This window comes from Stenotrophomonas sp. TWI587 (assembly GCF_039674145.1).
Classification (GTDB): Bacteria; Pseudomonadota; Gammaproteobacteria; order Xanthomonadales; family Xanthomonadaceae; genus Stenotrophomonas; species Stenotrophomonas maltophilia_AY.
The window spans coordinates 1-175,806 of the sequence record NZ_JBDJMW010000009.1 but is presented as its reverse complement, the minus strand read 5'-3'; the positions used below and the strand labels follow the sequence as shown (position 1 = coordinate 175,806).

Below are 175,806 nucleotides of genomic sequence, written 5' to 3'. Positions count from 1 at the left end.
CGCCTGGACACGACGCGGAGCCGGCCAGCGGCCGGCACTACCGGACCCCGTATAATCGGCGGGAGTCCAACCCAGGTTGCTGCCTTTGTCCGCCACGCACGAACCCGTCGTTTCCGAGCTGATCGACCTGCTCTCGCTCGAACGCCTGGAAGACAATCTGTTCCGCGGCCAGAGCCGCGATATCGGCACCAAGTACGTCTTTGGCGGCCAGGTGCTGGGCCAGGCGCTGTCGGCCGCCCAGAAGACGGTCGAGAACGGCCGTCACGTGCATTCGCTGCACGCCTACTTCCTGCGCGCCGGTAACATCGACCATCCCATCGTCTATGACGTGGATCGCACCCGCGATGGCGGCAGCTTCTCCGTGCGCCGGGTCACCGCGATCCAGCACGGCAAAGTGATCTTCTTCTGCGCCGCTTCGTTCCAGCAGGCCGAGACGGGCGCCGAACACCAGCACAAGATGCCGGAAGTGCCGCAGCCCGAAGACATCGAGCCGAACCAGCCGTTGCCGCAGGCCGTCCTGGATCGCCTGCCGATCAAGGTGCAGCGCTGGCTCTCACGCGGCGGCCCGTTCGAGTTCCGCCATGTGTACCCGCGTGACGAACTCAATCCTCCCAAGCGCCCGCCGTACCACCAGGTCTGGCTGCGCCTGAACGAGACCGTCGGCGATGCGCCCGAGCTGCATCAGGCGCTGCTCGCCTACGCCTCGGATTTCCACCTGCTCGGCACCGCGACCTTCCCGCACGGCATCAGCTACTACCAGCCGCATGTGCAGATGGCCTCGCTGGACCATGCGATCTGGTTCCACCGCCCGTTCCGCGCAGACGACTGGCTGCTGTACTCGCTGGACAGCCCCAGCGCGCAGGATTCGCGCGGCCTGGCGCGTGGCCAGTTCTTCACCCGCAACGGCATCCTGGTCGCCAGCACCGCGCAGGAAGGCCTGATCCGCGTGGTCGATGACAGTGCCGCAGCCGCCGCCGTGCCGGCCAAGGACTGACATGAGACAGATTTTCAACAGTCAGCGCGTCGAGACCGTGGAAGGCGTGGCCCAGCTGCTGCGCGACGCCGGCATCGAAGTGCGCATCACCAACGGGCGCTCGTACCACAGCAAGCGCGGCAGCCAGTTCAGCTATCTGGACAAGGAAAAGGCCACCACACACCCGACCCTGTGGGTGGTGCACGCCGACGACCAGCCGCGCGCCCGCGAGATCCTGCGCGATGCGCGCCTGCTGGAAACCACCCGGCGCGATCACCCGACCGCGCAGTTCGCGTTCCGCGATGAGGTCGCCCAGAACGATGCACCGCGCAACTGGGCCTGGCGCATCCGCATCGGCCTGCTGCTGGTGATTGCCGCCGTGGCGATGGTGGTGGTCATGCGCCACCGCGGCGCCCCCACCGTGGCGCCAGCGACGGCCCCGGCGGTACAGCCGGCCGCGTCGCCGGCCGCACCGGCGGCCACCCCACCGGAAGAAGAGGAAGTGCGGGTCCGGATCCAGCCCACCGAGTAATGGATAGTGCCGGCCGCTGGCCGGCTACCCGGTCACATTCCGGTTGAGGCATCGTCATACTCGGATCACCGCCGGGGAACGTGCCATGACGCATCCGCTGACCACTACGCTTGATCGCGAGCTGCCCGCAGCTGCGGGCGGCTGCCAGCGGTCCTACGGGCGCATCGTGCTGGCCTGCCAGAACACGGTCACTGCGATCGCGCTGGCGATCACCCGTGACGTGCACGCCAGCGAGGACATCGCACAGGAAGCTTTCATCAAGGCCTGGCAGCAGCTCAATCAGCTGCACAACCACGCCAGCTTCCTGCCCTGGCTGCGCCAGATCACCCGCAACCTCGCCCGTGACTGGCTGCGTGCCAACCGTGGCCGGCCGCTCTCCGGCGAAGCGGCGGAGATCGCGATCAACATGGCGGCCGATCCCAGCCCGAGTGCGCCCGATCATCTGCAGCGGGTGGAAGAAGAACTGGCCGCCGAAGACATCATCTCGGCGCTGCCGGAAGACAGTCGCGAAACCCTGCTGCTTTATTACCGCGAAGGCCAGAGCTCGCAGCAGGTCGCCGATCTGCTTGGCCTCAGTGATGCCGCGGTGCGCAAGCGCCTGTCGCGTGCCCGCGCCACCGTGCGCGAGGAGATGCTGCGTCGCTTCGGTGATTTCGCACGCAGCAGCGCGCCGAGCGCGGCATTTGCCACGACCGTCGTCTCGATGGTGCTGGTCGCCTCCCCGGGCACGGCCAGTGCTGCAATCCTGCTGGGCACTGGGCTGGGCACCGGCAAGCTCGGTCTGGGTGGTGCCAGTGTCTCCGGCGGTGCCGCAATGGGGTCATTGACGGCCGCGGCCAGCCAGACAAACGTGTTGCCGCCGGATCTCGCCTGGGGCGCGATCATCGGCAGCATGGTCGGCGGCGTGCTGGGCAGCTACCTGGGCGGCCGTTATCTGCTCTCGTATGCCGAGAACGAAAGCGAGCGCGCCGCCATCCGCAGGTTCGTCCACTACAGCACCTTCACTGCGATGCTGGTCTGCATGGGCGTGTTCGCGCTGGGCCTGCTGCCCCTTGTCTGGTACTGGCCAGTCGTGGCGCTGGCGATCGGGCTGGGTGTCGTCAACTATCAGTGCATGGTTCCGCTGCAGCGGATCATGGCGCCGATGGTCGCACGCGATGCAGCCCGCCACGGGCGCACCGGGGCGAACTGGAAATATCAGTCGTTGTACGGCCCCAAAGCACTGTGGGTCATGAATCTGCTGGTGGTCGGCACCATCGTCTGGGCGATGTACAAGAACGGCCGCATCTGACGCAGAAAAGCGCCGGTCGATGACCGGCGCTTTCGTTGTGCAATGCCTGCGTACCGCTTACTTCGCGGCCGGTGCCTTCGGCGGCATCGGCGGCTTGCCGTCGCGATGCTTGCCATCGCGATGATCGCCACGCGGGCCACCGAACGGCCCCTTGGCAGCATCGAACTCGGCCTTGCTCAGCTGGCCATCCTTGTTGGTATCGGCCGCGGCAAACCAGGCATCACGATGCTGCTTCATGCGCAGCTCGCGGTCGGCCTTGTCCAGATAGCCATCCTTGTTGACGTCCATCTCATCGAAGCGCGCGGCCAGGCGCGGGTCGGCCTTGGCCTCCTCGCGGCTGATGCGGCCGTCCTTGTTGGTGTCCAGCTTGGTCATCCAGTCGCCATGCCCACCCGGGCCACGGCCATGGCGCTTGCCGTGCCAGCGCGGCAGTTCCTCACGGGACAGCTTGCCGTCCTTGTTGGCATCCAGCGTGTCGAACTGCGCAGCCAGACGCGGCGACTTGGCCGCTTCGGTGCGGTCGATGAAGCCGTCGCCATTGGTGTCCAGCTTGGCGCGGGCAGGCTTGTCGGCGGCGGCGGGGGTATCGGCGGCGACCGCCAGGCCGGCAGCACCGGTGGACAGCAGCAGGGCCAGCAGCAGGAGGGATTTGCGGTTGCGCATGGGTAACTCCGGTTCGTAAGGGAAACTGCGTGCGGTGCGTGGCACCCACACCGGTAACAACGCGTGGACGCGGGAGGCGTTGACAGCCCGGCCGGCCATGTTCATGTGGCAGACAGTCGCGGCGGCTGCGACGGCACGGGGCTATGCTGTAGGCATGGCAATACACGGCGACCGCGACGACGAGCTGCGACTGTTCCAGACCGGCGACCACCCCTGTGGCTACTGGCCGGAGCGGGCCGCGCGCGATCTGGTGCTCGATCCCAACGATCCGCGCCTGGGCACGCTGTACCCGATGGCACTGGGCTGGGGCTTCCGCCGCTCCGGCGATCTGGTCTACCGCCCGCACTGCGCCGACTGCCACGCCTGCGTGGCCGTGCGCATCCCCGTGGCCCGCTTCGCACCGGACCGCAGCCAGCGCCGCTGCCTGGCCCGCAATGCGGATCTGGAAGTGCGCATCGTTGCCGCCGAACAGACCGAAGAGCAGTTCGCGCTGTATCACCGTTACCTGACCCATCGCCACGCGCAGGGCGGCATGGACGAACACGGCCCGCACGAGTTCGACCAGTTCCTGATCGGGCGCTGGTCGCAGGGCCGTTTCATCGAACTGCGCGGCCCGACAGTGGACGGCCATCGCGGCCCACTGCTCGGGGTGGCCGTGACCGATGTCACCCCGCAGGGACTCTCGGCGGTCTACACCTTCTTCGACCCGGAGCAGGCCCATCGCGGGCTGGGCACCTTCGCGATCCTGCAGCAGATCGCCTGGGCCCAGCGCGAACAGCTGCCGCACCTGTACCTGGGCTACTGGATCCGCGACCACCGCAAGATGGACTACAAGCGCCGGTTCCGCCCGCTGGAGGCCTACGATGGCCGCCGCTGGCATGCCTTCGATGACGAATTGGACGGCCGCTGACGCATCACTGACACCGTGACGGGTGCAAAATAGGCGGATGAAAGCCCATCCCCTTATCCTTGTCCTGGCTCTGCTCTGCGGCGCCTGCGCACAGAGCCCTGCCAAGACCGCCGCCATGCCGGATCCCGCTTCCGCACCGCTGCGGATCGCCACCTACAACACCTCCCTGTACAGCGACGAGACCGGCGGCCTGATCGCCGAGCTCGAAGGCGACAGCGAACACGCGCGCAAGATCGCCGCCGTCCTGCAGCAGGTCCGCCCGGATCTGGTCCTGCTCAACGAGTTCGATTACGACGACGCCCACCGCGCCGCCGACCTGTTCCAGAAGCGCTACCTGGAAGCCGCCCAGCCGGGCGGCGGTGAGCCGCTGCACTACGCCTATCGCTACCTCGCCCCGGTCAACACCGGCGTGCAGAGCGGCCTGGACCTGGACAACAACGGCGAGATCGGCGGCGAAGGCCGCGCCCGTGGCAACGATGCCTGGGGCTACGGCCTGCACCCGGGCCAGTACGGCATGCTGGTGCTGTCGCGCTACCCGATCGATGAAGCCAAGGTCCGCAGCTTCCAGCTGCTGAAGTGGAGCACGATGCCGGGCGCCCTGCGCCCGATCGACCCGCGCACCGGGAAATCCTTCTACAACGACCACGTGTGGTCGCAGCTGCGCCTGTCCTCCAAATCGCATTGGGACGTGCCGGTGACCACCCCGAACGGCACCGTGCACGCCCTGGTCTCGCACCCGACCCCGCCGGTCTTCGACGGCCCGGAAAAGCGCAACGCCGCCCGCAACCACGACGAACTGCGCCTGTGGCAGGACTACCTCAAGGACCGCGACACCGCGTGGCTGTGCGATGACCGCGGCCAGTGCGGCGGCCTCGCGCAGGACGCACGCTTCGTCATCCTCGGCGACCTCAACAACGACCCGGTCGACGGCGACGGCCGCCATGAGGCCATCCTCGAACTGATCGAAAACCCCCGCGTCCTGCGCTACCCCACCCCACGCAGCGTCGGCGCCGAGCAGACCAGCCTGGCCTACGCCGAAAAGGGCATCGTCCGCAAAGGCGCCCCCTTCCACGCCACCGGCGACTTCGGCCCCAAATCCGGCACCATGCGCCTGGACTACGTCCTGCCCTCGGTCGGCTTCAACTACATCGGCAGCGGTGTGTTCTGGCCATCCAAAGACCTTCCCGAAGCAAACATCGCCGACGGCAGCGACCACCACCTCGTATGGGTCGACCTGAAGTAAGGCCCGCGTCGCTCTCAACGAAAAAACGGCGAGCCAAGGCTCGCCGTTTTTCGTTTGCTCCGCTGTTCGAACCGCGCACCCGACCTTCCGCGAAGAGGTGATCGGGCAGCCCGATGAAGGACCGTGTGCGGCATGGATGCCGCACTACGAGCCCCCAGGGATGGGTTTACGGCGTGTCCTGCATCGGGCTGCCCGATCGCCTCAGACCGAGAGCAACCAAGGCGCCACCTTCGGCTTAGGCTTGGGCCTCAAACCCACCTCAAGACCGCAACTCGATCCCAATAGCCTCAGCCGCCTCACGCGCAATCTTCCGCGCCTCATCGACATCCGCCCCCCGCGCCAACGTCACCCCCACCCGGCGATGCCCGTGCACACTCGGCTTGCCGAACAGACGCAGCGCCGAATCCGGATGCACCAGCGCCGCCGCCACATTGCTGAAGAACGGCACGCCCTCGCCATGCGCCAACAGCGCGCACGACGCCGACGGACCACTCTGACGGATCACCGGAATCGGCAGCCCCAGGATGGCGCGCGCATGCAGCGCGAATTCACTCAACTCCTGCGATGCCAAGGTTACCAGACCCGTGTCATGCGGCCGCGGCGACACCTCGCTGAACCACACCTCATCGCCCTTCACGAACAACTCGACCCCGAACAGCCCCCAACCGCCCAGCTCATCGGTGATCGCCTGCGAAATCTCCTCCGCCCGCGCCAGCGCACGTGGCGACATCGGCTGCGGCTGCCAGCTCTCGCGGTAATCCCCATCCTTCTGCCAGTGCCCGATCGGCGCACAGAACGAGGTCCCGCCCGCATGACGCACGGTCAGTAGGGTGATCTCGTATTCGAAGTCGATGAAGCCCTCCACGATGCAGCGCCCGGCGCCGGCGCGGCCACCGGTCTGCGCGTACTCCCAGGCCGGCGCGATGTCCGCGTCCTGGCGCAGCGTGCTCTGGCCCTTGCCCGAGGAGGACATCACCGGCTTGACCACGCACGGCAGCCCGATCGCCGCCACGGCTGCACGGTACTCGGCGTCCGTATCGACGAAACGGTAGGGCGAGGTCGGCAGGCCCAGCGTCTCGGCGGCGAGCCGGCGGATGCCCTCGCGGTCCATGGTCAGCCGTGCCGCACGCGCAGTGGGCACCACGCGCAGGCCCTGCTCCTGTTCCAGCTGGACCAGCGTCTCGGTATGGATCGCCTCGATCTCCGGCACCACCAGATGCGGCTTTTCCAGTGCGATCAGCGCGCGCAGCGCCATGGCGTCGAGCATGTCGATCACGTGCGAACGGTGCGCCACCTGCATGGCCGGCGCGTCGGCATAGCGGTCGGCGGCAATCACCTCCACGCCCAGCCGCTGCAGTTCGATGGCGACCTCCTTGCCAAGTTCACCGGACCCCAGCAGCAGCACACGGGTGGCGGAAGGAGACAGCGGCGTACCGAGCGTGGACATGGCGGTGTTCCGGGCAACAGGGGCGGGAGGGCATTTTAGCCGGTGCGCCCCCTCCATGACCGGCCCGCCCGGCACTTGCGGACTGATATCAATTTGATATCGTCCACTCAACTACCCAAGGACGCCCCGCCATGAAAGAGAAGTCGATCCGCTCGCTGTCCGGCCTGCCCTTCCTGCTGCTGGTGCTGGCTCTGACCGCGGTGGCCGTGTGGATGTTCGTGGTCGGGGTGGACAAGGGCAACCGCAACCCGGCGCTGATCATCGGCAGCCTCCTGCTCGCCACCACCGCCCTGCTCAGCCTGGTCGGCCTGTATACGGTGCAGCCCAACCAGGCGGTGGTCGTCAGCCTGTTCGGCAAGTACGTCGGCACCGTCAAGGAGAACGGCCTGCGCTGGAACAACCCGTTCTTCACCAAGGTCAAGGTGAGCCAGCGCGTGCGCAACTTCGAAAGTGGCAAGCTCAAGGTCAATGAGCTGGACGGCAGCCCGATCGAGATCGCCGCGGTGATCGTGTGGCAGGTGGTGGATGCTTCCGAGGCTGTCTACAACGTGGATGACTACGAGAGCTTTGTGCACATCCAGTCCGAGTCGGCGCTGCGCGCGATGGCGACCAGCTATCCGTATGACCAGCACGAAGAAGGCCAGCTCTCGCTGCGCAGCCATGCTGCGGAGATTTCCCAGCACCTCAAGGACGAGCTGGCCGAGCGCCTGGCCGATGCCGGCGTGCAGGTGATCGATGCGCGCATCAGCCACCTCGCCTATGCGCCGGAAATCGCCCAGGCGATGCTGCAGCGCCAGCAGGCGAACGCCGTCATCGCCGCGCGTACGCGGATCGTCGCTGGTGCGGTCGGCATGGTCGAAATGGCCCTGGCCGAACTGCAGAAGAACGGCGTGGTCCAGCTCGATGAAGAGCGCAAGGCGCACATGGTGAGCAACCTGCTGACTGTGCTGTGCTCGGACCGTGGCACCCAGCCGGTGGTCAACGCCGGTTCGCTGTATTGATGCACCAGCGTGCCGGCCCTTGGTCGGCACCTGCCAACGCAACCCGGCGCCGAGGGGACGGCACGGGGTGTAGATAAAGGACCCCCGCATGACCGAAAAGAAAGCGTACCCGCTGCGTATCAATGCCGACGTTCTGGCGGCGGCGCAGCGCTGGGCCGACGACGACCTGCGCAGCCTCAACGCGCAGATCGAGTATGTGCTGCGTGATGCACTGCGCAAGGCCGGACGCCTTCCCAGGCCCACCACCGACAAGGAGAGCAAATCATGAGCAGGCGCTGGAGCTACCTGACCGTTGAAGTGAAGCCGGGCATGATGGGCATTGTGAAACCCAAAGACATACAGGACGAACTGACCCGGCATGGCAACCTGGGCTGGGAACTGGTCAACCTTGTCTTCGCACCGCCCCTCAATACGGCGCTGCTGATCTTCAAGAAGGAGGATTGAGATGCCTGCAGCTCAATCCTTCGAGGTTGCCCCATCGCCGGTCTGGCGACTGCTGTGGCTGTGGATTCCGCTACTGCTCGTCGCTGGCCTGATGGTCGGCACCGCGCTGGACGCACCGGAGCGTTCGCACACCGAGCTGATGATCACGTTGCCTTTCCTGGCCGTACTGGCAGCCGTACTGACCTGGGCCTACAGCCGGCGTCGCATCGTGCTGCATGAGGACACCCTGGAGGTGTTGTCGACCTTCTACCGCAAGCGCGTGGCGGTCAGCGCGATGCGGCTGGACGAGGCGCGTATCGTCGACTTCGCCGAGCATGGCCGGTACAAGCCCTCGATCAAGACCAACGGCTACGGCGTACCGGGATTCCAGTCCGGGCACTACCGCATGGCCGATCGCAGCAAGGCGTTCTGCCTGATCACCGACAGCAGCCGCGTGCTGTACGTGCCGCTGCGCGATGGCAGCGCCCTGGTGATCAGCCCGGACCGCCCACGTGCACTGCTCGATGCCCTGCAGGCGCTGGCCGGACCGCCGCGCGCGCACTAAGCTGGTGACATGCGCCGATCCCCTGCCCTGCTGATCAACACCGCCGAGATCGAACTGTGGCCCGGCGGCCTGCTGCGTGCGCGCAGCTCCGCCGACGCACGCGCGCTGGCCCGTGCGCGGTGGGTCCTGCGGCGCAAACGCGATGGGCGCTACCTCGCCGTGGCCACCGCGCACGGCATGTTGCCGCTGGTACCGCGCCTGATGCGCGAGCCGGGCATCGAGGAGGCACTGGATGCGCTGGACCGCCAGCTGCTGGATCGCCGCCGTGGCAGCGCGCCCGATGCGGTGCTGCCCCTGAGTGGACTGCAGCATCGCCTCGAAACCCTCGGGATTGGTGCCGATGCTTACGAGGCCGCGACCGGTCTGGCGCTGGAAGCCGAACCGGCTCAGCTGCACCTGGCCGGCTTCGACCGCTACCGGCGGCCACTCTGGCTGCAGCGTGACGCCGCCCGCAGCTGGCAACGCCTGCGCGCGCGGGCCGCTGCCGATGGCATCGCGCTGGATGCGATCTCCGGTTACCGCAGCCACGACTATCAGCTGGGCATCTTCGCGCGCAAACGCAGCCGCGGACTGAGTGTGGAGGACATCCTGAAGGTCAACGCCGCGCCCGGTTACAGCGAGCATCACAGCGGCCTTGCGCTGGACATCGGCACGCCGGGCGAACCGCCGGCTGAAGAATCGTTTGAGTCGACGGCCGCGTTCGCGTGGCTGGCCGAGCATGCGGGCCGCTTTGGCTTCCAGCTGAGCTACCCGCGCGACAACCCGCACGGAATTGTCTACGAACCGTGGCATTGGTGCTGGCGCCAGGCTACGGCCTGAGCAGCGCTAGCAAGCAGGAACATGTTCATGGACGATCAGAATCCCTATCAAGCCGGCGCGGTCATCCCTACCGCGATCTCACCACCCCATTGGGAACAGGTGCCCAGCCGGATCACCGCGCCGATCACGCAGCTTGCCCTGATGGGCTTGTCACTGGCCCTGTTCGCATTCGGATTGGGCGGCTGGCGGCTGATCAGCAGCGGATCGCTGTTTTTCGCCATCGATGCTGTTGGCGCGGGGGTTGGTGGTTGCATCTACTTATCCCTGGCTTTCGGTGTCTACCGGCGCAGCAGAGTCGTGGTCTGCCTCGCAGGGGCTATCTGGGTGACCGTCGTTACGGGGCGCTTGCTGCGCGACGATCCCGGATTCGTAGACCGCCCATTCCAGACTGCCGTGATTCTCGTCGTCGGCGTGCTCATCGTCCGCGCCACCATCGCCACGTTCCGCTACCACCGCCACCTCGCCACACAGAAGCGCCAGCCGCCACGGGCACGCATCAGTGACGACCCCATCTTCGCGCCGAGGCCGCCAGCCGCGTAGGCCTCACCCCTGCGAGCGGTTGGTCTCAGCCTTCGGATCCACCATGAAATCGGCGATCCGCCACAGGTACAGGCTGGCGTAGGTCCGGAACGGGCCCCATTTCTCGCCGCGGGCGAGCAGTTCCTTCGGGGTCGGCATCCGCTCGGCCTTGTCCACGCGCTGCGCGCCCTTGCGGACACCGAGGTCGTCCACCGGCAGGATATCCGGGCGGCCGAGCCGGAACATCAGCATCATTTCCACCGTCCAGCGGCCGATGCCGCGGATCGGCACCAGGGCGTCGATGATCGCGCCGTGGTCCATCACCGACATCCGGCGCAGGTCGGGAATCTCGCCGGCCGCCTCGCGGCGCGCCAGGTCGCGCAGGGCCAGCGCCTTGTTGCCCGAGACGCCGCACACCCGCAGCGCCGCATCGTCGATGAGCGACAGCGTATCGGCATGCAGCCGGCTGCTCCCGATCGCGGTTTCCACCCGCCCGACAATGGTCGAGGCGGCCTTGCCGCTGAGCTGCTGGAACAGGATCGCCCGTGCCAGCGCATCGACCGGGTCGAAGGTCTTGGCCCAGCCCGGCTGCGCCTGGATGGGGCCAAGCCGCTTCATCCACGTGCCCAGCCGCCGGTCGCGTCGGCTCAGCCAGTCATGCGCCTGATCGACATCGAAGCCACGGCGGTAACGGGGCATGTCAGCGCTTCAGCGCGTTCAGCCCGTAGGCCAGCCACCCCACCATCAGGGCCGTGCCGCCGATCGGTGCCAGCTGGGTGCTGAGCTTCCACAGCGCGCCCGCCACCAGGCTGCCGGAGAACAGCAGCGTGCCGATCAGCAGGACGTACAGGGCCAGCCGGCCCAGCGTGTTCTGCTGGGTCGGACCAAGGACGGCCAAGGCCACACCGTGCCCGAACGCGTACAGCGCCGCGGTGGTCACATGCGACTGCGCCAGCGGGTCGGCGATGCCATGGGAGGCGTAAGCCGACAGGCCCACCGCCGTGGCCGCGAGCAGGCCGCCCAGGCCGGCCAGCAGGGAGGGTTTGCGCGTGCGTCGTTCCAGGTTGAGCATGCTTGCGTCCTTCAGACAGTGCCCCGTGGCCGGAGCCAAAAAAAAACGCGCCGCAGGAAGCGGCGCGTTTCAGGTCGTGCGTTACATCACGGCAACCGTCGGATTACTTGACGGCCCAGTAGATGTCGTACGTGCCTTCCGGAGTGAACGACTTGTCCACGCCGTCCTTCCAGGACTCGTACGGACGATCGATCACTTCGTTGCCGCCGGTCACCGACCACGCACGCAGTGCGTTACGGGCGATGTCCAGGCCGGCCATGTGGCCGGTGTAGGCCGCGTGGGCCGAACGATGCGGAGCCACATGCACGTACTTGACCGGTGCGCCATCGTCGATCTTCACCGTCAGGGCTTCGGCCGTCGCGGCCTCGGCACCCTTCTTCTTGACCGGCTGGGCCACGTCGAAGGCGTACTTCTCGGCGCCGAAATCGGTGGTGATGATGCGGAACGGACCGGCGGCTTCGAGGTTGTTGGCCTCCATGACGCGCTTGATCCACTCCTGGTTGTCCTTGATGGACTTGGTGATGGTCTCCTGGCCGCGGTCCACGTTGCCGGCGGTGACGACCAGCAGGTCCTCGGCCGGGACGTCCACGATGGCCAGATCGGTCAGCGGGGCTTCGGCAGTGCGGTAGTCCACGTTCGGCACGGTGGCCAGCATGTTGGCCATGCGCGACAGACCCAGCTTCAGGTCGTCACCCGCGTGACGGCTGACGTACAGGCCAGCGTAGCGACCGAACAGGTTGAACCCGTACTTGACGCTGTAGTCCTGCGTGATCTTGACGTTGCGGCCACCCTTGCCGGTCGGCTCCAGGGTGAAGTTGGTCACCTTGTCGTGGCCCTTGGTCTGGTCCTCGATGGCGATGGCAACGTGCTTGTTCTGCTCGGACTCGGTGATCACCCAGCTACCCTGGCCCAAGGAACCTTCCTTGGAGGAGTATTCCAGGCGTGCGCCGACACCGGCAGCCGGGCCGGAGTGCTTCAGTTCAACGGCGGGATCGCGCAGCAAGAGCGGGTTCCAGTCCTTGAAGCGGCGCAGGCTGTTGACCGTGTCGTACACGATCGTCATCTTGCGGTTGGTCTCGATGCTTTCGGAAATATGGCGCTCGCCCGGCAGACATACGCCAATGATGACGAACAGGCCAGCCACGATCCCCAAGGCGATCAGGAACTCGATAATACGGGTCATTCAGGAGTCTCCGGGGCCGATCCCACGGCCGGGTTGATTGAAGCGAAGCGCCAATCCTAGCAGGCTTCGCCGGTGTTGTTGATCAGGGTTGGCACACCGGTTTCCATGTCGGCAGCGGTTTTGCATAGACAAGGAGCGGAAAGATAACGCATCGCGCGTGTCAGCACGTAGCGTATGGGCAATATTTCTTTGCCGGATTCGGCCGCCAGGGCCGAAAATTCCCTTGCATCGCTTGCGCTGCAAGGGTTTCGAAGGATTCAGAAATTACCTGTGAACCCGTGGCCGTCCGAGGGCCGCCGCCGGGCGCGCGGGCTCACACCAGCTGCAGTTCGAAGGCCTTGAGCACCGCCCGGGTGCGGTCGCGCACCCCCAGCTTGGACAGGATGTTGGACACATGGTTCTTGATCGTGCCCTCGGCTACGCCCAATGAATTGGCGATCTCCTTGTTGGAGAAGCCGCTGGCCATCAGGCGCAGGATCTCGGTCTCGCGGTCGGTCAACGGGTCCGGCCGGTCCAGGCTCACAAACTCGTTGCGCATGTGCTCCAGGCCGGAGAGCAGCCGCTGGGTGACCGCCGGCTGCACCAGCGACCCGCCATCGGCCACGGTGCGGATCGCACCCACGAGCTGGTCCAGGGTCACGTCCTTGAGCAGGTAGCCCTTCGCCCCAGCCTTCAGCCCGGCCAGCACCAGCTGGTCGTCATCGAAGGTAGTCAGGATGATGGTCGGCGGCAGCTGGTTCAGACGCGACAGCATCTGCAGTGCCTCCAGCCCGGACATCACCGGCATGCGCATGTCCATCAGGACCACGTCCGGGCGGACCTGCGGAACCACCTCGACTGCCTGGCGGCCATCGGCGGCCTCGGCGACCACCTCGATGCCGTCATCGAGTGCCAGCAGCGAGCGGATCCCCTGCCGCACCAGGGTTTGGTCGTCGACCAGGCAGACGCGAATCATCAACGCACTCCTTCAATGACAGCGGACAGCATCAATACTGGCACGCCGGGTACCGAGGCGCGCAGGCGGAAGCCCTGACCCCGGCGGGTTTCGATCTGCAGCTCACCACCGCATTGTTGCAGCCGCTCGCGCATCCCGCGCAATCCGTTGCCGACCACGATGCCGTCCGCGCCGACCCCATCATCATGCGCCTCCAGCACCACGACGCCCGGCGGCTCGCGCCGGACCTTGATCCACAGGTTGCGCGCGCCGGCGTGCCGTACCGCATTGGTGATGATTTCCTGAGTGCAGCGCAGCAGCACGTGGGCCCGTTCGGGGTCCTCCACGCTCAGCGGCTCGTCGATGTCCAGGTGGATGTCCAGCGAGGGCACCTGCTCGGTCAGCGGGCGCAGGGCTGCGGCCAGATCGATGGCACCACTGTCGCGCAGCTGGCTGACCGCCTCGCGCACGTCGGTCAACAGCAGCTTGGCCAGGGTATGGGCCTGATGCACATGTTCCTGGGCCTGGCCCTCGGTGATGTGGCCTGCCACCTCCAGGTTGAGGCTGAGCGCGGTCAGGTGGTGGCCCAGCAGGTCGTGCAGCTCGCGGGAGATGCGGGTGCGCTCGTTGACCCGGGCGCTCTCGGCCAGCAGCACGCGGGTGGCGCGCAGCTCGGTATTGAGCCGTCGCTGTTCTTCCCGGGCATCGGTCTGCTGCCGTGCAACCAAGCTGGTCACGAAGATGAACATGGAGAAGCCGCCGTACAGCAGCGACTGCATCACCGCCTCGAACAGCGAGAAATTCAGGATCAGGTAGTAGACCGGAAGCACCGCCAGCTGACTCAGCAGCAGCCAGATCACGCCACCGCGCACGGGGAGCATCCACGGAATGACGCCGGCAGCGACCATCATCAGGATGCTGCCCAGCCCGGACCCGCTCAGGTAGCTCACGCCCAGCGCCGAGGCGGTGAGCAGCACCAGCATGACGCGGTCGTACCAGCGCGAGTGGCCGCCGTTGCGCAGCCCGCGCGTCAGCCAGAAATAGCCCGCACCGAAGGCCAGGTACGCAGCGAACAGCCACAGCGCCCAGGCATCGACGCCACCGCCGCGCCGCAGCAGCGCTTCGTACTGTGAGTAGACCAGAGGGAGTCCGACCATGACCCAGGTGAACAGGCCGGCCAGTCGCAGTACTCGAGTGTGGCTGAGGTATACCAACATGGACGCATAGTAGGCTGAACCCGTGCCCCTGCACTCCCACAGAAGTCATGCCTGTCGGCTCGCGGGGGAAGGCCACCCATGCAATAATCGGACCGAACGGCCCCTCGATGGGCCAACCGCGTTACCCCACGGAGTCACAATGTCGATTGTCATCCGCGACGTGCGCGAGCACGAGCTCGATTCCGTCCTGGCCCTGAACAACAATGCCGGCCTGGCCATCCTGCCGTTGGATGCCGCCCGCCTGCGTCTGTTCTATGAAAGCGCTGAGTATTTCCGCGTCGCCGAGCGCGACGGCAACCTGGCCGGTTTCCTGATCGGCTTCGGCAGCGACAGCCAGCACGACAGCAGCAACTTCGCCTGGTTCAAGCAGCAGCTGGGCAGCAAATTCTTCTATATCGACCGCATCGTGGTCGCCAGCCGCCGTCGCGGCGGTGGCGTCGGCCGTGCGTTCTATGCCGATGCGCAGAGCTACGCCGAGCTGCGCTACCCGCAGCTGACCTGCGAAGTGTTCCTGGACCACGGCGCCGATGCCGCCCTGCTCTTCCACGGCAGCTTCGGCTTCCGCGAAGTCGGGCAGAACACCATGGCCCACGTTGACGTGCGCGCCAGCATGCTGCTCAAGGACCTGTGCAGTTACCAGTGGGTGCACGACACCTACGGCGACCAGTTGCCGGATGTGCCCTGGGTGGGCCATCGCCGCGAGCCGCTGCGCGTCCAGCAGCAGACGGGGACCTGATCGGTGGCAGCGAACATGGATTTTGAACAGGCCGGTGAGCTGAAGATCGGCCAGGTGGGCATCGCCAATCTGCGTATCCGCACCCTCGACGTCGACCGCCTCACCCGTGAAATGCAGGAACGTGTCGCGCGTGCCCCCAAGCTGTTCGGGCGTGCCGCGGTCATCCTGGATTTCGGCGGACTCAGCAGGATCCCGGACGTGGCCACCGCCAAGGCGCTGCTGGACGGCCTGCGCAAGGCCGGCGTGCTGCCGGTGGCGCTGGCCTACGGCACCACCGAAACCGACCTGCTGTCCCAGCAGCTCGGCTTGCCGCTGCTGGCCAAGTTCCGCGCCCAGTACGAGCGCGCCGAGGCCGAGCCGGCCCCTGCGCCCCTGCCGGTCGCCGAACCGCCGCCGCGCCGTGCGCGTGCCGCCGCTGCCGTGCCTGCGGCGCCGGCGCCCAGCGCTGTGGCCACCGGTGGCGCGCCCAAGCCGGGCCGCATGCAGACCGCCAACGTCCGCTCGGGCCAGCAGCTGTATGCGGAAAACTGCGACCTGACCGTCATGGCCACCGTCGGCGCGGGCGCCGAAGTGATCGCCGACGGCAGCATCCACATCTACGGTACGCTGCGGGGCCGTGCCCTGGCAGGTGCCCAAGGCAACACCACGGCGCGCATTTTCTGCCGTGAATTCCACGCTGAACTGGTCGCCATCGCCGGCCATTACAAGGTACTGGACGATGTCCCGGACTCCCTGCGCGGCAAGGCCGTGCAGGTGTGGCTGGAACAGGACCAGATCAAGATCGCTGCGCTGGACTGACGCAGCCCCCAAACAGAAGAATCAGGAGAAATCCTTTGGCTGAAATCATCGTAGTCACCTCCGGCAAGGGCGGCGTCGGCAAGACCACCAGCAGCGCCAGCCTGGCCTGCGGGTTGGCACGTCGTGGCAAAAAGGTGGCGGTGATCGACTTCGACGTCGGCCTGCGCAACCTGGACCTGATCATGGGCTGCGAGCGCCGCGTGGTGTACGACTTCGTCAATGTCGTGCACGGCGAAGCGACCCTCAAGCAGGCCCTGATCAAGGACAAGCGCTTCGACAACCTGTACGTGCTGGCTGCCTCGCAGACCCGCGACAAGGATGCGCTGACCCAGGAAGGCGTGCGCAAGGTGCTCGACGACCTCATCGCCGACGGCTTCGAATACGTCATCTGCGACTCCCCGGCCGGCATCGAGAAGGGTGCGTTCCTGGCGATGTACTACGCCGACCGTGCGGTCGTGGTGGTGAACCCGGAAGTGTCCTCGGTGCGCGACTCGGACCGCATCATCGGTCTGCTCGATTCGAAGACCCACAAGGCCGAATCCGGCAAGAACGTGCCGGCTTTCCTGCTGCTCACGCGCTACAGCCCGGTACGGGTGGAAAGTGGCGAGATGCTCAGCATCACCGACGTGGAAGAAGTGTTGGGCCTGAAGGCCATTGGCGTGGTGCCCGAATCGGGCGACGTGCTCAATGCGTCCAACAAGGGTGAGCCGGTCATTCTGGACCCCGAATCGGCGGCGGGCCAGGCATACGAAGATGCGGTGGGCCGCATCCTTGGCGAAGAGCGTCCGATGCGCTTCACCACCGTGGAGAAGAAAGGCTTCTTCAGCAAGCTGTTCGGAGGGTAAGCATGGGACTGTTCGATTTCCTGAACCGAAAGAAGACCACTGCCGAAACGGCCAAGAACCGCCTGCAGATCATCATCGCGCAGGAACGCAGCCACCGCGGCGGCCCGGACTACCTGCCCCTGCTGCAGCGCGAGCTGCTGGAAGTGATCAAGAAGTACGTCAACATCGACGCTGATGCGGTCAAGGTCGATCTGGTCAAGGACGGGGAGCACGATGTGCTCGATATCTCCGTCGCCTTGCCGGAAGGCCCGCAGCAGCCCTGATCGACATCGCCCCTTCCGCGTTGGAAGGGGCGGTTGAGCGGTAACCCATGAACGACGCTGCCCCCACCGCCGAACCGCAGGTCACCTGTGTCGGCGATATCCGTTTCGACGATGCCCTCGCCCTGCTCGCCACCCACGATCTGCACCTGCATCGTGTGGCCGACGGCGCGCCGATTCCGGGCAGCTATTGGGGTGAACCCGAAGCCGGCATCATCGGCAGCGACGTATATGTCCGCGATGACACCCCCGTGCACTCGATGCTGCACGAAGCCTGCCACCTGATCGTGCTGCCGCCGGAGCGGCGTGCGCTGGTGCATACCGATGCCACCGATTCGGTGCCCGAAGAAGACGCCACCTGTTACCTGCAGATCGTGCTGGCCGGCAGATTGCTTGGTGTGGGCAGCGCGCAGTTGATGGCCGACATGGATGCGTGGGGGTATACGTATCGGTTGGGGTCGACGAGGGCGTGGTTCGAGCAGGATGCGGAAGATGCAAAAGCCTGGCTGGTCGAACGCGGCCTTCTTACCGCGTAAATCTGCACGTGCGGTAACTCCCGGGCTTCCTGATTTCCGGTAGTGCCGGCCGCTGGCCGGCAACCTCCTGGACACCTGACGCATCGCCTGGTTGCCGGCCAAGGGCCGACATTGCCCGGATCAGCCCTGCCCTGCCATCGCGCGGAGTGTAATGCCCACGATGTACGCCAGATACGTGCCCGTCGCGTAGCCCATCGTGCCCAGCAGCACGCCGACCGGCGCCAGCGAGGGATGGAACGCCGCTGCGACCACGGGCGCGGAGGCCGGCCCGCCGATGTTGGACTGCGAGCCGATCGCGAAGTAGAAGAACGGCACCTTCAGCGCGCGTGCCAGCGCCCACAGCAGCACGATGTGCACCGCGATCCAGATCAGCCCCAGCGCGAACAGCCACGGGCGGTCCAGCAACGCGAGCAGGTCCATCTGCATGCCGATGCAGGCAATCAGGAAGTACAGCAGCAGCGAGCCGAGCTTGGAAGCACCGGCGCCTTCCAGGTTGCGCGCACGAGTGAAGCTCAGCGCCAGGCCGCAGGTGGTGGAGATCACCACGACCCACACGAACGGCGCGTCCAGACTGAACTGCGAGGCCCAGGCGACATGGCCCTTGAACCATGCCGAGACCGGCCCGGCGATCGCATGCGACAGGCCCACCACGCCGAAGGCAACGGCGACGATCAGCATCAGGTCGGTCAGGCTGGCCACACGCTCATGCTTGGCCTGGAAGGCCTCGATGCGCAACTTGAGTTGGTCGATGCCCGAGGTGTCGGCGCCGCTGCGCGCATCGATCTTCGCCGCGCGCCCGGCCATGAAGATCAGCACGGCCATCCACACATATCCCACGCCGACATCGACCACCGCGAACTGCCCGAAGGTGGTCGCGTTGACATCGAACACTTCGCGCATGGCCAGCATGTTGGCGCCGCCACCGATCCAGCTTCCCGCGAGTGCGGCCATACCCGCCCAGGTATCGCCGGCGACGGTTGCCGGATGCAGCCACTTCATCAACTGGAACGCGACCACCGCGCCGATCATGATGCTGAGCGAGGCGCCCAGGTACATCACGATCAGTTTCGGGCCCAGCCGCAGGATGCCTTTGATGTCCACGGCCAGGGTGAGCAGCACCAGGGCAGCGGGCAGCAGGATGTCACGGGCGACCGGGTTGTAGAGCTGTGTGTTCTGGCCGTCGATCAGACCGACCGTGTTGTACACACCGGGAATCATGTAGCAGAGCAGCAACGCGGGCACGTAGGTGTAGAAGCGCTTCCACAGCCCCTGCTCGCGCGAGGCGGTCCAGAACACGGCACCAAGGGTGGCGGCGATCAGGCCGAAGACGACGATGTCGTTCTGGATCAGGGCGGGTGCTTTCACGGGGATGGGGTGCCTGGGTCGTGCCGGCTGCGGGCCGGCAACCTCATGAATACTGAAAGCGCGGTGCAGATGCCGACCGGCGGCCGGCACTACCGATGTAAAAGCGCCGCCCCTCGGGGCGGCGCCTCAAACCGGCTTATTCGCCGATGTGCTGCTTCAACCAGCCGTTGACGGTGTCGTGCCACTGCACGCTGTTCTGCGGCTTGAGCACCCAGTGGTTCTCATCCGGGAAGTACAGGAACTTCGACTCGATGCCCTGGCGCTGCGCAGCAGTGAACGCGGCCAGGCCCTGCTCCACCGGAATGCGGTAGTCGAGCTGGCCGTGCACGATCAGGATCGGCTTCTTCCAGTCGGCCACGTGGTTGACCGGGTTGAACTTCTCGTAGTTGGCGGCCTTCTCGTACGGCGTGCCACCCTGCTCCCACTCGGTGAACCACAGCTCTTCGGTGGCGTAGCCCATCATGCGCTGATCGAACACGCCGTCATGGTTGACCAGGCACTTCCACGGCTCGTTCCAGTTGCCGGCGATCCAGTTGACCATGAAGCCGCCATAGCTGGCGCCCAGGGCACACGCCTTGTCGCCGTTGAGGAACGGGTACTGCTTCTGTGCCGCGGCCCAGCCCTTCTGCAGATCTTCGAGCGGGCGGTCGCCCCAGTGCTGGCTGATCGCATCGGTGAAGGCCTGGCCGTAGCCAGTGGAGCCGTGGAAGTCGATCATGACCACCGCGTAGCCCTGGCCGGCGTAGGTCTGCGGATTCCAGCGGTAGCTCCAGCCGTTGCCGAAGCTGCCCTGCGGGCCACCGTGGATCAGGAACGCGACCGGGTAGCTCTTGCCTTCCTGGTAGTTGTACGGCTTGACCACGTAACCGTGCACGGTCTCGTTGTTCCAGCCCTTGAACTGGAACTGCTCGTAATCGCCGAAGGCGACGTCGGGCAGCATTTCACCGGCGCTCGGGGTGATCTCACGCGGGTTGGCGCCGTCGAAGGCGGCCACGATGATCTGATCGCCGCTCTTCAGACTGTTCTTCGTATACGCCAGGGTGGTGCCGGCGATCACCGGCGAGCCGATGCTGCCGCCGTCGGCGACCACTTCGGCGGTGCCGGTGGCGATATCGACGCCGAACAGGCGGTGCTCGCCCATGTCGTCGGCGCTGGTGTAGATCAGCGTGCCGTCACCGGACAGCACGATCTCGCCGGCCGAACGATCCCACTTGGGTGCGATCTCGCGGGTCTTGCCGGTGGCCACGTCCATGGCCATCAGGCCGAAGCGATCCGCTTCGAAGCCCGGGCGCTTCATGGCGCGGTAGTACAGGGTCTTGCCGTCGGCGCTGAACACCGGGCCGGCATCCCAGGCCGGGTTGGCCGCGGTCAGGTTGACCGGGGCCTGCTTGCCCTCGGCATCCAGACGGTACAGATCGAAATTGGTCGACCACGGCTCCTGCTTGCCGGCCACGCGGATCGCGGCGACCACGCTCTTGCCATCCGGCGACCAGGTGAAGTCGTCATTGCCGCCGAACGGCTTGGACGGCGCATCGCCGGCCAGCGTCGCGCTGATCGCCGAAGCACCCTTCACCGCGGCGGCCTTGCCTGCCGGCAGCGGCGCCACGAACAGCGTATTGCGGCGGCCATCGGCCCAGGTATCCCAATGGCGCACGAACAGGTTATCGAACACCTCACCGGTGTTCTTGCGCGCCTTGTGCGCGTCCAGCTTCTTGCTGGTGCACGCCAGGTCCGAACCGCAGTCCTGGAACACGCCGCTGCTGAAGGCCACGCGGTCGCCCTGCGGGGAGACGTGGAAGCTGTCCACATCGACGGGGAAGTCGGTCAGCTGGCGCGGCGTGCCGCCGGTGGTCGGCTGCGCGTAGAGCTGCTGGCTGCCGTTCTTGGCGCTCAGGAAGTACACCGTCTGGCCATCGGCCGACAGCGCTGCGGAATTGACGTTCCAACCGGCCGGAGTCAGCGGCTTGGGCGGGGCCAGGTCACGCGTGCGCAGGTTGCGGATGTACAGGCCGGTGCTGGCCTTGCTGTCGGTACCGACCACGCGCTTGGCGAAGATCACGTTGCCGCCATCGGCGGTGAGCAGCGGGCTGGAGACCCGATCCAGCGCGATCATGTCGCGCACATCCAGGCCACGCGTGGCCGCCAGCGAGGGCATCGCGGTCAGCAGGCACAACGGCAGCAGGGCGTAACGAAGTTTCATCGGGGTCTCCGCGGAACGGCAAAACGCCGATGGTAGGGCCGAGGGGTGGCCCATGCAAAGGCCATCGGTCATGCCGTGCCCTGGGCGCTCCAGAAACGACAAACCCCGCCGGAGCGGGGTTTGTCGTGACGCACACCGGGGTCGCTGGTTAGACCGAACCCACCGCGCGCTTGCCGGTGCGGTAGATCAGCCAACCAACCAGGAACAGCACGGCCAGCCCGATCCACTGCGCGCCCGGCAGGTGGAACGGCAGCGCCAGCACGTCGGCGCGGCTGCTGATCACGATCGGCACTGCGATCGCGATACCCATCAGGGCTTCACCGGTGATCAGGCCGGCAGCGAACAGCACGCCCGGCTTGTGCACGCGGTCGCGGCCTTCTTCGTCATCGGCGCGGATCTTGTGGAAGCGCTCCACCAGATAGGCGATCAGACCGCCCAGGAAGATCGGCACCATCAGCTCCAGCGGCAGATAGATGCCGATCGCGGCGGCCAGCACCGGCACGCGGAAGCGGGCGTTGCGCGACTTCAACCAGTTGTCGAAGGCAATGATCGCCGCGCCGACCACGGCACCGATGCCAATGAAGGTCCACGGCAGCTCGCCGCCGAACAGGCCCTTGGCCACGGAGGCCATGAGGTTGGCCTGCGGTGCGGCCAGCGCATTGGGATGCAGCTCGGACTTCACGCCGATGCCATACGCGGTCGCCAGCAGGTTCAGCACCGGGGCCATGATCAGCGCACACGAGAACGCACCGATGCCCAGCATCAGCTGCTGCTTCCACGGGGTGGCGCCGACGATGTAGCCGGCCTTGAGATCCTGCAGGTTGTCACCGCCGACCGCGGCCGCGCAGCACACCACCGCACCGATCATGATCGCGGCCACCGCACCCAGCGGTGCCCCGCCAACGCCCACCGGCTTCAGACCGTCGGCGCCGAGCAGCACCACCAGCACCGCCGAGGCGAACAGGATGGTGGAGATGGTGATGCCCGAGACCGGGTTGTTGGAGGAGCCGATCAGGCCGGCCAGGTAGGCCGACACCGAGACGAACAGGAAGCCGGCGACGATCATGATGAGCGTCATCGGGATCGAGACGTGCCACTGGCCCACGATGGCCTGGTACAGCGCCAGCAGCGGCAGGGTGAACACCACCAGGGCCACCAGCATCCACTTCATCGGCAGGTCGCGCTCGGTGTGCGCCAGCGCCGGGCCACCGCTCTTGCGGGCCGCGGCAAAGCCACTCTTGACGCCATTGAGCAGCGACTTGCGCAGCGAGATCAGGGTCCAGACGCCGCCGATCAGCATCGCGCCCACACCCAGGTAACGCATCTTCGCGCCCCAGATGGCGAACGCCGCCTCGGTGGAGGTGGCCGTGGCGATCGAGGCGGCCAGGGCCGGATCGGTGTTCATGAAGAACGACTGGTACAGCGGAATGGCGATATGCCAGGTCAGGATCGAGCCGGACACCACCACGATGCCGACATTCAGGCCGACGATGTAGCCCACACCCAGCAGCGCCGGGGACAGGTTGGTGCCGATGAAGGCGGTGATCTTCGAGCTGCCCACGTAGGCCGAGGTGGCCCAGGCATCCGGAATCAGGCGCAGGCCGCTTTCGGCGGCCAGCTTCACGAAGGCGCCGATCACCGCCGACACAGCCAGGATCTTCAGGCCCGGGCCGGGGTTTTCACCGGCCTTGAGCACTTCGGCGGCCGCCTTGCCTTCCGGGAACGGCAGCGGATCTTCGACGATCATCGAACGGCGCAGCGGCACCGAGAACAGCACGCCCAGCAGGCCACCCAGACCGGCGATGCCCAGCACCCACCAGTACTTGAAGTCCGGCCAGTACCCCATGATCACCAGCGCGGGGATGGTGAAGATCACGCCGGCGGCGATCGACGAGCCGGCCGAAGCACCGGTCTGGACGATGTTGTTTTCCAGGATGGTGCCACCGCCGAGCAGGCGCAGCACGCCCATGGAGATGACGGCCGCGGGAATCGCGGTGGCGATGGTCAGGCCTGCGAACAGACCGAGGTAGGCGTTGGCGGCCGACAGAATCACCGCCAGCACGATGGCAAGCACCACCGCGCGGAAAGTGAGCTGGCGTGGCGCAGCGTCGTTGTTCATGGAAGCCCCTGCTGGCAAAAAATCCCTGCCACGCTAGCGTTCATGTACGGGCAAGTCCAGTAGTGCCGGCCGCCGGCCGGCAACCCCGCACCACCTGATCGAGGCCCCTGTTGACCTACGCGGGCCGCCGCCGCTGCGACACGCCGGACTCGGCAACGTCCAAGGCCGGGCCCATCCACTTTAGTTATGTTATATCCTATCGCACCGAGCAACCGGCGCTGCTGTGACGCATTCCCCCACCTCCCGCCTGACCTCCATCGACCAGCTGCGCGGCACCGTCATTGTGCTGATGCTGCTCGACCACGTGCGCGAAACCTTCTACATGCACCAGCAGGTCGGCGACCCCATGGTGGTGGACCAGGTCGAGCCGGCGCTGTTCGTCAGCCGGCTGCTGGCGCATCTGTGTGCCCCGGTGTTCGTGCTGCTGACCGGCCTGTCGGCCTGGTTGTACGCCAGTGGCAAGCCGGATGGGCGCCGGGCCGCGTCGGCTTTCCTGCTCAAGCGCGGCCTGTTCCTGGTGGTGCTGGAGCTGCTGGTGGTCAACTTCGCGTGGACGCTGCAGTTCCCGCCCAGCGTGATGTACCTGCAGGTGATCTGGGCGATCGGCATCAGCATGATCGCGCTGGCCGGGCTGTTGTGGCTGCCACGCGGCGCACTGGCGGTGCTGGCGCTGGCCGTGATCGCCGGGCACAACCTGCTCGATGGCGTCCGCGTGCAGGGCGACGGGGTGCTGGCCGTGCTGTGGAAGGTGCTGCACCAGCGCGACTGGATCGCCGTGACCGATGGGCTGCGCCTGCGCACCTCGTATCCGGTGCTGCCGTGGATCGGCGTCATCGCGCTGGGCTGGGTGATCGGCCCGTGGTTCGCGCGCGGTGGTGACACGCTGCTGCGTCAGCGCCGCCTGTGGATGGCCGGTGCTGGTGCGCTGCTGGCCTTCGTGGCGCTGCGGGCGGTCAACGTCTACGGCGACAGCCCGTGGCAGTCCTTTGCCACGCTGGGCAGCACGCTGATGAGCGTCTTCAACGTGACCAAGTACCCGCCCTCGCTGCTGTTCCTGCTGTTGACCCTGGGCATCGGCCTGCTGGTGCTGCGCCTGTACGAACAGCCGCGCGTGGCCCGGGCGCTGGCGCCATTGGCCGACATCGGCGCGGCACCGATGTTCTTCTACCTGCTGCACCTGTATGTGCTGAAGCTGCTGTACGTGCTGGCCGACGCACGCTGGGGCCAGACCCACGGCAGCTACTTCGCGGTGGACCACGTGGCGAGCCTGTGGGTGATCACCGCCGTGCTGGCACTGGCGCTGTATTGGCCGACACGGGCATTCGCCCGGTTCAAGGCACGGCGGCGGGATCTGGCCTGGCTTCGCTATCTGTAAGCGAGCGATGCCGGGCTGCTGAGGCTGCCGGCCGGCGGCCGGCACTACGACAGCGGAGCGGCCAGACCCGGCACGGCTGACCCTTCGCCCCGGGCCTATACTCGCCCCCTTGTCCGCCCTGCCCGATCCCTCGATGACCGCAGCCGCCCTGCCCGCCTCCGCTACCTCCACCGCTACCGACGACTTCCTCGGCCATCCCAAGGGCGTCTACATCTGCTTCTTCACCGAGATGTGGGAGCGGTTCTCGTTCTACGGGATGAAGGCGCTGCTGCTGCTGTATCTCACCAAGTACCACCTGTTCGGCGACAAGGCCGGCCTGGATCTGCTCGGTGCCTACGGTGGCCTGGTCTACTGCATCCCGGTGTTCGGCGGCCTGCTCGCCGATCGCTGGCTGGGCATGCGCAAGGCGGTGGTGTTCGGTGGCGTGCTGCTGGTGCTCGGGCATCTGGGCATGGCGTTCGAAGGGCATGCCGCCGTCCGCATCGATGGCGCGATCGTGCGCGATGACGCGGCCCTGGGCATCACCTACCTTTCGCTGGCCCTGATCATCATGGGCGTGGGCTTCCTCAAGCCGAACATCTCCACCATCGTCGGCAAGCTCTACCCGGAAAACGATCCGCGCCGCGATTCGGGCTTCTCGCTGTTCTACGCCGGCATCAATCTGGGCGCGCTGTTCGCCTCGCTGGTGTGCGGCTTCCTCGGCGAAGCTTATGGCTGGAAGTACGGCTTCGGCGCGGCCGGCATCGGCATGGTGATCGGCCTGGGCATGTTCCTGTGGGGCCAGAAGTATCTGCAGGGCCACGCCGAACCGTCCGATCTGCCGGCCCTGCGCCAGCGCGTGCTGGGCATCCGCCGCGAGTGGCTGATCTATGCGGTGGCCGTGCTCGGCGTGATCCCCGTCGCTGCCCTGATGTGGGCCGCGGCCAATGGCGCGTTCGCACTCGGCGGTGAAATCAGCCTGGCCCTGATGCTGATGATCGTCGTGCTCGGCGGCGTGCTGGTCTGGTTCGCGTGGTTTACCGGTACCCGCTGCACGCCGGTGCAGCGCCAGCAGATGATCGCGCTGATGGCGCTGATCTTCATGGCGCTGGTGTTCTTCACCCTGTACGAGCAGACCTACGGCTCGTGGGTCACCTTTACCGATCGCCTGCTGACCAAGGATCTGGTGCCGTCGCTGGTGATCCAGGGTGGTACCCCGCTGCCCTGGTCGATCGCGTCGCTGCTGCTGGCGCCGTTGGGCTTCGTGGTGGCTGCACGCCTGTCGGAGCGGAACCCTGGCTCGTCTGCGCCCCGCAACCTGTTCATCGCCATCGTCGCGGCGATGCTGGTGATGCTGATCCGCGACTGCCTGGTGATTCCGCAAACGGCCGGCTCGCTGACTTACCTCGGCGGCCTGTTCCTGGTGGTACTCGCGCCACTGTTCGCGATGCTGTGGGCGTGGTTGGACCGTCGCCGCATGGACCCGTCCAAGCCGGTCAAATCCTCAATCGGGCTGATCTTCGCCGCACTGTCGTTCGTGCCCTTGGCCCTGGCCGCCCAGCACGTCGGCGCGACCGGACAGATGGCCAGTGTGTGGTGGCTGGTGCTGGCCTACCTGATCCTGGAGATCGGCGAGATGTGCCTGTCGCCGGTCGGCCTGTCGGCGGTCACCCAGCTGGCCGCACCGCGCGTGGTCAGTCTGATGATGGGCACCTGGTTCCTGGCCACCGCGTTCTCTGAAACGCTGGCGGCGCTGTTCGGCAAGCTCGCCGCGATCGAGGTACCGGAAGGCCAGACCATGGATATCGCCGGCGCCGCCGCCAGTTACGAACACCTGTTCTGGCTGCTGATGTGGATCGGCCTGGGTTGCGCGGTGGTAGCGCTGATCTGTTCGCCGCTGCTGAAGCGGATGATGCACGGGGTGAAGTAACTGCTGGGCGACGGCCACACGGCCGTCGCCCATCGATCACGGTGCGTTGTCCTTGCCGGCCACGGTGCTGGCCGATGCGGTTTTGCCTCCCAGGCTGCGTGACAGGAACGCCAGCAGCCTGGTGTAGTACTCACGCTGGTGCGCCTGCGTGTAGAAACCATGGCCTTCGGTAGGGTAGTACAGGCTTTCCACCGGCGTACCCGCTCGCTTGAGCGCGGCTTCCATCTTCTTCGTGTGCAGGATCGGCGCGCGCTAGTCTTCGCCACCGGCCGCCAGGAACACCGGCACACGGACCTGATCGGCCAAGTTGACCGGTGAACGTGCCGCCAGTGCATCGGGCGCGCCAAGCCACTCACGCAGGTACGTGCGGCCGGACCTGGCGTCGCGGATATCTCCACGCGCATGCATCATCGGCAGGTCGTAGACACCCACGTAGCCGGCGGCGCACTGGTACAGGCCGGGCTCGCGGATCGTCCCCATCAGCGCCGCGTAGGCGCCATAGCTGGCACCGTAGATGCAGATGCGGCTCTTGTCGGCCACCCCCTGCGCGATCGCCCAGCGGGTGGCATCGGTGACATCGTCCTGCATTGCCGCGCCCCACTGCTGCCGGCCCGCCTGGGTGTGCGCACGACCATAATTGGCAGAACCGCGGAAATTGACCTGCAGCACCGCATACCCCGCCGCCGCGAGCAGCTGCGTCTCGCGGTCATAGCTGCCGTCATCGAACACACCGATCGGGCCGCCATGCGGGAGCACCACCATCGGCAGATCCTTACCCGTGCTTCCGTGTGGAATCGTGAGGAAGCCGTGCAGGGGCAACCCGTCGCGCGCGGTCAGCGCCACAGGACGCACGTCTGCACTCTCCCTCGGATCGATCCACTGGCTGCGGCTGGTCAGGTGCTTGGCCACTTTTCCAACCGTGTCATACAGGTAGAAGTCGCCCGGATTACGGCCCGACCACGTTTCCACCAGCACGGTGCGTGCGTCGCGGGTGCTGGAGGTCACGTACACCGGACCATCGAAGGCCGCCTGCAGGCTGCGGTACAAGCGCGCGGTGCTCGATGCAGGATCAAAAAAACGCGTCGTCGGCACATCGCCCAGATACAGCGCGCCCACCGGCACGCGCGACCCCGGCTGGTAGATCACCCGGGCAGGATCGACCACATCATCACGTAGAAGCGTCTTCCGCTCGCGGGTCTGCGGGTTCCAGCTGACGATCGCATCGGGTCCCTTGGGCTGCTCGATCCACAGATAGGCCAGGCTGCCATCGGCGGAGAAGCCCAAGGGAATCTCCACGCGCTGGTTGACGGCCTCATCGTTGAGCATTTCCCAATCGGTCCCGCCGCGGGTGCGGTAGTACAGCTTCTTGACGTTGTCCGAACCGGCACCCAGCGCGAACCGGACCTCGCCAGCATTGTCAGTGACGAAGTCGGCGCGCTGCACAGGCGATCGCGCCACGACGATACGTCGCCCGGTGACTACATCCAGGCGTTCGATCCGGGTGTGTGGATTCTCGGTAAAAGGCCAGACCGCAATCAGCGCGTTGCGATCATCGTCCACCAGTTCATCGGTGAGGAATGCCGCAACCGATCCCTGGTTGTAGCCCTGGACGCGATACCCGACCAACAGCTCGCCGCCCTTGCCATCGGCATTGATGCCATACAGCTCGCCCGTGGCCTGCGGCTCATCCAACCGGCCGGATTTCTGCGCCAGGCCGATCACGAGCCGCTCATTGCTGACCCAATCGAAGCTGCCGGCATGGTTGTTGCGCGGTGGCCGGAACGACCCGATCAACGTCATGTCCGCCGCACGCAGGATGGCAACGGCGGTGGCATCCTCAAGCGGAATCGTCGCCGCGACATACTCCCCGCCCGGCGAAATCTTGATGCTGTTGAACGCGTCCTCACGCAGAAAACGGTCCAGCTCCACCGCGCCGCCCCCCGCCGACAGCCACGCACCTCCCACGCCCAACAGCGCGGCCAACCATTGCTTGCGCATCCTTCCCCCGGTCCCGAACACCCTGTCCAGCTGGCCGATTCTAGGCAGAACGTCGCTCTCTCGACCAGTGACCTGCCAGGACCGTAAAAACAGCATCGGCACCCGAAGGTGCCGTTGCCGTTTCAGCACACTGCGCTGGCCGGGATTACGGCTGCGCCGCCGCTGCCGCCGTGGCGGCGGTCTCACCACCCAGACTGTTGGACAGGAACGCCAGCAACTTCGTGTAGTACTCGCGGCGATGCGGATCGGTGTAGAAACCGTGCCCTTCGGTGGGGTAGTACAGCGCCTCCACCGGCACGCCCGCCTTCTTCAGTGCCGCCTCCATCCGCTTGGTGTGCTGGATCGGTGCGCGCTGGTCTTCTCCGCCCGCCGCCAGGAACACCGGCACCTTGATCCGGTCGGCCAGGTTCACCGGCGATACCGCGGCAAGCTGCGAGCGGTCACCGATCCATTCCTTCAGATAGGTTTCGCCCGAGCCACGGCGCTGGATGTCGCCGGTGGTGAACATCATCGGCAGGTCGTAGACGCCCACATAGCCCGCTGCACATTTGTACAGCGTCGGCTCTTTGGCCACGCCCATCAGCGCCGCGTAGCCACCGTAGCTCGCACCGTACATGCAGATCTTCGATCCATCGGCAATCCCCTCGGCCACCGCCCAGCGTGTGGCATCAGTGAGGTCGTCCTGCATCGTACCGCCCCACTCCCGGCCACCGGCGTGGGCGTGCGCCCGACCGTAATTGGACGAGCCGCGGAAGTTGACCTGCAGCACCGCGTAACCGGCCGCCGCCAGCAGTTGGCTTTCCATGTCGTAGGCACCGTCGTCATGGACGAAGAACGGCCCGCCATGCGGCATCACCACCATCGGCAGCCGCTTGCCCTCACTGCCCCTGGCCCGGGTGACGAACCCATGCAACGGCAGACCGTCACGGGCTTTCAGCGCGATCGGTTGGACCACCGCCGATTGGGCCGGGTCCACCCACTGGCTGCGGCTGACCACCAGATCGGCCTTCTTGGTCTGCGTATCGAAGACATAGAAATCGCCGGGATTGCTGCCGGACCAGACCCGCACCATCGCCAGCTTGCCGTCGCGCGAGGACGAGGTCACGAACACGGCCTCTCCCGGGAAGGCCTGCTCGAGACTGCGCTGCAGGCGCGCATCGGCCGAGGCTTCATCGAAGAAGCGGGTACGCGGCTTTTCCCCTTGGTATAGCGCACCGATCGGCACGGAGGTACCGCGTTTGTAAATTACCCTGGCCGGATCGACCACCTCATCGCGCAGCAGCTCACGGCGCTCGTCGGTCACCGGGTTCCAGGACACGATCGCATCCGGACCACGCGGCTTCTCCACCAGCAGGTAGGCCACGCTGCCATCTTCCGAAAAGCCGAGAGGCTGCTCGATCCGCTTGCTGACATTCTGGTCGTTGATCATCTTCCAGGGCGCGCCCGCACCCTCGCGGTAGTACAGTTTGTTGACGTTGTCCGAACCCGCACCGCGGGCGAATCGCACCTCGCCCTTGCCATCGGCGACGAAGTCGGCGCGCTGCACCGGCGCGCGCGCCACGGTGTTGCGCTGGCCGCTGATCACGTCCAGCCGTTCGGCCGTGGTGAACGGATCGTCGGAAAACGGCATCACCTTGACCAGCACACGGCGGTCATGATCCGGCAGCGCATCGATCACGAACGCGGCAACCGCTTCGACCTTTTTCGGCTGGATGCGGGTACCCAGGCCACGACCCTGCACACGGTAGCCGATCAGCAGGTCGCCCCCGCGACCATCGGCATTGATGCCGAACAACTCACCGGTCAGCTGTGGCTGATCCAGCGATCCGAACTTCTCGGCCAGGCCGATCAGCACGCGCTGGTCGTTGACCCAGTCGAAGTCATTGGCATGATTGTTCTTGGGCGGTACGAACGACCCCACCAGCTGGCTGTCGGCGCGGCGCATGATCGCCAGGCCGGTGCGGTCCTCCATCGGAATGGTGGCCGCATAGAACTCGCCCGTGGGCGAAATCTTGATATCCGTAAAGGCATCGCGGCGCAGATAGTGCTCCAGATCCACCGCACTGGCCTGGCCGGCCACCAGCAATACACACAGTCCCCAAACGCATCCCCGCTTCATCCTTCCCCCATGCTCCGTTGGACGTCATGTCCGGAACGTGGATTCTAGGCAAAAAAATGGCACCGCGAACGGTGCCATTTCCCGGACCTGCATCGAGGAGAGAGTTCAATGCATGCCGCGGAACGCGAGGCTGAGCGCCAGGATCGACAGGATCACCGCGATGGTGCCGTCCAGGATGCGCCAGGTCTTGGGCTTGGTGAACAACGGGGCCAGCAGGCGTGCGCCCAGGCCCTGGGCGGTCAGCCACATGCAGCTGGCGGTGAACACGCCGGCCGCGAAGGCCATGCGTGCGTTGCCGAAGTTCTCGGCGATGCCGCCGATGACCATCATGTCCAGCCAGAAGTGCGGGTTGATCAGCGAGAAGCCGACCGCCGACATCAGCACCGCGCGGCGTGAGCTGCTGTCGCCATCGTCCACGTGCATGCCGCCGCCACCGGCCAGCGCGCGGCGCGCCGACTGCCAGGCATACCAGGCCAGGAAGGCGACACCGCCCCACAGCACCACGGTGGTCAGCCACGGCAGCGCCTGGGTGAGCGTGCGCAGGCCGGCCACGCTGGCGAAGATGAAGATGCCATCGATGGCGGCGCAGGTCGCCACCACGGGCACGATGTGCTTGCGCAGAATGCCCTGGCGCAGGATGAACGCGCTCTGCGCGCCGACCACCGCGAACAGGCCGATGCCGGTTGCGGCACCGCTGAGCCACGCGCTGAGACCGGCACCGCCGGCAATGATCGAAAACATGGGATACCACCTGTGTATTACTGGGGGGCGGTGCCTCGCCAAGGCGTACAGCACCGGATGGCGCGTATTGTCGCGCCGCAACATTAAAAAGTAGAGCTAAACTTACTTAACCATCTTTAGCGGAACTTAAGATCATGCGCATCGACCATGCCCAGCTCCGCGCCTTGGCGGCGGTGATCCGCGAAGGCAGCTTCGAACGGGCGGCGCAGTCGCTCAATGTCACCGCCTCGGCGGTCTCCCAGCGGGTCAAGGCGCTGGAGGACCGGGTCGGGCGCCTGCTGGTCAAGCGCTCCTCCCCGGCGGTGGCCACCACTGAAGGCCAGGTGCTGGTGCAGCTGGCCGAGCAGACCGCCCTGCTCGAGCACGACGCGCTGCACCGGATGGGCATCGCCGATGAGGACCTGCCCCACGCCAGCATCCCGGTGGCGGTCAACCACGACAGCCTGGAAACCTGGTTCCCCGAGGCCGCCCTGCAGTTCGCGCGGCAGACCGGCACCACGCTGGACCTGCGCTCGGAAGACCAGGACCACACCGTGGCCCTGCTCCGGCAAGGGGCCGTGCTGGGCGCGGTGACCACCCTGGATGAGCCGGTGCAGGGCTGCCAGATCCACGCGCTGGGCAGCATCCGCTATGCCGCCACCTGCACCCCGGCCTTCCATGAGCAGCACTTCGCCAAGGGCGTCAACGCGCAGTCGCTGGCCCAGGCCCCGGTGCTGGTGTTCAACCGAAAGGACGACATGCAGGCCCGTTTCGCCCGCCGCTTGGCCGGCAACGACCTGCCGCTGACCGCACCAACCTGGTGGATCCCCTCCACCCGCGCGTTCGTGCAGGCCAATCTAGGCGGGCTGGGCTGGACCATGAACCCGCTGCCGCTGGTCAAACGCCACCTGGACGCCGGCCGGCTGGTGCACATGAAGCAGCGCGCGTGGGAAGACGTGCCGCTGTACTGGCAGCACTGGAAGGGCGATGTGCAGACCATGGCGCTGCTGACCCGGGCAGTGCTGGCGGCCTCGGCGACCCTGGTGCGCAAGAAGCGATAAACCCGACCGGTAGAGCCGACCGTTGGTCGGCTGTCGTACCGGGGCCGCATGCAGCCCTACACGACCCGACGACCCGCCCCGTTGCAGCATCGGTGCATTCCAGCCGCGGGCACGTCGATGGACACCGATCCGGTCTACCTGCACATCCGCGTGGTGCTGAGCATCATCCTCGGCCTGAGCATCACCACCCTGCTGCGCGGGCTAGCGGGCATCATCGAGCACCCCCAGCGCCGCGGCTGGTCATGGATCCACCTGTGCTGGGTGGTCTGGGCGCTGATCTCGGTGGTGACCTTCTGGTGGTGGGAGTTCCGGCTGGGCGAGGTCCGGCAGTGGACCTTCGAGTTGTATCTGTTCGTGATCGCCTACTGCGCCGCGTGGTACCTGCTGTGCGTGCTGCTGTTTCCGGACGATGTGCGCGAGTACGGCAGCTATGAGAATTACCTGCTGCAGCGGCGCGGTGGCTTCTTCGGGATGCTGGCGCTGGTCACCCTGCTGGATCTGGTCGACACCGCCATCAAGGGCCACAGCCGCTGGCAGATGCTCGGCGATGCCTACTGGGTCCACACCGTGATGATGCTGGTCATTGCCGGGCTGGGCTTCGCTCTTCGTCAGCGCCGCGCGCATCTGGCTCTGGCCCTGCTGGCACTGGCCTATCAAGCCGGCTATTTCCTCCTTGAATACTTCACCTTGGCCAGTGACTGACCCGGTCGGGCACACCCACCGGATGCTGCGTTGCACCAAATCCGTACCGGAAAGGGCTAAAATAGCGATCAAGGTACCGCTGTGACGCCCGTCTTCACGGGCGTTCCCGGCAGCGGCGGCATCCTTCCCATGTCTCCCTACCTGAGATCCCCATGAAAAAACTAGCGAAGGTCGTCCTCGGCCTGTTCGTGGTGTTGCTGTTGGCAGCGGCACTGTTCCTGTACTGGCCGCTGCATCAGCGCTCGGTCCCGGCCGCCGGCAACGACAAGCCGGTCGACGTCGTCCTGGTCGGCGGCGGCATCATGAGCATCACGCTCGCCACCTTCCTGCAGGAGCTGCAGCCAGACTGGAACATCCAGGTCTATGAGCGCCTGGACGGGGTTGCACTGGAAAGTTCGGACGGCTGGAACAACGCCGGCACCGGCCATTCCGCGTTCGCCGAGCTGAACTACACCCCGGAGCTGCCCGATGGCAGCATCGAGACCAAGCGGGCGGTCGGCATCGCCGAGCAGTTCGAGATCTCGCGCCAGTTCTGGTCGCACCAGATCCGCGAAGGCCGCCTGAGCCAGCCCAGCGATTTCATCAACCCGACCCCGCACATGAGCTTCGTCTGGGGCGATGAGAACATCGCCTACCTGCACAAGCGCCAGCAGGCACTGGTCAAGAACCCGCTGTTCTACGGCATGCAGTATTCCGAGGATCCTGCCCAGATCACGCAGTGGGCACCGCTGTTGATGGAAGGCCGCGACCCGAAGCAGAAGGTCGCCGCCACGTGGATGCCGCTGGGCACCGACGTGAACTTCGGCGTGATCACCCGCCAGCTCACCGCTGGCCTGGAACGCAGCCCGAACTTCAAACTTCATCTCAACCATGAAGTGCGTGCCCTTCGCCAGAACGATGACAAGAGCTGGAACGTGACCGTCAAGGATCTGAAGTCCGACAACGAGACCACGGTCAAGTCGCGCTTCGTGTTCATCGGTGCCGGTGGCGCCGCGCTCAAGCTGCTGCAGCTGTCGGGCATTCCGGAATCGAAGAACTACGCCGGCTTCCCGGTCGGTGGCCAGTTCCTGGCCTTCCAGGACCCGGCGATCGCCAACCGTCATTCGGTCAAAGCCTACGGCATGGCCGAAACCGGCTCGCCGCCGATGTCGGTTCCGCATCTGGATGCGCGCAAGCTGGATGGCAAGCCGGTCGTACTGTTCGGGCCGTTCGCGCTGTACAGCACCAAGTTCCTCAAGCACGGCTCGTGGTTCGATCTGTATTCCTCGGTCAACCACAACAACGTGGCCGGGATGATCGACGTAGGTCTGGAGAACCTGGACCTGGTGAAGTACCTGATGGGCCAGGCGCGTCTGAACGATGACGACCGCCAGGCCGAGCTGGTCAAGTACTTCCCCCACGCCAAGCGCGAGGACTGGAAACTGGTCACCGCCGGCCAGCGCGTGCAGATCATCAAGAAGGACCCGGAAAAGGGCTCGATCCTGCAGTTCGGTACCGAGATCGTGACCGACCAGGACCACACCCTGGCCGCCCTGCTAGGCGCCTCGCCGGGTGCCTCCACCTCGCCGCCGATCATGCTGGACCTGCTCAAGAAGGCGTTCCCCGAGCAGATGGCGGCCGGCTGGGAAGCGCGCCTGAAGGAAATCGTGCCGTCGTATGGCCGCAAGCTCAACGACAGCCCCGCGCTGACCAATGAGATCCGCCGCCTGACCAGCGAAACCCTCAAGCTGCCGTACCTGGATGTGCCGGTCGAGACCAGCCCGGCGGTAATGCTGACCCCGCCGCCGGCCGCCAAGCCGGCCGAGGCCAAGCGCAACGCCAACGAAGAACTGCAGGCCCTGTAAGCCTGCACAGGCACGGGGCTTCCGTCCCTTGCCATTGTTCCCCCCCTCCGGCCACCCTCGCGGTGGCCGGATGCGTTGCGGGATCTGGTGACGCTGAATGTTCATCATTTGTAAAGCGAATGAGAACGCTTTACATTTGCACCCCGCCGGGCTTGGGGCCCGGCCACGTCCCCCAGATCATCACGAGACCCGCATGTACGCCTGCGCTGCTTCGCTTCGCCTCCCCCGCCGTGCCCCGCTGGGCTTGGCCCTGCTTTCCGTGCTGGTGCTGAGCGCGCCGCAGGCCTTCGCCGATGCGCCGGCAGACGCCAGCAGCAACGCCGATGCCAAGACCCTGGACAAGGTCAGCGTGGTCGGTGCGCGGGCGATGCCGTCGAGCACCACGCGCCTGCCCATCAGCCTGCAGGAAACCCCGCAGTCGGCCTCCTCGATCGGCCTGCAGCGGCTGCAGGACGAATCGCTGTTCAGCATCAACGATGTGATGCGCAACGTCACCGGCGTCAGCGTCTCCTTCTATGACACCCAGCGCCCGCTGTACTACGCACGCGGCTTTGCCATCACCGATTTCCAGGTGGACGGCATCCCCACCTACAGCGGCTCGACCAACCAGGAATACGACACCGCCTTCTACGATCGCGTCGAAGTGATCCGCGGTGCCAACGGCCTGCTGAGCGGTGCCGGCGTGCCGTCGGCCACGGTCAACCTGCTGCGCAAGCGCCCGGGCAAGGAATTCGATGCCTCCTTCGCGGTGAGCGCCGGCAGCTGGGACTACCAGCGCATGGAAGCCGACGTGACCGCGCCGCTGACCGCAGATGGCCGGTTCCGCAGCCGCGTGGTCGCCGCCTACACCGACCGTGACCTGTATTACGACCGGTACCACGAGAACAAGATGGCCGGCATGGCCGTGCTGGAAGGCGACCTGACCGACAGCACCACCTTGACCGTGGGTTACCAGACCCAGGACAACAACCCGGTGGGTTCGACCTGGGGCACGGTGCCGTTCTTCAACAGCCAGGGCGACTTCGCGCACTTGCCGCGCTCGACCAACGTGGCGCCGAAGTGGAGCTACTGGCAGCGCGAGACCAGCACCGCGTTCGCGAACCTGGAACAGCGCTTCGGTGAGAACTGGCTGCTGAAGATCAATACCGCCTACACCCAGGGCAACGTGCAGAACGTGCGCGTGTACGGCAGCGGCTACCCCGATCCGGCCACCGGTGCGGGCATTTTCCTGCGCACCGCCGCCGGCGATTCGGAAGACACCCGCCGCAACGTCGATGCCTATCTGAGCGGCACATTCTCCCTGTTCGGCCGCGAGCACGACCTGACCGTGGGTGGGCAGTGGGCGGATCTGGAAGGCACCACCAACACCATCGCGCTGCGCTACCCCACCGATTGGGCGCGTTGCGGGACCGAGCGCTGCTATTACATTCCGGATATCCGCGCCTGGGATGGCGACATTTCCGAAGTGACCTACGCGCGTACCGGCGCACGCCGCGTCGCCAAGACCACGCAGAGCGGCGTCTACGTGGCTGCCCGCCTGCGCCTGGCCGATCCGCTGGCGCTGATCGCCGGTGCACGCATGAGCCGCTGGGAAACGCGGACCCGTGCCTACAACGCGGCCGGTGCGTATACGGGTACGAGCGGCGCTTACAAAGTGACGGATGAAGTCACGCCTTACGTGGGCCTGGTGTACGACATCACCCCGCAGGTGGCGGCGTATGCCAGCTACACCGAAATCTTCAACCCGCAGAACTTCAAGGACCGCAACGAAAATCTGCTGGCACCGGTTGAAGGCTCCAATCTGGAGGCGGGCATCAAGTCGCAGTGGTTCGATGGTCGCCTGACTGCCAATGCTGCGGTGTTCGAGGCCAAGCAGGACAACTATGCGGTGCTCGACACGAGCGTGCCGGAGCGTTCGCTCAGCGATGGCAGCTCGGCCTACATCGGTATCAACGGCACCAAGGCACGCGGCTGGGAAGTGGACGTCAACGGCGAGATCCTGCCGGGCTGGACGGTCAATGCCGGCTTCACCCATGTCAAGGTGACCCGTGCCGCCACCGATCTGCTGTACGCCAACCCGGCCGAAGATCTGCTGCAGCTCAACACCCAAGTGCGGCTGCGCGGCGCACTGGAGCGCCTGAGCGTGGGTGCCGGCGTGCAGTGGCAGAGCAAGGTGCAGGGTTACAACATCCCCTATCCGCTCGGCGGCACGGTGACGGTGAACCAGCCCGCGTATGCGCTCGTGCAGTTCAACGCCAACTACCGCATCAGCGACAGCTGGACGGCGACCTTGAGCGTGCGCAACGCGCTGGACAAGACCTACTGGGCCAACCTGGACTACAACAATTACGGCGAGCCGCGCTTCGTCGCGTTGAGCCTGCGCTGGAAGTACTGAGGACATCCGGTGGTGCCGGCCAGCGGCCGGCACTACCTGGGGCGCGTTTCGCGCAGGGTCCACATCACCGGCAGCACCAGTATCGCCACCACCGCAATCATCGCGCCAGGCGCCGACGACCAGCCGGTATGCCGCACCAGCAGTTCGGCCAGCAACGGCGTGGCACCACCAAAGAACGCAGTGGCCATGGTGACGCCCAGTGCCAGCCCGCTGAGCCGCCCTTCGCCGGGAAACTGCTCGGCCGTGGCCGGTGCCGCCACCGCACTCACTCCACCGGCCAGACACGCCAGCACCACCGCCGCCAGACCGATGGCCACGGTGCTGCCGCCGGCCATCACCGAGAACATCGTCAACGGCAGCAGCGCCGACAGCGCGGCCAACGCGATCAGCACCGGGCGACGCCCGACCCGATCGGACAACGCACCGGCCAATGGCGTCACCACGATCACCGCCACCGCCGCGACCGTGGACAGCCACAGCGCCTCCGATTCGCTCACCTGGCCGACCGAACCAAGAAACGCAGGTACATAGGTAATGCCGACGTAATAGGTGATCGAGCCGAGCGCGGAGATCGCGAAGGTGCGCGCAATCGCAGCCTTGTGGTGGCGCCAGGTATCGCGGATCGGCGATTCCGGCACGGTGCCCTCGGCCTGCTGTCGCTCGAACTCGGGCGACTCGTGCATGGTCGAGCGCGCCAGCAGAATCGCACCGGCCAGCGCAGCGCCGATGAAGAACGGAATCCGCCAGCCCCAGCCATCCAGCTGCGCCGTGCTGAGCAGGGCGACCGTCAGCGCTGACAACGCCACCGCCAACAGGGCGCCCACCTCGCTGGCAGCCGAGGCCAATGAGGTCACCAGCCCGCGCCTGCGCACGGGCGCGGTCTCCAGCAGATACGCCACCACCCCGGTGTATTCGCCGCCGACGGAGAAGGCCATCAGGCAACGCAGCAGCAACAGCAGCACGCCGGCGGCCGCACCGATGCTCTCGAAGGTGGGCAGCAGCGCGGTGGCAAGCATTGCCACCGTCATCAGCAACATCGAGGCCAGCAGCATGTAGCGCCGGCCGAAGCGGTCGCCAAGATGGCCGAAGACCAGTGCCCCCAACGGGCGCATCAGATACGAGACCGCAAAGCCGGCCAAGGTGGCCAGCAGCGCGTTCTCACCACCACCGAAGAACACCCGCGACAGCACCGTGGCCAGATACAGATAGAGGGTGAAGTCATACCACTCCACCACCGTGGAGAGGCCGGCGATGATCATCGAGCGCGTCTGCGGGCGCGCCGCGGGCGCCGTGACGGCCGCGCTCAAGCGTGCATCCTGGAAACACACGGGCCATCGCGGCGCGGCAGGGGACGAGATCGCATCGAGATACTCCCGGCCGCCTCGGCCGCAACTGGACGGCGACAGCCTACGTCAGTCGATCTGCACGCCGCGTCACGGGACGACGCGCCGGTAGCTCAGCAGACGGCCGTTGCCGGGCGCATTGCCTTCGTCTTCGAACAACCCCAGCTCTTCGGTCACATCGAAGCCCTGCAGCGCCATGCCACGTGAAAACGAGCCCACGTTGCCGCGACCAGGATCGGTGATGAGCAGTTCGGCATCGGGCTTGGCGTGCCGCTGCATCATGGCCGCGATCTGGTGGGCGTGGCCCCGCTCGTACAGGATGTCACTGCCGATGATGAGATCGAACCGCCCCAGCGAGCCATCGGGGACTTCCCAGGGCAGGTCCCGGTAGGTCACCGCGGGCAGGTCATTGAGTCCGGCGTTGTAGGCCAGGAAGGATTCGGCCAGCGGATGGTGGTCGGTCGCCACGACATCCGCGCCGCGATGCGCCAGCACCAGGCTGGACAGGCCCAGACCGCAGCCCAGTTCCAGGATGCGCTTACCGGCCACGTCGAAGTGACTCATGGTGTCGGCCAGCGCGCGGCCGGCCGGCCAGATCTGGCCGAACAGGCTCCACAGCGAGGAATGGATGCCGGCGCGCTCGGCGCGGCCGGTGGGGTCGGAGAACTGCTGCAGATCGCTGAGCGCGCGGATACGGAAGTCGTGGCCGCCGACCGGGATGGTGAGGATGCGGGTGGTATAGCCCGGCATGAGCGCTCCGTGGGACACGGGAGCCTTCATCCCGATCACGGCATGAAGGACTCGAAAGAAGGAGCGAGGGCGACCGGACGTCGATCGCGCAGGACGCGCGTAACTGCGTGTGACGCCCCATCCTACGCCATGCGCGTGGATCTGGCTGAACGCCTCGGAGCGGCCTTTCGCGTGGTCGCGGCAGCCTTGCGGGCAGGGGGCGCATCACCGTAACGCAGCTGGCAGACCGGGCAGAAGAACGCGCGCCGCCGGGTAGTGCCCGGGTAGGTCTTGCTGATCGGCCCGCCGCAATGCGGGCAGGTGCGCTTGGTGTGCACGAGCCACTGCTGGCGCAGCACGCCTTGCCGCTTCCAGTCCAGGAAATCGAAGCTGTATTGCCGCGCCTGTTTGATGATCTCGCCCAGCTTGCGCGGCGGCAGCGCACCGACCGTGGATTCGGGATGCACGCGGGTGCGGAACAGCACTTCGTTCTTGATGATGTTGCCCACCCCGGCAAAGAGGTCCTGGTCCAGCAGCGCGTCGCAGATCAACGTTTCCGGCTGCTGCTTGAGTTTCCTGCGCGCCAGCCTGGGATCCCAGGCCGGGTCCATCACGTCGCCGCGCCAGTCGTAGGTGTCGTCCAGCGCACCCTCGATGTACTTCACCGACGAGGCATAGATGTTGAGCTCACCGTTGTCGAACTGCAGCGATACCCGCGGTGGGGATGGCTTGCGCTCGTCGATGCGGTAGCTGCCGAACATCAGCATGTGCACACGCAGGCTGAAACCGCGGAATTCGATCAGGAAGTGTTTGCCCCAGCTGCGCAGGGCGACCACACGCCGCCCTTCCATGCGGGTCAGATCAAGCGAGCTGTTGCCGGTGGCCAGACGCACGGTCTTGCCGCGGAACTTGGCAGCGGCCTCGCGCAGGATGACGATGGAGGGACCTTCAGGCATGTCCGGGCTCCTGGAGGGCAGCGCCGCTCAGGATGTCCTGCAGCCGGGCAGCGTTGGCGATGGCGAACCCATGGGCGGTGTTGTCGAAGATCACCCAGCGCGCACCTCCCTTCCGCGCGGCGACCGTCTTCGCGACCGCATGCAGCGCCGCGTCGTCATACGCGCTGTAGTACGTGCGTGGCGCGCCATGCCATCGCCAGTAGCGCCATGCGTTGTCACCGCCCGGCTGCGCGGCCTCGGGCACACGCGCAGGGTCCGCCCCCACTCGCCCGATCCCATGGCGCTGCAGCAGCGCGTCGGCCTGCGGCGTGAACCAGCTGGCGTGGCGTGGCTCGCAGACCACGTGCACAGGGGTGCGACGGCGCAGCATGCCGAAGAAGGCGGCCGCCACGCGCGCATCGAAGACATGGCTCGGCGGCAGCTGCAACAGCAACCCGCCTAGGGTGCAGCCCAGACCGCCTACCGCGTCCAGAAAGCTGTCCAACGCGGGGCCGCACCCACGGAGTCCCGCCTCATGCGAGATCGCCTTGGGCACCTTCACAGAGAACCGGAACGCGGTCGGCACGCTCGCCGCCCAGCGTTCGTAGGTGCGCTGCTGGTGCGGCCGGTAGAAAGACGAGTTGATCTCCACTATCGGGAACCGCGTGGCGTAGCGCGCCAGCATGCTCTCGCCCTGCCCGGCCAATGCGGCGTAACGGCCGGGAATGGACCAGCCTGCACATCCGATCCTGATCGATTGGGCGGGCATTGCTTACAGGCGGATCTCGCCGTCGTCCTCGCCCGACCAGTAGTGGATGCGGGTCGCCTTGACCTGGATCAGCACGATCCCCGGCGTGTCCACACCCTGCTTGAACCAGCGCTCCAGGTCCTCCACCCAGTGTGCCTGCAGCGTCGCGCGGTCACGGCTGAGGGTGGCATGGCCTTCCACTGCCACGAACAGCGGCGGCTTGCCGAGCAGCGATTTGCTGCCGGTGAAGGACAGCGCCACTTTGGGATCGCGTTCGATCTCGGCCACCATGTCGGCACTGTCGAAGGCGAAGAAGTAGCTGTCGCCGTTGTAGTCGACGTCGCCGTTGTTGCTCATTGGCCGGCCGGCGATCTCCCCGCTGGCGGTGTGGGTCTGCAGCATGGCGAAATCGATGCCGGCCATCTTCTTGGCCAGTTCGGGCAGGGTCAGGGTGGTCATGGAATCTCCGGGGGTCAGGGCTCGTGCGCCCAGCCTCCGCGCAGCCCGGTGACCGAGGCGTGCACACCCACTTGCGGAAATTTCACATGGTCCTGGCCGTGGTCCCGCTGGGGAACAGCGCCAGCAGCGCGCGGGTGAGCATCGCCGGGTAGACCGTCAGGTGGTCCTCGTCCGGGACGACCCGCGTCTCCAACTGCAATCCCCGATAGCCGCGCCCGCGCAGCCGGTCGGCGAAGCGCAGGGTGTGGGCGACCATGTCGTTGCGCGCGGCGAACGGCGCATCGGACGCCGGAGTTTCATGTGCACCAATCGACATCCACACGCGCGCGTGCATATCCGCATGTGCCGCTGCGTAATCCGCCTCGATACGGTCAATCACATGCTGATCGAACCACAGCGAGGGGCTGGACAGGATGTACCGCTGGAACATCGCCGGGCAGGTCAGCAGCACGTACATGCCGAACAGCCCGCCATAGGAGTGCCCGGCAAAGGCACGTTGCGCTGGATCGGCCCGGTAGCGCGCCTCGACCTGCGGCAGCACATGCTGCGCCAGGAAATCGCGGTAGTGCGCCGCGCCGCCGTAGGCGATGCCATCGGTGTAGTCGTCGCCCGCACGGCGGACCGGCTCGGTCGGTGTGTAATCGCGTGAGCGGCTCTGCTGCGAGCTCAGGCCCTGCTGCGGCGGCAGCCCGACCAGGATGAAGGGCGCCAGGTGCGCGCCCCCCTGCCCGACCATGTTGCGCACGCTGCGCGCGAGCGGAAAGCTGTACAGCGCATCGGTGACATACAGCACCGGATAGCGCAGGTGCGCATCCCGCTCATACCCGGCGGGCAGCGCCACCCACACCGGATCGTCCCGGCCGGTGGGATCGCGCACCATCCACGCTTCGGTATCCGGCAGCACGACGCCGGGCATGACGCATCCACACTCCATCAGCGCGGCCGCAGCGTGATGAGGGTGATCTCCGAGGGCACGCCGATCCGTGCGGCAAAGCCGGGCCACAAGCCGGCACCGTTGCTGACATACAAGGTCATGCCATCCACCTCATAGCGGCCGGACACAAAGCCGCCATTGGCGCGCTTGACCAGCTGGTCCATGCCGATGATGTGACCGCCATGAGTGTGGCCGGAGAGCTGCAGCGCCACGCCCTTCGCGGCATTGGCGCGTGCCTCCACCGGGCGATGGTCGAGCAGGATCACCGGCGCCTGCGGATCCGCACCGGCCAGCGCCGCGCCCAGGTCCGGCATGGGCAGGCCATAACGCGCCGCCACCGGATCGGTGACGCCGGCGATGGTCAGGGTGCCGCCTTGGCGCTGCACCTGGGTGTGGCTGTTCTCCAGCACCTGCATGCCCTGCCCACGGAAGGCCTGCATCCAGTCGGCGTACTGCGCGTAGTACTCGTGATTCCCAGTGATGGCGATGACGCCATCGGGCGCGCGCAGTCTGGCCAGCGGCGCGAAGTCGTTGGCGCGGGCGCTGACCGTGCCGTCAATCAGATCGCCGGTGATGACCACCAGGTCAGGATGCAGCGCGTTGCTCTCGGCTACCACCTTCTCCACCCAGGCACCGGTGAGCAGGCGGCTGGCGTGAATATCGGTGAGCTGCAGCACGCGGTAGCCGTCGAATGCGGTGGGCAGCCCGTCGATCGCCACCTCGATCTGGCGCGGCTTGGGCACCGCCATGCCCTGCCAGATGCCATAGGCGGACAGCAGCAGCGCCAGCGTCCCCGCTGCCGGTCGCAGCCACGCCGCCCGTAGTAGCGGCAGCACGCGCTGCGCGCGGACCAGGCGTGCGATCAGCAGCAGCGCATCCAGCGCCAGCACGAATACGGCACTGAGCAGCAACGTGGTGAACCCGGTCGCGAGCACCGCGATCACCGCCTTGGGAATCTCGGGCGAGGCCATGGTCCCGGCGAACTGGGCCACGATCCGGTGGTGCAGCGCCAGCGCCACCACCAGCAAGCCCAGCACGATCCTGACCGGACGCGACACTCGCAGCGGCCAGATCAGCCGCCACACCAGATACAACGCAAGCAAACAGCCGATCACACTCAGCACAGGCAGATCCTGGAAACGTGGGGGAACAAACCCCGCCATCGTTCCTGATTCAGGCCGCGCATTCCAGTGCGGGCGTTCGGGATGATTCAGGCAGAGCGCGGCGGCGATGTGTGCCGCCCCGACGGCTGTGGGAAAATGTCGTCCGTTGTACCCGCCGTTGATACGCTGCACCTGCACGCTGCCCGGTCTTGCGAGTGCACGCCGGCACTCCCAGGACAAGGAATACAAGGATGGCGTCATTGCGCGGCCCGTTGCTGGGCATCTTCTTCATAAGCGGCATCAGCGGTATCAGCGCTGCCGCTGCACCACCCAGCAGACCGGTGGAAGCGGTGTATGTCATCCGCCAGCAGGTCAGCGTGGACGGCAGCGAGATGCCCGCGCTACGCAAGCGCATGTTGAGCGGCGTGACGCTGGAGCCTGGGCGCAGTCTTCGCACACGCCTGCTCTGGTCCGCACCGATCGGCAGCGGCGCTGGCCAAAGCGCGCTGGCGCTGGATCCGGACAATCCCGATGCGCAGGCGCTACTGGAGGTCATGGCCGCCGGCATCGACATGCGTCTGGACGACCAGGGCGGTGTCACCGAGGTGCGTTCAGTGGCGCCACAGGCATGGCAGACACTCACTGCCCGGCAGCCTTACCTCGCGCAGGTGCTGACCTCCTCGGAGCAGTCGCTTGGCCTGCGGCCACGGCGGCTGCCCGCATCGCTTGCAGTAGGCCAGCACATCGTGCAGCACGATGCCACGCAGGGACTTGGCGCGATTGTGTGGCGCATGCAGGTCCGCGCGGTGACGGCCGATGCCGTGGTGCTGGACACCACCGTGGAGGGTGACACCCTGCGCGGCACCGGGCGCCAGGCATTGCGCCGTACCGACGGCATGCCGTTGGAAGCGCGCTTCGAATTCCACGTGGCCGCCGGGAAGAGCGGCACGCCCGCCAGCACGCACCGTCTGCACCTGGCGGACCTTGCCGAGATCGCCACGCTGGACGTGCTCTCGGATGAGGACAGTCCGTCTGTCCATGACGCTACCGACGAAGCCCTGCGACATCCCCCCTTCTCGGCACCATCGCGTGATCCGGCAGATTACGTTGTGGATGCGCAGGTCGATGGCGAACTGGAGCCCTGGATGCTCGATGCGGCCGCACTGCCCGACATCGAAAGCAGCCTGCTGTTCGGGCTCAGGCGTGACGCCCGCGCATCGCGCCCCCTGCTCCGCCTGGGGGGTGAGATGCGCTCGGCGCGCGACATTGCGGGTAACGACGAGACGGCGCCGCCCCGGGTGGTGTCGGTGCGGCTGCGCGGGGTTGAGCTGCTCGACCGTACCGGGCAGGCGCTCCCCCGCCTGCGGGCGGTGCCGGTGCCACACACGTGGATGCTGATGGAGAACTACCAGATCGGCGAGAACGACCTTGAGTTTCCGTTGCGGCTGCCGCTCGATACGCGCGCCGCGGAACTGGACGCGCTCGATACCCTTCGCGCGACAGTCGATGTGGAAACCTACCAGTGGGACGGCAGTGAGGCACTTGCTCAGGGGCAACCGTCGCAACGCAATGCCCACGCGCGGATCGTCTGGACCTCGGCCCAACGCGTCACCCTGTTGCAGGACCTGCCGCCGCCCGCGCAGACCCGCGGTGTCTGGACGACAGCGGTCCCGGTGGATTCGGCCGGCCGCCCGATCGCCGCCGCAACGCAGATCGTGGGGCGCGCCGCTGGCACGGGCACAGTGAAGGGCAGCGAGCGGCCATTGAGCTGGGAGCTGGATCGCCTGCCGCTGCGGCTTGAGATCGCCACGGCCCAGCCGATCGCCGCCCTGAAGCTGCGGCATTACCGTTGGGAGACCGTGTCGCGGCAGTGGGTCTTCCAGAACGCGAGCACGCTGACCGGCGCAGCTCCGCACTGACATCCCACGCTTGTGCCCGCTCGAGCGCAGGCCTTTTCTGCAACTTGGACAGGGGGGATCCGTCGGGCTGCCGCATTCCCCAGCGCGGCCCTCACCGGACGGATGACCGCACCCAATGCAATGTTATATTATTTCTTTTTAACAACACGCCCGGAAAGGCACGACCCGATGAGAACCAAGGCAATGGTGTCCGCCGTATTGGCGACCCTGTGCGCAGGCGAAGCGCGCGCACAGTCCGGCGATGCGGCGATCACACTGGGCAGCGTGCACGTGCGCGAAGGCTCGCACCGCCCCTTGGCCGCCAGCCGTGTGCTGACCTCCGTGGATGTGATGGGCGGCGACCAGGTACACGAGAAGAACGTGTCCAACAGCTGGGAGCTGCTCGGCCAGATGCCGGGTATGCAGCTCACCGAAACCCGCCAGGGCGCGGAATCCGGCAAGGCCACCTTCCGGGCGTTCAATGGCGAGGGTTACCTCAACGGCATCAAGATCCTGATCGACGGCATCCCCAGCAACGTCAACAGCGGCAACCAGCGCTTCATCGACATGGTGTTCCCGCTGGACATCGACTACATCGAGGTCGTGCGCGGTACCAACGACCCGCGCTACGGTCTGCACAACATCGGCGGCAACATCAACCTCGGCACCCGCCAGGGCGGCAACTACACCGATGCGCGGCTCACCTACGGCAGCTACAACACCCGCGAAGCGCAGGTCGCGATTGGTCGTGAAGCGAACGGTCTCGCCCAGAACTACTTCCTGGCCTCGCAGGCTTCCGATGGCTACCGCGACCATGACCGGTCGAAGAAGTACTCCCTCGGCGGCAAGTGGTTCTACAGCGGCGACGATGAGCTGTTCAATATTGGCCTTATCGCACGCGTGTACCACCACGAGGCGGATGAGCCCGGCTTCATGACCGCCGATGAGTTGGCCACCGACCGTCGCGGATCCGCGCTCAAGAATGCCAACGATGTCGACGACCGCGACATGCGCCATCTGAGCACCCATCTGGACCTGCAGCTGAGCGACACCGTGCATGTCAGCAACAATCTGTACTACAACCGCTACGAGGACGATCGGCAGGTGACCTTCACCAGTTACGTTCCCGGCAACGCGCCGCGCCAGCGCCGCCAGTGGGATGAGAAACAGACCGGCCTGGTCAGTACGCTGACCTGGGCGGCCACGCCTGCGCTGACGGTCGAGGGCGGTCTCAACGCCGAGCACCAGGACAACACGTATCGCCGCCTGCGCTACAACCACGCCGTTCCGACCGACTTCTCGACCCCGGCGCGTATCCAGAACGACGACCGTTACACCTTGGACAACCTCGGTGCTTACGTGCAGGCCGTGTATCAGCCCACCTCCGCGTTGAAGATCGTGCCGGCCTACCGCGTGGATCGCTTCTCCGGCAGCACCCGCCTGCCCGGTGGCGTCACCGCCCCGCTGCAGCACTACGGCACGATCGAGCAGCCCAAGCTGAGCGTGGTCTATGCCATCACCCCGGCCCTCAATGTGTATGCCAACTGGGGCCGGACGTTCCAGGTGCTGACCGGTTCCACCGCACCGGCCTACCTCACCGCCGGCCAGGCGACCTTCCGGCCTTCGATCAATACCGGCAAGGAGGTGGGCATCAAGTTCAGCCCGGCCGTCGGCACCGACGCGCGCATCGCGGTGTGGCGCCAGGATGCGACCGATGAAGTCGCCAACATGCCCGCCACCGGCACCTCGGTCGGCCTGGGCCAGACCCGTCGCGAAGGTGTCGATCTGCAGCTCACCGCACGCCTGGGCGACCACTGGACGCTGTGGGGCTCGCACGCCATCCAACAGGCCAAGGTGGTCAGCGCCTTCACTACCGACGGTACCGCCCTGGCCGGCAACGAAGTCATCGCCACACCGCGCTACATCAGCAACATCGGCGTGGACTACCGTACCAACGAGCGCTGGACCTTCGGCCTGCAGGGCCGGATGCAGGGTGACTACTACATTGAAGAGCGCAACACGCAAGGCAAGTTCGGTGCCTTCGCGGTGCTCGATGCCAGCGCGTCGTATCGGCTGTCCGAGCGGCTGAGCGTGGACGTGCAGGTGAAGAACCTGACCGGCCGTGATTACGCGTATGCGTGGTACGACAACTTCTTCTGGGGCGGTGCTGACCAGCCGATGTTCTCACCGGCACCGGGGCGCTCGGCGTATGTGTCGTTGAACCTGAAGCTCTAGGGCGGCCCGGCCCTCAGATCCAGCGCTGATCCAGCAGTTCGCGCTTGATGTAGGCGTAGAACACCGGCGCCGCGACCAGTCCCGGCAGCCCGAACGCAGCTTCCATCACCAGCATCGCCAGCAGCAGTTCCCACGCGCGTGCCTGGATCTCCCCTCCGACGATGCGCGCGTTGAGGAAGTACTCCAGCTTGTGGATCACCACCAGATACAGCAGCGCGACCACGGCCACGTAGAACGACACCGACAACGCAACGATGGTGATGACGGTATTGGAGATGATGTTGCCCACCACCGGCAGCAGGCCGGCGAGGAAAGTGATCAGCACGAGGGTTTTCGCCAGCGGCAGATGCACCCCGAACAGCGGCAGCACGCCCAGCAGGAAGATGGCGGTGAACAGCGTGTTGAGCAGGGAGATCTTCACCTGTGCGAACACCACCTGCCGGAACGCCGTGGCCATGCGGCTGGTGCGGCCGATCAGCTCCTGGGCCAGCGGCCCCATCTTCGGCAAGGGCAGCTCGTCGTAGAGCGCGATCATCGCGCCCAGCACCATGCCGATCAGGATCCGCACGCTGATCTGCACCGCCGAGGTGCCGGCGATGCCGAGCTGCTGGCGGTGGGTTGCCGCCCAGTCGTTCATGGCCGTTCGCAGCGCCTCCAGGTCTTCCGGGATATAGGGCTGCAGCAGATCCGGCACCTGGTGGCGGGAGGTGTTGAGGATGTCCATCAGGCGCATCAGCAGCGCGTCGGGGCCACCGGTCTCGTTGCGGAAGAACGAGGCGATGCCGATCGCTGCCAGGGTCAACGCGCCGATGATCAGGGCTGACAGCACGATCACCGAGTAGGCCCGTGCGCGCCCCGGCGGCAGCTTGCCTTCGACGGTGGAGGCCAGCAGATGGGTCAGGTGGAACACCAACAGGCCGGACAGCAGTGTCACGACCAGCCCGAGTTTGAGCGCCAGCCACATGCCCAGCAGCATCAGCAACCACGCCGCGATGCGGGCAGTGGGCGGTTTGGGCAACGCGGGGATCACTGTGGACATGCGGGCGCATCCTGACGGGTGGCCCATGGTAGTGGATGCAATGCGGGCGCTGCAGTCGAGCCTCGCACCATCAAACTGAAATCCAGCGTCTGCTGAAGCGGCACATCGACACGTTCGATGATGGCGAGCAGCAGATGGACCGCGCGGGCACCGATCTCCCGCATCGGTTGCTGGATCGTCGTCAGCGGAGGCGTGAGATACCGCGAGGATGCCAGGTCGTCGAAGCCGACGACAGACAGACCATCGGGCACACCGATGCCCAGATCCCGACAGGCCGCCAGGACGCCCAGCGCCATCTGGTCGCTGAAGCAGAACACCGCGGTCGGCACCGACGCGCGGGCCAGCAGTTCCATCCCGGCCGCATGGCCGGATTGCACCGAGAAGTCACCCGGGACAATGCTCAGCTGACGCAGGCGACCGCGCGCCTTGCCGGCAGCACGAACCCCTTCAAGCCGTTGCTGGTGCAGGGGATTGTCCGGCGGCCCACCGACCACGGCGATGCGCTCGTGTCCCAGGCCATACAAGTGGTCCATCACGGCGCGCGCGGCGGCCGCGTTGTCGATGTGGACGCTGGGAATACCCAGCGCAGGATCGAACTCGCAGCCGTTGACCACCGGCGCGGCACTGCCCTGCTGCTGGACGATGTCACGTGCCGTAGGCGGGAGGCGATGCCCCAGCACGATCAGACCATCGGCCTCGTTGCGCCGGAGCATCTGCGCATAGCGCTCCTCGCGCTCGGGCAGGTTCTGGGTATCGCCCAGCAGGACGGCATAACCCACGGCCTGCGCCGCGTCCTCGGCGCCCTGCAGGATCTGGGCGAAGAACGGGTTGGCGATGTCCGGCACGGTGACCAGGATCTTGCCGCTGCGCTGGGTCTTGAGGGTTCTGGCCACCGTGTTGGGGACATAGCCCAGCGCGGCGGCCGCCTGCTCGATGCGCGCGCGCGTGGCCGGCAGCACTTTCTCCGGCCGGGACAGCGCCCGCGACACCGTGCCGGCCGAGACGCCGACGTGCTTTGCGATGTCGTAGATGGTGGCCATGAGGTTACTTCTTCCTTCCGCTGTGCAGTGCACAACGGATCTTTCGAATGCCCCTGCTAGGATAATGCAATCGATTGCATGGAGGGCGAATCCTCTTGAAAACGCTCAAGGGTCCAGCACTGTTCCTGGCGCAGTTCATTGGCGACACACCTCCGTTCGATCGGCTGGACACGCTGGCCGGCTGGGCCGCGGGGCTGGGGTATTCTGGCGTACAAGTGCCTACCAGCGCTCCCGCGCTGTTCGATCTGGCCGAAGCTGCGCGCAGCCAGACGTACTGCGACGATGTGGCCGGCATGCTGGAGGCACACGGCCTGCAGATCACTGAGCTGTCCACCCACCTGCAGGGGCAACTGGTTGCCGTCCACCCCGCCTACGACAGCTTGTTCGACGGATTCGCACCGCCGGACAAACGGGGTGATCCCGCGGCCCGCCAGGCCTGGGCGGTGGAGCAGCTGCTGCTGGCCGCCAAGGCCAGCCAGCGCCTGGGCCTGACGGCGCATGCCACGTTCTCCGGCGCGCTGGCCTGGCCCTACTTCTATCCCTGGCCGCAACGCCCGCCCGGGCTGGTGGACGAAGCGTTCGCCGAACTTGGTCGCCGCTGGCGTCCGATCCTGGATGCGTTCGACACCTGCGGCGTGGATCTGTGTTTCGAGATCCATCCGGGTGAGGACCTGCATGACGGCGCGACGTTCGAGCGCTTCCTGGACGTGGTGGGCCATCACCCCCGCGCAAAGATCCTGTACGACCCCAGCCATCTGCTGCTGCAGCAGATGGATTACCTCGGCTTCATCGACCGCTACCACGCGCGCATCGGCATCTTCCACGTCAAGGACGCGGAGTATCACCCCAGCGCGCGCAGTGGCGTGTATGGCGGTTACCAGGACTGGATAGATCGTCCGGGCCGGTTCCGCTCGCTCGGCGATGGGCAGATCGACTTCAAGGCGATCTTCTCGAAATTCGCGCAGTACGACTTTCCCGGATGGGCGGTGCTGGAGTGGGAGTGCTGCCTGAAGCACCCGGAAGACGGCGCGCGCGAAGGGGCCGCCTTCATCCGCGACCACATCATCCGCGTGACCGGGCGCGCCTTCGACGACTTTGCCGACAGCGGCACCGATTCTGGATCACTGCGCCGCATGCTGGGGATCTGAGCCATCACTGCCTGGGAGGGCAAGCCATGACGCACACCATGTCGCGCTTGGGCGCGATGATGTTTCTGCAGTTCTTCATCTGGGGGGCATGGTTCGTCACCCTGGGGACCTACCTGGTGCAGGGGCCGTTGCAGGCCAGCGCGAGCCAGGTCGCGACGGCGTTCCTCAGCCAATCGATCGGCGCCATCGTCGCGCCCTTCCTGGTCGGCCTGATCGCGGATCGCTACTTCGCAGCGCAGCGCATCCTCGCGGTGCTCCACCTCGCTGGCGCGGCGCTGATGTGGCTGGCGTCCACGGCGACGGACTTCAGCACCTTCTCCGTCTATGTCATGGGATACATGCTGCTGTTCATGCCAACGCTGGCACTGGCCAACAGCGTGGCGATGCGGCACATGCAATCGCCCGAGAAACAGTTCCCGTTGGTGCGGGTGGCCGGCAGCGTCGGCTGGATCGTGGCCGGCGTGCTGATCGGCTGGCTGGGCTGGGAACAGGCGCATCGGCTCGAGCTGACGTTCCGGATGGCGGCGATGGCGTCGCTGGCGCTGGGCCTGTATGCGTTCACGCTGCCGCACACGCCGCCGCTGGCGCAACAGCGCGACGCCGGGCTGGGACAGATCCTGGGGCTGGATTCGCTGCGGCTTCTGAAGTCGCGCGCCTACCTGGTGTTCTTCCTGGCCTCCATCGCCATCTGCATCCCGCTGGCGTTCTACTACAACTTCACCAACCCGTACCTCAACGATCTGGGCGTGCGCGGCGCGGCCGGCCTGCAATCGCTGGGCCAGGTCTCCGAAGTGCTGCTGATGCTGGCCATGCCGTTGCTGTTCGTGCGGCTGGGAGTGAAGACGATGCTGGCGGTGGGCATGGCGGCGTGGGTAGTGCGCTATGCGATGTTCGCCTTCGGCGATGCAGGCAGCGGCTTCTCTCTGCTGGTTATCGGCATCGTGCTGCACGGCATCTGCTACGACTTCTTCTTCGTCACCGGCCAGATCTACACCGATGCGCATGCCGGCCCCGCCGCGCGCAGCAGCGCGCAGGGGTTCATCACCCTGGCCACGTACGGCGTGGGCATGTTGATCGGCACGTTCCTGTCCGGCGCGGTGGTGGAGCACTACACCACGGCAGCTGGCCCGGACTGGCAGCAGATCTGGCTGTTCCCGGCGGGCGTCGCGCTGGTCGTGCTGATCGCCTTCCTGTTGCTGTTCCGCGACCGGCCAGTGGTGACGGCCGCACCGTCCACACCTTGAGGACCGCACCCGATGCCAACGCTTGGAATCGCCATCATCGGCACCGGCATGATCGGCGCGGTGCATCGTCGCGCAGCGCTGCTGGCGGGAGCAGATATCCGGGGCGTGGCCGCCTCGTCACCGCAACGCGCACGCGACGTGGCGCAGGCATGGAATGTCCCGCGCGCCTATCGTGACATCGAAGAGGTGGTCACCGATCCGCAGGTACAGGTGGTGCACGTCTGCACGCCCAACCATCTGCACCGCGCCATGGCGCAGGCGGCGCTGGAAGCCGGCAAGCATGTGGTCTGCGAGAAACCGCTGGCCACCACACGGGAGGACGCCCAGGCGCTGGCCGCCTTGGCCGCCTCGACCGGGCTGGTCGCCACGGTGCCGTTCGTCTACCGCTACCACCCGGTGGTGCGTGAGGCGCGCGCACGCATCGCGCAGGGCGAGCTGGGCCCGCTGCACCTGATCCACGGCAGCTACCTGCAGGACTGGCTGCTGGACCCGGCCAGCAACAACTGGCGCGTGGACCCGGCATTGGGCGGCGCATCGCGCGTGTTCGCCGACATCGGCTCGCACTGGTGCGACCTGGTGGAATGGGTCACTGGCGAGCGCTTCGTCGACGTCAGTGCGGCGTTCGCCACCGTGCTCGCCGAGCGCGGCGCCCTCACCGGCCAGAGCTTCACCACGCCGGCGGCGGGTGGCGCGATGCAGGCCGTATCCAGCGAAGATGTGGCTGCGGCGATGTTCAAGACCGGCGCAGGCACGCTGGCGTCATTGACGGTCAGCCAGGTGTCGGCCGGACGCCACAATCGCCTCTGGTTCGAGATCGACGGCGCCCGGGCCAGCGTGGCGTTCAACCAGGAGGACGCCGAACGGCTGTGGATCGGCCGGCCCGACCAGCGCGAGGAAACCTTCGTGCGTGGGCCGGGTGCCGGCAGTGCCGAACAACGGCGGCTGTCGGTGCTGCCGCCCGGCCATGCGCAGGGCTACGGCCACTGCTTCGAGGCGTTCGTCGCCGACACCTATCACGCCATCGACGGCGAGCGGCCGCAGGGTCTGCCCACCTTCGAGGACGGCCTGCGTTCGGCGTTGATCGTCGACCGCGTGATTGCATCGGCCAGGTCACGCGCCTGGACCACCATCGGTTGAATCCCGGGAGGATGTGTTGATGAACATCGCTACGCGCAGGTCCACTACCCTCGCACTGCTGCTGCTCGTTGCCCTGCCCGCCTTCGCAGGCGACCCCGCCGGTTCACAGCCGCCCATCGCAGTGCAGATGTACACGCTGCGCGACGCCGGCACGCTCGACCAGCAGTTGAAGATCGTTCATGACGCGGGCGTCGGCGCGGTGGAGACCGTCGGTACCCAGAACGTCAGCGCCGCCGAACTCAAGCAACTGCTGGAGCGCTACTCGATCAAGGTCATTTCCTCCCACGTGCAACTGGCCGATCTACGCAGCGACCTGGACGGGGTGGTGGCCTTCAACCGCTCGATAGGTAACACCACCCTGGTGGTGCCGTACCTGGACAAAAAAGATCGGCCGACCGATGCCGCAGGCTGGACTGCACTGGGCCAGGAACTGGGCCGCATCGCGGTGCTGGCAAAAGCCCAGGGGATGCGCCTGGCGTACCACAACCATGACTTCGAGCTGATCGACGTCAACGGCAAAACCGGCCTGGAACTGCTGTTCGCTGCAGCTGGGCCCGACCTGCAGACCGAACTGGACCTGGCCTGGGTGGCCCGTGCGGGCCACGACCCGGTGGTGATGCTGGGCAAATTCCGTGGCCACGTGTTCGCGGTACACGCCAAGGACAACGCACCCAGAGGCCAGGCCGACGACGAGGGCGGCTTCGCCGCCGTTGGCCAGGGCGTGCTGGACTGGAACGCGATCCTGCATGCCGCCGCGGCGGCAGGCGTGCAGTGGTACATCGTCGAGCACGACCACCCCCGTGATCCGGCCAAGGTCATCAAGACGGGCACGGACTACCTGCGTCAGCGACTCACCACCACGCTGCCCGCCAGCGCCCCGCGCTAACCCGCCAAGGAGCCTCTCGTGAACAAGATCCTGATACTGGCCCTGACGCTCTGCGGCACGGTGCTGCCCCCCGCAGCGTGGTCCAAGGACGACCCGGCCGCTGGCGCCCAACTCTATGCCGTGCACTGCACGGCCTGCCACGGCGCGAATCGGGCCGGTATTCCCCCGACGTTCCCCGCACTCACCGATGTCGCCAAGCGGTTGCAGCCGGCGCAGATCAAGGAAAAGATCAGCAAGGGCGGCGGCTTGATGCCGCCGTTTTCCCAGCTGTCGCCACAGGAAATCGACAATCTCGCCAGTTACCTGGCGAAATAAGCGGCCGGCGACCACGCCGGCCGTGTGCCCCTACAGCTCCCGCACCCAGATATTGCGGTAGCTGACCGTTGAATCGTGTTCCTGCAGGTACAGCGGCGCACACCCATGCGGCGAATACGAGGGCGCGCCGATGTACTCGGTCTTGCCCGCCAGCACGGTGTCGTCCTGCACCAGAACGCCGTTGTGCAGCACGGTGATGCGCGCCGGTGAAGTGAGCCCGCCCCCCGGCGAGAAGCGCGGCGCCTTCCAGAGGATGTCGTAGGCCTGCCACTCACCCGGCGCGCGCGCGGCGTTCACCAGTGGCATGGCCTGCTTGTAGATCGATCCGGCCTGGCCGTTGGCATAGGTCGGGTTGTTGTAACTGTCGAGCACCTGCAGCTCGTAGCGTTCCTGCAGGAAGACGCCACTGTTGCCGCGGTCCTGGCCCTCGAAGCCCTTGGTCTCGACAGGCGTGCGCCACTCGACATGCAGCTGGATGTCGCAGAAGTGCTGCCTGGTGCGGATGCCCTTGCTGCCCGGAACCACCGTCAGTGCGCCATCGGCGACGCGCCAGGGCACGCGCCCGCCCTGCTCCGACTCCCAGGCGGAAACATCGTTGCCATTGAACAGCACGATCGCGTCGGAGGGTGCCTTTCCTGGGGGCGTGGCCACGCTCGCGGGCACCGGCGTCCAGACCTCGGTCTTCTTCGGATCGCGCGCAGGGTCGGCACCGGCCTGCGCGAGCGCAGGTATGGCAACCAGCACTGCAGCGGCGATCAGCCCGGGCGTGATCATTCTGTTGCGCTCCATCAGCTGGTCCCCCATGCAGGCGTGCCAGGAACATAGGCCAGGTCGCCATCGTAGCGCCCCGGCACCGCGACGTACTGCAGCACCTCGGTCGCGCCCACCTTCGAAGTGAAGAAACCGAAGATGGCCAGCTGCTTGAACATCGTGAAGTAATGCGGCATCGCTTCGCCTTCCTCGGCCGTGCCGGTCTCGGTCACCTCGACCGCGTGCTTCCTGGCCTCTGCATCCAGCGCGCGCAGCAGCTCGGCGCGGGCCTGCGGTGCGAGCGAATCAAAGCGGCCGCCGGCGCGTTTGTTGATGTCGACCAGCCCGGCACGGAACGTCGCCTGCTGCCGGGCGGTGTAGCAGTCGCTGACGAACGTCGCCATGAACAAGCCGGCGCCTGCGTCTTTCGCCCCCGGCGTCTTCGTCCGCGGCAGGATGGTCTCGGCAATCTCATCCAGCGTGCCGACATCCGCGTCGGAGAAGCGCGACTTCGCCCCTGCGGCAGGAGCCTGTGCCTGACCGAGTGCGGGCAGACCGATCATGGCCGCACCGGTGGCGGCGACGATCATCTTCAGCAGTTCGCGGCGGTCCATCAGAGATTCCCCGCTTTCAGTTCGCGCACGGCATGGTCGGCAGCGCGTGCCGTCAGCGCCATGTAGGTCAATGAAGGATTCACGCACGCGCTGGAGGTCATGCACGCCCCGTCGGTCACATAGACGTTGGGCGCATCCCAGACCTGGTTGTGCTGGTTCAGCACGGAGGTGCTGCGGTCACGGCCCATGCGCGCAGTCCCCATTTCGTGGATGCCCTTGCCCGGGGCGTAGTCATTGTCATGCATCTCCACGTCCTTGACGCCGGCGGCCTCGAGCATCTCGGCGGCATCGGCGGCCATGTCCTTGCGCATGGCCAGTTCGTTGGCGCGCATGGAGACATCCATCGCCAGCACCGGCAGTCCCCACTTGTCCTTGCGGTCGCTGTCCAGGCGGATCGTGTTGTCGTGGTGCGGCAGCATCTCGCCGAAGCCCGTCATGCCGATGCGCCAGTCACCGGGCACGGTCAGCGCCTCTTTCAGGTCGGCACCGATATTCAGCTCGGCGATCTCGCGCGACCATCCCATGCGGCTGGCACCGCCCTGGTAGCCGAAGCCACGCAGGTAGCGGCGCTTGTCCGCAGCCACGTTGCGGAAGCGGGGAATGTAGAAGCCGCAGGGACGACGGCCGAAGTAGTACTTGTCTTCATACCCTTCGACCCGGCCGGAGGCGCCCGCACCGAAATGATGGTCCATCACGTTGTGGCCAAGCTCGCCCGACGATGCGCCCAGCCCGCCCTCCCACACATCGGTAGCCGAGTTCATCAGCAGCCAGGTCGAGTTGAAGGAGGACGCGTTGAGGAAGATGACCTTGGCCGTGTACTCATAGGTCTGCCCCGTCTCGGCATCGATGACCTCCACCCCGCGCGCACGCTTGCGGTCCTTGTCGTAGAGCACTTCCTTGACGATCGAGAACGGCCGCAACGTCAGGTTGCCGGTTTTCATGGCCGCCGGCAGCGTCGCCGCCTGTGTCGAGAAATACGCGCCGAAGGGACAGCCGAGGATGCACTTGTTGCGGTACTGGCAGTTGACCCGACCCTGCTCGGGCAATGGCTGGGTGATGTTGGCAGTGCGCGAGTGGATCATGTGCCGCGTTCCGCCGAAGGCCTTCCTGATCCGCGCGGCCACGTCCTTCTCGACGATATTGAGCGGGATCGGCGGCAGGAACTGGCCGTCCGGCAGCACGTCCAGCCCTTCGCGGGTGCCGGCGATGCCGGCGAACTTCTCCACATGGTCGTACCAGGGTGCGATGTCGGCGTACCGGATCGGCCAGTCGGTGGCGAGGCCGTCCTTGAGGTTCGCCTCAAAATCCAGGTCGGAGAAGCGATAGCTCTGCCGGCCCCACATGAGCGAACGCCCGCCGACGTGGTAGCCGCGGAACCAGTCGAAGCGTTTGGTCTCGATGTAGGGCGATTCCTGTTCGTCGGCCCACATGCCCTGGAGGTTCTCGGCCAGCGCGTAGTCGCGCATCAGCACCGGAAAAGCGGCCTTCATCGCCTGGGTTGGCCGGTTGCGGTGCGGGAAGTCCCACGGCTCCTTCATCGCATTGACGTAGTCCTTCACGTGCTCGATGTTGCGGCCACGTTCCAGCATCAGCACCTTGAGGCCCTTCTCGGTCAGTTCCTTCGCCGCCCAACCGCCACTGATTCCCGAGCCAACGACGATCGCGTCGTAATGATTGTCTGCCATGGATTTCTCACCTGGTGGATATCGTTTCAGACGTCGCAGAGGCCGATGGCCTCGCGCAGCGAGCCGACGGGATCTGGTGCCGCAGGCATGAATTCCTGCGCCAGATACCCATCGAAACCGGTGTCGCGGATCGCGCGACAGATGGCGGGGTAGTTGAGTTCCTGCTGGTCTCCGATCTCGTGTCGGCCAGGCACCCCCGCGGTGTGGTAATGCTTGAAGCAGTCGTGATGCCTGCCAATGGTGGCGATGATGTCGCCCTCCATGATCTGCATGTGATAGATGTCGTAGAGCAGGCCGAAGTGGTCCGAGCCGAGCCGCTGGCACAGCGCCACGCCCCAGGCGGAGGTGTCACAGAGGTAGTCGGGGTGATCGACCCTGGAGTTCAGCAGTTCCATCACCAACACGACGTTGCGTTTCTCGGCGTGCCGGAGGATGCGCTTGAGCCCCGCTTCGGCATGGGCCAGGCCTTCCTCGGGGTCCATGCCGTTGCGATTGCCGGAGAAGCAGATGAGGTTGCGGTAGCCGGCATCGGCGACCAGATCGATGTGCTGCGTGTAGCGCTCGACCAATTGGTCGTGGAACTCGCGGCCGGCAAAGCCCTTGGTCAAGCCCAGCTCCGCACCGTTGCACATCGAGCTGTCCACGCCATGGGCCTTCAGCGTGGGCCAGTCTTCCGGGCCGACCAGATCGATGGCGGCGAACCCGATGTCTTTCACCGTTCTGCACAGTTGCGCAACCGACTGCTGCGGAAAGGTCCAGCGGGCGACGGAGTGCTTCAGGTTGCCCTTGAGCGGCGCGGCCGCGGCAAACGCCGGTAGCACGCCCGCAGCACCCAGCCCAAGGCTCGCGGCGGCCGCCAGGCGCAGTGCATCGCGCCGCGTGAGCCCCGGTGCCGATGCCGGCGCCGGTCTGATCGAATGGATGGACATCCGTCTTCCGGCCTCCCAACCGGTATCAAACGCTGACGATCCGCTGCAATGCAATCGATTGCACCATAGAGGAGGACATCATTTTTTTGCAAGACGCGGTGCACGAAAACGCATGCTGCAGGGCACCACGCGCGTGATGGCTGTCGCCCGCAGGCACCCGCTCATCGCCGGCGATGCATCGCTTGCCGCAGCTGCTCGCGCGCCTCCGGGTCGGCGTCGATCATGCGGCGCAACGAGTGATAGACGTACGCGCGGCAGAGTCCGGCCAGGCGACCAGCAGGTAGACCGCGCCGGCGATCAGCCACGCATTCGGTGCCTGCTTCATCAGGCCGGTGTAACCGCCGGTCGCGGCCACTGCCAGGATGACCAGCAGGACCCAGCGGAACCAGCGCCAGAACCGCATTCCCCACTCGACGTTGAGCACATGCTTGAGTTCCTGGTCCGTCAGCAGCATGCCGTCACTCCTTCCTTGAGTCGAGACCCATCGTGCACGACCAAGAGCAGAAGACCGGCGCCAGACCAGCGGAAATAGAGCTTCCCGCGCAAAAAAGAAAAACCCCAGCAAGCACAGTGGCTTACTGGGGTTTCATTTACATCCGTAAAAATCAGAAATCAGAACGGTTGTGCCTACCAAAAAGGTAAACAACTGCCACATGCGCTGGCATGCAATGCATCCAGCGTACTACTGCCTCGCGAGTGTCAACAACTTCGCGTACCAGATAAACGTGTTGGCATCCTTGCCCCCTATCCACTGGAAGCCAGATCGCACCCTTCCCTTCTGCTGGCATACGACCCAACGGGACGCGTTCGACGCCACCTTGTGAACTCTGAACGGGACGGTCGGATTGACTCAATCATCTGGATCGTCGTGCAGCGGCCGGAACGTTTTGGGATCGCTGGGGATTCTGCCTGCCGACGCGTTTCCTGTTGTTCAACGACTCGACTGCGCTCCGCTTCGGTGCGCGCCAACCTTCCGATCCAGAAACTCCCGGATCACCGGAATGATCTCGTCCGCATGCGTCTCCAGCGCGAAGTGCCCGGTATCGAAAAAGTGGATTTCGGCATCGGGAATGTCGCGCTTCCACGCCTCCGCACCGGCGGGCAGGAAGTACGGATCGTTTCGCCCCCACACGGCAAGCAGCGGCGGTTGATGCGTCCGGAAGTAGGCCTGGAAGGCGGGGTATAGCCGCACATTGGAGGCGTAGTCCAGCAGCAGGTCCAGCTGGATATCCGCGTTGCCGGGCCTGGATACATGCAGCCCCTCAAGGGTGTAGCCATCCGGCGCCACCAGGCTGGGGTCGCGCACGCCTTCCAGATACTGCCATTTGATCGCAGCGGCCGTGGGGAACTCGGCCAGGGCAGCGCGGTTCTGCGCACTGGGATCGTTCCAGTAGGCGCGGATCGGATCCCACCCCTTCGCCAGGCCGTCCTCGTAAGCGTTGCCGTTCTGCGAGATCAGGGCGGTGATCCGCTCTGGATGCGCGCTGGCGAGACGCCATCCCACCGGGGCGCCGTAGTCGTGCACCACCAGCGCGTAGCGCTCCAGCTTCAACCGCTCGGTGAAGCGCTGCAGGGTCGCGGCCAGGGTGTCGAAGGTGTAGTCATACGCGCCACGCGCAGGTGCCTCGGTGTAACCGAAGGAGGGCAGGTCCGGGGCGATGACGTGGTATCTGTCCGACAGCGCCTCGATGACGTCCCGGTACATGTACGACGACGCCGCGAACCCATGCAGCAGGAGCACGGTGGGGCCCGAACGGGGGCCGGCCTCCCGATAGAACACCTTGACCTCGCCCACCTGTTCGTAGCGGTACTGGACCTGGGCGTGCGCGGTGGCGGTGGCGGCGAGCAGGGCAGCCGTCGCGCCGAATCGGGCGAGCGTATTCGAAGTAGTCATGAGCGTTTTATGTAACCACATTGGAGTTGATTTGAAGGTTACGTGCGGCGGTGGTAACCTGTCAACAACATTTACAGGGGTTACGCATGATCGACTCAGCTCCATCCCCCGCATTGTTCGTGGCCAATGATCTGGCGCTCGACTTCATCAACTCGGCCTACGGCCCCAGTACGGCCCCGGTGGACGTGCTTCAGGGCGACCAGGCGGCAATCGACTGGCTGGCCGCGGCGGGCGTCCTGGACGCAGGCGCGGTCCCCATCCCGAACGGCGTGGCGGAGCTGGCCGCCGCCTTGCGCGACGAAGCACGCGAACTGCTGACGGCTGCACGGGCAGGGCGCCCGTTCCAGGCACCGATAGTGAACAAGGTGCTGGAGGCTGGCCGACCGATCGTTCAACTGCAGTCGTCCACTGACGGTGCAGGCCCTTGCGTGGTCGAACGCCGCCGCGATGACAGCGCAGAAAGCCTGCTGGAGCCCATCGCAGTGGCGCTGAGCCGGCTCCTCGCCGGTGGCGACCTGCAGCACGTACGCGAGTGTGAAGCGCATGACTGCACACTGCTGTTCCATGACACGACCAAGTCGCGAAAGCGCCGTTGGTGCAGCATGGCGCTCTGCGGGAACCGGATGAAAGTGGCGGCGTTCCGGTCTCGCAAACTGAATCCCCCCGGGTTCGGTGGAGGCAAGTAGGGTTACGTCAGGCCGCCACCGCGGCGGCTTGACTGGCTAGTTGCCGATAGTAGTTTGCCTCAGCTTCGGCAGGCGGGATCGACGTCCCCCCGAGATTGAGTAGCGAAGCGGTTTGGAGTCCAATTCTCAATGACAAGGAGATTGGACGTGAAGAAGCGCTTTTCCGAAGAGCAGATCATCGGCTTCCTACGCGAAGCTGAGGCCGGCATGCCCATCAAGGACCTCTGCCGCCAGCATGGCTTTAGCGAGGCCTCGTACTACCTGTAGCGCAGCAAGTTCGGCGGCATGAGCGTGCCCGACGCCAAGCGGCTCAAGGACCTAGATACGCTGCAACGGCCTCGTCAGGATGAACCAAACAAAGTGGCCCCTGTGCATTTGAGAAGGTCTCAATGCCAATGTCGTCTCGCCGGCGGCGCTTGACCTGCGCCAAGTTCCCGTCAGCTGTGCACAGCCAGAGGAACTCGAGCAAAGCTCTCGCGTGAACAAAGCCAGCCTCGATCATAGGATTGGCGATGGTGGCGACATTTCCTCTAAGGATGCTCTGAGCAGATCACCCGCGATGTTGGATTCATGAGCCGAACGCGTCCCGCGCCCACCTGCTGCGGTTTATTTCGCTGGAAATAGGGTTTTGAGGCCCCGTTGGGCGCCTCCAGACGGATTTATCCTTGGGCCGGCACGAACTGCCAGCGGGTCATCCACAGATTGGACAGCGCAAACAGGGTCAGCACCTCCGAGCTGTTCTTTGCCAGCCCGCGATAGCGCACCTTGGTGTAACCAAACTGGCGCTTGATCACCCGGAAGGAGTGTCCACCTTCGCGCGCATGCTGGCTTTGCAACGCTCCCAGCGCTCGTGCTGCCGACGGTCGCGCGCGTTCTTGATCGCCTTCACTTTGCCCCGCTTCCTGGCGGTTAAGAACGCCGCCTTGGCGTCCTGTAGCTCTGGCCGCGAGTCCGCCCCGGTATAGCCACTGTCGCCCAGCACGCAATCCTCGTTACCGTGCAGAAGTTCGTGCGTGACTGTGACATCGCCTACATTGGCAGCGATGCATGTCACATGGTGCACAAGGCCCGAAAACTGATCCACACCGATGTGCGCCTTCATGCCGAAGTACCACTGATTGCCCTTCCTGGTCTGGTGCATTTCCGGATCAGGCCTTCGGCACCACCGAATGTCAGCTGCATGGAGGGTCCTTCAACGTGGTCTGATGGACCTCAAGCTTGCCGGCCAGCGGCCGGCACTACCATCGGATTTCGCGCAGATTTGTTCAGACCATCCCTAGCAGTGATGCCAGTTCACTTTCCTCTGCACGCCCATCACCTGCTTGGCGGCTGCATGAACTCGATTGTGATGTGATCGGGGCCGGAGACGTAGGCCGCTAGTGTCCCCTTGCGTGGACCGCCTGGAATTGGTTGTGGACTGCCCTTCGCCTTCCATCCCGCAGCCTCTACACGGGCGATGGCGGAGTGAATATCCTCCACGGTCAAAGCCAGGTGTGCAGCTCCGATCGCGCCGGCACTCTCCGGCGCGGCTCCATGCTGGCGACCTCCAGAGTACTGCAGCAGCTCAACCATGAACCCATTCGGCGCCAAGACGATTGCCGTGCGCACGTTCGGATCATCAACGCCTGTAACCTGATACAGGAAATCGCCACCCATCTCCGATTGGCGTTGCAGCTCGAAACCCAGTGCCTGGGTCCAAAAGTGGATGGATTCGTCCAAGGAGGAAACCGTAAAGCCGGCGTGATCAACGCCAACGAGGTGCGTCGTCTTAGTCATGGCTGCATGATCATAGGGGCCGACTCGGCATGTAGGCCGTCTTTGGGGTTACGGCGAGATAGTTGGTTTCATCAGGAAATCTAGGTGGCGCGGCTTGTTCGGTCAAGTGAATGCGCAAAGGCGGCCTCGGCACCTTCACCATCATCACCGGCGACAGCAGCGGCGTGTCAGCCGATATCCACGACCGGATGCCGGCGTGGCTGCAGCCTGGCCAGGTCGACGACTGGATGGCCGCCGAGCCCGACGACGCCGTGGCGATTCTGCTGGCCAGCGAGCCCCCCACTTCAATCGCACGCAGCACGTTGCTGATCGTGTTAGTTGAAAGATTCCTACCCCGAACCTGAGTAAGCGCAAACACGGTGGGGCGAAAGAGCGGGCACCCATGCTCATCCAGCAGTACCGGAAAGCGTCGCCAGAGGCGAACAAGACGATCCGAACGCGAAATGCCGGCCTCATCGTTTACATCCTCTACTAGTAGAAGATTGGCCTCAGACTAGCAGGATGCAGAAATCCATGCGTAAACAAGAAAACCCCAGTAAGTACAATGACTTACTGGGGCTTTTTTTGTATGAAGGAAGTGCTAAAAATTAGAACGGGATGTCGTCATCGGCGAAGTCGTCCATCGGCGGCGCCGACTGCTGCGGCGCCTGCTGCTGCGGGCGCTGCTGACCGTAGCCACCGCCGCCGCCGCGCTGACCACCACCGCCACCACCACCACCACCGCCGTACTCCTGGCGCGGGGCCTGCTGGCGCTGCGGACGTTCGCCGCCGCCACCGCCACCGCCACCGCCGCCTTCACGGCCGCCGAGCATCTGCATCTCATCGGCGATGATGTCGGTGGAGTACTTCTCCACGCCATCCTGACCGGTGTACTTGTCGTAACGCAGGCTGCCTTCGACGTAGACCGAGCTGCCCTTGCGCAGGTATTCACCGGCGATTTCGCCGAGCTTGCCGAAGAACACCACGCGGTGCCATTCAGTACGCTCCTGCTGGTTGCCATCCTTGTCCTTGCGGACGCTGGTGGTGGCCAGGCTGATGCGGGTGATCGCCATACCGCCCTGGGTGTACTTCACGTCCGGGTCGTTGCCGAGGTTGCCGACCAGGATGACTTTATTGATGCCGCGCGCCATAGGGTTGCTCTTCCGTTGTCCGAGGGCAGGCCCCAGTCATATCACAGCCCCGAGCGGGGTGCAGATCTGCCGGGCCGCCCTTGGGAAAATTGGGGGGATCCAGATTGCACCATCTTATCATCGCCGCCGTCCCCGACCCTGTCGGAATTCCGGCCGGAAACGACCGGAAACCTGCTCGAGCCATATGCCGCAACGGTGACGGCGGTTCCGTCCAAGGGCTGCAGGCCACTGGCCGCCCGCCCAGCGCCCGACCCGGCCCCGCCCCGGCGGCGCATGGCATGATGTCCCTTCACTGCCTCACCCCCTGTTGAAATGACCATCCGCGGCAAAGCCACCTCCCTCGATATCGCCCACCTGGCCGGCGTCTCCCAGCCCACGGTGTCGCGGGCGCTGCGCGGCAGCCCGATGGTCAACGCCGAGACCCGGGAGCGGATCCTGGCCATTGCCCGGGAGCTGAACTACAAGGTCGACAAGAACGCCTCCAGCCTGCGCCTGCGCAATGCCGGCACGCTGGCCCTGCTGTTCTTCGAAGACCCCACCAATGACGACTCGCTGATCAACCCGTTCTTCCACGCCATGCTCGGCTCGATCACCCGCGCCTGCGCGCTGCGCGGTTACGACCTGCTGGTCTCCTTCCAGCAGCTCTCCACCGACTGGCAGGCCGATTACGAGGACAGCAACAAGGCCGACGGCATCATCCTGCTGGGCTATGGCGACTACCACGAGTCGCGCGAGCGGCTGCAGCGGCTGGTCGAACAAGGCACCCACTTCGTGCGCTGGGGCGCTTCCCTGCCCGACCAGCCCGGCGTCTCGATCGGCAGCGACAATTTCCAGGGCGGCTTCGACATCACTGCGCACCTGCTCGACCAGGGCTGCCGCCGGATCGCCTTCGTCGGCCATGCCTCCAGCCACTATCCCGAGTTCGAACAGCGCTACCGCGGCCACGTCGAGGCGATGCAGGCGCGTGGCCTCACCGCCGAGCCGTCCCTGCAGCACGATGCGATCACCACCGAGCAGTCCGGTTTCGATGCCTGCCAGGCGCTGCTGGCGCGCGGCGAGCGCATTGACGGGCTGTGCGCGGCCAGCGACCTGATCGCGATCGGTGCGATGCGCGCCCTGCGCGAGCATGGCCTGCGCGTGCCCGAGGACGTGGCGGTCACTGGCTTCGATGACATCCCGCTGGCCGCCTCTGTCTCTCCGCCGCTGTCCACCGTGCAGCAGGACACCAAGCAGGCCGGGCACCTGCTGGTGGAAAAGCTGCTGGCACTGATCGAGGGTCAGCCGGTGGAAGGCCAGAGCATCGCGGTGAAACAGGTGCTGCGGGACTCCTCGCTGCGCGGCTGAGCGACGCGCGCGCGGCCTTACTTCAGGCGACGATCCAGCACGAAGTACACCACGTTGCCCAGCCCGGTCGCACCGAGCAGCAGGGCGATCGCGCCAGGCGTGACCCGGTCGATACCGAGCAGATCGACCAGGCCGAATGCCAGCGCCAGGGTCAGCAACACGCAGCCCCAATGCAGCGAGGCCAGCCGCCGCTTGGTGGTATCGCCGGCCAGCAGCGAGCGCACCAGCTCTTCCGAGCCACGGGCTTCAACGATCCGACGGCGCGTGTGGCCATCGACCACGCTCTTGATGGCATACACGATGCCGAGAATCAGGACGACAGGCAGAATCAGGTTGTAATCCATGGTGCGTTCGTTCCGTTGAGGGGCTTGTCCACTGAGATACGGCCAGGGCGGGATCGGTTGCACGGCGCCTGGTTGCAACCAAGGGCGCACTCGACGTATCCCTATGGTGATGCATACGTCGCCGCCCTCCCCTGCTGACTGTCTGGACGCCGACCGTGCCTTGGTCGCTGCCATTCTGTCGCAGCAGCCCGGTGCGTTCGAGCAGCTGGTGCGCGAGTACCAGGGTCTGTGCTGGCGTGTGGTCGACCGCATGGTCCGCCACCCCGACGACACTCGCGAGCTGTGCCAGGAAGCCTTCCTGCGCATCCATCAGACGCTGCATCAGTACCGCGGCGAAAGCGCGTTGAAATCCTGGGTGGCACAGGTCGCCTATTCCATCGCCAAGCGCCACCTGGAACGGTGCCGCATTCCGCTGGTGGAGAACACCATGGGTGAGGACGGCACCGCATTGATCGAACAGATCGGCGATGGCATCGATCTGGAAGCACGTACCAGCGAGCAGGACATCAACGCGCACCTGCATGCGGCGATCGACGCCCTGCCGCCGCTGCAGCGCACCCTGCTCACGCTTTATCACCTGGAGGAGATCTCCATCGCCGAGATCGCCACCCTGACCGAGCTGGCCGAAGGCACCATCAAGAGCCATCTGTTCCGCAGCCGCAAGCGGTTGCGCGAGTTGCTTGAATCCCGCATTGGAGTCCCCGCATGAGCAGCGCAGAGGATCCCCGCATCGATCCGGAGGAATGGCAGGCCCAGGAGGCTGCGCTGCGCGCCGCTCTCAGCGGCCAGCGCGCTGCGCCGGACGCGGCCGACTACCTGCGCATCGCCCAGGCGATCGCTTCGGCCCCGCAGAGTGGGCCGCCGATGCGCTTCGCCCGTGAGGTCACGCTGCGCATTGCCCGGCATGACGCCGGTATCGAGCGTTGGGTGTCGCGCGTCCTGCTTGCCTTGTTGGCACTCGCCGTACTGGCCATCGGGGCGATGTTCGGCCCGGCGTGGTGGGGCGCGATCAAGCAGAGCGCCGGGCCGACCGCATCCGGCTGGCTGCTGCTGGTGGCAGGCTGCATGGGCGTGTCATGGCTGGCCGGTCACTGGCGCACACGTGTCCAGAAGCACCCAAGGGCTTCCAGCAACCGCCCTACACCACCTCCACCGAACTGCTCGCCTACATCCGCGCCGAAACGCCGGCCGACCGCCAGCAGCTGGTGACGGAGCTGTTCGAGAAAATCAGCTTCTACGACAACCGCGTCCTGACCGCGAGCGCGCAGAAGCGTGCCGATGGAACGTACGACGCCACTTTAACGCAGCGTCAGCGCGGGCCGTCGGCGAAGTCCTTGAGGATTTCGCCGACGCCGGACGGCGAGATCTCAAAGCCCAGCGAGGTGCCCGGATTGATCACCACGCCGTAGCCGCCGGGGACGCGCTTGAGCACCTCCCGCATCAGCATGCGGATCGTGTGCGGGGCCTGCTGGCTGTGGAAGCCGACGCGGCTCATGTCAGTGAACACCGACACGTGCAGCACGCCCTGCTTGTCGAACAGCAGCGGATCGAAACCGCTGCCATCCGGCGTCACCAGGCTGCCGGTGAGCAACACCACCTCGGACGCGACGAAGGCTTTCATGAACAGGCCGATCGGCAGCTGACCGTCCATCGCGGTCTTGAGCAGCGTTTCAATCGGGGTCTGGGGGGCGGCGTCGTTCATGGAATGCAGGGGTATGGGTGGGGGCCGCTAGTGTACCGCCGGGGTGTCACGAGCCGGCCGGCGGCCGGCACTACAGGCTGGGTGGACCGCCGATCAGGTAGAGGTGGAACCGCGGGTCGTCATCGGCCAGCGCGACATGCGGCAGACCAAGACGAGGCAGGGTCCGCAGCCAGTGGGCATGCGCAGCCACGTCGCCGCGGAACACTGCGAGCAACCATTGCCCCTCGCCGGGGCGCACCAGTGCGTTGACCACGTAAGCCGCCAGGCCTTGCCGCCGGTACTTGGGAAGCACGAAAAGATCGGCCAGTTCAGGATAGTGGTGCCCGTCCCGTTCCACCCGGTCCACCAGCACGAAGCCGGCGAGTGCTTCGTCGACGAACAACAACCGCGCCCACTGCGGCGCGTTGCGCACGGAGGCCTCGACATCGCTCCGATCACAGTCGAACAGGCCGTCGGAGCGTACTTCTTCTCCGCTCCAGGCCGACGCCTCGAAGTAGTAAAACTGCATCAGATGGAACAGGCGTTCGGCGTCGTCGGGCGTCGCAGGGCGCAGGGACAGGCGTGACATGGAAAGCGTACTCGGAAGGACCGCAGTGCGCGATCGCGAGCCCGATTGTAGTGCCCGGCCCACCGCGAACGGCAGACCGGGCATTCCCCGGCTACTTCGCCAGGCGTTTCGTGCGGGCCTGCTGGTCCTCCATCGCCGCCTTCAACTGTTGCTGCAGCGCGACCTGGTCGACCTGCGCATCCAGCACGAACACGCGCACACCATGCGCAGGCACCTCGGCCTTCAGTGATCCGTTGACCGTCTGGCTGGCGCCGCCCAGCGCGTCGCGCCAGGTGCCGGCCTGCAGGTAACGACGGACCTCGAGGGTCCGGGCCGCATCACCCTTGTTGAGCAGGACCAGCGCGGTCTGCGCGGTATCGCCCTGCTGCAGCACGCGGAAGAACACCGCTTCATCGCCGTGCAGGCGCTCATTGACCTGCAGCCCGCGCTGCAGGGCCGGTGTGGCCTCACGCAGTTTGGCGATCCGCTGCAGCGGCGCATAGATCGGGCTCTTCGGCGCATCATTCACGCGCGCCTGGCCGAAGTAGGCGCGGTTGCCGGCGTGCTCGGCACGGCTGCGCATGAAGCCGGTTTCCGAACCGTAATAGATCACCGGAATGCCGCGCGCGGTGAACAGCCAGTTGTGGGCGTCGATGAACCCGGCATCGGTTGCGTCCAAGCGCGCCATGTCGTGGTTGTCGTAGAAGCTCATCAGCTCGTACGGATTCGCATACGGCCCGTCGAGCAGGTGCAGCGGTTCGGCCAGGGTCTCAAAGCCCTTCTGTTCCTTGCCGAACACGGACGACAGTGCGCCGCGCAGCGGGAAGTCCAGCACGCTGACATTCGCGTTGGCCGGCCAGGTGTGCTCGGCGATCTTGCTGGCGTCGTAGTCGAACGCTTCGCCGAACATGAACATGCCGGGATGCTCGGCACGGATGCGGTTGACGAAGGCATGCCACCACGGGTGCGGCAGCCAGCCGATGGTGTCGATGCGCAGCGCATCCACGCCCTGCGCGGTCCATTGCAGGTACGCACCCACCAGGTAATCCATCACCGCCGGATTGTGCTCGTTGAAGTCGGACAGCTCGGCCAGGTTGCCGTCGAAGATCGAGCCTTGCTTGCCGTCGACGGGGCCGATGTTGTTGTAGAAGGCATGCAGCGGGTTATGCACCGGGTCCAGCTGCTGCGGGGGCAGGTTCTGGTGATCGGCGATCAATCGGCCGTCCCTGTCGAAAATCTGGCCGAACTGTGGCTGCGCCACCGGCATCGTCCACGCGGGCGAGCCATGGTTGCCGACGATATCCAGCACCACCTTCAGATCCGCAGCATGCAGGCCGCGGGTGAACGCGGCGAAGTCCAGGTCCTTGCTCGGCAGATGCTCGTCGAGCGTATAGAAGTTGACGCCCCAGTAGCCGTGGTAGCCGGTCTTGCCGCGGTCGGTCAGCGTGCTGGTGCAGCTGATCGGCTTGCTGCCGGTGAAGGCCTGGTCCGGGTTGTCGATGATCGGGGTGATCCACACTGCGCCGAAGCCCAGGTTGCGGATGTACCCGGCATTGTCGAGCACGCCCTTGAAGTCACCGCCGAGGTAGCCGATGTTGCCATCCACCTTGTCCGGGCAGGGCACCGGGATATCGAAGGTGGGATGCGCACCGCCCTGGTCGCGGTGATCGTTGGACGGATCGCCGTTGACGAAGCGGTCGGTGACCACGAAGTAGACCGCCTGACTGGCGAACGGCTCACGCGTGCCGACATAGTCCGGCCGCTCGATGGCCAGGACGGGACTGGCGGAGAGCGCGAATGACAGGGCCAGCGACAACGACGAATACCGGGACATCAGACAACCTCCTGTTGGGTTGGCACGTACAGCACGCATAGACCGGCCAGCAGCAGGCTGCCGCCTCCGAGGGCGAGCACGTGCATCGGATCGCCGCCCAGCCAGGTGCGCAGCAGGAAGCCGAGCGCACTGGCCGCGACCAGCTGCGGAATCACGATGAAGAAATTGAACAGGCCCATGTAGATGCCCATCTTGGCCGCCGGCACGCTGTCGGACAGCAGCGCATACGGCAGCGACAGGATCGAGGCCCAGGCGAAGCCGACGCCGACCATCGACAGCAGCAGCCAGTGCGGATCACGGATGAACAGCATCGAGATCAACCCCAGTCCGCCCAGCCACAGGTTGACCAGGTGACTCCAGCGCAGGCCGAGCGCGCGCACCATCAACGGGATCAGCAACGCCGCCAGTGCGGCGAAGCCGTTGTAGGCACCGAACAGCACACCGACCCAGTTGGCGCCCTCGTTGTAGGCGGCCGAGGCGGTATCGGTCGAGCCGAAGTGGGTGCCGGCGACGGCGGCGGTGGTGTAGATCCACATCGCGAACAGCGCGAACCACGAGAAGAACTGCACCCAGGCCAGCCGACGCATGGTGCGCGGCATCGCACGCAGGTCGCCGACGATGGTGGCCAGCATGTTCGCCTCCGGCACACAGCGCGCCACACCCAGCAGCACGCCATAGGCGATGCACAGGCCGGCCAGCACATACAGCATGCGGTCGCCCTGCCGCGCCGCGATGGCGGCGGCCAACACGATGCCCACCGCCACCCAGCCGCCGATCTGCGCCCACGGCGGCGGTCCTGCCACGCGCGCACTCTGGTGCACCGCGGACGGCTCGGCATCATCGAAGCTGGCCAGCTCGGCCGGCGAGTATTCCCGGGTGCTGATCACCGTCCAGGTGATCGCCGCGAGCAGCACCGCCGCGCCGAAGTAGAACGCGTAGCGCACGGTATCGGGCACCTGCCCGGCGGCCGCCGTGTTGGCGACGCCGAAGTGGGCCAGGATGAAAGGCAGGAAGCTGGCGACAATCGCACCGATGCCGATGAAGAAGCTCTGCATCGCAAAGCCGGTCGGCCGTTGCCTTGGGGCCAACTGATCGCCGACGAACGCGCGGAACGGCTCCATCGATACGTTGATCGAGGCATCCAGCACCCACAGCGTGCCAGCGGCGATCCACAGCGTCGGCGAGTTCGGCATCACCAGCAGGGCGAGCGTGGTCAGCACCGCACCGATCATGAAGAACGGACGGCGGCGTCCCCAGCGCGTCCACGTGCGGTCGGACAGGTAGCCGATCACCGGCTGCACCAGCAGACCGGTCAATGGCGCGGCGATCCACAGCCCAGGCACCGCGTCCATCGGCGCGCCGAGCGTTTCGAAGATGCGGCTGGCATTGGCGTTCTGCAGGGCAAAGCCGAACTGGATGCCGAGGAAGCCGAAACACATGTTCCAGATCTGCCAGAACGACAGTGTCGGTTTGGGCGACCGGCTCATCGGCGCGGCTCCGTCGAGGCCGCGACCGGCATCAGGGTCAGCGCGGACACGCGGGCCCGATTGAGCACGCCCTCACTGCCGCCCTTGCCGCCGTTGTACTGCGCGAAGTGGGTCAGCGCACTCATGTTGAAGCCCTCGTCCAACGTGATGCGGCAGGCGCGTGTCGGCAGCTCGAATTCAACCGCCGTGGAGTCCTGTTCGCCCACGCTGTGCGGCATCACGATGGGGCGGCGCTGCTCCGGTTGCCCCCCGCATTGCAGCACCAGCGTCTTCACCGCCGCGGTCACACCGGTGTTGATCGGGCCGTTCGGGTTGTCGTAGCGCAGGCGTGCACGCCAGCGGCCGGCGGTCGGTGCGGTCCACTGCCAGTGCCTGTCGCCAGCCAGGACCTGCTGCGGGCCGATGCAGGTCATCGGGCTGTGCAGCGATTCCAGCGTGCCCTCCCGCCGGGTCAGGCTCAGGCAGTGACTGGCACCGTCCCTGGCAATCGTGGCGACACCCCGTGTGGGCGTCAGCGTCTGGCCGTCGCGCCACAGCACGTGCCCGGCGGGCACCGTGATCTGCCAGCCGGCCTTCGTTTCGCGCGGCACCGGTGCGGCGGGGGTGGCTGGGGCGAAGACGGTCGAAGGACGCAGGATGGCCGTTGATGGCGTCGCGGCGCGACCACGCAACGGCACCAGCTGCACCGTCGTGGTGCTGCCATCGCGCTGGATGTCCCCGGCCACCAGCAGCTCGCCAGCGAGCTCCTTCGGCCGCACCAGCACGTAATGCTGTTTGCCGTCGTCCAGGCGGATGCGGTCATGCGCACCGAACAGCGTCGGCACCAGGGACACCGGCAGCTTTGGCGCGATGCGGCCGTCGTCTTCCACGCCGAACACCCCTTCCAGCACCATCGAGAGGTACCCGGCCACCGACCACAGCTGACGCGGCGAATTGACCACGGGCCCGCTGAGGGCGCCTTCATCGACATGCACCGCCAGCGTGCGCATCTCGTAGTTTTCCATGTTGGAGCCGGCCAGCGCGGTGCCGCGCATCAGCGATTCGATCTCCATCGCAATGCGCGGGGCATCGTCCAAGCGGCGTGCCGCGCGCAGCGAGTACGCGCTGACGAATGGCCAAATGCCGCGGTTGTGGTAGATCGGCTGCTGCGCTTCCTGCGGCCAGACGACCGGGCTACCACCGGCCACCGCCGGGTAGTTCGCCAGCGCGCGCCGCGCGCGATCGGCCGGGAACAAATCGGCCAACACCCCCAGCGAGAGCGCGAGCAGGTCGTACTTGGCGTATGGCACGGGGTGGGCCGCCTCGCCGATGTAGCTCATGTACTGGCCGGCCTCCTCGCGCCAGAAGCGTGCGTCGATCTGGCGGGCCAGTGCATCGGCCCATTGTCCATAGGTGGTGGCGCGCGCGTCGCCACGCTGCCGCGCCAGCTGCTCGGCCAGCCGCAGCGCCTCGTAATGCAGCACGTTGGTGGACAGCGCGAAGGACTCCCCGATGAAGCGCACATCCTCGCGGGTCCAGTCCGGGTAGGTCTGTTCGCGCCAATCCAGGAACGAGGTCTCGCCGCGATACAGGCCGATCCGCGCATCGAACACCGCCTCACGGTCCTGCGCCAGGGTGGCCTGCAGCGTCTGCCAGACCTGGTCGGCAAAGGCCGCGTCATCCAGCAGCCCACGTGCGGCCAGGAACCACACCACGCGATCACTGCTGATCGGCCAGCTGCCGCCGGAGCCGGTGTCCTGTGCCACGAACAGACCGGGGGTGTGGCCGTCGCGCGCGGTGGAGAGTTTGAACTGCAGCGACTGGCGCGTGCGCACCGGGTCCAGACGCGACAGCGCCAGATCGGCGGCGAAGCTCACATCGCGCGTCCACACATAGGGCCAGCGCTCGCCGGTCTGGAAGCACGCGCAGGCCACGGGCTTGCCGTGATTGAAGGCCGGGTCGCGGATCGCGTCCACGCGGTCGGCATCCATTTCCTGCTGGGCGAGCCCGAACAGCGCATCGAACAGCACATTGCCGGTCTCGCTGCGCATCGGCTGCGCGCTGACACGCACCTCGCCCTGCGGCGCATGCAGGCGGTAGCCACCTTCAGCGGCGGTCTCGGCGCGCGCATGGCGGCCATCGAAATCCAGGTCGGCCGCACGGGCGGTGGACCCCATCGCTGCCCCGAGGGCAACGGTCAGGCAGATCATCTTCAGCATCGAAGTGGCGAACCGGCTCGCGCCCGTTGCCTCCCTCCCCTTTGCTCGCGTTGTAGGTCCGCACCGCCTCGCGGCAATGCGCTCGCGGCCCCCTCCCAGGGTGCCTTGGCCCATGGTAGACGGCGCGCTGCAGCCTGCATCGACCTGCATACGTATTCATGGCCACGGCGGTCGGCAAGCGTGACCGCGTCGCTATAGTCCGGGGGGTGTTTTCGGCCGCCTTGGGAGGGGAAATGCCGTCACTGTCGCATCCAACGGACGGGCATCACGCACGTCGTCGCCTGCCCCTGCTGGGCTGGATCTTCTGCGCATTCAGCGCCACCGGCTTTGCCGAGCCGGTCACCGTGGCCAGCGTCGACTCGCCCGGCAAGGTGCTGCGCGTGTCACTGCAACTGGACGGCGGGAACCCCAGCTACCGGGTGGACCGTTTCGGCGAGACCGTGGTGGACACCTCCAAGCTCGGCTTCCAACTGCGCGATGGCCGGCTGGACCGTGATCTTGCCGTGGTCGGTCAGCAGTCGAAAAGCGTCGATGAAACCTGGGAGCAACCGTGGGGCGAGCGTCGTCTCACCCGCAATCACTTCAACGAAGTGGTCGTACAACTGGCCGAACGCAGCGGCGCCAAACGGCGCATCGACGTGGTGTTCCGGGTCTATGACGACGGACTGGGCTTCCGCTATCACTTCCCCGAACAGCCGGGCATGCGCGAGGCGATCATCGATGATGAGCTGACCGAGTTCGCGATCGCCCCGACCTCCACCGCGTGGTGGATTCCCGCCGGTGAGCCGATCCACTACGAGTATCTCTATCAGCGCACGCCGCTGGACCAGGTGCCGCTGGCACATACGCCGATGACGCTGCGCAGCCGCGATGGTCTGCACATCGCCATCCACGAAGCCGCGCTGGTGGACTATGCCGGCATGTGGCTGCGCCGCACCGAGGGCCAGCGCCTGCGGGCGCAGCTGTCGCCCTCGGCCGAGGGCTGGAAGGTGCGGCGGAGCCTGCCCTTCGATACGCCGTGGCGCACGCTGCAGATCAGCGACACCGCTGGCGGACTGGTTGAATCCAGCCTGATCCTCAACCTCAACGAGCCCAACGTCCTCGGCGATGTCAGCTGGGTGAAGCCCTCCAAGTACCTGGGCGTGTGGTGGTCGATGCATCTGGACGAGGAGAGCTGGGCCACCGGCCCACGGCATGCCGCGACCACCGCAAAGACCAAACGCGTGATCGACTTCGCCGCCAGCCATGGTTTCCGCGGCGTGCTGGTGGAAGGCTGGAACCCGGGCTGGAACGGTGATTGGGTCGGTAACGGCTACGCTTTCGACTTCACCCGGCCCACGGCCGATTTCGACATCGAGGCCCTGTCTGCCTACGGCGCGAAGCAGGGCGTGCACCTGATCGGCCACCATGAAACCGGCTGCGCCATCGAACACTACGAAGATCAGCTCGGCGCGGCGCTGGAGCTGTATGCGCGGCTGGGCGTGGATTCCTTCAAGAGCGGCTACGTCTGCGATGACGGACAGGTCGACCGCCGCAACCCGGCCGGTGGCCCGTTGTGGCGTGAGTGGCACGACGGCCAGTTCATGGCCCGCCATCACCTGAAGGTGGTGCAGGAAGCGGCCAAGCGGCACATTGCGGTGAATCCGCACGAGCCGATCAGGGACACCGGCCTGCGCCGCACCTATCCAAACTGGATTACCCGCGAAGGCGCGCGTGGCATGGAGTACAACGCTTGGGGCCAGCCACCGAATCCGCCCGAGCACGAGGTCAACCTGGTGTTCACCCGCATGCTGTCCGGGCCGATGGACTACACGCCCGGCATCCTGAGCCTGAAGGGCCGCGGCGGTCAGGCGATCCCCAGCACGCTGGCCCGCCAACTCGCGCTGTACGTGACGCTCTACAGCCCGATCCAGATGGCGGCCGACCTGCCCGAGCACTACGAACAGCACCGTGAGGCGTTCCGTTTCATCGAAGACGTGGCGGTGGACTGGGACGACACCCGCGTGCTCAACGGCGAGGTGGGCGACTACGTGACGATCGTGCGCAAGAACCGCCACAGCCGCGACTGGTACCTGGGCAGCATCACCGATGAACACGGCCGCGTGCTCCCGGTCTCGCTGGGCTTCCTGGCGCCGGGCGTGCGCTACCGCGCGGAGATTTACCGCGATGGCGACGGCGCCGATTTCCGCAGCAATCCCTTCGCCTTCGTACGCGAAACGCGCGAGGTCACCAGCGCCGACGCGCTGACGCTGGTGCTTGCGCCCGGTGGCGGCCAGGCGATCCGCTTTACCCCGTTGTAAGTGTCCCGCGACTGCGATAACGCACCTGTAATCGCTTCCAATGCTGCAAACGTCATTGAATACGTATGCAGGGTGATTCCCGTAGCAGGCGCGCTGCCTACCATAGCCACGCAGTCAACGGCCACCGCGCCATGACGCTCCCGGGTCCTCCGGGCAACCACAAAATCGATTGGCAACATTGCCTGGGAGGGGAAAATGTTGAACCGCAAGCGCAGCGCGCTGAGTCTCGCGCTGGCCGTCGCCCTGACGCCGTTGATGGCGTCGGCGCAGACCGCCGAACCCAGTACCACCACCGCACCGACCGGCACCGCGGCGACCAATCTGGACACCGTCCAGGTCACCGGCATCCGCCGCGGCATCGAGAACGCGATCGCGATCAAGCAGGACGCCACGTCGGTGGTCGAGGCGATCTCGGCCGAGGACATCGGCAAACTGCCCGACGTGAGCATCGCCGAATCGCTCGGCCGCCTGCCCGGTCTGGCCGCCCAGCGCGTGGCCGGCCGTGCCCAGGTGATCAGCGTGCGCGGCCTGTCGCCGGATTTCGCCACTACGCTGCTCAACGGGCGCGAAGTGGTCAGCACCGGTGACAACCGCAGCGTCGAGTTCGATCAGTACCCCTCGGAACTGGTCAACGGCGTGACCGTGTACAAGACCCCGGATGCGGCGCTGGTTGGCCAGGGCCTGTCGGGCACCATCGACATGCAGACCGTGCGCCCGCTGAGCTTCGCCGAGCGCGTGATCGCCATCAGTGGCCGCTACCAGAAGAGCTCGCTGGGCAAGGCCGCCAACGTCGATCCGTACGGCAATCGCTTCAGCGCCAGCTACATCGACCAGTTCCTCGACAACACCCTGGGCATCTCGATCGGCTACGCGCACAGCGACATGCCCATCCAGGAAAACCAGGTGGGCCTGTACGAGCCGTGGACCACCGAGCAGACCGACCAGGGCAACCGCCCCGGCCTGGCTCCGGGCACCGTGTTCTCCGATGGCATCAAGGCGCTGCGCCGCACCGGCAACAACGAGCGCGACGGCGTGATGGCCACCGTGCAGTTCCGTCCGTCGAACGTGTGGACCAGCACCCTGGACGCGTTCCACACCGAAGCCGAGCAGATCGATACCGCCAACCAGTTCGAGGTCAACCTCAGCAACTACAACGGCGGCTACACCCCGGGCCTGCTGATCACCAACCCGCAGATCAACGCCGATGGCACCTTCGCCGGCGGCGTGGCGACCGGCGTGTACCCGCTGGTGCGCGGCATGTACAACAAGCGCAAGGACAAGATCGACGCGTTCGGCTGGAACAACGAGTTCAACTTCGAGCGCGTGAAGGTTGTCGCCGACGTGAACTACTCCAAGGCCACGCGCAACGAACTGAATCTGGAAAACAACCTGCAGCTGACCCCGATGCCGCAGCTGGATTCGGTCGGCGTGGTGGTCAAGCCGGACGGGTTCTCGCAGATCAGCCCGGGGCTGGACTATTCCAACCCCGACGCGCTGTTCCTGACCAACACCATCTACGGCTCCGGCTACGGCAAGGTGCCGATGGTCGAAGACCGCCTGAAGGGTGCGCGCCTGCAGGCCACCTTCGCGATGCCCGAGTCACTGCCGTGGTTCTCCGATGTGGACGTGGGCGTGAACTACGCCGACCGCCGCAAGGACAAGACCCAGGCCGAGGGCAACATCCTGCTGGGCGACCAGGGCGATGCCAACATCGCCGGTGACCTGCAGTACGCGCCGGTCAATCTGGGCTTCGCCGGTATCGGCTACATCCCGGCCTGGAACGTCCCGGCCGCCGTGGACCGCTACATGGTCTTCAACCCGGTCACCAACCTGGACTATCTGATTCCCAAGGCCTGGACGGTGCAGGAAAAGACCAGCACCGCCTGGATCCGCGCCAACATCAACACCGACCTGGGCGAGGTGGGCCTGCGCGGCAACATCGGCGTACAGATGGTGCGTACCGACCAGAGCTCGCAGTCCAACTACTTCGACCGCTCGCGTCCGGACGGCCAGAACATCCTGCCGATCGATGACGGCAAGACCTACACCGATTGGCTGCCCAGCTTGAACCTGGCCTTCATGTTCCCGCACCAGCAGACGCTGCGCTTCGCCGTGGCCAAGCAGGTCGCACGCCCGCGCGTGGACCAGATGCGTGCCGGCCTGGAGTTCGGCGTGGACACCGCCACCGGCAAGCCGGGCGGCAGCGGCGGCAACCCGCTGCTGGATCCGTGGCGTGCCAATGCGATCGATCTGTCGTACGAGAAGTACTTCGGTGAGAAGGCCTACGTGGCCGCGGCAGTGTTCTTCAAGGACCTGAAGTCCTACGTCTACACGCAGTCGCGCGATGATTACGACTTCAGCGACCTGCTGGCCAGTTACGTACCGCCGCCGGGCATGATCGTTCCGGTCCTGCCGACCGGCAGCTTCTCGGCGCCGCAGAATGGCCAGGGCGGCAAGCTGAAGGGCCTGGAGCTGACCGCCTCGTTCCCACTGGAGATGGTGACTGAGAGCCTGCGCGGTTTCGGTGTGCAGGCCAGTGCGACGTTCAATGACAGTGACATCAAGATCCTGGATCCGGAAAGCGCGTCCAGCGTGGGCAGCGATCCGATCAGCCTGCCGGGCCTGTCCGAGCGTGTGTACAACTTCACGGCGTACTACGAGCGCAGTGGGTTCGAGGCACGCGTGAGCCAGCGCCGCCGTTCGGATTTCATCGGTGAGATCGGCAATTTCAACGGCAACCGGACGTTGCGTTATGTGGTCGGTGAGAACGTGACGGATGCGCAGGTCAGCTACACCTTCGCCGACAGCAGCAGTCTGCATGGGCTGACGCTGTTGCTGCAGGGAAGCAATCTGACCAACGAGCCGTATCGCACTTACGCTGGTACGAAGGATCGTCCGCTGGAATACGTGGAGTGGGGCCGCACGTACATGCTGGGCGTGAACTACAAGTTCTGATTTGGCCTGTGTCAGTGACTTGGTGACAACATCGAGAACCCGCTGCTTGTGCAGCGGGTTTTTTGTTGGTCTACCCCGCCCTCTCAAAAGCGTTAGTGCCGGCTGTCCGTAGCCTGGTCGGGGGTGTGTGGGTTCGCGGGACGCGCCGTAAACCCATCCATGGGGGCTCGTGAGCCGCATCCATGCGGCACAACGGTCCCGCCAACCCACACACCCCCGCCCTTCGACAGTTGGTTGGTGGCCATGGGAGTGCAGTGCAGTGCAAAGGAGGATCGAACGAAATATCTGCGGTTCGGACCAGCGCGACAGCTCAAGCCTCTCGGATTCCGGTCAACATCAGCCTCGCGGGTGCCATGACGTGCCCGCCCAGCATCGCTTTTTCCTTCCGCACCGGCACGTTGTCAAAGGGTGGGCAGAGGTGGGTTGGCGGGACCGTATGCCGCCATGGATGGCGGCATACGAGCTTACATGGACGTACTTGCAGCGGGTCCCGCTGACCCACCCCTGCCCGCCCAGACCAGCACAAGCGCAGCCCTAACCGCTGTTGCTGTAGCTGTTGCTGTAGCTGTAGCTGTAGCTGTTGACGTGCCCCAACGCACGAACGCAGGACAAAAAAAGGGCGAGGCACCCGGCCCCGCCCTCTCAATACCACCGGAAATCGAATCAGCCGCGTCGCGCGCAATACATCGACTGCGCCGGCAACACCAGCTCACTACCAACAACCCCGCCCGCATCCGGACCAGGCACCTGCACCGCCTGCCACTCCCCCACCGGCAGCCCAACACGGACAGTCTCAGCCGACAGATTGAACGCCAACAGCAACGTCTCCTCCCCGTGCACCCGCTCGAACATCAACACCGGCTCGGCGCACGCAAGAAAACGGATATCGCCCACCAACAGCGTCGGCATCGTCCGCCGCCATGCCAGGAACTGACGGAACGCGTTCAACACCGAATGCGGATCGTGTTCCTGCGACGCCACCGACGCGGCCTGATGCTCCGCCGGAATCGGCAACCACGGCTCACCCGTCGTGAAGCCCGCGTTCGGCGCATCCAGCCATGGCATCGGCGTACGGCAGCCGTCGCGGCCCTTGAAGTTCGGCCAGAACGTGATGCCGTACGGGTCCTGCAGCGCCTCGAACGGCACGTCCGCCTCGCCCAGCCCCAGCTCCTCGCCCTGATACAGGCAGATCGACCCGCGCAGCGAGCACAGCATCGCCACCAGCATGCGCGCCAGGCGCGGCTGTGCCGGATGACCGCCCCAGCGCGTTACCGCGCGCTCCACATCGTGGTTGGAGATCGCCCAGCACGGCCAGCCTTCGGTCATCGTCGCTTCCAGCCGCGACACGGTGTCGCGGATGTAACCGGCGCTGAAATCCTTCACCAGCAGCTCGAAGCTGTAGCCCATGTGCAGGCGGCCCGGCGCGGTGTATTCGGCCGTGGTTGCCAGCGAGTCTTCCGCGGAAATTTCCCCCAGGCTGACCGATCCCGGGTACGCGTCCAGCAGAACGCGCAACTGCTCGATGAAGCCGATGTTCTCCGGCTGCGTGTTGTTGTAGTAGTGGTACTGGTAGGCGTACGGATTGTCCGCGCTGAAGCCACGACCGAGGCGCTTTTCCAGCGGCTTGGCTGGATTGTCACGCAGCTGTGCATCGTGGAAACAGAAGTTGATGGAATCCAGGCGGAAACCATCCACACCACGGTCGAGCCAGAACCGCACGTAATCCAAGGTGGCCTGCTGCACTGCCGGGTTGTGGAAGTTCAGGTCGGGCTGGTCGGCCAGGAAGTTGTGCAGGAAATACTGCTCTCGCCGCGGCTCCCACTGCCAGGCCACGCCCCCGAAGATCGACATCCAGTTGTTGGGCGGGGTGCCGTCCTCGCGCGGATCGGCCCACACGTACCAGTCCGCCTTGGGATTGGTGCGGTCCTGCCGGCTCTCCTGGAACCAGGCATGGTCGATCGAGGTATGGCTGAACACCTGGTCGATCATGACCTTCAGACCCAGCGCATGCGCCTTGGCCAGCAGCTGGTCGAAATCGGCCAGCGTGCCGAACAGCGGGTCGACGTCGCGGTGGTCGGCGATGTCATAGCCGAAGTCGGCCATCGGCGATTTGAAGAATGGCGACACCCAGATCGCGTCCACGCCGAGTGCGGCCACATAGTCCAGGCGCTCGATGATGCCGGGCAGGTCGCCCACGCCATCGCCGTTGGCGTCCAGGAAACTGCGCGGGTAGATCTGATAGATGACGGCACCGCGCCACCATGGAGACTGCGACATTGGGGCCCCCCTTCGGGCTTCCACGGCACCCGCGAGGGGGCCAGAAACGAACCCGACAAGCTTAGCTGGGCGCCTCCAGCGGTGGGGTTGCATGCATACGTATTCACGCCGGATGGCGGCGCCTCCCCCAAGCCGGACACCCCATCGTGCCGGGCAATACCCGCCACGCGCCCGGGCGCGAGGGTCGAGGTCGCCGTGATCATCTCCCCTGTCCCCATGCCTGTCGCCCCCTTGCCCACGCGACAGCGGCGTCTTCGCGGGCGGAATACGACGGCACCGCCTATAATTCCGCCCAAGCCTGAAAGTCAGACCGCATGACCATCACCGAAGACACCCGCCCCGCGCTGGGCCTGCCCCAGATCCAGACGCTCGCCGCGCCCGACATGGACGCCGTCGATGCGCTGATTCGTCGCCGACTGTCCTCGGATGTCGTGCTGATCAACCAGATCGCCGACCACATCATCTCGGCCGGCGGCAAGCGCCTGCGGCCGATGCTGGTGATGCTGGCCGGCCACGCGGTCGGCCAGGCCGGCCCGGAACACCACCAGCTGGCAGCGATCATCGAGTTCATCCATACCTCGACCCTGCTGCACGACGACGTGGTGGACGAATCCAGCCTGCGCCGCGGCCGCAGCACCGCCAATGCGCTGTGGGGCAATGCCCCGAGCGTCCTGGTCGGCGATTTCCTGTACTCGCGCAGCTTCCAGCTGATGGTTGAACTGGACCGCATGCCGGTCATGCGAATCCTCGCCGACACCACCAACCGGATCGCCGAGGGTGAGGTGCTGCAGTTGCTGCATGTCCACAACCCGGACACGGACGAGGCCGCGTACCTGCGCGTGATCGAGCGCAAGACCGCGGTGCTGTTCGCGGCTGGCACCCGTCTGGGCGCGCTGGCCAGCGGCGTGGACGAAGCCACCCAGCAGGCGCTGTACGACTACGGCATGGCGTTGGGCTACGCGTTCCAGATCGCCGACGACGTGCTGGACTACTCGGCCAATGCCGAAGAGCTGGGCAAAAACCTGGGCGATGACCTCGCCGAGGGCAAGGCCACGCTGCCGCTGATCCACGCGATGGCGCATTCCAATGCCACCACCCGCGAGCGCCTGCGCGAGATCGTGCAGAACGGCGACGCCGAGGCGATGCCCGAGGTGCTGGCGGCCATCCACGCCACCGGCGGGCTGGAATACAGCCGCGCCCGTGCCGAGGAGTATGCCGATGCCGCCGAGCGTGCGCTCGACGGCCTGGCCGACAACGATGCCGTGGCCGCCCTGCGCGGGCTGGCCCGTTACGCGGTGCAGCGCTCGCATTGATTGGAGGCGTGCCGACCCACGGTCGGCAGCTACCGCGATGTGTAGGTACCGACCGTTGGTCGGTACCCCGAACGCTCAGCGCGTCTCGAACCGTTCGTCGAAGAACTCGTCCAGCGCCTTCCACGCGCGCTTGGCCGCGCGTTCGTTGTACTGGCATCCCGGCGGACTGTTCGCGTCCGACTCGGCAAAGCAGTGCACCGCGCCGCTGTAGTTGGTGAACTCCCAGTCGACCTTGGCCGCGTTCATCTCCTGCTCGAAGCTGGCGATGTCGTCCTTGCTGACGCTCTTGTCGTCGGCGCCATTGAGCACCAGTACGGCCGGATGCGCCCCACCGGCCTTGGCCGGCAGCGGCGAGCTCAGCCCACCGTGCAGACTGACAACACCGGCCAGCGCCGCACCAGCGCGGGCCATCTCCAGCACCGTGGTGCCGCCGAAGCAGAACCCCACCGCGCCGATCCGGCTCGCATCCAGTGGTGCCTTGCCAGCCTGCGCCTTGAGCACCTCGATCGCCTTGAGCGCACGCGCCCGCAGCACGGGGCGGTCATTGCGCAGCTTGGTCGCCACCGGCCCGGCCTCGGCATCGGTCTTCGGGCGCACACCCTTGCCGTACACATCGGCCACCAGCACCACGTAGTCATCGCCGGCCAGCTGCTTGGCCTTGGCGATGGCCGAGTCGTTGACCCCCTTCCAGTTGGGCACCATCACCAGGCCCGGGCGTTTGTCGTTGTCACTGTCGTCGTAGACCAGCACCCCGCTGAAGGTCGTGCCCTCCTGGGTCCACTCCACCGGCTTGGCCTGCATCGCCGCCAGCGCGGGCAGCGCCGTCATGCCCAACAGCACCGCCGCACCCCACCGCCATTGCCTGTTCATGCGTCTGCTCCCGACAGAAAGAGCCCTGAGTGTATGACGGCCGGTTGACGGGACCGTGTAGAAACACCGAGTCGACGCGGCCCCCCATAACCTGGCAGGCCGGCCGCGCCCGACCTCATCTGGATTAACTACCTCCGTCCCTGTTATGGCAGGCTGGCCGCCCCCAATGTATGGAACAGCGCATGAGCCTTGTCGACCGCTTCCTGTCCGGCCTGGTGCCGCGCCTGCCCGATGACGATGCGCGGATGTGGGCCTGGGTCGAAGGGGCGAGTGCGGGCGATCTGGCCCGCCTGCGCGAGCGCTGGCCACAGGTGCCCGAGAGCCTGCTCGCGCTGCTTGCGCGGGTGGATGGCACGCATTTCCGCACGTATCCCAGTGGCGATGTCGTGGTGCTGATGCTGGGCTCGGATGTCGAGGAGGGGCATTACCCCTACTACCTGCGTTCAGTGGAACAGGCCTTCGAAGACAGCGCGCAGTGGGATGACAGCATCCGCTCGATCTACGAGGAATGGCTGGAGGAAGACCCCGAGATCCTCGGCGAGGGCATCGATGCGGATCTGCCGATGGGCAAGCGCCTGTGCTTCTCGCACTGCATGAACAATGGCGGCACCTCGATGCTGTATCTGGATTTCGATCCCGCACCCGGTGGCACGGTCGGCCAGGTGGTGCGCTACCTGCACGACCCGGACAGCTACCGGGTGATCGCGCCCAGTTTCGATGCGTACCTGCAGCAGCTCATCGACGGGGATTACGCGTTCATCGATGAAGAAGAAGCCTGATGCCTGCATCACCGGCGTCACCAGGGTGGATGAAGTACCCCGCCTCGCCCCGCGGTAGCCACGCCATGCGTGGCTGCAGCATCGATGCCAACAGCAGCCACGCATTGCGTGGCGCTACATCGACAGATCAGGCAATCCCGATGCCCGGAATCGCGGTGATCTGGTCCGGATCAAAGCCGGCCAGTTCGGCGAAGTGGCGGCCACGGGCGACATAGTCGCGGTACACGCCATAGCTCGGCGCCCCGGGCGAGAGCAGCAGCACCCCGCCCTGCCCGCCGAGCGCGGCCTGCGCCAGCCGCATGGCCTCGGGCAGGTCGGCAGCGGCATGCAGACCGAAGCGGCCGGCATCGGCCAGCGGCTGCAGCAGCGCGTGGATGCGCGGGCCGTTGGCGCCCATGGTGACGATCTCCACCGGCGGCACGTCGTGGGCCATGTGCGCGACGAAGTCGTGCCAGTCCAGGCCACGATCATGGCCGCCCACCAGCAGCGCGATGCGGCGACCGGCGAAGCATTCCAGCGCCGCCAGGCTTGCGTGCGGCGTGGTGCTGATCGAATCGTTGACGAAGGTGATGCCCTCGCGCACACCGATGGTCTGCAGGCGGTTGGGCAGCGGGCGGAAGGCCTGCACCGCCGGGGCCAGGGCCACCGCGTCCAGGCCCAGCGCCTCGATCGCCGCCAGCACCGCGCACAGGTTGCCGCGGTTGTGTCGGCCGGGCAGCGGCGTGTGTGAGGTGTCGAACACGGCCTGCTCGCCGCGATGCACGACATCGCCGCGCATATGCCAGCCCAGCGGCTGGTTGAACCAGATGACCTCGCTCTCCGGCAGCGACAACGCTGCCAGGTGCGGGTCGGCCGCATTGAGCACCGCGATCCGCGGCGCGGCCCCGGTGACCAGCTGCAGCTTGTCGTCGATGTAGCGTGCTTCGCTGCCGTGCCAATCCAGGTGCTCGGGGAACAGGTTCAGCACGATGGCGACCTGCGGGTGCGCGCCACTGCGCGCGACCTCGCCGGTCTGATAGCTGGACAGTTCCACCGCCCAGTACTGCGGCGCCGGGTGCGGGGCCAGCACTTCCAGCAGCGGCAGGCCGATGTTGCCGATCAGCCCGGTGCGCGCACCCGAGGCGCGCAACAGATGCGCCAGCAGCGCCGTGGTGGTGCTCTTGCCCTTGGTGCCGGTCACGCACACCGTGTCGTGCACGATGCCGTCGGCAGCGGCGTGCTCGGCGAACCACAGCGAGGTGCCGCCAATGAACTGCGTGCCCTGCGTGGTGGCGTGCAACGCAGCGTCCCCATATGGGCTGATGCCCGGCGACTTGATCACCACCTCGAACGCGGCCAGGGCCTCGCCGGTGACATCCGAACGGACCGTCAGCGCCCCCTGGGTTTCCTCACGGGCGCCAGCGGCCTCGGCCTCCGGGCAGAACAGGGTCAGCGGCAGCGACGGCAGCCGCTGCTGCAGGACGCGAAACGCGGCGCGCCCCTCGCGTCCCCATCCCCATAACGCAACGCGCTTGCCTTCAAGCTGCGAAATTCGCACGCAGACGCTCCCAGATCGCCGGCGGAATGCGGTGTTCGCCTTCCAGTGCCAGCAGCGGTTCAATCTGCAGTTCGTTGGCATCCAGCTGCGGGCGGATGTCGTGGGTGAAACGCTTCACCAGCGCATCTTCGTTCCACTCCGGGCGCGCGGCCAGGGTCGCCATCGCCGCGCGCGATTCGCGGCCTTCGCCCACGCACTCGAACGGCTTGTGGTCCTGGAATTCCAGCAGCGCATCGAAGCCCGGCGCCTGCTCGATATCGTCGAGCAGGTTGCGGCCGAAGATGCCGACCAGGCGCATCTTGGGCATGAACGGGGCCAGCGCGAGGAACACGAAGTGGCACTTCGGGCAGACGCCGCACCAGCGGTTTACCGGGCGCTCGCCCAGGATATGGAAGTTGCGGTTGCAGCTGGAGAAATGCGCGTCGTAGAAGTCGCTCTTGGCAAACTGTCGCGCCACCGCCAGCTCCGAGAGCGGACGCAGCAGCGAGTAATAGTGCAGGTCCGCCGCGACGTGCTGCTCCAGATGCTCGCCGAAGGCCTGTTCGAACGCCCAGCCCTTCGACCACTGGTGGTTGACCTCGCCGGTGCCCGGAATCTGGCTGCCATAGCTGGCCGAGCGTTCGTTGGAGAACACCACCTGGTCCACGCCCTGCAGCAGCGCGGCCAGCACCATGATCGCCGAGTTCACCGCGGTGACCGGAATATGGCCGTTCCAGGCGCCCTGGCGGTTGAGTTCGAACAGCTCCGGGGCCAGCGTGCGGCCGATGTTGAGGATCGGCAGGCCGGTGCGCTCGGCGCAGGCACGGATCAGCTGCGAACCCCCAATCCACGTGACCGTTTCGGCAATACCCAGGCTGCGCAGCGCTTCAATGCTGACCAGCGAATCCTTGCCGCCGCCGATGGCGACCAGCGCGTGTTCGCGCAGGCCCAGCGCCGGTGCGGCGAAGGCCTCGCCTTCCACAGGGAGACGGAAGCGGCCACGCAGGTTCAGGCCATTTCGGTAGGCGAATTCGCCCAGGCCGTTGAGGTAGACCGTCTCCACCAGCGCGGCGGTGGCCGCATCGATCGAATAGTTGTCGATGCGCACCTGCTCGGGCACGCCGGCCTTGTAGTAGCTCACGCCGGCGATCAGGTGCAGCAGGCGCAGGGCGCGCTGGACTGCCTCGGCGCGGTCACCCTCGAGCACGAACGGCGCGCCCGGGATGGTCACCGTCTCGATCAGCTCCGGGCCGTCATCGAAGGCGTAGACCAGCTGCGCCACGCCGGTGTCCGCGGCGAAGTCGCAGCGGACGAAGCGGAAAACGGCAACCTGGTGTTTATCAAAAGCAGTCATGGTGTATCCGGTTTGAAAGGCGGCAGCAGCGGTCAAGGACCATCATCGATGACGTCCTCGCGCGGCAGCTCGCGCTGGTTGTAGGTGTTGGCCATGACGTAGCCATACGCGCCCGCGTCGGCGATCAGCATCACATCGTCCGGCGCGGTCGAGGCCGGCAGGCGGCGGCGCTTGCCGAACACATCGCTGGATTCGCAGATCGGCCCGACCACATCGAACATCACTTCGGAATAGCCACTCAGGCGGCTGAGGTTCTCGATGTCGTGCCAGGCGTCGTACAGCGCCGGGCGCATCAGCGTGTTCATGCCCGCATCCAGACCGACCCGGCGGATGCCGTCCTTCTCCACCACCTGGGTGGCACGCGCCAGCAATACGCCGGACTCGGCCACCAGGTAACGACCCGGCTCGATCGCCAGGCGGAATGCCGGGTGCACGGCCTTCACTTCGGCCAGGCCGACGGCCCAGGCCTCCAGATCGAACGGCTCGTCGTCGGCGCTGTAGGGAATGGGCAGGCCACCACCGATGTCGATGGTTTCAATGCTGCCGATGCGGCGAGCAAACCCGGCCAGTTCATCGCACATCAGGCGCCAGTGCTGCGCGGTTTCCACGCCGCTGCCCAGGTGCGCATGCAGGCCGACCACGCGGGTGCCCAACTCACCGGCGATGCGGACGAACTCATCCACGCGCGCGATCGGTAGGCCGAACTTGGAGTCCTTGCCACCGGTGCGGACCTTGGCATGGTGGCCTTCGCCACGGCCCAGATCCACGCGCAGCCACAGCTCGCGGTTGCTGAACAGTTCCGGCCAGCGCTGCAGGGCTTCCACATTGTCCAGCGTGACCGTGACGCCCAGCGCGAACGCGGCATCGTACTCGGCATGCGGTGCAAAGCTGGGGGTGAACAGCACGCGCTTGGGCGACAGCGTCGGCAACGTGTTGAACACGTGCTTGAGCTCGCCGTGCGAGACGCACTCCAGGCCGAAACCTTCCTGCTCCAGTACTTCCAGGATGGCCGGGTGCGAGTTGGCCTTGATCGCGTAGTAGCGCTGGTCGATCGCCTTGATCGCGGTCAGCGCGCGCGCACGCGCCCGCACCGTCGGCAGGTTGTACACGTAACGCGGCGTACCGGCCTGGGCGAGCGTCAGCAGATGCTCGCGCTGGCCCCGCCACCAGGCGGTTTCGCGCGGGCGGATGGTGCCGGCGATTTCACGCCAGCGCGGGCCGAACACCTCGCCCTCTTCCACCGGCATCGCACCGCTGTCGATCAGCTCGGCGTGCAGGATCGGCAGCAGGCCGTCCGCGTCCGCCTCGTCGATGACGAAGGTCAGGTTCAAGTCGTTGGACGACTGCGAAATCATGTGCACGCGTTCGCGGCCGAAGGTGGCCCACACGTCCGAGAGCTTGTGCAGCAGCGAGCGCATGCCGCGGCCGACCAGAGTGATCGCGGCGCACGGCACGATGATCTTGACCTTGCAGATCTGCGACAGATCGGCCGACAGCGCGGCCAGCACATCGGTGCTGACCAGGTTTTCGGACGGGTCCAGCGAGACGGTCACGTTGGTTTCGGCCGAACCGATCAGATCGACGGAGAGGCCATGCTTCTTGAACAGCCCGAACACGTCGGCCAGGAAGCCGACCTGCTGCCACATGCCGATGCCTTCCATCGAGACCAGCACGATGCCGTTGCGGCGGCTGATCGCCTTCACGCCCGGCACCGCCGCGGCATTGCCATCGATGCTGGTGCCCGGCAGCTCGGGGCGCTCGGTATCCAGGATCGCCATCGGCACGCCGGCATCGCGGCACGGCTTGATCGAACGCGGGTGCAGCACCTTGGCGCCGGTCGTCGCGATTTCCTGCGCCTCGTAATAGTCCAGGCGGGTCAGCAGGCGCGCGTCCGGTACGTCCTTCGGGTTGGCGCTGAACATGCCCGGCACATCGGTCCAGATCTCCACGCGGCTGGCACCCAGCAGCGCACCGAAGTACGCCGCCGAGGTATCCGAACCACCCCGGCCCAGGATCGCGGTACCGCCATCGGCATGACGCGAGATGAAGCCCTGGGTGATCAGCATGCGGGTCGGCTGGGCGCGGAAACGTGCCGCCCAGTCGGCCTCGGCACGCCACTGGCAGTTCACCGACAGGCGCTGCGACCACTCGCTCTGGCTGGGCTGCGGCGGCAGTGCATCCAGCCACTCGCGCGCATCCATCCAGCCGAAATCCAGGCCGCTGGCGCGCAGGTAGGCCGCACCGACGGTCGAGGACAATAGTTCGCCCTGGCCCAGCACCTCGGCCTGCCACTCCAGCGGCCGACCGGCGGCACGCGGATCGTCCAGCAGCCCGGTCAGCGCGTCCAGACGGACGTCCAGCGCGGTGGCGTCCAGCTCCAGCTCGGTCAGGAACGTGCGGTGCCGCGCGACCAGGGCAGCGACACGGTCGCGGCTGTCGGCGGCGCCATCGGCGATCGCGGTGAGTTCATTGGTCACCCCGGACAGCGCCGATACCACCACCAGCACGCGCGAGCCCGTTTCTTCCGCCCGTTTTTTCGCCAGCTTGCCGATGGTATCCCAGCGGTGACGACGCGACACGGAGGTGCCGCCGAACTTCAGTACGATCCAGCGATCGACAAGGGGGGAAGCTGACATGGAGGTGGAGGTTTGGGTAGTGAGGGGAATCGCCCGGCACGCCGGGCCGAACCCCCGATTCTATGCCAAGCCTGCCCATTGCAGGGGCCGGGCCCGCAATGCGGCCCCGGTTGGTAAGCTGCCCGCCCGTTTTTCGTTGAGCGCATCGCCATGACCTCCCGTCGTTTCCTGCAGCTGGATGTGTTCTCGCCCTACCCCGGCGCCGGCAACCCATTGGCCGTGGTGCTCGATGCACAGGGCCTGGACGAGACGGCGATGCAGGCCATCGCCCGCTGGACCCGGCTGCCGGAGACCACCTTCGTGTTTCCCCCGCAGACGCCCGGTGCCAGCTACGGGATCCGCATGTTCAGCCCGCAGAAGGAAGTCCCGTTCGCTGGCCATCCCAGCGTGGGCACCGCCCATGCCGTGCTGGAGCTGGGCGTGGCCGCGCCGGTCGAGGGCATGCTGGTCCAGGACGGCATTGCCGGCGCCCTGCCGCTGCGCGTGGACGGCAGAGGAGACGCCCGCACCATTGCGATCCGTACTCCGCGCGCCGCCGAGGCCGAAGTGACCCGCGCCGACGACCCGCGCCTGCAGGCCGCGCTGGTGGGCTGGCCGCTGGGCAGCCTGCCACCGGCGCGCATGGCCGGTGGCCGCAGTTGGTGGGTGGTCGAGCTGGCCGATGAAGCCGCGCTGCGCGCACTCACCCCGGACTGGGAGGCCGTGGCAACGCTGGCCGAATCCACCGACAGCATGGGCGTGTTCGCTTATGCACGCAGCCAGGGCCAGGCCTGGGACCTGGCCGTGCGCGCCTTCGTCGGCAACGGCCGTCGCTTTGAAGATGCCGCTTCCGGGGCGGCCAACGCCGTGCTGGCCGCCTGGCTGGACAGCCGCGACGCGCTGCCCGGCAACGCGGGCAGCTACGTCGTCAGCCAGGGCCGCGAAGTGGGCCACGATGCGCGCCTGACCCTGCGCATCGATGACCATGGCGATGTCTGGTCTGGCGGCCAGGTGCAGACCGTCATCCGCGGCACGCTGGACTGGTGATCCCGGCGCGGCATGTCAACGTGCCGCGTCGTATACCGGTGCGCCATCGACCCAGGTCGAGCGCACCTGCAGATCGGCCAGCCCGGCCGGCGCGACGCTGAGCGGATCGCGGTCGAGCACCACGAAATCCGCGCGCAGCCCGGGCTGTAACCGGCCAACCTGGGCCTCGTCATGGCCCGCCCATGCTGCATCGGCGGTGAACCCCCGCAGTGCTTCAGCCGCCGTCAGGCGCTGATCGGGCTGCCAGCCACCCGGCGGCTGGCCGCCACGGTCCTGGCGGGTGACCGCGGCATACAGGCCCAGGCGGGGATCCACCTGCTCCACCGGGAAGTCCGAGCCGAGCGCAAGCCGGGCACCGGAGCCGAGCATCCGCCGCCACGCATACGCACCGAGGATGCGCTCGGGGCCGACCCGATCCTGCGCCCAGCCCATGTCCGAGGTGGCGTGGGTGGGTTGCATCGAGGCGATCACGCCGAGGTGGGCGAAGCGCGGAATGTCCTCCAGCGCGACCACCTGCGCATGTTCGATCCGCCAGCGATGATCGCTGCGGCGACGCTCGCCCAGCACCTTGGCATAGGTGTCCAGCGCGATCCGGTTGCCGCGATCGCCGATCGCGTGGGTGGCGACCTGGACATGACAGGTATCGGCCTTGCGCACCGCCGTTTCAAAATCGGCCGGCGACGTCACCAGCAAGCCGCGGTTGTGCGGGTCGTCGCTGTAGTCGGCCAGCAGCGCGGCGCCGCGGCTGCCCAGCGCGCCATCCATGAACAGCTTGACCCCACGCATTTCAAGGCGGCCACCGGCATGCTGGTACGCGCCCTGTGCACACAGATCGGCCAGGGCATCGCCATTGCCATCGGCGTACGCATCGATACGCAGCGGCAGCTTGCCGGCATCGGCGAAGCGACGCATCAGGGCCAGATCGGCGCGTGATACGCCCATGTCGTGCACACCGGTCAGGCCTTGGCTGACCGCTTTATCCAGCGCGCGGGCCAGCATCTGCTCGCGTGCAGCATCACTCGGCACCGGGATGGCGGCCTGCACGAGGGTCATCGCTTCATCGACGAACACCCCGCTCGGCTGTCCCTTGGCATCGCGCACGATGCGCCCGCCCGCCGGCTGCCAGCTGCCCTTCAACGCGCGTTGGCCGGGCTGCCGTGCGACCGCGCGCAGTGCCGCGCTGTTGCCCCAGCCGGCATGACCATCGATGCGGCCCAGCCAGACCGGTCGGTCCGGGAACGCCGCGTCGAGGTCGGCCACGGTCGGAAATTGCTTGTCCGGCCAGCGATTCTGGTCCCAGCCGCTGCCGAGCAGCCAGCCCTCGGGATTGTCGGCCGCAAAGCGCTGCAGTCGCGCCACGATGTCCTGGGGGCCGGTTGCACCGGTGAGATCGGCCTGCATCAAGGTGCCGCCGAGGAACATCAGATGTGCATGGGCGTCGATCAGGCCCGGAATGACGGTCGCCTCACCGACGTCGGTCAGCGCCGCCAGTGGATACAGCGCCAGCATCGCCTGCCTGTCGCCCACGGCAAGCACGCGCCCGGTGTCGGTATCCCAGGCCAGCGCGGTAGCGGCAGGTGCTTCGGGGTCGCCCGTGTGGATGGTCGCTGCGGTCAGCAGGCGGACATCGGCCTGTGCGGTGCCGGCCAGCAGACAGGCCATCAGGGCGGCAAGAGCGGTCGGACGCATGCAGATACCCCACAACAGGAAAGCGGCGACTATGCAGCCGCCGCTTTCCCATCACAATCTGCTGTGCACCAATCGCGGGCGCGGATCAGCCGGCCAGCTCAGCCTCGAGCGTGATCGGTACCGCACTGAGCGCCTTGGACACCGGGCAGTTCTGCTTGGCGTCATCGGCGATGGCGCGGAACTGGGTGGCCTCGATGTTCGGCACCACCGCCTTCACCTTCAACGTGATCTGCGACAGCTGCGGCCCACCTTCCATCGAGAGATCGACCTTGGCTTCGGTATCCAGCGAGGTCGGCACGAAACCGGCTTCGGTGAGCTTGGCCGACAGCGCCATGGTGAAGCAGCCGGCGTGTGCGGCAGCGATCAGTTCTTCGGGGTTGGTGCCCTTCTCATCGCCGAAGCGGCTGCTGAAGGCATAGCGGGTTTTGTCCATCAAGCCGCTCTGGGGCGTGCTCAATTGTCCCTTGCCTGTCTTGAGGTCACCTTCCCAATGCGCGGTGGCATGACGCGAAATACCCATCGTGGATCTCCTGCGGCGTGAATGACCAGGCCAGCCTAGACGGCGCCGCGTTAGCACCGTGTCTGGCTGCCGTCAGCTCAGTGGCAGGTGATGCTCCCAGCTGAATCGGCCATCAAGATGGATGCTGTTTTCAAGTGGTTTTCGTGCGACAGTCGGGGTGCGACGGTCCATGACCGATGGCCTCCGCCGCGAGGGCGGACCCTGTTTTTTGGCTATGACCTGATGCACTGCGGTAACGAGGGGCGTGGAAATCACGAATTTTTATGCGTTTGCCTATTGGCGGCGCCCCATAGTTGCCCTACATTTCGCTTGCCGACGGGGTTCGGCGCGACCAAACAACCAACCGTTCACGGAACAGGAAACCATGGCAAAGACCGCTAAGAAGGCTGCCCCGAAGAAGGCAGTAAAGAAAGTCGCTACGAAGGCAGCCGCGAAGCCGGCCGCTCCCAAGCCGATCAAGGAAGTGCTGAGCAAGTCTGGTCTGGTTGCACACATCGTTGAAGCGTCCGGCGTTGTCGCCAAGGACGTGCGCGCCGTGCTCGCCTCGCTGGAAGGCGCCGTCGCCGCTTCGGTGCACAAGAAGGGCGCTGGCAGCTTCACCCTGCCGGGCCTGCTGAAGATCTCCACCGTCAGCGTGCCGGCCAAGCCGAAGCGCAAGGGCATCAATCCGTTCACGAAGGAAGAGCAGTGGTTCGCCGCCAAGCCGGCGTCCACCAAGCTGAAGGTGCGTCCGCTCAAGAAGCTCAAGGACGCCGCGCTCTAATCTGCGCGCTTCCTGCAGCACCTGAACGGGACGGCTCATGCCGTCCCGTTTTTTTTGTTCTCGTTCCATCTGCGTGCCAAGCACACGATGCGCTCCGGACCTTTGCACGGGCGACGGTGGGTGGTTCGGGCGCTGGGCGAAACACAGCGTTGCCAAAGACGGGGTGGAGGCGCGATAGCCGTGCAGATGCCTGTCCTGCCGCGATCCGCGACACAGTGGAACCGACCGGAACGCACAGGGTGGAACACTGCGTGCGACCGCGCCTGTCGTCGCCGTAGGGATCGCGCCCTATGGTGGCTTTGTCCCCCACCGTGCAGGCAGCCATGGCCAGTTCTTCTTCCCAGCGTTACCGCATCACCGTCACTCCGATCGAAAAGGACGGCCTGCAGTGCAGTGGGCGCTGCACCATCGAACTGGAACACCGCGCGCAGCAGGACTGGATGCGCCTGCTGGAAATCGCACGGCGCAACAGCGGGCTGAGCGGCGACGAGCGTGCCGCCGCGATCGTCGCCACGCAGCTGCTGCGCGATCTCGCCCAGCGCCATGCCGATGCGCCCAGCCATCCGCTCACGGTGCTGCAACCGCAGCTGGATGAGGTACTTGCCGCGTTGGAGTCGATCCAGGGCGCGCCCTGAGCTGCGCGGCCGGCGTGGCGTTACACTCGGCGCTCTCCGGGGAGAGTCCTGCATGCGCCGCGCCGTCCTGTTACTGCCGTTGCTGATCCTGCACGGGTGCTCCTGCCAGCAGCGCACACCCGCGTCCGATCCCTCCGCGTCTCGCGGGAGCACCGGGGCGGACGCAGCACCGGCGTCTGGCGATGACACGGCGCTGACGCCGGCGCCCTCCCCACCCGTACTTGCTGCGCTCAGCGCGGTGGCGGCCGACGCACCCGATGAGCCGATGGTGGTCCACCGCTATGTCACTGCCGTGGCGCAGGGCGACCTTGCCACCGCCGACGCACAGTGGACCGGCGGCAGCCCGGGCGGACATCCCGATGACGCCGCTCTGCGGGCACTGCCTGATTTCCGCGGGCTACGCATCAAGACCGGCGCGCCGATCGCCCTCGACACCAGCACCCCCTCCAGGCTGCGCGAAGTGCCGGTCCAGATCCGGGTCAGCACGGCGACGGGCACATTGCATTTCCAAGGGTGGTATCGGCTGCAGCCACGCGTGGATGGCAGCAGCTGGGAAATCCACGGTGCGTCGATCCAGCCGGTACTGAACTGATCCTGCCGAGGCACGCACCTCACTGCTGGCGATGACACGTCAAAGCTGGATTCAGCCGCGCGCGCTATTGTTGGCGTCTCATTCCCCAGGCATGCCGCCATGAACGCTCGCCCGCTGTTGTCCCGCCTTGCCGCCTGCACCGTGCTGCTCGCCGCCGCCATCGGTGCACAGGCCGCTCCCAGCGTCTCTGGCCGCCAATTGTCCGTGGGCGCCACCGATGTGCAGCAGTATCTCGATGGCAGCTTCCCGCGCACGCAGGACGCGTTGGGCGGCCTGATCGCGATGACCATGAGCCACCCCAAGCTCAGCCTGCCGCAGGGCAACCGGCTGGATCTGGGCTTCGATATCGCCATGGCCACGGCCGGCGGCAGCCCGGCACCACTGGGCAAGGTGAAGCTCAGCAGCGGCCTGCGCTATGACGCGCAGACGCAGGGCTTCCATCTGCAGGAGCCGACGGTCGATGATTTCACCCCGGCCAACAATGGCGGCAAGCTCGATTCGCGTACCCGTGGGCTGCTCAATGCCTGGCTGGTCGATTACGCCCGCCGCGAGCCGATCTACAAGATCGACCCGACGGTGGGCGCGGTGCTGGGCACACTGCAGGTGCAGTCGGCACAGGTGGAAAACGGCAAGCTGGTCGTTACCTTCAACCAGGATCTCGGTTCGCTGGTCCCGGCAGGGCTGCTGGGCCGGTAAGCACCCACCGTTGGTGGGTGCGCTGATCTGATCCCTGCCCGCAGGATTACCCCGCCAACGCCTTGGCTACTGCATCGGCGAAGGCGGGAATGTCGCCCGGCTTGCGGCTGGTGATCAGGCCACCATCGACCACCACCTCGGCGTCGGTCCACTCGGCGCCTGCATTGCCCAGATCGGTTTTCAGCGACGGCCACGAGGTGACCTTGCGGCCTTTGGCCAGGCCAGACTCGACCAGCAGCCACGGGCCATGGCAGATCGCTGCGACCGGCTTGCCTGCCGCGCCAAATCCCTTGATCAACGCAATCGCATCGGTATCAATGCGCAGTTTGTCTGGATTGATCACGCCACCGGGCAGCACCAGCGCGTCGTAATCGTCGGCCTTCGCGCCCTTGAGCGGGGCATCGACGTTCACGTTTTCGCCCCAGTCCTTGTCTTTCCAGCCACGGATCTGGCTGGCATCCCCCGGCGCAATCACTTTGACCGAGGCGCCCCAGGATTCCAGCAGACGCTTGGGTTCCTGCAGCTCGGACTGTTCAAAACCATCGGTGGCGAGAATCGCGATGTGCTTGCCGTTGAGTGCATGTGCCATGGATCGGCTCCAGTAAGTGGGAGCGATCAGTGTGGCCACGGGCGCATTGGGCGACGGTGACCACAATGTGCACAGCGTGTCGGCGCAGCCACCGACCCACACGGTCGATGGCTGCCGATGGGGATCAGCGCTTGGGCTGCAGCATGGTGCCGGTGCACTTCTTCGCGCCGCAGCGGCATTCCCAGATCTTCTTCAGGCGCGCGGTGTGGCGCTCGGCCAGGGTGATGCCGTAGTTGTAGGTCAGCTCGTCGCCCGGCTTGATGTCCTTGATCGACTCGATGAACACCTTGTCCTCGCGGCGGTTGTCGCCCTCGGCTTCTTCGATCACCGCTTCGCAGTTCGGATCGCAGCTGTGGTTGAGCCAGCGCGCGTCATTGCCCTTGTAGTTCGCATCGATGACGTAGTCGTCATTGAGGGTGAACAGGAAGGTATGACCGCTCTCCACATCCCCGGTGTCGTCGGCGTCCACATCGGCGTGGCTGCGCAGCAGACCCTTGTACTGGATGACCCGCTCGCCCTTCTTGATCGGCGCCAGCGCGAACACGCCATTGCCATGGATGGTGGACTTGCGGGCCTGGATCTTCTTGGGCATCTGGCTGACCGTTGCGGTGGGAAGCCCCGATTCTCGCTTAATCTTTGTGATTGCCAAAGCGATGCGGTTCAATACGCACCCAAGGCCGCCCTGCGGGCGCCTGAACGGGCGGGTTGGATGCCGGCGGAGAAAAGCGTACAATTTCAGTCCGCTTTATGGTTCTGCCCCCACCATGCTCCGCGTCACCAAGCTTACCGATTACGCCACCGTCGTGCTGACCGTACTCGCCGCCCGCCCGGGTGAGGTGCTCAGTGCCACCGAACTGGCCGAGTTCGCCCGTCTGGAACCGCCGACCGTCAGCAAGCTGCTCAAGCCGCTGGCCCAGGCCGGGCTGGTCGAAGGCCTGCGCGGCGTCCGCGGCGGCTACCGGCTGACCCGCGCCGCAGATCAGATCACGCTGTTCGAGATCGTGGAAGCCATGGAAGGGCCGTTGGGCCTGACCGAGTGCGCCCACGACCACAGCCAGTGCGGCCGCGAGCTGCAGTGCGGCGCGCGCAGCAGCTGGCGGATGATCAACGACGTGGTGTCCGAAGCGCTGCGCGCGGTCACCCTGGCGCAGATCCTGCCCCCTCTTCCCCTTGTTGACGCCCACCGCCGCGCGATCGCGGCGGATGTCGTCTCCTGATCAGGCAGCCCCCATGGCCACCGATACCCTCGACACCGTCGCCACCGGCGATACCCCCAACCGCGAGATCCATGAGCAGCTCGGCCGCAAGTATTCGGCGGGCTTCATCACGGACATCGAATCGGACTCGTTGCCGCCCGGCCTGGACGAGGACACCATCCGTGCCCTGTCGGCCAAGAAGGACGAGCCGGAGTGGATGACGCAGTGGCGCCTGGACGCCTACCGACACTTCCTGACCATGCCGATGCCGGACTGGGCCAAGCTGCAGATCGCGCAGATCGACCTGCAGGCGTTGAGCTACTACTCCGCGCCCAAGGGCCCGAAGTACGCCTCGCTGGACGATGTGCCCAAGGAACTGCTGGACACCTACGACAAGCTCGGCGTGCCGTTGCACGAGCGCGCCAAGCTGGCCGGCGTCGCCGTGGATGCGGTGTTCGATTCGGTCTCGGTCGGCACCACGTTCCGCAAGGAACTGGCCGAGAAGGGCGTGATTTTCTGCTCCATGTCCGAAGCGATCAAAGAGCACCCGGAGCTGGTCAAGCAGTACCTGGGGACCGTGGTGCCGGTCGGCGACAACTACTTCGCCGCGCTCAACTCGGCGGTGTTCTCCGACGGCAGCTTCGTGTTCATCCCCAAGGGCGTGCGTTGCCCGATGGAGCTGAGCACCTACTTCCGCATCAACGCCGGCCACACCGGCCAGTTCGAGCGCACGCTGATCATCTGCGAAGACAAGGCGTACGTGTCCTACCTGGAAGGCTGCACCGCGCCGATGCGCGATGAGAACCAGCTGCACGCCGCGGTGGTCGAGCTGGTCGCGTTGGAAGATGCCGAGATCAAGTACTCCACGGTGCAGAACTGGTACCCGGGCGATGAGAACGGCGTGGGCGGCATCTACAACTTCGTCACCAAGCGTGCCGAATGCCGTGGTGCGCGCAGCAAGGTCACCTGGACCCAGGTCGAGACCGGCTCGGCGATCACCTGGAAGTATCCGTCCTGCGTGCTGCTCGGCGACGACTCGGTCGGCGAGTTCCACTCGGTCGCGCTGACCCACCATCGTCAGCAGGCCGACACCGGCACCAAGATGATCCACATCGGCAAGCGCACCAAGAGCAAGATCGTCAGCAAGGGCATCAGCGCCGGCCACGGCCAGAACACCTACCGTGGCCTGGTGAAGATCGATCGCGGCGCCGAGGGCGCGCGCAACTACACCCAGTGCGATTCGCTGCTGATCGGCAAGAAGTCCGGCGCGCATACCTTCCCCTACATCGAGGTGAAGAACCCCAGCGCGACGGTCGAGCACGAAGCGACCACCTCCAAGATCTCCGACGACCAGCTGTTCTATTGCCGCGCCCGCGGCATCGACCAGGAAAACGCGGTCTCGATGATCGTCGACGGCTTCTGCAAGCAGGTCTTCCGCGAGCTGCCGATGGAGTTCGCGGTGGAAGCCAAGAAGCTGCTGGAAGTCAGCCTGGAAGGCTCGGTCGGATGATCCGCACCCTGATCAGCCTGGGTCTGCTGCTGGGCGCGGTGGCGCCGGTGGCCGCGCAGGACGTGCAATGCGATCCGGGTGGCAACCAGCTCGAGCTCAATGCCTGCGCTGACGGCGAGTTCAAGCAGGCCGATGCCGAACTGAACGCGGTGTACCGTCAGATCGTGGCCAAGCTGGCCGGCGAGCCGGTCGCACTGGCAAAGATGAAAGCAGCGCAGCGCCTGTGGGTCCAGCTGCGCGACGCCGATCTGGACGCGCGCTACCCGGTGGGCGATGACGAGAACCCTCGCCTGCTGTACGGCTCGATGTACCCGATGCTGTATTCCGGCGCCAAGGCGGCCTTGACCACCGCGCGGGTCACTTACCTGCGCAACGAATTCCTCGAGCGCAGCGAATACGACCTCTGAGTCGCGCTGCCTCCAGTTCCCCTATCTGACAAGACGATTATCGACATGTTGAAGATCGACAACCTCCACGCACGCATCGGCGACAAAGACATCCTCAAGGGCCTCTCGCTCGACGTGAAGCCCGGCCAGGTGCACGCCATCATGGGCCCCAACGGCGCCGGCAAGTCCACCTTGGGCAACGTCCTGGCCGGCCGCGACGGCTATGACGTGAGCGAAGGCAGCGTGCAGTTCGAAGGCCGTGATCTGCTCGAGCTGGCGCCGGAAGAACGCGCCGCCGCCGGCCTGTTCCTGGCCTTCCAGTACCCGGTGGAAATCCCCGGCGTGAACAACACCTACTTCCTGCGCGCCGCGCTCAACGCCCAACGCAAGGCGCGTGGCGAGGAAGAACTGGACTCGATGCAGTTCCTCAAGCTGGTCCGCCAGAAGCTGGCCGTGCTGCACCTGAAGGACGAGCTGCTGCACCGTGGCGTCAACGAAGGCTTCTCCGGTGGCGAGAAGAAGCGCAACGAGATCTTCCAGCTGGCCGTGCTCGAGCCGAAGCTGGCGATCCTGGATGAAACCGACTCCGGCCTGGACATCGACGCGCTCAAGAGCGTGGCCGACGGCGTCAACGCGCTGCGTTCGCCGGACCGTTCCTTCATCGTGATCACCCATTACCAGCGCCTGCTCGATTACATCAAGCCGGACGTGGTGCATGTGCTGGCCGATGGCAAGATCGTGCAGAGCGGCGGCCCGGAACTGGCCCTGGAACTGGAAGCCCATGGCTACCACTTCCTGAAGGACCGTGTGGTGCCGGAGGCAGCGGTCTGATGAGCGCCCTGCTCGATTCCCTCGCCAGCGGCTTCTGCGGCAGCGATGCACGTCGCGCCGAGCTGGATGCCGCCCTGCAGGCCGGCCTGCCCGGCCCGCGTACCGAAGCCTGGAAATACACCTCCCTGCGCCAGCTGGAGCGTCGCAGCTTCCAGCCGGCCCCGCTCGCCCTGCCCGTGGTCGATGCCGCCCTGCTGGCCGACATCCCGTCGCCGCGGCTGGTGTTCGTCAATGGCCGCCCGTCCGGCGCGCTGAGCGATGTCGCTGCAGTGCCGGCCGGTGTGCAGCTGGCCACCCTGTCCTCGGCGCTGGCTGCGGGCGATGAAGCTGCTCGTTTCCTCGGCCGCCGCTTCGAGCGCAGCGAGGAAGTGTTCGCGCGCCTCAACGCCGCGCTCGCCGATGAAGGCGTGCTGCTGCGCGTGGAAGAAGGCGTGCAGGTCGAGGCACCGCTGCAGCTGGTCTTCATCAGCGTGGCCGGCGAGACCGATCTGTCCTGGCACCACCGCCACCTGATCGAACTGCGCAGCGGTGCCGCGCTGGGCGTGGTCGAGCATCACCTGCATGTCGGCGATGCCGCGCACCTGGACAACACCCTGGTGCACGTCCACCTGGCGCAGAATGCCGTGCTCTCGCACGCCCGCGTGCAGGCCGATGCTACCCGCGCCACCTCGCTGCTGCGCACCGACGCCGTGCTGGCCCGCAACGCGCAGTACCGCCGCGTCGATCTGGAACTGGGTGCCGCGCTGAGCCGCCATGAGCTCAACGTGCGCCTGGAAGGCGACAACGCCCAGCTGACCGCCAACGGCGTGCTGCTTGGCAACGGCCGCCGCCATGTCGACACCCGCCTGGGCATCGAGCACATCGCACGCGATACCGCCTCGGAAATGGTCTGGCGTGGCGTGGCGGCCAACCGCAGCCGCGTGGTCTTCCACGGTGGCATCCACATCCGCGAAGGCGCCGATGGCACCGACGCCAACCTGTCCAACAAGAACCTGCTGCTCTCCGCCGATGCCGAGATCGATACGCAGCCCACGCTGGTGATCGATGCCGACGAAGTGAAGGCCGCCCACGGCGCCACGGTCGGCCAGCTCGATGCCAATGCGCTGTTCTACCTGCGCTCGCGCGGCCTGCCGGCCGATCGCGCGCAGCAGCTGCTGAGCGCGGCGTTCTGCCATGAACCGCTGAACGCGCTCGACGCACGCCTGACCGAGCAGCTCACCGCCCAGCTCGACCGTGCGCTGGCCCTGGCGGGCGTAGCATGAACCTGTCCACGCCGCGCCCTGTCGCCGATACCGGCGCCGCACCCGACTGGGACCGCGTGCGCCTGGACTTCCCGCTGTTGATGCGCGAAGTGCACGGCAAACCGCTGGTGTACTTCGACAACGCCAACACCGGCCAGAAGCCGGTGCAGGTGATCGGCGCGGTGGACGAGTTCTACCGCCGCTACAACGCCAACGTCAGCCGTGCGGTACATGCGCTCGGCACCGAGGCGACCGATGCTTACGAAGGCGCACGCAACAAGCTGGCACGCTTCATCAATGTGCGCGCCAGCGAGCTGGTGCTGTGCAGCGGCACCACCTTCGCGATCAACCTGGTCGCGTATTCGTGGGCACTGCCGCGATTGAAGGCCGGTGATGTGATCCTGGTCTCGCGCATGGAACACCACGCCAACATCGTGCCGTGGCAGCTGGTCGCCCAGCGCACCGGCGCGACGATCCGCGTGGCCGAGATCACCCCGGATGGCGCCCTGGATCTGGACGCACTGCGCAAGGCCATGACCCCCGAGGTCAAGCTGCTCGCCGTTGCCCACGTCTCCAACGTGCTGGGCACGGTCAACCCGGTCCGCGAGATCTGCCGTGAGGCCCGCAAGCGCGGCATCATCACCGTGGTGGACGGCTCGCAGGCCGCACCGCACCGCAGGATCGACATCCCGGCGATCGGCTGCGACTTCTATGCCATCACCGGCCACAAGATGTGCGGCCCCACCGGCACCGGTGCCCTGTGGGCCCGGCGCGAACACCTTGATGCCATGCCGCCGTTCCTGGGTGGGGGCGAGATGATCAAGGAAGTCAGCTTCGACGGCACCGTGTTCAACGACGCCCCGCACAAGTTCGAAGCCGGCACCCCGAACATCGCCGGCTTCATCGGCCTGGGCGTGGCGGTGGACTACCTCGAGTCGCTGGGTCTGGAGCACGTGGAAGCGCGCGAAGGCGAACTGCTGGCGCATTTCACCGAAGAACTGAACAAGATCGACGGTCTGCGCATCTTCGGCACCACGCCGGACAAGGCAGCGGTGGTCTCCTTCCTGGTGGAGGGCGCGCACTCGCACGACCTGGCCACCCTGCTGGATCTGGAAGGGGTCGCGGTCCGCTCGGGCCAGCATTGCGCGCACCCGCTGCTGCAGTACTACGGCGTCGCCGCCACCTGCCGCGCCTCGCTGGCGTTCTACAACACGCATGACGAGATCGAGCGCTTCATCGTGGCGCTGAACAAGGTGCGCAAGCTGCTGGGCTGATCCCGCCCCGCTTTCGCCCCACCGGAACGCCGTGGCCTGCCACGGCGTTTTTCGTTGTCCGGGCCGGTCGTTTCCGTACCGGCCCCGGCCAGCCTAAAATGGCGCCATGAGCACCTTCACCTACCGCGCCGCCACGCTGGCCGACATCCCCGCCCTCGTCACCCTTGTCACCTCCGCCTACCGGGGCGACGCCAGCCGCGCCGGCTGGACCACCGAGGCCGACATCCTGGATGGCGCCCGCATCGACCCGCAGGGCTTGCAGGCCGACATCGAGCGCCCGCGCAGCACCATCCTGCTCGCCGAGCGCGACGGCCAACTGCTGGCCTGCGCGCACGTGGCCGATGACCAGGGCAAGGGCTATTTCGGCATGTTCTCGGTGGATCCGGCCCAGCAGGGCGGCGGCATCGGCAAGCAGGTGATGCTGGCGGCCGAAGCCCACGCCGCGCGCGAATGGGGCGTACGGGTGATGCAGATGACGGTGATCGACATCCGCGAGGAGCTGATCGCCTTCTACGAGCGCCGCGGCTACCAGCGCACCGGCATCAAGAAGCCGTTCCCGTATGGCGATGAACGCTTCGGCATCCCCAAGCGCGATGATCTGCGCTTTGAGATCCTGGAAAAGCCGCTGGCGGTGCCGGCGTGAGCGAGACCTGGACCTTCGTCTGCGCCAGCGCCGAGCTGCTGCCGGGCGAGATGAAGAGCACCTTCGATGAGGTGACCGGCACGCCCATCGTGGTGTTCAACCTGGACGGCGAGCTGTACGCGCTGGAGGACCAGTGCACCCACGATGAGTTCGAGCTGTCCTCGGGCACCTTCGATACCGCCGAGGCCAGCATCGAGTGCGTCCTGCACGGGGCCCGCTTCGATATCCGCGACGGTGCCGCGCTGTGCGCCCCTGCCTACTCGCCGGTCGCGAAGTTCCCGGTCAAGCGGGAACATGACGCGGTCTGGGCCCGCGACGACCGCGACTGATCCGGGCTGAACACCGGCGCTTTGAAAACGCGAATTGTTCCTATTACCATAGGCATTGCGGCCACCTGGCCGCTCCTGCCCGGTAAGCCGTGTCCGCCAACCGCTCCGCCCTTGGTATCGCCGCCCTGTGGGCCACGCTCTGCGTGGTGCTGCTGGCATGCGGCTGGCTGAGCGCAGGCGCCACCGGTAGCACCACCTTCAACCCGGCGGCGGGTCATTCCCCTGCCTCGCTGGACGCAGTCAGCGCGCGCCAGGCCTCCGCGCCTTCCGCGCCTGCGCCGGAACTGCCGGGCGCCGAGCCCAGCCTGACAACCGAGCCTGGCCCAGACCCCGAGGCCAGCCACACGGCAGTGCTGCCTCGCCTGCGCCGCACGCCCTGGGTCGCGGTGGTGCCACTGTGGCGCTCCGACGCGCTGCGTTGGCAGCGGCTGGAACCCTCGCTGCGGCTCAACCCCGGCCACGCGCCTCCCTACGCCTGATCCCGGCATCGACGCTGCTGCGCGTCGATGCCCGCCACGCCTGCGCCACCGCGCCGCCGTCGGCCGCCTGCCCGTTTTCCCCACCTGCCTCCGCTCCGCCGTGACCGCCGCGTGCCGTCCGGCCTTCGTCCGTCTTCCCAGGAATCACCATGACCGTCCGCCCGACTCCGTTGTCGTCCGCCCTGCTGCTGGCCATCGCTGCCCCCGCCATCGCCCATGCCGAGACCGAGGCTGCCGCCGATCCGCAGCGCGCCACCGAACTGGACGGCGTCGATGTCCACGGCGAGCGCGTACGCGCGCAGTCTTCCAAGTTCACCGCACCGCTGCTGGACACCCCCAAGTCGGTCAGCGTGATCTCCCAGCAGGTGATCGAGCAGACCGCCGCGACCACCCTGCTCGATGCGCTGCGCACCGTGCCGGGCATCACCTTCGGCGCCGGCGAAGGCGGCAACCCGACCGGTGACCGTCCCTTCATCCGTGGCTTCGATTCGGCCTCGGACATCTACGTTGATGGCATCCGCGATGCCGGCAGCCAGACCCGTGAAGTGTTCGCGATCGAGCAGATCGACGTGGTCAAGGGCCCGAGCTCGGCCTACTCCGGCCGCGGCTCGGCCGGCGGCACCATCAGCCTGGTCAGCAAGACGCCCAAGCTGGAGGACTTTGTGTCCGGCAGCCTCGCCGCCGGTACCGACAGCTATCGCCGCGGCACGCTGGATGCCAACCAGGTGATCGGCGACGGCATCGCCGCCCGTTTGAACATCATGAAGCACGATGCCGACGTGGCCGGCCGCGATGAAGTGAACAGCAGTCGCTGGGGCATCGCGCCGTCGCTGGCGTTCGGTCTGAACGGCCCGACCCAGGCGGTGATCAGCCATTACCACATGGAAACCGACGACCTGCCCGATGCCGGCGGCTTCCCGTACAACAACCCGTTCACCAGCGGCCCGAACGTGGCGCTCAATGGCGACGGCAGCCCGATCGTGACCAACCGCGATGCGTTCTATGGCCTGGTCGACCGTGACTTCCAGAAGACCAAGGCGGACATCACCACCTTGAACCTGTCGCACGATTTCGGCGGCATCGTCCTGCGCAACATCACCCGCTACGGCGATACGAGCAACGATTACCTGTGGACCCAGCCGGACGACAGCAAGGGCAACCCCAACCTGTTCGGCACCGTCTGGCGCCGTACCAACGCACGCGCCACCCAGACCGACAGCTTCGTCAACCAGACCAGCGTGACCGGTGAACTGGAGACCGGCCCGCTGCGCCACAGCTTCAACGCCGGCGTGGAATACAGCAGCGAAAAGACCGTGCGCGGCACCTACGCGATCGCCGAGGTGCGTCGCCCCAATGGGCAGACCACCGCAGGCACCAACAACCCACTGACCGGCAACCAGAGCTGCCCGACCACCGGCGCGGCCACCGGCTACAACTGCACCGACCTGACCAACCCGAATCCGAATGATCCGTGGTCGGCCACGCACACCGTCACCCGCAGCGATCCGGCCCGCGACGTGCGCCAGACCACCCGCACCAAGTCGGCCTATGTGTTCGACACCATCAGCTTCAGCGAGCAGTGGATGCTGAACCTCGGTGCGCGCTTCGACGACTACAACACCCATCAGTTCAACCCGGCCGCCGCCGCGAACGTGCAGCATCTGCGCAACGACACCTCGTTCTGGAACGGCCAGGCGGGCCTGGTGTTCAAGCCGGTGGAAAACGGCAGCATCTACGTCTCCTGGGGCACCTCCTCGACCCCGGTCGGCGTGGACGGCGGCGACGGCGCCGACGGCATCAGTGCCACCATCCAGGACCTCAAGCCGCAGCGCAGCCGCAACCTTGAGCTCGGCACCAAGTGGGACCTGTTCGATGCGCGCCTGTCGTTGACCGGTGCGATCTTCCAGACTGAAATGAGCAACGCGCGGGTGACCAGCGATGCGGGCACCACGCAGAACGCTGGCACCAAGAAGGTCAAGGGCGCCGAGCTGGGCTTCAGCGGCACGATCGTCGAGGGCTGGCAGGTCTTCGGTGGTTACACCTACCTGGATGCCGTGGTCGAGGACAACGGCTTTGCGCTGGTCAACGGCGTCTACGTGCCCTCGCCGTTCAACGGCAACGCGTTCCCCAACACCGCCAAGCACAGCGCCAGCCTGTGGACCACCTGGGCGCCGTCGTTCGTGCCGGGCCTGAGCGTGGGCGCCGGTGCCAACTACGTGGACAAGGTCTACGGCAACGTCAACAACACCAAGTGGGTGCCGTCCTACACCCGTTGGGATGCGATGGTCGGTTACGCCTTCAGCGAGCGCTACAACCTGCAGTTGAACGTGCAGAACCTGACCAACAAAACCTACTTCACCAAGGCGTACGCTTCGCACTACGCCGCCATCGCGCCGGGTCGTTCGGCAACGCTGGCCTTCAATTTCAAGTTCTAAGCGATACGCCCCCTCCCGCGCGCCCGTGCGGGAGGGGCTGGAGCCCGCCATGCTGCTGCACATCCCCGACGTCCTCACCGCCGAGCAGGTCACCCAGGCCCGCCAGCAGCTGGCCACGGCCGGCTGGACCGACGGCCGCCTGACGGCGGGCTACCAGTCCGCGCAGGCCAAGCACAACCTGCAGTTGCCCGAGTCCGATCCGGCCGCGTGTGCGGTCGGCTCGGCCATCCTCGATGCACTGGGCCGCAACAGCAGCTTCTTCTCGGCCGCGCTGCCACGTCGCATCTTCCCGCCGCTGTTCAACTGCTATCAGCCGGGGCAGACCTTCGGGTTCCATGTCGACAACGCGGTGCGCTACGACTACACCGTTCCGGGACAACCGCAGCCGATCCGTACCGACCTGTCAGCCACGTTGTTCCTGAGCGATCCGGACGAATACGAGGGCGGCGAGCTGGTGATCGAAGACACCTACGGCAACCAGCGGGTCAAACTGCCGGCCGGCCACATGGTGCTGTACCCCGGCACCAGCCTGCACCAGGTCACCCCTGTCACCGCGGGCACGCGGCTGGCCTCGTTCTTCTGGATCCAGAGCATGCTGCGCGATGACGGCCAGCGGCGCCTGATGTGGGATCTGGATGTGTCGATCCGCCGGCTCACCCATGACCACCCCGAACACCCTGCGCTGGTGAACCTCACCGGCGTGTATCACAACCTGCTGCGGCAGTGGGCCGATGTCTGAGGCCGCCTCCCCTGCACTGGACGTGGCGGCAATGGCCGACCAGCTGCGGCACGATCCGGCCGCCGCGCTCGCCACGCTGGAGACCACCGCCCAGCGCGGCGATCCACAGGCGCAGTTCCTGCTCGGCCAGGCCCGCATGGAAGGCCGCGGTATCGCGGCTGATGCGGCCGCGGCCGTGCTCTGGTTCGAGCGCGCCGCCAACGGTGGCCTGGCCATCGCGATGAACATGCTCGGCCGTTGCCACGAACTCGGCACCGGCACCCCGATCAACCCGGCGCTGGCGGCGGTCTGGTACCGCAAGGCGGCCCATGCCGAGCTGGACTGGGGTCTGTACAACCTGGCCAACCTGCTGGCTACCGGGCGAGGCGTGGCCCGCGACGAAGAGGCCGCGTTCGCGTTGTACCTGCGCGCCGCACGGCTTGGCCATGCCAAATCGATGAATCTGGTCGGCCGTTGTCTGGAGGACGGTATCGGGGTCGACGCCGATCCGGCAGCGGCACCGGCCTGGTACCTGCGTTCGGCCGAGGCCGGCGACTTCCGTGGCCAGGCGAGCCACGCCTCCCTGTTGCTCGCCGCCGGCGACGTAGACGGTGCGGCGCAGTGGCTGCGCCGCGCACTCGCCCAAGGCAGCCCGTCGTTTCTGGCCCACGTGCGGCCCACATTGGCGGCCTCGCCACATCCCACGATCCGGGCGCTGGTCGCCTGATACCGGGCTCTGCCTCCTCTCGCGGCGGCAACCATTAATCATTCTCATTTGCGTCCGCTAACGAATCTCACCTACAATCCCGCCGCGTTGCCGGTCGGCTGATCGACTGGCCGCTTCACAGGGGCTCGTCTTGCGCCATCCACACCGCCATCGCAGCTTTGCTCCCGCCATGCGCGGGCGTCAGCACGCGTTGTCGACCGTGCTGGCGTGGCTGGGCCTGCTGTCGCTGCTGCTGGCCGGCCTGCCGGTACTGGAGCGCGTTGCCCCGGGCAGCACCGTGATGGTCCTGCAGATGCCGATGGACGAGCGTCCTGCCGGCGGCGGTGAGACCACCGCGCAGGAAGAAGCCCCGGCCAAGCCGCGCCGTGTCGCCAGCGCGCGCCCTGCCCCGACGCCACCGACGCAGCCGTCGCTGCCACCGGTCGTGGAATCGTTGGACTCGCTGATGGCCACGTTGGTGGCACAGCCGCCGCGGGTGCTGCCGGCCATTGATTCGGCACCGGCCACGCCGCTGCCCGCTGCACCCGGTCTGCGCGTCCAGCGCGGCCAGGCCCCACCGCAGGGCTGAATCCGGCCGCCGGCGGCGCCATCGCGCCTGCCCCGTTTGTGTGTGTTCTGCCCGTTCCGGGCCTTCCTGATGCCTGCGCGTGCTGCCGCCCTGCGGCCTGCCACGTCGCCTCCGTTTTCTCCTTGCCGAGGTTACCCCCATGGCCCAGCGCCATCGTCGTCGCATGTCCCTGTCCCGCTGCACCCTGTCCATCGCCCTGCTCGGTGCGCTGAGCACCCCGGCCTTCGCCAACGGCGAGGCCGCCGGTCCGACCACGCTGGACAAGGTGGTCGTCACCGCCGCCGGCTTCGAGCAGAAGATCGCCGATGCCCCGGCCAGCATCAGCGTGATCAGCCGCGAAGAGCTGAGCAAGCGCCCGTACACCAGCTTGGTGGATGCGCTGCGCGACGTGGAAGGCATCGATGTGGGCATGGAGCCGACCGACAAGAACGGCCGCGCCACCATCTCCATGCGGGGCATGCCCTCGGATTACACCCTGGTGCTGATCGACGGTCGCCGCCAGAGCAATGCCGGCAACCTGTACCCGAACAACTTCGGTGGTGGCCAGTTCTCGTACATGCCGCCGCTGGACGCGATCGAACGCATCGAGGTGGTGCGCGGCCCGATGTCCACGCTGTACGGCTCCGATGCGATGGGTGGGGTGATCAACATCATCACCCGCCGCAACCAGACCGAATGGCATGGCGCGGTCACCCAGGGCTTCACCCTGCAGCAGGACGATCAGTTCGGTGATGCACGCAGCACCGATGTCTACCTCAGCGGCCCCCTGATCAAGGACCGCCTGGGCCTGTCGGTGCGCGGCAGCTATTACGACGCCAAAGCCTCCAACCCGGAATGGGATGACCTCCAGCTGCCGGACGGCACGATGTGGTCGCGCAGCATCGGCTTCGGTGGCGGCGGCAAGGCCGTGGCCAACACCAACTGGAACACCGGCCTGCGCCTGAACTTCATCGTCAATGACGACCACGAGCTGTGGCTGGACTACGACGTGTCGCGCCAGAAGTACGACAACAGCGAAGGCCAGACCGGCACCCTGGACAGCCTGGCCAGCCTGTGGCGCGTGGGCAATGCGACGATCCGCAACCCGAACGGTCCGGGCAACATCACCCGCCGCGTGGTGCAGCCGCGCGTGGGCTACACCGCCTACCAGCGCTATGAGCGCGACCAGCTGGCGCTGACCCACCAGGGCCGCTATGAGTTCGGCACCTGGCAGACCACGCTGACCCACATCACCAGCAACAACCTCGGCCGCTCGCTGCCGCTGACGCTGGATGAGCGCGCCGATCTGCAGGGCCTGTGGAACGACGTCTGCCGCCGCACCGGCGCCGCCGCCAACTGCGCGGCGGGTGCACGCAACGGGCTGGGCGCGCTCAACGCCGCCGAACTGGCGCGCCTGCAGGCCTTCCTGCCGCGCCCGCTGCGCACGATGGAGCTGGAGGGCAACGTGCTGGACACCATGCTCGATCTCGCCTTCGGCGCGCACAAGCTCACCGTGGGCGGCCAGTACAACGACACCGACATGGTCGATGGCGTGTTCGGCATGGACGGCAACGGCTACAAGAACAACGTCAAGCAGCAGCACCGCATGTGGGCGCTGTTCGCCGAGGACAACTGGTCGCTGACCGATACCCTGACCGCCACGGTCGGCGTGCGCTATGACGATCACAACATCTTCGGCAGTCACGTCAGCCCGCGCGCCTACCTGGTGTGGAATGCCAACGATGCCTGGACCGTCAAGGGCGGCATCAGCACCGGCTACAAGACGCCGCGTCCGGACCAGCTGTTCCCCGGCATCGTCGGCTTCGGCGGCCAAGGCGTCACCCCGCTGGTCGGCTCGCCCAACCTCAAGCCGGAAACCAGCACCAACTATGAGATCGCCACGTATTACCAAGGCGATCGCTGGGGCTTCAACCTCACCGGCTTCCTCAACAAGTTCGACGACAAGATCGCCAGCGGCGGCACCTTCGCCAACTGCGAAGTCGCCCCGAACGATGGCAGCTACTGCGTGGACATCGGCCCGGGCTGGGCCGAGCTGGGCTACAGCACCTTCGGCCAGAGTGTGAACATCGACAAGGCCGAAACCCGCGGCGTGGAAGCGGCGGCCCAGGTGGATCTGCTGGACAACCTGCAGCTGCGCGGCAACTACACCTGGACCAAGAGCGAGCAGACCAGCGGCACCGGCAAGGGCCTGCCGATCACCGGCAACCCGGCCAAGCACATGGCCAATGCGAGCCTGAACTGGCAGATCAGCGAGGCGGTCAGCCTGTCGCTGATCGGCGAAGGCCGCTACGACCGCTACCGCGACACGCTGGTCAGCAACGTCGGCGGCGTGAGCAGCTCGCAGACCCGCTACTACGAGGACTACACGATCTTCCACCTCGGCGGCAGCTGGGACATCAACAAATGGCTGACCGTCAACGCGCGGGTCAACAACCTGTTCGACAAGGACTTCGTCTCGCAGTCCTGCGTGCTGATCAGCGACAGCGAGTTCAGCTGCGTGGACGATTACTCCACCAAGGACCAGCGTCGCAGCTACTGGATCTCATTGAACGCCAAGTTCTGAGGCACACCGCGGCGACGTCCTGAGTGACGTCGCCGCTGGCCTTGACCTCGGGCAGCGCGCCGGCGACGGAACGCTGCCTTCTTTTTTCACAAATTGCGAACCATTCTCATCAATGGTGTAATTCGCCCCTCAGTACTCTCTCTCCCGACCGTGGCCACCAGCGCTCCTTCTTCCAGCGTGCAACAACAACGCCGCGGCTTCTGGCTGCGCACGCTGCACCAGTGGCACTGGATCAGCTCGGCGGTGTGCCTGATCGGCATGCTGCTGTTCGCCGCGACCGGCATCACCTTGAACCACGCCTCCAGGATCGAAGCCACGCCGGAGGTGGTCAGCCGCCAGCTGGAGCTGCCTGCCGACCTGCTCGGCAAGCTTGGCGACCGCGCCGATGGCAAGGCACCGATCCCGCGCGTGGCCAGCCGCTGGCTGGATGCGCAGCTCGGCATCTCGATCGGGCGCCGCCCGGCCGAATGGTCCGATGGCGAAATCTATCTCTCCATGCCCAGCCCGGGCGCGGATGCCTGGCTGAGCATCGACCGCGCTTCGGGCGCCGTGGAGTACGAATCCACCGCGCGCGGTTGGGTGTCCTATTTCAATGATCTGCACAAAGGGCGCAATGCCGGGCCAGCCTGGGGCTGGTTCCTGGATATCTTCGCCGTGGCCTGCCTGGTGTTCTGCATCACCGGCCTGTTCCTGCTGCACCTGCATGCCCGCCAGCGCCGCATGACCTGGCCGCTGGTCGGCCTGGGCCTGCTGATCCCGCTGCTGATCGCCCTGATCCTCATCCACTGACCTTTCTTTCCGGAGCCGCACCATGCGCGTCACCCTGACCATCGCCCTGAGCGGCCTGCTGGCCACCTCGCCGGCCTATGCCACCACCCTGGACATCAACGTCGAGGTGCCCAAGCTCAACGTGGCCGAGTACCACCGCCCGTATGTGGCCGTGTGGCTGGAAGGGGCCGACCAGAAGGTCGCCGCCAACCTGTCGGTCTGGTACCAGCAGACCGGCAACAGTGAGGGCCATGGCACCAAGTGGCTGCCTGACCTGCGCCAGTGGTGGCGCAAGAGCGGCCGCACCCTGGAGGTGCCGGTGGACGGCGTGACCGGCCCGACCCGCCCGGTCGGCAAGCACGCGCTCTCCTTCAGCGACAAGCAGCCGGCGCTCAAGGCACTCGCCCCGGGCAACTACACCCTCGTGGTGGAAGCGGTGCGCGAAGTCGGCGGCCGCGAACTGCTCAAGATCCCCTTCACCTGGCCGGTCACGTCCGCACAGTCGGGCAAGGCCCAGGGCGCGACCGAACTCGGCCTGGTCACCCTGACCGCCAAGCCCTGATCCCCTATCCACCTGGAGTTTTTCGATGAAGCGCACGCTCGTCCTCGCCGCCGCCATGGCCGCCGCACTTCCGTTCTCCGCCCTGGCCCACAAGGCCTGGCTGCAGCCCTCGCAGACCGTGATCGCGGGCACCAACCCGTGGATCACCGTCGACGCGGCGGTCTCCAACGACCTGTTCTATTTCAACCATGTGCCGCTGCGCCTGGACAGCCTGGTCATCACTGCGCCGGACGGCACCACCGTGCAGCCGCAGAACACGGCGACCGGCAAGTTCCGCAGCGTGTTCGATGTCGAGCTGACCCAGCAGGGCACCTACCGCCTGGCCACGGTCAACAACGGCCTGTCGGCCAGCTGGGAAGAAGACGGCAAGCCCAAGCGCTGGCGCGGTACCCCGGCCACCTTCGCCACCGAAGTGCCGAAGAACGCCAGGAACCTGCAGGTGTCGCAGTCGGTGGGTCGCGTGGAAACCTTCGTCACCAACGGCACCCCGAACGACACCGCGCTCAAGCCGACCAACCAGGGCATCGAGATGATCGCGCTGGCCCACCCGAACGATCTGGTCGCCGGTGAAGCCGCGCGCTTCCGCGTGCTGGTCGACGGCAAGCCAACCGCCGGCCTGGACTTCGAGATCACCCGTGGCGGTACGCGTTACCGCAACGCGCAGGAAGAGATCAAGGTCAGCACCGATGCCAAGGGCGAGTTCGCCGTCACCTGGCCCGAAGCGGGCATGTACTGGCTGGAGACCGGCACCGAGGACAGCAAGACGTCGATCAAGGAAGCCAAGAAGCGTCGCCTGAGCTACGTGGCCACGCTGGAAGTGCTGCCGGAGTAACCCCGTTCGACGTGCATTGCGCCGTCCACCCCACCGCGCCCCCGTCGGACACGACAGGGGGCTTTTCACCTGACGCAGTCCGGCCATCGGGCTTACTGGTCCCGACGTGCCCACCCCATGAACAACCCGGATGTCGACATCGCCAGCCTCGGCGGCCACACCATGGGCACCACCTGGCAGGTAAAACTGGTCGTGGCGCGCAGCCGTGACCTGCACCCGTTGCATGCCGGCATCCAGGCACAGCTCGACGCAGTGGTCGCGCAGATGAGTACGTGGGAAGTCGACAGCGGTATCTCACGCTTCAATCGTGCAGCAGCCGGTGAATGGCAGACGCTGCCACCGTTGTTCGACACGGTGATGCAGTGCGCACTGGATATCGCGCAGCGCAGCGGCGGTGCCTTCGATCCCACCGTGGGCCCGTTGGTGGCGCTGTGGGGATTCGGTGCACAGGCACAGGCACAGCGCATTCCCGACGCTGCCACCCTCGCCGCGACCCGCGCGCGGTGTGGCTGGGAACGGCTGCGTTGGCAGCCCGGTCGCCTGCTGCAACCTGGCGGGCTGGCGTTGGACCTGTCGGCGATCGCGAAGGGCTTTGGTGTCGATCAGGTCAGCGCGTGGCTGCGCCAGAACGGCGTGCACGCAGCGCTGGTGGACGTCGGTGGCGAGCTGCATGGGTTTGGTCGCAAGCCGGATGATCAACCCTGGCGCGTGCTGGTGGAATCCTCGCCGGAAGACGATGCACAGTCAGACCATCCGCCGCGCGTGCTGGCGCTGACCGAGCGCGCCGCGGCCACTTCCGGCGATCGTTGGCACCACTTCGAACACGGCGGCGAGCAGTTCAGCCACACGCTGGATCCGCGCATCGGTGCACCGGTCACGCGCGCGGCGGCGGCGGTCACCGTGGTCGCCGGGAGCGCCATGCAGGCCGACGCCTGGGCCACTGCGTTGACGGTGATGGGCCGGGACGACGGCATCGCATTTGCACGTACCCATGCACTGGCCGCACGCTTTGTCAGCCGTGGTGCGCACGGCATCGAGGAACACATGAGCCCCGCATTCGAACAACTGCTCGCCGACGACCGCGCAGGCGCCGCATGACGCCGCGTCCTTCGCGTTCGTGGCTGGGCAACCTGGCGGCGATGCTGTTGCTGGCCGTCATTGGCTGGGCCCTGTTGCGCCTGCATCTGGGCGACGCGTGGTGGCAGAGCGCACCGCTGGCCTGGCAGTGGCGCTGGGCAGCGGGCAGCCTGGTGGGCTATGCGGCGTTCTGCACGCTGATCTGGTGGCGTGGACGCCCGCGAGAGGAGCGCGTGGCCGACAACGAAGCCGCCCCGATCCTGCTGGTCTGGGCGAGCCAGACCGGCTTCGCGCAGCAGCTGTGCGAACGCAGTGCGCAGGCGCTGCGCGCTGCCGGCCTGCCGGTCCGCATCCGCGCACTGCATGCGGTGACCGCCGCGCTTCTGCAGCGCAGCGGGCAGGTGCTGTTCGTGGTCAGTACCACCGGCGAAGGCGATGCGCCGGATCATGCGCTGCCCTTCCTGCGCAAGGTCATGCCGCAGGCGCTGGCACTGCCACACCTGCAGTACGGCGTGCTGGCGCTGGGGGATCGCAGCTACGGGCACTTCTGCGCGTTTGGCCACCAGCTCGATGCGTGGCTGCGCCAGCACGGTGCGCACCCGCTGTTTGATACGGTCGAGGTGGACAACGCCGATCCCGGCGCGCTGCGCCACTGGCAACAACTGCTGGGCCAGCTCGGGGGTGAAGCCACCGAGCTGCCCGACTGGGCGCCGGCCGAGTACCTGCCGTGGCAACTGCAGGCGCGGCACCTCGAAAACCCGGGCAGCCCGGGCGCGCCGACGTACCGCGTCACGCTGGTGCCTGCTGATGGCGTGCTGCCGGCGTGGCAGGCCGGTGACGTGGTCGAAATCGGGCCACAGCATGCGCCGGCCGAGGTCGAGGCCTGGCTGCGCGATACGCCTTGGGAGGGCGATACGGAGATCGCTGGACAGCCGCTGCGGGCGCATCTCGCGCGGGCGCATCTGCCCAGCAGCGACGAGACGGCCGCCTTTGCCGACGCCGCCGCACTGGTGGCCGCGCTACGCCCGCTGCCGCACCGCGAGTACTCCATCGCCAGCCTGCCCGCCGAAGGCCAGGTACAGCTGCTGCTGCGCCGGCAACTGCGTCCTGATGGCACTCCCGGCCTGGGCAGTGGGTGGCTGTGCGATCACGCCGCGCTGGACGGCCGCATCGATCTGCGCTTCCGCAGCAACCCGAACTTCCATGGGGTCCCGGCGGCAACCCCACTGATCCTGATCGGCAACGGCACCGGCATCGCCGGCCTGCGCGCGCACCTGCGCGAGCGCATCAGCGCCGGCGCGCGCCGCAACTGGCTGCTGTTCGGCGAACGCACCGCCGCGCACGATTTCTTCTTCGGCGACGACCTGCGCGCCTGGCAGCGTGACGGCTGGATCGCCCATCTGGATACCGTGTTCAGTCGCGACGGTGGCGAACATCACTACGTGCAGGACCGGCTGCAGGCGCGTATCCGGGAACTGCAGTCGTGGGTAAACGATGGCGCCACGATTCTGGTCTGCGGCAGCCTGCAGGGCATGGCCCCGGCGGTGGATGCGGTGATCGAGCAGGCGCTGGGCCGCGACGGGAAAGAAGCGCTGATCGTCGCCGGTCGCTATCGGCGCGACGTGTACTGAGGGTCGCCTGCAGCACCTCAGGCGCTGTTGCCACCCGCACTCACACGGATCGCCAACAATTCGCCGCCGCCGCGCAATGCGAACCGGCGGCGTTCACCCGCGGCCAGCCAGGCGGTATCACCGGCGGTCAACGGTGCCAGCAACGGCTCGCCTTCAAATTCGGCCTGGCCGGCGAGCAGATGAATCGCCCATGCCACGCCGGGTTCGGTGAAGAAAAACATGCTGCCCACCAGCGGCCGGTGCAGCAGCTCGGCCTGCACGGCATCGCGCCGCCACATCAGATTGAAATCGTGGGTCACCCCGTCGATCAGTTCACCGGTCAGCTGCGCCTCGCCGGCAAACCGCAGGCGGTCGTGCGGCGGCATCAGCGTGTGCAGCGCGCCATCGGCGAAACGCAGCCGCAGTCCTTCACCACGCAGCAGCACCAGTTCGCGATCGATGCCGGGAAACGCGGAGAACGCGGCGTCCTGTTCGATCTCGGCGATCGACAGGCGCACCTGCCAGTCCTCGCTGTCGGGTACGCGCAGGATCTCGCGGGTCCAGCCTTGGCCATTGCGCCAGCGTTCGCGGCGGTATTCGAAGGATGGAATGACGCGGCTGGCCGCGCTCAGGACGGGATCGGTCGACATGCGGCTAGTGTGCCTCAGCCAACGCACCGCAGTCCTGTCAGGACACGCCGCCGCAATCGGGTTCCAGCAGGCGCGAACGCGCCAGCCAGTCTTTGTCCGGGTAATACGCGAACACCATCGTGCCGCCGCGCAGGCTGTCGATCAGCGGCCGCGCCACGGACAGCCGCACCGCCGGGCACCCCAGGCTGCGACCCAGGCGGCCCTGCAGGCGCGCGATCGCAGGATTCACGTACGGCGCGCCGTGGATGACGATCGCGCGGTCGCGGGCATGGTCGTTGAAGCCCGGCTCCAGCCCGTCCAGGCGCAACGAATAGCCGTTGCCGCCCATGTAGGTTTCCTTGGCGGTGAACGCGCCCAGGCTGGACATGAAGCTGCCGTCTTTGTTGGAGAAATGCTGGGTGCGGTTGTCGCCACTGTTGCGCCCGTGCGCGACCCACTCTTCAAACAGCAGCCGCTGGCGGCTGAGATCGAAAATCCACATGCGCGGCTCTGTCGATGGCCGTGAGTAATCGATCACGCTCAACTTGCCCGGATCGACCCCCAGTTCCGGGCGACGCAGGGCACAGTGCATCGCGCGTGCCGCCAACTGCAATACGTGCTTGTCCGCCGCCGGCGCCGCCCTGGCCAGCATCTCGGCCATCTGCACCGGGTTACCGCCAGGCGCCGGCGCAGGGCTGGCCGCGCCTGCCGTGGCGGACGCAATCAGGCCGCAGAACGCGGCGGGCAGCAATTTCACTACACGCATGGGCAGCACACCAACCGGAGGCAACCCTTACAAAGTGGACCCACCGGCATCGGATTCCAAGACAGGCTGCAGGTTCTGTTCATCGGCCACCGGGCGTACTGCTGGCAGGCTGGTCACCAGCAACGTGGTGCCAGGCACCAGCACGCTGTACAGCTGCTCGGCGAATTCCGGCGGCAGGGCCATCGGCAGACTCGGGGTGGCGAGCAGGTCCGGGGTGGCATTGGCGGCGGTCTGGCCCAGCAGTGGATAGGCGGTCCAGCGGTGCAGCGGGCGGTGCGGGTCCAGCGGGCTGGGGTTGTCCTGGTAGCCCTGCCCCATCACGAACAGCGTGGTGCCCTCAAACGCCGGCAACGCCTTTGCTTCCAGCCGCGATTCGCCGATCAGCACACCATCGCGCAGCACGTACAGGCGCTGATCGTGCAGGCTGACCAGGATGCCAACCTGCCCTGCCGGCGCGGCCGCATCGTTCCAGTAGTGCGCGGGCGCGTCGGTGCTCTCCACCAGCGGCGTGCCGGTGCTGCTGACCGGCGCCAGCACGGCAGGATAGGCCAGCGTCATCGGCGCGCTTTTGGCATCGGCCACCACCACGGTGTCGCCGCGATGGGTTTCGCCGAACAGTTTCTGCGCGAACGCCTGCGGCAACCGCACGCAGCCGTGCGAGGCCGGGTGCCCGGGCAGGCTGCCGCCGTGCAGCGCGATGCCGTCCCAGGTCAGGCGCTGCATGTAGGGCATCGGCGCGCTGTTGTAGAGGTTGGACTTGTGGTCCTTGTCCTTCTGCAGGATCGTGAACACACCGGTCGGGGTTTCATGCCCGGTCTTGCCCGAGCTGATCGTGCTCATGCCGATCGCGATGCCGTTGCGGTACACGTAGGCGCGCTGCTCATCGAGGCTGACCACCAGCACGATCGGGCCGGCCGGGGAGATTTCCGGATGCCAGAGGAATTCGCCGGGCTTGAGATCGGTCGGCCCGCGCGGGGCCTGCGTGGTCGTGGCTGCCGTCGGCGCCGCGTTGGCGGCCGTGGCGGGAAGCATCCCGGTCGCCAGAAGCGTCCCGAGCGCCAGACTCAACAGCGTGCTGCGTACTGCCATGTCATGCATCCATTCAAAGAGATGCGGTCACGCTACACGAACGGCCGGCACGCGATCGCGAAACCCCGCGATCCGTTTCAGCCGCCCCAAAAAGCATTGCCCGGCCACACCTCCTGTGCGAACCGGGCAATCGATACATCCTTGTCGGCATCCCGCCTTCCCCCTGTGCATCCTGCCCAGTCTGGGTGCCGGCCATGCGTCCTGCACTCGGCCGTATATGCTTCCGCCATCTCAGCCCTTCCCGGGGTCTGGATGCCACCGTCCTGGTGGGTCCGCGCCAATCCTTCCGCGCCGCCTCCCTGCGTGCCGCCTCCCTGCAGCTGTCGGTGCCGCCGCGGCATCCTGCCGTGGCGACCAGTGACCGGCGTCCTGCCTGTCCCGACCTGTCCTGTTTTTCAGCGCCTTGGTACGGAGGCCGGCGCTGCCCTCCTGGGCGGTGCCTCGGCCGGCGCCTGCCTGGCCCCGGTCGTCATCCGTTGTCGATTCCGTTCGACGGTAGCTGTCCCTATCCCCTTCACCCGCGCCAGATCCTCGACGTGTTCGAAGGGGCCGTGCTGTCGCCGGTACGCGACGATCGCCTCGGCCTTCATCGGGCCCACGTTCGCCAATCCCTGCTGCAGCGTCGACGCATCCGCCGTATTGATGTTGATCCGATCGGCCGCGAAGGCCATTCCGCTCAACAGCAGTCCCAGCAACAGCGCCCTGCACGAAAACCAAGGTCCCACTGTGCAACTCCTTGTGGCTCGGAACCGGCCCCTGCCGGCAATCCTGTCGAAGGTTCCAGCGTCCCTCGCCACATACACACAGCCTATCGTCCACAGCACCTTCACACAGCAGGCCTAACACCCGACGTGATGTAGGGAAATACCTACCCCACCGCAGGCGTAGAATGGCGGCACTTGTCAAAAGCACTCCGGAGTTCAGATGGACAGCGCCAAGCTCGGCCAATTCGTCAGTGAAAAGTGGGACAACGAAATCGTCCCGCAATTGGTCGATTACATCCGTATCCCCAACAAATCGCCGATGTTCGACGCCGATTGGGTCGCCAACGGCTACATGGAACAGGCCGTCACCCTGATGGAAACCTGGGCCCGCGCCCAGAACCTGCCCGGCCTGACCGTGGAGGTCGTGCGCCTGGAAGGCCGCACCCCGCTGCTGCTGCTGGAAATCCCGGCGTCCGGCGCCGAGACCGGCGACGACACCATCCTGCTCTACGGCCACCTGGACAAGCAGCCGGAAATGACCGGTTGGGACGACGACCTGGGCCCGTGGATTCCGGTGCTGCGGGGCGACAAGCTGTACGGCCGCGGCGGCGCCGATGACGGCTACGCGATGTTCGGTTCGCTGGCGGCCGTGCTGGCGCTGCAGGAACAGGGCCTGCCGCACGCGCGCTGCGTGATCCTGATCGAAGCCTGCGAAGAATCCGGCAGCTACGACCTGCCTGCCTATGTCGATCACCTGGCCGACCGCATCGGCAAGCCGTCGCTGGTGGTGTGCCTGGATTCGGGCTGCGCCAACTACGACCAGCTGTGGTGCACCACCTCGCTGCGCGGGCTGACCGGCGGCAATTTCTCGGTCAAGGTGCTCAACGAAGGCGTGCATTCCGGCGATGCCTCCGGCGTGATCCCGTCCAGCTTCCGCCTGCTGCGCCAGCTGATCTCGCGCATCGAGGACGAGAACACCGGCCGCATCCTGATCGACGGCATGAATGTCGAGATCCCGGCCGAGCGCCAGGAGCAGGCCAAGCGTGCCGCTGAAGTGGTGGACACCGCGATCTTCGAGAAATTCCCGATGGTCGACGGCCTGCGCCCGATGAACGATGACCTGGCCGAACTGGTGCTCAACCGCACCTGGCGCCCGGCGCTGTCGGTCACCGGTGTGGACGGCCTGCCGCCGCTGGCGTCGGCCGGCAACGTGCTGCGCCCGCATACCGCGGTGAAGCTGTCGCTGCGCCTGCCCCCGACCGCCGACGGCAAAGCCTGCGGCGAGCTGCTCAAGGAGGCCCTGCTGCGCGATCCGCCGAACGGTGCGGAAGTGAAGCTGGACCTGGAGAAGGCCTCCAGCGGCTGGAACGCCCCGGCGATGGCGCCGTGGCTGACCCAGGCGATCGACGATGCCAGCCAGACCTTCTTCGGCAAGCCGGCGATGTACATGGGCGAAGGCGGCTCGATCCCGTTCATGGGCATGCTCGGCGAGAAGTTCCCGGGTGCGCAGTTCATGATCACCGGCGTGCTCGGCCCGCATTCCAATGCGCACGGCCCGAACGAGTTCCTGCACATCCCGATGGGCAAGCGCGTGACCTCGTGCGTGTCCAAAGTGATCAGCGAGCATTACGCGGCCAGCCTGCGTGGCGAGACCAGCGGTTCGCCGGTCGCTGCCGACAGCGGCACCCGTCACGGCGGCCACGGCTGCTGCTGACGTTGGCGGACGCAGCCTGGCCTTGCTAGGCTGCGTCCACCTTCTACTGACGTCTTTGGCATGAACGGACTGTTTGGCAGCACCAGCTGGCTCTACATCATCCTGGTCGGCTTCGTCGTCGGTCTGCTCGGGCGCTTCTTCATGCCCGGCAACAACCGCATGGGTTGCCTGCTGACCATCGTGCTCGGCATCGTCGGCGCCCTGCTGGCCGGCTGGTTCGGCCAGTACATGGGCTGGTATGCCCGTGGCGAGCCTGCCGGGTTCATCGGCGCGATCCTCGGTGCGGTCGCGGTGCTGGCCGTGCTCCGGCTGTTCAGCAGCAAGCGCTGACCGTCCCCCTCTCTTCTTTCCCGCGCGCCATCCGGCGCCGCTTCGACGTACCCGTCCATGAACGATCCTGCTTCCGATCCGCTGCGCGCCGACCTTCGCCGGCAGTGGACCTGCGCCGCCCTTGGCGATCCGGCCACCGCCCTCGACCGTGCCTCGGTCGATGCCGGTTTCCGCAGCTACTGGCGCGCCACCAGCGCGCGCGGCAGCCACATCGTGATGGACTCCCCGCCCGGGCTGGAGGATGTGCGGCCGTGGCTGCGCATGCACGACCTGCTCGAGCCCAACGGCGTGCGCGTGCCGCAGGTGCTGGCCCGCGATGAGGACAACGGCTTCCTGCTGCTGGAAGACCTGGGTGGCCCGACCCTGGCCCGCCATATCGACAACGACAATGCCGATGCCTGGTTCGATGCCGCCTTCGCGCAGTTGATCCGGCTGCAGTCGATCCCGGTGCCCGAGGGCATGGGCAGCTTCGGCGAGGCGCTGCTGCAGCGTGACGCCGGGCTGTTCGACGAATGGTTCCTGCAGCGCCACCTCGGCCTTGCACTGGACTGTGGCGAGATCGAGAACCTGCAGCGCATGCACCGCCTGCTGATGGACAACGCGCTGCAGCAGCCGCAGGTGCTGACCCACCGCGATTTCATGCCGCGCAACCTGATGCCCATCGAGGGTGGCCCGGCGGTGCTGGATTTCCAGGACCTGGTACGCGGGCCGATCGCTTACGACCCGGTCAGCCTGTTCAAGGATGCGTTCCTGAGCTGGCCGATCGAACGTGTGGACGCGTGGCTGGCGCGCTATCACGCGCTCGCCCTGGCCGCCGGTCTGCCGATGCGGCCGTGGCCGCAGTTCCTGCGCGACGCCGACTGGATGGGCGTGCAGCGCCACCTGAAAATCCTCGGCCTGTTTGTGCGCCTGCGCGATCGCGATGGCAAGGGACACTACTTCGAGGATGCACCGCGCTTCATCCGCTATTTGGACGAAGTGCTGCCGCGCCATCCCGAACTCGCGCCACTGCACGATCTGTTCGAGCTGCGCATCAAACCGGCCCTGGCGCGTATCGCAGAACCGGTCCTGGCCCGCCCATGAAGGCGATGATCTTCTCGGCCGGTAAAGGCGAGCGCATGCGCCCGCTGACCCTGCACACGCCCAAGCCACTGCTGGTGGCCGGGGGCAAACCGCTGATCGTGTGGCATCTGGAGCGGCTCGCGGCCGCCGGCATCGAAGAGGTGGTGATCAACACCGCCTGGCTCGGCGATCAGTTCGCGCCCGCACTCGGCGACGGTGCGCGCTGGGGCCTGCGTCTGCAGTTCCTCCATGAAGGCGCTGTGCCGCTGGAAACCGGCGGCGGCATTCTCAACGCACTGCCGGTCCTCGGCGATGCACCGTTCCTGGTGATCAACGGCGATGTGTGGACGGATGTCGATCTCGCCACGCTACCGCGCACACCCTCGGGCAATGCGCATCTGGTGCTGGTCGACAATCCCGCGCAGCACCCGCGCGGCGATTTCATCCTGCACGCCGATGGTCGCGTCGGCGATGACGGCGACAGCGCCCGGCTCACCTATGCAGGTGTGGGCGTGTACCGCCCCGCGATCATCGATGGATGGCGCGCGGTGATCGGCGCTACGGCCGGTGCCAGCGCGAACCCGCCCCAGTTCGGCCTCACCCCGCTGCTGCGGCATGCGATGGCGCAGGGCCGCGTGACCGGCCAGCATCACGCGGGTAGATGGACCGATGTGGGCACGCCGGAGCGGCTGGCGCAGCTGGACGCGGAACTGGACGCCTGATCCGGCCAGGGTATCGCCACGCCATGCGTGGCTGAGGCAGTCGCGCTGCCCGCACCAGATACATCCACGCATGGCGTGGATCTACGCGCCGTTCCCCGACCGTTACATCAGGTGCGGGCCGTCTTCCAGCACCTGGCGCAGGAACGGCACGGTGATGCGGCGCTGGGCCGCCAGCGATTCGCGGTCCAGCCAGTCCAGCAGGCTGACCAGGCTGCCCAGCTCACGGCCGGTACGGGTCAGCAACCATTCGATCGCCGCTTCATCGATCGCCAGCCCACGGCGTGCCGCGCGCTCGCGCAGCACCGCCGCGCGGCCTTCGTCATCCAGCGGCTGCAGCATCACGCGCACGCACTGCTGCAGGCGTGAGCGCAGGTCAGGCAACACCAGTCCGAGCTGGTCCGGGGCGTGCTGTGCGGTGTACAGCAGGGTGATGCCCGCTGCGCGCGCGCGGTTGTGGAAATCGAACAGCGCCACTTCGTCTTCGCGCTGCCCGGCCACCGCATCCAGCCCGTCCAGCGCGACCAGGTCGCGGCCTTCCAGCGATTCCAGCGCGGCGCGCGTGCGCCCCACCACCGCCTTCAGCGGCAGATAGGTCGGCTGGCGGCCGGCCTGCTCGGCCAGCGAGCACATCGCCAGCGCCTGATGCGTCTTGCCGGTGCCCGGCGCGCCTTCCAGATACACCCAGTCATGCGCGGCGCCCACGGCAATGGCGCGCAGCTGCGCCAGCGCGCCGTCCGGCGCACCGATGAACGTCTCCAACCGCTCGTCCTGCGGGTAGCGCAGGGCAAGTGGCAACTGCGGAACGACACTCACTGCGCGTCCGGCCCCTTCGGGGTGCCCACGATGACGATCTCGGGCTTGTCCACATAGGCATCGAGCACGATCGCCGATTTCTCACCGGCGTACAGATCGCTCTGGCGATAGCGCTGATGTGCATAACGCAGCAGCACGTTGCTGACTGCCGCCACCGGCAGCGCCAGCAGCATGCCGAGGAAACCGAACAGCTGGCCACCGGCCATCACCGCGAAGATCACCGCCACCGGGTGCAGGCCGATCTTGTCGCCGACGATGCGCGGGGTCAGCACGTAGCTTTCCAGCAGCTGGCCCACCGTGAACACCACGCCGACCAGGATCAGCAGCTTCAGATCGAAGCCCTGCGCCTGGACCAGTGCCGCCACGACGGCCATCACGATGCCGGTGGTCGCGCCCAGGTACGGAATGAAGCTGATCAGGCCAGCCACCAGGCCGATCAACAGGCCCAGCTTCAGGCCGACCAGCGACAGGCCGGCGGCGTACACCACGCCCAGCGCGATCATCACCAGGAACTGGCCGCGGATGAACGCACCGAGCACTTCATCCGATTCACGCGCCAGGTTGGTGATGGTGCCGACATGGTTGCGCGGAATCATCGAAGCCACGCGCTCGACCAGCTTGTCCCAGTCGCGCAGGAAGTAGAACGCCAGGATCGGCAGCAGCAGGATGTTGACCACCCACGTCACCATGGTGAAGCCCGAGCGCTGCACGTAGCCGAAGAAGGTCTTGGCAAAGCCGCCGGCCTGCTGCCAGTGGCTGCGCACCCATTCGATCAGCCGGTCCGGGTCCATCCACTGCATGACCTCCAGCCCGGTCTTCTGCTCGAACCACGGGATGCCCTTTTCCATCAGCCACTGCTGTGCCTGCGGGATCGCCGCCACCAGCGTGGCGACCTGGCGCTCGATCATCGGCACCAGGATCAGCAGCGCGGCGGTGATCAGCAGGATCATCGCCACGAACACCAGCACGACGCCGGTGTTGCGCGAGCGGCCGGTGGCCTCGATCCGGTCGACCAGCGGGTCACCCAGCCAGGCCAGGGCCAAGGCCAACACGAACGGGGTGAGGATCGGCCCGAGCAGCCAGATCACCCAGCCGGCGGCGAGCGCCACCAGCACATATTTCAACCGCCTGAGGAACTGTGCGATTTCCGCTTCGGGGGTGAGGATCATCGCAGGCGGTACTCGTTGCTGGCAGGCGGCGGCAGGGCCGAGGGGGTGGTTTCATCGATCGGCACCGGCAGCGGCGCGGTCGGCGCGATCACGCCGTTGTCGCCCAGCATGCGGTTCAGGCCGGCCAGGCCGGTGGTCATCTCCAGCGACAGCTCCAGGCGATCGCCCGAGGCGCGCACCGGGGTGACGTTGCGGACCACGGCGGTCTCACGCAGGCCGGCGGCCAGACGCATGTAGTCCTCGGCACTGTTCAGGCCCAGCACGACGATGGTGTACGTGCCGGCAGCACCGGTGGCGGCACCGGCCTTGGCATAGCGGCGGACCAGCGCGTCGGCGGCGCCGTCGGCACCCCCGGCCATGGCGCGGCGGGCATCACTGTCCTTGGTGGTCCATTTGTTCAGTTCCTTGCCGCCATCGACGAACACCCAGTCGGCCACCCATCCGCTGCCCTGGCGGTACAGCTTGCCGATCAGCTGCATCGGCGGGGCATAGCGTGCGGAGGCACGGGCCACGGAGGCCGTGTCCTGGCGCCAGATCGCGCCGACCAGCGCCTGCTCGGCCGCGCTGCCCGTGGGCAGGCCCAGCTTGTAGCCGCGCTCGATGGCACGGTTGAGCAGCGGGCGGGCCGCATTGGCCTGCTGGACGGTCACCAGACGCGGGCCGGAGCCATCATCGATGGCCAGCCAGATCACCGGCTTCGGGCGCGGCTGCGGCCACAGCGGCAGGCCGAGGGCGGAGATCAGGCTGTCGACGTCATCCTCGCGGAAGCGGGCCACCAGGATGGTGCGGTAGCTCGGTGCGCCGCCGGCCGAGGTGCTCTGGTCCTGGCGGTAGTCATAGCTGGCCACGTAATCCTTGGCATTGCGCAGGGCCTGCATCACCCCGGGGCGGCTCATCACGCTGCGGTCGCCCGAGAGCTTGGCCAGCACATTGCCCAGCGCCCGGGACAGGGCACCGTTGCGGTCCGAATCGGCCTGGCTGTTGACCGGGACCTCGGCCTCGTAAGCGCCACTGGCACTGGCCACATCGCCTTCGGTGCGCAGGCCGCTCTGGGCCATCGAGGCCACTGGCAGGCACAACGCGAGGAACATCATGAAAAAGAGGCTGCGGCGCATCAGGACTTCCATTGAGCGTATCCGGGGGGAATTGTTGCCCGAATAGGGCCTGCGCGCCAACGTGGCCTGTTAAAATCGCGCTTTCACCCCAGCGCAGCGCCGACGCCCGTGACCAATTCCCCGTCCAACCCCTCTCCCCTGACCTACCGCGACGCCGGTGTCGATATCGACGCGGGCAATGAGCTGGTCGAGCGCATCAAGCCGCTGGTGAAGCGCAGTTTCCGCCCGGAAGTCATGGGCGGGCTGGGTGGCTTCGGCGCCCTGTTCGACCTCTCCAACAAGTACCGCGAGCCGGTCCTGGTCTCGGGCACGGACGGCGTGGGCACCAAGCTGAAGCTCGCACAACAGCTGGGCCGCCATGACACGATCGGCATCGATCTGGTCGCGATGTGCGTGAACGACGTGCTGGTCCAGGGCGCCGAGCCGCTGTTCTTCCTGGATTATTTCGCCACCGGCAAGCTCGACATCGACACCGCTGCGGCGGTCGTGGGCGGCATCGCCAATGGCTGCACCGAAGCCGGTTGCGCGCTGATCGGCGGTGAAACCGCTGAAATGCCGGACATGTATGCCCCGGGCGAGTACGACCTGGCCGGCTTCACCGTCGCTGGCGTGGAGAAGAGCGAACTGAAGGACGGCGCCAGCGTGGCCGCCGGCGATGTGCTGATCGGCATCGCCTCCTCCGGTCCACACTCCAACGGCTACTCGCTGGTGCGCCGCATCTACGACCGCGCCGGGCAGCCGGCTGATCTGGAGCTGGACGGCGGCGTAAAGCTGGTCGATGCGCTGATGGCGCCGACCCGCCTGTACGTCAAGCCGATCCTGGCGCTGCTCAAGACCCACGGCGCGGCGATCCACGGCATGGCCCACATCACCGGTGGTGGCCTGACCGAGAACATCATCCGCGTGGTGCCCGATGGCCTGGGCCTGGACATCAAGGCCGACGCCTGGACCCTGCCGCCGGTGTTCCAGTGGCTGCAGAAGGAAGGCGCCGTGGCGGACAGCGAGATGTGGCGCACCTTCAACTGCGGCATCGGTTTCGTGCTGATCGTGGCCGCCGACCAGGTCGGCTCGGTCGGCGCTGCGATGGCCGCACAGGGCCTGGAGCACTGGACCATTGGCGCGGTCACCGTCGCCGACGGTACCGAGCGCGTCAAGATCGGCTGATCGCGCCCATGGAGCCCCGCATGGAGGCCATCGCTCCACCACCGCTGCCGCCCCGGTTGCCGGCGGCACCGCCGCGTGGCGGCCAGGACGAGGCGGCGCAGTTGCGCCTGTTGTCGGTACTGCACTACGTGATGGCCGGTTTTACCGCGCTGTTTTCCCTGTTCCCGGTGATCTACCTGGTGCTGGGCATCGCAGTGCTCAGCGGGGCCATGCCGATGGACGGCAGCACGGCCTCATCGCCAGGCGAGGTCCAGCTGATGGGCTGGATGTTCACCGGCCTGGGCGCGGTGTTCTTCCTGGGCATGCTCGCCACGGCCGGCCTGATCGGCTACGCCGGGCGCTGCCTGGCGCGTAGCCAGCGCCATACCCTGTGCATGGTCGCCGCCGGCGTGTGCTGCATGTTCATGCCGCTAGGCACCCTCCTCGGCGTGTTCACCCTGGTCACCCTGACCCGCACCCCGGTGCGTGAGCGCTTCGCGCACGGCGCCACCCCGCCCCCTTCAACGCCCTGACCTGCCGGCTGACGCGCATGAACCACCGTGGCCGCAGTGCCCGTCCGTTTTCGATGGCCAAGAAGCTCGCCCTTGTCGCCGTGCTGGCGATCTTCGCCGCCAGCTGGATCCAGCCGCTGTGGCCGCTTGAGCAGACCCTGCACAGCTCGCTGACCGTGATCGGTCTGGTGGCGTTGTGGTGGGTAGACCGCCGCTGGGGGCTGGGCAACGGCGCGTTCGCCGCCATCTGCGGCTTCATCGCCATCCACTGCATCGCCGCGCGCTGGCTGTATTCCAACGTGCCTTACGACGCCTGGCTGCAAGCCGCGCTGCAGTGGTCGCCGGACGCCGCCTTCGGCTGGCAGCGCAACCACTTCGACCGCCTCATTCATTTCCTGTACGGCGTCTGTTTCACCCCGGCGCTGCTGCAACTGGCGCGGCATACGTGGCCTGCGCTGCGCATCGGCCAGGCCTTCACCCTGGCGGTGATGGCGGTGATGTGCTCCAGCCTGGCCTACGAATGGCTGGAATGGGGCATTGCGCTGCTGCTGTCGCCCGAGGCGGCCGAGGCCTACAACGGTCAGCAGGGGGATGTGTGGGATGCGCACGCCGACATGCTTCTGGCCACGCTGGGCAGCCTGCTGGTCTGGCCGATGGCACGGCGGAGCACGCGATGAGCGCACCGGCACGCCTGGCAGTGCTCGCATCCGGGCGCGGCAGCAACCTGCAGGCGATCACTGCGGCCATCGCGGCCGGCCAGCTCGACGCGCAGGTCGTGGCGGTGCTGTCGGACAAGCCCGATGCGCCCGCCCTCCTGCACGTCGCTGCCGAGCAGCGCTGGGCACGTTCACCCAAGGACTTCGTCGACCGCGCCGCCTTCGATGCCGCGCTGGGCGATGCACTGGCCGGGTTTGCCCCGGACTGGGTGGTCTGCGCCGGTTACATGCGCATCCTCGGCGCTGATTTCGTCGCGCGCTTCAATGGCCGCCTGGTCAACATCCATCCCTCGCTGCTGCCGCTCTACAAGGGCCTGCACACGCATGCGCGTGCGCTGGAGGCCGGTGACGCTGAGCACGGCGCCAGCGTGCACTTCGTGGTACCCGAACTCGATGCCGGCACGGTGCTGGCCCAGGCGCGCGTGCCGGTCCAGACCGGCGACACGGCCGAAACGCTGGCCCAGCGTGTGCTGGCCGTGGAGCATCCGCTGCTGATCGCCAGCCTGGCGCTGCTGGTCAGTGGTCGTGTAACTGAACAGGCAGGTCAGCTCCAGCTCGACGGTCACCCTCTGTTTAGCCCGCTGCGCCTAGATTGCGCCGGACAGCTGAACCGATAAGCGGCGCGCACACACGCTGCTGATCCCGGCGCTGGCATCCTCTCCTCCCCCTCCCCCGACCGGCCCGCATGAGAACGCCTTTGTTCAAGCCCGTGCTGCTGATGGCATCCCTGCTGTGCACCGCCGCCCTTGCCCACGCGCAGGATGCAGCGACACCACCGCTGCCCGCCCTGCCCGCCATGGACTGGGAAGCACCGCCGCTGCAGCCGTTCACCGCCACCTACCAGGCCCTGTACAAGGGCAAGCAGGCCGGCGATGCCACCATGCGTGTCACCCACACCGGTGGCCAGCAGTGGCGCGTGGACATGCAGGTGGTCGGCCGCAGCGGCTTCGCCAGCGTGCTCGGCCTGAACCTGGAGCAGAGCACGGTGTTCGAGAACCGCAACGGCACTTATGTACCGTTGAGCCAGAGCACCGTCCGCAAGGGCCTGTTCCTGGGCAAGAAGGTCACCGGCACCTACGACTGGCAGGCTGGCACCGCGCAGTGGCTGGGCGATCTGAAAAAAGAGCGCCGCCAGCCGATCCCGCTGCAGCCGGGCGACCAGAGCGCGCTGCTGCTGAACCTGGCGATCATGCGCGACGCGCGTCCGGGCGGGCAGATGCACTACCGCTATGTGGACGTGGGCCGCGTTCGCCAGCATGACTACCAGGCCGCGCCGGACACCGAGAACGTGCCGGTTGGCGATCTGTCCTACAACGCGCTGCGGGTGTATCGCACCAACGGCGGCAATGACGAAACCATCCTCTGGATCGCCAACGGTGTTCCCACGCCGGTGCGCATCCTGCAACGCGAAGATGGCGAAGATCGGATTGATCTGCGCCTGATCGAATACCAAGGAGTCTGAGCATGACCACATTGAATCGTCCGCTGACCTGGATCGCCGCTGGCGCCTTGGCCGTGGTGAGCCTGCCCGCCATGGCGCTGCAGCCGTTCAAGGCCGACTACCAGGCCAGCTACATGGGCATGCAGGCCAATGGCACCATGACGCTGACCAGCGAAGGCGCCAACAAGTGGCGTTACAGCCTCAACGTCAAGAACCAGCTGGCCGACCTCAGCCAGAACACCGTGTTCGAGGAAGCCAACGGCCGCCTGCGCCCGCTCAGCAGCAATGACCGCTCGGTGCTGCTGGTCAAGAAGCGCAACGTGGACGCCACCTACAACTGGAGCAGCAACCAGGCCACCTGGACCGGCGACGTCAAGCCGGACCGCCGTGGTCCGGTCGCGCTCAAGGCCGGTGACATGGATGCCCTGCTGATCAACCTGGCGATCGCGCGCGATCTGGCGGCCGGCAAACCGCTGAACTACCGCATGGTCGACGAAGGCCGGATCAAGCCGATGTCCTACAAGGTGGTCGGCAAGGAGAAGATCACCGTGGCCGGCAAGTCCTACGACGCCACCAAGGTGTCGCGGACCGATGGCAACAAGGAACTGATCGCCTGGATCGTGCCGGAGTTCCCGGTGCCGGCGCGTCTGCTGCAGCGTGAGAGCGGCAAGGATGCACTGGATCTGACGATCAAAGGCATGAACTGACCAGGAAAAACGCCCGCTTTCGCGGGCGTTTTTTTCATTCCGGCTTGGCCTCGCCGAACACCGTCTTGCAGTCCACCCGGATCTGCTGGCGCGTGTCGCGCCAGTAATAGGTGCTGCAATGGCGGTTGCCGTCGACGCTCTTGTCCACGCCAACCGCATAGAACGACTGGAACACTTCGGTACGGCTGACCGTGCCATCCGCATTCCAGTCCATGTCTTCCTGCTGGATGCCCTGGGTGATGGCGATACCGGCGTACCAGGCGTAGCCCAGCCACGCCAGCACGATCAGTACCAGCACCAGCAGCGCCTTGCGGCGGCGGGTGAACCGGCCGCGCAGGATCATGCCGCGATACGCCGGATGGTGGCGCCCAGCGAGGACAGCTTCTCTTCGATGTTCTCGTAGCCGCGGTCCAGGTGGTAGATGCGGTCGATGGTGGTATCACCTTCGGCCATCAGACCGGCCAGGATCAGCGAGGCCGACGCACGCAGATCGGTCGCCATCACCGGCGCGCCGCTGAGCTGCTCGGCACCGCGCACGATGGCGGTGTGGCCTTCCACCTGGATATCCGCGCCCAGGCGCAGCAGTTCGTTGACGTGCATGAAACGGTTTTCGAAGATCGTCTCGTTGATCACGCCCACACCGTCGGCCACGCAGTTGAGCGCCATGAACTGCGCCTGCATGTCGGTCGGGAAGGCCGGGTACGGCGCGGTGGTCAGGTTGACCGCACGCGGGCGCTTGCCTTCCATGTCCAGGGTGATGCTGTCGTCGGTGGTCTCGATCTTCGCACCGGCTTCGACCAGCTTGGCCAGCACCGCGTCCATGGTGTTCGGGCGGGCACGGTTGACCGTGACCTTGCCACCGGTCATCGCCGCGGCGACCAGGAAGGTGCCGGTTTCGATGCGGTCGGGCAGCACTTCATGACGGCCACCGGACAGCTTCTCCACGCCTTCGATCACCAAGCGGGCGGTGCCCAGGCCTTCGATCTTCGCGCCGAGCGCGATCAGGCAGTGCGCCAGATCGGTGACTTCCGGCTCCATCGCCGCGTTGTCCAGCACGGTAGTGCCTTCGGCCAGCACAGCGGCCATCAGCACGTTCTCGGTGCCGGTGACGCTGACCATGTCGAAGGTGAAGTGCGCACCCTTCAGACGCTTGGCCTGGGCCTTGATGAAGCCGTTCTCGACGGTGATCTCCGCCCCCAGGGCCTGCAGGCCCTTGATGTGCTGGTCCACCGGACGCGAGCCGATCGCGCAGCCGCCCGGCAGCGAGACTTCGGCCGCACCGAAGCGGGCCAGCAGCGGACCGAGCACCAGGATCGAGGCGCGCATGGTCTTGACCAGCTCGTACGGCGCCACGTGCTGATTGACCGAGCGCGGGTCGACCACGATCGCGCTGCCGCGCGAGAGGGTGCCCTGGTCGATGGTGACCTTGGCGCCCAGCTCACCGAGCAGCTTCACGGTGGTGACCACGTCGTGCAGGTGCGGCACGTTGGTGATTTCCACCGGCGCGTCGGCCAGCAGGGTCGCGCACAGGATGGGGAGGACAGCGTTCTTGGCGCCGGAAATATTCACTTCACCATGCAGCGGCTTGCCGCCGGTCACTACGATCTTGGCCATGGAATCTACTTGGAATGAGGTAGAGCCGACCGGTGGTCGGCTGATGTAATCGGTGAGGTAGAGCCAACCATCATTCGGCTGACTAACCCGCTTCGGCCGGGGTGACGGTCTTCAGCGCCAGCGCGTGGATCGCCCCGCCCATCAGATCGCCCAGGGTCGCATAGACCATGCGGTGGCGCGCCAGCGGCATTTTGCCGGCAAAGGCGTCGCAGACCACAGTGGCCTCGAAGTGCACGCCGTCGTCACCCTGCACGTCCGCGCGGGCGCCAGGCAGGCCGGTTTCGATCAGATTGCGGATGGTCTCGGCGTCCAACGGGCTTTCCTAATAAAATGAGCGCTCATTCTACTCTTCCACGTGGCGCTCGCATGGCTGTCTCGCCCCAACTCCCCCATCCGGCCGACGCTGCGGCACTGGTCGCCAGCGGCCGCCGCGTGTTCGAGATCGAGCGCGATGCGCTGGGCGCGGTCGCCGAGCGGCTGGGCGATGCGTTCAGCCAGGCGTGCCAGCTGGTCCTGCAGAGCAAGGGCCGCGTGGTCGCCACCGGGATGGGCAAGTCCGGCCATGTGGCCCGCAAGATCGCCGCCACGCTGGCCTCGACCGGCACCCCGGCCTTCTACGTGCACCCCGGTGAAGCCGGGCATGGTGACCTGGGCATGATCACCGAGGCCGATGTGGTGCTGGCGCTGTCCTATTCGGGCGAGTCCGATGAGCTGCTGATGCTGTTGCCGGTGCTCAAGCGCCAGGGCAACCGCCTGATCGCCATGACCGGCCGCCCGCAGTCCAGCCTGGCCAGCGCCGCCGACGTTCATCTGGATGTCAGCGTGCCGGCCGAGGCCTGCCCACTGGCGCTGGCCCCGACCTCCAGCACCACCGCCTCGCTGGCGATGGGCGATGCGCTGGCCGTGGCCCTGCTCGATGCCCGTGGCTTCACCGCCGACGATTTCGCCCGCTCGCACCCGGCCGGCAGCCTCGGCCGCCGCCTGCTGCTGCACATCACCGATGTCATGCACAGCGGCGATGAGCTGCCGCGCGTGGACGTCGGCGCCAGCCTCAGCGAGGCCCTGGTGGAGATGAGCCGCAAGCGCCTGGGCATGACCGCCGTGGTGGATGCCGACAATCACCTGATCGGCCTGTTCACCGACGGCGACCTGCGCCGCGCGCTGGATACCGACCTGGACGTGCGCAGCGCGCGGATCGCCGATGTGATGACCCGTGGCCCGCGCACCATCGGTGCCGATCAGCTGGCAGCCGAGGCGGCGCAGCTGATGGAAGCCCACAAGATCAATGGCTTGATGGTGGTCGATGGCGACGGTCATCTGGTCGGCGCGCTCAACATTCATGACCTGTTGCGGGCCCGGGTGGTTTAAACCACAGTTGCCTTCCTCCATTCAGCTGAGCTGCCCCCAGACGATGCCCTACTCCCCGTTGCCCGGTTTCCCGTCCCACCTGCATGCCGCTGCCGGCCGTATCCGGCTGGCCTGCTTCGACGTGGACGGCACGCTCACCGACGGTCGGCTTTACTACGACAAGGACGGCAACGAGAGCAAGGCGTATTACGTGCAGGACGGACTCGGCCTGAAACTGCTGCAACACCACGGTATCCACCCGGTGCTGATCACCGCGCGCAACAGCCAATCCGCGCTCAAGCGTGGCGCGGACCTGGGCATCGATACCCAGATCGCGGTTGGCGACAAGCTGGCCAGCGTCAAGGCGCTGTGCGAGCAGCACGGGATCGGCCTGGACCAGGTGGCCTTCATGGGTGACGACCTCCCCGATCTCGGTCCCCTGTGTGCGGTCGGCCTGGCCGTCGCCCCGGCCAATGCCCACCCATGGATCGCCGAGCGCGTGCATTGGCAGACCCGCAGCGATGGCGGCCAGGGCGCGGCGCGTGAGCTGTGCGACGTGCTGTTGGCCGCGCAGGGTCACGTGGATGCGGTGCTGGCGAGGTTCGGCGCATGAACCTGCGTACCTCTCTCGGCATCGGTCTGCTGGTGGCGGCCGTCTTCACTGGCTGGCTGGCGCTGCACGATCGCGACAAGGGCGCGGCCGAGGCAGGCGACGATGCCACCAAGGATTACGTCCTGCATGATTTCCAGATCGTGGCGCTGGACGAACAGGGCAAGGAATCCACCACCCTGCGCGCCCCGCTGCTGGAGCGCACGCGCAGCGATGAAACCATGAACATCACCACGCCCTTGTTCCTGCTGCCCGACCAGGACGGCAACCACTGGGAGCTGCGCAGCGATACGGGCTGGGTCAGCGCCAAGGGCGATCAACTCAAGCTGATCGGCAACGTCAGCGGCGACAGCCCGAAGATCGCCAGCGTGCCGCCCACCACGTTCCGTACCGATCACCTGGATGTCTTCCCGAACGAAAGCCGCGCCAAGACCGATGCGCTGGTCACCATGACCCGCCCGGGCATGAGCCAGTCCGGCGTCGGCTTCGAGCTGGATTCCAAAACCAAGACCTACCATTTCCTGAGCCAGGCCAAGGGCCGTTACACGCCCCAGCGCTGAGCCACCGCCGCCGTGGCGACGTCCTCACGGACAGGCGCCGGCGCACGTTGCACAGGAATCCCCTATTCACCGGCCAGGCTGACGTCTGGTCACGACCCCCACTCTGGCAGGACAGACCCATTCCATGAAGATCCTATTTGCAGCCGCCTGCGCGATCAGTCTTCTCGTCCCCGCCTTCGCGGTGAGCGCGAAGTCCACCGATCGCAATGAACCGATGACCATCGATGCCGGCACCCAGTCGGGCACGCTGGTCGGCGACGGCAAGACCACCCTGTCCCAGGGCGTGGTGGTCACCCAGGGCACGCTCGATCTGCGCAGTGCCGATGCCGAGATCTACATGAAGGACGGCGAAGCGGTGCGCGCGGTGTTCACCGGGAAGCAGGCCAAGCTCAAGCAGCAGCTCGACGACGGCAGCTGGATGGACGCCAGCGCCGACCGCATCGACTACGACATCAAGGCCGAAGTGCTGACCATGACCGGCAACTACCAGGTCAAGAGCGCGCGCGGCACCAACGCCGGCCAGAAAATGACCTACAACACCCGCACCGGCGAGATGAACAGCGGTGGCGATGGCACGCGCGTGCGCACCGTCATCCAGCCCAAGAACAAGACCGCTGCGCCGGCCGCGCCGGCCGCCAAGACCACCGTACCGACCCCCGGGAGCAAGAAGTAATGCTCGTCGCCAAAGGCCTGCGCAAGCGCTACAAGCAGCGTGAAGTCGTCAAGGATTTCGGGCTGACCCTGGAGGCCGGTGAAGTGGTCGGCCTGCTCGGCCCGAACGGTGCCGGCAAGACCACCTGCTTCTACATGATCGTCGGCCTGGTCGAGACCGACGCCGGCAGCATCGTGCTGGACGGCAAGGACATCACCGGCGACCCGATGTATACCCGCGCCAAGCAGGGCGTGGGCTACCTGCCGCAGGAACCCTCGGTGTTCCGCAAGCTCACCGTGGCCGACAACCTGCGCCTGGTGCTGGAGCTGCGCGAGGACCTGGACAAGGCCGGCCGCGAGAAGGAACTGGCCAGCCTGCTGGACGAACTGCAGATCAACCACGTGGCCGACCAGCTCGGTGCCAGCCTGTCCGGTGGTGAGCGCCGCCGCTGTGAAATCGCCCGTGCGCTGGCCGCCAAGCCGCGCCTGATCCTGCTCGATGAACCGTTCGCCGGTGTCGACCCGATCTCGGTCGGCGAAATCCAGCGTATCGTCACCCACCTCAAGCAGCGCGGGATCGGGGTACTGATCACCGACCACAATGTCCGCGAAACCTTGGGAATCTGCGACCGCGCGTATATCCTCAACGAGGGCAGCGTGCTGGCACAGGGCGCGCCGGACGAGATCCTGGCCAACGCCGACGTCCGCCGCGTCTACCTTGGAGACACCTTCAAGCTCTGATCCAGCGGCCGCCGCAACGCCTTCCTTCCGTTCGGCACAGGCATGAAAGCACGGCTGCAGACATCGATGGGGCAACACCTGGTCATGACGCCGCAGCTGCGTCAGGCGATCAAGCTGTTGCAGATGTCCAACGCCGAGCTGGAGCTGGAAATCAACGAGGCGGTGGAGACCAACCCGCTGCTGGACTGGGCCGAGAACGCTGAACCGGCGCTCGAGGCCAGCCCCGGCGAGGACAGCCCCCCGCCTGCCCCCACCGATACCCACGCCGATGGCGAGCACCAGGTCTCGGCCAGTGATGACTGGTCGCCCGGCGAGGGCGACTGGACCAGCGGCAGCAGTGGCGGCTCCTTCGACGATGACGACAACGGCAGCGCCGCCGAGCGCGTGGCCGAGACCGAATCGCTGGCCGACCACCTGCTCTGGCAGCTGCACCTGTCGCACCTGTCGGCCCGGGACCGCAGTATCGGCGCGGCGTTGATCGACGCGTTCGAAGAGGACGGCTACCTGCGCGAGCCGCTGGCGACCATCGCCGAGACCCTGCGCCCGGCCATCCAGGCCGACGAGGCTGAAATCCTGACCGTGCTGCACCAGATCCAGCGCTTCGACCCGGTCGGGGTCGGTGCACGCACGCTGGGCGAATGCCTGGACCTGCAGCTGCTGGTGCTGCCCGCCGACACCCCCGGCCTGGCCCTGGCCCGCCGTATCGCCGATGGCCCGCTGGAGCGCCTGCCACGCAGCGGTGTGGCCGGGATCGCCCATGAGCTGCGCGAGCCGGTGGCCGACGTGGAGGTCGCGGTGCAGCTGCTGCGCTCGCTGGACCCCCGCCCCGGTACCCAGATCGGCGAACTCTCCCACGACAGCTACGTAGTGCCGGACTGCGTGGTCTGGCGCCAGAACGGCGTCTGGCGTGCCGCCCTGGCCGGTCATGCCGGCCCGAAGGTGGTCATCCACCGCGGCTACGAGCAGATGATCCGCCGCTGCGGGGAAGCCGACGCCGGCTACATGCGCGCCCACCTGCAGGAGGCGCGGTGGCTGCTCAAGGGCCTGGAGGCCCGCGGCGAGACCCTGCTGCGGGTGATGCGCTGCCTGCTCGACCAGCAGGCCGCCTTCCTGGAATTCGGCGAACAGGCGCTGCGCCCACTGACCCTGCGCGAGATCGCCGGCGAACTGGGCCTGCACGAATCCACCATTTCACGCGCGATCGCCCGCAAGTACGTGCGCACGCCGCGCGGCACCCTGCCCCTGCGCGCCTTCTTCGCCTCCGGCATCGATACCGACAGCGGCGGCGAAGCCTCCAGTACCGCCATCCAGGCCATGTTGCGCCGCCTGATCGATGACGAGAACCCGCGCAAGCCGCTTTCTGACGCCAAGCTGGCTGACCTGCTCAAAACGTCGGGAATACCGGTAGCGCGACGCACCGTGGCGAAGTATCGTGAAGCCATGAACATTTCCGCCTCGCACGAAAGGGTAAGAATCGTCTGACGCTCCACCGCGCCCGGCGGGAAGGTTCATTGGCACATCCGAACAAAGGAGAAACCCGATGCACATCGAGACGTTTGGCAAGGACCACCTTGAGATCACCCCGGCTCTGAATGAGTACGTGGAGACCAAGCTGGAACGGCTGGGGAAGCATTTCGACCAGCACTGCGAGGTTCGCGTGCAACTGTCGATCCGCAAGCCGGAGCACCATGCCGATGCGAGTGTGAATGTTCCCGGGCAGACTCTGCACGCGGACGCCAGCGGCCCCACCATGTATGCGGCAATCGACATCCTGGCCGACAAGCTCGACCGCCTGGTCATCAAGCACAAAGAGAAAAAGCAGCAGCACGCACCGCAACCGCTGCCGGTGGGCGACAATGAGGGCTGATGCCCTCGTTTCCACCCCGACATGCCTCTGACTGATCTTCTGGCGGCCGTCCGCACGCAAGTGCTGCCGGCCGCCGATCGCGACAGCGTGCTGAAGGCCGCAGCCCGCCTGCTGGCCTGCCGCGAAGCCAACGCCGAGCTGCTGTACCAGAACCTGTGCCAGCGCGAGACGCTGGGCAGCACCGCGATCGGCCACGGCATCGCCATCCCGCACGGCCGTGCCCCCCTGCTCGAGCGCCCCCGCGGCGCCCTGCTGCGGCTGGAATCGCCGGTGGAATTCGGCGGCGATGAACCGGTCGACCTGGTCTTCGCGATTGCCGTGCCCGCGCACTACACCCATCAACACCTGATGCTGCTGTCCGAGCTGGCCGAGCTGTTCTCCGAGCCGGCCATCCGCCAGGCGCTGCGCGAAGCGCGCGACGGCGACGAACTGCGTCGGGTCATCGAATTCCCCCCGCCGGCGAGTGCCGCATGAATACCAGCATCACCGCGCGCGAACTGTTCGAACAGCAGCGCGACCGCCTGAGCCTGCGCTGGGTCGCCGGCCAGCAGGGCGAACGCCGTGAGCTGGAGGCCGGCAACAAGGTCTCGCGCCGCCCCTCGCTGGCCGGTTACCTCAATGCGATCTACCCCAACAAGGTGCAGATCCTGGGCACCGAGGAGCTGGCCTGGCTGGATTCGCTGGATTCGCGCCAGCGCTGGGAAACGATCGAGCGGATCATGCAGTCCCATCCGCTGGCGCTGGTGATCACCCGCAACCAGTCCTGCCCGGAAGACCTGCGTGCGGCTGCGGACGAATCGCAGACGCCGCTGTGGATCTCGCCCAAGCGTGGTCACGAGCTGCTCAACCACCTGTCCTACCATTTGGCGCGCACGCTGGCGCCGCGGGTGATCCTGCATGGCGTGTTCATGGAGATCTACTCCATCGGGGTGCTGATCACCGGTGAAGCTGGCTCGGGCAAGAGCGAGCTGGCGCTGGAGCTGCTCAGCCGTGGCCATCGCCTGGTGGCCGACGATGCCCCCGAATTCACCCAGATCGCCCCGGATGTGCTCGACGGCACCTGCCCGGAGCTGCTGCAGGACCTGCTGGAAGTGCGCGGTCTGGGCGTGCTCAATGTGCGCGAGATGTTCGGTGACACAGCGGTAAAGAAGAACAAGTACCTTCGGCTGATCGTCCACCTGACCAAGCCGATGACCGAGCCCACCCCCTATGGCTATGAACGCCTGACCGGCGACTCGGGTACCCGCCACGTGCTGGACCTGGATGTGCCGCTGATCACCCTGCCCGTCATGCCCGGCCGCAACCTGTCGGTGCTGACCGAGGCCGCCACGCGCCTGCACATCCTGCGGACCAAGGGCATCGACCCGGCCGCGATGTTCATCGCCCGCCACAGCAACATGTTGGAACGCCGCACGCCATGACCATTCCCGCCCCCGCCTCCGCCCCGACCGCCGCCACCCTGATCATCGTCAGTGGCCTGTCCGGTTCCGGCAAGACGGTCGCGCTGAAGACCTTCGAAGACCTCGACTACTACTGCTCGGACAACCTGCCGATCGACCTGCTGCCGGATTTCGTGCGCAGCCTGCTCGGCGATCCCGGCCGCGAGGCACCGCGCCGCCTGGCCGTCGGCATCGACGTGCGCGCGCAGAGTGACCTGACCCAGCTCTCGCACTGGCGCGAAGACGCCAAGGCCGCCGGCCTGGATGCGCAGCTGCTGTTCTTCGATGCCACCGATGAAACCCTGCTCAAGCGCTACGCCGACACCCGTCGCCGCCATCCGCTGAGCCAGCTCGGGCTGTCGCTGCCCGAAGCGATCGCCCGCGAGCGCGAACTCACCGCCCCGCTGCGCGCCGCCGCGGATGCGGTGATCGACACCAGCCACCTCAACGTGCACCAGCTGCGCCGCAAGGTGGTGACCGAGTTCGCGCTGGCCCACGGCAACAAGCTGTCACTGCTGTTCGAATCGTTCGCCTACAAGCGTGGCGTGCCGGCCGAAGCCGACTTCGTGTTCGATGTGCGCGTGCTGCCCAATCCGCATTGGGACCCGGAACTGCGCCCGCTGTCCGGCCGCGATGCCGGCGTCCGCGAGCACCTGGACGAACAGCCCGATGTGCAGCGCTATGCCGCCCAGCTGGTCGATTTCCTCGATACCTGGCTGCCGCGCCTGGGCAATGACACCCGCAGCTATGTGACCGTCGCCTTCGGCTGCACCGGCGGCAAGCATCGCTCGGTGTACATGGCCGAGCGCATAGCCCGCCATGCACGCGACCAGGGCTGGCCGGAAGTGGCGACCTTCCACCGCGAACTGGACTGAAAGCGGCAGTGCCGGCGACGGCCGGCATCGACACGCTGAACCGCGGAACACAGCAGTCTTTCACGCGTGCTATCGCCAATTCATGTTGACCTGTTAACGTTCGGGAATGACCTGTGGCATTCTCCTCGTAACTCATCCCGGTGTCGGCACGGCCCTGCTGGACGTGGCGACCCGTCTACTGCGGCACCTGCCGCTGAAGACCGAAGCTTTCGAAGTACCGTTCGACGCAGATATGGACGTCCTGCTCCCGCTCGCCTCGGCCGCCTTGCGCCGGGTGGACAGTGGCCAGGGCGTGCTGATCCTGACCGACCTGTACGGCGCCAGCCCCAGCAATCTGGCCGGGCAACTGGCTCGTCTGGGCACCCCGGCACGCCGGGTTTCGGCGCTGAGCCTGCCGATGTTGATGCGGGTGATGAATTATCCGGAACAGGGACTGGATCAACTGCCTGCCACAGCCGCGGCAGGCACTCGCAATGGAGCGATTGTCGACGATGCTTGAACGTGAACTCACTGTTTCCAACCGCCTGGGCCTGCATGCCCGCGCCACTGCCAAGCTGGTGCAGGAGCTGGCGCCGTTCCGCTGCAATGTGACCATGGCCGCCAAAGGCCGTGAGATCAATGCCAAGAGCATCATGGGCGTCATGCTGCTGGCCGCCGGCCAGGGCACCCCGGTCACCGTGCGCATCGACGGCGAAGACGAAGCCGCCGCGATGGACGCGGTGGTCGCCCTCTTCGAACGGCGTTTCGACGAGGACAACTGAGCATGGGGGGGCAGCCGCGACCGGGATCCTCCGCACCGGCCCGGACCACGTCCGGGGCGATGCTGTTGTCCGGCCACGGAGCCTCCCGCGGCAATGCCTTGGGCCGCGCGCGGGTGCGCCTGCCCCATGCCCTGGAAGTGGCCGAGCAGCGCATTGCGCCGGCCAAGATCGAGGCCGAGCTGGAGCGCCTGCACGTGGCCGTGGAAGCGGCCCGCGGCGAAATGCACGACCTGCGCCAGCGCCTGCACGGCGCCTTGAACAAAGAGGTCGGCGAATTCCTCGACCTGCATGCCCTGCTGCTGGATGACCCTGAACTGCTGTTTGGCCTGGACGAACTGATCCGCAGTGGTCCCTACAGTGCCGGCTATGCGCTGCGCGTGCAGCGCGATCGCTTGGCCAAGGTCTTCGATGGCATGGACGATGCCTACCTGAAGAGCCGCATGGACGATCTGGACCATGTGATCGGGCGCATCCATGCGTTCCTGCAGAAGCGCCCGCCGGACGTCAAAGGCATGGCCGGCGAGATCCTGGTCTGCGACAACATCGCCCCGTCCGAGCTGGCCCAGCTGCAGGCCCATGGCGTGGTCGGCATCGTCACCGCCGGGGGCAGCGCGCTGTCGCACAGCGCGATCCTGGCGCGCAGCCTGCACCTGCCGCTGATCGTCAACATACCCAACGTGCTGCAGAAGGTCGCCGATGGCGACGTGCTGATCATGGATGGCAGCGACGGCACGGTCACCATCAACCCCCAGGCGCCGGATCTGCGCGATTACCGCGTCCGGCTGCGCGAGCACGCGCGCGAACAGCGTGAGCTCGGCCGCCTGCGCACCAAACCCAGCCGCACCCGCGACAACGTCGACATCGCCCTGCTCGCCAATGCCGAGTCCAGCGAGGACGTCACCCAGGCGCACGCGCTGGGTGCACACGGGCTGGGCCTGTACCGCACCGAGTTCCTGTTCCTGCAGCGCAACGAGCTGCCGGACGAGCAGGAGCAGTTCGAGACCTACCGCGATGCCGCCCTCGGCATGAGCGGGCGGCCGGTCACCATCCGCACCCTGGATCTGGGCGCGGACAAGGCCGACCGCACCGGGCTGACCCTGAGCAACGAAGAAAACCCGGCGCTGGGCCTGCGTGGCGTGCGCCTGTCCCTGGCGCGGCCGAAAGTGGCCGACACCCAGCTGCGCGCGATCCTGCGCGCCTCGGCCTACGGCAAGCTGCGCATCCTGATTCCGATGGTCAGCACCCGCGAGGAAATCCTCGCCGTGCGCCGGCGCCTGGCCAAGCAGGCCGCGCTGCTGCGCGCGGAAGGCCACGAGGTGGCCGAGCACATCCCGTTCGGCGCGATGATCGAAGTGCCGGCCGCGGCGATCGCGCTGGAGAGCTTCATCGATCTGGTCGACTTCCTCTCGATCGGCACCAACGATCTGGTCCAGTACCTGCTGGCCGCCGACCGCAACAACGAGGCGGTCGGCGAGCTGTACTCGCCGCTGCACCCGGCGGTGGTGCGCCTGCTGGCGCACATCCTGCGCACCGGCCAGGCGTACAACATTCCGGTGGCGGTCTGCGGCGAGATCGCCGGCGACCCGCTGATGACGCGTCTGCTGCTGGCGCTGGGGCTGACGGAATTCAGCCTGCACCCGGGCACCCTGCTGGAAGTGCGCCGCGCGGTGCGCGACAGCGACCTGTCCGTGCTGCAGGCGATGGCACCCAAACTGCTGCAGGCACGCGACCGCCGCGGTATCGAACGCTGGATCGAGAAGGCCGGACTCCACCGGTAGGTATCGACCGTTGGTCGATATGCGCCTGACTGCGCGACGTCGCATGCGCGGCACGACCAACGGTCGCGCGCTACCCGATTGACACACAAGCGCGCGATAATGACGCGGTGACCACCGCCGATGCCGCATCCTCTACCGGATAGCGGCCTTTTTCTTTTCCCGCAGGAGCTGCGCATGGCCGAAGCCGTACGCCACGACAAGACGGCGCGCCAGCTGCGGCTGTTGTCCGATGCACTGGACAGCGGGCGGTTGGGTCCGGTCCGTCGATTGGTCAATACCCTGGCGCCGGCGGAAATCGGCAACCTGCTCGAATCGCTGCCGCCGGGCAAGCGCGAGATTGTCTGGGGCCTGGTCGATCCGGAAGACGACGGCGAGGTGCTGGTCCACGTCGGCGAGGAAGTGCGCGAAAGCCTGCTGGCCGACATGGACCCGGACGAGATCATCGCCGCGGTCGAAGACCTGGACATCGATGACCTTGCCGATCTGGTCGAAGACCTGCCGGACACGGTCATCGATGAAGTGCTCAAGTCGATGGACCGCGAGAACCGCGAGCGGCTCGAGCAGGTGCTGTCGTATCCCGAGGACAGCGCCGGCCGCCTGATGAACCCGGACGTGGTGACCGTGCGCGCCGACGTCAACGTCGATGTAGTGCTGCGTTACCTGCGCCTGCGCGGCGAACTGCCCGACCACACCGATCACCTGTTCGTGGTCAGCCGCCGCCATCAGTACCTGGGTCGCCTCTCGCTGGCCGCATTGGTGACGCACGAGGACAACACCCCGATCAACCGCCTGATCGACGATGAGCAGCCGGCGATCGATGTCGGCGAGAGCGCCGATGAAGTTGCGCGCCAGTTCTCCGATCATGACTGGGTCTCCGCCCCGGTGGTGGACGACAACAACATCCTGCTCGGCCGCATCACCATCGATGACGTGGTCGACATCATCCGGTCGCAGGCCGAGCACCAGGCGCTGGGCGCCGCCGGTCTGGACGAAGAAGAAGATCTGTTCTCGCCGATCAAGCGCGCCGTGCGTGGCCGCGTGGTCTGGCTGGGCATCAACCTGTGCACCGCGTTCCTGGCGGCCAGCGTGATCGGCCAGTTCGAGCTGACCCTGCAGAAAGTGGTCGCCCTGGCCGTGCTGATGCCCATCGTGGCCGGCGTCGGCGGCAATGCGGCCGTGCAGGTACTGACCCTGATGGTGCGCGGCATCGCGCTGGGCCAGGTCGGCCAGAGCAACGCGCGCATCCTGCTGTGGAAGGAATCGCGGGTCGCGCTGATCAACGGCACCCTGATCGGCACCGTAGTGGGCATCATCGCCTACCTCTGGTTCCACAGTTTCCTGCTCTCGCTGGTGATCACCATGGCGCTGATCATCAACTTCTGCGCCGCTGCCCTGGCCGGCGTCCTGCTGCCGCTGCTGCTCAAGCGCATGAACGTCGATCCGGCCGTGGCCGGTACGGTGGTGGTCACCGCCGTCACCGACGTCATGGGCTTCTTCAGCTTCCTTGGCCTGGCCTCCCTGATCCTGCTGCACTGACCCTGGACCCCGCATGGCCGTGACCCTCGACAACTACTTCGTCCCCGGCTGGCGCGACGCGACCTATACCTGCGCCGCCTGCGAATGGCAGGGCAGCGCGCGGCAGATGCCGATGGAACTGCACGAAGACGAAGCCCAGTTCGACTGCCCCCAGTGCGAGAACCCGATCCTGCTGGTGGTCCACCCCAGCCTGGCGCAGGTGCAGGCGGCCGCTGCCGAGGGCCATCCCGAGGCGATCGAACAGCTGGACATCCTCGCCGCGGCCCCACGACCGCACTGATGCACTGCAAGATGCTCCGGCGCGCCACCGAGCCTAGACTGAAAACGATTTCAATCAGGGCACGACAATGGCACGACGCTGGGGTGGATGGCTGCTGTGGGCGGTGGCGATGATGACGGTGGCTGGCTGCGCGAGCACCCCGGCGGCCTCCGGTGGCCAGTTCGTCGGCCGTGCGGTCAAGGTGGATGGCCACAACGCGTATTACCAGGTGTTCGTACCGCGCAATGCCGCCGCCTCCCGCGGCGAATTGCCGGTCGTTCTGTTCCTGCATGGCTCCGGTGAGCGTGGCCGCGACGGCCGCCGCCAGACCCAGGCCGGGCTGGGCCCGTACCTGCGCCAGCACGCCTCCACCTTCCCCGCGTTGGTCGTGTTGCCGCAGACCCCGGATGACCAGGAATGGTCGGGCGAGAACAACCGCATCGCACTGGCCGCACTGGATGCCGCCATCGCCGAGTTCGGGGCCGATCCGCAGCGCCAGTACCTGACCGGGATGTCGATGGGCGGCTATGGCAGCTGGAACATCGCGCTGGCCGAACCGACCCGTTTCGCCGCCATCGTGCCGGTGTGCGGCGCGGTGCTGTCCCCGCACCAGAGTCGCCCGGACCTGCAGGTGGAGGCCGTGGCCGGCCAGAGCGACCCGTACGCCGCCATTGCCCAGCGCCTGCGCAACGTCCCGATCTGGATGTTCCATGGCGCGCTGGACGACCTGGTGCCGCCGGAGGACGACCGCAAACTGCACGCCGCGTTCCAGCAGACCGGCGCGAAGGACGTGCGTTACACCGAGTACCCCGACGGGAACCACAACGCCTGGGACGCCACGTACGCCGACGACGCGATGTGGGCGTGGATGTTCGCGCAGAAGCGATGATTGGTTGATGGGACAGCGGTAGGTACCCACCGTTGGTGGGTACGAGCAAGTGCACGCATCGACCAACGGTCGATGCCTACCGTGTTGAACTACGCTTACCCCAGCAACGTTTCCAGCACCGCCATGCGCACGGCGACGCCGTTGGCGACCTGGCGCAACACCCACGACTGCGGGCCATCGGCCACTTCGTCGGTGACTTCCACGCCGCGGTTGATCGGGCCGGGGTGCAGCACCGCGGCATCGGTGCCGGCACGCTTGAGGCGCGTGGCATCCAGACCGTACTGCGCGTGGTACTGCTCCAGCGACGGCACCAGACCTTCTTCCATGCGCTCGCGCTGCAGGCGCAGCATCATCAGCGCATCGGCGCCTTCCAGCATGGCGTCAAAGTCGTCGCCGACGATGCAGCCCTTCAGGGTGTCGTCGTCCGGCAGCAGCGATTGCGGGCCGCACACGCGGATCTCGCCGACACCCAGCGTGCGCAGGGCATGCAGGTCGGTGCGGGCCACGCGCGAGTGCTTCACGTCGCCGACGATGATCACCTTCATCTTCGAGAAGTCGCTGCCCTTGGCCTGGCGCAGGGTCAGCATGTCCAGCAGGCCCTGGGTCGGGTGCGAGCTGCGGCCGTCACCGGCGTTGACCAGGGCGGTGCCCTCGCCTGCCGCCGCGGCCAGCGCTGCCACCGCGCCATCATCGGGATGCCGCACCACGAAGCCGCGCACGCCCATCGCCTCCAGGTTCTTCAGCGTGTCGCAGGCGGTCTCGCCCTTGCGGGTGGAGGACGTGGACGCATCGAAGTTCAGCACATCCGCGCCCAGCCGCTGCGCGGCCAGCTGGAACGAGCTGCGCGTGCGCGTGGACGGTTCGAAGAACAGCGTGCAGACCGCCGAGCCGCCGAGCACGTGACGCTTGTTGCCGACCCGGCCAACGGCCGCATCGCGGATCTGGCCGGCGCGGTCGAGCAGTTGCAGCAGGGTTTCGCGGGGCAGACCTTCCAGGGTCAGCAGGTGGCGCAGGCGTCCATCGGAATCGAGTTGCGAGGCGGTCATGGGCAGGGTCTGAGGGTCAGGAAACGGGGGTGGCGTCATCCGGGGAGGAGAGCCAGCGTTCGATGATCACCGCCGCAGCCACTGCATCGAGTGCAGCGGCATCGCGGCGGCGTTTGCGGCCTTCGGCGCGCTCGACCGCGAACCGGCGTGCCGCTTCGACCGAGCTGGAGCGCTCGTCGACCAGCACCACCGGCAGTTTGAAGCGTTCCCGCAGCTGGCGGGCAAAGCCCTGCGCACGCTTGCGGTTGGGCTGGTCCTGGCCGTCCAGGGTCAGCGGATCGCCGACCACCAGGCCGTCCGGGCGCCACTCTTTGATCAGGCGTTCGACGGCCGCCCAGTCCGGGCCATTGCCGTGCACATCGATCACGGCGATCGCGCGTGCATGCGTGCCGAACGAGCTGCCGATGGCCACGCCGATGCGGCGCGAACCGACATCGAAACCGAGCACGGTGCCGTCGCGGCGGATGGAAGGCGGCGTGGCCGCAGCAGGCGCTGGCGTCGCCGGCTCAGACATGGCCGCTGTAATCGGTCAGGCGGAACAGGTCCACGCCGATGCGCGCGGCCGCGCCCTGCCAGCGCTCGTCGAACGGGGTGCTGAACAGCAGCTCGGCATCGGCCGGCACGGCCAGCCAGCTGTTCTCGGCCAGTTCGGTTTCCAGTTGCCCTTCGCTCCAGCCGGCACAGCCCAGGGTGACCAGCGCATTGCGCGGGCCTTCGCCACGGGCCATCGCTTCGAGGATGTCGCGCGAGGTGGTGAGGAACACGCCCTCGCCCACGGCCAGGCTGGAATCCCAGTCGCGTGCATCGTCATGGATCACGAAGCCGCGCTCGGGGTGCACCGGGCCACCGTTGAGCACCACTTGACTGCGCAGGGTGTCGCTGGTGGTCGTGATCTCCATCTGGGCCAGCACCTCGCCGAGGGTGTACTCGGAGGGCTGGTTCACCAGCACACCCATCGCGCCGTTCTCGTCGTGCTGGCAGATCAGCGCCACGGTACGGGCAAAGGTGGGGTCGGTCAGCGACGGCAGCGCGACCAGCAGATGGTGGGCAAGCGAAGTGGACAGTTCAGACATGGCCCCATTCTAGCCGCTGGCCGTGATGTGCGCTTTCGCGCTGACATAATGCAGCCCTGCGTGCGTGCCCCGGCACGCCTGCCTGATCCGCCATCGCAAGGAGCTGCACGTGTCCGGTTACTGCCTCATCGCCCCCGGTCATCCGGTCCACGGCCATTACCATGACCACGAGTACGGCTTCCCGCAGCGTGAGGAGCGCGAACTGTTCGAGCGCCTGATCCTGGAGATCAACCAGGCCGGCCTGAGCTGGGAAACGATCCTGAAGAAGCGTGAGGGCTTCCGCGCCGCCTACGACGGTTTCGACGTGGACACGGTGGCCGCCTATGGCGAGCGCGACATCGAGCGCCTGCTCAACGATGCGAGGATCATCCGCAACCGGCTCAAGGTGCACGCGGCGGTCCACAACGCCCAGGTGATCCAGCAGCTGCGGGCCAGCCACGGCAGCTTCGTTGCCTGGCTGGATGCCCACCATCCCCTGGACAAGGCGGCCTGGGTGAAGCTGTTCAAGAAGACCTTCCGCTTCACCGGCGGGGAGATCACCGGCGAGTTCCTGATGAGCCTGGGCTACCTGCCCGGCGCGCACAGCCCGGACTGCCCGGTGTTCGAGCGTATCGACACCCTCAAGCCTGCCTGGCGCCAGAAGTGACGCACCCCGTAGTACGGGCTGCGCTGCTCGCTGCCCTGAGTCTGCCCCCGTTGGCGGCCGCCAGCGATCTGGACGGCGTGCTGGAACGCCTGCGCGCGGAGATCGCTGCGGTGCCGGCCGACGACCCGGCCCCGATCGATACCGTGCTGGCCCGCTACCGCGACGAGACCGGCATCGACCTGCAGATTCCGGTGGCCGGCGACAGTGATGCGCCGTTGCCCGCGCTGGTGCGCCCGGCCAACGTCACCCCGGCGGACTGGGACGCGGTGACCCGCTACCTGCGCCAGACCGATGCCCAGCACACCGTGCCGGTGGAGATGGGCGAGCTGTCGCTCTCCCTGCTCGATCTGGATGGCGACGGCCAGCGTGACCTGGTGCAGAGCGCCTACAGCGGCGGCACCGGCCTGTACACGCAGGTGGACATGCTGCGGCGGGATCCGCAGCACGGCTTCGTGGTGCCGGACAGCCTGGACCCGCAGCGCCCCTGGGCGCAGGGCCAGTACGGCCTCAGCGGGCGTGGCAGCGATCAGGGCCTGTACTGGCTGCGCATCGACGGGGTCAGCTACACCGCCTATCGCGATGGCGACTACTACGGCGATACCCTGCTGCTCAACCGGCCGTTGTCGGCGGACCCGCGCGAACGCAGCCCGACGGTGCAGTTGAAGGTGCGCTATGGCCGCGAGCATCGGCTGGCCGATCCGGTGATGCATGTCGACGGCGAACCGCTGGACGCGAACGCCACCGCAATCGCGGCCGACCGGCGCCTGCTCAAGCACATCGACCGCCTGCTGGCCGCGCTGACCCTCGATGGCGACGGCGTGGCGCACTTCGGCGACGAACAGGCGCGTTGCCCGGTGCCACCGGGCACCGATCCGGGCGAGGCCGAAATCTGGCCGTGGCGCGGCGCCGGCAGCTACACCTTCGATACCGCCGCCGACACCGTGATCCGCTCGGGGAAACAGTGTTACAGCGCCACGCTCATCGCGCTGCGCAGCAGCTATGCCGGCGACCATGCCCTGTGCTGCCAGCTGTGGCTGTACCGCGGCCCCGGCGAACAGGCGGCCACGCTGGACCTGCGCAGCCGCCGCTGGGTCGCCGGCGTGACCGTCGTGCCGGTACCGCCGCTGGGTGAGTAACGGGCGTCAGACGCCCATGTAACGGCCCGGGCGGTGGTTGAACATCAGCACCAGGCTGAGCACCACCGCACCGATCGCCGAGTACATCACCTTGGACGGGGACAGCACCGAGAACGCCACGCACATCAGCAGCGTGTCGAACGACATCTGCACCTTGCCGGCGCTCCAGCCGCGGGTGCGCTGCAGGTACACCGCCAGGATGCCGATGCCGCCCAGGCTGGCCCGGTGGCGGATGTAGAACAGGATGCCCAGGCCGGCCAGCGCCCCGCCGACGATGGCCGAGTACAGCGAGCTCATGTGGGCGAAATCGGCCCAGCGCGGCAGCAGGTCGGTCAACACGCCGCAGGCGGTGACCGCCGCGAACGTCTTCAGGGTGAATTCCCAGCCCATGCGGCGCACGGCCACCCAGTAGAACGGCAGGTTGACCAGGACGAAGACCAGGCCGAAGTTCCAGCCGAAGGTGTAGTGGGCCAGGAAGGCCAGCCCGGCCATGCCGCCGATCATCAACCCGCCCTTGGCGAAGATCGCCAGGCCAAGCGAGGCGACCAGGGTCGCCAGGATCATGCCCTGCACGTCCTCGGCCACCGAATGGCGCAGCGCCTTCTCGTCGGCCACGGTGCCGGCACTGTCCGGTGGCGGGGTCAGCGGGCCTGCGGTGACCAGGTGGCCGTCAGCGTCGTCGCACGGCGCCGGGCCATGGGAATCAAGGGACATGAGGGTGGGGGTGTGACGTGGGGAGCGGTATTAGACACGATCGGCGTGACAGATGCTGGGGAGATTGATTCAGGCCCCCGGTCTGGTCGCCCCGGGACGCCAAACCGACATCTGCTTTTCATCCCGGCTGAACACCCTCTAGACGCAGCATGCACAGGTACCCCCGCTGTGCCCCTCCCTCCCTCAGGAGTTCCGTGCCATGCCCTACGTCACCACCGCCGACAATACCGAGATCTTCTACAAAGACTGGGGCAAGGGTCAGCCCCTCGTGTTCCATCACGGCTGGCCACTCAGCGCCGATGACTGGGACACCCAGCTGCAGTTCTTCCTGCTGCAGGGCTACCGCGTGATCGCGCACGACCGCCGCGGCCATGGTCGCTCCTCGCAGACCAGCGGCGGGCATGAGATGGACACCTACGCCGCCGACGTCAACGCGTTGACCGATCACCTGGACCTGCGCGATGCGATCCACATCGGCCATTCCACCGGCGGTGGCGAAGTCGCGCACTATGTGGCGCAGGCCAAACCCGGGCGCGTGGCCAAGGCGGTGCTGATCGGCGCGGTGCCGCCGATCATGGTCAAAAGCGAGGCCAACCCGGGCGGCACGCCGAAGGAGGTCTTCGATGGCTTCCGCCAGGCACTGGTCGCGGGCCGGGCGGCGTTCTACCGCGACGTGCCGATTCCCTTCTACGGTTTCAACCGCGAGGGCACGCCGCCGCAGCAGGGCATCGTCGACAACTGGTGGCGGCAAGGCATGATGGGCGCGATCAACGCGCATTACGACTGCATCAAGGCCTTCTCGGAAACCGACTTCACCGACGACCTGAAAAAGATCGACGTACCGGTGCTGATCCTGCATGGCGATGACGACCAGATCGTGCCGATCGCCGATTCGGCGGAGCTGGCGATCAAGTTGCTCAAGCACGGTACGTTGAAGGTTTACAAAGGCTTTCCGCATGGCATGTGTACGACGCATGCCGATGTGATCAACGCGGATCTGTTGGCGTTCATTCGCGAGTGAATCAAACCGGTAGCGCACGACCGTTGGTCGTGCGCTCCTGCCCCGCTCAGCGCGCGACCAGCTTCTGCCGCTCCGCGTTGTAGCGATCGCCGACGATGGCGATGCTGTCCAGCGCCGCAGCGATCTGCTGCAGGTCCGCATCACTCAACACCACGGCCACCGCGCCCAGATTTTCCTTCAGGCGGTGCAGCTTGGTCGTACCGGGAATCGGCACGATCCACGGCTTGCGCGCCAGCAGCCACGCCAAGGCGATCTGGGCCGGCGTCGCGCCCTTGTCGGCGGCAATCGCGCTGATGCGATCCACCAGCGCCTGATTGGCCTGGCGGGCTTCGGCCGCAAACCGCGGCACTCTGTTGCGGAAGTCTTCGGCCGCGAACGGCGTATCCACGTTGATCGCACCGGTCAGGAAGCCCTTGCCGAGCGGGCTGAACGGCACGAAGCCGATACCCAGTTCTTCCAGCACCGGCAGCACCGCCTGTTCCGGCTCGCGCCACCACAGGGAATACTCGCTCTGCAGCGCCGCCACCGGCTGCACAGCATGCGCGCGGCGGAGGATGTCGACACCGGCTTCGGACAACCCGAAGTGCTTCACCTTGCCCTCGGCGATCAGGTCCTTGACCGTGCCGGCCACGTCCTCGATCGGCACGTTCGGGTCGACACGGTGCTGGTAGAACAGATCGATGCGGTCGGTCTTCAGGCGCGACAGGCTGGCCTCGGCCACCGCACGGATGCGCTCGGGGCGGCTATCGAGGCCCGCATCGGCATGGCCGTTCTTGAAACCGAACTTGGTGGCGATCACCAGCTGGTCGCGGACCGGTGCCAAGGCCTCGCCGAGCAGTTCCTCGTTGAAGAAGGGTCCGTAGGCTTCGGCCGTATCGAAGAAGGTCACGCCCTGCTCGACGGCGGCGCGCAGCAGGGCGATCGCCTCGGTGCGGTCGGTGGCCGGGCCATAGCCATAGCTCAACCCCATGCAGCCCAGGCCCAGGGCGGAAACCCGCAGGCCGCTGCGGCCCAGTTCACGTGTCTGCATGTGGTGCTCCTGCCGGTAAGCCGGCCTCATGGGGGATAGCCACGATAGCCCTGTCGGCAGGGGGAATTGGATAGCGCCGGGTGCTGTCGGTGATGAGCGTGGCTAATCAATCGATGGGTGAGGTGGGCATCGGATCACCCCGGCAGCGCGTAGGTAACTTTCTTGTCCTTGATCGATACCCATTTGCGCTGCTGCAGCTGCTGGATCAAGGCAGTGCGCTCGCCCGCCTTCAGGGTGTTCTGGAACATCGCACTGATGGCGTTTTCCAGTGTCTTCGACGTTCTGGGTCTTGCCGCTCCCTGCTTCCCCAAGAGCAAAACAATGCGCTCGATACGCTTGGCGGACTCACCGGAGGCTGCCTTTGGCTTTGGCTCAGCCTTTGGCTTCGGCGTGGGTATGGTTCTTGAAGTACTCACGGCCGGTGCTTGCTTCGCCAGCATGGGATGTGTTGCTGGATGTGTAGACGACACCGATGCGGACTGCGCGCATGGTATGTCACCACTGGCGGTATGCACATCGCCCACCAGCGACAGGTCTTCGATGGACGCTACTCGGGAGACTCTCAGTCCTCGCGCGCGCAGATGCGTGACCAACGGATCGAAGCCCGTATCTCTGGAGATGATATGAAAACCGCAATGAGGCGCCGCAGCCGCCAGCTCACCGATATAGAACGCAATGTGGAAATCCAACGCATTGGAACCACCGCCATTGCAGCGGATGTAGCGTGTACCCGTTCCCAGCGCCTGAAGTGCGGCAGCCACATCGATACTGATCTTCGCCTGTGCCGCACCCACGAACACCAGCACATGGAAGTCTGGCCCTTCCAACGCCGCCAGGGTTTTCGGCTGCACGTTTTCGTAGTCGATCAGGACGTAGTTGCGCACTGCCACCATTATCCAGCCCTCAGGAAACGCCGTCGCCGCGCAGGGTGCCGATCAATGCGAGCAACAGGAAGAATCCGCCAAAGATCACCACCAGGATGTGCCACACGCCGAAGCGGTCGTACACACGCATGTCCATGCCCTCGTCGTGATGGTAGCGACGCAGCAGACTGTTGACCGGCAGCAGCGGAACGAAGCTGAACAATGCGAACAGCCACAAGCCGTTGGGAAGGCGGCTGGAGAAATTGAGCAGGAAGTAGGCGACTGCCAGCAGGCCCGGTGCGAACGCCAGCGGACGGCGGTGATGGCGTGTGGCATCGCGAAGATTGGCGAAGCACAGAAACGCCCACAGCGGCGAGAACAAGGCGCGCGCCCACGGCCATTGGTCCCCACCGGTTTCTTGCTTGATCGCCCGCCAGTTTCGCCAGAACCAGTACACCGGATAGACGCCCAGCGTGGTCAGCGACAACGCGGCGATCTTCAACGCGGGTGGCGAGTAGTACGTTGCGACGTCAGTGGCGGCAAAGGTCGCCTCTGGCAGTACGGGAGAAGCCATTGGCGCGGTCGCCGGCGCCCGATACGGGTCGTGCATGTCCATATGCCATCACCTGATACGTTGATACCGGCGAGGTGCCGGCGCCCCCTGCGTTCCGGTTGCCCGGTACGGCGCGACTATCGCAAAGCCGCGCCGCCTGTTGTAGTCCCCCGTGTCAGCGGACTTCCGAAATCTCCACCCCGTCCAGCCCCTGCGACAGCGTGCGCGCATCGCCGCCTTGGGAGAGCTTGATGCGCAGGCGCACCTCGTTCTGCGAATCCGCGTAACGCAGCGCATCTTCGTAGCTGATCTCGCCAGCCTGGTACAACTCGAACAGGCTCTGATCGAAGGTCCGCATGCCCAGCTGCACCGAGTCCTTCATCACCTCCTTGAGCTTGTGGATCTCGCCATCGCGGATGTAATCCTGCACCAGTGGCGTGCCCAGCATGATCTCCATGGCGACCTTGCGCGACTTGCCGTCCGGCGAGGGAATCAGCTGCTGGGCGACCACGCCCTTGAGGTTCAGCGACAGATCCATCAACAGCTGGTTGCGGCGATCTTCCGGGAAGAAGTTGATGATGCGGTCCATCGCCTGGTTGGCGTTGTTGGCGTGCAGCGTACACAGCACCAGGTGACCGGTTTCGGCGAACGCGATGGCGTGGTCCATGCCCTCACGGGTACGCACTTCGCCGATCATGATCACGTCCGGCGCCTGGCGCAGCGTGTTCTTCAGCGCCGCTTCCCAGCTATCGGTATCGATGCCGACTTCGCGCTGGGTGATGATGCAGCCCTCGTGCTTGTGCACGAACTCGATCGGGTCTTCGATGGTGATGATATGGCCGGTCGAGTTGTGGTTGCGGTAGCCGATCATCGCGGCCAGCGAGGTGGACTTGCCGGTACCGGTCGCGCCGACGAACAGGATGATGCCGCGCTTGGTCATCGCCAGCGTCTTGATGATCGGCGGCAGGCTCAGCTCTTCCACGGTGGGAATGCGCGTCTCGATACGGCGCAGCACCATGCCGACCTGGTTGCGCTGGTAGAAGCAGCTCACACGGAAGCGGCCGACACCGGACAGGCCGATGGCGAAATTGCACTCGTGCGTCTTTTCGAACTCTTCGCGCTGCGCCGGCGTCATCACGTTCAGCACCAGATCGCGGCTCTGCTGCGGCGTCAACGGTGTCTGGGTGATCGGCGAGATCTTGCCGTTGACCTTGATCGCCGGCGGCATGCCCGCGGTGATGAACAGGTCCGACGCCTTCTGGTGCGCCATCAGCTTGAGGAACGAGGTGAAGTCGATGGTGGTGGTGCTCATCGCGGTGTACTCCGAAGGTTTTCAGGAGCCGGCCAGCGGCCGGCACTACCACTATTCGAAAATCCGCTTGTCCTTGGCGTACTCGCGCGCCTGGTTGCGGGTGATCAGGCTGCGCTTGACCAGGTCCTGCAGATGCTGGTCCAGGGTCATCATGCCCAGCTGCTGGCCGGTCTGGATCGCCGAGTACATCTGCGCGACCTTGTCCTCGCGGATCAGGTTGCGGATGGCCGGGGTGCCCACCATGATTTCCCACGCAGCCGTACGCCCGCCACCGACCTTCTTCAGCAGCGCCTGCGAGATCACCGCGCGCAGCGACTCGGACAGCATCGAGCGCACCATCGGCTTTTCGCCGGCGGGGAACACGTCGATGATACGGTCGATGGTCTTGGCGGCCGAGCTGGTGTGCAGCGTGCCGAATACCAGGTGGCCGGTTTCCGCGGCGGTCAGCGCCAGGCGGATCGTTTCCAGATCGCGGAGCTCGCCGACCAGGATGATGTCCGGATCTTCACGCAGGGCCGAGCGCAGCGCTTCGTTGAAGCCGTGCGTATCGCGGTGCACTTCGCGCTGGTTGATCAGGCACTTCTGCGAGGTGTGCACGAATTCGATCGGATCCTCGACGGTGAGGATATGGCCGTATTCGTTCTTGTTGATGTGGTCGATCATCGCCGCCAGCGTGGTCGACTTGCCCGAACCGGTCGGGCCGGTGACCAGGATCAGGCCCTGCGGCTGATCGATCAGCTCACGGAAGATCGGCGGGCAGGCCAGGTCTTCCAGCGTGAGCACCTCGGACGGAATGGTACGGAACACCGCACCCGCGCCGCGGTTCTGGTTGAAGGCGTTGACACGGAAGCGCGCCAGCGAGGGAATCTCGAACGAGAAATCGACCTCGAGGAATTCTTCGTAATCGCGGCGCTGCTTGTCCGACATGATGTCGTACACCAGCGCGTGGACCTGCTTGTGGTCCAGGGCCGGAATATTGATGCGACGGACATCGCCGTCAACGCGGATCATCGGCGGCAGGCCGGCCGACAGATGAAGATCCGACGCTTTGTTCTTTACAGAAAACGCCAACAGCTCGGCGATATCCATGCGCTGCTACTCCCCATGACTGCTGCGACTGGAAGGTTCTTTCCCCGGGCGGCAGTATAGAGCGAGATGTGCACAATACGCTCCAGCCCCTGATCCACCGGAACCGCCGTGACCGCCCAGCCCCTGCCCGCCATCCTGACGAACCTGCACAACGCGGCGGCCGCCGCCGGGCGGCCAGATCCGGTCCTGCTGGCGGTCTCCAAGACCCAGCCGGCCGACGCCGTACAGGCCTTGGCCGCGCAGGGCCAGCGGGCCTTCGGGGAGAACTACGTGCAGGAGGCGGTGGCCAAGATCGAGGCGCTGGCGCCGCTGGGCCTGGAGTGGCACCTGATCGGCCATCTGCAGTCCAACAAGGCCGAGCTGGCCGCCCGCCATTTCGACTGGGTGCAGAGCGTGGACCGGCCCAAGCTGGTCACCGCGCTGGCCGCGCACCGCCCGGCCGGCCAGCCGCCGCTCAACGTGCTGATCCAGGTCAACATCGATGACGAGGACAGCAAGCACGGTTGCGCGCCGGAAGACATCGACGCGCTCGCCGCCGCCATCGCGGCCGCGCCGCAGCTGCGCCTGCGCGGACTGATGGCGATCCCGGCACCCTCGCCGGAGGCTGAGCGTCGCCAGGCCGCGTTCACCCGCATGGCCGCGCTGTTCACCACACTGGCCGCAGCACATCCGCAGGTGGATACGCTGTCGATGGGCATGAGCAGCGATTACCCTGAGGCCATCGCCCATGGCGCCACCATGGTCCGCATCGGCACTGCGCTGTTCGGCGCACGTCCGCGACCGGCCTGAGCGCCCCGCCCGTTCCAAGGAGAGTTCATGAGCACGTCCCCCATCACCTTCATCGGCGGCGGCAACATGGCCCGCAGCCTGATCGCCGGCCTGGTCCGCCAGGGCGTGGCCCCGGCCAGCATCCATGTCGCCGAGCCGGTCACTGAACTGCGTGAGCAGTTGACGGCTGAGTTCGGGATCAAGGCCTATGCCAGCGCGACCGAAGCCGCCGCCCAAGGCGCGGTCTGGGTGCTGGCGGTGAAGCCGCAGGTGCTGCGTGATGTCTGCGCCTCGCTGACCGATATCGCGCACGCCAAGCAACCGCTGGTGGTCTCCATCGCCGCCGGTATCACCAGCGGCCAGCTGGACCGCTGGCTGGGCGGCGGCCAGGCCGTGGTCCGTGCGATGCCCAACACGCCGGCCCTGCTCGGCGCCGGTGTCACCGGGCTGTTCGCCACCACCGGGGTCACTGCCGCACAGCGCGCGCAGGCCGATACCGTGCTGGCCAGTGCCGGACGCACCGTGTGGATCGATGACGAAGCGCGCATGGATGCCGTCACCGCAGTCTCCGGTAGTGGCCCGGCGTATGTGTTTCTGTTGGCCGAAGCGATGGAAGCGGCCGGCATTGCGCAGGGCCTGCCTGCCGAGGCCGCTCGCACGCTGGTGGTGCAGACGCTGCTCGGTGCGTCGCGCATGCTCGATGAATCCGGCGAAGCCCCTGCCGAACTGCGTCGCCGCGTGACCTCGCCGAATGGCACCACCCAGGCAGCGATCGAGAGCTTCCAGGCCGACGGTCTCGAGGCCATCGTGTCACGCGCGATCGACGCGGCGACCACGCGTGGGCAGGCATTGTCGGCGGCAAATGATTGACGGCCAAACGTAGCCACGCATGGCGTGGTGCTACACCCACCTTTCCGGGAGCGTTGCACATGAAGATTCTGCTTGTCGGTGCCAGCGGCACCTTGGGCCAGGCCGTCGCCAGCACGCTCGGCGTACACCATGAACTCATCCGTGCGGGCCGCCATGGTGGCGATGTGCAGGTCGATCTGACCGACGATGCCAGCGTGGAGGAGCTGTTCGCCAAGGTGGGCAAGGTCGATGCCGTGATCGCCACCACCGGCCGCGTGCACTTCGGTCCACTGGCCCAGATGCGGCCGGCCGACTTCAATCTCGGCCTGCAGGACAAACTGCTCGGCCAGGTGCGGTTGAGCTTGGCCGCGCAGCATTACGTGAACGTTGGCGGCTCGATCACGCTGACCAGCGGCATCATCAGCGCCCAGCCGATCCGCGATGGCGCCAACGCCACGGCATCCAATGCCGCACTCGAAGGCTTCGTGCGCGCCGCGGCCTGCGAGCTGCTGCCGCGCGGGCTGCGCATCAATGCGGTCAGCCCGAACGTGCTGGCCGAATCGATGGACGATTACGGTGCCTACTTCCCGGGCTTCGAAGCGGTGACGGCGCAGCGCGCGTCGCTGGCCTACCAGCGCAGCGTGGAAGGCATACAGAGCGGGCAGGTATTCACCGTCTGGTGAGGGCGGCGCCGGCCCGCGGCCGGCACTACTCCCAGCGGCGGGGGCCGTCGCCCTGGTCGCCCAGCGCATCGCCGGGGTTGGTCAGGCGGCAGCGCTTCAACGACAGACACCCGCAGCCGATGCAGTCGGTGAGCTGGTCGCGCAGCAGCAGCAACTGCTCGATGCGCTGGTCCAGCTCACTGCGCCACAGCGCCGACATCTTCGCCCACTCGGCCTTGGTCGGCGTCTTGTTTTCCGGCAAAGCGGCAAACGCGGTCGCGACTGCTTCCAGCGGCATCCCGACCCGCTGGGCGACACGGATCACGGCCAGCCTTCGCAGCACATCGCGCGCGAAACGGCGCTGGTTGCCGGCAGTACGCAGGCTGCGGATCAGCCCCTTGCGCTCGTAGAAGTGCAACGCCGATACCGCCACACCGCTCCGCTTGGCCACTTCGCCTACACTCAGTTCCTGCGCGATCACTGCTTGACCTCAACCATGGTTCAGGTGGCATGCTGCCCGCCGCTGCGCTGCACTGCAAGCCCGGCCTCCCCCTTTGATGCCTGGAACCCGCATGTCCGTTGATGCTGCTCCGCCGCCCGCCGCCGTTCCGGTGGTCGATGCCCCGATCCCCTCGATCCTGTCGCCCGCTTATCGCGCAACCACGATCGGCATGGTCGCGCTGGTCTCACTGCATGCCTTCGAGGCGCTGGCCGTGGCCGCAGCGATGCCGACCGTCGCCCATGACCTGGACGGACTGCGCCTGTATGCCTTGGCATTCGGCGGCACCCTGGCCACCAGCGTGATCGGGATGACGCTGTCCGGGCGCTGGAGTGATCAGCGTGGCCCGGCGCGGCCGCTGTGGCTGGGTCTGGCCTGCTTCGTGGCCGGCCTGCTGGTGGCAGGCTTGGCCCAGCACATGCCGGTGCTGGTGCTGGGCCGGTTGATGCAGGGGCTGGGTGCGGGCGCGATCTCGGTCGCGCTGTATGTGCTGGTCGGCCGATCCTTCCCCGAGCCGATGCGGCCGCGTGTGTTTGCCGCGTTCTCCGCCGGGTGGGTGGTGCCCTCGTTGATCGGCCCCAGCATCAGCGGCCTGATCGTGCAGCACCTGGGCTGGCGTTGGGTGTTCCTGATCGTGCCGCTGCTGGCGATCCCGGCGGCGTTGCTGCTGCGCCCGGCGCTGCGTCAGGTCGGGGCGGTGGCCACCGGCACCGGCGGCCGCAATGTGGTGCCCTGGGCAGTGGGTGCCTCGTTGGGCGCGCTGGCGTTGTACATCGGCGGGCAGCAGCAGGGATGGCAGGCCGTGGCGCTGCTGATGCCGGCGCTGGGCGTGCTCGGGCTGTGCAGCTGGAAACTGTTGCCGACCGGCACGTTGACGCTGCGCCGCGGCCTGCCCAGCGTGATCGCGCTGCGCGGTATCGCCGCATCGGCGTTCTTCGGCTGCGAAGCGTTCCTGCCCCTGCTGCTGCAGCGCGAGCGTGGCTTGACGCCGGTATGGGCCGGTGTGGCATTGAGCCTGGGCGCGCTGGGCTGGTTCTCCGGCTCGTGGCTGCAGGGCCACCAGCAGCGTGGCTGGTCCCGCCGGCAGTTGCTGCTGTCCGGTGCGCTGCTGATGTGCGTGGGTATCCTGGCCACCTCGCTGGCGATCCAGCCGGGCATCCCGTTGTGGTCGGCGATGGTGGGCTGGGTGCTGACCGGGCTGGGCATGGGGTTGATCTATCCCAGCCTCTCGGTGCTGACACTGTCGCTGTCCGCACCTGAGCACCAGGGCGCCAACACCTCGGCTCTGCAACTCAGCGAGGCGCTGGGCGTGGCGACCACCCTGGCGATCTCCGGTTCCTTGTTCGCGCTGTTCCTGGACGGCCGCGAGGTGCTGGGCTACCTGCTGACCTTCGCGATCATGCTGGTGCTGGCGCTGTTGAGCGTCGTCGTCGCACGGCGCATCTGACCCTCAGCGGGACACGCCCCTTACGGGTGCGTGTCGCCGACCTCTTTCAGATCCTCTCGCAGGATGCGGCGGATCTCCAGCACGGCCTGCGGGGTTTCCTGCACGCTGTGCCCGGAGATGATCACCTTCTCCGACACCGCGCCATCCAGATGCGCGCTCCAGTACGGCACCAAGCCGTCATCGGACTGCAGCAGCGGCACCTCCGGTTTGCGCTGGGCGATGATCGAGTGGTACTTCAGCCCGGGCGTGATCGGCAGCGCACCGGCCGCTTTCACGAACGGATCGCTGGCCTTGAGGTTGTCGATGCTGTTGGGGATCTGCAGCTTGGTCGTGCTGTTGGCCGATTCGGATTCCTGCAGGGTCAGGAACACATCCTCGAACTTGCCCAGCAGGGTGATCGGCAGCCGCACCAGCCGGCCGATCAGGCGTCCCACCCGATTGCCCGCGATATCCGTGCCCTTGTGCGGGGCGGCGATGAAGATCGCCCGCTCCACGTTCGGTTCGGCGGTGAAATGCAGCAGCGGCCCCAGCTTGGCTTCCACCCGCTTCAGGCGCTCGCCCTTGAGGTCGTAGTTGGCCAGCAGATCGTTCCACAGCACATCACCGGAGGAGGTCACCAGCAGGCGCGCGAGCACACCGCCCATGCTGTGGCCGATGAACACCATGTCCTTGGAAGCCGGCGTGCTGCCGGTCGGGTCGAAGTGGTTGAGCGTGTTGTTGAAGGCCTGGTGGATCTCGTAGCGGTTGAGCGCGATCGGGGCGTTGGTCGGGTAATACACCTGCCAGACCTGGAAATGCCGGCGCAGTTCGGGGTCGCCCATGATCTCGTTGGCCACGTTCACCCACGCTTCCGGGCTGCTGCCCAGGCCGTGCAGCATGAAGATGATGCGGCGGTTGGGATCCCACGGCTGCATCAGGTACATGTGCGGCGCACCGATGCCTTCGCTCAGGCCGAACAGCGTGCGCAGCGACTGGGTGGCAAAGCCGGACTGCGCCAGCCACATGCCGTAGGCGGCGGTGAAGTTGCCGGCCAGCGGCACCTTCTCACCGTGCAGGTCCACGCTCTCGGTGGACTCGGGCGAGTACACATCGAACAACACCTGGGTGGTTTCCAGCACCTGCTGCAGGGTGTCGCCCTTGAAGCGCAGCAGCGCGGTGGCATTGATCGCCGACATTTCGCTGTACTGCGGAATCTCGACCTTCTCGCCATCGGCGGGGGCCACCAGCTTGGGCGGGTCCATGATCACCACCAGCTCGGCACCGAAGCCATCACGGCGATAGGTGCTGCGCAGGCCGGCAAAACTCAGTGCCGAGGCGGACACCATGCGGGTTGGAATGCTCTGCATGCGCAGCTCATCGAAATCGGAGGTCAACGTCCAGCGCTCACCCGCCACAGCCGCGTTGTAATCCTCACCTTCCAGCGCGCTGTCGCGGCTGCGCTTGAACACTACCGCGGCGGTCTGCTCGGCGGCGTAGTTGTAGTAATCGCGGACCTGGGTCTGGCGATCTTCGAAAGCGCGATCGGAGGGTGTGCGCCCACTGAAGAACAGGTAGGCGTACGCATAGCGGGCAGCCTCCAGCCAGGCATCCAGTGCCGCGTCGGACATCGGCGTCTTTTCGCGGTCCTTGGGCTTGGGGGTCAGCGCCAGCGCCGTCTTCACCCACAGCTCGGACTGCGCGGACAGCCGCTGCTCCTCAGGAAGCACATCGGTGTGGCCCAGCGTCTTCTGGCAGGCGGCCACGTCCTTCTCGCACTGCGCCACGTCCATGCCGATCACGCTCAACGTCTCCTGCGAGGCGGCGCTGAGCTTGCCGGAGGTGAGCACGTCGCCGCGCTTGTTGGCCAGGTACTCGGTCGGGGCCACCTGCTTCATGGTGACCATCGCGCAGCCGCTGGAGAGCAGCAGCGAGAGCACCACGGCCAGCATCGGCAACACGCGATGCGGGAACAACTTCACTGCGGACATCATGGAACGCTTCCCTGCTCTGCCCCCGGGACGCCCCGGCGGATCACCTGTGAAAAATCATCGGTCTCGCTGCTGGCGCGTGCACGATCGGTAATGCGTCCGCGCGCCTTCAGCGTCTCGAACGGCACGCCCGGCGTGAGCACCCCAAGATCCCGCGCGTACTCGGCGAAATAGCCCGAGGCCAGCAGCCGGTAATCCATCGGCAGGCCCGGCGCGATCTGCTTGGCCAGTTCGTACACGATGGTGGTGCAGTTGCTGGTCAGCGTGTTGTAGAACGCCGGCGCGGCATCGAGCTTGCGGGCCTCGCCCAGGTAGGACAGGAACAAGCCCTTGAGCTGCTCGTGGGTCATGCCATGCAGGCGGTACAGATACACGTCTTCGCCCCGCGCGTTGGTACGCGTGCGCACGATGTCGGATTCCTCCGAGGCAACCAGGGTCATTTCGAACTTGCGGAAGAACCCGCCGAGGGCCGAGAACGACTCGCCGCGCTCCTTGCGGATCTCCAGTGAAAATACCAGGTAGCGGCCATCGTCGAAGCCGAACGAGATCAGCGTGTGCGCGATCGCCGGGCCCATCCAGTAGGACATGATCAGGTCGGCCGAGCGCAGCTGGTCCAGGTTGTATCCGCGGCGCACCCAGCGCGCGTCGTAGTCGGTCTCGCTGCGCCAGGTGAAGTCACGGACGTTGTCCAGCACCACCCGTGAGCCATCCACCTCGACTACCTTCAGGCGCTGGGCGACATCATCGGCCCAGATGCGGTCCTGGCGCGGGATCAGCAGCAGCCACCACACGCCCGAGAGCACCAGTGCCACGCCGTACAGCACGCCTGGCCAGCGCCCGGCGCGCGCACGCGCCACGCCCACCGCACCGGTGACGGCGAACACCACCCACAGGGCAACCAGCAGATACCGCAACCAGCCCGGACCGGGCAGCTGATAGGCCAGCAAACCGGTGATCCACAGCGCCGCCAGCAGCATCAGCAGCGCCAGCCCCCATCGTCCTGCCTTCTTCACGCATCGATCCGTCGTCTATCCGGGGCGCTAGTTAGCCATAACCCCCGTGTGCGCCGCATGTCGAGCCTGTTCAGCTTCGGGCGGCGTTCACTCCGCGGCAGGTGCCGGCTGGCCCGGACCGGGCGACCGGCCGCATACTTCCAGTCCTCTGAACGGTTACAGGACGCGCCATCCATGCAGGGTCTGACCACGGTCGGGGGTGTCCCCATCCAGCGGCATCATTTACTCCGGTGTCATTGCGGCGCCGTCGTCCTGCGCCTGCACCTGCCAGACGGCGTGGTCTCGCCCCGGCGCTGCGACTGCTCGATGTGCCGGCGCCGGGGGGCGATCGTCGCCTCTGTGAAGCTGGCCGATCTGGAGGTCGTACAGGGCCACGACGAGCTGCGCCTGTATCAGTTCAACACGCATGTAGCGCGACATCACTTCTGCAGCGTGTGTGGCATCTATACCCACCACCAGCGCCGCTCATCGCCGGACGAATACGGCTACAACGTCGGCTGCCTGGACGGGGTCAATCCGTTCGATATCGGCGAAGTAGCGGTGAACGACGGGGTCAACCACCCCGCCGATGCACAGCGCACTTAACGACGGCCCGGCCCGATCTTCTGCCACGGGGCCATGCCCTTGCGCCCATGTAGCAGCGGGCGCTTGAGCGGCAGCCGGCGCGGCATCGGAATGCCCACCCCGGGTGCGGCCGTATCGTCTTGGCGCAGGGATTCTGCACGCTCGCCGACCAGCAGGGCGGCCACTTCTTCCAGTCCGTTGCGCATCGCGCGTGCGGCCGTCTGCAGGGGATTCATGGCATGTCTCCAAGTGCGGTGGGGACGCTCTACGCTAATGGCCGATGGGCATCGAAACCGTGAACGGAATGGGTCAATGAGATGAAAACGTCCTTTTCACCCCTCGCCAAAGATGTGAGACGCATTTGCGTTTGTAGACCCCCGTCTCGATAATCCCGGCCCACACCGCGCCTCCAGCCATCGCCAGAGAGCCTTCATGCAACGTGCCACCATCAAAGCCTGGTTTGTCATCCATAAGTGGACCAGCCTGGTCTGTACCCTGTTCCTGTTGCTGCTGTGCCTGACCGGCCTGCCGCTGGTATTCGCCGAGGAAATCGCCCACCTCAGCGAGCCGGAGGTCGCCACAACCGCCGCAGACGCCACCCCGCGTGATCTGGACGCGCAGGTAAGCACCGCGCTGGCGCAGTATCCCGGCGATGTGCCGCTGTTCGTCGGCTGGGATCCGGATGCGCCCACCGTGTACGTCAACACCGGCGCCCGCGCGGACACGCCGCCGCCGCAGATGCACACGGCGCTGCTGCATGCGACCACCGGCGAGGTGCTGCCCGCCGCGCAGTTCAACGAAGGCGTGATGTATTTCCTGTACCGGCTGCACACCGATCTGTTCCTCGGTCTGCCGGGCATGTTGTTCATGGGCGCGATGGGGCTGTTGTTCGCGGTCGCGATCATCTCCGGGCTGGTGCTGTACGGACCGTTCATGCGCAAGCAGCGCTTCGGCACGCTGCGCACCGGTCGCAACCGTCGGCTGGCCTGGCTGGACCTGCACAACGTGCTGGGCATCGTCACCCTCGGCTGGGCACTGGTGGTGGGCATCACCGGCGCCATCAACACCATCGCCAAGCCGCTGGAACAGGCCTGGCAGAGCGAACAGCTCGGCGAGTTCGCCGCCCGCTATGCCGGCCAGCCGCGCCCGGCCACCCTGGCTTCGTTGCAGGCTGCCGTGGACACCGCCCGCGCCGCCGAGCCCGGCATGCGCCCGGCCTTTGTCAGCTTCCCCGGCACCGGCTACAGCGGTGACCATCACTATGGGGTGTTCATGCAGGGCAACACCGCGCTCACCGAACGCCTGTATCGCCCCGTGCTGATCGATGCCAAGACCGGCGAGCTCACCGCGCAGCCGCAGCTGCCCACCTACATGAGCGTGCTGCTGCTGAGCCAGCCGCTGCACTTCGGTGACTACGGCAAGCTGCCGTTGAAGATCCTGTGGGCGCTGCTGGATCTGCTCACCATCGCGGTGCTGATCAGTGGCCTGTACCTGTGGGTGAAGCGCGGCAGTACCGACGCACGTGTCACCGAGATCGAGCGCGCCGCACAGACCGGCGGTGCCGCATGAGCGCGCCGGTGAAGCCACCGCGCAGCCCGTTCATCGCCCCGGCGTGGATCGCACTGGTCAGCGTGGTCGGGCTGGTCAGCGCACTGATCGGCGACGGCGTGTTCGACGTGATCTCCTGGCTCGTGTTCACCGCGCTGATCGCGCTGGTGGTGCGCGCGTGGGTGAAGCGCACGCGCTGAATGCGCAACGGGCTGGCCTATACTCGCGCCCCTCACACGCACCGCGAAGATAGACATGGATGCTGGCTCCATCGTTCGGCACGGCCCACCGTTGCTGCTTGCCCTGGCAGCTGCACTGGGTGCGAACGTCGCCCAGGCCAATGCCCGGCTGGACGCCACGTTGGCCGTTCAACGCGAGGCGCTCTCGCAGATGCAGGGGCTCAATGCCAACGACGTACCGGCGACTGCCGTTTCGCTGGAGACCATGCAGACGCAGATGCGCAGGGTGCTCGATCTGTCGGTCCTGACCGATACGATCGAGGCAAACGACCGCGCCGGGTTTGATGCCTTCTGCGAGAACGTCAGCACTGCAGCATTCGCCTACAACGACCACATCAGCCGTGCTGCGGACGACCTCATGAAGTACATCGAGGCCAACCCCAGCACCCCCCGAGCCAACGAACAGCTCGCGCGATTCGGCCCCGAGATACTGCAGGCCTCCGTGTTTTTCATTGGCTGCGCGGCAGTGCAGCTGCGGCTTGACGGAGAACGCATCGCGGCACGTCCGGAATCAGAGCGGGACCCCATCGAGCCGGCCATGCTCAAGAACACCGCGGACTTCGGCGCCACCGCACTGCAGAGTCTGGCCAGGCACATCGCCTCGCAGGAGCTTCCTGAGGAGCAGCGCCGCCGACTCGCCCGCGATGCCCAGCCGGTCGCCGCGATGATGGCCCGCGTACTGCCGCTGCCGCAACGTGCACAGGTCGCCGAGGGACTGCAGCTTCGGCGCGACGCCGGCGAGGCGAATGGCGAACTGCTGGTCCCGCTGATCGACGCGCTCAACACCACGGACTGCCAAGCGACCTGCCAGATACTGACCGCCGCGCTCCCTTGAAGCACCGCCGTTTTCCGCCTGTCACCGCACCTGCAGTGGAGCGGCCTCCCTGACCAGATCAAGGAGGTGGCGCAGTGCCGGCGATGGATCACTGGCCGGCGTACACAGCTGCAGTGTGAAGTGTGCAGCGTCGCCCGCAACCGGCCGGTAGACCACGTCATCCTGCCGGAAGCCGACCATGCTGGCCGGTACGATCGACACCCCGGCCTCTACCGCCACCAGCGACAACACGGCATGCATCCCGTGCGCCTCCTGCACCACCCGCGGACTGAACCCGGCTTCCGCGCAGACACGGATCACCTGCGCATGGAAGCCCTGCCCCTCGCGCGCGGGCCACAGCACGAACGGCTCGGCCGCCAGCGCCTCGACCGCCACGGTGACCTGCTGCGCCAGCGGATGGGCGCGTGGCAATGCAATGGCCAAGCGGTCCTCATCGAAGTCCTGCAGCCGCATGTCCGCCGCGTCATGGATCGGGGGGATCAGCACCGCCACATCGATGCGGCCCTCGCGCAACAGCGTGAGCTGCCCTGCCGAGGTCGCTTCGATCAGCTCCAGCCGCACCTGCGGATGCTGCGCACGGAAGGCGCGGATCACCTGCGGCAACCGCCCGTACAGCGCGCTGCCCACATAGCCCAGCCTGACCAGCCCCGTACGCCCAGCGGCCGCATCACGGGTCGCCAGCAGCGCGTGGTCGGCCTGCTGCAGGGTCAGGCGTGCTTCGGCCAGCAGCGTCTGGCCCGCAACCGTCAGTCCCAAGGTGCGGTTGCCGCGCTGGATCAGCTCCGCCCCGATCTCATCTTCCAGCTTGCGGATCGCCGCGGTCAGCGGCGGCTGCGACATATGCAGCCGCGCGGCCGCACGGTGGAAGTGCAGCTCCTCGGCGACGGCGACGAACTGACGGAGCTGGCGAAGATCGACCATGGGGCGGTGCCGGAACGGGAAAACAGCCCCAAGGGTAGTACGCCGGGACGTGCGCAGGCGTCAGCGCGGCTCGATGGCAGCCTTTGCGATCTGCGGCCAGTGCGAGGCGACCTGCTCCACACTGCCGGCGGACACCGCCTGCAGATCGCGCGGATAGTGCACGCCCCCAGCCTCGGTGAGCCGCGTGGCATGGAACTGGCCGTTGCTCGCGCGCAGGATCCAGCCGCCCTCGGTGCAGGCGCGCGAGGCCAGGAACACCACGCCGGGTGCCACGGCCTCCGGATACAGTTCATCCGGCTCGCCCTGCACACCCCACATGCGGGTCTTGGCCACCGGTGAGACCGCATTGACCACGATGCCATGCGCTGCACCCTCGGCCGCCAGCACGTTGACGATGCCCACCGCGGCCGACTTCGCCGCCGCATACGCCGCCAGCCCGTGCTGCACGTACTGCGGATACAGCGCGCGATCGGAGGTGGTCAGCACGATGCGGCCATGACCCTGCGCCTGCATCGCCGGCCAGGCCGCTTGGGCCAGCCACAGCGGTGCCTTGGCCGCGACCGCCATCATGTGGTCGAAGCGATCCTCGTCCACTGCATCGATCTTCTGATATTCGACCCAGCCTGCGTTGTGCAGGATCACGTCCAGGCGGCCATGCTGCTGCAACAGCTCGGCAACCAATGCGGCGGCCTCGAGACGGGTAGCGATGCCCCGATGGTTGGCCTCGACAGAGAGGCCATCCGCACTCAGGCGCGCGACTGCCTGATCGATCCGCTGCGGATCGCTGCCGGTGCCATCCAGCCCGGCGCCGATATCCTGCATCACCACGTGTGCGCCGCGTTGCGCAAGCAACCGGCTGTAGGCGAAGCCGAGGCCACCGCCGGCGCCAGTGACCAGGGCCACCTGGCCAGCGAAAGAAAGTGTGTCGTTGATTGTCATGCGGACAGCATCCGCGCTGCGCGGCGCGGATGCCAATACCAACCACAAGAGGCTGCGATACGCGGGACGTATCGCGAGCGGGCAGCTTAGAGGTGCGTGGGTTCGACGATCACCGCCGTGCCATAGCACAGCACTTCGGTCAGGCCAGTCATTACATCGGTGGCGTCGTAGCGCATCGCGATGATCGCGTTGGCACCGAGCAGCCGCGCATGGTTGGACATGTCCCGGTAGGTCTCTTCGCGAGCCTGCTCGCACAGTTGCGTGTAGATGGTGATGTTGCCGCCGAAGATGGTCTGCAGCCCGCCGAGGAAGTTGCCCACGATGGAACGCGAGCGCACGGTGATGCCGCGCACCACGCCCAGGCTGCGCACCACGCGGAAGCCGGGCAGCTCCATCGCCGTGGTCACCATGGAATCATCGAGTCGGGTTGCAGGGCCTGCGCGGCCACCGTTGTTGTAAGGATCCGCCATTGCTGCCTCTATCCGGGTTGGAAAATGGGTGGAACGGGCGCGCAGTGCGCCCGCCGGTGATCATGGCGAATCCGGCGCCTGCGATACAGCGGTGGGCGTGCCGGTTTGCCGGGGCCGTGTCGGCCAACGCCACAACAGCCAGACCAAGGCTGCCAGCGTCAGCCACACCAACGCACAAAGGATGACCGCCGTCGCCCGAAGAAGAGGCTCGCCGTGAGTGGTCTGCGGCCAGAGCCGCCAGGTGTCCACGTAAGCGACACCGATACCAGCAAGCAGGATCGGCACACCGACAACCGTCCCCACGACACGTACCCAGAGAAGACGACGGAAGATCAGCAGGACACCAAGCACCACCCCGGTGAGCGCGAAGATCGGCATGGCAATGTAGAGGGTCAGAAACCCGGTGAAATCAGAGGCCATCGCAGGCAGCGGGAGAAACAACAGCGCAGCGGCTGCCCATCGCACTGACGCGGCTACTGAATCGCGGGCTGACTTACACATCGGTCTTCCTTGCCGTGCAGCCGGTCTCCGGCGATGGCGGGCATCTTAGCCGAGGCGGTCATGCGCAGGTACTGCCAAGGCCCCTGTCCCCAGCAGGTGGCGTGCCGGTCAGATCCCGCCGAGCCGGACCACCTGATACACCCCCACATTCCGCTCGGCCAGCGCGCGCACCACCTCGGGAATCAGCTGCATCGGCAGGTCCACTTCATAACCGTGGGGCCGCGCGTGCAGCAGCGAGGCGTCGAAATCAAAGGCAGGATGATCGCTGGCACGCTCGACAAGGAAGGCGGTGATGGCATCGCGCGCGATCCCTTCCCACTCGCCCACTTCGAAGTACACCCGGTACAGCGTGTCGCCGTAATCGTCGGGCGTGCCGTGCACGGATGCCACCGTTGAATCGGTCATCGCGTCCTCCTGTATTGGCGCAAGCGCCGTGGCCAGCCGAAACCATACACCGCGGCCGGTCCACGGCGCCTGCACACACGCGCACTTACGGACAGCTCTCAGCGCCCGCGCGGATCCACCAGATCGCTCTTGCTCCTGGCGAACACAGGCGGTGCCACCTCCAAGGCCACATTACCCACCGGCCGACCCGCCAGGAAGTCCGTGATACCCGCGGCGATGGCAGGGTTCCCGAGCCACAGCTCGTTGTCGTGACTGGCCCCGCGCACCAGCAGGGTGCGGCTGTCGCTGAACCCCGGCCGCAGTGCCTCGGCATTGGCGGGCGGCGTGCGTCCATCCAACGTGCCACTGATGAACAGCACCGGCACATCGCTGCGCAGCGGACCACGGAAGGCATCGCCAAGATCGACCAGTCCCAAGCCATCCCCAAGCGCCGGGAACGGGAAGTTCAGCGCATCGCCGAACAGACTCTCGCGTGCCTGCGCCTCGGCCAGCGCGCGGCGCTGCAGACTCTGCCCGGACGCCACATCCATCGCCAGCGGCATCGCGCCATAGCTGCCGTGTTCACTACGCAGCAGCAGGACCATCGCTGCCAGCAGGTCGTAGTCGCCGTTCTCGGCATCGCGCAGGATCAGCGGCAGCCACTGCTGGGTCATACGCCGCCCGAGACAGGCACTGATCGCCAACTGCGCGTCGAACTTGCCGATCATCACCGGCTTGCCGCCGTGCATGACACTGTGGCCTTGGCGAGGCTGCTCGCGCAGGGCGGCCAGCACGCGCGTGGCCGAGCCGGTCAGATCATCGAAGCCCGCTCCTTTGGCCAGCACGCTCAACTCCGCCAGCAGCGCATCGGCCGACAGCGGCAGTTTCAAGGTGTCGTCTGGGCCTTCCGTCCCCATCAGCACCACGCGGTCCAGACCGGCGCCGTGCAGGCGCACCGTGGCCAGCGCCAGATGGGTGCCGTAGCTCATGCCCCACAGGCTGATCTTCGGCACCTTCAACGCGCGCCGCAGGTCCTCCAGGTCGCCGGCACTCTCGGCGGTGGTGTAGGCCCCCAGGTCCACACCGGCTTCCCGCCAGTACGCCACGCAGCGGGCGGCGACGTCACGCAGCGCGGCGAGCGCCGCATCGTGCTGCAGTGGCTGTGCATCGTCGAACGTGTGCTCATGCGGACACGGCGCCGGCGGCTCGGACTCACCCGCCCCGCGCTGATCAAGCAGCAGCACATCGGTCTCGCGCCGGACCTGATCGAACACCGGCCAGCGCGGACCGCGCCCGGTGCCGATGCCCGATCCACCCGGACCGCCAGCCAGATACACCACCGGGGCCACACGGCCATCGCCGCCGGTCGCTGGCAGGCGCACCACCCGCAGGCGCATGCGCGGCCCGTTGGGGTCGGCGTGCCGACGCGGCACCTCCAGATAGCCTGCCTCGGCATCGATGGTGCCGTGCGTCTGCGTCTCGAACGCATACGGGGTGAACACCAGCGGCGCCGACGCGTCCCGTGCCAGTAAAGGCGACGCGCCGACAAGCGCCAGGCACAGTGCCGCCAGCCGCGTGACCCGCAGGCGTCGACCGGACGAAGAGGAAGGGAACAGGCAGGGCGAGACAGTGAACATGACGGACTCCGCGTAGGAGGAAGGGGAACTGGGCGCCGAGGCTGGCGCATGCACTACGCCGCCAGCATCACCGCGCCCAAGGCAACCGGGGAGCGCCCGTCCGCCGAACAGCTCCAGGCGGGGGTCCAGTGACTCCGTGCAACCGATACGATGGGCCCATGCAGATTCCACGCACCCTGACCGCCCTCGCCGTCCTGCTCATCGCGGTCGCCGCGTGGCTGCTGTTGGTCGCGCCCCCACCGGGCGTGCGCTACTACGAAGCCCAGGAGATGGCACCCGCCACGCTGGGGCCAGATAGCACACTGCCCACCGCGCCGCCGACGACACTGCAATGGCAACCGGCCAACCAACGCGAGCTGGTGCAGTGGCGCGGCCCTTACTGGCTGCGCTGGCGCCTGCGTGCGCCGAACGCACACGACACGGCTGACCGTGCATTACGCATCTCGGTGCGTGCGGCCGGCCAGCCCTTCTGGAACGGCAAGCCGTTGGCCGCCAATGGCACCGTCGGCCGCAACGCAGACGAAGAGCAACCGGGACAGGTGGACATCATCCGCGTGCTGCCGCCCTCCTCGCCCAGCGGCACCGATACGCTGGTGCTGCTCGCTTCCAGCCATCACCAGTGGTTCAAGCTGCGGGGTGCGGATGCCTTCGTTGCCATCGGGCCAGCCGCCTCGATCTACAGCCACGGCATTGGACCGTGGCTGATCGCCGCGCTCGCGACCGGGGCACTCGGTGCGGCGTGCCTGTACTTCCTCGCCGCACAGCGCGGGCGGCCACGGGTGCCGGGTGCGCGCCTGCTGCTGGCGCTGGGGGTGGTCGGCCTTGCGCTGCCCATGGTGGAAGCATGGCGCCCGCTGGTGGGCTATGCCTACCCGTGGCACGGGCCGCGTCTGCTCATGCTCCTTCTGTTGCACTTGGCTGCAGCGATCCTGCTGCCGGCCTATCTGGTGCGTCGCTTCGGCGTCGCCGTGCCGAGGACTGCCCGCATGGCCTATCTCGCCACAGTGCTGGCGCTGGCCGCCTTTGTCCCCAGCTTCGATGGCCGTGGTGCTGCCCTCCTGCTGCTCAGCCTGCTGACCTCCGCCTACGTGCTGCTGCGCGCCCGTGGTGAGCCTGACGAGCGTTGGCCGATCCTGGCGTTGGTCGTGGCCGGTGCGCTGGCCGTGCCCTTCGCCGGCGGCATCTTCCTGGACGGCCCCTACTTCCTGTTCCTGGCCGTGCTGATGGGTTTTCTGCTGATCCGTCACGCCGCGCAGCTGCGTACGCTTGACCACCACAATGCGCAGCTGCGCGAAGAGCGTGCCCGCCTCTCGCTGCAGCTGCTGCAACGGGGCATCCAGCCGCATTGGCTGATGAACACCCTCACCGGTCTACAGGAGTTGATCGAACAGGCGCCAATGCGCGCCAGCCGACTGGTGGAATCCCTGGCCGAGCAGTTCGACCGCCTGCGTGAAAGCAGCACCCGCCCCAGCGTGCCGATTGAAGAAGAGCTGGCGCTGTGCCGCAACCACCTGGACATCGTCGGGCTCGCGCTGGATCGCCACATCGGCTTCGAGGTCGAGGGCGAGCGCACTGGTCTGTGGCTGCCGCCCGGCGTGCTGCATGCGCAGGTCGAGAATGCGCTGACTCATGCAGGAGCCGTCGCGTGTGCCGAGCATCCCTTCCGCCTGCGTATTCAACGCGCGGGCGACCGTTGGATGCTGGAACTTCGCAGCGCACGCGGATCCGCCCGGCATCGCGGGCAAGGCACGGGCACCCGCTACATTGAGGCCAGCCTTGCAGCTACCTGTCCGGAGGGCTGGCACTTTGAGCAGGGCCCCGATGGCAACGACTGGTACGGCCGCATGGAGCTGACATGCGCATCCTGATCGTCGAGGACGAGCTGTTGGTTCGCCAGCGGCTGCTGCGGATGTGTACCGAACTGGCTGGCAGCCGCGCGCGATTCGATGCTGTGGCCGACCTGGACGCTGCCGGTGACCGGCTGCAGCGCAGCGTGTATGACGGCCTGCTGCTGGATCTGAATCTGGGGGGCGAGGATGGCTTCGACCTGCTGAAGCGCGTGGTGGCCGGCCGATACCACTGCGTGGTGGTATCAGCGCATCGGGAGCGGGCGCTGCAGGCGTTTGAGCATGGGGTGCTGGATTTCGTGCCGAAGCCCTTCTCACGCGAACGGCTGGGGCAGGCGCTGGAGCGATTGCTGGATGTTGGCCGGTATCGGTCCGGGGCGGCGCGTTACCTGGGCATCTGGCATGCGCAGGGGACGGCGATGGTCGAGCTGGCGGACGTGCTTTGGATTCGTGCTGATGGGGACTACAGCGAAGTACGTATGCACGATGGGCGGAGTGAGCTGCATGACAAATCGCTGGCGAGTCTTACTGCCGTGCTACCGCCGGACTTTGTGCGCTGCCACCGGTCGTATCTGGTCAATCTGACGCATGTGCGCACGTTGCATGCTGCTTCAGGGAGTCGTTACTGGTTGGTGTTGAATGATGGGGCTGAGGTGCCGGTGGGGCGGGTGTTTGTTGAGGAGGTGCGTGGAGAGCTTGGTTCGACGTGAGCTTCTCGAGGGAATCGCTGCGAGCCAATGTCCATTTTTGGCCAGTTGCAGTCACTCAAGACCTTTCAGCCCGCGACAGTTTCAAGCTATAAACGGTCTTCCAATCTTTAGTACGCTATGAGCGCTGTCTGCAGCAGTCGTTATTGAGTAGTGAAAATATGGTGTCCTGTTCAAAGTAGGCTCAATCCAGATGGACAACGGCAAGGAATTGCCAAATTCTTGAGAAGGATAAACTCAATGGAGATCACTACTCTATCTTCGGCGGTTGCGTTGTGGCGGGCATTGTGCCTAGACGCCGGCCTGGAGCTACGCCTAAAGAATGGGAGGCCGGGTCGGGATGCGGACATTGAGGTTACGCTTCGCAAGGCGCTAGCTGTACCCAACAGTGCGATATCGCTCGATGCATGGTTGGCAATAGATTCCGCCGCTCCGCAACCAAAGGTGAACGTAGAGCGCTTCTTGGTTGAGCTGCTGAAGGGGCAAGTGGGGTTCGCGCGAATGATGCAGGACATCCTCGAAACTCTTGTCAAGGCTGATGCCCGTCGCGCTACGCACTCTCTTAGCGTCGCCTTCAAGTTCGAGGGAATGGACGATCCGGTGATCCAGACGTTGGAGGAGTTCCGGGAGAGCGTCCTCCGTATCCAAAAGGTCCTTCAAACGCGGCGACCCCTGCCCAACCAGCATACGCTGTGGGACATTTATGATTCTTTGCAGGCTGTATGGCAAACGACGAGTAACAGTAGGCCCAATCATTTTCCCGGTGTCCCTCAAACTCTCCCAACCGATGAGCCAGAACTCGACAAGCAGCTGACGCAGATCGGTGTTCTGGTTCGCGATATCCAGGAACTCTGGCGGGAGCATGGGGCGGACCGGTGTGAGGTAATTGAAGCCGCGCGCATCATGTCCTCGCAGACCCATGGGAGCGGTCATCTCCAGGGACAATTGAACGCCGCCAGCGACTTCTGGGACTGTAGCGTGATCAACAGCCTGCAGCAGCTGCCTTGCCTCGTTGCATCGGGCAAAGTTGAGAGCCAGAAGGCACGCGATCGGCTTGCCGAAGTAGTCTCGCATCTCGAACCGGATGACGTATGGGTCGACCGTACATTCCGCGAACTGCTGGACACACTAGCCGTGCCCGCTTGGCAGCGCCGACACGAACTATATTCCGTCTGGGTCGGTACTCGCCTGCTTGAGGTGGCGAAAGCAGCGGAGCCAAGCCTGAGATTCAATCCCGTTGACGGGCTCCTGTCGTTCGCCTTCGGTGGCAGCAAGCTTGCTACGTATTTTCGGGAAGGCAAAGAATACGAGATCTGGGCAGAACTGCGCTCTGCACTCGTGGGTAGCAGTCCCAAGCGTAAGGGGGGGATTCAACCTGATTTCCGGGTCGTCGAAGCGGGGCTCTCGCCAGCGGGTGACCGTACGGTCTACGTTCTAGAATGCAAACATTACCTACGATCTAGCAAAAAGAATTTCACCGTAGCGGCAAAGGACTATGCTCGCAGTTGCCCCAGCGCAACCGTACATGTGGTAAACCATGGCCCAGCAGACGAATCGAAACTTCGTGCCGCACTACCCACTGAACTTCAGTCCACTGTGCGATTTATCGGCAATGCTAACTGTGATATCGAAGGCGGTGCTGGCAGCCTATTCGACGCAATTCACGCCGTGCTTTTTCCGCCCTCCAAATTTCCGGAAACGGATGAGGTAATGATCTTGCCCCTGTATTCCCGACCCCACCCTATTCGCAATAAAGCGCCTGGTCAGCGCCTGCAGCCTGTTGCCGCCTGAACTCCCGAGGCGAACGCATTTTCAGCGAAG

General features: G+C 66.5%; 175 protein-coding genes and 4 pseudogenes. 104 read left to right on the top strand and 75 right to left on the bottom strand.

Features of this window, described 5'->3' with window-relative positions:
* The first annotated feature begins 85 nt into the window (after positions 1-85).
* The 3 genes from tesB to ABE464_RS15505 all read left to right on the top strand — a co-directional run bounded on the left by tesB (position 86) and on the right by ABE464_RS15505 (position 2,796).
* Positions 86-994 (top strand): acyl-CoA thioesterase II, encoded by a 909-nt coding sequence (gene tesB, locus ABE464_RS15515; RefSeq protein ID WP_088432131.1) that lies wholly within the window; start codon positions 86-88, stop codon positions 992-994.
* Between the two features lies 1 nt (position 995).
* Positions 996-1,505 carry a DUF2007 domain-containing protein gene (locus ABE464_RS15510; RefSeq protein ID WP_346472688.1) on the top strand — a complete coding sequence of 170 codons (510 nt, stop codon included), beginning with the start codon at positions 996-998 and terminating at the stop codon, positions 1,503-1,505.
* Between the two features lie 85 nt (positions 1,506-1,590).
* Complete coding sequence (locus ABE464_RS15505) at positions 1,591-2,796, top strand: sigma-70 family RNA polymerase sigma factor (protein ID WP_346472687.1); 1,206 nt, start codon at positions 1,591-1,593, stop codon at positions 2,794-2,796.
* A 57-nt stretch (positions 2,797-2,853) separates the two neighbouring features.
* Here the strand turns inward: ABE464_RS15505 and ABE464_RS15500 are convergent, their stop codons facing one another.
* Complete coding sequence (locus ABE464_RS15500) at positions 2,854-3,459, bottom strand: EF-hand domain-containing protein (protein WP_346472686.1); 606 nt, start codon at positions 3,457-3,459, stop codon at positions 2,854-2,856.
* A gap of 154 nt (positions 3,460-3,613) precedes the next feature.
* Here ABE464_RS15500 and ABE464_RS15495 point away from each other — a divergent pair, with 154 nt between their 5' ends.
* Complete coding sequence (locus ABE464_RS15495) at positions 3,614-4,369, top strand: arginyltransferase (protein WP_346472685.1); 756 nt, start codon at positions 3,614-3,616, stop codon at positions 4,367-4,369.
* 37 nt (positions 4,370-4,406) lie between these two features.
* Positions 4,407-5,612, top strand: a complete 1,206-nt coding sequence (locus ABE464_RS15490) for an endonuclease/exonuclease/phosphatase family protein (RefSeq protein WP_346472684.1) — start codon at positions 4,407-4,409, stop codon at positions 5,610-5,612.
* A gap of 259 nt (positions 5,613-5,871) precedes the next feature.
* Here ABE464_RS15490 and purT read toward each other — a convergent pair whose 3' ends face one another.
* The gene (gene purT / locus ABE464_RS15485; RefSeq protein ID WP_346472683.1) at positions 5,872-7,059 is read right to left on the bottom strand and encodes a formate-dependent phosphoribosylglycinamide formyltransferase; all 1,188 of its coding nucleotides are present in this window, start codon (positions 7,057-7,059) and stop codon (positions 5,872-5,874) included.
* Positions 7,060-7,190: 131 nt separating this feature from the next.
* Between purT and ABE464_RS15480 the strand changes: the two genes are divergently transcribed.
* The 6 genes from ABE464_RS15480 to ABE464_RS15455 all read left to right on the top strand — a co-directional run bounded on the left by ABE464_RS15480 (position 7,191) and on the right by ABE464_RS15455 (position 10,407).
* A complete protein-coding gene (locus ABE464_RS15480; RefSeq protein WP_346468885.1) occupies positions 7,191-8,060 on the top strand; it encodes an SPFH domain-containing protein in 870 nt (289 codons plus the stop codon).
* A gap of 88 nt (positions 8,061-8,148) precedes the next feature.
* On the top strand, positions 8,149-8,328 hold the full coding sequence (locus ABE464_RS15475; RefSeq protein WP_266084918.1) for an Arc family DNA binding domain-containing protein: 180 nt from the start codon (positions 8,149-8,151) through the stop codon (positions 8,326-8,328).
* A complete protein-coding gene (locus ABE464_RS15470) occupies positions 8,325-8,504 on the top strand; it encodes a DUF4177 domain-containing protein (protein ID WP_123728652.1) in 180 nt (59 codons plus the stop codon). The genes ABE464_RS15475 and ABE464_RS15470 overlap by 4 nt, the downstream gene beginning before the upstream one ends.
* A gap of 1 nt (position 8,505) precedes the next feature.
* Positions 8,506-9,048: a PH domain-containing protein gene (locus tag ABE464_RS15465; RefSeq protein WP_346472682.1), complete on the top strand. Its 543-nt coding sequence runs from the start codon at positions 8,506-8,508 to the stop codon at positions 9,046-9,048.
* A gap of 9 nt (positions 9,049-9,057) precedes the next feature.
* On the top strand, positions 9,058-9,867 hold the full coding sequence (locus tag ABE464_RS15460) for a M15 family metallopeptidase (protein WP_346472681.1): 810 nt from the start codon (positions 9,058-9,060) through the stop codon (positions 9,865-9,867).
* A gap of 27 nt (positions 9,868-9,894) precedes the next feature.
* Positions 9,895-10,407 carry a hypothetical protein gene (locus ABE464_RS15455; protein ID WP_346472680.1) on the top strand — a complete coding sequence of 171 codons (513 nt, stop codon included), beginning with the start codon at positions 9,895-9,897 and terminating at the stop codon, positions 10,405-10,407.
* A gap of 3 nt (positions 10,408-10,410) precedes the next feature.
* Here ABE464_RS15455 and ABE464_RS15450 read toward each other — a convergent pair whose 3' ends face one another.
* From ABE464_RS15450 to ABE464_RS15430, 5 genes are all read right to left on the bottom strand, one after another.
* The gene (locus tag ABE464_RS15450; RefSeq protein WP_346472679.1) at positions 10,411-11,085 is read right to left on the bottom strand and encodes a DNA-3-methyladenine glycosylase; all 675 of its coding nucleotides are present in this window, start codon (positions 11,083-11,085) and stop codon (positions 10,411-10,413) included.
* A gap of 1 nt (position 11,086) precedes the next feature.
* Positions 11,087-11,458, bottom strand: a complete 372-nt coding sequence (locus ABE464_RS15445; protein WP_259261348.1) for a DUF423 domain-containing protein — start codon at positions 11,456-11,458, stop codon at positions 11,087-11,089.
* 103 nt (positions 11,459-11,561) lie between these two features.
* Positions 11,562-12,641, bottom strand: a complete 1,080-nt coding sequence (locus tag ABE464_RS15440) for an SRPBCC family protein (protein WP_346472678.1) — start codon at positions 12,639-12,641, stop codon at positions 11,562-11,564.
* 313 nt (positions 12,642-12,954) lie between these two features.
* Positions 12,955-13,596 (bottom strand): response regulator transcription factor, encoded by a 642-nt coding sequence (locus tag ABE464_RS15435; protein ID WP_019184539.1) that lies wholly within the window; start codon positions 13,594-13,596, stop codon positions 12,955-12,957.
* Positions 13,596-14,792, bottom strand: coding sequence for a sensor histidine kinase (locus ABE464_RS15430; RefSeq protein WP_346472677.1), 1,197 nt, complete (start codon positions 14,790-14,792; stop codon positions 13,596-13,598). Before ABE464_RS15430 ends, ABE464_RS15435 begins: the two co-directional genes overlap by 1 nt.
* Positions 14,793-14,931: 139 nt before the next feature.
* Between ABE464_RS15430 and ABE464_RS15425 the strand changes: the two genes are divergently transcribed.
* From ABE464_RS15425 to ABE464_RS15405, 5 genes are read left to right on the top strand one after another with little or no spacing between them, the layout of a single operon-like run.
* Positions 14,932-15,528, top strand: coding sequence for a GNAT family N-acetyltransferase (locus ABE464_RS15425; protein WP_123728644.1), 597 nt, complete (start codon positions 14,932-14,934; stop codon positions 15,526-15,528).
* A 15-nt stretch (positions 15,529-15,543) separates the two neighbouring features.
* Positions 15,544-16,326 carry a septum site-determining protein MinC gene (minC, locus tag ABE464_RS15420; protein ID WP_346472676.1) on the top strand — a complete coding sequence of 261 codons (783 nt, stop codon included), beginning with the start codon at positions 15,544-15,546 and terminating at the stop codon, positions 16,324-16,326.
* A 35-nt stretch (positions 16,327-16,361) separates the two neighbouring features.
* Positions 16,362-17,171, top strand: a complete 810-nt coding sequence (minD, locus tag ABE464_RS15415; RefSeq protein WP_088432112.1) for a septum site-determining protein MinD — start codon at positions 16,362-16,364, stop codon at positions 17,169-17,171.
* A gap of 2 nt (positions 17,172-17,173) precedes the next feature.
* Positions 17,174-17,434, top strand: a complete 261-nt coding sequence (gene minE / locus ABE464_RS15410; protein WP_017355894.1) for a cell division topological specificity factor MinE — start codon at positions 17,174-17,176, stop codon at positions 17,432-17,434.
* Between the two features lie 47 nt (positions 17,435-17,481).
* Complete coding sequence (locus tag ABE464_RS15405; protein ID WP_346472675.1) at positions 17,482-17,967, top strand: hypothetical protein; 486 nt, start codon at positions 17,482-17,484, stop codon at positions 17,965-17,967.
* Between the two features lie 120 nt (positions 17,968-18,087).
* Here ABE464_RS15405 and ABE464_RS15400 read toward each other — a convergent pair whose 3' ends face one another.
* The 3 genes from ABE464_RS15400 to ABE464_RS15390 form a co-directional block, all read right to left on the bottom strand.
* Positions 18,088-19,332, bottom strand: a complete 1,245-nt coding sequence (locus ABE464_RS15400) for a DUF819 family protein (protein ID WP_346472674.1) — start codon at positions 19,330-19,332, stop codon at positions 18,088-18,090.
* A gap of 136 nt (positions 19,333-19,468) precedes the next feature.
* Entirely contained in the window at positions 19,469-21,532 is a 2,064-nt protein-coding gene (locus ABE464_RS15395) for a S9 family peptidase (protein WP_346472673.1), read from the bottom strand.
* Between the two features lie 148 nt (positions 21,533-21,680).
* Entirely contained in the window at positions 21,681-23,651 is a 1,971-nt protein-coding gene (locus ABE464_RS15390; RefSeq protein WP_346472672.1) for an oligopeptide transporter, OPT family, read from the bottom strand.
* Positions 23,652-23,874: 223 nt separating this feature from the next.
* On the opposite strand from ABE464_RS15390, the gene ABE464_RS15385 reads away from it, so the two are divergent.
* Positions 23,875-25,026, top strand: coding sequence for a heparan-alpha-glucosaminide N-acetyltransferase domain-containing protein (locus tag ABE464_RS15385; RefSeq protein ID WP_346472671.1), 1,152 nt, complete (start codon positions 23,875-23,877; stop codon positions 25,024-25,026).
* Between the two features lie 133 nt (positions 25,027-25,159).
* The gene (locus ABE464_RS15380) at positions 25,160-26,935 is read left to right on the top strand and encodes an oligopeptide:H+ symporter (RefSeq protein ID WP_346472695.1); all 1,776 of its coding nucleotides are present in this window, start codon (positions 25,160-25,162) and stop codon (positions 26,933-26,935) included.
* 36 nt (positions 26,936-26,971) lie between these two features.
* Here ABE464_RS15380 and ABE464_RS15375 read toward each other — a convergent pair.
* The 3 genes and pseudogenes from ABE464_RS15375 to ABE464_RS15365 form a co-directional block, all read right to left on the bottom strand.
* Positions 26,972-28,933: pseudogene (locus ABE464_RS15375) on the bottom strand (prolyl oligopeptidase family serine peptidase).
* 145 nt (positions 28,934-29,078) lie between these two features.
* Positions 29,079-31,052, bottom strand: a complete 1,974-nt coding sequence (locus ABE464_RS15370; protein WP_346472670.1) for a S9 family peptidase — start codon at positions 31,050-31,052, stop codon at positions 29,079-29,081.
* A 105-nt stretch (positions 31,053-31,157) separates the two neighbouring features.
* Positions 31,158-31,793 (bottom strand): LysE family transporter, encoded by a 636-nt coding sequence (locus ABE464_RS15365; protein ID WP_346472669.1) that lies wholly within the window; start codon positions 31,791-31,793, stop codon positions 31,158-31,160.
* 134 nt (positions 31,794-31,927) lie between these two features.
* On the opposite strand from ABE464_RS15365, the gene ABE464_RS15360 reads away from it, so the two are divergent.
* From ABE464_RS15360 to ABE464_RS15345, 4 genes are all read left to right on the top strand, one after another.
* Positions 31,928-32,833 carry a LysR family transcriptional regulator ArgP gene (locus ABE464_RS15360; RefSeq protein WP_019184555.1) on the top strand — a complete coding sequence of 302 codons (906 nt, stop codon included), beginning with the start codon at positions 31,928-31,930 and terminating at the stop codon, positions 32,831-32,833.
* 117 nt (positions 32,834-32,950) lie between these two features.
* Complete coding sequence (locus ABE464_RS15355) at positions 32,951-33,535, top strand: hypothetical protein (protein WP_346472668.1); 585 nt, start codon at positions 32,951-32,953, stop codon at positions 33,533-33,535.
* 152 nt (positions 33,536-33,687) lie between these two features.
* Positions 33,688-35,379 (top strand): malate dehydrogenase (quinone), encoded by a 1,692-nt coding sequence (gene mqo / locus ABE464_RS15350; protein ID WP_346472667.1) that lies wholly within the window; start codon positions 33,688-33,690, stop codon positions 35,377-35,379.
* 193 nt (positions 35,380-35,572) lie between these two features.
* The gene (locus ABE464_RS15345; protein ID WP_346472666.1) at positions 35,573-37,774 is read left to right on the top strand and encodes a TonB-dependent siderophore receptor; all 2,202 of its coding nucleotides are present in this window, start codon (positions 35,573-35,575) and stop codon (positions 37,772-37,774) included.
* A gap of 32 nt (positions 37,775-37,806) precedes the next feature.
* Here the strand turns inward: ABE464_RS15345 and ABE464_RS15340 are convergent, their stop codons facing one another.
* From ABE464_RS15340 to ABE464_RS15310, 7 genes are all read right to left on the bottom strand, one after another.
* Complete coding sequence (locus ABE464_RS15340) at positions 37,807-39,033, bottom strand: MFS transporter (RefSeq protein WP_346472694.1); 1,227 nt, start codon at positions 39,031-39,033, stop codon at positions 37,807-37,809.
* A gap of 174 nt (positions 39,034-39,207) precedes the next feature.
* Positions 39,208-39,867 (bottom strand): methyltransferase domain-containing protein, encoded by a 660-nt coding sequence (locus tag ABE464_RS15335; protein ID WP_346472665.1) that lies wholly within the window; start codon positions 39,865-39,867, stop codon positions 39,208-39,210.
* A 122-nt stretch (positions 39,868-39,989) separates the two neighbouring features.
* Complete coding sequence (locus ABE464_RS15330) at positions 39,990-40,802, bottom strand: DNA-formamidopyrimidine glycosylase family protein (RefSeq protein WP_346472664.1); 813 nt, start codon at positions 40,800-40,802, stop codon at positions 39,990-39,992.
* Complete coding sequence (locus tag ABE464_RS15325; RefSeq protein ID WP_346472663.1) at positions 40,795-41,550, bottom strand: DUF72 domain-containing protein; 756 nt, start codon at positions 41,548-41,550, stop codon at positions 40,795-40,797. Before ABE464_RS15325 ends, ABE464_RS15330 begins: the two co-directional genes overlap by 8 nt.
* A 3-nt stretch (positions 41,551-41,553) precedes the next feature.
* Positions 41,554-41,988: a pyridoxamine 5'-phosphate oxidase family protein gene (locus ABE464_RS15320; RefSeq protein WP_346472662.1), complete on the bottom strand. Its 435-nt coding sequence runs from the start codon at positions 41,986-41,988 to the stop codon at positions 41,554-41,556.
* A gap of 82 nt (positions 41,989-42,070) precedes the next feature.
* Positions 42,071-42,904 carry an alpha/beta hydrolase-fold protein gene (locus ABE464_RS15315; protein ID WP_346472661.1) on the bottom strand — a complete coding sequence of 278 codons (834 nt, stop codon included), beginning with the start codon at positions 42,902-42,904 and terminating at the stop codon, positions 42,071-42,073.
* Positions 42,905-42,921: 17 nt separating this feature from the next.
* Complete coding sequence (locus tag ABE464_RS15310; protein ID WP_346472660.1) at positions 42,922-44,085, bottom strand: metallophosphoesterase; 1,164 nt, start codon at positions 44,083-44,085, stop codon at positions 42,922-42,924.
* Between the two features lie 191 nt (positions 44,086-44,276).
* Here ABE464_RS15310 and ABE464_RS15305 point away from each other — a divergent pair, with 191 nt between their 5' ends.
* Both ABE464_RS15305 and ABE464_RS15300 read left to right on the top strand, forming a co-directional pair.
* Positions 44,277-45,944, top strand: a complete 1,668-nt coding sequence (locus ABE464_RS15305; protein ID WP_346472659.1) for a hypothetical protein — start codon at positions 44,277-44,279, stop codon at positions 45,942-45,944.
* 168 nt (positions 45,945-46,112) lie between these two features.
* Entirely contained in the window at positions 46,113-48,158 is a 2,046-nt protein-coding gene (locus ABE464_RS15300; protein ID WP_346472658.1) for a TonB-dependent receptor, read from the top strand.
* A gap of 13 nt (positions 48,159-48,171) precedes the next feature.
* On the opposite strand, the gene ABE464_RS15295 is transcribed toward ABE464_RS15300, so the two are convergent.
* Positions 48,172-49,197, bottom strand: coding sequence for an AI-2E family transporter (locus tag ABE464_RS15295; RefSeq protein WP_346472657.1), 1,026 nt, complete (start codon positions 49,195-49,197; stop codon positions 48,172-48,174).
* The gene (locus ABE464_RS15290) at positions 49,185-50,237 is read right to left on the bottom strand and encodes a LacI family DNA-binding transcriptional regulator (RefSeq protein WP_346472656.1); all 1,053 of its coding nucleotides are present in this window, start codon (positions 50,235-50,237) and stop codon (positions 49,185-49,187) included. The genes ABE464_RS15295 and ABE464_RS15290 overlap by 13 nt, the downstream gene beginning before the upstream one ends.
* Positions 50,238-50,332: 95 nt before the next feature.
* Here ABE464_RS15290 and ABE464_RS15285 point away from each other — a divergent pair, with 95 nt between their 5' ends.
* From ABE464_RS15285 to ABE464_RS15265, 5 genes are read left to right on the top strand one after another with little or no spacing between them, the layout of a single operon-like run.
* A complete protein-coding gene (locus tag ABE464_RS15285; protein ID WP_346472655.1) occupies positions 50,333-51,385 on the top strand; it encodes a sugar phosphate isomerase/epimerase family protein in 1,053 nt (350 codons plus the stop codon).
* A 26-nt stretch (positions 51,386-51,411) separates the two neighbouring features.
* A complete protein-coding gene (locus ABE464_RS15280) occupies positions 51,412-52,629 on the top strand; it encodes a nucleoside permease (protein ID WP_346472654.1) in 1,218 nt (405 codons plus the stop codon).
* Between the two features lie 12 nt (positions 52,630-52,641).
* Positions 52,642-53,766: a Gfo/Idh/MocA family oxidoreductase gene (locus ABE464_RS15275; protein WP_346472653.1), complete on the top strand. Its 1,125-nt coding sequence runs from the start codon at positions 52,642-52,644 to the stop codon at positions 53,764-53,766.
* Between the two features lie 19 nt (positions 53,767-53,785).
* Positions 53,786-54,652 carry a sugar phosphate isomerase/epimerase gene (locus tag ABE464_RS15270; RefSeq protein ID WP_346472652.1) on the top strand — a complete coding sequence of 289 codons (867 nt, stop codon included), beginning with the start codon at positions 53,786-53,788 and terminating at the stop codon, positions 54,650-54,652.
* 18 nt (positions 54,653-54,670) lie between these two features.
* On the top strand, positions 54,671-54,967 hold the full coding sequence (locus ABE464_RS15265) for a cytochrome c (RefSeq protein WP_346472651.1): 297 nt from the start codon (positions 54,671-54,673) through the stop codon (positions 54,965-54,967).
* A 30-nt stretch (positions 54,968-54,997) separates the two neighbouring features.
* On the opposite strand, the gene ABE464_RS15260 is transcribed toward ABE464_RS15265, so the two are convergent.
* From ABE464_RS15260 to ABE464_RS15235, 6 genes are all read right to left on the bottom strand, one after another.
* Positions 54,998-55,771 (bottom strand): DUF1080 domain-containing protein, encoded by a 774-nt coding sequence (locus ABE464_RS15260; RefSeq protein WP_346472650.1) that lies wholly within the window; start codon positions 55,769-55,771, stop codon positions 54,998-55,000.
* Positions 55,756-56,331, bottom strand: coding sequence for a gluconate 2-dehydrogenase subunit 3 family protein (locus ABE464_RS15255; RefSeq protein WP_346472649.1), 576 nt, complete (start codon positions 56,329-56,331; stop codon positions 55,756-55,758). Before ABE464_RS15255 ends, ABE464_RS15260 begins: the two co-directional genes overlap by 16 nt.
* Positions 56,331-58,016, bottom strand: coding sequence for a GMC family oxidoreductase (locus ABE464_RS15250; protein WP_346472648.1), 1,686 nt, complete (start codon positions 58,014-58,016; stop codon positions 56,331-56,333). The genes ABE464_RS15255 and ABE464_RS15250 overlap by 1 nt, the downstream gene beginning before the upstream one ends.
* Before the next feature lie 26 nt (positions 58,017-58,042).
* Entirely contained in the window at positions 58,043-58,945 is a 903-nt protein-coding gene (locus tag ABE464_RS15245; RefSeq protein WP_346472647.1) for a TIM barrel protein, read from the bottom strand.
* 220 nt (positions 58,946-59,165) lie between these two features.
* Positions 59,166-59,399: a hypothetical protein gene (locus tag ABE464_RS15240; RefSeq protein ID WP_265309439.1), complete on the bottom strand. Its 234-nt coding sequence runs from the start codon at positions 59,397-59,399 to the stop codon at positions 59,166-59,168.
* Positions 59,400-59,876: 477 nt separating this feature from the next.
* Positions 59,877-60,839 (bottom strand): alpha/beta hydrolase, encoded by a 963-nt coding sequence (locus ABE464_RS15235; protein ID WP_346472646.1) that lies wholly within the window; start codon positions 60,837-60,839, stop codon positions 59,877-59,879.
* 86 nt (positions 60,840-60,925) lie between these two features.
* Here ABE464_RS15235 and ABE464_RS15230 point away from each other — a divergent pair, with 86 nt between their 5' ends.
* The gene (locus tag ABE464_RS15230) at positions 60,926-61,525 is read left to right on the top strand and encodes a CGNR zinc finger domain-containing protein (RefSeq protein WP_134832126.1); all 600 of its coding nucleotides are present in this window, start codon (positions 60,926-60,928) and stop codon (positions 61,523-61,525) included.
* 129 nt (positions 61,526-61,654) lie between these two features.
* Positions 61,655-61,789, top strand: a pseudogene (locus tag ABE464_RS15225) (transposase); the annotation flags it as partial.
* Positions 61,790-62,184: 395 nt separating this feature from the next.
* On the opposite strand, the pseudogene ABE464_RS15220 reads toward ABE464_RS15225, so the two are convergent.
* Positions 62,185-62,675: pseudogene (locus ABE464_RS15220) on the bottom strand (IS5 family transposase); the annotation flags it as partial.
* A gap of 164 nt (positions 62,676-62,839) precedes the next feature.
* The gene (locus tag ABE464_RS15215) at positions 62,840-63,301 is read right to left on the bottom strand and encodes a VOC family protein (protein WP_134832125.1); all 462 of its coding nucleotides are present in this window, start codon (positions 63,299-63,301) and stop codon (positions 62,840-62,842) included.
* Between the two features lie 110 nt (positions 63,302-63,411).
* Here ABE464_RS15215 and ABE464_RS15210 point away from each other — a divergent pair, with 110 nt between their 5' ends.
* Positions 63,412-63,645: an SOS response-associated peptidase family protein gene (locus tag ABE464_RS15210; RefSeq protein WP_241655230.1), complete on the top strand. Its 234-nt coding sequence runs from the start codon at positions 63,412-63,414 to the stop codon at positions 63,643-63,645.
* 243 nt (positions 63,646-63,888) lie between these two features.
* Here ABE464_RS15210 and ABE464_RS15205 read toward each other — a convergent pair whose 3' ends face one another.
* The gene (locus tag ABE464_RS15205) at positions 63,889-64,431 is read right to left on the bottom strand and encodes a single-stranded DNA-binding protein (RefSeq protein ID WP_265309440.1); all 543 of its coding nucleotides are present in this window, start codon (positions 64,429-64,431) and stop codon (positions 63,889-63,891) included.
* Between the two features lie 312 nt (positions 64,432-64,743).
* Between ABE464_RS15205 and ABE464_RS15200 the strand changes: the two genes are divergently transcribed.
* Positions 64,744-65,775, top strand: a complete 1,032-nt coding sequence (locus tag ABE464_RS15200) for a LacI family DNA-binding transcriptional regulator (RefSeq protein WP_346472645.1) — start codon at positions 64,744-64,746, stop codon at positions 65,773-65,775.
* A 17-nt stretch (positions 65,776-65,792) separates the two neighbouring features.
* Here ABE464_RS15200 and ABE464_RS15195 read toward each other — a convergent pair whose 3' ends face one another.
* Positions 65,793-66,119, bottom strand: a complete 327-nt coding sequence (locus tag ABE464_RS15195) for a hypothetical protein (protein WP_121043262.1) — start codon at positions 66,117-66,119, stop codon at positions 65,793-65,795.
* Between the two features lie 160 nt (positions 66,120-66,279).
* On the opposite strand from ABE464_RS15195, the gene ABE464_RS15190 reads away from it, so the two are divergent.
* From ABE464_RS15190 to ABE464_RS15180, 3 genes and pseudogenes are all read left to right on the top strand, one after another.
* Positions 66,280-66,828 (top strand): sigma-70 family RNA polymerase sigma factor, encoded by a 549-nt coding sequence (locus ABE464_RS15190; RefSeq protein ID WP_346472644.1) that lies wholly within the window; start codon positions 66,280-66,282, stop codon positions 66,826-66,828.
* Positions 66,825-67,328, top strand: coding sequence for a hypothetical protein (locus ABE464_RS15185; protein ID WP_346472696.1), 504 nt, complete (start codon positions 66,825-66,827; stop codon positions 67,326-67,328). Before ABE464_RS15190 ends, ABE464_RS15185 begins: the two co-directional genes overlap by 4 nt.
* Positions 67,238-67,420: pseudogene (locus tag ABE464_RS15180) on the top strand (hypothetical protein); the annotation flags it as partial. The gene ABE464_RS15185 and the pseudogene ABE464_RS15180, both read left to right, overlap by 91 nt.
* 8 nt (positions 67,421-67,428) lie before the next feature.
* On the opposite strand, the gene ABE464_RS15175 reads toward ABE464_RS15180, so the two are convergent.
* From ABE464_RS15175 to ABE464_RS15155, 5 genes are all read right to left on the bottom strand, one after another.
* A complete protein-coding gene (locus ABE464_RS15175; RefSeq protein ID WP_346472643.1) occupies positions 67,429-67,821 on the bottom strand; it encodes an SseB family protein in 393 nt (130 codons plus the stop codon).
* A 70-nt stretch (positions 67,822-67,891) separates the two neighbouring features.
* Positions 67,892-68,389 (bottom strand): GNAT family N-acetyltransferase, encoded by a 498-nt coding sequence (locus tag ABE464_RS15170; protein WP_346472642.1) that lies wholly within the window; start codon positions 68,387-68,389, stop codon positions 67,892-67,894.
* A gap of 91 nt (positions 68,390-68,480) precedes the next feature.
* Positions 68,481-70,202, bottom strand: coding sequence for an alpha-amylase family glycosyl hydrolase (locus ABE464_RS15165; protein WP_346472641.1), 1,722 nt, complete (start codon positions 70,200-70,202; stop codon positions 68,481-68,483).
* Complete coding sequence (locus ABE464_RS15160; RefSeq protein ID WP_346472640.1) at positions 70,202-71,689, bottom strand: MFS transporter; 1,488 nt, start codon at positions 71,687-71,689, stop codon at positions 70,202-70,204. Before ABE464_RS15160 ends, ABE464_RS15165 begins: the two co-directional genes overlap by 1 nt.
* Positions 71,686-73,887: a Six-hairpin glycosidase-like protein gene (locus ABE464_RS15155; protein ID WP_346472639.1), complete on the bottom strand. Its 2,202-nt coding sequence runs from the start codon at positions 73,885-73,887 to the stop codon at positions 71,686-71,688. The genes ABE464_RS15160 and ABE464_RS15155 overlap by 4 nt, the downstream gene beginning before the upstream one ends.
* 233 nt (positions 73,888-74,120) lie before the next feature.
* Here ABE464_RS15155 and ABE464_RS15150 point away from each other — a divergent pair, with 233 nt between their 5' ends.
* Together ABE464_RS15150 and ABE464_RS15145 are read left to right on the top strand one after the other, a co-directional pair.
* Positions 74,121-76,187, top strand: a complete 2,067-nt coding sequence (locus tag ABE464_RS15150) for a glycoside hydrolase family 97 protein (protein WP_346472638.1) — start codon at positions 74,121-74,123, stop codon at positions 76,185-76,187.
* A gap of 195 nt (positions 76,188-76,382) precedes the next feature.
* Entirely contained in the window at positions 76,383-79,142 is a 2,760-nt protein-coding gene (locus ABE464_RS15145; RefSeq protein WP_346472637.1) for a TonB-dependent receptor, read from the top strand.
* 663 nt (positions 79,143-79,805) lie between these two features.
* Here ABE464_RS15145 and ABE464_RS15140 read toward each other — a convergent pair.
* Positions 79,806-81,419 carry an alpha-glucosidase gene (locus tag ABE464_RS15140; RefSeq protein WP_346472636.1) on the bottom strand — a complete coding sequence of 538 codons (1,614 nt, stop codon included), beginning with the start codon at positions 81,417-81,419 and terminating at the stop codon, positions 79,806-79,808.
* Positions 81,420-81,733: 314 nt separating this feature from the next.
* Between ABE464_RS15140 and ABE464_RS15135 the strand changes: the two genes are divergently transcribed.
* Positions 81,734-82,732: a polyprenyl synthetase family protein gene (locus ABE464_RS15135; RefSeq protein WP_346472635.1), complete on the top strand. Its 999-nt coding sequence runs from the start codon at positions 81,734-81,736 to the stop codon at positions 82,730-82,732.
* A gap of 75 nt (positions 82,733-82,807) precedes the next feature.
* Here ABE464_RS15135 and ABE464_RS15130 read toward each other — a convergent pair whose 3' ends face one another.
* Complete coding sequence (locus tag ABE464_RS15130; protein WP_346472634.1) at positions 82,808-83,602, bottom strand: dienelactone hydrolase family protein; 795 nt, start codon at positions 83,600-83,602, stop codon at positions 82,808-82,810.
* Positions 83,603-83,784: 182 nt separating this feature from the next.
* Between ABE464_RS15130 and ABE464_RS15125 the strand changes: the two genes are divergently transcribed.
* Positions 83,785-84,381, top strand: coding sequence for an SMI1/KNR4 family protein (locus tag ABE464_RS15125; protein ID WP_346472633.1), 597 nt, complete (start codon positions 83,785-83,787; stop codon positions 84,379-84,381).
* A 127-nt stretch (positions 84,382-84,508) separates the two neighbouring features.
* Here the strand turns inward: ABE464_RS15125 and murD are convergent, their stop codons facing one another.
* Genes murD through ABE464_RS15110 form a run of 3 tightly spaced genes read right to left on the bottom strand, consistent with a single transcriptional unit; the run spans position 84,509 to position 89,887 of the window.
* Complete coding sequence (murD, locus tag ABE464_RS15120) at positions 84,509-85,918, bottom strand: UDP-N-acetylmuramoyl-L-alanine--D-glutamate ligase (protein WP_346472632.1); 1,410 nt, start codon at positions 85,916-85,918, stop codon at positions 84,509-84,511.
* Complete coding sequence (murL, locus tag ABE464_RS15115) at positions 85,899-87,251, bottom strand: UDP-N-acetyl-alpha-D-muramoyl-L-alanyl-L-glutamate epimerase (RefSeq protein WP_346472631.1); 1,353 nt, start codon at positions 87,249-87,251, stop codon at positions 85,899-85,901. Before murL ends, murD begins: the two co-directional genes overlap by 20 nt.
* A 32-nt stretch (positions 87,252-87,283) precedes the next feature.
* Complete coding sequence (locus tag ABE464_RS15110) at positions 87,284-89,887, bottom strand: bifunctional aspartate kinase/diaminopimelate decarboxylase (RefSeq protein ID WP_346472630.1); 2,604 nt, start codon at positions 89,885-89,887, stop codon at positions 87,284-87,286.
* A gap of 150 nt (positions 89,888-90,037) precedes the next feature.
* Here ABE464_RS15110 and ABE464_RS15105 point away from each other — a divergent pair, with 150 nt between their 5' ends.
* Positions 90,038-90,913 carry a PhzF family phenazine biosynthesis protein gene (locus tag ABE464_RS15105; RefSeq protein WP_346472629.1) on the top strand — a complete coding sequence of 292 codons (876 nt, stop codon included), beginning with the start codon at positions 90,038-90,040 and terminating at the stop codon, positions 90,911-90,913.
* Between the two features lie 15 nt (positions 90,914-90,928).
* On the opposite strand, the gene ABE464_RS15100 is transcribed toward ABE464_RS15105, so the two are convergent.
* Positions 90,929-92,602 carry an amidohydrolase gene (locus tag ABE464_RS15100; protein ID WP_346472628.1) on the bottom strand — a complete coding sequence of 558 codons (1,674 nt, stop codon included), beginning with the start codon at positions 92,600-92,602 and terminating at the stop codon, positions 90,929-90,931.
* Positions 92,603-92,687: 85 nt separating this feature from the next.
* Positions 92,688-93,122 (bottom strand): OsmC family protein, encoded by a 435-nt coding sequence (locus ABE464_RS15095; RefSeq protein WP_176990800.1) that lies wholly within the window; start codon positions 93,120-93,122, stop codon positions 92,688-92,690.
* 364 nt (positions 93,123-93,486) lie between these two features.
* Here ABE464_RS15095 and ABE464_RS15090 point away from each other — a divergent pair, with 364 nt between their 5' ends.
* The 4 genes from ABE464_RS15090 to ABE464_RS15075 all read left to right on the top strand — a co-directional run bounded on the left by ABE464_RS15090 (position 93,487) and on the right by ABE464_RS15075 (position 95,808).
* Entirely contained in the window at positions 93,487-93,885 is a 399-nt protein-coding gene (locus ABE464_RS15090; RefSeq protein ID WP_019185677.1) for an HU family DNA-binding protein, read from the top strand.
* A gap of 290 nt (positions 93,886-94,175) precedes the next feature.
* Positions 94,176-94,520: a DUF3861 family protein gene (locus ABE464_RS15085; protein ID WP_346472627.1), complete on the top strand. Its 345-nt coding sequence runs from the start codon at positions 94,176-94,178 to the stop codon at positions 94,518-94,520.
* 52 nt (positions 94,521-94,572) lie between these two features.
* Complete coding sequence (locus ABE464_RS15080) at positions 94,573-95,112, top strand: hypothetical protein (RefSeq protein ID WP_346472626.1); 540 nt, start codon at positions 94,573-94,575, stop codon at positions 95,110-95,112.
* 99 nt (positions 95,113-95,211) lie between these two features.
* The gene (locus tag ABE464_RS15075; RefSeq protein WP_346472625.1) at positions 95,212-95,808 is read left to right on the top strand and encodes a DUF1439 domain-containing protein; all 597 of its coding nucleotides are present in this window, start codon (positions 95,212-95,214) and stop codon (positions 95,806-95,808) included.
* Positions 95,809-95,854: 46 nt separating this feature from the next.
* Here the strand turns inward: ABE464_RS15075 and ABE464_RS15070 are convergent, their stop codons facing one another.
* Together ABE464_RS15070 and ABE464_RS15065 are read right to left on the bottom strand one after the other, a co-directional pair.
* Positions 95,855-96,397, bottom strand: a complete 543-nt coding sequence (locus tag ABE464_RS15070) for a type 1 glutamine amidotransferase domain-containing protein (RefSeq protein ID WP_346472624.1) — start codon at positions 96,395-96,397, stop codon at positions 95,855-95,857.
* 124 nt (positions 96,398-96,521) lie between these two features.
* Positions 96,522-96,989, bottom strand: coding sequence for an SET domain-containing protein-lysine N-methyltransferase (locus tag ABE464_RS15065; RefSeq protein WP_346472623.1), 468 nt, complete (start codon positions 96,987-96,989; stop codon positions 96,522-96,524).
* Positions 96,990-97,161: 172 nt separating this feature from the next.
* Between ABE464_RS15065 and ABE464_RS15060 the strand changes: the two genes are divergently transcribed.
* From ABE464_RS15060 to ABE464_RS14970, 19 genes are all read left to right on the top strand, one after another.
* Complete coding sequence (locus ABE464_RS15060; protein ID WP_026070170.1) at positions 97,162-97,614, top strand: SUF system Fe-S cluster assembly regulator; 453 nt, start codon at positions 97,162-97,164, stop codon at positions 97,612-97,614.
* Between the two features lie 13 nt (positions 97,615-97,627).
* On the top strand, positions 97,628-99,103 hold the full coding sequence (gene sufB / locus ABE464_RS15055) for a Fe-S cluster assembly protein SufB (protein ID WP_259261287.1): 1,476 nt from the start codon (positions 97,628-97,630) through the stop codon (positions 99,101-99,103).
* Complete coding sequence (locus tag ABE464_RS15050; protein WP_346472622.1) at positions 99,100-99,510, top strand: lysozyme inhibitor LprI family protein; 411 nt, start codon at positions 99,100-99,102, stop codon at positions 99,508-99,510. The genes sufB and ABE464_RS15050 overlap by 4 nt, the downstream gene beginning before the upstream one ends.
* Positions 99,511-99,555: 45 nt before the next feature.
* Positions 99,556-100,320, top strand: a complete 765-nt coding sequence (gene sufC / locus ABE464_RS15045; RefSeq protein WP_259261285.1) for a Fe-S cluster assembly ATPase SufC — start codon at positions 99,556-99,558, stop codon at positions 100,318-100,320.
* The gene (gene sufD, locus ABE464_RS15040; RefSeq protein ID WP_346472621.1) at positions 100,320-101,582 is read left to right on the top strand and encodes a Fe-S cluster assembly protein SufD; all 1,263 of its coding nucleotides are present in this window, start codon (positions 100,320-100,322) and stop codon (positions 101,580-101,582) included. Before sufC ends, sufD begins: the two co-directional genes overlap by 1 nt.
* On the top strand, positions 101,579-102,835 hold the full coding sequence (locus tag ABE464_RS15035; protein ID WP_346472620.1) for a cysteine desulfurase: 1,257 nt from the start codon (positions 101,579-101,581) through the stop codon (positions 102,833-102,835). The genes sufD and ABE464_RS15035 overlap by 4 nt, the downstream gene beginning before the upstream one ends.
* A 106-nt stretch (positions 102,836-102,941) precedes the next feature.
* On the top strand, positions 102,942-103,478 hold the full coding sequence (locus ABE464_RS15030) for a GNAT family N-acetyltransferase (protein WP_346472619.1): 537 nt from the start codon (positions 102,942-102,944) through the stop codon (positions 103,476-103,478).
* The gene (locus ABE464_RS15025) at positions 103,475-103,807 is read left to right on the top strand and encodes a non-heme iron oxygenase ferredoxin subunit (RefSeq protein ID WP_346472618.1); all 333 of its coding nucleotides are present in this window, start codon (positions 103,475-103,477) and stop codon (positions 103,805-103,807) included. Before ABE464_RS15030 ends, ABE464_RS15025 begins: the two co-directional genes overlap by 4 nt.
* A gap of 89 nt (positions 103,808-103,896) precedes the next feature.
* On the top strand, positions 103,897-104,286 hold the full coding sequence (locus ABE464_RS15020; protein ID WP_346472617.1) for a hypothetical protein: 390 nt from the start codon (positions 103,897-103,899) through the stop codon (positions 104,284-104,286).
* A gap of 149 nt (positions 104,287-104,435) precedes the next feature.
* Complete coding sequence (locus tag ABE464_RS15015; RefSeq protein WP_346472616.1) at positions 104,436-106,721, top strand: TonB-dependent siderophore receptor; 2,286 nt, start codon at positions 104,436-104,438, stop codon at positions 106,719-106,721.
* 49 nt (positions 106,722-106,770) lie between these two features.
* Positions 106,771-107,460: a Fe2+-dependent dioxygenase gene (locus tag ABE464_RS15010; protein ID WP_346472615.1), complete on the top strand. Its 690-nt coding sequence runs from the start codon at positions 106,771-106,773 to the stop codon at positions 107,458-107,460.
* Positions 107,453-108,166: a tetratricopeptide repeat protein gene (locus ABE464_RS15005; protein WP_346472614.1), complete on the top strand. Its 714-nt coding sequence runs from the start codon at positions 107,453-107,455 to the stop codon at positions 108,164-108,166. Before ABE464_RS15010 ends, ABE464_RS15005 begins: the two co-directional genes overlap by 8 nt.
* Before the next feature lie 169 nt (positions 108,167-108,335).
* Positions 108,336-108,734, top strand: a complete 399-nt coding sequence (locus tag ABE464_RS15000; protein ID WP_070471107.1) for a hypothetical protein — start codon at positions 108,336-108,338, stop codon at positions 108,732-108,734.
* A gap of 139 nt (positions 108,735-108,873) precedes the next feature.
* Complete coding sequence (locus ABE464_RS14995; protein ID WP_346472613.1) at positions 108,874-111,297, top strand: TonB-dependent receptor; 2,424 nt, start codon at positions 108,874-108,876, stop codon at positions 111,295-111,297.
* Between the two features lie 150 nt (positions 111,298-111,447).
* On the top strand, positions 111,448-112,086 hold the full coding sequence (locus tag ABE464_RS14990; RefSeq protein ID WP_346472612.1) for a PepSY-associated TM helix domain-containing protein: 639 nt from the start codon (positions 111,448-111,450) through the stop codon (positions 112,084-112,086).
* Positions 112,087-112,108: 22 nt separating this feature from the next.
* Positions 112,109-112,627 carry a DUF2271 domain-containing protein gene (locus tag ABE464_RS14985; RefSeq protein WP_346472611.1) on the top strand — a complete coding sequence of 173 codons (519 nt, stop codon included), beginning with the start codon at positions 112,109-112,111 and terminating at the stop codon, positions 112,625-112,627.
* A gap of 25 nt (positions 112,628-112,652) precedes the next feature.
* Positions 112,653-113,459, top strand: a complete 807-nt coding sequence (locus ABE464_RS14980) for a DUF4198 domain-containing protein (protein ID WP_346472610.1) — start codon at positions 112,653-112,655, stop codon at positions 113,457-113,459.
* 117 nt (positions 113,460-113,576) lie between these two features.
* Positions 113,577-114,557 (top strand): FAD:protein FMN transferase, encoded by a 981-nt coding sequence (locus tag ABE464_RS14975; RefSeq protein ID WP_346472609.1) that lies wholly within the window; start codon positions 113,577-113,579, stop codon positions 114,555-114,557.
* Positions 114,554-116,167, top strand: a complete 1,614-nt coding sequence (locus tag ABE464_RS14970; protein ID WP_346472608.1) for a flavodoxin domain-containing protein — start codon at positions 114,554-114,556, stop codon at positions 116,165-116,167. The genes ABE464_RS14975 and ABE464_RS14970 overlap by 4 nt, the downstream gene beginning before the upstream one ends.
* A 17-nt stretch (positions 116,168-116,184) precedes the next feature.
* Here ABE464_RS14970 and ABE464_RS14965 read toward each other — a convergent pair whose 3' ends face one another.
* From ABE464_RS14965 to ABE464_RS14950, 4 genes are all read right to left on the bottom strand, one after another.
* The gene (locus tag ABE464_RS14965) at positions 116,185-116,796 is read right to left on the bottom strand and encodes a HutD family protein (protein WP_346472607.1); all 612 of its coding nucleotides are present in this window, start codon (positions 116,794-116,796) and stop codon (positions 116,185-116,187) included.
* Between the two features lie 37 nt (positions 116,797-116,833).
* Entirely contained in the window at positions 116,834-117,547 is a 714-nt protein-coding gene (locus ABE464_RS14960; protein ID WP_346472693.1) for a murein L,D-transpeptidase catalytic domain family protein, read from the bottom strand.
* Positions 117,548-117,568: 21 nt separating this feature from the next.
* Positions 117,569-118,630 (bottom strand): L,D-transpeptidase, encoded by a 1,062-nt coding sequence (locus ABE464_RS14955; protein WP_346472606.1) that lies wholly within the window; start codon positions 118,628-118,630, stop codon positions 117,569-117,571.
* A gap of 395 nt (positions 118,631-119,025) precedes the next feature.
* Positions 119,026-119,301, bottom strand: coding sequence for a ComEA family DNA-binding protein (locus ABE464_RS14950; protein WP_121043558.1), 276 nt, complete (start codon positions 119,299-119,301; stop codon positions 119,026-119,028).
* Positions 119,302-119,554: 253 nt separating this feature from the next.
* Between ABE464_RS14950 and ABE464_RS14945 the strand changes: the two genes are divergently transcribed.
* The 4 genes from ABE464_RS14945 to murU are packed head-to-tail and all read left to right on the top strand — an operon-like array spanning position 119,555 to position 123,162.
* Positions 119,555-121,048, top strand: coding sequence for a M20 family metallopeptidase (locus ABE464_RS14945; protein WP_313212597.1), 1,494 nt, complete (start codon positions 119,555-119,557; stop codon positions 121,046-121,048).
* 60 nt (positions 121,049-121,108) lie between these two features.
* Entirely contained in the window at positions 121,109-121,378 is a 270-nt protein-coding gene (locus ABE464_RS14940; protein WP_019185648.1) for a GlsB/YeaQ/YmgE family stress response membrane protein, read from the top strand.
* Positions 121,379-121,435: 57 nt separating this feature from the next.
* On the top strand, positions 121,436-122,461 hold the full coding sequence (locus tag ABE464_RS14935) for a phosphotransferase (RefSeq protein WP_346472605.1): 1,026 nt from the start codon (positions 121,436-121,438) through the stop codon (positions 122,459-122,461).
* A complete protein-coding gene (gene murU, locus ABE464_RS14930; protein WP_346472604.1) occupies positions 122,458-123,162 on the top strand; it encodes an N-acetylmuramate alpha-1-phosphate uridylyltransferase MurU in 705 nt (234 codons plus the stop codon). Before ABE464_RS14935 ends, murU begins: the two co-directional genes overlap by 4 nt.
* A gap of 102 nt (positions 123,163-123,264) precedes the next feature.
* On the opposite strand, the gene hda is transcribed toward murU, so the two are convergent.
* The 3 genes from hda to ABE464_RS14915 are packed head-to-tail and all read right to left on the bottom strand — an operon-like array spanning position 123,265 to position 126,259.
* Positions 123,265-123,975, bottom strand: coding sequence for a DnaA regulatory inactivator Hda (gene hda / locus ABE464_RS14925; protein WP_346472603.1), 711 nt, complete (start codon positions 123,973-123,975; stop codon positions 123,265-123,267).
* The gene (locus tag ABE464_RS14920; protein WP_046274061.1) at positions 123,972-125,144 is read right to left on the bottom strand and encodes an AI-2E family transporter; all 1,173 of its coding nucleotides are present in this window, start codon (positions 125,142-125,144) and stop codon (positions 123,972-123,974) included. Before ABE464_RS14920 ends, hda begins: the two co-directional genes overlap by 4 nt.
* Positions 125,141-126,259 carry a DUF2066 domain-containing protein gene (locus ABE464_RS14915; RefSeq protein ID WP_346472602.1) on the bottom strand — a complete coding sequence of 373 codons (1,119 nt, stop codon included), beginning with the start codon at positions 126,257-126,259 and terminating at the stop codon, positions 125,141-125,143. Before ABE464_RS14915 ends, ABE464_RS14920 begins: the two co-directional genes overlap by 4 nt.
* A 108-nt stretch (positions 126,260-126,367) precedes the next feature.
* On the opposite strand from ABE464_RS14915, the gene purM reads away from it, so the two are divergent.
* From purM to ABE464_RS14885, 6 genes are all read left to right on the top strand, one after another.
* The gene (purM, locus tag ABE464_RS14910; protein ID WP_346472601.1) at positions 126,368-127,423 is read left to right on the top strand and encodes a phosphoribosylformylglycinamidine cyclo-ligase; all 1,056 of its coding nucleotides are present in this window, start codon (positions 126,368-126,370) and stop codon (positions 127,421-127,423) included.
* 20 nt (positions 127,424-127,443) lie between these two features.
* Positions 127,444-127,935 (top strand): hypothetical protein, encoded by a 492-nt coding sequence (locus tag ABE464_RS14905; RefSeq protein ID WP_346472600.1) that lies wholly within the window; start codon positions 127,444-127,446, stop codon positions 127,933-127,935.
* Positions 127,936-127,952: 17 nt separating this feature from the next.
* Complete coding sequence (locus tag ABE464_RS14900) at positions 127,953-128,591, top strand: DUF2238 domain-containing protein (RefSeq protein ID WP_346472599.1); 639 nt, start codon at positions 127,953-127,955, stop codon at positions 128,589-128,591.
* Positions 128,588-129,247, top strand: a complete 660-nt coding sequence (purN, locus tag ABE464_RS14895; protein WP_346472598.1) for a phosphoribosylglycinamide formyltransferase — start codon at positions 128,588-128,590, stop codon at positions 129,245-129,247. Before ABE464_RS14900 ends, purN begins: the two co-directional genes overlap by 4 nt.
* A 101-nt stretch (positions 129,248-129,348) precedes the next feature.
* The gene (locus tag ABE464_RS14890) at positions 129,349-130,092 is read left to right on the top strand and encodes a DUF3108 domain-containing protein (RefSeq protein WP_346472692.1); all 744 of its coding nucleotides are present in this window, start codon (positions 129,349-129,351) and stop codon (positions 130,090-130,092) included.
* Between the two features lie 2 nt (positions 130,093-130,094).
* On the top strand, positions 130,095-130,778 hold the full coding sequence (locus ABE464_RS14885; RefSeq protein ID WP_123728567.1) for a DUF3108 domain-containing protein: 684 nt from the start codon (positions 130,095-130,097) through the stop codon (positions 130,776-130,778).
* Between the two features lie 34 nt (positions 130,779-130,812).
* On the opposite strand, the gene ABE464_RS14880 is transcribed toward ABE464_RS14885, so the two are convergent.
* From ABE464_RS14880 to ABE464_RS14870, 3 genes are all read right to left on the bottom strand, one after another.
* A complete protein-coding gene (locus tag ABE464_RS14880) occupies positions 130,813-131,121 on the bottom strand; it encodes an EF-hand domain-containing protein (RefSeq protein ID WP_261997787.1) in 309 nt (102 codons plus the stop codon).
* Positions 131,118-132,392 (bottom strand): UDP-N-acetylglucosamine 1-carboxyvinyltransferase, encoded by a 1,275-nt coding sequence (gene murA / locus ABE464_RS14875; RefSeq protein ID WP_346472597.1) that lies wholly within the window; start codon positions 132,390-132,392, stop codon positions 131,118-131,120. The genes ABE464_RS14880 and murA overlap by 4 nt, the downstream gene beginning before the upstream one ends.
* Before the next feature lie 82 nt (positions 132,393-132,474).
* Positions 132,475-132,705, bottom strand: coding sequence for a BolA family protein (locus ABE464_RS14870; protein ID WP_088432818.1), 231 nt, complete (start codon positions 132,703-132,705; stop codon positions 132,475-132,477).
* Between the two features lie 53 nt (positions 132,706-132,758).
* Here ABE464_RS14870 and ABE464_RS14865 point away from each other — a divergent pair, with 53 nt between their 5' ends.
* From ABE464_RS14865 to ABE464_RS14790, 16 genes are all read left to right on the top strand, one after another.
* Positions 132,759-133,760: a KpsF/GutQ family sugar-phosphate isomerase gene (locus ABE464_RS14865; RefSeq protein ID WP_346472596.1), complete on the top strand. Its 1,002-nt coding sequence runs from the start codon at positions 132,759-132,761 to the stop codon at positions 133,758-133,760.
* A 43-nt stretch (positions 133,761-133,803) separates the two neighbouring features.
* A complete protein-coding gene (locus ABE464_RS14860) occupies positions 133,804-134,352 on the top strand; it encodes an HAD hydrolase family protein (protein ID WP_346472691.1) in 549 nt (182 codons plus the stop codon).
* On the top strand, positions 134,349-134,909 hold the full coding sequence (lptC, locus tag ABE464_RS14855) for an LPS export ABC transporter periplasmic protein LptC (RefSeq protein WP_346472595.1): 561 nt from the start codon (positions 134,349-134,351) through the stop codon (positions 134,907-134,909). Before ABE464_RS14860 ends, lptC begins: the two co-directional genes overlap by 4 nt.
* Positions 134,910-135,033: 124 nt before the next feature.
* The gene (gene lptA / locus ABE464_RS14850; RefSeq protein ID WP_346472594.1) at positions 135,034-135,582 is read left to right on the top strand and encodes a lipopolysaccharide transport periplasmic protein LptA; all 549 of its coding nucleotides are present in this window, start codon (positions 135,034-135,036) and stop codon (positions 135,580-135,582) included.
* Positions 135,582-136,301, top strand: a complete 720-nt coding sequence (gene lptB, locus ABE464_RS14845; RefSeq protein WP_346472593.1) for an LPS export ABC transporter ATP-binding protein — start codon at positions 135,582-135,584, stop codon at positions 136,299-136,301. Before lptA ends, lptB begins: the two co-directional genes overlap by 1 nt.
* Positions 136,302-136,343: 42 nt before the next feature.
* Positions 136,344-137,783: an RNA polymerase factor sigma-54 gene (locus ABE464_RS14840; protein WP_346472592.1), complete on the top strand. Its 1,440-nt coding sequence runs from the start codon at positions 136,344-136,346 to the stop codon at positions 137,781-137,783.
* 58 nt (positions 137,784-137,841) lie between these two features.
* Positions 137,842-138,168, top strand: a complete 327-nt coding sequence (gene raiA / locus ABE464_RS14835; RefSeq protein WP_259261257.1) for a ribosome-associated translation inhibitor RaiA — start codon at positions 137,842-137,844, stop codon at positions 138,166-138,168.
* 21 nt (positions 138,169-138,189) lie between these two features.
* Positions 138,190-138,642: a PTS sugar transporter subunit IIA gene (locus ABE464_RS14830; RefSeq protein WP_121043141.1), complete on the top strand. Its 453-nt coding sequence runs from the start codon at positions 138,190-138,192 to the stop codon at positions 138,640-138,642.
* Positions 138,639-139,589, top strand: coding sequence for an HPr(Ser) kinase/phosphatase (gene hprK / locus ABE464_RS14825; protein WP_346472591.1), 951 nt, complete (start codon positions 138,639-138,641; stop codon positions 139,587-139,589). The genes ABE464_RS14830 and hprK overlap by 4 nt, the downstream gene beginning before the upstream one ends.
* Positions 139,586-140,482, top strand: a complete 897-nt coding sequence (rapZ, locus tag ABE464_RS14820; protein WP_346472590.1) for an RNase adapter RapZ — start codon at positions 139,586-139,588, stop codon at positions 140,480-140,482. Before hprK ends, rapZ begins: the two co-directional genes overlap by 4 nt.
* 106 nt (positions 140,483-140,588) lie before the next feature.
* A complete protein-coding gene (locus ABE464_RS14815; protein ID WP_019185401.1) occupies positions 140,589-140,981 on the top strand; it encodes a PTS sugar transporter subunit IIA in 393 nt (130 codons plus the stop codon).
* Positions 140,974-141,243 (top strand): HPr family phosphocarrier protein, encoded by a 270-nt coding sequence (locus ABE464_RS14810; RefSeq protein WP_019185400.1) that lies wholly within the window; start codon positions 140,974-140,976, stop codon positions 141,241-141,243. The genes ABE464_RS14815 and ABE464_RS14810 overlap by 8 nt, the downstream gene beginning before the upstream one ends.
* Positions 141,244-141,302: 59 nt before the next feature.
* Entirely contained in the window at positions 141,303-143,021 is a 1,719-nt protein-coding gene (ptsP, locus tag ABE464_RS14805) for a phosphoenolpyruvate--protein phosphotransferase (RefSeq protein ID WP_346472589.1), read from the top strand.
* A 174-nt stretch (positions 143,022-143,195) separates the two neighbouring features.
* The gene (gene mgtE / locus ABE464_RS14800; RefSeq protein WP_088432828.1) at positions 143,196-144,557 is read left to right on the top strand and encodes a magnesium transporter; all 1,362 of its coding nucleotides are present in this window, start codon (positions 143,196-143,198) and stop codon (positions 144,555-144,557) included.
* A gap of 13 nt (positions 144,558-144,570) precedes the next feature.
* A complete protein-coding gene (locus ABE464_RS14795) occupies positions 144,571-144,837 on the top strand; it encodes a hypothetical protein (RefSeq protein ID WP_346472588.1) in 267 nt (88 codons plus the stop codon).
* Between the two features lie 67 nt (positions 144,838-144,904).
* Positions 144,905-145,705: a prolyl oligopeptidase family serine peptidase gene (locus ABE464_RS14790; protein ID WP_346472587.1), complete on the top strand. Its 801-nt coding sequence runs from the start codon at positions 144,905-144,907 to the stop codon at positions 145,703-145,705.
* A 95-nt stretch (positions 145,706-145,800) separates the two neighbouring features.
* Here ABE464_RS14790 and ABE464_RS14785 read toward each other — a convergent pair whose 3' ends face one another.
* Genes ABE464_RS14785 through ABE464_RS14775 form a run of 3 tightly spaced genes read right to left on the bottom strand, consistent with a single transcriptional unit; the run spans position 145,801 to position 147,824 of the window.
* Positions 145,801-146,751 carry an aspartate carbamoyltransferase catalytic subunit gene (locus ABE464_RS14785; RefSeq protein WP_019185395.1) on the bottom strand — a complete coding sequence of 317 codons (951 nt, stop codon included), beginning with the start codon at positions 146,749-146,751 and terminating at the stop codon, positions 145,801-145,803.
* Between the two features lie 16 nt (positions 146,752-146,767).
* A complete protein-coding gene (ruvX, locus tag ABE464_RS14780; protein ID WP_346472586.1) occupies positions 146,768-147,265 on the bottom strand; it encodes a Holliday junction resolvase RuvX in 498 nt (165 codons plus the stop codon).
* Positions 147,258-147,824 (bottom strand): YqgE/AlgH family protein, encoded by a 567-nt coding sequence (locus ABE464_RS14775; protein ID WP_346472585.1) that lies wholly within the window; start codon positions 147,822-147,824, stop codon positions 147,258-147,260. Before ABE464_RS14775 ends, ruvX begins: the two co-directional genes overlap by 8 nt.
* A 109-nt stretch (positions 147,825-147,933) precedes the next feature.
* On the opposite strand from ABE464_RS14775, the gene ABE464_RS14770 reads away from it, so the two are divergent.
* Entirely contained in the window at positions 147,934-148,470 is a 537-nt protein-coding gene (locus ABE464_RS14770) for a DNA-3-methyladenine glycosylase I (RefSeq protein ID WP_346472584.1), read from the top strand.
* Complete coding sequence (locus ABE464_RS14765; RefSeq protein ID WP_346472583.1) at positions 148,467-149,606, top strand: hypothetical protein; 1,140 nt, start codon at positions 148,467-148,469, stop codon at positions 149,604-149,606. The genes ABE464_RS14770 and ABE464_RS14765 overlap by 4 nt, the downstream gene beginning before the upstream one ends.
* A gap of 6 nt (positions 149,607-149,612) precedes the next feature.
* On the opposite strand, the gene ABE464_RS14760 is transcribed toward ABE464_RS14765, so the two are convergent.
* Entirely contained in the window at positions 149,613-150,320 is a 708-nt protein-coding gene (locus ABE464_RS14760) for a YitT family protein (RefSeq protein WP_346472582.1), read from the bottom strand.
* Positions 150,321-150,519: 199 nt separating this feature from the next.
* Between ABE464_RS14760 and ABE464_RS14755 the strand changes: the two genes are divergently transcribed.
* Entirely contained in the window at positions 150,520-151,341 is an 822-nt protein-coding gene (locus tag ABE464_RS14755; protein WP_346472581.1) for an alpha/beta hydrolase, read from the top strand.
* A gap of 46 nt (positions 151,342-151,387) precedes the next feature.
* Here ABE464_RS14755 and ABE464_RS14750 read toward each other — a convergent pair whose 3' ends face one another.
* The 5 genes from ABE464_RS14750 to ABE464_RS14730 form a co-directional block, all read right to left on the bottom strand.
* The gene (locus tag ABE464_RS14750) at positions 151,388-152,371 is read right to left on the bottom strand and encodes an aldo/keto reductase (RefSeq protein ID WP_346472580.1); all 984 of its coding nucleotides are present in this window, start codon (positions 152,369-152,371) and stop codon (positions 151,388-151,390) included.
* A 134-nt stretch (positions 152,372-152,505) separates the two neighbouring features.
* Positions 152,506-153,255, bottom strand: a complete 750-nt coding sequence (locus tag ABE464_RS14745) for a PIN domain-containing protein (RefSeq protein WP_346472579.1) — start codon at positions 153,253-153,255, stop codon at positions 152,506-152,508.
* Positions 153,256-153,274: 19 nt separating this feature from the next.
* Entirely contained in the window at positions 153,275-153,808 is a 534-nt protein-coding gene (locus ABE464_RS14740) for a hypothetical protein (protein WP_346472578.1), read from the bottom strand.
* A 154-nt stretch (positions 153,809-153,962) separates the two neighbouring features.
* Complete coding sequence (locus ABE464_RS14735) at positions 153,963-155,099, bottom strand: PilT/PilU family type 4a pilus ATPase (RefSeq protein WP_121043108.1); 1,137 nt, start codon at positions 155,097-155,099, stop codon at positions 153,963-153,965.
* Between the two features lie 51 nt (positions 155,100-155,150).
* Entirely contained in the window at positions 155,151-156,188 is a 1,038-nt protein-coding gene (locus ABE464_RS14730) for a type IV pilus twitching motility protein PilT (RefSeq protein ID WP_123728544.1), read from the bottom strand.
* A 108-nt stretch (positions 156,189-156,296) separates the two neighbouring features.
* On the opposite strand from ABE464_RS14730, the gene ABE464_RS14725 reads away from it, so the two are divergent.
* Genes ABE464_RS14725 through ABE464_RS14715 form a run of 3 tightly spaced genes read left to right on the top strand, consistent with a single transcriptional unit; the run spans position 156,297 to position 158,488 of the window.
* Entirely contained in the window at positions 156,297-156,977 is a 681-nt protein-coding gene (locus ABE464_RS14725) for a YggS family pyridoxal phosphate-dependent enzyme (RefSeq protein WP_346472577.1), read from the top strand.
* A gap of 27 nt (positions 156,978-157,004) precedes the next feature.
* On the top strand, positions 157,005-157,826 hold the full coding sequence (gene proC, locus ABE464_RS14720; RefSeq protein ID WP_346472576.1) for a pyrroline-5-carboxylate reductase: 822 nt from the start codon (positions 157,005-157,007) through the stop codon (positions 157,824-157,826).
* 59 nt (positions 157,827-157,885) lie between these two features.
* On the top strand, positions 157,886-158,488 hold the full coding sequence (locus ABE464_RS14715) for a short chain dehydrogenase (protein ID WP_346472575.1): 603 nt from the start codon (positions 157,886-157,888) through the stop codon (positions 158,486-158,488).
* 25 nt (positions 158,489-158,513) lie between these two features.
* Here the strand turns inward: ABE464_RS14715 and soxR are convergent, their stop codons facing one another.
* Positions 158,514-158,948, bottom strand: coding sequence for a redox-sensitive transcriptional activator SoxR (gene soxR, locus ABE464_RS14710; protein WP_183073810.1), 435 nt, complete (start codon positions 158,946-158,948; stop codon positions 158,514-158,516).
* Positions 158,949-159,039: 91 nt separating this feature from the next.
* Here soxR and ABE464_RS14705 point away from each other — a divergent pair, with 91 nt between their 5' ends.
* Positions 159,040-160,413 carry an MFS transporter gene (locus ABE464_RS14705; RefSeq protein ID WP_346472574.1) on the top strand — a complete coding sequence of 458 codons (1,374 nt, stop codon included), beginning with the start codon at positions 159,040-159,042 and terminating at the stop codon, positions 160,411-160,413.
* A gap of 20 nt (positions 160,414-160,433) precedes the next feature.
* On the opposite strand, the gene ABE464_RS14700 is transcribed toward ABE464_RS14705, so the two are convergent.
* Positions 160,434-162,380 (bottom strand): alpha/beta hydrolase, encoded by a 1,947-nt coding sequence (locus tag ABE464_RS14700; protein WP_346472690.1) that lies wholly within the window; start codon positions 162,378-162,380, stop codon positions 160,434-160,436.
* Positions 162,380-163,357, bottom strand: coding sequence for a DUF4105 domain-containing protein (locus ABE464_RS14695; protein ID WP_346472689.1), 978 nt, complete (start codon positions 163,355-163,357; stop codon positions 162,380-162,382). Before ABE464_RS14695 ends, ABE464_RS14700 begins: the two co-directional genes overlap by 1 nt.
* A gap of 210 nt (positions 163,358-163,567) precedes the next feature.
* On the opposite strand from ABE464_RS14695, the gene ABE464_RS14690 reads away from it, so the two are divergent.
* A complete protein-coding gene (locus ABE464_RS14690) occupies positions 163,568-163,978 on the top strand; it encodes a GFA family protein (protein ID WP_346472573.1) in 411 nt (136 codons plus the stop codon).
* On the opposite strand, the gene ABE464_RS14685 is transcribed toward ABE464_RS14690, so the two are convergent.
* Entirely contained in the window at positions 163,975-164,193 is a 219-nt protein-coding gene (locus ABE464_RS14685) for a hypothetical protein (protein ID WP_346468519.1), read from the bottom strand. The two genes, ABE464_RS14690 and ABE464_RS14685, sit on opposite strands and share 4 nt — an antisense overlap.
* Positions 164,194-164,389: 196 nt before the next feature.
* On the opposite strand from ABE464_RS14685, the gene ABE464_RS14680 reads away from it, so the two are divergent.
* The 3 genes from ABE464_RS14680 to ABE464_RS14670 all read left to right on the top strand — a co-directional run bounded on the left by ABE464_RS14680 (position 164,390) and on the right by ABE464_RS14670 (position 166,579).
* A complete protein-coding gene (locus ABE464_RS14680; RefSeq protein WP_346472572.1) occupies positions 164,390-165,526 on the top strand; it encodes a PepSY-associated TM helix domain-containing protein in 1,137 nt (378 codons plus the stop codon).
* Positions 165,523-165,705, top strand: coding sequence for a hypothetical protein (locus ABE464_RS14675; protein WP_259261225.1), 183 nt, complete (start codon positions 165,523-165,525; stop codon positions 165,703-165,705). Before ABE464_RS14680 ends, ABE464_RS14675 begins: the two co-directional genes overlap by 4 nt.
* A 91-nt stretch (positions 165,706-165,796) precedes the next feature.
* Positions 165,797-166,579: a hypothetical protein gene (locus tag ABE464_RS14670; protein ID WP_346472571.1), complete on the top strand. Its 783-nt coding sequence runs from the start codon at positions 165,797-165,799 to the stop codon at positions 166,577-166,579.
* Between the two features lie 21 nt (positions 166,580-166,600).
* Here ABE464_RS14670 and ABE464_RS14665 read toward each other — a convergent pair whose 3' ends face one another.
* The 6 genes from ABE464_RS14665 to ABE464_RS14640 form a co-directional block, all read right to left on the bottom strand.
* Positions 166,601-167,500: a LysR family transcriptional regulator gene (locus tag ABE464_RS14665; protein ID WP_346472570.1), complete on the bottom strand. Its 900-nt coding sequence runs from the start codon at positions 167,498-167,500 to the stop codon at positions 166,601-166,603.
* 60 nt (positions 167,501-167,560) lie between these two features.
* Positions 167,561-168,439 (bottom strand): SDR family NAD(P)-dependent oxidoreductase, encoded by an 879-nt coding sequence (locus tag ABE464_RS14660; RefSeq protein ID WP_346472569.1) that lies wholly within the window; start codon positions 168,437-168,439, stop codon positions 167,561-167,563.
* Between the two features lie 86 nt (positions 168,440-168,525).
* Entirely contained in the window at positions 168,526-168,909 is a 384-nt protein-coding gene (locus ABE464_RS14655) for a YbjQ family protein (protein WP_346472568.1), read from the bottom strand.
* Between the two features lie 60 nt (positions 168,910-168,969).
* On the bottom strand, positions 168,970-169,329 hold the full coding sequence (locus tag ABE464_RS14650; protein WP_346472567.1) for a hypothetical protein: 360 nt from the start codon (positions 169,327-169,329) through the stop codon (positions 168,970-168,972).
* Between the two features lie 189 nt (positions 169,330-169,518).
* Positions 169,519-169,815 carry a hypothetical protein gene (locus ABE464_RS14645; protein WP_346472566.1) on the bottom strand — a complete coding sequence of 99 codons (297 nt, stop codon included), beginning with the start codon at positions 169,813-169,815 and terminating at the stop codon, positions 169,519-169,521.
* A gap of 98 nt (positions 169,816-169,913) precedes the next feature.
* A complete protein-coding gene (locus ABE464_RS14640; protein ID WP_346472565.1) occupies positions 169,914-171,431 on the bottom strand; it encodes an alpha/beta fold hydrolase in 1,518 nt (505 codons plus the stop codon).
* Between the two features lie 158 nt (positions 171,432-171,589).
* On the opposite strand from ABE464_RS14640, the gene ABE464_RS14635 reads away from it, so the two are divergent.
* The 3 genes from ABE464_RS14635 to ABE464_RS14625 all read left to right on the top strand — a co-directional run bounded on the left by ABE464_RS14635 (position 171,590) and on the right by ABE464_RS14625 (position 175,776).
* Positions 171,590-173,299, top strand: coding sequence for a histidine kinase (locus tag ABE464_RS14635; RefSeq protein ID WP_346472564.1), 1,710 nt, complete (start codon positions 171,590-171,592; stop codon positions 173,297-173,299).
* The gene (locus tag ABE464_RS14630) at positions 173,287-173,988 is read left to right on the top strand and encodes a LytTR family DNA-binding domain-containing protein (RefSeq protein ID WP_346472563.1); all 702 of its coding nucleotides are present in this window, start codon (positions 173,287-173,289) and stop codon (positions 173,986-173,988) included. Before ABE464_RS14635 ends, ABE464_RS14630 begins: the two co-directional genes overlap by 13 nt.
* Before the next feature lie 237 nt (positions 173,989-174,225).
* On the top strand, positions 174,226-175,776 hold the full coding sequence (locus ABE464_RS14625) for a hypothetical protein (protein WP_346472562.1): 1,551 nt from the start codon (positions 174,226-174,228) through the stop codon (positions 175,774-175,776).
* Positions 175,777-175,806 lie beyond the last annotated feature (30 nt).

Coding starts and splice junctions, on each gene's coding strand:
- ABE464_RS15510 (WP_346472688.1), top strand. CDS start 996: ATGAGACAGATTTTCAACAGTCAGCGCGTCGAGACCGTGGAAGGCGTG.
- ABE464_RS15505 (WP_346472687.1), top strand. CDS start 1,591: ATGACGCATCCGCTGACCACTACGCTTGATCGCGAGCTGCCCGCAGCT.
- ABE464_RS15500 (WP_346472686.1), bottom strand. CDS start 3,459: ATGCGCAACCGCAAATCCCTCCTGCTGCTGGCCCTGCTGCTGTCCACC.
- ABE464_RS15495 (WP_346472685.1), top strand. CDS start 3,614: ATGGCAATACACGGCGACCGCGACGACGAGCTGCGACTGTTCCAGACC.
- ABE464_RS15490 (WP_346472684.1), top strand. CDS start 4,407: ATGAAAGCCCATCCCCTTATCCTTGTCCTGGCTCTGCTCTGCGGCGCC.
- purT (WP_346472683.1), bottom strand. CDS start 7,059: ATGTCCACGCTCGGTACGCCGCTGTCTCCTTCCGCCACCCGTGTGCTG.
- ABE464_RS15480 (WP_346468885.1), top strand. CDS start 7,191: ATGAAAGAGAAGTCGATCCGCTCGCTGTCCGGCCTGCCCTTCCTGCTG.
- ABE464_RS15475 (WP_266084918.1), top strand. CDS start 8,149: ATGACCGAAAAGAAAGCGTACCCGCTGCGTATCAATGCCGACGTTCTG.
- ABE464_RS15470 (WP_123728652.1), top strand. CDS start 8,325: ATGAGCAGGCGCTGGAGCTACCTGACCGTTGAAGTGAAGCCGGGCATG.
- ABE464_RS15465 (WP_346472682.1), top strand. CDS start 8,506: ATGCCTGCAGCTCAATCCTTCGAGGTTGCCCCATCGCCGGTCTGGCGA.
- ABE464_RS15460 (WP_346472681.1), top strand. CDS start 9,058: ATGCGCCGATCCCCTGCCCTGCTGATCAACACCGCCGAGATCGAACTG.
- ABE464_RS15455 (WP_346472680.1), top strand. CDS start 9,895: ATGGACGATCAGAATCCCTATCAAGCCGGCGCGGTCATCCCTACCGCG.
- ABE464_RS15450 (WP_346472679.1), bottom strand. CDS start 11,085: ATGCCCCGTTACCGCCGTGGCTTCGATGTCGATCAGGCGCATGACTGG.
- ABE464_RS15445 (WP_259261348.1), bottom strand. CDS start 11,458: ATGCTCAACCTGGAACGACGCACGCGCAAACCCTCCCTGCTGGCCGGC.
- ABE464_RS15440 (WP_346472678.1), bottom strand. CDS start 12,641: ATGACCCGTATTATCGAGTTCCTGATCGCCTTGGGGATCGTGGCTGGC.
- ABE464_RS15435 (WP_019184539.1), bottom strand. CDS start 13,596: ATGATTCGCGTCTGCCTGGTCGACGACCAAACCCTGGTGCGGCAGGGG.
- ABE464_RS15430 (WP_346472677.1), bottom strand. CDS start 14,792: ATGTTGGTATACCTCAGCCACACTCGAGTACTGCGACTGGCCGGCCTG.
- ABE464_RS15425 (WP_123728644.1), top strand. CDS start 14,932: ATGTCGATTGTCATCCGCGACGTGCGCGAGCACGAGCTCGATTCCGTC.
- minC (WP_346472676.1), top strand. CDS start 15,544: ATGGATTTTGAACAGGCCGGTGAGCTGAAGATCGGCCAGGTGGGCATC.
- minE (WP_017355894.1), top strand. CDS start 17,174: ATGGGACTGTTCGATTTCCTGAACCGAAAGAAGACCACTGCCGAAACG.
- ABE464_RS15405 (WP_346472675.1), top strand. CDS start 17,482: ATGAACGACGCTGCCCCCACCGCCGAACCGCAGGTCACCTGTGTCGGC.
- ABE464_RS15395 (WP_346472673.1), bottom strand. CDS start 21,532: ATGAAACTTCGTTACGCCCTGCTGCCGTTGTGCCTGCTGACCGCGATG.
- ABE464_RS15390 (WP_346472672.1), bottom strand. CDS start 23,651: ATGAACAACGACGCTGCGCCACGCCAGCTCACTTTCCGCGCGGTGGTG.
- ABE464_RS15380 (WP_346472695.1), top strand. CDS start 25,160: ATGACCGCAGCCGCCCTGCCCGCCTCCGCTACCTCCACCGCTACCGAC.
- ABE464_RS15370 (WP_346472670.1), bottom strand. CDS start 31,052: ATGAAGCGGGGATGCGTTTGGGGACTGTGTGTATTGCTGGTGGCCGGC.
- ABE464_RS15365 (WP_346472669.1), bottom strand. CDS start 31,793: ATGTTTTCGATCATTGCCGGCGGTGCCGGTCTCAGCGCGTGGCTCAGC.
- ABE464_RS15360 (WP_019184555.1), top strand. CDS start 31,928: ATGCGCATCGACCATGCCCAGCTCCGCGCCTTGGCGGCGGTGATCCGC.
- ABE464_RS15355 (WP_346472668.1), top strand. CDS start 32,951: ATGGACACCGATCCGGTCTACCTGCACATCCGCGTGGTGCTGAGCATC.
- mqo (WP_346472667.1), top strand. CDS start 33,688: ATGAAAAAACTAGCGAAGGTCGTCCTCGGCCTGTTCGTGGTGTTGCTG.
- ABE464_RS15345 (WP_346472666.1), top strand. CDS start 35,573: ATGTACGCCTGCGCTGCTTCGCTTCGCCTCCCCCGCCGTGCCCCGCTG.
- ABE464_RS15340 (WP_346472694.1), bottom strand. CDS start 39,033: ATGATCATCGCCGGCCTCTCCACGGTGGTGGAGTGGTATGACTTCACC.
- ABE464_RS15335 (WP_346472665.1), bottom strand. CDS start 39,867: ATGCCGGGCTATACCACCCGCATCCTCACCATCCCGGTCGGCGGCCAC.
- ABE464_RS15330 (WP_346472664.1), bottom strand. CDS start 40,802: ATGCCTGAAGGTCCCTCCATCGTCATCCTGCGCGAGGCCGCTGCCAAG.
- ABE464_RS15325 (WP_346472663.1), bottom strand. CDS start 41,550: ATGCCCGCCCAATCGATCAGGATCGGATGTGCAGGCTGGTCCATTCCC.
- ABE464_RS15320 (WP_346472662.1), bottom strand. CDS start 41,988: ATGACCACCCTGACCCTGCCCGAACTGGCCAAGAAGATGGCCGGCATC.
- ABE464_RS15315 (WP_346472661.1), bottom strand. CDS start 42,904: ATGCCCGGCGTCGTGCTGCCGGATACCGAAGCGTGGATGGTGCGCGAT.
- ABE464_RS15310 (WP_346472660.1), bottom strand. CDS start 44,085: ATGGCGGGGTTTGTTCCCCCACGTTTCCAGGATCTGCCTGTGCTGAGT.
- ABE464_RS15305 (WP_346472659.1), top strand. CDS start 44,277: ATGGCGTCATTGCGCGGCCCGTTGCTGGGCATCTTCTTCATAAGCGGC.
- ABE464_RS15300 (WP_346472658.1), top strand. CDS start 46,113: ATGAGAACCAAGGCAATGGTGTCCGCCGTATTGGCGACCCTGTGCGCA.
- ABE464_RS15295 (WP_346472657.1), bottom strand. CDS start 49,197: ATGTCCACAGTGATCCCCGCGTTGCCCAAACCGCCCACTGCCCGCATC.
- ABE464_RS15290 (WP_346472656.1), bottom strand. CDS start 50,237: ATGGCCACCATCTACGACATCGCAAAGCACGTCGGCGTCTCGGCCGGC.
- ABE464_RS15280 (WP_346472654.1), top strand. CDS start 51,412: ATGACGCACACCATGTCGCGCTTGGGCGCGATGATGTTTCTGCAGTTC.
- ABE464_RS15275 (WP_346472653.1), top strand. CDS start 52,642: ATGCCAACGCTTGGAATCGCCATCATCGGCACCGGCATGATCGGCGCG.
- ABE464_RS15270 (WP_346472652.1), top strand. CDS start 53,786: ATGAACATCGCTACGCGCAGGTCCACTACCCTCGCACTGCTGCTGCTC.
- ABE464_RS15260 (WP_346472650.1), bottom strand. CDS start 55,771: ATGGGGGACCAGCTGATGGAGCGCAACAGAATGATCACGCCCGGGCTG.
- ABE464_RS15255 (WP_346472649.1), bottom strand. CDS start 56,331: ATGGACCGCCGCGAACTGCTGAAGATGATCGTCGCCGCCACCGGTGCG.
- ABE464_RS15250 (WP_346472648.1), bottom strand. CDS start 58,016: ATGGCAGACAATCATTACGACGCGATCGTCGTTGGCTCGGGAATCAGT.
- ABE464_RS15245 (WP_346472647.1), bottom strand. CDS start 58,945: ATGTCCATCCATTCGATCAGACCGGCGCCGGCATCGGCACCGGGGCTC.
- ABE464_RS15240 (WP_265309439.1), bottom strand. CDS start 59,399: ATGCTGCTGACGGACCAGGAACTCAAGCATGTGCTCAACGTCGAGTGG.
- ABE464_RS15235 (WP_346472646.1), bottom strand. CDS start 60,839: ATGACTACTTCGAATACGCTCGCCCGATTCGGCGCGACGGCTGCCCTG.
- ABE464_RS15230 (WP_134832126.1), top strand. CDS start 60,926: ATGATCGACTCAGCTCCATCCCCCGCATTGTTCGTGGCCAATGATCTG.
- ABE464_RS15215 (WP_134832125.1), bottom strand. CDS start 63,301: ATGACTAAGACGACGCACCTCGTTGGCGTTGATCACGCCGGCTTTACG.
- ABE464_RS15210 (WP_241655230.1), top strand. CDS start 63,412: ATGCGCAAAGGCGGCCTCGGCACCTTCACCATCATCACCGGCGACAGC.
- ABE464_RS15205 (WP_265309440.1), bottom strand. CDS start 64,431: ATGGCGCGCGGCATCAATAAAGTCATCCTGGTCGGCAACCTCGGCAAC.
- ABE464_RS15200 (WP_346472645.1), top strand. CDS start 64,744: ATGACCATCCGCGGCAAAGCCACCTCCCTCGATATCGCCCACCTGGCC.
- ABE464_RS15195 (WP_121043262.1), bottom strand. CDS start 66,119: ATGGATTACAACCTGATTCTGCCTGTCGTCCTGATTCTCGGCATCGTG.
- ABE464_RS15185 (WP_346472696.1), top strand. CDS start 66,825: ATGAGCAGCGCAGAGGATCCCCGCATCGATCCGGAGGAATGGCAGGCC.
- ABE464_RS15175 (WP_346472643.1), bottom strand. CDS start 67,821: ATGAACGACGCCGCCCCCCAGACCCCGATTGAAACGCTGCTCAAGACC.
- ABE464_RS15170 (WP_346472642.1), bottom strand. CDS start 68,389: ATGTCACGCCTGTCCCTGCGCCCTGCGACGCCCGACGACGCCGAACGC.
- ABE464_RS15165 (WP_346472641.1), bottom strand. CDS start 70,202: ATGTCCCGGTATTCGTCGTTGTCGCTGGCCCTGTCATTCGCGCTCTCC.
- ABE464_RS15160 (WP_346472640.1), bottom strand. CDS start 71,689: ATGAGCCGGTCGCCCAAACCGACACTGTCGTTCTGGCAGATCTGGAAC.
- ABE464_RS15155 (WP_346472639.1), bottom strand. CDS start 73,887: ATGCTGAAGATGATCTGCCTGACCGTTGCCCTCGGGGCAGCGATGGGG.
- ABE464_RS15150 (WP_346472638.1), top strand. CDS start 74,121: ATGCCGTCACTGTCGCATCCAACGGACGGGCATCACGCACGTCGTCGC.
- ABE464_RS15145 (WP_346472637.1), top strand. CDS start 76,383: ATGTTGAACCGCAAGCGCAGCGCGCTGAGTCTCGCGCTGGCCGTCGCC.
- ABE464_RS15140 (WP_346472636.1), bottom strand. CDS start 81,419: ATGTCGCAGTCTCCATGGTGGCGCGGTGCCGTCATCTATCAGATCTAC.
- ABE464_RS15135 (WP_346472635.1), top strand. CDS start 81,734: ATGACCATCACCGAAGACACCCGCCCCGCGCTGGGCCTGCCCCAGATC.
- ABE464_RS15130 (WP_346472634.1), bottom strand. CDS start 83,602: ATGAACAGGCAATGGCGGTGGGGTGCGGCGGTGCTGTTGGGCATGACG.
- ABE464_RS15125 (WP_346472633.1), top strand. CDS start 83,785: ATGAGCCTTGTCGACCGCTTCCTGTCCGGCCTGGTGCCGCGCCTGCCC.
- murL (WP_346472631.1), bottom strand. CDS start 87,251: ATGACTGCTTTTGATAAACACCAGGTTGCCGTTTTCCGCTTCGTCCGC.
- ABE464_RS15110 (WP_346472630.1), bottom strand. CDS start 89,887: ATGTCAGCTTCCCCCCTTGTCGATCGCTGGATCGTACTGAAGTTCGGC.
- ABE464_RS15105 (WP_346472629.1), top strand. CDS start 90,038: ATGACCTCCCGTCGTTTCCTGCAGCTGGATGTGTTCTCGCCCTACCCC.
- ABE464_RS15100 (WP_346472628.1), bottom strand. CDS start 92,602: ATGCGTCCGACCGCTCTTGCCGCCCTGATGGCCTGTCTGCTGGCCGGC.
- ABE464_RS15095 (WP_176990800.1), bottom strand. CDS start 93,122: ATGGGTATTTCGCGTCATGCCACCGCGCATTGGGAAGGTGACCTCAAG.
- ABE464_RS15090 (WP_019185677.1), top strand. CDS start 93,487: ATGGCAAAGACCGCTAAGAAGGCTGCCCCGAAGAAGGCAGTAAAGAAA.
- ABE464_RS15085 (WP_346472627.1), top strand. CDS start 94,176: ATGGTGGCTTTGTCCCCCACCGTGCAGGCAGCCATGGCCAGTTCTTCT.
- ABE464_RS15080 (WP_346472626.1), top strand. CDS start 94,573: ATGCGCCGCGCCGTCCTGTTACTGCCGTTGCTGATCCTGCACGGGTGC.
- ABE464_RS15075 (WP_346472625.1), top strand. CDS start 95,212: ATGAACGCTCGCCCGCTGTTGTCCCGCCTTGCCGCCTGCACCGTGCTG.
- ABE464_RS15070 (WP_346472624.1), bottom strand. CDS start 96,397: ATGGCACATGCACTCAACGGCAAGCACATCGCGATTCTCGCCACCGAT.
- ABE464_RS15065 (WP_346472623.1), bottom strand. CDS start 96,989: ATGCCCAAGAAGATCCAGGCCCGCAAGTCCACCATCCATGGCAATGGC.
- ABE464_RS15060 (WP_026070170.1), top strand. CDS start 97,162: ATGCTCCGCGTCACCAAGCTTACCGATTACGCCACCGTCGTGCTGACC.
- sufB (WP_259261287.1), top strand. CDS start 97,628: ATGGCCACCGATACCCTCGACACCGTCGCCACCGGCGATACCCCCAAC.
- ABE464_RS15050 (WP_346472622.1), top strand. CDS start 99,100: ATGATCCGCACCCTGATCAGCCTGGGTCTGCTGCTGGGCGCGGTGGCG.
- sufC (WP_259261285.1), top strand. CDS start 99,556: ATGTTGAAGATCGACAACCTCCACGCACGCATCGGCGACAAAGACATC.
- sufD (WP_346472621.1), top strand. CDS start 100,320: ATGAGCGCCCTGCTCGATTCCCTCGCCAGCGGCTTCTGCGGCAGCGAT.
- ABE464_RS15035 (WP_346472620.1), top strand. CDS start 101,579: ATGAACCTGTCCACGCCGCGCCCTGTCGCCGATACCGGCGCCGCACCC.
- ABE464_RS15030 (WP_346472619.1), top strand. CDS start 102,942: ATGAGCACCTTCACCTACCGCGCCGCCACGCTGGCCGACATCCCCGCC.
- ABE464_RS15015 (WP_346472616.1), top strand. CDS start 104,436: ATGACCGTCCGCCCGACTCCGTTGTCGTCCGCCCTGCTGCTGGCCATC.
- ABE464_RS15010 (WP_346472615.1), top strand. CDS start 106,771: ATGCTGCTGCACATCCCCGACGTCCTCACCGCCGAGCAGGTCACCCAG.
- ABE464_RS15005 (WP_346472614.1), top strand. CDS start 107,453: ATGTCTGAGGCCGCCTCCCCTGCACTGGACGTGGCGGCAATGGCCGAC.
- ABE464_RS15000 (WP_070471107.1), top strand. CDS start 108,336: ATGCGCGGGCGTCAGCACGCGTTGTCGACCGTGCTGGCGTGGCTGGGC.
- ABE464_RS14995 (WP_346472613.1), top strand. CDS start 108,874: ATGGCCCAGCGCCATCGTCGTCGCATGTCCCTGTCCCGCTGCACCCTG.
- ABE464_RS14985 (WP_346472611.1), top strand. CDS start 112,109: ATGCGCGTCACCCTGACCATCGCCCTGAGCGGCCTGCTGGCCACCTCG.
- ABE464_RS14980 (WP_346472610.1), top strand. CDS start 112,653: ATGAAGCGCACGCTCGTCCTCGCCGCCGCCATGGCCGCCGCACTTCCG.
- ABE464_RS14975 (WP_346472609.1), top strand. CDS start 113,577: ATGAACAACCCGGATGTCGACATCGCCAGCCTCGGCGGCCACACCATG.
- ABE464_RS14970 (WP_346472608.1), top strand. CDS start 114,554: ATGACGCCGCGTCCTTCGCGTTCGTGGCTGGGCAACCTGGCGGCGATG.
- ABE464_RS14965 (WP_346472607.1), bottom strand. CDS start 116,796: ATGTCGACCGATCCCGTCCTGAGCGCGGCCAGCCGCGTCATTCCATCC.
- ABE464_RS14955 (WP_346472606.1), bottom strand. CDS start 118,630: ATGGCAGTACGCAGCACGCTGTTGAGTCTGGCGCTCGGGACGCTTCTG.
- ABE464_RS14950 (WP_121043558.1), bottom strand. CDS start 119,301: ATGGCCTTCGCGGCCGATCGGATCAACATCAATACGGCGGATGCGTCG.
- ABE464_RS14945 (WP_313212597.1), top strand. CDS start 119,555: ATGGACAGCGCCAAGCTCGGCCAATTCGTCAGTGAAAAGTGGGACAAC.
- ABE464_RS14940 (WP_019185648.1), top strand. CDS start 121,109: ATGAACGGACTGTTTGGCAGCACCAGCTGGCTCTACATCATCCTGGTC.
- ABE464_RS14935 (WP_346472605.1), top strand. CDS start 121,436: ATGAACGATCCTGCTTCCGATCCGCTGCGCGCCGACCTTCGCCGGCAG.
- murU (WP_346472604.1), top strand. CDS start 122,458: ATGAAGGCGATGATCTTCTCGGCCGGTAAAGGCGAGCGCATGCGCCCG.
- ABE464_RS14920 (WP_046274061.1), bottom strand. CDS start 125,144: ATGATCCTCACCCCCGAAGCGGAAATCGCACAGTTCCTCAGGCGGTTG.
- ABE464_RS14915 (WP_346472602.1), bottom strand. CDS start 126,259: ATGCGCCGCAGCCTCTTTTTCATGATGTTCCTCGCGTTGTGCCTGCCA.
- ABE464_RS14905 (WP_346472600.1), top strand. CDS start 127,444: ATGGAGGCCATCGCTCCACCACCGCTGCCGCCCCGGTTGCCGGCGGCA.
- ABE464_RS14900 (WP_346472599.1), top strand. CDS start 127,953: ATGAACCACCGTGGCCGCAGTGCCCGTCCGTTTTCGATGGCCAAGAAG.
- purN (WP_346472598.1), top strand. CDS start 128,588: ATGAGCGCACCGGCACGCCTGGCAGTGCTCGCATCCGGGCGCGGCAGC.
- ABE464_RS14890 (WP_346472692.1), top strand. CDS start 129,349: ATGGCATCCCTGCTGTGCACCGCCGCCCTTGCCCACGCGCAGGATGCA.
- ABE464_RS14885 (WP_123728567.1), top strand. CDS start 130,095: ATGACCACATTGAATCGTCCGCTGACCTGGATCGCCGCTGGCGCCTTG.
- ABE464_RS14880 (WP_261997787.1), bottom strand. CDS start 131,121: ATGATCCTGCGCGGCCGGTTCACCCGCCGCCGCAAGGCGCTGCTGGTG.
- murA (WP_346472597.1), bottom strand. CDS start 132,392: ATGGCCAAGATCGTAGTGACCGGCGGCAAGCCGCTGCATGGTGAAGTG.
- ABE464_RS14865 (WP_346472596.1), top strand. CDS start 132,759: ATGGCTGTCTCGCCCCAACTCCCCCATCCGGCCGACGCTGCGGCACTG.
- ABE464_RS14860 (WP_346472691.1), top strand. CDS start 133,804: ATGCCCTACTCCCCGTTGCCCGGTTTCCCGTCCCACCTGCATGCCGCT.
- lptC (WP_346472595.1), top strand. CDS start 134,349: ATGAACCTGCGTACCTCTCTCGGCATCGGTCTGCTGGTGGCGGCCGTC.
- lptA (WP_346472594.1), top strand. CDS start 135,034: ATGAAGATCCTATTTGCAGCCGCCTGCGCGATCAGTCTTCTCGTCCCC.
- lptB (WP_346472593.1), top strand. CDS start 135,582: ATGCTCGTCGCCAAAGGCCTGCGCAAGCGCTACAAGCAGCGTGAAGTC.
- ABE464_RS14840 (WP_346472592.1), top strand. CDS start 136,344: ATGAAAGCACGGCTGCAGACATCGATGGGGCAACACCTGGTCATGACG.
- raiA (WP_259261257.1), top strand. CDS start 137,842: ATGCACATCGAGACGTTTGGCAAGGACCACCTTGAGATCACCCCGGCT.
- ABE464_RS14830 (WP_121043141.1), top strand. CDS start 138,190: ATGCCTCTGACTGATCTTCTGGCGGCCGTCCGCACGCAAGTGCTGCCG.
- hprK (WP_346472591.1), top strand. CDS start 138,639: ATGAATACCAGCATCACCGCGCGCGAACTGTTCGAACAGCAGCGCGAC.
- rapZ (WP_346472590.1), top strand. CDS start 139,586: ATGACCATTCCCGCCCCCGCCTCCGCCCCGACCGCCGCCACCCTGATC.
- ABE464_RS14815 (WP_019185401.1), top strand. CDS start 140,589: ATGACCTGTGGCATTCTCCTCGTAACTCATCCCGGTGTCGGCACGGCC.
- ABE464_RS14810 (WP_019185400.1), top strand. CDS start 140,974: ATGCTTGAACGTGAACTCACTGTTTCCAACCGCCTGGGCCTGCATGCC.
- ptsP (WP_346472589.1), top strand. CDS start 141,303: ATGCTGTTGTCCGGCCACGGAGCCTCCCGCGGCAATGCCTTGGGCCGC.
- mgtE (WP_088432828.1), top strand. CDS start 143,196: ATGGCCGAAGCCGTACGCCACGACAAGACGGCGCGCCAGCTGCGGCTG.
- ABE464_RS14795 (WP_346472588.1), top strand. CDS start 144,571: ATGGCCGTGACCCTCGACAACTACTTCGTCCCCGGCTGGCGCGACGCG.
- ABE464_RS14790 (WP_346472587.1), top strand. CDS start 144,905: ATGGCACGACGCTGGGGTGGATGGCTGCTGTGGGCGGTGGCGATGATG.
- ABE464_RS14785 (WP_019185395.1), bottom strand. CDS start 146,751: ATGACCGCCTCGCAACTCGATTCCGATGGACGCCTGCGCCACCTGCTG.
- ruvX (WP_346472586.1), bottom strand. CDS start 147,265: ATGTCTGAGCCGGCGACGCCAGCGCCTGCTGCGGCCACGCCGCCTTCC.
- ABE464_RS14775 (WP_346472585.1), bottom strand. CDS start 147,824: ATGTCTGAACTGTCCACTTCGCTTGCCCACCATCTGCTGGTCGCGCTG.
- ABE464_RS14760 (WP_346472582.1), bottom strand. CDS start 150,320: ATGTCCCTTGATTCCCATGGCCCGGCGCCGTGCGACGACGCTGACGGC.
- ABE464_RS14755 (WP_346472581.1), top strand. CDS start 150,520: ATGCCCTACGTCACCACCGCCGACAATACCGAGATCTTCTACAAAGAC.
- ABE464_RS14750 (WP_346472580.1), bottom strand. CDS start 152,371: ATGCAGACACGTGAACTGGGCCGCAGCGGCCTGCGGGTTTCCGCCCTG.
- ABE464_RS14740 (WP_346472578.1), bottom strand. CDS start 153,808: ATGGCTTCTCCCGTACTGCCAGAGGCGACCTTTGCCGCCACTGACGTC.
- ABE464_RS14735 (WP_121043108.1), bottom strand. CDS start 155,099: ATGAGCACCACCACCATCGACTTCACCTCGTTCCTCAAGCTGATGGCG.
- ABE464_RS14730 (WP_123728544.1), bottom strand. CDS start 156,188: ATGGATATCGCCGAGCTGTTGGCGTTTTCTGTAAAGAACAAAGCGTCG.
- proC (WP_346472576.1), top strand. CDS start 157,005: ATGAGCACGTCCCCCATCACCTTCATCGGCGGCGGCAACATGGCCCGC.
- ABE464_RS14715 (WP_346472575.1), top strand. CDS start 157,886: ATGAAGATTCTGCTTGTCGGTGCCAGCGGCACCTTGGGCCAGGCCGTC.
- ABE464_RS14705 (WP_346472574.1), top strand. CDS start 159,040: ATGTCCGTTGATGCTGCTCCGCCGCCCGCCGCCGTTCCGGTGGTCGAT.
- ABE464_RS14700 (WP_346472690.1), bottom strand. CDS start 162,380: ATGTCCGCAGTGAAGTTGTTCCCGCATCGCGTGTTGCCGATGCTGGCC.
- ABE464_RS14695 (WP_346472689.1), bottom strand. CDS start 163,357: ATGCTGCTGGCGGCGCTGTGGATCACCGGTTTGCTGGCCTATCAGCTG.
- ABE464_RS14690 (WP_346472573.1), top strand. CDS start 163,568: ATGCAGGGTCTGACCACGGTCGGGGGTGTCCCCATCCAGCGGCATCAT.
- ABE464_RS14685 (WP_346468519.1), bottom strand. CDS start 164,193: ATGAATCCCCTGCAGACGGCCGCACGCGCGATGCGCAACGGACTGGAA.
- ABE464_RS14680 (WP_346472572.1), top strand. CDS start 164,390: ATGCAACGTGCCACCATCAAAGCCTGGTTTGTCATCCATAAGTGGACC.
- ABE464_RS14675 (WP_259261225.1), top strand. CDS start 165,523: ATGAGCGCGCCGGTGAAGCCACCGCGCAGCCCGTTCATCGCCCCGGCG.
- ABE464_RS14665 (WP_346472570.1), bottom strand. CDS start 167,500: ATGGTCGATCTTCGCCAGCTCCGTCAGTTCGTCGCCGTCGCCGAGGAG.
- ABE464_RS14660 (WP_346472569.1), bottom strand. CDS start 168,439: ATGACAATCAACGACACACTTTCTTTCGCTGGCCAGGTGGCCCTGGTC.
- ABE464_RS14655 (WP_346472568.1), bottom strand. CDS start 168,909: ATGGCGGATCCTTACAACAACGGTGGCCGCGCAGGCCCTGCAACCCGA.
- ABE464_RS14650 (WP_346472567.1), bottom strand. CDS start 169,329: ATGGCCTCTGATTTCACCGGGTTTCTGACCCTCTACATTGCCATGCCG.
- ABE464_RS14645 (WP_346472566.1), bottom strand. CDS start 169,815: ATGACCGATTCAACGGTGGCATCCGTGCACGGCACGCCCGACGATTAC.
- ABE464_RS14640 (WP_346472565.1), bottom strand. CDS start 171,431: ATGTTCACTGTCTCGCCCTGCCTGTTCCCTTCCTCTTCGTCCGGTCGA.
- ABE464_RS14635 (WP_346472564.1), top strand. CDS start 171,590: ATGCAGATTCCACGCACCCTGACCGCCCTCGCCGTCCTGCTCATCGCG.
- ABE464_RS14630 (WP_346472563.1), top strand. CDS start 173,287: ATGCGCATCCTGATCGTCGAGGACGAGCTGTTGGTTCGCCAGCGGCTG.
- ABE464_RS14625 (WP_346472562.1), top strand. CDS start 174,226: ATGGAGATCACTACTCTATCTTCGGCGGTTGCGTTGTGGCGGGCATTG.